The organism is Thalassotalea atypica (genome assembly GCF_030295975.1).
GTDB classification, from domain to species: domain Bacteria; phylum Pseudomonadota; class Gammaproteobacteria; order Enterobacterales; family Alteromonadaceae; genus Thalassotalea_F; species Thalassotalea_F atypica.
Genome location: NZ_AP027364.1, coordinates 173,015 through 403,700, shown reverse-complemented (window position 1 = coordinate 403,700; position 230,686 = coordinate 173,015). Strand labels below are relative to the sequence as shown.

Sequence of the window (230,686 nt, the reverse complement as noted above, 5' to 3'; positions counted from 1 at the left end):
ACAATAAATAAAACAACAACGGCCATTGAAACCATTAATGCTGGTTCAAAAGCTTTGATTGAGATGTTCATTAACGCTTCAAACTCATTATCTTGATTATCCGCTGCGCGCCCGAGCATTTGTTCAAGCTCACCACTTTTTTCGCCACTGGCAATCATATGCAACATCATGGGCGGGAACAGTTTGGTTTGATCAAGCGCAACCCGTAAACTTGAGCCTTCTCGCACCATATCAGCAGATTCCGCCACTTTTTGTTTGATATATAAATTATCCAGCACTTCACCAGCAATTTTCATCGCTTCAAGCAACGGCACAGCACTCGCCGTCAGGATACTCAAAGTACGAGCAAATCTAGCTGTATTCAAGCCTCTGACCACTTTGCCTACTAGTGGCATTGCCAATAATTTTTGATGAAAACCAAATTTTAGCTTTGGTTTATTCATTAAATGCTTAAACAGAACTGAACTCAACATTAATAAGACCATAATAACCAGTCCATAGTTCTGCATAAATTCACTGGTGGCAATTAGTGCTAATGTGGTATCAGGTAGCCCTTGTCCCATATGTTCAAATTGCACGACAATTTTGGGAACAACAGAGGTTAACAATATAACGATAACGGCAATCGCCACTATGGTCATAATAATAGGATAAACCAAAGCCTGAACTAGTTGAGAGCGCATGTGTTGTCGCTGTTCGGTATAATCGGCCAAGCGATTGAGTACATTATCCAAGTGACCTGATTTTTCACCTGCTGCGACCATGGCGCGATAAAGCTGAGAAAATACATCGGGAAATTCAGCCATACTTTCAGCTAGTCCAAAACCTTCAGTGACTTTCGACCGCACTGCCATAATCATACTTTTTTGGCTGTTTTTCTCGCTCTGCTCTGCCACCGCCATCAGCGACTCTTCAATCGGCAAGCCTGATTCTACCAATGTGGCTAGTTGCCGAGTGATTAATGCCAAATCTGCCGCTGAGATTTTATTACCTCTAGCAATTTTTTTTCCACTGATCTGCTTTTGCTTTTTCAAGCTCAAATTAACTTCAACAGGCATTAAACCTTGATCACGCAACAAACTGCGCACGTGGCGAGGAGTATCTCCTTCGATCACCCCTTTTTGGGTTTTTCCATTGCTATCTACGGCTTGAAAATCAAATGCTGCCACTGACTTTTCCTTTAATCTTCACGAGTGACACGGAGCACTTCTTCTAACGTTGTGAAACCTGCTATTACTTTGTCAAAACCATCTTGTCTGATACTGGGAGTCTTGTGACGAACAAGTTTTTCAATCGCCTGCTCACCTTTGCCGTCATGAATCAGCTCTCTGACCTTATCATCAATAACGATAAGCTCATGAATACCGGTACGCCCTTTGTACCCTTTAAAATTACACTCACTGCACCCTACGGCACGATAAATTGGACTGCTGTTGCTGATATCAAGAGACAACAATTGACGCTCGTCATCACTTGGTAAGTGGCTTTCTTTACAATATGGGCATAAAGTTCGCACTAAACGTTGCGCTAACACGCCCAGTAAACTGGAAGATAATAAAAATGGCTCAACACCCATATCTTCCATTCTTGTAATGGCGCCAGCTGCTGTATTAGTATGCAAAGTTGATAATACCAAATGCCCAGTCAAACTGGCTTGTACACCAATTTGTGCGGTTTCTAGATCACGAATTTCACCCACCATCACTACGTCTGGATCTTGACGTAAAATTGCTCTGAGTCCACGAGCAAATGTCATATCAACCTTGGTATTAACCTGTGTTTGACCAATCCCCTCTATGGCAAACTCAATGGGGTCTTCTACAGTCAAGATATTGCGCTGTTTATGATCAATTTGGGTAAGTCCAGCATACAAGGTAGTACTTTTACCGGAGCCTGTTGGACCGGTCACCAGAATTATACCGTGTGGCTTATCAATCAGTGCGGAAAATAACTCACGGTTTTTATCTGTCATCCCCAAGTCTTGCAAATCTAGGCGTGCAGCATTTTTATCCAATAAACGTAAAACCACACGCTCACCATGGCCGGTTGGCATGGTTGAAACACGAACATCTACAGCACGACCACCGATACGAAGCGAGATCCTGCCATCTTGCGGAATGCGCTTCTCGGCGATATCGAGTTTTGCCATAACTTTGATACGCGAGACCAGTAACGAAGCTAATTTACGATTGGGCTTTAATACTTCTCGTAAAACACCGTCAATTCTAAAGCGAATTTGTAATACCTGCTCAAAGGTTTCAATGTGAATATCGGAAGCACTTTCTTTAATTGCTTCGCTGAGCATAGCATTGATCAGTTTAATAATCGGCGCGTCATCTTCATTTTCAAGTAAGTCTTCGGTTTCAACCATTTCGTCTGCTAGTGAATATAAATCCACTTCATTACCGATGTCTTCCATTACTTGCTGCGCTTCGGACGAGTCACGCTGGTAGGCTTCCGTTAACAACAGTTCAAATTTTGACGTACTATTTTTTTGTACACGAAATGGTTGTTGCAAAAAGCGACGTATTTCGGCGATGGTTTCAAGCGTGACTTGTTCCGCACATTGTAAAATGTAGCCATGTTGGTCTTTTTCTAGCAAGACCAGAAATCGTTTTGCAAACGAAAAAGGTAACTGCACGGTATTGGGCGTTACAGCCTCCGGCGCGACAACATCATCACTTTCTAATACTGAATGTTCAGCAACAGGTTCTTGCATTGCGATTACTGCTCTTTGTCTTGCTGCGTTTTGTTTTGCTCTTTATCTTCCATGTACTCATCGAAAGATGGCGGTAACACAAGTGATTCATTCCAGTCTGGCAATAACGGTAACTTTTCATCGTCCAGCAACTTCAAACCTAACTCTTGCTTACGTAGTTCATCGGCTCGAATATAGTTATATTTTTCCCGAGTCACTTGATTCATCAGATTTCCATCTCGGATAATTGTTGGACGTAAAAAGACCATTAAATTACGCTTTCGTACACTGTTGCTGGTTGAACGGAATAATGCACCAATTAGAGGTAGGTCACCTAAGAATGGGACTTTTTGCTGACTTTCTTGCACGTCTTCATCAATTAAGCCACCTAAAATTACGGTTGCACCATTATCCGCCATCACCGTGGTTTTAATTTCACGTTTATTTATGGATATATCGACTCCAGTCGTACCACTGACAGAAGAAACTTCTTGTTCAATGGTTAATTGCACACCGCTGCCTTCATTAACTTGCGGCGTCACTTTCAACTTAATACCCACTTCTTGACGATCAACCGTTTGGAATGGATTGCTGTTATCGCTACCTGTGGTTGAGCCCGTTATGATCGGAATTTCCTGACCCACAATGAAGTAAGCTTCTTCATTATCAAGTGTGGTAATACTCGGTGTTGAAAGAATGTTTGAATTGGTATCAGAATTTACCGCTTGAATAATGGCACCCCAATCGTTATCAACAAAGCCAAGCATCATGCCACTGGCGCCACCTAAAACGCTTGCCAACGCAGAATAGTCACCATCAGTATCCGGGTTGGTTGTGGTCACAGGGTTACCATTACCATCAATTGTGGTTACGGTTGTGCCTTTTTCACCTTGAGCTAACTGTGCTGCTGCAGCAACACTGCTGATGGGTGCTGGGCCATTGGTGAACTGGGTAAAACCAGCGTCTTCATGATACCACTGAACCCCTAAACTTGCGCCGTCACCTTCAAAAACTTCAACAATAATCGCTTCGACTAACACTTGTGCACGGCGAATATCTAACTTACGAATGACCGCTTCAAGTGAACGTAACATATCAGGCTGTGCAGTTATCACTAACGTATTGGTGTCGTTATGGGCGTCAATACTGATGTTGCGCTTTTTAGAGGCTCTTTTAGTCGATGTACCTGCCTGCTCTTCTGCTTGAATCGACTCGCTGACCCCTTGTAAGACATCAACTAAATCTTCCGCTTTCGAATACTTTAGATAGTAAACTCGGGTATTGCCGTTGGTTTCCAATTCACTGTCGAGGCGCGCAACGAGCTTTGCAATTCGTTCACGGGCTTGTCCTTCACCGCTAACAATCACGCTATTAGTTCTGTCGTCAGCAACAATTTTTGGAATAAGAAAGGTCGGCGTACCTGGTTTCCCTTGGGTTGTTTTATTCATTGCCTCAATGATTCTGACCATTTCTGAGGCTGAAGCATATTTGAGCTTGATAATTTGAACGTCTTGATCGCCCGCTTTGTCGACACGTTCAATGATATTGACTAACCGATTTACTACCGCCGCAGATCCGGTCAGCATAATGACATTGGCAGGGTCATAATTTACAACATTGCCACCACCTGCTTGATCAGACAATTGTCTAAGCAAAGGCACTAATTCGCGCACAGTAACATTTTTTACTTCAACAACACGGGTCACCATTTCATCACCCGCAATAGTCGCATTATTACCAACTACAGGAATTGACGACGTTTTAGCATCTTTATTACGAATAATTTTGATGATGTTGTTGTCCATCTTAACCGCTGCAAAGCCATATACTTCGAGTACGTTTAGGAAAAACTGATAGTATTGCTCTTCAGTCAACACATCATAACTACGCACATTGATCTTGCCCCTAACATTGGGATCAACAATCATAGTTTTCTTTAAATTTTTCCCAACAATATTAACAAACTCACCCATATCCGTATTTTTGAAATTGGGAGAAAATTCGCTAGCAATAGCTGAAATAGAAATACAACTCACTGCCGCCATGGTAATTACGGGTGTCAGTGTGCTTTTGATAAACGGCTTGCGCGGAAATAGGCGCATCAATATCTTCCTCATGACTAATTCTCAATACTAAATAGTATTTCGGTTAACTCTCCATTACGGTCTACAAGTAATGATATTTCTTGTTCTGATTTTAATAACTGTAGTGCTTGTTGTGCTTGACTGCCTTCAGTTAAGTCGAGACCATTCATTTGTATTGCAACATCACCAGATTTTAGCCCTGACGCTTTAAAAAAATCGGAGCTCTTTCCTGGCGATAGTTTATAACCGATCACTTCATTATTTATGCGTGCTGGTCGTATGTTCAAATATGCCCCAATGTTGCTAGGGTTATTGACCACGTCTTGTTTAAATAGTTTTGCTTGAGTTAAAAACGACTCATTTTCGCGATGATCAATGACCTTCGCGCCTGATGAGTTTTTTGATGATACATTCTGCTTAGGACGGGGCTTAGGTTGTTGCTTTGCTTTATAATAATCAAAACCATCAAGCATTAAAGTTTCCATTCGGCCAGATTGTTTGATGATCACACGATCTGCATGTACTTGCTCTAAAGTTGCTCGAGTATTAGATATTTTATCTCCAATGCCATAAGTTTCCTGAGCACCACTTCGCTCAATTATCGCTGCGGCTTTACTTTGATCTGAAGATGCAACGACACCAGATAAGGTCAGGTTCAGTTTAGTTTCAGGTACATCGACCATAACCGTTTCTGTGACATTTGCCGACACATTGACTTTACCAAACAAGTTTAGTGCCACTAATTTATCAATATTAGTTCCCGGCTTTGTGTTGAATTTATCAGTGGCTTTAACACCAGAGTGCCCAATGCTAATAGGTGTAACATCAGCGCTTAATTGCCAAGTTAATTGCGCACACACATACGCGATATATACTAACGCAGTAACACTGATCGCTTTCGCGATTTTGATATGTGGAAGCTTAGCCAGTGCTGCTGTAAGCGTGGCAAAATCATTAGGCATTTGCATGTTATAGTTATTGAATAATCCTGATAATACGCTTGATAATACTTGACCTGCGGCTAAGCAACAAGCTATCAACATAAAATTTAACTATTTTTACACCCAGCCTCGTTGCAACATTTTGTTAACAATATTGAAACTGAGTGTATAAAGTCAATACATTTAATTCTCTTGTATTCCACCTGTCCATTTCTACACTAAGAATATTACACAGTGACTTTAGCCTTACTCATGAATGTGGCTAAAGTCACTATTTTAATTCAAAGGCAACGATAATAAGTGACGATGAGTAGCGAAAAACAGCGATTTATGATACCTTGCGCGCAAATTTTCACCGGAGCGGCTTATGGCTATTACTCAATCAACGAAAGTTGATTCAACTGCGACTCGTTTAGACAAATGGCTATGGGCTGCGCGTTTTTATAAGACCAGGGCAATTGCCAAACAAATGATTGACGGTGGTAAGGTTTTCTACAATGGTCAACGCACTAAATCAGGTAAGGCTGTATCTTTGGGCGACATAATTAGATTGCGTCAAGGGTACGAAGAAAAGGAAGTTAAAGTGATTGCGTTGGCAGATAAAAGGCGTGATGCAACATTTGCCTCTACCCTGTATAAAGAAACAAAAGAAAGCGCAGAAAGCCGTGAACGAAATACGCTTGCCCGTAAACAAGGTATTTTGCTTAGCCCCGCCAGTGAAAATAAACCAGACAAAAAACAACGACGTCAAATACGTCAACTGAAAGAAAGGATCTAATCAACAATGACTCCTAACACCGATGTCTTAAATCGCTACTTATTTGATGGCATGCATGCCCGTGGCGAATTGGTTCAATTACATCATACGTTTAAAGATATTATCGATGGCCATAATTATTCAGATGGTGTCAAAGCACTATTAGGTGAACTACTTGCGGCAACTTGTTTATTAACAGCCACACTTAAATTTGAAGGCGAAATTGCTGTTCAGTTACAAGGTAAAGGTCCTGTATCCTATGCAGTAATCAATGGTACCCATGATCAAATCATGCGCGGTATTGCTAAAGTTAATGAAGAAACAAGTGCGACGGGCTTAGAAAATTTGATTGGCAAAGGGACAATGGTAATCACTATCAGGCCTGACAAAGGCGAACCCTATCAAGGTGTTGTGTTATTAGATAAGCCGACAGTTGCTGAGTGTTTGGCCCAGTATTTTGAAACTTCAGACCAAATTCCTACGTCTTTATGGCTTTTTACTGATATAAAAAAGGAAACAGTCGGAGGCGCACTAGTTCAGTTATTGCCTGACAGTGGTAATAAAGAGCAACAAATGAGTGATTATGATCACTTATGTCAATTAACCAATACTATTAAGCCTAACGAGATATTTTCATTAGAAGCACAAGATTTGCTTCATCGACTGTATCACGCTGAAGAAGTACGAATTTTTGAACCTCAGTCGGTGTCATACAGCTGTTCTTGCTCAGAAGAAAAATGCTTAAATGCAATCTCGCAATTCAATCCAATTGAGCTAAAAAAACTCATTGAAGAACAAGGTAACGTCAGTATGACTTGTGATTACTGTCAAACAACTTATGCCTTCGATGAAAGCCAGTTATCTAGTTATTTAAATGAAATAAAACACTAGTTAATACAAAATTGATATAAAGGGCGCTATTTTGCGTCCTTTTTTATAAACCATCCCCGTAATTAAAGCGTTTCTACCACGTTCATTTTCTAGTTTAAATCTCATTTTGTCGTTTTTTTACATAAAAAAACCACTAAATAACCTTAACATTGTAATAAAAGATGAAAACTTTCAGTCAGAAAAAATTATTGCTTTTGTTTTGCTCAGTCATGCCCTAGAATTGCGACCTCAGAGATATTCTGAGCCTTAAATTTTAAATTTTTGCTATACCCAATTGGAGAGTATGAACTATGTCTGCCTTGGCAACCTCGATTGACTTATCTCAATACGGAATCACTAATGTTTCTGAGATCGTTTACAATCCTTCTTATGACTTGTTGTTTGAAGAAGAAACGAAAGCGAGCCTTGAGGGTTATGACAAAGGTTATCTCACGGAATTGGGCGCAGTTTCTGTTGACACGGGTATCTTTACAGGTCGCTCACCTAAAGATAAGTATATTGTTCGTGATGACACCACTCGCGATACCGTTTGGTGGTCTGATCAAGGTAAGAACGATAACAAGCCAATGACACCTGAAACATGGGATCATTTAAAAGGCTTAGTGACTAACCAACTTTCTGGTCAACGTTTATTTGTTGTCGATACTTATTGTGGCGCTGACGAAGCGACTCGTTTAAAAGTACGCTTTATTACGCAAGTAGCGTGGCAAGCACATTTCGTGAAGAACATGTTCATTCGTCCTACGGATGCAGAGTTAGAAACTTACGAACCAGACTTCATTGTCATGAACGGCGCTAAAACGGTGAATGATAAGTGGAAAGAACAAGGCTTAAACTCTGAAAACTTTGTAGCTTTTAACTTAACTGAAAAAATTCAATTAATTGGTGGTACTTGGTACGGCGGCGAAATGAAAAAAGGTATGTTCTCAATGATGAACTACTACCTTCCGCTTCAAGGTATTGCCTCAATGCATTGTAGTGCCAACGTAGGTAAAGATGGCGACACCGCTATCTTCTTCGGTTTGTCTGGCACAGGTAAAACCACGCTATCAACAGATCCTAAGCGTCAACTGATTGGTGATGATGAGCATGGTTGGGATGATAACGGCGTTTTCAACTTTGAAGGTGGTTGTTACGCTAAGACCATCAATTTAAGCAAAGAAAATGAGCCGGATATCTATAATGCCATTCGACGTGATGCGTTATTAGAAAACGTTACCGTAGCCGCTGATGGTACTATCGACTTTGACGATAATTCAAAGACAGAAAACACACGTGTTTCTTACCCAATCCACCACATAGACAACATCGTTAAGCCGGTTTCTCGTGCAGGTCATGCTAAAAAAGTCATTTTCTTAACGGCAGATGCTTTTGGTGTACTACCTCCTGTGGCTAAACTAACGCCAGAGCAAACTGAATACTACTTCTTATCAGGTTTCACGGCAAAGCTTGCTGGTACTGAACGTGGTATTACAGAGCCTACACCAACATTCTCAAGCTGTTTCGGTGCAGCGTTCTTAAGTTTACACCCAACGCAGTACGCTGAAGTTTTACGTAAACGCATGAACGATGTCGGTGCAGAAGCTTACTTGGTTAATACTGGTTGGAACGGTACAGGTAAGCGTATTTCAATTAAAGATACCCGTGCGATCATTGATGCTATTTTAGATGGCTCAATTGACAATGCAGACACAGTCACGTTACCACTGTTTAACTTAACGGTACCAACAGCACTTCACGACTGCGATACCAACATTCTTGACCCTCGTAACACTTACGAAGACGCTAGCCAATGGCAACAAAAAGCTGATGACTTAGCCACAAGATTTGTCGCAAACTTTGAGAAATTTACTGACACAGAACGTGGCGCGTCTTTAGTAGATGCTGGCCCTCAACTAAAGTAGTTTCTTGTTTTAAACGACTATTTTAAAGCGGCTTTCTAGCCGCTTTTTTGTCACTAAAATTACACTAAAACCAGATATTTTCAATCGATACAATAGTACTACCAAGAAGCGGCTTCGAGGGAAACTTATGCAAAGAGTTCAAAGATTAAAGCTCGATGCGATTAGTTTAATCGCGGTATTCATAAGTGCCGTTGCTATTTTGTCAGTGATTGCACAGAACCAAATAAAGCAAACCACACTTGGGCAAATCAGCGCTACATTACTAACGCTGTTACTTACCGTGCGCTGTTCAACCAATATATGGGTGAACAGCGCCTAATTTCAATTGAAAGTATTGCCGAAACAAAACAATTCATTAGACTGGTTGAGTAACTATTGAATGATTATGACACAAACCTAGCCATAACTAGCAGCGCATCCTTACACGGCTTACGTCAAGTTCTCAACTCCATCATCAACAATTAGAATGACCGAGGATTTCTTGTCATCGCCCCTGATAGAGTCAGCATAGCCTCAATGTGAGACAGCAATATCGTGACAGTAAACTTAATTCAACTAAACTAAGAAAAGCTGTTAGATAACGCCTTTAGCGGTAACTCAGTGTTCATTCCCCCATTGGTTGGATCTGCCCACGGCAAGTATCAATATGGGTGGCAAAAAACAATCGAGTATATTCTTGGCAATTACTGACCGAAAGTCGATTTTTTGATGAGCAGTACGACCTAGAATGGCAGCGTTGCCTGCGCGATGGTAAATCATTTACAGAGATTATTTTTGATATCGATTATTTTAAACAATATAACGACTACTATGGCCATCAAGCTGGAGATAAGTGCTTAACAAGTCCTTAACGGGGCTTAATATGACACACCGTCCCAGCAATGTTATTGCACGATATATATGTAATGGAATTAAGGAGCTAGGACTTGCTCACAAAAATACACCGGCATCGGCAGATAAAGTCGTCACAGTCAGTGTCAGTTATTCCCGCAGTGAAAACTTAACCGATATAAAACCAAACCAATAGTTGTCTCAAGCCGATAAAACATTATATAGCGCAAAATAAGCTGGGCGTAATACATTAAAAGAATACTGCAAAAACCACTAGGCATATCAATGCTTCAAACGTTTACCTTAATCAAATGCACCTTAATTGAGGTGAACATCTCGATGGGTTGTTACAGTCTAGTTAACAATTTACTTAACCAATCCCTTCAAATGCTATACATTAAGTTCAGGCATTTATAACTCTTTCAGTTAAGAATTTATCGTCTGGAGCACCATTGTGTTGCAGCCAAAATAATAAAAACAGAGATAATTATGATAAAAACTTTCTTTAAAAGGCTATTTTTAGGGCTTTTGATCATCATATTGTTGGCGGGCGCATTCGCTACACATGAATGGAAAGCAGAAAAACCTTTTATTTTCAGGGCTTTTCTTGATCGAACCTTGATTCAATTTGCATTTGAAAGCCCGGAAACACTCACCTCCCTTGGCTTTTTAGAGTCAATGGGCTTTAAAAGCCACAACGCAAAGTTAGATGATGATAGTCCTGAACGGGCTGACGAGTTATTCACCAAATTGCCGAAGATTAAACAAGCCTTATTACAGTATGATGATGAAAGTTTGTCGGAGTCTGATCGTCTATCAAAAGAGATCACTCTTTATCTACTTGATGTTGGTGAGCAAGCAGAGCAATTTAGGTATCACAATTATCCCGTCAACCAGCTTTTCGGTGTTCAAAACGGCTACCCAAGCTTTATGGAGGCGCAACATCAGGTACACACTGTTGAAGATGCAGACAATTACCTTGCACGTTTAGAAGCGGTGCGGGTTAAATTTGCACAAAATTTGGCAGGCATTCAAATTCGAGAACAAGAAGGTATTATCCCACCGCGCTTTGTGATTGATCGTGTATTAACAGAAATGACTGATTTTATCGAAACACCTGCAACTGAAAACATTCTATATACGTCTTTAAAACTGAAACTTGATGACGCAAAAGAGATTCCAGTAGGAGAGCAAGCGCGAATTTTGGCCAGTGCCGAAAGCAATATCACCACTTATGTTTACCCGGCATATCAATTGTTTATTGAATATTTTGATCGACTTAAAAATAGAGCAGGAACAGATGATGGTTTTTGGCGCTTACCTAATGGCGATAAAGCGTATCAAGCCTCATTAAAGTTTTTCACTACCACAGACTATAGTGCCGATGAAATTCATCAAATTGGCCTAACTGAAGTCGATCGAATTCAGGCCGAAATATTAGCAATCTTATCTGCTGAGAATTTTGATACCAGTTTAGGTTTTAGTGCTGCCATTGAAGCACTGGCGGCTGATCAACGCTTTTATTATGAAGACAGTGATGAAGGCAGAGCCCAAATTCTCGCCGATTACCAAACCATTTTAGATGAAATTAATGTCGGTCTTGATGATGCCTTTAGGGTGCGCCCAAAAGCGGGTATGGAAGTGGTAAGAATTCCTGAATTTAAAGAAAAGACATCGCCTGGTGCCTATTACCAGCAGCCAGCCATTGACGGCAGTCGTCCTGGTCGCTTTTTTGCCAACTTGTATGATATCAAGGCTACGCCAAAATACAGCATGAGAACATTGGCCTACCACGAAGGTATTCCTGGGCATCACTTCCAAATTGCGATATCAATGGAACTCGAAGGTATGCCATTTATTCGCCGTATTTCACCGTTTACTGCTTATACCGAAGGTTGGGCTCTTTATACCGAGCGACTCGCTTGGGAATTGGGCTTCCAAGACGATCCCTTTGATAATATTGGCCGTTTGCAAGCAGAATTATTTAGAGCGGTTCGTTTAGTCGTTGATACTGGCATTCATGAAAAACGATGGACAAGAGAACAAGCAATCGACTACATGAAAGCCAACACAGGTATGGCACAATCGGATGTTGTTTCAGAAATAGAGCGTTATATTGTCATGCCAGGACAAGCTACCTCATACAAAGTGGGTATGATGAAAATTCTTGAGCTGAGAGAGCGTGCTAAACAAGCACTTGGTGAGAAGTTTGATCTTAGAGACTTCCATGATGTTGTGTTGAAAAATGGCGCAGTACCGCTTGATATCCTTGAACGATTAGTCGCACAATATATCGCAAGCACATAGATTATCTGTAGATTTATGTTCACGTCTAAGGCCAGATTATCTGGCCTTAGTTATTTAAACTGATGTAAAAGGACAATAATATTTTATGGCGATAGACCTATTAATTTGTAGTGATATTTTTGGCCATACATCCCAATTATCAAATTTCATTGAACGCTTTGAAGCAAATGGCGTCAATACTCATCTCGTCACGCCTTATCACGCCGATAAGGATGATACAGCGATTACATTCACAGGCTGCTCCGACCTTGTCGCTGGTGAAAAGGCCGTTTATCGAACTTTTGTCAAACAGTGCGGTCATGATGCCTACTTAGAAAAAGTCATACTGGCACTTCAAACATTATTATCTCAAGACTCTCAATTCATTGTACTTGGTTTTAGCGCTGGCGCCTCTGCTTGTTGGCGCGCTTTAAGCAAAAGTCAATCATCATCCACTTCTGCGCGGCGCGATACGACTCACGTTAAACATTTTATCGGCTTTTATCCAAGCCAAATAAGGCATTACCTTGATCTTCGAATGAATTGTCCGAGTACAATTATCTTTCCTGATAGCGAACCTCATTTTGATGTCGATATAGCCAGTAAGAAACTGAAAATGGGTCACTTAACCTCATGTATTAAGGCCCCATGGCAACATGGTTTTTTCAATTCGTTATCACCAAATTTTGAACAAGATGCAATAAACTTGTATTTGCCTTTGTTAACCAATATTCGTTTGCTATCAACTCCGACATTGCTCCGCAATGAAATAAGCAATTTAAGCTACTGAAGAGGAAGTGACCATGAAAACAATCGGCTTACTCGGCGGCATGAGTTGGGAGTCCACGGTTAGTTATTACAAAGCGATAAACCAAGGTGTTAAGTCTCAATTAGGCGGATTACATTCTGCCAAAATACTGCTCAACAGCGTTGATTTTCAGCCCATTGAAACACTACAACATCAAAACAAATGGCAAGAAACTGCTGACATCCTAACGGTAGCAGCCCAATCAATTCAGGCAGGTGGCGCTGATTGCCTATTAATTTGCACAAACACCATGCATAAAGTTGCTGGCAATATTCAAGCACAAATAGATATACCTATCATTCATATTGCCGACGCAACGGGACAAGTGTTGATGATCAATAATATTACAAAAATAGGTCTATTGGGTACGCGTTTTACCATGGAACAAAATTTTTATAAGCAACGTCTGATCGACAAATTCGGGATTGATGTAATGATCCCGACCACAACACAAATTGACGATATTCATCGCATCATTTATCAAGAATTATGTTTGGGCAAGATTGAATTTTCATCTAAACAACGATATTTAGAAATAATTGATGATATGTACCAAAAGGGTGCGCAAGGAGTTATTCTAGGCTGCACTGAAATTGCTCTTTTAATCAATCAGCAAGATACCGACGTGCCACTTTTTGACACCACGAAAATACACGCAGACGCGGCAGTTAAGTTTGCTTTGAACTAACTCAGTACGGTAAATGGACGGAAAAACGAATAAAGCACTTATTATCATACAAACTTTTCGTCCGCCTTTTTTGGTCTTAACGCCAATATGTCTATTTCTCGCCATAAGCTTGGCCAAATTCCATGGTGTCAAAATTGACGTCTCCTTGTCGTGCTTAATTTTATTGACCGCACTATGTGCTCATATCAGCGTCAATACCCTTAATGAATACTTAGATTTTAAGAGCGGGCTTGATTTAAAAACCCAGAGAACACCGTTCAGTGGTGGTAGCGGCACCTTACCTATGCATCCAGAATTGGCAGTCATCGTTATGTGGATTGGACTATTAACACTAGGCTCAACCGTATTGCTTGGCCTTTACTTCGTTCTCTGTATCAACGCAGCGCTGCTGTGGTTGGGTATACTTGGCGTAGCCGTAGTCGCCGCATATACGACTTGGTTGAACCGCTCACCTTTACTGTGCTTAATAGCACCTGGAGTAGGATTTAGTACCGTGATGGTATTAGGCACCTATTTGGTTTTTAGCATGCAAATACCAACCGACGTACTGCTGTTGTCTTTGGTCCCTTTTTTCCAAATCAACAACTTATTGTTGTTAAACCAATTTCCGGATATCGATGCTGACAAAAGCATAGGGCGATCTACCTTCCCGATCAGGTATGGCACAAAAACTAGCAGTATAATATACGCAGTTTGCGCGATAGCGCCCTATTGGATGATTTTTTATTTGGCGTTTAATCAATTTATACCTCAGACATCATTAATTGCAACCTTGACTCTGCCGTTGGCACTTTTTTCCTTAAAAGGTGCACTCACCTACGGTAGCTCTATTGGCAGCCATTCGATCTATTTGGCCACCAATGTTGCCTGCACTTTATTAACACCTTTAATTTTGGCCATCAGTTTATTTAGCGACGTTTTTAGGTAAACTATACCTTTCGATTTTTAAGAATTTTTGAGAGATACATGACAGCTCTAACAATTGCCACAAACCAAATTAACCAAATGCTATCGATGCAAGATGCGATGAATTCTCGCGTTAGCGACACATGGCGCAACAACAACTACGAATGGTACCGCGCAATTTGGGTTGAATGTGCTGAAATGCTCGACCATCACGGTTGGAAATGGTGGAAGCACCAAGAAATTGACGTGCCTCAAGTACAACTTGAGCTGGTTGACATTTTCCATTTCGGCTTAAGTCTTCGATTAATGACTGGGCAAAGCGTTACTGCAATTGCATCAGAATTAACGGAGCAACTCTCTCAAGGCACTGACGAGTCTGACTTTAAACTGGCATTAGAGTCGTTAGCCTCTAGCGCAGTAACAGACAAAGCATTTAATGCAGCGGCTTTTGCTGATTGTATGCGTTTGATTGACATGGATTTAGATGAATTGTTTAGACAATACGTCGGAAAGAATACTTTAAACTTCTTCCGTCAAGATTTCGGCTACAAAGAAGGCACGTACATTAAAGTTTGGAATGGTAAAGAAGACAATGAAGTACTGGCAGAAGTGGTTAACACCTTAGATGCAAGTGCTGAAGACTTTCAACAACAACTTTATAATGCGCTAAAGAGTCATTATCCAAGCTAATAAGTAATACATTACATCTCTGGCACAAATTCTGCTTTATTGGATTATAGAAATTAATCCGTCAAGAATTTGAATTGCTGGAGATGTATATGGAACTTATCCTTGTAGGCCTGATTGGCTTAATTGTTATTGTCACATTATTGGCGAGTCGATTAACCGACAACAGTTTTCCCTTCCCTTTTGACAGTAAAAGTAACGTATTTACGCCCGCAGAAAAGAATTTTCAAAACTTAGTTGAAAAAGCCCTCGGTGAAAAATATCGCGTGATTAATCGCGTCAAACTATCTGACATCGTCACCGTACGTAAAGGCGTTTCAAGTAAGGCAAGTCAAGCCGCCATTAATAACGCTAACAGCCGCTATTTAGACTTTGTCATTTGTGATCGTGACACCATGAAACTGGTCGGCACGCTAGACTTAGTTGATACCAAAGGTAAAGGCTACAAAGTAAAGAAAGACTGGTTTGTTAGCGGTGCGTTAGAAGCAGCGTCGATTCCACATATTCGCATCAAAGTAAAACCTAACTACAGCATTGAAGAAATTAGAGCTTGTATTGCCACTCGTTTATTAGGGCAAAAAATCACAGCAACACCAAAAATTAAAGGGCGCACAATTCCCGCGCCTTTAGTGAAACCACGCCCTAAAGCCACCGGTGTTATCACGGCAGCAGCCGCAAAAAATACGGTCAATGAACCCACTCCAGCAATGGCACGGCAAATACCAGCGCCGCAATTGGGTGCACTGACTCACTAGCGCTACCAAGAAAAATTCGGGTGAAATCATATAAAAAGTCGGTTATCCGGCTTTTTTGCTATTTACCAGAGAATTGATTTGAGTCTTAGGGTTAGTAGCGACAAATTGCTATCAGCACTTTATAATCGTGCTAGTGAATTATTTTCGACGTTTAGGATTAAAAATGAAAGCAGGCATTATTGGCGCGATGGAGCCGGAAGTCGCTATTTTAAAAGGTGCATTAACCAATGCTGTTACCTCTACACATTTTGGTTATGAGTTTTATCAAGGTCAACTAAATGGCACAGACGTGGTTATCGTCCAGTCAGGTATCGGAAAAGTCGCTTCAGCACTAGCCGCGGCACTGCTTATTGATAAGTTTTCACCAGACTATGTTGTTAATACAGGCTCGGCGGGCGGTTTTGATCAATCGCTAAAAGTCGGCGATATTGTGATCAGCTCGGAAGTGAGACATCACGACGTTAACGTGACCGCATTTGGCTATGAAATTGGCCAACTACCCGCCTGCCCACCAGCATTTATTCCACACCCTACATTGGTAGAGGCAGCTCAAACTGGAATTTCTAGTCTTGAAAACATCAACACGTTAGTTGGTTTAATCACTACTGGTGATACATTTATGACGGCTGATGAAGACATCGCCAAAGCGCGAGCTAATTTCCCGACCATGGCAGCGGTAGAAATGGAAGGCGCTGCCATTGCACAAACTTGTCATCAGTTTGACACTCCATTTGTTGTTATTCGCTCGATGTCGGATATTGCTGGTAAAGAGTCGCCAACGTCATTTGAAGCATACCTTGAAACAGCATCGGTCAATTCATCGAAGTTGGTCGAAAGCATGTTAGACAGCCTAAAAGGAAAAAATCTCGCTTAATGATCACTTGGACTGATGTAAGCGCCTTTAACCAGCAATTACTGTTGCTGGTTATTGTGTTGGTCACGCGCATAGCCATACAACGCATTGCGCCGCACCATCCATGGGCAGCTTTTCGTTTCTACTGCGCTGCATTAGCGAACAAAGTCAACAAAGCAGAAAACAGCCACGCACAACAAAGAGTCGCGGGGATAATAGCTGTGCTGATCACTTTTGTACCGATTTGGCTGATTGTCTGGCTTTTTGAGTCTTTAGTTGCTGTACCAGAACTTTGGCAAGGTTTACTACTTTATTTAGCGATTGGCTGTGGTGATATTTTTGCAGTAGCGAAGAAGGCAGCCAAAGCTGTGACCGCTAATGATAACTATCGCGCCAAGCAGTTGCTCAATCACTATATCTTACGAGATACAGAACAACTTTCGGGCTTAGGCATCAACAAGGCCGTGATCGAAATGCAAATACTAAAGCACTTGCAACTTTATCTCGTACCGGTTTTATTGTTTTTAACGTTTGGATCGCTCGTCGCGTTCAGTTATCGTCTGTTGCACGAAATGCATTACAGTTGGAATATTAAGCAACATCGTTTTCAATATTTTGGTGCATTTACTAATGCACTCTCTCAAATAATTCAATGGTTACCCAATCGGATATTTTTGCTTTTTGCCCTAATATTGTCAGTAGGGCATAATTTTGTTTTGATTTGGCGATTGACCTTGGAACACTTTTTTCGCGTAAACAACAACTGCGTTTTGGCATTTTTTGCGCCCACCCACAACATTAAATTAGGTGGTGTAGCAATGTATAATGGAACCAAGCTCAGACGAAAAGCATTTAATGACAATGGCCGCCAGCCAGAGCCGAAAGATATCATACATGTACAGCGATTTATGTCGCGAATATATGCGCTAATGGCAGTGACCGTCGCTGCTATTTCCGTAACATCTCAATTATTACAATAAGGGAATAATATGAAACGTTTTAACTTCATGCTTGCAATTGTTCTGGTATTAACAAGTCTATACGCTAACGCAAATGAACGCGCCACATTTACTCAGCCACAACTTGTTAGTTTACAAGCGGCGCCCCTCGCCCCTGCATATACATTACTTGATGTGCGCTCGGCAAAAGAGTATCAAGCCGGCCATATCAAAGGTGCTCTCAACATCAGCCATTCAACTTTAGGTGAGCAACTAAATTTAATGCCTCAAGATAAAGATCAAATGGTGATTGTATATTGTCGCTCTGGTCGACGCGCAGGTATCGCAGAGCAACTATTAAAAGCAAAAGGGTATACACAAGTTAAGCATTTATCCGGCGACATGAATGGTTGGCTTGAAAGCAACCTACCGGTTGAGTCTCATTAATGCTGAGCCATTAGCAGGATTTGAAGTATGAGTGAGTTGCTCTTCTGGCTCGATATTTTCGGCATCATTGTTTTTGCGCTATCCGGCGCATTAATGGCTGGCCGATATCAACTCGATCCGTTTGGTGTAATTGTGCTTGCCTCGGTCACGGCAATTGGTGGTGGGACAATCCGAGACATTATTTTAAATACGCCAGTATTCTGGGTTGAACAAACCTATTACTTGTGGATTATTTCAGCAACCGCATTACTAACTATTGTCTTTATTCGTCGCCCAAAACGGATCCCGAAACGATTTTTAATGATAGCCGATGCTTTTGGGCTCGCTTTATTCGCTGTACTCGGTACAGAAAAAGCGATCAGCCTAGGAACCTCTTACACGGCTGCCGTTGTGCTTGGCACCATCACAGGCGTAGCGGGCGGGATGATACGAGATGTGTTATGCAACGTAATCCCGATGATATTGCGACAAGAAATTTACGCGACTGCAGCTGCATTGGGAGGAGCGTTGTTTGTATTGATGGTGCATTTGCAAGTACCAGAATACATCTCGATTATTGTCGCGGTTAGTAGTGCGTTGACATTAAGACTTGCGGCAATTTACTGGCAAGTATCACTACCTGCCTTTCAAATATTAGAGCAATCAGATAAAGACTAACGAAAAAATTTATAGCGAAAAGCGTGTTAAGCTTCTATCCCCCAACCGTCATTGTATCCTTTGAATTTCTGCGCCAATTGTTCAAACTCAGCTTCTTGAGCCACAATGCCATCATAGCTTGGCGTCATTTTAACTTTGCAGTCTACATCCCAAACATTTGGTGTTTCGTCTGGTTGAAGCGTCACCACCATGTCAGGCGCAGTATCCGTTAGATGGGCAAGCATTGCCTCAGCATCAGCTTTGTTTTCAAAAAGATGAAAAAACACAACATCGTGAATTACGGTTAGATCAATACCAGCATCAGCCATTTCAGCCAACACTTGTCCTGTTTCATCATTTGGAAATGTCATTATAAATTCTCTGAATCAAGTTAGCGCAATTATAAGCGCAGCCCTTTAGGATAGATAGTAAAGAATGAAGTGAGGGTTAAAATGGTGATCTATATACATGCAGTTTACGACGTTACTGGCTCGCTTCAATCTCTTCTTTTAATGCTCGTGTTTCTTTCTCATTTTCATGTAGCAAATAGCCTAGACCAAGCAATATCGTAATAAACCCAGCAAAAACAATCATAGTGATGATAAACCACTTTAGTAGTGTTTTAAGAAATGATGGCTGCTTCATGATCACCAACTAACTTTTTTGCAGTGGAAGTTTGGGATTGCCTAAGCCGCTTAACATTAGAGCAATCACGTGATGAATTTTGTCTTGCGCTACTCGACTATTATCCTTCGCTTTAATATTCAGTGGGTAGCCCGAACGCCATATCGAGCGTTTAGTTCTAGCGTTGACAGCATCAATAATGATATGGCCCGGCCCAATAGCAAGTTTATCAGCGCGTGACCCCGTCGTTGCATTGACAAGGCAATACGAGCAGTAATTCACGCCATGGTTGTATTTTTTTAGTCCTGATACTCGGCCGCTAACTAAATGATAGGTGATCACGACATCAGAGTCTTCTAGCGAAGAGTAGACAAATCCTTGACCATCAAGTGCGTTTTCTATTGCAAATTCAATGTCATTGCGTGTCGCATCACTGATTAGCTGCCACTCATTAAACTCATCATCGCGTTTATAAAGGCTGTATTTTTGGATCGTAGAAAAATCGAAGATTTCCTGATATTTAACTTTGGCCACCTTAGGCGCGCTGCAACCAGCAAGCAAGAGAAGACAAAGTACTAAGAAATGTTTAACCATGAATTTTCATCATTAATACCAATATTAAACTCTAGCCTACCGATTATATAAAAAAATACAACAATGTCTGGCTTGGCTAACACTATATGAGGTAAGCATTAAATTGATTGTCGGTATCTTTTGTGGAGAATTTCAACACGTTCAATATACACCTTCGTTTCAGGATACGGCGGCACACCATTATACTTCTTAACAGTTCCCTCACCGGAATTATAAGCGGCGGCAACAAGTCGAATATCTCCATAATATTTTTTGAATAGCTTGGCTAAGTGTTTCGTCCCGCCCCTGATATTTTGCTCAGCAATAAAAGGGTTTCTCACCCCCAATTCTTTTGCTGTTTCAGGCATAAGCTGCATTAACCCTAACGCGCCTTGTTTAGAGATAACGTCTTTACGAAAATGAGATTCTGCATGAATAATCGCCCGTATTAAATTGGCATCAACTTGATATAAATGGGATGCATATTCAATTTCATCAAAGTATTGTTCCGGATAGAGCTTGGTGTTGTACCAATCCACTTGTGAACTCACTCGACAAGCGTAACACCCCGCTTTGATTACTTCATAGTACATATCAATAGGTTCAATATCTGAAAAGGAGGTGACGCCCGTCTTAGACTGATATTTAAAGACTTGGCTGTTTCTATCAGTATTGCTCGCTAGTGTTTGAACAGAAAGAAGCGAGAACATCATCGCTAAGCAAAATGTTTTATTTAAACCAGACATCAAATAGTGAACTCCATTTCAGGTTTTCTATTAAAATACATCTTCGTAACAGATAAGTCTAAAAGTTAAGACAAAATGTCAGCGCGAAAAATCCAGTTTTTAGGTATTATGTGCGTGTTAATTTACCGTTAGGATTAGAACGTGGAAAACAGCAACGCAAAGAGGCTTAACAAATTCATCAGTGAGTCTGGTTATTGCTCTCGCCGAGAGGCGGATAAACTGATTGAACAACAACGCGTCACCATTAACGACAAAGTACCTGAACTGGGCACCAAAGTAATGCCAGGCGACGTTGTTAAAGTAAATGGCCGTGCTATTTCAGCCAGTGCGAAAAACAAGTCTGACAGAATTTATATTGCGTACCATAAACCTATCGGTATCACTTGCACGACTGAGCGTCATGTCAAAGGCAACATCATCGATGCTATTAATCATAAAGAGCGCATTTTTCCGATCGGGCGTTTAGATAAACCCTCAGAAGGTTTAATTTTCCTAACCAGTGACGGCGATATTGTTAACAAGATCCTCCGTGCTGAAAATGCCCACGATAAAGAATATATCGTCACTGTTGATAAACCCATCAGCGAACGTTTTATTACCCGTATGTCCAAAGGTGTGCCTATTCTTGGCACCATTACAGAACCATGTCGGGTAACAATGCAAAGCAAATTTGTGTTTAAAATTATTTTAACCCAAGGACTCAATCGCCAAATTCGCCGTATGTGTGAGTTCCTTGGTTATGAAGTGACAAAGTTAAAACGTACTCGGATCATGAATATCGACTTAACAGGGCTAAGGCCGGGCCAATGGCGTGACATGACCAAACAAGAGCTCAATGATATCAATACCGCGGTCGCATCGTCACGTAAAACCTCAGCCAAGGTAGATGCAGAGCAAAATCGCATTGACAAGCTTAACCAGAAAAATGAAGTAAAGCCGACTGAAACACCTTCCAAGAAAGCCCCTGTAAATAAAGGGCCTGTTCGTTACACTCCAGCAGGTAAAGCACCAACATCTGGGAAAGTCAGCTCAAAGAAAACAAGTAATAACACCTTGACTTTAGGCAAGAAAAAGAAAATATAGTCTACATGTGAATAGAAGGAACTGACCATGCACGTCCCGGAGAAATGGAATATTGAAGACTCAAAAAAGGCCATTCGTTTAATAGATAACTTTGGCTTTGCCACGCTCGTGACCACGGATTTAAATGCAAGCCCCTTACCACTGATTTACGATGAAAGAACCAACTCGATTGTTGGCCATTTTGCTCGCAACAATTCACAAAGCAAATTTGCATCCGGTGATAAAGCCGTCGCTATTTTTAATGGGCCTCACCATTACATTTCACCGAGCTGGTATGACAAAGCGCCAGCGGTTCCTACATGGAATTATGTTAGTGTCCATGTTCATGGAGCATTAACACCTTTATCAAATGAGCAAACCATTGCCAGCCTCAATGCATTGATGAAAAAATACGAGCCTGAGCTTTTACAACGTCGCGATATTGTTACTCCAGAAATTCAAGAAAAATTACTTAAAGGTATCGTTGGTTTTAGTTTATCCATTGATGATATCCAAGCGAAAGCGAAGCTTGGGCAGCATCGTTCAATAGATGATCAACAAGGCGTGCTAAAAGCGTTAACCAAGTTAGATACGCCAGAAAGCCAATCATTGTTAAATATAATGAAACAACTAAGCCTGTAAGACAGCCATTGAAAATCTGCCATTTTCCTAAAGAATAGTGCACTTTATTATGATAGTAGAAAACGCAAACAAAGCTGATTATGCTGAAATGCTCGCTGTATGGGAAAACTCTGTCCGCGCCACCCATGACTTTATTAGCGAAGCCGATATAGCATTTTTCAAACCGATTATTATTGAGCAAGCATTTCCCCACGTCCTTTTAAAGCTGGTCAGAGATGAGCACGGCTCAATACTAGGCTTCTTAGGGGTTCACGAAGGCAAAATTGAAATGTTATTTATTCTAAATCGCGCACGAGGCCAAGGCGTAGGCACCCTATTGCTGCAGTACGCGATTAACAGTTTGAATGCTGAGACGGTTGATGTGAATGAACAAAACCCGAAGGCCGTAGGATTTTATCAATCTAATGGCTTTGAAGTCATTGCTCGTTCACCGCTTGATGATATGGGAAAACCCTTTCCGATCTTGCATATGCGACGTAGTCAACCCAATAAGCCTCACTGAGTATTGAGCAAATTCGCAGGTGAAAACTGATCGGTTAATATTTTCGTGTCCTGTTGCCAGTCTTGTTTAGTTGTAATGCTATTAAATATGCGAGTGACATTGACGCCATAAGGCTTTAAACGTTGTTGTAATGGCGCGATATGCTTAGTTAAAGACGATTTTTCAGGCAACTCACCTTTGACCGCAACGATAATACGGTTTTCATTAGAGCTGTTGTTTACACTGAAGAATTGATCAAAAACGGCAGCATAAGTGGCTGATTCATGATCATATAAACGGCTGTTAGAAAAAGTATTTGCACTTAATACGCCTTGTTCAGAAAGTAAGCCTTTGGTTTCTTGTAGAAACTCTGCCGTTAGGAGGTGCTCTGGAATATAGTCACCATTAAACGCATCTAAAATAATCCAATCGTATTGCTGCTTTTTAAGCAAGGCGCGTTTGATATAAACACGCCCGTCTTGGGTGATCGTTTTAACTTTTGTATTTTCAAAAAAGCCAAAATATTCCCGCGCCACTTTAGTAACCGCAGGGTCGAGTTCGACGTTATCAATTACACTGTCAGGAAACAACTCGTGCAGTGTGTTTGACATGGTGCCGCCACCTAAACCGACAATTAAAATTCGTTTTGGACTTTGGTTAATCAGTAGGCCGGAGAACATTAACTTGGTGTAATTAAAAACCAGCTCTTGTGGCTTAGATTTTAAAAAACAGCTTTGATTGGTTTTTCGGCTTTTGACATTGAATTTAAGGCAGCGAAGATCTGCCGTATCTTCAACTAAGATGTTGCGGTATAAAGATCGCTCGCTATGAATAACCCGTGCCTGCGCCGAAAAAGTAAATATCAGTATGACTAGCACCACGAGAATAGTAAGGCTGTAGTTAACCTTCATGGATAGCACCATTACTTTTTTCACTATTTGCAGATAATTGTTGTCTGCCTAACGTTATCGCCACCATCCCCAAACACGCCAACGTTAAGCTAAAGGTTGTAATGATTTGGTCCACTTCAAAATACAAAACCAAATAAAACGACGTAATTATTGTGCCGAGTGCACTGCCTAGTGTTGAGACAAAATAGAGCTTACCTGCCACCTGACCACTTTCATGGTGATGGGTAACTAACAGCCGCACTGAATAAGGGGAAATCATACCAAGCACGATAGTGGGCAGTAAAAATAATGCACACGAGGCAAGCAAAGAGCCGTATCGACTATCTTCTATCGCTATGAATATATACTCCATCACCGGGTTGCCAATATAAGTGATAGGGAATACTAAGATACCGGCGATAAGGAAAATAACACCATAGCGTGACAAAGACGCCGCTCGCATCGACAATTTACCGCCCAGTAAATAGCCTATCGATAAACTCAGCATGAACACGGTGATAATACTGCCCCAAATATGTACACTACTGCCAAAAAATGGCGCTAGTATTCTACCGCCCAGTAATTCAACGCCCATAATAGAAAACCCGCTAGTGAACGCGAGTAAGTAAATAAGCCGGTTTTGCCAAAGGCTATTCATTGGTAACTATCCGTTTTTAATAAAATAATTTAACAAATTGATATTTGAAGCTAATTCACCTTACTTTGCCTGAAATAAAAAAGCCAGCAGATATCACCTAGATAACTGCTGGCTTTGTAATAATTGATGTCCTACTGAACTTGTTAGAACGTTTACTTTTTCACTAACAGTGGTTTTAGGAATCGCGCGGTATGTGACGCTTGATGTTCTGCCACTTTTTCAGGTGTCCCTGTCACCAAAATTTCTCCACCACCTGCACCGCCCTCAGGACCTAGGTCTACAATCCAATCGGCCGTTTTAACGACATCAAGGTTATGCTCAATTACAACGATGGTGTTGCCGTGATCACGCAAGCGATGAATAACTTGCAGCAATTGTTTAATGTCATGGAAGTGTAGACCTGTGGTCGGCTCATCAAGGATATATAGCGTTTGTCCTGTATCGCGTTTAGATAGCTCTTTTGACAATTTCACTCGCTGGGCTTCACCACCGGAAAGTGTCGTCGCTGACTGACCCAACTTAATATAACTCAGGCCAACATCCATCAAAGTTTGCAATTTACGCTTCACCGCAGGGATGGCATTGAAAAATTCAAGTGCATCTTCAATGGTCATGTCCAACACTTCGTGAATGTTCTGCCCTTTGTATTTAACTTCCAAGGTTTCACGGTTATAGCGCTTACCCTTACATTCATCACATGGTACATATACATCCGGCAAGAAGTGCATTTCCACCTTGATCACACCATCACCTTGGCACGCTTCACAGCGGCCACCTTTGACATTAAAGCTAAAGCGTCCGGGTTTATACCCGCGAGAACGGGCTTCTTGTGTCGCGGAGAAAATATCACGCACAGCGGTAAATATACCTGTGTACGTAGCTGGGTTAGAACGTGGCGTTCGCCCAATAGGGCTTTGATCAATATCAATCACTTTATCGAGCTTGTCTAAACCTTTAATTGACTTATAAGGCGACGGCTCTTGTGTAGTTGCGCCGTTTAATTCTGTGTGAGCAATTTTGTAAAGCGTGTCATTAATCAGTGTTGATTTACCCGAGCCTGAAACACCAGTAATACAGGTCATTAACCCTAGTGGAATATGTAAATCAACATTCTTCAGGTTATTGCCTGTTGCTCCTTTTAGCGTCACCACTTCTTTTTTATCAAACGGAGTTCTCTTTTTAGGCACTGAAATCTCTTCTCTACCTGATAAATACTTACCCGTAAGTGAATGCTCACTTTTCAAGATATCTTCCATAGTACCTTGCGCAATAATTTCGCCCCCATGCACACCTGCACCTGGGCCTATATCGATGACGTAATCCGCTGCGCGAATCGCATCTTCATCATGCTCAACAACAATCACAGTATTGCCTAGATCACGTAAGTGCGTCAGCGTACCGAGTAATCTTTCATTGTCGCGCTGATGCAAACCAATTGAAGGCTCATCAAGTACGTACATGACGCCTACAAGACCCGCACCTATTTGGCTGGCCAGTCTGATACGTTGTGCTTCACCACCAGACAAAGTATCAGCACTGCGTGAAAGGTTAAGGTAATTAAGACCGACATTGACCAAGAAGCCTAACCGTTCATTGATTTCTTTTAAGATTTTTTCTGCTATTTGCGCTTTTTGCCCTTCAAGGTTTAACCCTTCAAAAAATGACAAGGCATCAAATATTGATAGCTCAGCAATGTGGTTCAATGGTCTATCATCGATAAAAACATTACGCGCTTCAAGACGAAGACGGCTTCCTTCACAGTCAGGACAATGCTGACTATTTAAATATTTTGATAACTCTTCACGAACAGCATTTGATTCCGTTTCTTTGTACCGGCGCTGCATGTTGTTCAAAATACCTTCAAACGGATGATTTCGAACAATCACGTCACCGCGGTCATTCATGTATTTAAATTCTATTTTTTGTTTGCCGCTACCGTAAAGCACATAGTTTTGTATGTCATCATCGAGTGCTTCAAACGCCGTTTCTAAGGTAAAGCCGTAATGATCAGCCAAGGCCTGTAGCATTTGAAAATAATAAAAATTTCGCTTATCCCAACCACGAATTGCACCACCACTCAAACTAAGCTCAGGATTCGTGATCACTCGAGAAGGGTCAAAAAACTGTTGAATACCTAAGCCATCACATGTTTGGCAAGCACCTGCTGGGTTATTGAAAGAGAACAATCTTGGCTCTAGCTCTTGCATACTATAGCCACAATGTGGACAGGCAAAGTTTGCTGAGAAAATCAGCTCTCCTTTGTCTGGCTCATCCATGAAAGCGACTTTAGCCGTACCTGCAGTGAGGCCTAATGCCGTTTCAAATGATTCTGATAAACGCAGTTGAATGTCTTCACGTACCTTTAAGCGATCTACCACCACTTCAATAGTATGCTTTTTATGTAATTCTAATGTCGGAGGATCGGATAGGTCACATACTTCACCATCAATCCGAGCGCGGATATAACCTTGTGCGGCAAGGTTATCCAACAATTTTACGTGTTCACCTTTTCGGTTTTGCAATACTGGCGCCAAGATCATCACTTTCGTGCCTTCTTCTAGGGCAAGTACTTTGTCAACCATTTGAGACACAGTTTGTGCAGCAAGCGGCTGTTTATGCTCTGGGCACCGAGGTTCACCGACACGTGCATATAACAAACGTAAATAATCGTATATTTCCGTTATAGTGCCAACGGTTGAGCGCGGGTTGTGCGAAGTTGATTTTTGTTCAATCGAAATGGCCGGAGAAAGTCCCTCAATGTGGTCCACGTCTGGCTTTTCCATCAGAGACAAGAATTGACGAGCATAAGCAGAAAGCGATTCAACATAGCGTCGTTGACCTTCAGCGTAAAGTGTATCAAAGGCTAATGAAGATTTACCAGAGCCTGATAAACCAGTGATCACAATCAACTTATCTCGTGGTATTTCGAGGTTAATATTCTTTAAGTTGTGTGTTCTGGCGCCTCTAACGTCAATGTATTGCATATAATTTCCGCACGAATTTCTGTAATCGACCATTATCGCACAAAATAAACGCACTTATCATTAAGAAAAATGAATGTAGATAATAATAAATTTCGCTTTATTTGATCCGTTCGATACTGGGCATTTTTGTTCGTCGTTTAAGCGTGCTAAAATTGCGCGCCTAGAATCAATATTGTCGATGTTTGTAGTTTTTTATGAGTGCCACTGGATTAAATTCTCTTGAAAAGAAAGCCGCTTTTTCTCTAGCAACCGTGTTTGGTTTGCGTATGCTCGGCTTATTCATGATCCTACCTGTATTTGCCATCTATGGGCCCGAGCTTAAAGGTTACTCCCCGATTTGGTTAGGGCTAGCCATTGGCGCTTATGGTTTGACCCAAGCCCTATTGCAAATCCCCATGGGGATATTGTCTGATAAGTTTGGCCGAAAGCCGATTATCTTGGCGGGTCTTGTCGTTTTTATGATAGGTAGTATTGTTGCGGCAATGTCAGACACCATCTACGGCGTGGTATTAGGTCGAGCAATGCAAGGAATGGGCGCAATAGCAGCAGCAATATTAGCGCTTGCCGCAGACCTAACCCGTGAAGAGCAACGTCCCAAAGTTATGGCAACAATTGGTATGTTTATCGGTTTGTCCTTCACCGTTGCACTCGTTATTGGCCCCGTGATTACCAAAAGTTTTGGTTTAAGTGGCTTGTTTTGGTTTACCGCCATATTGACTGTGCTAGCGATGTTGCTGATTCAGTTTATGGTGCCCAACTCTGTTAATAAAGCGCCAAAAGGCGATAATGTGGCCATGCTTGATCAGCTCAGTAATTTATTCACTCACCCACAACTGTTTCGTCTCAATGTGGGTGTGTTTACTTTGCATATGGTGCTTACCGCTTGTTTTATCTATTTGCCTCTCAAATTAATTGATAGTGGTTTATTGCTTGAGAATCATTGGCAGCTGTATTTACCCGCTCTTTTTGGCTCTTTCTTTTTGATGGTGCCGTTTATGATAATTGGGATGAAAAAACAAAAAGAAAAAGAAATGTTTGCAGGCGCCATCGCTTTGCTTGCCTTGACGTTAGCCCTGTTCTCACAGCTACCGAATAATCTAACTACCTTAGTTGTTTTGATTGTCATGTTTTTTGCTGCCTTTAATTATTTGGAAGCTACGATGCCTTCGATACTTTCGCGTATCGCGCCAGCAGGCGTCAAAGGCAGCGCAATGGGGATTTTCTCAAGCAGCCAGTTTCTAGGAGCCTTCGTTGGTGGTGCCTTGGGTGGGGCATTATCAAGTAGCTATGGAGAATCCGGCGTGTTTGTCGTGATGGCATGTTGTGCTGTAGTTTGGTTATTGATCGCCTTAGGCATGAAGCGCCAAACAAAGTCAAAGAGCTTTAGTTTCACTACTGCCTTTGCTTCTGAGCAGCAAGCCGATGACGCAGCGGAAAAACTGATCAATATGCCGGGCGTTGTAGAGGCGACTTTGGTACATTCAGAGGCGGTCGCCTATTTAAAGCTGGACGACAAACAAGCAGATATTTTGCAAATTAAAGCATTGTTAAATCCATAAGACATTTCAAGTAGCAGAGGTATCTCATGGATAACGCATTAAAGAAAAAACGGTGACAAGCCGTTTTTTCCTATTCTTACAGTCAAACCTGATGTTGAGTATTTCCATTGGCTTTACTTGATATCAATCACCGTATAGAAGTTCTCTTTTGCTCCCATTTGCAGGCGTACTTCATCATCGACAATACAGCCCTTTAGAGACGACGACAGCGGCGCATCTGGCGTTATTACCGTTACCATTTCTTTTACCAATGAGAGTTGATGTCCTGCACCAACAGGTAAAATAAAGAACAGTTTAACCTGACTATTATCATCTTCCAAATAAACCAAAGCGCCGATTTCTACCTGACGACTTTCACCCACTTTAAGCGAATTCAAGGTATTAATGCTCTTACGCAATTCGTCAATTCGTCGAGATTGGCCTTCCGCCAAAAAGCCAGATTCAATCGCTAAGCTATCGTATTGGGTTTCCGCTTTGGACTGCTCATCAGTTGCTGCAAGTCGAGCATTTGTAGCGGCAAGCTCAGCTTCTTCAAGCAACGACAGCAATTGATTTTGTAATTGCTCAATAAGTATCTTTTTATTCATTTCAGTATATTAACCAGTTAATTATCGAGTTGCTAATACCTATCACCCTCCACCTATCTGACAGGTGTCAAAATTAGCTTGAGTTTTTACCTGAACACAAGTAAGTTATATGCAGGTATGACCATTAGGTCGATAATGATTAAGTGAACAATTATGACGACAACAACTGCTTTTCCACACATGCTTGCTCCATTAGATTTGGGCTTCACCACAGTTAAAAATCGCGTTTTGATGGGCTCTATGCACACAGGGCTCGAAGAAGAAAAAAATGGCTGGGCGAAATTAGCCGCTTTTTATGAAGAGCGTGCGAAAGGTGGCGTTGGCCTGATTGTCACTGGCGGCGTTAGCCCGAATATTCGTGGTCGCGTCGGTCCATTTGGTGGTGACATGACCATGCCTTGGCACGTTAAGAAGCACCGCCAAGTTACTGAAGGTGTGCATAAATATGACACTAAAATTTGTTTACAGCTTCTTCATACTGGCCGTTACGCTTATCACCCCTTTAGTGTTTCCGCGAGTAAAATCCAAGCACCGATAAATCCATTTAAACCAAAAGCAATGTCGACTCGCCAGATCTTGGGCACAATCAAAGATTACGCAAAAGCATCAAAGCTCGCCTACAAGGCTGGTTATGACGGCGTTGAGATCATGGGCTCTGAAGGTTACCTGATTAACCAGTTTAGCTGTAAACGTACCAACCTTCGTGATGATGAGTGGGGCGGCAGTATCGAAAACCGTATGCGTTTAGGCGTGGAAACTGTAAAGGCGGTACGTGAAAAAGTTGGTGAGAAATTCATTATTATATTCCGTTTATCAATGCTTGATTTAGTTGAAGGCGGTAATACTTGGGAAGAAGTGGTATTGATGGCAAAGGCAATTGAAGCCGCCGGCGCAACCATTATCAACACAGGTATTGGTTGGCATGAAGCACGCGTCCCGACCATAGCAACGTCGGTACCTCGTGCGGCGTTCACTTGGATCACCGAGCGCATGAAGAAGGAAGTTAGCATTCCACTCGTCACGACTAACCGTATTAATACGCCAGAAGTAGCAGAAGATGTGTTAGCCAATGGTCATGCAGATATGGTGTCCATGGCACGTCCATTCTTGGCAGACGCTGATTTTGTAAATAAGGCAGCGGAAAATCGAAGCGAAGACATCAACACTTGTATTGGTTGTAATCAGGCGTGTTTAGATCATGTGTTCGAACAAAAACGAGCGTCTTGCTTAGTTAACCCACGCGCTTGTTACGAAACTGAATTGAATTTCGAAAACACCAAGCAAGCCAAACGCATTGCTGTGGTTGGTGCAGGCCCTGCAGGATTAGCATTCAGTGTTTATGCCAGCCAACGCGGACATCAAGTAACGCTATTTGATCGTGGCAGTGAAATTGGTGGTCAGTTTAATGTTGCTAAGCAAATCCCGGGCAAAGAAGAGTTTTATGAAACTTTACGCTACTATAAAAACCAGTTGGCGCATCAGCAAGTTGATGTGCAGCTTAACAGCGAGAAAACAGCAGAGCAGCTTGCAAAAGAAGGCTTTGATGATGTCGTTATCGCCACTGGGATCAAGCCTCGTGAATTAGGCATAGAAGGCTTTAAGCATGAAAAAGTTAAGTCATACCTACAAGTGTTGCGTGATAAAGAAGAAGTCGGCAAGAAAGTGGCCATCATTGGCGCTGGCGGTATTGGGTTTGATACAGCAAGCTATTTAGCAGAAGAAGAGTCGCTAACTACCAATATAGAAGCATGGATGAAAGAATGGGGCGTTGATAAAGAATACAATAACGCCGGCGCATTAGCGCCTGCCGAATCAGAGAAGTCTGCACGTGAGATCTACTTACTGCAACGTAAAACAACTAAAGTTGGTAAAGGATTAGGTAAAACCACCGGCTGGATCCATCGTGCCTTCTTGCAAAAGAAAGGCGTGCAAATGATCCCAGGAGTGACTTATAAAGCCATTAATGATCAAGGTATATTGATTGAGGTGGATGGCAAAGAAAGACAAATCGAGGTCGACAACGTCATCATCTGTGCGGGACAAGAGCCAAATAAAGACTTATACAATGCCTTAGTTGCACAAGGGCAAAACTGCCATGTAATTGGCGGTGCAGATATTGCGGCAGAACTAGATGCCAAACGTGCCATTCGACAAGGTGCAGAGCTGGCTGCAAGAATTTAGTTTTTACTGGTCTTTTAAACAAGGATGCACTGACTACCAAAAAAGCCACAAGTGAAGCTCTGTGGCTTTTTTCATTATTGGACAGTTATAAACTTGCCATTAGAATGGCATTAAGAATACAAGCTCAGTGACCGTATGGGTCTCACCGTCAACAAAATCAAAAGCTAATGTTGGTGCAATCATAAAACTTCCAACATGAAAATCATAGCTGCTTTCTACGCGATACAAATCTTCTTTGCCGCCATGAGCGCCGCCAATGTCTTCTTTACCGTAACCTAATCCCAAGCGAATTGAATTCCACGGATGAACATAAGCCATTGCTAAATATACATCTGCGCCATCACCATGATGAGCATCATTGGTTTTTTCAAAGACAATACCGGTGCCCCATAACTCGCTGAGCTTATATTCATACTCGATACCAAAGCTCATTTCAGTTTCGCTGTCAGCGTGCGTTGCACCAATGAAAACCCCAGGAATATGGTGGGCGGTTTCATTTGCGAATGTTTGTGTACTTGCCAAGACCAATAGGCCAGCAATAAGAATGTTCTTTAACATGTGAACCTTTCTATTATCTATATGCAGTCGCTAGATTCTAGGGTGTTCAACCAGTCTAAAGTACACAAATCAGGTAATAAAAATAGTGAAATTTGTAACATTATGGACAATTAACATTGTTACAAGCAACCCACTTAGGAATTTGATGAGCTAACAGGAAATTATCAGTTGGCGTGTAAAGAGAGAATTAATGGCAAGATAGACTACGTAAACCCTACATGGCGAAATCAATGAGGTAGAGTTTACGTATACGGGAGTTATTTACTCTTTATTTGTTTGTATTTTTGCCTGCTTAACCATTTCTCTAACATCCGAAAGCAAAGCTTTAGCATCATAAACAATACCGTCTTTAATGGTATAGTTTACGCCGCCTGAACGCTCTGGTTTATTGCTTTCATTGAGCTTGAAGTGGCCTGTGCCATAGAGCACTTTGAAATTACGCAATGGGTTTTCACCGACAATCACTAAATCCGCCTTTTTGCCGACACGAATAGAGCCAATATCATTTGCTAAGCCCAGTGCTTCAGCACCATTAATAGTTGCAGATTCAATCACTTCTAAAGCATTGAAACCTGCTTCACGCAAAAGTTCTAACTCGCGAATATAACCAAAACCATAAATTTTGAAGATATAGCCCGCGTCTGAGCCCGTTGTTACACGGCCGCCGTGATTTTTGTAGTCGTTTAAAAAGGCCATCCATTGCTGATAATTCTTCTTCCACGCAATTTCGTCATCCGTTGTCCAATCAAACCAGTAAGAGCCATGGGCGTAACGGTTCGGCTGGAAAAAATCCCATAATGTCGGCAAAGTATATTCTTCATGCCAATCCGCATTCATTTCACGCATTAAATCGCGACTTGCTTCATAAATGGTCATGGTCGGGTTGATGGTAAAGTCTAATTCCAACAGTTCATCACGAACGTCCAGCCATTTTTCTGTGTCAGGTTTTGCCGCTTGCTGCCACAACCGTCCTGCTTCGCCAAAACGATCTTGCTCATTGTTATAATTATAATCTGGCGAATAATTTTGAATGTGCTGATGCTCAAAGAGCGCTTCAGGTAAGCCGTACCAATGCTCCATGGTGGTCAGCCCTAGTCGTGCTGAGTCAACTACATTCATATTAGTCACTTCGAGTTGGGCGTGGTGCATCATACTGCCAAGTCCATGCTTTTTCGCTTCATCTAAAGCGGCTGCCATGATTTCTGGAGGAGCGCCGAAAAATTTAATGCCTTTAGCGCCCTTTTTAGCAATATTCTTTACCCAAGCGCGGGCTTGTTTCGGCGTTGTAATTGGCTCTTTTTGTTCCATACCAAAGCCAACATAAGGAATGATGCGTGGCGCTGCAATAGTGTTTTTCTCGCTTCGCTCAACATGATCCATAACCCAATTAACGCCGTTAAAACTGCCCGGCTCTCTCACGGTAGTAATCCCATGTGCCAGCCACAGTTTAAAGACGTATTCAGCAGGAATATTCTCTGCACTACCGCCAATATGACCGTGCATATCAATAAAGCCAGGCAAAATATATTGTCCTTCAATATTTATTTCTTTATCACCAGCTTGCAATTTAGGACGCTTTTTCGGTTTGATAGGCACGCCAGGGTTACCGACATTAACGATACGTTTGATGCGATCATTTTCAATGACAATATCAACCGGCCCCATTGCAGGTGCACCTTCGCCGTTGACCATAATACCGCCACGTAAAATCAAGCGTTTATAGGGCCCGTCACCCTCGGCTCGCTTTGGCGCTTTATCACCAGGGGCAGCGACGGATAGCCACGATAGGCAAAATCCAATAACTAAGATGAACGTTTTCATGCTAAATTCTCTTTGTAATTATTTGCTAACACTGTAGCGAATGTATACAAAATACGGTAGTCAATCTCGATAAAATGCCCAGTAAAAGAGATGAATATTTTGATAAATATCGATAACATACTTTTTTAACCATAGATATTTCCACCATATGTTTTCTGAAATAGTTACCCCTCGCTTTAGCGACACCGATGCCTTAGGCCATATAAATAACACTATGATCCCTGTTTGGTTTGAAGGTGCTAGAAACCCTGTTTTTAAACTCTTTACACCGGAAATGAACTTAAAAGCTTGGCCTTTAATTTTGGCAAAAATTGATGTTAACTTTGAAGCGCAAATATATTACGGCAAAGACATTGAGGTTCGCACCTACATTAGCCGTATTGGTGGCTCATCATTCGATGTCTATCAGGAGCTGTGGCAAGAAAATAATCGCGTCTCGTTCGGTACTGCTGTGATGGTACATTTTGATTACAGGAGCCAATCATCCGCTAAAATTCCGGATGATATTAAGAAGCAGTTATCAAGGCACAATGTCGAGCTGTAGTTTATCGCCTATTAAAAAAATTAAATATCAATGGCGTCAAGGTCGTGAGATAAAATCCTAGAAAAAAGTGTTATTCGTACTTTGGATTGTTGATGCACAGTGATAGAATCGATCAACTCAGATTCGTTTTTTCATTTGTTAGATAAACGAATGAATTTTAAGTCGGCATGAATAGGTGCCGCCAGATACAGTAGGAAATTTTCATGGCCAGTCGTGGTATTAATAAAGTCATCATCGTCGGTAATATTGGGCAAGACCCAGAAGTTCGTTTTATGCCAAATGGTGGGGCAGTAGCTAATTTTACAGTTGCGACATCAGAAACATGGAAAGACAAACAAAGCGGTGAGCAAAAAGAGAAAACTGAATGGCACCGTATAGTAATGTATCAACGCCTTGCAGAGATTGCAGGTGAATATCTTAAAAAAGGCTCTAAAGTGTATTTAGAGGGTCGTTTACAAACTCGTAAATGGCAAAACCAGCAAGGTGCTGATCAGTACACGACAGAAATTATTGCCAATGACATGCAAATGTTAGACTCACGCGGTCAAGGCCAAGGCGGTGGTGGTTTCCAAGCACAGCAAAGTGGTGGTTTCAACCAGCAAAACACGGCTCAATCAGGTGGTTTTAACCAACAACCTGCACAGCAGCAAGGGGGCTTTAGACAGCAACCTGCGCAAGCAGCACCGCAACAACAAGGTGGTTTCAACAAACCAGCACAAGCAGCACCACAGCAGCAAGGTGGCTTTAATCAGCAACCTGTGCAACAAGGTGGATTTAATCAACAACCTGCCCAGCAACAAGGTGGCTTTAACCAACAACCTGCCCAGCAAAATGCACCTAAAGTGAACCCGCAAGAGCCAACTATCGACTTCGATGACGATATTCCGTTCTAGGAAATGTCAGTAAGAATTTTAGAATAAATTTGTTAAGGGTCTGTTGTTACAGACCCTTTTTATTTTCTAATAGATTTACTATCTGCCGTTATTTAACTTCCATGCGCACTGCGTCAACACTCCATTACCTTCCTAGTTGTGACGGTGAACGTTTTACAAAACTATCTCTTCATTCCTCTGAGTAATTCGCCGCATGCATATGACTCTATCAGAGATTATTCATGTACTACTGTTTCGATAATCGTTCCCAGATTTTGTTATTTACAACGACAATAAATTCTGCCCTGCGACAATGCCCTTGGCACCTTAGCAGCCAAAACGACAATCTGAGCTTCTATTTTCATTAGTACTGGAGCACGCCTACTTTAGATAGATAAATGAATTACCACTCTTGCCTAAAAGTTAAACATCTTTGATTGTATACAATATATCTTACTGATATGATTCTGCTCTAACTGAAGGTCAAAATTATAATAACAAGGACTTTTTAAATGACGGAAGCACAGCGTAGCCCTTTTCATCAATCCTTCTATGTTGCGAACTGTATGGAGATATTGGAGCGATTTGCCTGGTATGGTATGTACACGTTATTGGCGTTATATATTACTAGCCCAGTGTCTCAAGGGGGGTTAGGGCTGAATCAATCAGAGAAGGGGCTGATCATGGGTATTGTCCCGTTTTTCCTCTATTTATTTCCCATTGTTTCCGGTGCCCTAGCAGATAGATATGGTTACAAGCGCATGTTTATTTTGTCATTTATCATTATGACGCCTTGCTATTATTTACTTGGGCATATCAAGGACATGGGGTCCTTCATGGCGATCTTTATGCTTGTTGCACTGGGCGCAGGTATTTTTAAGCCTGTGGTTACCGGCACCATTGGACGCACAACCGATGCAACAAACCGCGGTTTAGGCTTCGGCATTTTTTATATGATGGTGAACATTGGCGGCGCGCTTGGTCCTCTTATTGCCCCCATTATTCAAAAGAAGCTTGGCTGGGATTGGGTGTTTACTTTTGCCGCGATTTGGATCGCTTTAAACTTTATTCCGGTGTTGTTTTTCTACAAGGAGCCTTCAACCCAACCAACGAACAAGTCTTTTAAGCAGGTGATGCAAGAGATGCAGCTCGTGTTGGGCAATGGACGATTAGCCCTGTTAATTTTCCCGTTGTTGATCATTCTTGTTGCCTATAACGCTAATCTTATTCCCTCGCTGGGCAATTTCAGTGCCGGGTGGATCACTTTATTTCTCACGATGGTTCTTATTGTTTTATCCGTGCTGTGGGATGTCTTTAATTTACGAACAAGCAAGCAAAATCCATTGGACATTCGACCTTGGTATCGCCAAACCATGAAAATAGGCAACAAAGCGTTCATGGTATATCTATTGATAATGTCTGGCTTTTGGACCGTGTACTTACAACTGTTTATCACCCTACCCAGTTTTGTTCGAGATTTTGTCGATACCGGTGATTTAGTCAATGCACTACACGCATTAGGCCCTTGGTTTTATGATGTATTTGCGGCAATTAACCTTGATGCCATCAAAGAAGAGTTATTGAGACTTGCGCCTACTTACACAGTAAATGCGACCAGCGGCTCCCTGGAGTCGGCTCGTGCGGCCATGGCGTCGTTAGATATTCGAGTGCCCACGGCAGAGTTGAGCAGCGCATTGTTACAGATATCCAACGAGCCTGCTTTAGCCTCACAATATGCCAATACGTGGGCAGAGAAATATCGACAAATTAACCCTGGCACGCTGCTCGGGTTAGACTTTTTAATGATTGTATTTTGCCAAATCTTAATCAGTAATCTCATTAAGAAATGGCCGGTGTTACCTACACTAATTGCTGGTACTGCACTTGTTTCTTTTGGTTTATGGTTTGGCAGTCTAGCCCATGGTTTGGTCATGGGTGGTACGCTTGTGGCCACCTCCATTTTGATTTTTGCAACCGGAGAAATGATAGCATCACCTAAGAGCCAAGAATACGTTGCTTCCTTTGCTCCACAAGACAAAGTGGCCATGTTTATGGGGTATTACTTCGTTGCCTTAGCACTCGGGAATCTATTTGGGGGCTTGCTTTCCGGCTGGCTTTATCAAACCTTTGCTATTGATATGTCACAACCCAATATGATGTGGTCCATTATTGGTCTATTAGGACTATTCACTTGTCTTGCTTTGTACATTTTCAGCAAAACCATGCAACACGACATTGAAAAACAGCAGCAATTAGCTGAAGTGAACTGATTGAGAGAATAAAATGACATCTGTTTCAACACAATTTAGCCAGTGGCAAGCGCCACAAAATTTTACCACATTACACACCCTTGATTGTCATACGGGCGGCGAGCCACTACGCATCGTCACTGATGGTTTTCCTGAGCTAAAAGGGAATACGGTATTGGAAAAGCGTCGCTACTGTAAGACGCATTATGATCACTTACGCACTGCCTTGATGTTTGAGCCACGAGGTCACGCGGATATGTACGGTGCGATTGTATTACCACCAGAGCGAGAAGACAGTCACTTCGGCGCTATATTTATTCATAATGAAGGCTACAGCAGTATGTGTGGTCATGCGACCATTGCATTGACAAAGTTTGCCGTTGAAGCAGGCATTGTTGCCAAAACAGGCGCAGTAACACAAGTTAAGATTGACGTACCGTGCGGACAAATTAATGCCTTTGCTTATGGTGATGGTGATGGTGATTCAATTGATAAAGTGACTTTTGAATGTGTCCCTTCTTATGTGGTTTACCAGGATCAGAGCATTCATGTCGAAGGAATAGGACAAGTTAACTTCGATGTTGCCTTTGGTGGCGCGTATTATGCCTATGTCGATGCCACTCAACTTGGGCTCAAGTGCAACGCACATGATTACAATCAACTGATTGATTATGGTCGTAAAATCAAAGCGGCAGTGAGTGAGAAATTCCCCATCACTCATCCTTATGAGCCTGATCTAAGTTTTCTGTACGGCACTATCTTTATTGAACCAAGTGAGCAACCCGGTATTCATAGTCGTAATGTTTGTGTATTTGCTGATGGCGAAGTCGATCGCAGCCCAACAGGTAGTGGTGTCAGTGGCCGAGTTGCGCTGCATTTTGCCAAACAGGAAGTTCCCCTCAATCACCCTATTATCATTGAAAGTATTTTAGGGAGCCAATTTCAAGTCGAAGCTAATCGCATACAAGCATTTGGCGAACATCAAGCCGTCATTCCTCGCGTTACGGGTAATGCGTTTATCACAGGGAAAAGTGAATTAATTATTGATCCTAATGATCCATTAAAAGCTGGCTTCATACTCAGGTAAGCACCAACGTATAAAGAGCGTAAATATGAATAGAATTGAAAAATTAAGAACAACATTGAATTTAGAAAAGCTAAACAGCTTTTTGATCTTCAACGATCACAATATTACCTATTTAACGGGATTTAATGGCCATGCAGCCACTATATTGCTGACACCACTGCACAACTATTTGATCACAGATTATCGATATTATGAGCAAGCAAAGACACAGGCCGTTGACATGGATATTGTTTGTCGTGATCGAGTAAACCAAAGTTTGCCTAGTTTAATCAATGAACTGCTTATCAAAGAGCAAGTAAGTGAGCTTGCTTTTGAAAGTGCCCATTGCTCAGTTGAACAGTGGCAAAGTATTCATCAAGGCATTCAGGTTAACACTGTCATTGGTAAAACCCGGTTGGTAGAAGATTTACGTTATGTTAAAGATGACTCAGAAATAGCCTCGATAGCACAAGCGGCGGATATCGCCGATCAAGCACTTGCCATCACACTAACTCACATTCAAGACGGTATGTGTGAACGAGATTTAGCCCTAGAACTTGATTATCAAATGGCTAAACTTGGGTCTGAAGGAACCGCTTTCGATACCATCTTGCTGTTTGGCGAACGAAGCGCCCTACCACATGGCATTCCTGGAAACAGAAAATTAAAGCGAGGAGATTTAGTCCTTATCGACTTTGGCGCAAGAATTAACGGCTATCGATCTGACATGACACGGACTTATGTTTTTGGTGAAGCGTCACCAAAACAAAAAGAAGTTTACCAAATCGTTCAACAAGCACAGCAAGCAGCGCTCGACACTCTAACCGAAGGCATCACAGGTGAGCGTTTATATCAAAGTGCTGCCGATGTGTTAACCCAAAGTCCTTATGCACAATACATGGGTGAAGGTTTAGGACACGGCCTTGGGCTTGATCTACATGAATTTCCCATTATGGGGGCAGGTTGTGACCTTACCATCTACAAAGGCTCCGTCATTACCATCGAACCGGGTATCTACATTCCCAATTGGGGCGGTATACGCATAGAAGACGATGTCGTATTAACAGATAACGGATTAAGCATATTAAATAAAGCGCCTAAAGCATTACTTGAGCTTTAATCAAATTCACCTACGGACATAATATAGCAATGAAAATTATTAGCGCAGCACAAGTGCAGCAACACTTATCTTTTAAACACCTGATCCCTTTACTTGAGCAGGCATTCACACAACCTTTTACTATGCCTCAACGGCAGGTCTTTCATTTAGACGAGAGCCATTCTCGTGATGCCTTTGCCTTACTACCTTCATGGAATAACGAAGTGATTGGCACAAAAGCGTTTACCTATTTTCCTGATAACAACGCAGATGAAGGATTGCATAGCCTTTATTCAAAAATCATGCTCTTTAAGCGAACGACTGGCGAGCCATTAGCACTGGTAGATGGCACCAGCGTAACCTATTGGCGCACCGCTGCAATTTCTGCGTTGGCCAGTAAGCTTTTGTCAAATCAAGGCAGTGAGCATTTGGTTTTATTTGGTACTGGCAACCTAGCCCCCTATTTAATTAAAGCTCACTTGAGTGTACGCCCACTAAATAAAATCACTGTTGTTGCGCGCTCAGAGGAAAAAGCAATAAGCCTTATTCAATCGATGCAAAACGATTATCCTGACGTGTTTTTTTCTACGTGCGATAACATCGAACAAAGTGTGAAAACAGCAGATATTATTTGTTGTGCAACCGCCAGCGGTGAACCCTTGTTTGATGGCAATCATTTAAAACCAGGAGCTCATGTCGATTGTTTGGGTAATCATAATAACGACAAACGCGAATGTGACACCACCACAGTGACTCGTGCACGTGTTTATGTCGACAGTTTAGTCAATAACTTAGCAGAAGCCGGTGAACTACTATTGCCAATGGCTGAAGGTGCGTTTCAGCAGGAGGATATTATCGCTGAACTTGCTGAACTGTGCCGCAATCCTGCAAAAGGTCGACAAGATAAAGACGAGATTACCCTGTTTAAATCTGTCGGTACCGCCATCAGTGATTTAGTCACAGCGAACTATGTGTTTCAACAACTTTCATGATGAAGTCTTTAAAACTTTAACTAACAACAATTAAACAAGGTAACTCCATGAATATACGACTGACACTCACTAAGTTACGGCAGGTATTTACTTGTACGCTCACCTTAGTCATTGCCAATATTGCAATATCCCTGCATGCAACACCTGTCTATGCATTAACAAGCAATGAAGCAGAGACAAATGCTGTTCAGGTATTAGCTATAGCAGGTCAACTTGCTGCCAATGAGCAACCTGTTGACTCGCCGGCCATGTCATCAGCTAATTTAAACACCATCATTACCGAGCTAAGCCTTTTAACTAGCAATACATCAGCATTGAGCACCAACCAACGCAATGTACTTTTTCATGGCTTAACCTATCTCGATCGTTATTCGTTTTATGGCAAAAAACCCAATGATGAACAACTAAAAGCGATCTCATCACTATTACTAAGCTTATCAAATATTAAAACAGACAAAGACTTTGAATTAGATCGCTTACTCAGTCAAAATTTACACCGTTGGTTAACTATTGCGGACAGTGAGCAGTGGCTTGATGAGCTGACTTGGTTAACGGCTCAATTGTCGCAAAATATCGCCGCTTATAATCCCAGTAAAGCCAAATATAATACTGACTATCGAGAAAATGTTTGGCAAAACCTCTTTGCGCATATCACTTATTTAAGATGGCTTAAGAACAACACAAGCGAATCAAATAAAGAAGCTTTTGCTAAATTTTGGCCGTTATATTATAAACAGTTATCCGCTCTACTTGCTGGTCAGCTTGAGATATCTTCATCCAACGAAAACGCTCAATGGGTAACACAGCACTTATTGTGGTTAGTCGCAAAATCAACGCTGTTACTTGATACAGAAAACGCATCAACAGATGATGAACAAGCGAATAATATTTTAACCACCATTGACCAAAATATTATTACCATGATCGAAAAAAACTATGGCGGTGATACCGTAGCAATCAGTAAATTACTCACCGAATATTACCTTGTGCCTAGTTTTAGAACAGATGAAAGCTGTCAAGAAGAGCAATGGAAAAACTACTGTTACAAAGCAACGTTAGAAGACGTATTACCACAAAAGCATGAATGTTCGTCATCATTGTTTATTCGCTCTGAGCAACTTTCCACTCAGCAACTCACAGACAGTTGCACTAAACTCACTTCACAAGAAGCACGCTTCCACCAGTTATTTGAAACGAATTATCAGCCAGTTGCTAATGACGGTAACACTTCTTTAAGAGTTGTGGTGTTCGATGATTGGTCACAATATCATCGTTATGCGCCAATGCTATTTGATATCAATACTGATAATGGCGGCATGTATATAGAAGGGACACCGTCAAAGCCTGGAAATCAGGCGACATTTTTTTCATTCGAGGCCTTTTGGTTACGACCAACCTTTAAGGTTTGGAACTTGAACCACGAATATGTTCATTACTTAACTGGGCGTTTCACCACATACGGGCCGTTTGGACATTTCCCAAATCGTATGGTGTGGTGGTCAGAAGGTGTTGCTGAATATATTGCCAGAGATAACAATAACGAACGAGCCTCTAAAACATTGCTTAAAGCCGAGCCAAGTGAAATCCCATCATTGGGTGAAGTGTTTGATACTGAATATGCTGATGGCTCAGAACGTGTCTACCAATGGAGCTATTGGGCAGTTCGTTTTCTAGCAGAAAATCATCAACAACGTTTAGTGTCTTTGAAAAACGACATTTATAAAGACTATTTTGATGGCTACAGTGAGCAACTGGATAACACTGCAAATGAGCTAAAAGAGGATTTTCATGCATGGCTGTTAAATCAAAGAAAAATGCTTGAAAGCAAAAGCCAAGCAGCTGATACAGTCAAAGAGAAATTGCCTAGGAAAGTGAATCGTTACTTGTACCCTAACTTTCTAAAGCCGGAATTTGTGCCTGCCCATTGGTTGAAATAATAGATAAATTAAAGGTTAAATGTCTTGGCATTTAACCTTTTCAACTTCTGCTCTTTGCTTAACTCTCTGCTTAAGCCACCTAAACCTCGAAATACTGTATTTATAACAAAAATAAATCACTTTCCTATACAAAGGCTTAGCGACACTGATTAAATAAGCAGCATTTTTATTGATCTAGATCCTCTCCTTCACTGCCTGAAAAAACTATGATTCGCGCAATTTTCAACCAGTCGAACTTGGCTTTATCAAGTGACGACGTCATGGATTTATAAAAAATCATGACATAATACAGGTGACAATATGAAAACATTTACATTAATGGCGCTACTTACTTTATCTTTTTCACAAGCAGCTAATGCTTATGACTTTACCGTTCCGAGCAATGCAAATACGGACGAGTCACAATATTGCCTCAACGCAGTAACTGGCAATCAAACCATTGCTGAAATTGCTGAGCTAGTCGGCGTTGCTGAAGAAAATATTGACCGTAAAATCGCGTGTAATGGCGTTGGTATCACAGACTTTGTAAAACAATACAAAGACCAACCACAAATCAGCCATGAAATAATCACTCAAAACCAGTTTTCACTGACTGCAGCTAACGGTAATAGCTCAGGTCAATTGTGTGTAATCGCCGCATCAGGTGATTTAGATAAATTGCAACGTGTTATCCGTAGCCAAGACATGAACATGAAGTACTTTATTAAATACAACAATTGTAACAACCTTTCTGTTATTGATTTCGTTAAAAAGTTCGGTAGTGAACAAACAGCTGTTGAACTACAAAACTACCTTTAATGGTGTTTAGACCATATTAACTTGCTACAGGTTAACACTATTCAAAAAGGAGCCTTCTGGCTCCTTTTTTTATGACAACCAGACATAGATCTGAAGCCTTATCTAGTTACCATTGTTACAACTTCCTCTTGATTAATGTAGCAAAAGCCCAATGTATTTTACATGGCCATTTTTTGTATATAACTTACAGTGCACTACACGCGTTCTAAATTGTTCTCATTAGGCATGAAAGACTGCCTGCCCTTGATCATTGCTGCCATTCCGTTTGGCATCATTTATGGTGCACTCGGACAAACCACGTCATTGTCGCCTTGGGCCGTACTTGCGATGTCTTTATTCGTTTTTGCCGGCTCCGCGCAATTTATTGCAGTTGGCCTACTCGCAGCATCCGCTAGTTGGCCGGTTATAGTATTGACCACTTTTTTTGTGAATTTTCGTCACTTACTTTATAGCGCCAATCTATTGCCGCACATAAAACAATATAATCAAAAAGTACGTATCCCAATGGCATTTCTTTTAACAGATGAAAGCTTTGCTGTAGCAAGTAACTATCTAAAAGAACATGCCAACCAACCCAATTTTAGTTGGTATTATTTTGGCGCTGCGTTGTTTATGTACCTTAATTGGCAAGTGTGTACAGTCATAGGTTTATTTATCGGTCAGAGCGTTCCTAACATGGCTGAATGGGGGTTAGATATGGCCATGGTCGTTGCTTTCATCGGTATTGTTGTTCCTTGCTTGCATAATCGCGCGACATTGGCCTGTGCGGTGGTTGCAGGTGGACTATCATTGATCTCGTATGATTGGCCACACAAAACAGGACTTTTGTTCTCAGCAATTAGTGCCATTTGGGTTGCGATGTACCTAGAGAAACAAGAAAAAACACTTGCCGAGATTAACAGGGAGGCTGACTAATGGAAGAATTTTGGTTGATCATCGGCATGATGGCAGTCACATTTGGTATTCGCTACGTCCTTTTTGCCGCTGCCGATAATATTGAGTTTCCTGATAAGCTAAAACGAGCGTTAAATTATGTACCCATAGCTGTACTTACCGCGATTATTTTCCCCGCGGTATTTATACCCAAAGGGGAGTTGTATTTAAGTTTGAACAATCCATATATTATTGGTGCAATAGTCGCCGTAGGTATTAGTTACTGGAAAAAAAGTATGTTGCTTACCGTCATTATAGGATTAATTGCGTTTGCACTATGGAAATTCTTGCTGCTCAACATTTAACGAGTTGAAAACTTATGGACATTAAAAACTTTGCGTCAAGTTGCGAGCGAAACAAAGCCGTCATATTCGAACACCTTAAAGCCGCGTTGTCATCACACCAAGAGCGCTTTAACTTAACACAGACCAAAGTACTAGAACTTGGTAGCTATTCTGGCCAACACGCGATCCACTTTTGTCAGCAACTTAATAAGGTACAATGGCAACCTAGTGATGTAGAACAAAACATTGCCCTGTTAAAACATAACCTAGGCCTGTTTTCGCTGAACAATTGCTTGGCCCCTATCACCCTTGATGTAAGCAATAAAAGCCAATGGCCAAACAAGAAATATGACCTAATTTTTACCGCTAACACTTTGCATATCATGTCGTGGCAACATGTTGAGCAGCTGTTTGATCACATGGTGATGAGCACAGAGTCACATGCTATGTTTCTTGTTTATGGCCCATTTAAGTATCGGGGAGATTTTACCAGCCCTAGTAATGCTGAATTTGACGTTTGGCTCAAAGACAGAGATCCCCAAAGTGGTATTCGAGACCTTGAAAAAGTGACACTGTTAGCCAACAACGCGGGCTTTACCCTAGAACACGATATCGATATGCCAGCAAACAACCAATTACTGGTTTGGCAAAAAACGCCGCTGTAAATTAACTTTTATTAGCGTTTAACAGCTCAATAATTTCTTTTTCAAATGCTACTTTCTTCTTTTGGTTAAAACCACGATGTGCACTTACGATACTACCTTCTTGATTGACCATATAACTGCTAGGCATGCCTTTGACTTTGAGTTTTCGGGCAGTTGTTCCCTTGGGATCGTAAATAACCTTGAAATTAGCAGGAATTTCAGCAAGAAATTCATCAGCAAACTGGCGCTCTGCGTCCAAGTTAACACTCAAAATAACAAAGCCTTGTGCTTCATATTTAGCTTTCATTTCATTCATCCATGGGAACGACTTTCGACAAGGCTTACACCATGATGCCCAAAAATCGATATAGATAACTTTCCCTCGATTGTCTGAAATGTGTTGCTCGAGTTGTTGCTGCGCCAGCTCATTCGCAACACTTGTGTTACCAATTATTAAGCTAAATATTATTAGCACTTTAATAAAATTTTTCATTGATGCCGTCTTTTGGTATGTAATGCGTAAATTGTGTCACAGCTTTAGCGCTTGACCAAGTTGAAGAACGAATTAAGTTATACTTTTCAATATGCTCGAGAAATAAATTAACTAACTAAGCTGATACCAATCCTTGCTAATCACGCTCTCCAATTACAAAAATTACGATTTGTTAAAACATTTTAACGTTATTTTGACGTATAATGATAAAATACTTTAAACGCTTTTCATGATAAATCAGGAGCTTAGCTAAGTGTCTTTCATCCCCAAAATTACATTTGGCCTATTTGTTTACGCAATGGTTTTTAACGCCATGTCACAAGAGCACACCAATCCAATTACACCAGAACACAAAAAATGGCTCCAAGAAAAGTTCAGTGTTCAGCATCAGCAAATCATGCCCAAAGTCGCGGTAGCGGATATGTTCTATGGCTGTAATTTAAGCCGAAACACTGAGCCTACTCACATTCCTTTAAAGATGCTGATTGAAAAAGTTGACAAAAACTCATTAGCGCAGAAGCTTTCTGCTTGTTTAGGTGAGCAAACTTTACAATCTGAGCAAGCGCTTAATTTCGGGTTAATTGGTTGCTATTCGGATCATTTTTCTACTTTGTCAGAACAAGACAGAAAAGAGAAACTTGAATTAGTGCATGGTGCCATCACTCGATTATCAAAAGAAGAGCGTCAAAAAAGTTTCACCAAATGCGTCACCGAACAGGCAATCAAGTACCTTAAATAACCGTTCTTTGGCAAACTCTTTATTGGCTGGTGTGTAAATATAGGATGCATTCGTATTCAATGGAAACTCGAATCTCTTTCAGTAATGATTCATTAAATTACTGAGGCGCTTTTTAGCACCTGCCCATTACAGGATCAGCATGAATTATTTCCCGAAAATTGCTATTTTGCTTTCATTACTATGCAGCAGCATTTCTCAATCAGCAACCGTATCGAGCGGCACGTTAACCACCTTAACCTCGTTTAAGTCTGAATTAGTGACCCAGCGAGATATCCATATTTGGCTGCCCAATGGATATAACGAAAACCACGCCTACGACGTTTTGTACATGCATGACGGTCAAATGCTATTTGATGCAAATACTACATGGAACAAACAAGAGTGGGGCGTTGATGAAATAGCCTCAAAACTGATCGCTGAAAAGAAAGTAAGACCTTTTATCGTTGTTGGTATTGATAACGATGTACAAACCAGACACAGCGATTATTTTCCGCAAGCTGCGTTTAATTTATTGACCAAACAACAGCAGCAAACAACCTACTTGGCCAAGCGCGATGCTGATACGTTGATGCTTAAAAAGCCAATAAACTCAGATAACTACCTTAAATTTTTAGTCACTGAACTTAAGCCGTACATCGATAGCACCTACTCTGTAAACACCTCTGTTGAATCAACGTTTATTCTCGGCTCAAGCATGGGAGGCTTGATCTCAATGTATGCGATAAGTGAGTATCCAGATGTTTTTGGCGGGGCCGCCTGTTTATCTACGCATTGGCCGGGCGTTGCGCCTCATGATGGCAACCCAATTCCTGACGCGTTTGCCAAATACATGTCAGATAACTTACCGGCTCCTGATAATCATAAAATCTATTTTGATTATGGTGATAAAACATTAGATGCCTTCTACCCGCCATTACAACAAAAAATAGACAAGGTCATGAAAGTCAAAGGATATGACGAATCACAATGGCAAACGTTTTTTTTCAAAGGTCACAATCACAGCGAAAATGCTTGGCGTAGCCGATTAGATAAACCTTTGCTCTTTCTACTCGGTAAAAACTAACGAGTAAAGGGTATACGCCTTAGCTCAACCCTATAACTGAATCCCTTAACTTTCCCTAAGTGCAGGGTGAAAAACACACATTACAATGAATCTTTCGACGGTGTTGAGCTCAAGTAATAGAACAAAATCAAGTTAGCAATAAACCATAGATCTTTAATCAGGAAGTGCCCACCGGTTGATAAAATCGTTTGTGGTGAAATCGCTGAATCCCATGTCACTAGAAAGGTTTGCGTCACAATGAACACCGCACCAGACATTATAATAGCAGGCATGATAAAGCGAGGGTTTAACATTGCGACCACTAGTAGCAGCACAGCGATAAGATCATAGACCCCGATGATGTTCGACGTCATTTGTAAATCCCAAACATCATACATCCATGACATCAATGGCGAAGAAGCAACCAGGTCTTCTATACCTTTTGCCTCGAGTAGTGTGAACTTCATGCCACCAATCCAAAGCAAAACAATCATCACAGGAATAACCTGAATCCATCGGTTTAAGCTGCTTGGCGTATTATATCGATAAAAAAACATTCCAACTGAGAACAAAGCAAAATACTTAATGGTTCCTTGACCTGAGCCTATTGCAGGAAAGCCCCCTAAACTGTCAATCCACATTGTATCCGCCAATAAGCTGAACAGTGGAACAGCACTGATTAGCATTAACCAAAGACCTAACGGTTGATAAAACTGCTGTTTCTTTAATGCAATCGCTGCCAATATTGCGGTAATCAAAAAGCCAACGGACGCCATGCCATTAAACACTGTCGCTGGCAACATAGAGCTCAGCCGATAAAAATCCGTCACTAGAGTAATATGTTTATGTTCACCTAATAACAGCGAGCTAACACCAAGTAAAAGTGTCGATAGTGCGATTAATACCAATACACTTTTTGTTTGAAACTGCTCAGTCATTTTATACCTTTTCATTGCATATCATTCTCAGTCAACAATAGACCTGATTTCTTCTGAATGCTTTCAAAAAACTTCATAAGTGTCTACCTACTGACCTTAAATTCAATCCAAGAAAAATATAAATGTTAGTGCCAAATAGAGTGAAAACAGCTTAAATATGTCAATATAATAACTATATGGAATAAGAATTAGGCTTATGTATATCAATATCTTAATACTTTGTAACATTCTAGCTTTTTCATTATTGGTAAAGATGTCTTATAGTCAAAATATATTAAGCAAAGAAACGGGTGAGTTATGGGACAAGAAACACCAAAAATTTTAGTCGTCGATGATGACATGCGCTTACGCGCGCTTCTTGAACGTTATTTAGTTGAGCAAGGATTTGTAGTTAGAAGTGCGGCAAATTCAGAGCAAATGGACCGCTTACTTGAGCGGGAAAATTTTCACCTACTAGTGCTCGACTTAATGCTGCCAGGTGAAGATGGACTATCTATTTGTCGTCGACTTCGTCAAGACGGTAATAATATTCCGATTGTCATGTTAACTGCGAAAGGCGATGAGGTGGATCGTATTATCGGTCTTGAATTAGGCGCTGATGATTACATGCCCAAGCCGTTTAACCCACGAGAATTATTAGCGCGGATTAAAGCAGTATTGCGCCGTCGTGTTTCAGAAGCACCGGGCGCACCATCACTTGAAGAGAATGTCATCTCGTTTGGTGAATATCAGCTAAATTTAGCTACACGCGAAATGAACAAAGGGGATGTGAATATGCCGCTAACCAGTGGTGAATTCGCAGTATTAAAAGCCTTAATTACACACCCTCGTGAGCCACTTTCTCGTGACAAATTGATGAATTTGGCCCGTGGTCGTGATTATTCTGCACTTGAACGCAGTATAGATGTACAAGTGTCACGATTACGTCGTATGCTTGAAGAAGATCCAGCGAAGCCTCGCTATATTCAAACTGTTTGGGGACTTGGCTATGTCTTTGTTCCTGATGGACAAGAAGCGGCCTAATTAAAGTTATTTATGAAGATATTGCCACGCAGTGCTTTTGGGCAAACCGTATTATTACTTGGTGTACTTTTAATGATAAACCAAGTTGTCTCGTTTATTTCGGTCAGCTTATACATTATCCAGCCAAGTACTCAACAAATAAATGAGTTGCTCGCCAAACAAGTACGCGTGGTTTTTATCGACATAAAAGATGCTGAGCTCAGTCCTGCTATGGCAGAAGCATTTCAACGAGAAACAGGCATAGGTGTTTATCGCGAACGAGATGCAATGCAACTTGGCCTTCAAGACGCGGTATTTCTAGAGTTTCGTTCATCACAAATGTCTGAGCTCTTAGATGGACCAGCTGAAGTAAGAATTTCTCAAGGAGAGGAATATTTATTTTGGATCCGACCACCACAAATGCCCAGTTTGTGGGTAAAAATTCCACTCACAGGCTTAGAAGAAGCAAACTTTTCACCTTTACTGCTATTTTTGGTGATATTAAGTGTGTTATCTGTGGCAGGTGGCTGGATATTTGTTCGACAACTAAACCGACCTTTACAATCGTTGCAGCACGCAGCGGAAGAAGTTGGCCGAGGGGATTTCCCCGAGCCTTTGGCTGAAGTTGGTACATCTGAAATTGTTGCTGTTACCCAAGCCTTTAATCATATGTCTAAAGGCATCAAGCAACTTGAAGAAGACAGAAACTTGCTAATGGCTGGTATTTCCCACGATTTAAGAACCCCTTTAACTCGTATTCGATTATGTTCAGAAATGATGTCAGCCGAAGATGACTTTTTAAAAGAAGGTATAGAAAGCGATATAGATGACATGAACTCGATCATCGATCAGTTTATCGACTACATACGACACGACAGTAAAGATAAAGCGGAAATCGCAGAGCTCAATGTATTGGTTGAAGACGTTGTCCAGGCTGAAACACCCACCGATCGCGTTGTTAAATTCACCGGCCACCAAAGCCCTCAATTGCCACTTAGATATATTGCGGTAAAGCGTGCTATCGCCAATTTGATTCAAAATGCGATCCGCTATACCGATGGCAAAATTACGGTGGAAACAGGTATTGAAGATAAACATAATGCCTATGTTTCAGTCAGTGATGAAGGCAGTGGCATTGATGAAGCAGATATTGAAAGACTATTTCAGCCCTTCACGCAAGGTGATAAAGCAAGAGGTACAGAGGGCAGCGGGTTAGGTTTAGCCATTATCAAACGAATTGTCGATACCCACGGTGGTAGTGTTGTGCTAAGAAATATAGAAACTGGTGGGTTACAAGCTAAGATTATCTTGCCATTAAAGCACTAGAACGATGTATCCATCAACAACGCTAAGGGGTAATGTTCAATAATTATTTTGCTTTAGATTTGAAAAAGTGCAAGCTCAAATTACGAATATGGCCGATTGATTTAAGGTGCTTATCAGTATTGTCAGCACACTTAGTTTTACAATTAGCTTCTTCATTTCTTAGTGCTGTTGCAGTCTACCTGTTTAGCCATGCGCAAAAAATAATGTTAATTTAAAGATTAGGATATAAAGCACGTTAATCCCTCGTTATGCTGCACAAGCCTTTTCTTATTATAATCTATATTTTTCAAACGGTGAATATTAACCCTTTGTTAATAAATAGCTTTTTGTAGCTAAATATCATAAAGCCAGCGTTACGCTGGCTTTATTTTTGGGGTTACCTTGGTGAGATTGATTAGAAATGAACAACTACGCCTGCAAATAGCCCATCAAATTCTAAATCTGTATATAATTCGTCTAAATCTTCCAATTCTAATTTCATTGCACGATAGCCTGCCGTAACATTGACATCAATCGCTAGGTTATCTACAAGCTCATAACTTATACCGGCTTGATAGTCGTACATCATGTGATCATCAAAAGATAAAAAGTTACCTTCCGCAAAGAAGTTTAGTCCCGTTAAAGGCAAACCAATATTGGTATAGGCATATAACATAGGCACTATTTCAGAAATAGATTCTGAACCAGTTAATGTCTCTGAAATAGGGTTGCCGTCTGGATCTGTAGACTGCATAGTGCTCGATACTGATATATCACCATCAAAGTCTCTTGCTGTCAAACCAACATCGAAACTAAATAAACCATTGTCGAACAATTCATAATACAAAGTGTAGTCGATGTAACTCAAATCAAAATCGGCACTGGCTTGGCTTCCCGATGCAAAATCCTCACCACCAAATTCGAAGTTGCTGCCGAGTAACGTTGAACCTGATGTTTCAAGGTCTGTACTTGAGAGTTTAACGTTGGGTATGAAAGGAAACGGATGTTCAATAGCAATAAAATAACTGCCTTGTTGTTCGTCCGACAAGTTAAAATCAACCATATCGGAGCTTTCACCAAAGACGCCAGAGGCTGCGTTATCCCAGACTTGACCACCAATATATAAACCCACCGCATCAGCATGAGCGCTAAATGACAGAATGCTAGCGCAGCTTAACGTTAATGCTAATAGCGTTTTTTTCATTTTTTATCCTTGTGTAAGTAATTTATTTAAGTCTATAAGTGCCGCATTGGCACGGGAAATATAATTCGCCATCACTAAAGAATGGTTTGCGACCAAACCGAAACCATCCCCATTGAGCACCAGTGGACTCCATACGGCTTGCTGACTTGCTTCTAGCTCACGAATGATTTGCTGAACACTGACCGTCGCATTTTTGTCTTCAAGCACATCATGGAAATCTATTTCTATAGCTTTTAAGAAGTGTAGTAATGCCCAGCACGCACCGCGAGCTTCATAAAATTCATTATCGATCTTCCACCAACTGGTCTTCATCGTTAAGCTTGATGGCACAGCTGTTGATTGCTGCGCATTACTATCGCCGGCTAAGTCTGTATTGAGCTGGTCGCGGCCGACGCTAGCGCTTAGTCGTTGTGAATAGCTACCTAATCGTTTTTCTACCTCTTTTAACCAGTCCTGTAAATTGTCAGCTCTGGCGTAAAATTGCGCACTTTGGGAATTAACATCGGTCAGCGCCTTTCGATATAAATATAGTTCATCAATGGCTTTTTGATACTCACTTTCTGCACTGGGCATGGCCCAGCTCGTGCTATCGATATTGAATTGTGGTTGAGCATTCTTTAAATGTTGATTTTCTAACGATTGAGATTGCGAACGGCTAAATTCTTGGCGCATCACCAATGCCATATCACGCACCATTTCTAGTGCGCCAAATTCCCATGAAGGAATATTATCGAGAAATACCGATGGCGGTAGAGCGTCATTTAACAAATAACCACCTGGCTTATTGAGTAATGTTTCGCTGACTCGGATCAAAGCCGTTGTTGTGGTATAGCCTACCACAGGAGCAACGTTTTCTTGCGTTGCATCAAGCGTAACTTGTTCTTTAATGTTTATTTCGTTTGGCTCAAAACTCCAATAAACGCCAATAAAATATAGAATGAACACGAAACCTGAAATAACACCTGCTACCGTCTTAGTGGTGATGTTCATGATGAGCTCCTAATGATGATGGTGTTTCTTTTTTTGTTTAATACTTTTTACAGGTAAAGTGACTTTAACGTCCTTACCACCTGAAAACTTCAATGTCATTTCAATGCGCTCACCAGCCTTTAATGGCTTGGCGAGGTCAAACATCATCAGGTGAAAGCCCATAGGTTGTAAAGTAACACTTTGTTTTCCTTTCACTTGTATAGAGTCTAATTGACGCATTTTCATCATGCCAGCCTCCATACTATGCGCATGAATCTCAACGCGAGGGCTGGCGTTGGCACTAGCACCAATCAATGAAATACTCTCTACATTGTCATTGTTAATTACCATATAGGCAGAAGTCATTGTGTTACCCGGGATCACTTCACGCACATAACCATCCTCGATTGAAATTGATTGTGCTGCGATATTAATGCTACATAATGCAAACGTTATCGCTAATAAACCTCTAAAAATACTCTTCATTTTGGGCTATTCATCCTTTTTAATAGGCGCTTTGTTTTATTCTCTCTATTGTAACCAAGCTCGCGCTAAATGGATAACTTAATTAACGATTTACATGTGAACAATTTTCACGCCAGCAGTGTGTTTCTTATTGCTCGTTTAATACCACAAAAAAAGGCTACTTAAGTGCAGCCTTTCTCGATGGTTTCAAGATAAATTAGCTATAACGTGTTTGTGGCTTATCTCTGCAAATTAACCAAATTACTGCTGCTACTAAAATAATCGGCCAAAATACACCAATTGCACCTAACGCTATTGCACCAAATACCATTAAACCAACAAATATTAGCGTGCCAAATACAGTAAAGACTATTGCAACCGCTGCCAGTACAATACAAACAACGACTAAGGCAGAGAAGCTAATTGCTTTTAAAGGCTCTACCACTTCTTCGTCTAAGTAAATATCAACATCAAATACTTCAAGTAAGCCCACACCCAGCACATAAGTGATAAACAATGTCGCAACAATAGCTAAGACAAGTGATTTAAAAAATGACATTTGTGGCTCCTTAAATAAATGATGTTTAGATTGTTTTTATGTTGCAATCTAACGAGTTGGTAACAACATTGCTGCAACAATATAAGCAACACCCGTTGCTACAGGGAAAGTGATCAGCGCCACTATCGCCAAAATTCTTACCATTAGTCTTGGCCATTTATAGTATTTAGCAATACCTGCACAAACTCCTGATAATTTCTTGTTCAACACGTCTTTGGTTAATGACTTTTTAACGATATAACTTCGTTCGTAACTCATAACATTCCCCTTACCTTTTATGCGAAGACTTATTAAAAGTCCGTTTGATAAATTGTGCTACACCTGCGCTCAATGCAAATGCTATAACGGGTGCTAAACATAGCATGACGAACACCCAGTTAACGTCCATGTTCTTGCATCCTATTTTCGCCTTATGGCAACTAACCGTTAGCCACTTTTTGTTTTAGACTTTCCAGCTCATTGTCAATACTTTCATCTGTTTCCAATGCTCTAATTTGACTGTCTAAATCGTTATTACTGTGCGTTATGTCGTAAGCTTCAACTTCAGCTTCTACACGATCAATCTTCTCTTGATAACGTTCAAATCGAGTAATCGCATCATCGATGTTATAGCGAGTAGCTTTCTCTCTTACTTTTAAGCGAACAACTGCTGACTGCTCCCTTAGTAATAAAGCATCTTGACGGCGTTTTGCTTCTGCAAGTTTTTGCTGCAAGCGTTGACCATCGTCTTGTACTGCTTGTAAAAACTCGTCTAACTTATCCAGTTCTTCTTGAAGCTGAGCCATTTGTTCAACATTTTTTTGCTTTTCAACTAAAGCACTTTTAGCTAAATCATCACGTCCTTTTGATACCGCTAATTCAGCTTTTTGCTGCCAATGCGCAACTCCTTTCGCTAGCGCGTCTATCTGACGTTGCAACGTTTTCTTTTCTGCAATGTGTTTTGCCGCTGTCGCCCGCACTTCAACTAAGGTTTCTTCCATTTCTTGAATGATTAGTCGAATCATTTTTTCTGGATGTTCTGCTTTGTCTAACATGCTATTGATGTTGGCATTAATAATATCTGCGAATCTTGTAAACATTCCCATGGTATTTCTCCCTACTCTTCAGATGATTTTGGTGTTGTTAAAACTTGCTCTGTTTTCTTGGATTGGCTCACCAAAACAGCTGGTGTTGATAACCAAGATGCTGAGGTATCAATCGAAAAACGACTTAATTCTTGTTTGATGTTCTGCTGTAATTGCACGCTAAGTTCGCTCATAACTTGCTTTCCTTGATTGAAAACAACTTGTGCTAACACACGTTCAACACTTGCTTCTTGAGCTTGTACTGACGTTGATACGGCGGCCATAGATGACACCATTAATACTGCTGCTACTGCTTTCTTTTGTAAGTTATTCATTTTGCTGTCCTTAAAAACTCTTGTGAATTTCATCATTTCTTAACTTAGTTGATTTCTATATTACAAGTGACGTGCCAATGCGTTAAAAAACACTTAACACACTGTTATCAAAGAATTTTATTGCTACAATAAAAAACAACGAACACCACGAGACATAATATGTCGCACGATTAATTAGTATAATTAGCCATCAAATTAGTTTATTTAACCAATTCATTTCTATTGGCCAAAATGAAGATATAAGTTAGAACAACGAGATGAAAAAGGAGCAGCGTGGGTATATGGAATTTCGGTTCAACAGGCAGGGAAGTATTACCGATGACTTTAATATTGGGACAAGTAAAATTGTTCTCACATTATAATTGTCCCCAATTACGTTGCTTATTTGCTAATTTCTATTGGCCTATTGTGAGCACTACCCCACTCGCTCCATGAGCCATCATAAACAGTGATGTTTTCGTATCCTACGATTTGTGCGGCCAAAGCTAAAATGCAGGCAGTAATACCCGAGCCACAGCTCATGATTAGTGTATCTTCTGCAACAATACTCTTTTCGTCAAAAGCATTTTTCAATGACGCTAGATCTTTTAAATGACCATTCACTATTAAGTGATTGTAAGGAAGGTTTAATGCATTAGGAATATGTCCTGAACGAACACCCTCTCGTGGCTCAGCAGTTTGACCGGCAAAGCGTTCAAATGCACGAGCATCAAGTACTTTAACATCATCATTATTCAAGTTATCTTGAACATAATCTGCATTACAGAAAAAACGAGAATCAAAAGATGGGGTAAAATTTCCCAACGGCCAGTTTGAATTCAACACGGCATTAGTCGTTTCATAACCCTGGTTCAGCCACTCGGGCAAACCACCATTTAATACTTCTACATGCTTAAGTCCCATCGCCTTTAGCATGTACCACGCTCTGGCACTGGAAAATATCCCGTAGCTATCATAAACAACAACAAAGCTATCCTTATTAATACCCAGTTTTTGGCAAGCATGTTTCAATTGCGCAGGAGCAGGTAAAGTGTGGGGTAATTGACTACATTGATCAGAAAAATCACCTTCGATATCAAATCGACGTGCGTTTGGAATCGATACTTCCGGCCATGCCGCGCGGGGTGTAGCCATCTTCCCGACTGGTGCTATGCTAGCGTCAAGAATAATAAGCGACGGGTTATTCAGTTGTTGGAAAAGTACTGAGACAGAAATAAGTGAAGGAGGTTTAGCTGGCATAATTTCTATTTACTGATAAACGCGTAAATAAAAACTAACGAATATTCTCAGGTTTGTACATAAAAATAGAAGGCTTGGAAAGTAGACAAAATATTACGCTTCTACTTCCCAACAGTTTTCTTCTTTGGTGTTGACGCTATTTAACATTTTTCGAGCCAGCGAGACTGGCTCTGATTCTAAAAAACTAACAATAAATGACATGGCCAGTACGGCAATCCCTGGCAACATCATGAATCCAAATATCATTGAAAGACTTAACATAATCGGTTACTCGCTGTCTGACGCTTTCTTTTCTTGTTTAGCTGTTTTAGCCACCAAGGTTTTTTGCTCTGCAACTACTGGCATCTTCATCGTATGAGTTGCAAACTGAATGTCTGTGTTCAATTGCAATTGAATATGCTGGTTAAGTTTTGCTGTTTGTTGTGCCATAACTTGTGCAGTTGATTGCTCTAGCGATGTTGCCTGTACATTAAAACCGATTACCATGGCTGAAATAAACGCGACTGAGATTAAAGATTTCATTTTCATTTCCCTTTTATGACTGTTGAATTTTTAACTTGTGTATTACTTAAGTTGCACTAACTGTTACAAAGGTTGTGCCAGCTGTAACAATTTTTTATAACCATTTGTATTTAATGAATATTTAGTTTTTAGGTAAAATAACAAAAGTCTGCTGAGGGAGTTAAGCGTGGCTAATTTGAGATAAATTACTAACAATTAGTTAATTTAGCCAATTAGTAAATTCCGATTTCGGGATACTCTTCCCGATATCGGGAAGAGTGGTTTCCAATGAAACAAGCCATTAAGTAAATTGAAGTGTTAAAGTTTCTCTGCAACCAATTGATAGGCCTGATTGAGCACTTCGCCACGGGTACCCGGTAGGTGCGCATTTTCACTTAAGTAACGTCTAAACTGTTTTGCGCCAGGGAGCCCATTACATAAACCCAGCATATGCCTAGTAACATGATTGGCTTTGCCACCTTGTTCAATATGGCGATTGGTATATGCCACCATGCACGCTAAGACTTCTTCACGCGAGATAATTTTGTTGCTGTCTCCCCATAATGTATTGTCAGCCAACGCCAACATATAAGGGTTTTGATAAATTTCTCGCCCGATCATCACGCCATCAATATGCTGTAAATGCTCATTCGCTTGCTCGAGTGTAGTAATACCACCATTGATTGACACTTCCAAGTCAGCAAAGTCCTGCTTAACCTGATAAACGCGGTTATAATCAAGAGGAGGAATGTCACGATTTTGTTTAGGGCTCAAACCACTTAACCATGCTTTACGTGCATGCACGATAAAGTGCTCACACCCGGCTTGTTTCACGGTATCGATGAATCGATGTAAAAACTCGTAGCTGTCCTGATCATCTATGCCAATGCGCGACTTTACTGTAATTGGGATATCAACCACAGCTTTCATCTCATTGACACATTCGCCAACTAACGCAGGCTCTGCCATTAAACAAGCGCCAAAACGACCATTTTGTACTCGATCTGAAGGACAACCTACGTTAATGTTTATTTCATCGTAACCAAGATCCGCTGCTCGTTTCGCACACTCAGCCATAGCTTGAGAGTCGCTGCCACCGAGTTGCAAAACCACCGGATGCTCTTCATCGTTAAAGCCTAAATAATCACCTTTGCCAAACAAAATTGCACCAGTTGTGACCATTTCGGTATACATCACCGTTCGTTTGGACATTTGACGGTAGAAATATCGACAATGACGATCAGTCCAATCGAGCATCGGTGCAACGGAGAGTTTATGTGAAATCATAAAGTTAACAAAAAACCTTTAAAGTAAAATGGGATGTAGGCGTCAAAAAAAGCGACTGCATTGATAGCAATATTATACGTAATTCATCATTGTTAAACAAAAAACCTATGAATTGCTGCCAGATATCTTTTTAAGACTTTATGTATGAACAAATCATCTTGTGGATAACTTGGTCAGGCGTTTTTCTATCGCCTCAATACATACCTTGATGCTAGAAGGAAGGTAGTTGTCATGAGTATGTAATGCGTACACCTGATTTATTGGCAGTTTTAACCTTGGAAAAACTTCACATAAATCAGGTTTACACATATTAAATTGAAAATCAGGAATCAAGCCAATACCTGCTCCATTTTTGATTAAGGCTAAACACGAATAAAATGAATTTGTTTGACACTGGGCTGTTGTTCCATAATGCACTTCATTTCCATTTTCATCTCTAAAATTGTGACTAATGTGTTTGCCTTGCCATTTATTAGCGATATACACAGCTTTGTTTATGTTCTTTTTTTGAACCAAATCATCAGTTCCACAAAGAATGTCTCGAAACTGTCCGATCCTGCGTTGCTTAATGTTACTTGCTCGAGATTGACCTACTCTAATGGCTAAGTCGATATTATCTGACATCAGGTCTAATTGCGTATCACCGCTAATCAATTCAGTTTCCAATTGTGGATACTGTTTCAGTAGTTGTCCTATAGCTGGCGCTATTACTACATCCATGAGCGCATTAGGCGCTGTAATTCTTATACAACCTTTAGGCGTGTCCTTTAATGCCTGCGCTTGTTGCCATGCGTGCTCCGTGATTTTGTCTATTTCTTTGCAGGAGTCATAGAAATTTATTCCTGCACAGGTAAGAGTGTGCTTTCTAGTACTACGTTTGATTAATAGAACACCCAACTCGTTTTCGAGTGTTTTAAGGTGTTGACTCACTACCGATTTTGACAAATGAAGTGACTCTGCCGCTCCTGTAATTGAGCCGGCTTCAACAATATGAGTAAACACTGACATGTGAGGTAACTTTTTCATTTTATATTGTCCGATTAAACAAAACAGTAAGTTCTATTATCTTTGTTTTTAAGCTTAATGAAAGACTTTATTATTGACCTGTCCTTATAATTAACGAGAAAAAAACATGGCTGATAAAAACACGTTAGCGCTTTGCAAAGCGGGAATTGATGCTTGGCAAAAAGCGTTCAATAATCAAGATGCTGCAGGATGTGCCGACCAATACACTGAAAACTGTATCATGGAAGCAAAACCACTAGGTGTGTTCAAAGGCCGAGAAGAAATCCAAGGATGTTGGCAAAACATTATCGACCAAGGCTTTGCTAATGTCGCCTATTCTAATGTTCAATGGGACCCAGCTGACGATGGCGGATATATTCTCACCTCAAATTGGGAAATGAATAAAGCCTTTGGTGTTGTGCACCGTGAACACTGGGTAGTTGAAGCAGATGGGAAAGCACGTTTAAAAAGTGACTCATTCGAAATACAAGGTGAAAAATAGGTAGTGGGGCAAATTCTCAGTCCGACTGCTGAGCTAACGATTGTCAGTTGTAGCTCTACCTAACAATATCGTTTTTCAAGGTGAAGTAAATCAAAATCGATTCACCTTAAGTAATAATCAAGCAATTAGCGTAAGAGGCATATTGCCTGATAGACGTTGGAATAATACGTTAGTGCATTTGGTCGATTTTGAAGACATCGCACAAGTAAGTACCAATAATTGCAACGATACCAGCTTAACTTGGTGCGTTCGCCAGCGAGGACAGGGCTGATTTAAGAGCCGAGTATATTCTTCTCTCGGCTCTGGGAGAGGATTTGTGATATTCCCGCTTGGCAATAATGTCAATCAAGATCGTTGCTATATCCATTACACGAATCAAAATAATACGGTTATACCAACAACCTTTAAACCTTCGATAGTTAGCGCCGATTTTAGTGAATGTTAAGCAAGCACTAAACTAGTGGTTCTTTTTCTCTTCTGACTACTGGATAACGCTCAAAGTCTTCCCAATAATGGATACCGCCGATCATTTCCTTCACAGCGAAACCTAATGCAGAAATTTTACTCGCAGCCTTTGTCGCGCCATTACAACCTGGCCCCCAGCAATAAACAATGAAAACATCCGTTTTTTCAAATTGGTCAAAATTTTGCTCATTAATCGTGGCATGTGGCATATTTAACGCCGTAATAGCATGACTTTTTTCAAACGCTTCCACAGAGCGTACATCAAGTAGGATAAAGTCATTATTACCGTCGCAAATATCGGTGTAAACATCAGAACAATCAGTCTCAACGCTGAGCTTTTTGGCAAAGTACTGATGAGCTGTATCACAATTTTCAGGGGTTACTGCAAGTACATTCGAATGAGTTTTCATGGCATTCCTTCCATTAGGTTTATCAGTGATTTCATTTGTTTAAGATAGCCGCAAGGATCAGAGTTGACTATTCATACTTAATGAACGCTGTGTTAATTAAATATGAATAGGCATTTTTTCTTTTTCATAGAATAATACCGAACAATACTTAAACAGGTACGGGGCAAATTCTCATCGAGTTTTATCATTTACGTTCATTTGTTGTCGTCGCACAAACGGGCAATTTGACGCTAGCAGCTAAACAACTGTGTACCACGCCACCGGCCATCAGCGCTCACCTTAAAGCCCTTGAAGCAGAGCTTAAAACATCACTTTTTATACGTTCAAGTAAAGGTATGAAGCTCACGGCAAAAGGCACGCTTTTGTTAGAAAAAGCACAACATACCCTTGATGCTGCTATAGATATGGTCAACTTAGCATCGGCCAATCAACATGAAGTGATTGGTAGCTTTAAGCTCTCGATAAACCAAGCCCCTGACTACTTGCTAGTCAACGACTTGCTCGATAATCTCGATGAAAAATGCCCGGGCATCAGTGTCGAAATTTTCACTAATTCAACCCGTCTCACGCTGGAAAAAGTTCGTAACGGTGAAATAGATGGTGGTTATATTTATGGCAACATTCCTGATGACCTATTTGCCCTGCCCGTGCGCTCGCAGCGCATCACGACAATCGCAGCAAAAGACAGTCCCCTGACAAAAAGTGCAACAAGATTAGCACTAGCTCAAGCAACATGGATCACCATGGCCAGTTCTTGTCCGTTTGATCAACTGCTGAGTAAACAATTAAAAAATCATACGAATGCTAAATTCAAGGCTAATGACAACCTTTCTCGATTGTCACTTGTAAAAGCAGGTCACGGCTTAAGTTTTATCGAGAAAAACCAAGCGCTTGATAGTGCGCGAAACGGTGATGTTAAGGTACTGCCACAACTAGATTTTGAAACAACGCTGTATTTTGTCACCAATAAACAACGAATAAGCGAACCTTTAATGAAAGCCATGCTTCAGGAAGTCAAAGTGTTGTGGCAAATTCCTTGCCCTAAATTTAGTTAAACGAAAAAAGGGTAGCTATGGCTACCCTTTTTTTAGAACTAAACAGAGGTTCTATTAGAACGTGTAGTTAGCACCGAACATAAACGTACGACCATACTCTTGATAGTCGATAATACGATTTTCATCACCGTCTTCTAGAACTTCAAACGCTTCGTTGGTTAAGTTATTACCTTGCAGTAATAAGGTTAAGCCATCGAATTGAGAGCCTTCTGCAAATGAATAACTTACTTGTGCATCAACAATTGTTTCGGCTTGGATCATTTTTAGCTCTCGACCACCGCCCCATCCAGAGACTTCACCAAGAAATTCACTACGGTAGCGGCTGCTGACACGGGCTTCAAAGCCTTCTTGCGCATAATACATTGTGGTATTTAGCACTTTTTCAGATAAACCTGGTAATGGAGTTGAGCTATTGTTTGGATCCGGTTGAATACTACTGTCTGTGTATGAGCCGTTAAGCAATACGCCAAAGCCCTCAAGTGCTGGTGTAAACATTTCACCTGTTAATGAGACACTAAGCTCAACACCAGAGATGTCGCCACCTTCACCGTTTTGCGGTGTTGAACTATAACCTTCATAAAACTCAGGTGAACAAGTCACTAGATCACCATTTTTGTCGGTACAGTTATCAGGCACTGGATAACCCGTAAAGTCATGTTCTACCTGCTCATTATAGATATAGTTTTCTAGATCTTTATAGAACACAGCAACCGCGTAGTAACCGTTGCTGTCAGTAAAGTAATGTTCATAAGATAGGTCAATGGCGTTAGCGATCCATGGGCGTAGCTCAGGGTTACCACCTGAAGCACTCCACGGTGAACCATCTAAATCAGTACCGTTTTCAAATTTCGGATCAAAGCTGTATTGACCACTGGCGCGTAAATCATCCATACGGGCGCGAGATAAGGTTCTAGCAATGCCTAAACGTAATACATCTTCATCGGTCAGGTTTAAGTTTAAATTAAGGCTAGGAAGAAACTCCCAGTAAGTATCGCCACCAGATTCTGATACTAAGTTGTTATTTGCATCTGAACTAAGTGCTTCTGAAAATTGATCGGTATACACCGCTTGGAAACCGAAATTACCTTTTAACACGTAATCACTGATTTCTGTGTCAATGTCTAATTTGGTGTATAGCGTGAGCACATTTTCTTCCACTAACCAGGCTTTTTCCGTGACATCTGGATGCTGATATTCTTCAATTTCATAGATACCGCTGTTCCATAAATCCCACGGGTCATAAACAACCACCTCACCTAAGCCATAGTTGTCGAAATCAACCGTACCTGAGGTAGGCGCGCCATAGTAGATGTCGGCGCCATTAGCCATGCCTTTGATAATATATTCATCAGCAGACTTTTCTTTACTTCGTTCAATATAGTGAGCACCAAAGGTAACATTACTATATACCTCGCTGTCGATATAACGTGAAATTGCGAGGCGAACTTGGTTAATTTCATCATCAATGTAACTGAATTTGTTAAAGCCTGCTTGTCCCCAACCAGCAGAGTCAGTTAAACCAATTTGCGTTGGGTCACTGTAGTCAATATCGTGAGTAAATTGTGGCCCTTTGTCCGTCATCTCATAAGAAATGGTGTCTGTCACGCCATCAGTGCCGGCGTAGGTTTCAAGATTCATGTCAACACGATCAACCTTTGAATGAGCAACATCAAACTCCATGCTCCAATCATCGTTAAGGTTGTAGTTAGTGTTCCAACCAATCGCGAACATATCACTATCACGGGTGTTTAAGTCATTGCGTACAATCGGTTTTACCCCGTCGTATGTACCAGCGATGACGTTACCATTCTCATCAGTTTCATAACCTGGCTGTAATTGTGCACCCGACCAGGTTAAGCCCATTTCCATCATGGTGATATTTTGTTTTTCTTCAAACTCTGAATAGAACAAATCAAGGGTTGAATGCAAGTCAGCATTCGGTGCAAATTCAATAATAGCCATCACTGAATCGCGTTCAAGAAGGTTGGATGTATTTGACACTTTCGCGCCACCAAACTCATGCTCGCCTTGATCGTTTTCTGGGTAGCCCCAAGCTTCAAATCGCTCGATTTGGTTTGGCGTAGACGTGTGTGAATAGCCAATGGCTAAACCTAGCGTATCATCGAGGAACTGATCAATATAGGTGGCACTAAGGCGTTCACCTTGATCTTCACCTAATGGGTTAACCGCATCATCTTGACTCCACTCATAACGACCACCAACACTAAACGTTTGTTCGCCATGCGCTAGCGGTTTAATGGTTTGCATGTCTACGGTACCGGCCAAACCTTGACCAATTAATGAGGCATCAGGTGTTTTGTACACTAACACGCCATTGAGTAATTCTGATGGAAATTGATCAAACTCTACACCGCGGTTATCACCAGTGGAGACTACTTCTCGCCCATTAAATAGCGCTGAAGAGAAATCTGCCGACATACCACGAATACTAATGTTCTGGGCACGCCCATTTAATCGTTGTGCGGTGACACCGGGGAGTCGTGCTAGTGATTCAGCAATACTGACATCCGGTAACTTGCCTATGTCTTCAGCAGATATTGCTTCGACAATAGAGCTATTATCCATTTTGATTGATTGAGAAGCTTCCAAGCTTCTGCGGATACCGCGCACTTGAATGACTTCGATATCTTCAGGTGCTTCTACTTGTGGTAAGTCTTGGTTTGCTTGAACGCTATAAGTACTTACGCCAGCGCTTAGCAATGCACAGTAAAGCGCACTGCGTTTGAATGGGAACATAATTGTTTACCTAGCCGTTTTAATTGTTTGGCTTGAAAGCCATGTTGAAACTTATCAATCACTGTTTCATGCCCGCATAGTAGCGTTAAAAAAGTTCAATTAAAGTGCCTGAATACGTATGCAAAATACGCAATTACAAATCGATACATGCTGGTTACACTACCGGTTACAAAAGCGCAATTAATCAACGATATGAGCGACTTTAAGGAAAAGTGTTAACAAAATAATTTTCAACTAGAAATATTCAATAACAGATTATTTTAACTGTTATTCAAGAGCGCATATTTTTGCAGACCCACTTAACTGAGTTGCTGAAATTTCAATGACCTAATCACAACTTCTTCCCCTCTTTCCCTATAGACGCAAAGTTCCACTATGGTAAACTGATAAAAAATTTTACTTTTGAATCTTATGAGCGCAAAACACTTACTCGAACAAGCCAAAGACGTGTGCCAACAACGTGGCGCAAGAATGACCCGTATTCGAGAACAAGTTTTTTTACTACTGACACAACACGAAGGCGCAGTAGGAGCATATGATTTACTTGAAGAATTGAAGCGAACCGATGCCGCAGCGAAACCGGCCACCATTTATCGCGCATTGGATTTTTTAAGCCAGCAAGGTTTTGTCCATAAAATTGAATCCATTAACGCATTTATTTTGTGTCACCATTTTAGTGACTGTAATCACCCCGTGCAATTGTTGATTTGCGATCAATGTGGGCATGTCGAAGAAATACAGTCTAACAATCTTGACCTAGCGATCAGAGCCATGGCTGATGCCAGTGGATTTAGTATCAGTCATCAAATTGTTGAAGCCCACGGTAAATGTCAGAGCTGTTAATTTCCAGCTAGGATACCGCTTATCGCAAGATAGCGTAATTTAAGCGCAAACACCTTATTCCACTATTAACTTGCAACCTATGAATATGGTATAAGCGTACCCCATAAAATTATAAATTCCATTTCATTTACTCATTAGGAAGACTATGACCATTTCCATGCGCTCTGCGCTGTTGTGTGTTGCAGCCGCTTTTTCCAGCTGTGTTATCGCAAAAGGTGCGCCATTTGATGACAAATTTCGTCAACTAGAAGAATTGTTACCAACGCCGAATACCTATCGTACGGCTTCTGGTGCTCCGGGACATCAATACTGGCAACAAGACGTTGACTATAAGATTAACATTTCATTAGATGATGAGAAGCAGCAACTAACTGGTTTTGAAACGCTTGATTATCAAAACAATTCACCAGACACACTGCGTTATATTTGGCTTCAACTTGATCAAAACCGCATGAAACGTAATGCGGGTGCCAAGTCAACCATCAGTGCACCAAGCCAAGACAAAATGACATATAAGGGCTTTCGAAATATTGTCGAAAACGACAAGTTTGACGGTGGCTACAAGATCACCAAAGTGACGGACACCAGCGATAAGCCACTGCATTATGTCATTAACGGCACTATGATGCGTATTGATTTACCCAAGCCACTTAAATCAGGTGACAACGTTAAGTTTAATGTTGAATGGAATTACCAAATCCATGAGCAAAAAGTGCTTGGTGGTCGAAGTGGTTTTGAGTACTTTGAAAAGGACGATAACTACTTATATGAAATAGCCCAGTGGTTCCCTCGTGCCGCGGCTTATTATGATGCTGTCGGTTGGCAAAATAAGCAGTTTTTAGGTCGTGGGGAATTCGCGTTAGAATTTGGTGATTATGACGTAAAAATTACCGTACCTGCGGATCATGTTGTTGCGGCAACAGGCGAACTACAAAACGCTAAAAAAGTCCTAACAAAAGCGCAACGCGATCGTTTAATGAAAGCGAAAACTGCGAAAAAGCCAGTTCTTGTTATTACTCCTGACGAAGCATTAGCGAACGAGAAATCACGTTCAACTAAAACTAAAACATGGCATTTCAAAGCGAAGAACGTCCGCGATTTCGCCTGGGCTTCAAGTCGTAAGTTTATCTGGGACGCACAAGGATACAATGAAGGTGATACTGACACCATGGCGATGTCGTACTACCCGAATGAAGGTAACCCGCTATGGGAGAAGTATTCGACCGAAGCGATTATCCACACTATGGAGCAATACAACAAGTATACATTTGCTTACCCTTACCCTGTTTCAATTTCTGTAAACGGCCCAGTTGGCGGTATGGAATACCCGATGATCACCTTTAACGGTCCTCGTCCAACACTGAATGAAAAAACTGGTGAGAAAACCTATTCTCGTCGCACAAAATATGGCTTGATCGGCGTTATCATTCATGAAGTCGGTCATAACTATTTTCCGATGATTGTTAACTCAGACGAACGTCAATGGACTTGGATGGATGAAGGTTTAAATACCTTCTTACAGTTCATTGCGGAGCAAGCATGGGAAGAAGGCTACCCGTCTCGTCGTGGCGATGCAGCTAACATTACCACTTACATGAAAAGTACTAACCAAGTACCCATCATGACCAACTCAGAATCTATTATGCAGTTTGGAAATAATGCTTACGGTAAGCCAGCAACCGCATTAAATATTTTACGTGAAACCATTATGGGCCGTGAGCTATTTGATTTTGCTTTCAAAGAGTATGCACAACGCTGGAAGTTTAAACGTCCAACTCCTTCAGATTTTTTCCGTACCATGGAAGATGCTTCTGCCGTTGATTTGGATTGGTTTTGGCGCGGTTGGTTCTACACCACAGATCACGTTGACCTAGCTATCGATACCGTGCACTTGTATCGTCCAAACAGCCAAAATCCAGACACAGAAGAAGCTTGGGAACGTGCATTAGATAACGAAAATCCAGACTTTATCTCAAAGGTACGTAATGAAGGCATGTGGCGCAGAACACATGACAAGCCTGAATTGTTAGACTTTTACAATGAGCACGACAAGTTCACGGCAACGAATGCTAAACGTAATAAATACAATAAAAATCATGCTAAGCTTGAGCAATGGGAAAAAGACCTATTAGTAAACGACAATAAATTTTATATTGTTGATTTTTCTAATAAAGGCGGACTAGTCATGCCAATCATTTTAGACATTACTTACGCTGATGACTCAAAAGAGCAAATGCATATTCCAGCGGAAATTTGGAAGAAGTCGCCAGAGAAAGTCTCTAAGCTCATCATCACAGATAAAGAAATCAAAGAAATTGCCCTTGATCCACACTGGGAAACAGCTGATGTAGATGTGAACAACAACTACTGGCCAGCACGCCCTGTGCAATCACGTTTTGAGCTTTATAAGCGCAAGAAAGATGACATGATGCGTGACTACAATGAAGAGTTGAAGTCGTTAGATGACCAAGGAAATGAGAAAAAAGAAGAAGGTAATGATTAACCTAGTCAAAGTATTTATTGTAAGCATATTACTTGGAGTTGCAGCTTTTGCTGCAGCTCATAAGTATTTTTTTGCGCTAACAGATCTCGTTAACAACCCTGATACTCAACAACTGGAAATCATTCATCAGCTAACCGCTCATGATATTGAGAACGCTATCGCTGAAGTTGAGCAAATCAATTTCAGTCCAGAGCATCCGCAATACGAATTATTGATACGAAACTACATTGAGCAATATTTTCAATTAGTTAAAGAAAATGAAATTGTGCCGATAAAGTGGATAGGTATAGAAGCTATACGAGATAAAATCTTTGTTTATCAACAAGCTTCATATCAAAAAAGTTTTATGGGTCTAAAAGTCAGAAACAGTTTGCTCATCGACACGTATGATCACCAAATAAACACGGTGAATTATAGAAGCGATAATGCCAAAGGTAGCTTAACCTTTAACAAAACTCTTCGAATTAGGCCAATTAGAGAACAATAATTAGTGCGAATACATTTAGATATGTTAAATTAGTATTTATATTAATGCATTTGTATTATGCACTAGCGAACAAATAAGGCCCGGTACGCTTCATGAATGTAGAGTTTATTAATCCTTTCTTATCTTCAATGCTTAATGTCATGTCAACCATGGCAATGATGGAATTGACTCCTGAAAAGCCTAAATTGAAACAAGGCGAAGTCGCAAAGGGCGATGTTTCTGGTTTGATCGGTATGGTAAGTGATCAAGCTAAAGGCTCTTTATCTATCACATTTGAAGGCTCTCTTGCCTTAGCCACCATGAAAAACATGGTGGGTGAAGCGCCTGACACTGTTAACGAAGAGATTACTGACTTGGTTGGCGAAATAACCAATATGGTAACAGGTGGCGCAAAACGTATGCTAAGTGAAAAAGGTTTTGAATTCGATATGGCAACACCTATGGTTGTGTCTGGTCAGAACCACACCATTAATCATAAAGCGGAAGGCCCGATTGTTATCATCCCATTAAGCTCTCCCCATGGAAAAGCATTTATTGAATTTAGTTTCGACTAGTAATTGATTCCTGTTTTACGATAATCAATACAATATAAACTCGATTTTATAATGGCTATTCGTTTCAATGAATGGCCATTTTTTTTCTGTACTGAAAAAAATTGACGAATAAAATAGCCATTTCTATTTTGAAATGGCTATTTATGTTGACCGATGCATCGTCACTTAATTTTCCAATCGTAACTCCTGTGCCGCTTTCACTAAGTTCTTTAATGCCGCTTCAGTCTCTGGCCACGCACGCGTTTTTAAGCCGCAATCTGGATTAACCCAAATTCTCTCTTTAGGTAAGTACTCCCCAGCTTTAACGATCAGATCTTTAATCCATTCAATACTGGGTATATTGGCCGAGTGAATATCGTAAACACCGGGTCCCAATGCGTTCGGATAGGTCAGCTGTTCAAATGCTTCAAGCACTTCCATATTAGAACGTGACGTTTCAATAGTGAGCACATCCGCATCAAGGTCAATGAGGGAGGCAAGAATGTCATTAAATTCTGAATAACAAATGTGGCTATGAATTTGTGTTTCATCACTAACATGAGCACTACATAGCCTAAAAGCCTCTGTAGCCCATTGACTATACTTCGCCCATTGACTTTGCTTTAACGGCATCGCTTCTTTAATGGCAGGTTCATCAATTTGAATGATCCCAATGCCATGATCAGCTAAATCACTCACTTCCTCTTTAATGGCCAAACCAATTTGTTTAGCGACTTGCTCACGGGCAATGTCATTGCGAATGAAAGACCAAGACATGATCGTAATCGGCCCTGTAAGCATAGCTTTGACCGGCTTTTCCGAGAGCGAATTTGCGTAGCTGATCCAAGGAGTCGTCATCGGTTGTGGACGAGAAACATCACCGTAAATAATTGGAGGCTTAACACAACGAGAGCCATAGCTTTGTACCCAAGCAAACTCAGTAATTGCACAACCGTCGAGCTGTTCACCAAAGTACTCAACCATGTCATTTCGCTCGGCCTCACCATGTACTAAGACATCAAGCCCTATTTGTTCCTGTTTGCGAATAACCGAGGCAATTTCAGACTTGATCGCTGTTTGATATTCGACATCACTTAGTTCTTCTCGCTTCCATTTGGCGCGCGTTGCACGAATATCACCGGTTTGCGGGAAAGAACCTATCGTTGTCGTTGGGTATAGCGGTAAACCTAAAGCGCGTTGCTGAATTTCTTGCCTTTGCTCAAAGCGTGACGCTCTTTCAAAGTCAGCAGTAGACAATGCAGAAATAGCTGTTTTAACTTTATTATTGTTACGCTTTTCAGAGACCAAGCTTTGCAATACAGGGGTTGAATACTTAGTAATGTCATCGGTATTTTTGCTTTTAAGTGCAAAGGCCAATAGCTCAAGTTCATTACATTTTTGGACAGCAAAGGCTAGCCAAGATTTTACTTCTTCATTTAAATTCTTCTCTAAATTTACGTCAATTGGGCTATGCAATAGTGAACAACTAGGCGCCAGCCACAAACGCGAACCGAGGACATTAAGCAGCGGCGAAATACGTTGATAGATGGAGACAAGATCTGACTTCCAAACGTTTCGTCCATCAATCACACCTAACGAAATGACCCAATCATTTGGCAAACTATAAACAAATTCAGTGATATTTCCTTGTTCTGCAACAGTATCCAAATGAATGCCATCAACATTCAATTTCGACACCAGATTTGAGAGGTGATCTACTCGGCCAAAGTACGTTGCTAGTAGCCACTTACTGCTCGTTTTTTTGAGTTGTTGATACGTGGTAGTGAGCGCGTGTTGCCACTGTTCGTTCAACTCTAGGGTTAAAATAGGCTCATCAATTTGGATCCATTCACAATTAAGCTGTGCAAGCTCATCAAGGATCACTTGATAAGCTTCAAGCAATTTTGGCAAGAAGGTGATCTTATCTTCAATCGTGGATTTAGCTAAATACAAATAAGTCACTGGGCCAATAATGACAGGTTTGCATTGATAACCTGCACTTTTTGCTTCTTTAACTTGTCCAACAAGTGCTGCGGTATCAATGCATATTTCGGTTGACGCAGTTATTTCTGGCACTATGTAGTGATAGTTTGTGTCAAACCACTTTGTCATGTCGCTGGCCGCACAGTTGCACTCGCCGCCACTTTGTCCTCTCGCTATAGCAAACTCAGTATCTAAAACTGATTGATTACTTTGAAATCTTTTTGGCACAATGCCAAGCATAATACTGGTAGACAGCACTTGGTCATACAAAGCAAAGTCACCGACAGGGACTAAATTCACACCATTTTGATGTTGTGTCTGCCAGTTTTCCTGTCTGATTTGTTTCGCTTGATCGAGCAAGTCAACTTTAGATATCTTCTTCTGCCAATATTGCTCTAATGCTTTTTTCAATTCTCTTTTTTTTCCAATTCTTGGAAAACCTAAATTATGTGTGATCATATTTCTCAACTTTATTTGGACGTCTAGATGTTTAGGTGTATATAATCAACTTTAAGAAGAATGTTGGCAATCGCAAATTCTTCAACAGCACTTGTAGGAATTTCAACATGTTAGAAATTAAACACTTAAAAACATTAAATGCATTGGCAAAATACAACTCCATGCGAAAAGCAGCAGACAGCTTGTTTATTAGTCTGTCGGCGCTTTCTCACCAAGTGAAAGATCTGGAATCAAAGATCGGAATGCCGCTTTTTATCCGCGGTTCAACACCTATTGAGTTTACCGTTCAAGGACAACAAATTTTAACATTGGCTGAAAACGTTTTACCTTCATGGCAGCAGACAGAGCGAGACATTGTTGCCTCAACAACTAACACATACAGCATTGGCATCGCTTGTCACGCGTGTTTTCAGTGGTTAATCCCAGTTATTGAGCAAGTAAAGACTGAAGTAGACGGTGTAGAGTTTGATTTTACTGACGAGTTATTTGACGACCGAGATAAAGTCGATTTTCTGTTTTGCGATGAAAAACCATCTAACACGGCTCCTCACTTGCTAGGACAATTTGAGTTAGTCGCGGTACTGGCTAAACGGCATCCACTAACAAAACAAAAGTACCTCAGTGCAGAAGACTTCAAACAATCAACGCTACTCACTTACCCGATCGCACAGAAAAAAATGGATATTTTTAAGCAATTACTGTTGCCCCATGGCATTGAACCGAAACAAGTGAAGCAAATAAAAAATAGCCATACAATTTTACAAATGGTTTGTGCAGGCGTAGGTATTGCCGTTTTACCTAACTGGTTAGTTTCAACTTATGCCGCAAGTGATTTAATTAGTGTCAGGCCGATCACACAAGAAGGCATGTTTAGTCATATGTACTTAAGTCACCAAGAGAGTATCGCAACGAAAATACTCTTCGAACAGATGTTCATAAGTTCAAAGCAGCAATTTAATCAGCTAGAATTAACGCTTGGCTAGAAAGCAAAAAGGAAAAGAAATGTGGCAACAACAAACGATTAGCCTTACAGCACGAACACGTGGATTTCACTTGATCACTAACGATATTATTCGACAACTGCCAGTGCTTGCTAATATCGAGTGCGGATTATTACACTTGTTCATTCAGCACTCTTCCGCCTCACTAACCATTAATGAAAATGCTGACCCTACGGTGCGCAGTGATATGGAAGCACACTTTAATCAATTTGTACCCGAAAATGCCCGTTATTATCAACACACCTATGAAGGCAGTGATGATATGCCAGCACATATTAAGGCAAGTACCTTGGGCGCCAGCGTGTCTATTCCAATCACAAACGGGCGGTTAAATTTGGGCACATGGCAAGGGATTTACTTAGGCGAACATCGAGACCATGGTGGCGAGCGTACAATTATTGCCACTATTCAGGGCGAGCAGTAATTTTCGTACGATTAGGAAAGTTCAACGTTACCAGAGTTAATCTACGCCACCATCATATACGCTCCAACCATAAACATTAGTGAGTATATCTCTGTAGGTACTAGCAGCTCTTGAATATGTACTATCGCCTGCACTGAACACAACATTGCTTTGTAAAGGCAGATTACTCCACGCCATTAGAAGAGCATTATAATTAAGAGTCGATAGCGGCGACCCAATAAACATCCACTGCATTGCTGTTACATTAGATACATCCCACGAGCTTATGTCTTGGTCGAACGCTTCAGCCCTCAGAAACATTCCTCCCATAGTAGTAACACTTGAAACATGCCATACACTTAAGTCTTGATTAAAAACTTTTGCGTCATTAAACATTAGGCTCATATTCGTCACAGTTGAAACATCCCATGAGCTTAAATCTTGATTAAACGCTTTAGCGCCATTAAACATCGCGCCCATATTTGTCACGCTTGAAACATCCCATGAGCTTAAATCTTGATTAAACGCTTCAGCACCATTAAACATCCCGCCCATATTCGTCACGTTTGAGACATCCCATGAACCTAGGTCTTGATTAAAAATAGCTGCGCCTGCAAACATGCCGCTCATATCCATAACATTTGAAATATCCCATGAGCTTAAATCTTGATTAAACGCCTTAGCACCATTAAACATCCCGCCCATATTTGTCACGTTTGAGACATCCCATGAACCTAGGTCTTGATTAAAAATAGCTGCGCCTGCAAACATGTCGCTCATATCCGTAACATTTAAAACGTTCCATGAACTCAGGTCTTGATTAAAGATGCTTGCTCCGAAGAACATGCCTTTCATATTCTTTACATTTGAGACATCCCATGAGCTTAAATTTTGATTAAAACTGTATGTAAAAGAAAACATGTCGCTCATATCAGTGATATTGGAAACGTCCCAAGCACTTATATCTTGATTGAGGCTCAAGGCACCTATGAACATGCGGGACATATTCGTCACATCTGATAAATCAGGGTTATCAATTGCGTCAATTGTTAGAAATTCACAATAAGCAAATGCTTGGCGCATAGAGCGCCATTTATTTGTACCCCACTGCTTTATTGATCGTAGCTTAATAGCGTCGTCAGTATAATAATTGCCAGACGACTCTCCCCCAATCACAGAAGGCTCAGAAAAGTTGAGTTGAGGAAAGTCTCCACTTATCCGGACATCGTATGTACCAAAAGTTTCATAGGTGTGCTTGATATTCCCCGTAACGTGTTCATCAAAACTCCCATCTCCCCAGTCCACACGATAGTTGTACCCCTCTCCAAATGTACTGATGGTGATTTGATTAGGTAGTGATTCAGTGAGATGCTCAGTATTATCAGGTAGATTGGTTTGCCATGTAGTAATAAATTCAACAGGCGAAGCTACAACGACATATCGTTTAACCTGAGCAACATTATTCTCACTGTTAGTTGCAGAGTAACTAACAGTATATTCACCAGTTGTAGTCGAATCGACTTCACCTGTTATTGACACACTTATTTCACCGTCATTTTTATCTACAGCAGTTGCGCCAAACTCGATGTAATCCTCGTTTAACAATAAGGTAATATGCTGATGACCATTTAGTGTCAAGACAGGAGGTAATGTATCTGCTGTTGGTACAATTTCAATTTTCCTAGATGAAGTGGCAGTGTTACCTGCATTGTCTGTTGCACTATAGGTGATGATATAATGCCCAAGTTTGCGCGTATCAACATCACCCTCTATATGAACATTCACGGAGCCATCTCTGTCATCCTTAGCGCTAGCGCCAAGTTCTTCATATGTTTCATGAATGAATAATGAAACAGTGGTTTCGCCATTAAGTACAATTATTGGCGCGGTTGTATCTGGCAATGCAGTTGACTCAGAATCAGCCCCCGAACCTCCACAAGCTTGTATAAAAATTAACAACAGGCAAGTTGCGAGAAAACGTAGTTGACTATACTTTGAGTTCAAATTCATGTCATCATCCGTGATTTTTATGAGTTATAGGAATGTCTTCATTCAGTAGTGCACAGCTTCACGCACTTTAATGAATAGATCAACAAAAGGGTTGAATATATTGCCAATATGTTGATATATATCCGCAAATGAAGGAAACCATTATTTTTCATTTCTAGGTTTAACGAAAGGTTATTCGCATACATTCATATCAGGCCATTGTATAAGCTACACCACATCAATTCGCACTCGACGGGTGATATTGCACAATAGTTCATAGGGAATAGTTGTAGCAAATTGAGCGACACTTTCAACAGGTAAACCATGCCCCCATAAGGTCGCTATGTCGCCAATATTATCATCACTTTCAGCACCTAAGTCGACGGTTATCATATCCATAGATACCCTGCCCACCAATGGTACAATACGGCCATTTAGCAATACTGGAGTACCATTAGATGCATGACGGGGATAGCCATCTCCATAACCTATAGCGACCACACCAATATGAGTTTCCTTGTCAGCAACCCACGTCGCACCATAACCCACCGCTTCACCCATGGCTATTTTTCTTTTAGCTATCAAACTTGCTTGTAAGGTCATCACCGGTTCAATATCTAATGCTTGAGCGTTAACCGATAACTCAGGTTCCATTGGCGATACGCCATAGAGCATTAATCCCGGACGAATCCACTGATAGTGAGTTTCTGGCCAAGCGCAAATGCCTGCTGAATTGGCTAGGCTGCGTTGGCAATGTTTATCAGAAGTTAAACGTTCAAATAGGTCTGCTTGATCTGTCGTGCGCGAACTAGACGTATCATCTGCGCAACTTAAGTGGCTCATTAGAATAATATCTACGTGAACATTTTGGCTGGCTACAAGCTGCTGATAAATGCCATCAAATTGCTCTGGGCTAACACCTAATCGATGCATTCCAGTATCTACTTTGAGCCAGACTTTTAACGGCTTATCGATTTGAGCTTGTAATATGGCATCAAGCTGTTGTTGATTATGAACTACTGTTTCTAGATTATTTACTGAGATGACCGCTAAATCTTCGGCAGAAAAAAAACCTTCCAACAACACGATAGGGTTTACTATACCTGCATTTCTTAAGGCCAAAGCTTCATCAATTCGAGCTACACCAAAAGCATCTTTAAAGGTACTTTCTTCACACAATGCCTTGGCTATTCGCTCTAGCCCGTGGCCATAAGCATTGGCTTTTAGTACTGCTAAAATTTTACTATTCGATGCTTTATCTTTAATGGCCTGTAGATTATTTTTTAATGCCAGTAAATCGATTTTGGCGGTTGCTGTTTTGACTGTCATTGAACGCTAGTCTTCTTCAAGTACATGTGGTCCCGCATAGTTATCGAAGCGAGAAAACTGGCCTTGGAAAGTAAGTGGTACACGTCCAATAGGGCCGTTACGTTGTTTACCTATAATAATTTCAGCCATACCTTTGAATTCAGAGTCATCGTGATAAACCTCATCACGATAGATAAACATGATCAAATCGGCATCTTGCTCAATAGAGCCCGATTCACGTAAGTCTGAGTTAACTGGGCGTTTATCCGAACGTTGCTCCAAACTACGGTTTAGCTGTGAGAGTGCAATAACTGGCACTTCCAACTCTTTAGCCAAAGCTTTTAGCGAGCGAGAAATTTCGGCAATTTCTAAAGTACGGTTATCAGCAAATTGTGGCGCACGCATTAATTGTAAATAGTCAATCATGATCATGCTCAAGCCACCATGATCACGGGCAATACGACGAGCACGAGAACGTACTTCGGTCGGCGTTAAGCCCGCGGCATCATCAATAAACATTTTACCATTTTCAATAAGCAGCCCCATTGTGGACGACAGCCTTGCCCAGTCTTCGTCGTCTAGCTGACCAGTACGAATTTTGGTTTGGTCGATACGGCCAAGTGACGCCAGCATCCTCATCATCAGCTGTTCAGAAGGCATCTCCAGACTGAAAATTAACGCAGGTTTATCGGCGGTCATCGCAGCATTTTCTGCCAAGTTCATCGCGAAAGTGGTTTTACCCATAGATGGACGAGCCGCCACAATGATCAAATCTGAAGGCTGCATACCAGCGGTCATTTTATCTAAATCAGCAAATCCAGTTGAAACACCTGTTACACCGTCATGTGGTTGTTGATACAGTTTTTCAATTCGGTCGACAGTTTTCTCTAAAACCGCATGAATATTCTCTGGTCCTTCCGATTTATTTGCTCGAGCCTCCGCAATTTGGAATACTTTAGTTTCGGCAAGATCGAGTAAGTCGGCACTGGTTCGTCCTTGCGTATCATAACCAGCCTCTGCAATTTCATTGGCAACACTTATCATTTCACGCGTTACCGCGCGCTCACGGACAATCTCTGCATATGCAACGATGTTCGCTGCACTTGGCGTGTTTTTTATCATCTCTGCGAGATAAACAAAGCCGCCAGCATCCTCAAGCTTTTGATCGTTTTCAAGCGCTTCCGATAACGTAATCAAATCGACGGGCTCGCCTAACTCAATTAAGGCACCAATAGTTTCAAATATTAAGCGATGTGAACGGGTATAAAAATCTTGAGCAACCACTTTTTCAGCAACCCGATCCCACGTTTCATTATCAAGTAACAAACCACCGAGTACAGATTGCTCCGACTCCAGTGAATGAGGAGGTGTTTTAAGTGCCTCTACTTGAGCGTCTTTTGTAAACCTTTTGTCTTTTGAAAACTTATTAGCCTTGAAATCGGCCATTTTTAATACCTTTTCACACGCATTTATCTAAGTGATAAATGACATGTCTACGTCGAAAATTTGATAAGAGATTTATTATACCCAAGCCACTTAATAATGCGAGTTTCATGAGGTTTTAATCGTATTTGGTTAAGATAAATTTTGGTAGGTATTGCCAACCCAACATCTATCAATACAAATGGAGTTTGTTTATTCTTGATAAAAAAAAGCAGCGACTATGCGCTGCTTGTTGTGTCTATTATTGAAAAAACTAATACTCGGAGATTTTAATCTTACCGCTAACAACGCTTGCTTTAACCGATGCACCACCATTGCCAGTTGAAAAGTTAAGCTTTGAACTAGGGCCATATTTCGCACGCTGAGCTTTGTCATTTGTTAAGCTATTTTTAATACTACCGCCTGCAGTTGCGGAGAATTTAAAATTGGCATCAACGCCTTTTTGAAGTGCTAACGATAAATCTGCACTCACGCCTGACATTTTAATTCGGCCATCATCGCTTAGTTCCACTTTACCATCAACGTCACCACTGACGGACTTAATCTTTAAATCATCAACCTTTGACAAAGTAAATTCTACTTCTCCTGACACTTGGCTGATTGACACTTCATTCGCCGCCGACGTTGTGTCGATATCACCACTGATTGCTTTAAGTTGTAGACGTCCCGCTGACGATTTATCAACAATATTACCACTCACGGTCGACAAGGTGATTTTGCCATTTAGCGACGATGAAGTGATATCACCACTGATCGAATTAAGCTCAATGTGATCAGTTAATTTTGTCGCTTTAATATCACCACTAATGGTCTGAATTTCAGTACCTTTCGTTAAGTTTTCAACGTCCACGTTGGTCGAAATCCCTTCAAAGTTCACTTTAATGCTGTTTGGCACTTTAATCGTTAATTTAGAGCCGTCATTATCCCAATGGCTGTTTTGATGACGTGGCATTTTGACTTCTAACTGAATTTCACTACCTGACTTTTCAAAAATGAACTTATCCATTTTTTCGTCTAGTTCACCAACCACTGACAGTATATTTCCAGACGTCCCAATGATTATTACATCACCACGAGGGATATCGATAGAGGCCACATTGATTCCATCGACAGACAGTGAATCATCAACTTTCTCGCCAGCAAATAACATAGCCGAGAACAATACACTTAACGGGATTAACATTGTAGAAATTTTCATTTTAACGACCTCTAAATAGTTTGCCACTGCGGGCTGTATAAACGCTCTATCAACTTCAGTTCTTGCTGTTGTGTCCAGCGAAGCAAGTCAATTAAGTCTGAATTGTTTTCATCATCGGCTAACGCTTTCTCAATTGAAGAACGCGCTTTTTCAAGCTGTTGTAACTCCTCTTGCATCGCGACCGGTAGCTCTTTCAATTTAGGCTGACCAAAGCTGGTCAATATCATGTTTTTTTGCTGCTCAAATTGCTGATGCATTTGTACAGCAACGGTTGGCGGCGCGGCTGTCATGGGTGCATAAATATCACTTCCCAGCCACGTTAACAATACCGCAGCAACCACTGATGCAGCCCAGGCAACAGGTGTTTTAAACGATGATTTTGTTGGTGCTACCGTCGATTGCTGAGACTGATGTTCTATGGCCTTTTCAATACCTACCCATAGATCACGCTCTGGAGACATCTCTTTTGGCAACTCATTAATATGTTGTTGTAATGCTCTATCTGAAATGCTCATCATTACACCTCGACCCAGTCTTGTAATAAATTTCTTGCTCGGTGGTATTGAGCTTTGCTTGAACCCACCGCCATATTTAACATCTTTGCGATTTCTTCATGTCGATAACCTTCAACAGCAAACAACACAAAAACCAATCTAGCACGCTCTGGTAAACGCATAATTTGCTTGTCCAGAGTTGATAGCTCTTCCAGTTCAACACACGCTTCTTGCTGTGGATTATCTTCAAGACTAAAAACTTTTTGCAGCCAGTTTTTATGCTTTCTTAGATGCCCTAAGACAACGTTAGTTGCCACACTATGAAGCCAAGTACTGAACTTGCTATCCCCCCTGAAATTACGGATGTTTTGCCACAGTTGCACAAAAACCTCTTGGCAGACATCTTCTGCACTGCCTTTATCTGCTAGCATGCGCCAGCATAGTGCGTACATTCGCCGATGATACAGTTCATATAGTTGATGAAAAGCTTGTTGTTCGCCCTGCTGGGCTTTAACAATGATGGCTTTTTCTTCATCTTGACTGAACAGATTTTTTGCATCGATAACTTGATGATTATCCAACCGAAAAATCCTTTACTTGGTGTTTGTAGTATTAGATGCAGTATGAATGAAAAGGGTTTAAAAGAAAGTTAAAATATTTTTGAAGGGATATTTGTATGAGGTATTCGAGCGTATTTTCTGTACGCCGTCGCTCTCTTTCATCCATGAAACCGCGACATATCATTCATCCTGAATATAAAAAAAGCGCCATGTTGGCGCTTTTTTCTAAGAAGTAAATTTAAATTACTTCTTACCAAGCACTGCGAAGCGCTTGTTGAATTTATCAACACGACCACCAGTTTCAGCAGCTTTTTGCTTACCAGTGTAGAATGGGTGACATTCTGAACATACATCTAAATGTAAGTCTTTACCTGCTGTAGAGCCAACAGTAATAACATTACCACATGAACAAGTTGCTTTTAGTTCAGTGTAATTCGGGTGAATACCTTCTTTCATGGGAAACCTCTGTTTCGGTCCGCATCGCCACTTAGTCAGCCATTCTGCTAAGCACCATACGAGTTAAAAATTTATGGAGGCGCATTTTATGGGATCTGTAGCCTTGCTGCAACTGTTTTCCCTTAAATAATGGTAAAAAAATAAACAAAAAACAGCTTTTGCAAAAATATCATATTTATTGCTTGGCAGTTGCATGCACTCTCGTCAAAATAAAACCATCATTTAATTAAGTAATTTTCTTGTGACCCAGCGTTTTTTACAAGTGGCGATACCGGTACCACTGAGGCAAATCTTTACTTATCGACTACCAGACTCACTGACAAATCAATCAGTTATTATTGGCGAGCGCGTTCTCGTACCTTTTGGTCATAGGCAAGTTGTAGGCGTTGTGCTTGGAGTTGTTGAAGAAAATGACACGGCACTTTGCAACTTGGATGAAAATAAAATAAAAGATGTTATAAGCCGGCTACAAGATCAGTATCATTTTGATGCGTCACTAATGACATTCTTGCGCACTTGTGCGCAATATTATCACCACCCAATAGGTGAAGTAATTCAACTCGCTTTGCCTGTTCTGTTCAGACAGATTGAACAACCTGATTTGAGCTTTGAGAAGCTTTGGGTTTCAACTGCTGTTGACCATGAAGAAGCACTAAAGCAATTTAGCAAATCAGCACATAAGCAAAAAGCTCTATTAGCATTGATCCATCATCACCAAGGCATTTCATGGTCAGAATTGCGCACATTGGGATACGCTAAAACGCAACTCAATGCGCTTGAAAAAAAATCATTAATTGAAGAACAAGAGCTGATCCCTGCTCCCTTTATTTGGCACGACGATCATCTACAGGCAAGCAACAAATTACAGTTATCTGTTGAGCAAGCCGTCGTTGTCTCAGCGATGACCTCAAACCTTGACAAGTTTTCTTGTCATTTGGTTGACGGCATTACCGGCAGCGGTAAAACCGAAGTATATTTACAAGTGATGGAACAAGTACTTGCCAATAGCCAACAAGTTCTTGTAATGGTGCCGGAGATAGGGTTAACCCCACAAACGTTAGCACGCTTTGAAGATCGCTTTAATGTGCCTATTTTTCTTCATCATTCAGGGTTAAACGACAAAGAGCGGCTAGACACATGGCGCGCTGCTCACCGTGGACATGCTGCAATTATTATCGGCACGCGTTCAGCAATATTCACTCCCACGCCAAAGCTTGGCCTGATCATTGTTGATGAAGAACATGATAGCTCGTTAAAACAGCAAGATAGCTTTCGCTATCACGGCCGAGATATCGCTATTTTACGGGCGCGGCAACTTAATATTCCTATAGTGCTGGGCAGCGCTACGCCGAGTTTTGAATCGCTACAAAATGCTTTGAGCGAAAAGTACCATTTTCATCAGTTAACAAAGCGTCCCGGAAATAGCCGCCCTGCAACATTAAAATTGATTAATGTTTATCAACAGCAAATGGAACATGGTATTTCGGGGACAGTAAAGAAAGCCATCGAGCAAACGCTAGCCAAAGATGAACAAGTGTTAGTGTTTCTCAACCGCCGAGGCTTTGCACCCGCAATTAATTGTAAAGAGTGTCACCACGTAGTTGAGTGCCTACGCTGCAATAAACCTTATACCTTCCACCAAAATAACCAATTACTTGTATGCCACCATTGCGGTAGCCAAAAAAGAATGATGAAGCAATGTGGTCAATGTGGCAGCATTCGGTTGCAAGCAATAGGCCAAGGGACTGAACAAATTGAGCAACACTTAAATGAGTGGTTTCCAAAATATAGTGCTGTACGGATCGATCGAGACAGTACCCGTCGCAAAGGCGCCTTAGCTAAAGTAATCCAAGAAATTCATGACAAACAGCACCACTTACTTATTGGTACGCAAATGTTGGCAAAAGGTCACCATTTCCCTGACGTGACGTTAGTGGTGATATTGGATGTTGATGGCGCTTTATTCAGTTTTGACTTTAGGGCAGCAGAACAAATGGCACAATTACTGGTGCAAGTATCAGGCAGAGCAGGCAGAGCATCTAAACCGGGACAAGTATTAATTCAAACCCAATATCCAGATCACCCATTGCTGCAAGATCTAGTTAATAACGGTTACCCTCATTTTGCCCAACAAGCTTTGGATGAACGAAAGTACGCCAAACTGCCACCGTTTGGATATCAAGCGTTAATTCGAGCAGAAGCTAACTACCCCTCATACCCGAGTGGCTTTTTGAGGGAATTAAGCCAACTTGATTTACTAAACTGCGAGCTCGCAGGTCCTATCCCAGCAGCGATGGAGAAAAAAGCAGGTAAATATCGGTATCACTTAATTGTTCAATCCGTTAGCCGAAAACATTTACATCAGGCGATACTTCACATATTGACCATTGCACCGCAAATAGAGACCGCAAAAAAAGTACGTTGGACCATTGATGTTGATCCGATTGATTTTAGCTGGTGATAACATCAAAGGAGCTTTAAAGGCTGAATTTGATCCAATTTTGTTGTTATCTGAGAATGTCATTGAAAGCTTTTCTAGCCCCCGTTAGAATGAGCTAAATTTTTATCTGCGTTCAAACTTCATGGCTCATCAGGATTATATCTCTCGTTCTTCTAATAAAAAAAGTAATCCCTACAAAAAGAAAGGCCAACCAGAGCCTCAAGGTACCCCGTTAAAAGTCAAAATAATCGCCATGTTTACACTGATAGCGGTAATGGGTTTTGCTTACTCGCTATGGTTTCTAAAAGATGTTAAACCAACCGAACATGCTGCTCCAGTCAAAGCGCAGACAAAAGCAAAACAAACGACTTTGCCGGAGCCGCCAAAAGAAAAATGGCAATACATCGAAAAATTGCAAGGTGATAAGGAAATCGAAGGTGGCGAGTATGAAGTCGTCAATAAAGGGCCATATAAAATGCAATGTGGTTCGTTTAGAACGATGAAGCAAGCAGAAACCCTTAAGGCCAATATTGCTTTTGCGGGTTTGATTGCTCAAGTGAGCAAATCAACAGGAAAGAACGGCATTTACTACAAAGTATTTTTGGGGCCATATGATAAAAAACGAGAAGCTGAGAAAGACAAGCACAAACTAAAACGCAACAATATCAATCGCTGTCAAATTTGGCTGTGGCGTTAAAACTTCTCCGAAAACCTCCACTATAATATTGAATAAACGAATTTCCCCTTGAAATTCGTTTATTCAAACCCATTTAATCTACAATTATTCATGCTGAAGCCTAATTCGTTTTGGACAGCTTCGGCCGTTATTTTTGAGGTTAATTGTGACTACTATTGTTTCAGTAAGACGTAATGGCAAAGTCGCCATTGGTGGCGATGGCCAAGTATCACTGGGTAATACAGTGATGAAAGGCAACGCCAAGAAAGTCAGACGTTTATATAACGACAAGGTATTAGCTGGCTTTGCTGGTGGTACTGCTGACGCGTTTACCTTATTTGAACGTTTTGAAAGCAAGCTTGAAATGCATCAGGGCCATTTAACTAAATCTGCCGTAGAATTGGCCAAAGATTGGCGCAGCGATCGTGCCCTTCGCAAGTTAGAAGCGATGTTGGTGGTTGCTGACGAAACCGCCTCTTTAATCATTACCGGTAATGGTGATGTTGTTCAGCCTGAGCATGATTTGATTGCTATTGGTAGCGGCGGTAATTACGCGCAATCAGCAGCCCTTGCTTTGATTGAAAATACCGATTTATCTGCAAAAGAAATCGTTGAAAAGTCTTTAACTATCGCAGGCGATATCTGCGTGTTCACCAATCAACACCATACGGTTGATGAACTTTAAGTCGTACGAAATTACAGGAATATAAACATGTCGAATATGACACCTCGTGAAATTGTTTCCGAATTAGACAGTCACATTGTTGGCCAAAATGACGCGAAAAGAGCCGTGGCCATCGCGTTGCGTAATCGCTGGCGCAGAATGCAGCTTAATGAAGAGTTGCGAACAGAAGTTACACCTAAGAATATCTTGATGATCGGCCCTACAGGGGTTGGTAAAACAGAAATTGCACGACGACTTGCCAAACTAGCACACGCCCCTTTTATTAAAGTGGAAGCTACTAAGTTCACTGAAGTGGGTTATGTGGGTAAAGAAGTAGAAACAATCATTCGCGATCTTGCTGATATGTCGATCAAGATGACCAAAGAGCTAGAAATGGCTCGCGTTAAACACTTAGCTGAAGAAGCCGCTGAAGAGCGTATTTTAGATATCTTATTGCCCAATCCTCGTGATGGCTTTGGAAATGATGAAAAAACGGATAATGCCAGTACCCGTCAAGTGTTTCGCAAGAAATTACGCGAAGGGAAACTGGATGATAAAGAAGTCGAACTAGACCTAGCTGCATCACCAATGGGCGTGGAAATTATGGCGCCTCCTGGCATGGAAGATATGACTTCACAATTGCAGAGCATGTTCCAAAACATGTCGGGTGAAAAAACCAAAAAGCGCAAGTTAAAAATTAAAGATGCGTTTAAAGCATTACAAGAAGAAGAAGCCGCAAAAATTGTTAATCAAGAAGACATCAAGGAAAAAGCCTTAGAAGCTGTAGAACAAAATGGCATTGTTTTCATTGATGAAATTGACAAAATTTGTAAGCGTGGTGAATCTTCTGGTCCAGACGTTTCTCGTGAAGGTGTACAGCGTGACTTATTACCCTTAGTGGAAGGCTCAACCATTAGCACTAAGCACGGCATGGTGAAAACGGATCATATTTTATTCATTGCATCCGGTGCATTCCAAATGTCTAAGCCATCAGATTTAATCCCTGAACTTCAAGGTCGCTTACCTATCCGTGTTGAATTACAGGCACTGACCACTGAAGACTTTGTTCGCATTCTGACAGAGCCCAGCGCTTCGTTAACAGAGCAATATATCGCATTAATGAAAACCGAAGGTGTTGATATTGAGTTTACAAAAGACGGCATAGACGCGATTGCGAATGCGGCATGGCAAGTAAACGAAAGCACTGAAAATATTGGTGCACGACGTTTACACACCATGCTGGAGCGCTTAATGGAAGAAATTTCCTTCACCGCCAACGATCGCGCCGGCGAAAGTATTATTATTGATGCTAAGTATGTTGAAAGTACTTTGAATGAAGTGGTTCAAAACGAAGACTTGAGCCGTTTCATTCTATAATTTATTGAGTACAAAAATGACTTCAATTACGCGTTTTGTTTTAAACATGAAATACAAACAACTGCACCTAGTCTCTAGTAACCAAGAGAAAGGTGAAGATGAAACAATGTGTTTTCCCATGGAGTTTTTACGCGTAATTGATCATGAAGCTGATAAACTGCATGCCCATAAAAAATCCAAGCCTACATTAATCACGAACAGAAAAGGTGTGCTTTTGGTGGCAGTTGAGTCAGTAGGAAAGCATGGCTTTAGGCTGTTATTTGATGATCAATTTCAAAGAATTGTCACCGAAGAAGAGCTTGGCTACCTTTATGCTAATCAGAGCGTACTGTGGCAGCAATACCTTGATGACATTAAAAGTAGCGGCCTCACTCGTGAAACCGCTATTGAAATTAAAGCGCTATAAGCGCTTCATTTACCGGCTAGCCAAGCTAACTGCGTTGTGATATCCACTACACCGTAAATTTACTTAACTCTTTCTGCAAAACTTGTGCTTGCTGTGAGAGCTCTTCACTCATCTCTGCATTTTGATGTGCCATTTGCCCTGATTGCTCAGCGACGTCACGAATTGAGACAACATGTTTATTCACTTCTGATGCCACCGCACTTTGTTGTTGTATCGCGGCAGCTATTGCTGTATTCATGTCCATGATAGTGGCTACGTCGTTAGTAATTTCTTCAAGCATAGTACCTGCACTGCTCGCCTCTGACGCACTATCGTCTCCCTGAGAACGGCATGACGCCATATGTTTAACAATTTCCTGAGTACGATTTTGTAAAGAATTAATAATTGATTCAATTTCTTGGGTAGAGTCTTGTGTGCGGCTCGCTAACGTCCTGACCTCATCGGCAACTACGGCGAATCCGCGACCTTGTTCACCAGCTCTTGCTGCTTCAATCGCAGCATTTAACGCTAGTAAATTAGTTTGCTCTGCTATGCCACGAATAACATCTAATACTGAACCGATTGTCGCGCTGTCTTTAACCAATTCGTTAATGACTTCTTCAGATGATAGTAATTGCGTTGACAATTGATCTATCTGAGTGATCGTTGACTCAACACCACTGCGTCCTTTATCAGCATTTTGATTAGTTACTTCCGCTTTCATCGCCGCTTCTTGTGTGTTGGCTGCAATTTCATCAACCGTAGCAACCATTTCAGTTACGGCGGTAGCGACCATATCGGTTTCCTGCATTTGAGCACTGACACCAGTGTTTGCAACATTGATATTTTGTGCCAGTTTATCTGTTGCGTCATCAATCATTTCAACAGAGTGATTAACTTCTACAATAAGCTCTTTAAAACTATCAATCATGGCATTGAAATTCTTAGCCATCTCGCCCAACTCATCTTTAGAGTCAGTATTCACATTAATGCTTAAGTCTTTTGTGTGAGCGATCTTGTTCATTGTGGATTGCAATGTATTAATTCCGCCCACAATATTTCTACTTAAATACAGCCCAAATGCGGCGGCAATAAAGAAGATAACGAAGAACACGCCATAGGCAATCATCTCTACAATTTCTGTTTGCTTATCTACAATCGCTTTGCTTCGTGTGACTACACTGGTTAATAACTTTTCTATACGCTGAACAGTAATTCTAATTTCACCTTGTACCCCTTCATCAATAGAAAAACCAAGAACTTTTTGCGCATCAACTAGCTTAATGAAGGCAGCTTTATATTCTTCAAGCCGAGTATTAATAATGGCCTTTCCATCATTGCTCAGCTCACTTAACTGGACATCACTTTGAAATTTAACAAGATTATCAAGCCATTTGGTAACGTATTTTTCATCTAATCTCAGCATGAAATCTTTTTCATTTCGACGCAACTGCAACATATTGCTGAGCAATTGTTGATCTTCACTACCAATTAACTCTTCCACTTCATGCACTGCATTACGTAGTTCACCGTAAAGCGCATCTTTGGGATGCATACCTATGTTGATTTGAGCATCTACTAATTTCGCAAATAGTTGTTGATATTGTTTAAAGGCTCCTTGCATTTCATCGAGCTCTTTCACCTCTAATTCTTGTTTAGCAAAGAACGTCTCTAAACTGGCAGTTTCCGCAAACAGCTTTGATATAGTCTTGTTAAACTCATCATGATACTTGGTCTCTTTACGGCCTTTGAAGTTTGTTTCTGTTGCCCTTAGTTGGGCCATATGGCCTTCAATATTGCTAATCACGCGAGATACTTCAATATCAGCTTTTAATGCTGAAATAGAGAGTTCCATCAACACCAACAAAATAATCATTGCCACCACAGTGATACCCGAATTCATAATACATTTATGTTTGATCAGCATATAGGACCCTTTCTTTAATGCTTTTTTGGATACAAGTTATGTGTAGTATAGTCCAAAATAAAACGGGTATTGCTAATGTAGGTTTTTTCTATTAGTGGAACGATATTAGTTATTTAGCTTTAATTTGATAGTGGCTTTGGCTTTAGGTGATACAGGGTTATTTTCGAACGAGATACTTTGCCAATTCTTGTTCAGGAACAGGCTTACTGATGTAGTAACCTTGAATTGCGTCACATCCCAAGTTTCTGAGCATTTGCAGTTGTTCAGCCGTTTCAACGCCCTCTGCTAGCACTCTTTTACCTAAACCATGTGATAATTTAATCATTGATTTAACAATGGTGACGTCCGAGTCATTCGAGGCCATTTCCTTGATAAAGCTTCGATCAATCTTAATCTTATCAATCGGTAACTCTCTTAAATAGGCCAAGGACGAATAGCCTGTACCAAAATCATCAATGGATACCTTGATTCCAAGGTTTTGCAGCGTAACAATGGTATTCATCGCCATATGCAGGTCGGTCATTACGACATTTTCCGTAATTTCCAGCTCGAGATATTTTGGCGACATTTCATACTTTAGTAAAAATTTCTGAATCGTCGAAATGAGTCGTGGATCTTGAAACTCGACAGCGGTCATATTGACAGCGATGGTGATACGCTTTTTGTAATTTTCAATCCAACGTTTGTGAGCTTGACAGGCTTTCTCCAAGACATAAACATCAAACCGACTATTAAGGCCAAGCGCTTCAACGTCCGATAAAAAAGCATCTGGCGATAACACTCCTTTTTCCGGGTGGTTCCAACGAACTAATGCTTCCACGCCTTCAAGTTTGTTAGTAAGTAAATTCAACTGAGGCTGATAGTAAAGCTCAAATTCTTCATTTTTTATTCCATGCTTAATGGCCTTTTCCATCGCCAATAAATGCCGGCCTTGCACTTCCATTTCATGACTGAATTCCGTGCTAGCAATATTATGTGTTTCTGCATGATACAAAGCCAAGTTCGCGTTTTGTAGTAAGTCTTCTGCACTTTTTGAAAACTGTGGAAAACAGCAATACCCCAAGCTACATTGAACGAAAATATCTTGGCCATCGAACTGAAATGAACGTCCGATCAATTCATGAATATGATGTGTCACCTGCTCAATCTCTTGCTTATTATCGTAATCAATGACAATTACAAAAGAATCACCACTGAGGCGCCCGACAATAAGTGGTTTGAATATGCTGTTTCTGATCCGGTTAGCAATCTCACCTAATATGAAGTCACCCGTTTTAAGACCATAAGTATCATTGATGAATTTGAATCGCTTGATATCAATTAAAATCACGCACAACTTATTATCTTTACGAGCCGATTTTTCCATTATTGTCGGTAATCGCTCTAAGACTTGTGCTCGATTTAGTGTCCCTGTTAGGCTGTCATGTTTGCCTAGGTATTGTGCTTTATTCATGGCAGTTACAGCAGCATTTCGCTCTGCGCCTTGCATCCATATTAACATGGAAAAACCCAAGACTGCGCTGCTGCCTATATCAAAATACATCGAGAAATTCTGTAAATATTGAAACCACCATTCAGTCAATGCCACAGTCGACGCAAAAGAATAAAATAAATACTTGCCGCCGCAGGCAATAGAAAAATAAGTGAATATACGGCTCGAAAAATGATGTGGCTTATGCCAGATTAAAAAACTACTCATCGCAAAAAATGTGCAACCAATTAAAAAAGCAGGCAGGGTTTCACGTAAATAAAAACGGTCATAGACGTGAGTAGGATCAAAGGCACAAATTAACGTATTTAGAACAGATAAGACAAGTACAGCAATAATACTAATGATCACGACTTTCGGGACAATACGATGACCTTTCTTTGCAGAAAATATACCCAATGTCAAAAATGTGATGAACATGAATCGGCTGAATTGATAGAGCCACTCTAACAATATTTTGCTAGGCACTGTATCCGGTAACAACGCGGTAAGCGATTGCACAACCATGATGATATTGTACAGACATACAAACCCTAGGCTAACCGTCCAAAGTTTAACGTATTGACGCCCAAGCCCTTGATAAAACATCCACAGCAAAAAGGTTAGGACACCAAAAACTAAGGCTTCTGTTGAATATAAAAACGTCCTAGCTGCTATGTGTTCAATCATTAAATACTAAATAATGCATATTATGTTACCGTTTATTAAATATGCTTTCAGCGGTTATTACAAGCATGTAAGTTAGATCAGCCCTTATATTGCTACAAATTTATATTGTTAATTGCACTGATATGGGATATTGATGAAAAGCAGTGTTACACTAAGTATGATTTAAACACTAAGAATTTGAACCACGAGAGTACTGATTATGGAATACAATACATCTGAGCTATGCAATACTTATTCTGATTTAGTCGATGTTCTAGAGCCTATATTTAGTAATTATGGTGGAAGAAGCTCTTTCGGTGGTCAAGTAGTTACAGTGAAGTGTTTTGAAAACAATGGTTTGATCGCGAAAATATTAAGTGAAGACGGTACAGGTAAAGTGCTTGTAATCGATGGAGGAGGTTCTACTCGATGCGCCTTAATTGACGCAGAAATTGCAGAATCTGCTTTTCAAAATAACTGGGAAGGTATTATCTGTTACGGCAGCCTTCGTGATGTGGATGCAATTGAGGAGATCGACATAGGTATTCAAGGGCTTGTTTCTATCCCTGTTGGAGCCAGTGATGAGATGACTGGTGATGGCGATGTCGCAATAAATTTTGCCGGCGTAACCTTTTTACCTGACGATCATATTTACGCAGATAACACTGGCATTATCTTGTCGCCTGAGCCACTTGATATCGAGTAATTATTTTTTGGTTTCTGCCTGAGGGTTCTTGCTATACCACTGTTTTATCCATGTTGATATTTCACCTGTAGGAATGCCTCCACTGATCACGTGACCTTGTAACATAGACCCTCCCATAACATCATACATTTTCAATACTTCTTTATTGTCAATATGACTGGCGACAAATGGCAATTTCATTGTTCTTGCCAAATTTATCAATGAGTTTACTATGGCTTTTTCTGCCGAATTTTCTGCATTAGGTTGAAGTTGCTCACAACTGATTTTAACTTGATTAACCGATAACTTTCTAATATAACGAAGAGACTCATAACTACCTGTAAAATCGTCAATACTGATGGCCACTTCTAACATTTTGAGCTGATCGATCATTGATTTAGCACGGTCACATGCCACCACCATAACAGGCTCTGTCAGCTCTATCATTAAGTACTTGCCGGCTATGTTGAAGTGTTTAATTTGCTCTTCAATATAATCAACAAGATCGGGCTCTAAGATATCTGTACTCGATAAACTGATTGAAACCGGTTGATATATATTATTTTTTTTCATTTCACAAAGCAGTTTAAATGCATTTTGTATCATTTGTTTACTGAGCTGGTATAACTCGCCGCTGTTTTCAGCCAACTCAAGGAACTCTCTAAGTTCAATATAATCATCGCCTAAGTGTCGCCATTTAACCTTTAGTGAGAACCCGGTAATTTTCTTACTGCTGTTTTCGATGATGGGTTGAGCAAGCCATAATAGGCTATCGTTCTCAATGTCTTGTTTCAATCGTTCCATTTTTAGCAATTGCTGTTCGGTGTACAATGAATCTTGCGCATTATAATACTGGAATAAGCTACGCTCTCGTTCAGCAACTATGACTGCATCGCCTGCATGAGCGATGACTTCTGATACAGATTTTCCATGTTCACCGACAAAGGCAATACCACAAGCGAGCTCAAAATTAAGAGAAAAACTCTTAAAACTCATTGCCTCTGGAACAGCCTCAGCCAACTGACGGCACAAATCTTCTACCAGTATTTTTTCAGGGTAATGACTATGAGTTACATCAATGACGGCAAGAAAATGTAAACTCTGTAATCTGGCTAATCGCGAAGTCTGGTTCGAATAATCAAAATTGATTAAGTTGTCATTATTGGCAACTTGTTTTTGCAAGCAGTAGGCTAATTGCAAGAGTAGAATGTCTGAGTTCTGATGTCCTAACACTTCATTAACATGCTCAAAATTGATCGGCTTTATCACTACTACAGCGTAACGTGCAGTGTTCTCCTGCTTAAACAGATTTTCTAACCTAATAAGAGCCTGTTGATATGAAGGCAAGTTAGTGGCGGGATCATGCATAAACGAAAACATTTCTTGCGCATTTAGCTGTTTACTTTCTTCAATTTGAGATTGATTGATCTGATCAAAAATCCGCTTAATCAAATACCAGTTGCCATTAACCATTGTCGCTATAAACAATGAAACTAAAGACAAGATCAACCATAAAACATCAACTTGGGCATTTAACCAAAAAAATACAGTACAAACAAAGAAACCTGCAACCAGCCATTGGCCAACATGACGAAACACTTCTGTGTGCTTCATTCTGGACTGAATTACAATAAAAGAGGCGCCGCAAAGCAGCACGAGACTGCTAGCTACAAGCCAACCAATGTAAGCATCCAACTGCGGGATAAACCAGACAGAGAAAAGGTAGATGATTACGACACCTGATAGCACTTTAACAGACATGGCAAAATAGTCAGTTACACCCGATTTTTGCACTTCATCTTCTCTAGTTGCGGATGAGATTTGCCAGATGTAAATCAATGCCAATGTCAGAATAGCGAATGAAAGTAATGCCGGTATTTGAATCTGCTCAAAGTAGATCAATGAGTATAAAAAACCCAACACACCACACATGATACCCGAAAAGTAATACCACTGATTAGGTACAGATTTACGAATCAAAATCGACAACAGTATGACCGGCAAAGATAGGCCTAAAACAAACGCGATATTGAATTCAATAAAAGAAAACAACCGCGGTGCAGAGAAAGCGGGAAATGAGGCCATTAATAAATAAAAACTTACGATTAATGACCGAGTGCTTGGCAAGTGCTTAACGCAGTTACAATCCATATACAGCCTGCAATACCTTGGCATTAGTTATTGATTTAGATTAATAAATTGAGCTCGATTTGTACAGTAATTCTAAAACAACTCCGATGATATTTTATCTTGATCAACAAATGAGCAATTTTTCACTATAACACTACTCTTCCCGATTTTATTAACTTAACCAATGGATTGACTCCAAACTGATAACATAACTCGGCAGGTTGGTTGATATTCCACATTGCGATATCTGCATCAAAACCAACTGCCAATTGTCCTTTGTTTTTCTCTAGCCCTAAAGCTTTAGCACCAAAACATGTGACACCGGCAAGCGCTTCAACAGGTGTCAATTTAAATAGCGTACAGCCCATATTGAGCATTAATTGAATTGAATGAATTGGCGAAGTACCGGGATTAGCATCAGTCGCAATTGCCATCGGCACTTGATGCTTTCGCAATAGCTCTATGGGTGGCAATTGGGTTTCACGAAGGAAGTAAAACGCCCCAGGCAATAAAACAGCAGTCATGTCTGCTTGCTTCATTTTTTCAATTCCATTTTCATCTAAGAATTCGATATGATCAGACGATAACGCCTGATATTTAGCCGCTAATGCACTGCCACCGAGGTTCGATAATTGCTCAGCATGAACTTTTACCGGTAAAGAGTGCTGACTAGCGGCATAAAAAACCTCTTCTGTTTGCTCAATATTGAAACCAATACCTTCACAAAAGACGTCAACGGCGTCAGCAAGGCCTTTCTCCACCACTGCCGGTAGCATTTCATTGCAGACTTTCGAGATGTATTCATCTGCTTTGCCTGCAAATTCAGTTGGCAGAGCATGTGCCCCCAGAAAAGTTCTTTTTATCGTTACCGGCAAATGCTCTTCAAGGTTCGTGGCAACTTCAAGCATTTTGATTTCAGTTTCTGTATCCAAGCCATAACCAGATTTAATTTCTACGGTTGTCACCCCTTGTTGATGCAACGCTTGCAACCTAGGAAGAGCGCTTTCGATTAACTGTTCATGGGTTGCGGCGCGCGTTGCAGTAACAGTTGAGACAATACCACCGCCAGCTTTGGCAATTTCTTCATATCCTTTGCCCTGCAGACGCATCTCAAACTCATTGGCTCGACTACCACCATAGACAAGGTGCGTATGACAATCGATTAATCCAGGAGTCAGCCATTGCCCTTCACCATCAATAACCTCCAATAAGGTTAAATCAATGTCCGCCAATTCAGATTGTGCGCCCAGCCAAGCAATTTTTCCGTTACTTATGGCAATGGCGCCATTATTGACTTCTCCGTAACTGTTTGCAGCATCGGTCATAGTCGCCAAATGTACATTAATAAGAACGATTTGCCATTGAGAAGAATTAATGTTCATGAGATATCCTAGAAAGTGTAACGAGTAACACGCTGTAAGTTAGGCGTAAATTAAGATCAGGATTATAGAGTAATTTTTCGAAAGATGACGATCCTTTTTATAATAATTTTTCATTTCCCGGATCAATCAATTTCTAGGATTTCAATCCATTCAATTTGGCAACATTAGAAAATCATTGACCACCCTTTGATTATCTCCTTGTCAATTTTTTACCACCCACCCCCACGTAACACTTTGAAAATATTCACTTAATAAACCACATAAAACGTAAGCACCTGTATTTTCTCGATTTCTATATTTTACTTTACATAAAGTTGTATATACAACATAATATTCCGATATTGGTATATACAAGTGTAACATTGGCATGGCGAAAACAACGCAAAGTGCGGCAAAGTTTAGCGTAATTAAACAGTATATTTGTGATCAAATAGAGTCCGGTGTATGGCATGAAAATGCCAAGGTGCCATCCGAAAACGTGCTAGCGGATCAGTTTTCCGTTTCTAGAATGACTGCTCGTCGTGCACTACAAGAGCTGACCGAGCAAGGCTTGTTAGTAAGAACGCAAGGTGCAGGCACTTTTGTTGCAACATTCAAATCCCAATCTTCGCTTTTAGAAATCAAGAACATTGCTGATGAAATTGAAGCTCGAGGGCATCAACACCGCTCTGAGCAACTGTGCTTAGAAGTTGTCGATGTAACAGAATCAATTGCGATTTTATTAGGCATGAAAAACAATGACACCTTGTATTACTCAGAAATATTGCATTTTGAGAACGATGAGCCAATACAACTAGAACAGCGTTACGTTAACGGTACGCTAGCGCCGTCTTATCTTGCTCAGGATTTTGATCGAATTACCCCTCATGAGTTTTTATCAACAGAAGCGCCTTTGACGGAAGCAACACACGAAATTGAAGCTGTACTAGCTAAGCCGACCATTTGCCAGCTACTCAGCATTGAGAAACATCTACCCTGTTTACAAGTTAAGCGTCGTACTTGGTCAAGCCAAGGCGTAGTCAGCTTAGCTATTTTAACGGCTCCCGGTAATAAATACCGTTTAGGTAGCCATTTAACTTTTTAATGTAGGAGCGTTAGTATGACGTTTAAATATGGTATTGACCATCTAGATCTTGATATTGTAAACGGTATTGCAAATGGCAGTATCGAAGCAGAACTTTGCCAAGAAGCTTTAGATAACATTGAGATAAGCCGTCAACGCGTAGAGAAAATGGCGGCTTCAGATAAAGCAGTATATGGTATTAATACAGGCTTTGGTCCGTTGTGTGATACACAAATTACCCCTGAAGAAACTAACTTACTACAAAAAAACCTCCTTATCACTCATGCTGTCGGCGTTGGTGAGCCTATTGCTAAAGACATTTCGAAGCTCATGCTCATTACTAAAGTGCATGCATTAAGCCAAGGATTTTCTGGTATTCGTTTAGCTACCGTTGAAAGAATGTTGGCGTTTATCAATCTTGACCTTATTCCTGTTGTACCAGAGCAAGGTTCAGTGGGTGCATCAGGTGATTTAGCACCACTGTCTCACTTATTTTTACCACTACTGGGTGAAGGTGAGTTCTGGCAAGATGGTAAACCAGTACCAGCGGCTAAGTTACTAGAAGAAAATGGCTTAGCACCAATGGAATTACACGCCAAAGAAGGTTTAGCACTAATTAATGGGACTCAATTTATTTTATCGCATGCCATTACTGGTTTAACTAAAATGCGTTATTTACTAGATCTTGCTGATTTAACCGGTGCTATGAGCATAGAAGGTATGCAAGGTAGTGAGTCACCGTTTAGAGAAGAGCTTCATGCTACGCGCCCCTTCCCAGGGAATGTTGAAGTGGCCGCTCGTATGCGCAGCTTCTTTAAGGATTCAGAAAATATGTCATCGCATACCAACTGCGATCGCGTGCAAGACCCATACTCATTACGCTGTATTCCACAAGTCCATGGCGCATCACGTAATGCCTATAACCATTTAAAAGAACTTGCTGAAACTGAAATGAACTCAGTAACTGATAACCCAATAGTTATCAGTAGTGAGGAAGCCATCTCTGGGGGTAGCTTCCACGGTCAACCATTAGCTATGGTGCTTGACTATGCTTCAATTGCTGCTGCAGAATTAGGGAACATTTCAGACCGTCGTTGTTACTTATTATTAGAAGGCTTACATGGTCTACCACGCTTATTAACCTCTTCTGGGGGCTTAAACTCAGGCATGATGATCCCACAATACGCAACCGCCGCATTAGTTACGGAAAACAAATCACTTTGTTTCCCACCATCTGCTGACAGCGTACCAACATCAATGGGTCAAGAAGATCACGTCTCTATGGGCAGCATCTCGGGTCGCAAGCTAAACCAAATATTAGGCAACTTAGAAAAAATAATTGCCATTGAATTAATGTATGCCGCACAAGCTGTAGACTTTAGACGTCCAAATAAATGCTCAGATATCATTGAATTAAATCATCAAGTGATTAGGGCCAAGGTAGCTAAACTTGAAGAAGATAGGCTGTTAAAACCTGATATTGATGCCATGATTGCATTAGTAAAATCACAAGCATTTACCGTTAGCTTAGAACAATAGAGGGAATCACCATGAGCTTTGAAGAAACTATTAAACAAGGTATCCCAAGCAAATTGCCTGCAGCAAGGCCATACCCAGCTGATGCTAACCGAGCGCCTAAGCGTAAGGATATTTTATCAGCTGATGAGAAACAGTTAGCAGTAAGAAACGCTCTACGTTACTTTCCAAAAGAGTGGCATCAAGAATTAGCAACTGAATTTGCGCAAGAGTTAAAGGACTTTGGTCGCATTTACATGTACCGCTTTAAGCCTAACTACGACTTAAAAGCGCGTGCAGTGACTGATTACCCGGCTAAATGTGAGCAAGCGGCTGCGATTATGTTGATGGTTGATAACAATCTTGATCCAGCTGTTGCACAACATCCTGAAGAACTAATTACTTACGGTGGTAACGGTGCGGTGTTCCAAAATTGGGCACAATACTTATTAGCAATGAAGTACTTAAGTGAAATGGAAAATGACCAAACGTTACATATTTACTCAGGACACCCTATGGGGTTATTCCCATCAAGTGAAGACGCTCCACGAGTTGTAGTAACTAACGGTATGATGATCCCTAACTATTCTCAGCCTGATGATTGGGAAAAGTTTAATGCATTAGGTGTTACTCAGTATGGTCAAATGACTGCGGGTTCATTTATGTACATTGGCCCACAAGGCATTGTTCATGGCACAACCATCACAGTGATGAATGCCTTCCGTAAAGTGTTAAATAAAGGCGACAGCTCAAAAGGTAAAATCTTCTTAACTGCTGGTTTAGGTGGTATGAGTGGTGCACAGCCAAAAGCGGGTAACATTGCTAACTGTATTACTGTATGTGCTGAAGTTAATGCTCATGCAGCGACTAAACGTCACCAACAAGGTTGGGTTGATGAGTTAATTGATAACATGGGCGAATTGATTGCCCGTGTTAAAACCGCACAAACGGCTGAAGAAGTTGTTTCTATTGCCTATATTGGTAACGTGGTTGATGTATGGGAAAGTTTTTATGAACAAGAAATTTTTGTTCACTTAGGCTCAGACCAAACTTCACTTCATAACCCATGGTCAGGCGGTTATTACCCTGTTGGTATCTCTTATGAAGAATCAAACCGTTTAATTCGTGAAGAGCCAGAAGTTTTTAAAGTAAAAGTACAAGAAACTCTTAAACGTCATGCAGATGCGGTCAACAAGCACACTGCGCGCGGTACTTACTTCTTCGATTACGGTAATGCTTTCTTACTTGAAGCATCTCGTGCAGGTGGTGATGTTATGGCTGAAAATGGCATCGACTTTAAATACCCATCATATGTTCAAGATATTTTAGGCCCTATGTGTTTTGACTATGGTTTTGGTCCGTTCCGTTGGGTATGTGCGTCAGGTAAACCAGAAGATCTCGATAAAACTGATGCAATTGCTGCGCGTGTGCTTAAGAAAATCATGCAAGAATCTCCTGAAGAAATTCAGCAGCAAATGCAAGATAACATCACTTGGATTGAAGATGCGAAGCAAAACAAATTGGTTGTTGGCTCGCAAGCACGTATTTTATATGCTGATGCGCAAGGTCGTATGGAAATCGCAAAAGCCTTTAACGATGCAATTGAAGCAGGTGAAATTGGCCCAGTAGTACTTGGTCGAGACCACCATGATGTTTCAGGCACTGATTCACCGTTCCGCGAAACCTCTAACATTTATGATGGTAGCCGTTTTACTGCTGATATGGCGATTCACAATGTTATAGGTGATAGCTTCCGTGGTGCAACTTGGGTATCGATTCATAATGGCGGCGGTGTTGGTTGGGGTGAAGTCACTAATGGCGGCTTTGGTATGTTACTTGATGGCTCTACTGCTGCTGAGCGTCGTTTAAAGTCCATGTTATTGTTTGACGTAAACAATGGGATTGCTCGTCGTAGCTGGGCACGTAACGAGGAGGCAAACTTTGCCATAAAACGTGAAATGGCACGCACACCAAAACTTAAAGTCACGTTAGCCAACATAGTAGAAGACGATATCTTGGACAACTTGTCATTGTAAGCTGCCAAAACTAGGTTGCGTTACTAAGACCACAAAAGCCGAGTTTTACTCGGCTTTTTCATTCCATTATCAAATAGCTCATGGGCTATACCCTTTACTTTATCTGGTCTGTCATATGTTTGTCGTTATAATGACGTAACGATTGTCTTCCTATTTCCGAAAAATTCATCCACATTTGTCGACGGAAATTGAGGTTGCAATATTGGAGTTTAATAAATGCAAATTTCACCGGAAAAAATTAAGCACTTCCGAAAAGAGAATGGCTGGTCGCAAGAAGTACTAGCGAAAGCTACAGGGTTAAGTTTACGTACAATTCAACGTATTGAGAAAGACGGTAATGCATCTTCGGAAACTCAGCTTGCTCTTGCTGGAGCATTGGATAAACCTTTAAAATTGCTTTGCCACGTTTCCGAACAAATTGAAGTTTTATGGAAATGGAGAAGTATTATGCAAAACTTAATCGCACTTATCGTCGTCATTTGCGCAGTAGGTATGCTGCTATTGTTTGGTGGTGATCTAGGAATGTTCGCTGATTTTTATGGGGCGCTATTCTTATTATTATTCATGTATGCCTGCACGATAATCGCCTTTAGTTCTCACGGATTATTTAAATCAATCGTGGGGTTGAAATTTCTCTTTTCGAGCGAAATTACGCCCTCAAACTATACAAAGCATTTAGCAACAATCTATAAAAAACAGCTAGCATTTCTTTATGGTGGCTCGTTCATCGCGTTTGTGGTTGGTAGTGTTTCTATTTTATCCAATCTAGCTAATATTGAAACGATGGCAGAATTAGGAGCAGCTTGGGCAGTCAATTTACTGATATTTTTCTATGCATCAGTAGGTGCTGAAGGAGTATTACGCCCACTAGCAACAAAGTTGTCGAGTTAAATAGCACCAGCAAAAGCTGATAAATAAAGAGCTGAAAGCCGTTAGCAGCACTTAACTTGCTAACGGTTTTATTCAAACAACATAAAGCCTATTGACAAAATCATACACATGGATGCGAATATTAATATTGGTTCGCGAATTCGAAATGCACCACTTTGATAGCGTTGATGCAAGAATTGTCCGAACAAAAATATTGTTGTTGTCGTTGCTGCTATAAGAAAATGCACCAATAATGTTGTTGGCTCGCTGTTTTCTTTCCAGAGAAACACAGGCCCTGAATAGTTAACAAAAAACAAATTCAACAAAGACACGTGCAGCCAAATAATGGCAAACAATATCAATGGTTTTTTAAAAGAAATGCTTTTCATTAAGGCTTACAAAAAAATGGATCTGACTATAGGGCAATTATACTTGGTCTGACACTAGCAAGAAACAGAAACTATTGATTATTATCAGCACTCAACCAAGCCAATAAATCATCAACGACAAAGGAGTAGCTAAGCGTTTGCTGCAATTTCTCACCGTTTATTATTTTACAGGGGCTTTGAGCGATTTCACGATCAAACTGTGGCGGCACTAACTCTTGAACCGCTGCCGCTTTTTGATAAAAAAGTTCACGGGTACTATCACTCGGGCTGACACAGTTAAAAATACCAGATAAATGGGGCTGTTCAATAAATTTAGCAATGATGTTAACGGCATCACTTTGATGGAGTAAATGTACTTTTGCATCGGCATCTTTCAACTGTGTTTTACCTGCCAAAAACGAACCGGGAAATCGCTTTGGCCCAACGAGTCCCGCCAACCGTAAAACTTGTGCGTGTCCATTAAAGCTAAGTACACTTTGCTCAGCAGCATTTAATTGCCGTACTTTATCCACTGACAAATTTAATTCACTTTGTTCACTTAATTCGCCTGTAAGGCCAGTATAAACACCTGTACTGCTGAGCAAAATGACTTGCCTAACATGATGACGCTGCGCATGTGCAACGATACTTGCAACGTTATCGGCATAATCCGTCGCTCCGCGTTTGAACCCAGGCGTAATAGCAATAACCACACAGTCAAAGTCGTCCAGCGCAAGTTGTTCAATGCCACTACTTTCTGAAGACAAATTGACTTGCTGTATGGATAGGTTTAAAGCTAGTGATTCCGAGCCTTCAATTTGAGCAATTTTCTCAGGCGTTCGGCAGGTAGCGATAACGCTATAATCAAAGTTCACAAGTAAGGAAGCTAACGGCTGACCCAGCCATCCGTAACCAATGATCGCAACTTTTTTAGTCATTGCCAGAACTCCCTTTCATTTTACTTTGTGCTTGGTGAAATTGTTTAATTTGCTGGACTAGATCTTTAGTAAGAGCATTTGGCATCGGAATGGATAAATTGTATTGAGCGATCTTCCACCCTTGTTCTGTTTTAATAAGTACACCAGAGCCTCTCGTTTGACCGTAAGACGCATTTATCAGCGACTCATCAAAAAACGCCACTGATTTATTTGCTAAGACCGTTACATGACGCTCAGTCGGCGTGTATAACCATCCCCTGCCTTCGGAAAAATATGGCCTTACAAATTCTGCAAAGCTTTCTTTCGTCCACCTTTCATTGCCGTCGGTGCCAATGAAAATGGCCTCTTTAGCTAGCAAGCTAAAGTATTTGTCAAAATTCGCCTCTGCGGCGGCTTGGTGAAAAGCATCTAAGTTTTGTTCTATTTTCGGCGTCTCATTAATGAATTCCGTAGCATTTGCTTGCAATAGCATATTTGCAAAGAATACAACGGTAATAGGCAACTTCTTAAATAGGTACTTCATTATATTTAGTCCATTTTAAGTTTGTTTTGTTTTAGCAATAGCGACATATTTACCAGTAAATACAGCGCAAAGCGATTCACCGCAATAAATATGGACGGTGATGTTCATTTTTCCGTGACGACCGTTTTCAATCGGCGTCAAATCACCTTTTACCTCTTCAGCAGTGACAACTCCATGCCCTGCACCAGATACAGGTCTTAAATATCTTATATTGGCATCTGCCAAGACAATATCAGCATCTAGCGCTAAGTGCTGAAGCTGGAAATATACCCAGCCCCACCCTGTCAACGTAGCAAGCGTGTATATGCTGCCGGCAAACATCGTGTTATGTAGGTTTTTATTAAACTGTGGATCACAACTAGTAATGAATTTTTTCCGATCATAATAACAAGCGTTTAAATTCATGGCTTTGCTCAGCGGGATGGTTTCATGCCAAATTTCTTGTAAAGTGTTCGCCAGCGATTGTTCAATGGCCTCACTAGCTTCTAGTGATTTTGACATCAGAAAGTGTTGGATCTCACCGTAAAGTAAATGTGATTTTTCTATCAACTGATACCCCAGTGCTTGATAAAAAGCTAATGACACTTCCCGGGCATTTAAATTAACGCTCGTTATGCCACGCTCACGTGCTACTTTCTCTAGTTCATCCATTAATATACGACCGATACCTTTACCTTGCTGACCTCCATCAACGGCGACGTAACGCACTTGAGCAGTAAATTGATCGTCAAAATGTAGACGAGCGACCGCAATCACTGATTTAGTATCTTGATCAATGATCATTCGGTGAAGTGCTTGGCTTTCAAGTTCATCTTTTTCACTTCCTTGGGGTTGTTGCCAAGGTGCTCTAAGTTGTTGCCATCGAAATAAATAATAGGCGTTTAACTCTTCTTGAGATTGAGGTGTAATTACTAAATTCATTAACTATGATTACTCTATACTGGAAAAAGTGAATAGATTGGATGCCATTTACCAAGCACCTAGCACAAGGTCAGCTACTTTATTTTACTCGCCACCCCAATGCAATCTCGGTGAGTGAAAATCGCTATTATCGTTGGCTAGCGTTTGATGATGTTATTCAAAGTGTAATGAATACGTGTCACCCTTCAAGACTGACCCTACCTCACCACTATGCTCTATTAATGCCTTTAATGTCTGTACTACCTGCTCAAATCACTGAATTTGGCTTAGGCGGTGGTAATATTGCAAGATTCATACGCACGCTGTCAGTTAATCTAAAGTACCAAGTTATTGAAACTGATCTTGACGTCATTCGTTGCTTTCAGCAATTTTTTAATGTCGAACAGAACGATGTAACAATAGCACACCTAAGCGCTTTGCAATGGATTGAACAGCAACAGAATAAAACAGGTTTGATAAGCCTAGATTACCAATGGTTTGTCTATGACATTTATCAGCACAGAGATGCCTATGTATCAGCAAACAACACAGCTTTGTTTTTGCTGATTAAACAATTAACCGTGACTCAAGCATTGACGATTAATTTACCTTTTGTCAGTGCAGTCGAACTAAGCCACCTGATCAAAGTGATTAAGAATGCTCAGCCCGGGCACTTGCTAACAGTTTATAACGTTCCTCATCACCAAAACAAAATACTTCACTTATTGCCGGGGTTAAAGCATCGCCAACAAAATTATGTTTGCCCATTGCCTGCGAAAAAAATCAAATACTGGCGGCATTATCACGATCAATTTCAGCTCAGATAGTCAATTGAAATGTTACAGGGCCATCATTTAATAATGAGACTTTCATGTCGGCGCCAAATATACCTGTTTGCACCGTAAAGCCCTTCTCTCGCAATGAGGTGCAGAAAAGTCTATACATATTGTCACTGAATGCAGGCTCAGCCGCTTTTGAGAAGCTTGGCCTCATGCCTCTTGTCGTATCGGCGGCGAGGGTAAATTGAGAAATGACCAAGATATCTCCGTCAATTTGGCCAACATTTAGGTTCATTTTCCCATGTTCATCTTCAAAAATTCTATAGCCGGCAACTCGTTCGGCCAATCGAGCCGTTTTTTGTTCGGTGTCTTCTGGTTCTACCGCTAATAAAACCAATAACCCTTGCCCAATTTCACCAACAGTTTCGTTTTCAACAACTACGTTTGCGTGACTGACACGCTGAATTAGGGCAATCATTTATTTTTACTTACCTCACTAAGGAACTTAGCCATGCTATCTGTCGCTTTACAAAAAGCATCAATGGTTTGCTTTTCAAAACCGCTGTGCCCTGCCGATGGCATGATTTGAAGATGAGCATTTTGCCATCGATTCATCAATTTGTCAGCTAAGTCGAGTTGACAGACCATATCATATCGCCCATGAATAATAATCGCTGGCAAATGTTTTATTTTGCTGATTTCCTCTAGCAGATACTCAGGAGAAAAGTAGCATTGATTTACAAAGTAATGACTGGAAATTTTGGCCATACATATCGCTTGATGAGTATCAGATACTTGACTCATACCAACGTGATGATGTTCAGTTGACGAAAGTCTTAACTCCCATAAAGCCCAAGCTTTACTGGCCGCAATCACCGCCACTTCATTTTCGCAGGTCAACATTTTGTAGTATCCCTGTAATGGGTCGAGTCGATCCTCAATCGGCAAAACACTGATAAAGTCTCGATAATACTCAGGAAAAAAACGTGCAGCCCCTTGGTGAGAATATAACCACTGAAATTCTTGCTCAGTGCCTAAAAAAATACCCCTTAAAATAAACGCAAGCACACGATCGGGGTGTGAAATCCCATAAGCCAAAGCCAAGGTGGTCCCCCACGAACCACCAGCAACAAGCCATTGTTGAATGGACAAATGCTCTCGAACTTTTTCAATGTCCTGAACTAAATCCCATGTGGTATTTTCAGACAAGTTAGGGGAAGGGTTTGAACGACCACAACCACGTTGGTCAATCAAAATAATATGATATCTTTCAGGATCAAAATACCGTCTATGATTTTCGCTACTGCCTCCACCGGGACCGCCATGAAGGTAAAGCACGGCTATACCATCTGGGTTTCCCGATTGTTCTACATATATTTCATGATGCTCAGATACAGGTAGAAACTCTTGCTTTATTGGCTTTATTTTTGGATAAAGGCTCTTCGACATATGTCATCACTTTGGATAAACAATCCACACATCAAAACAACATAGAGATGCTATGGCATCGATGTGAAATTGCACTCACGGTAAATAAATTAATTTTAGTCGGTAATTTCAAGTGTGTCTGTCTTAATTCCAACATCATGAAACTTTTCCAACGATGCGGTGATCAATGCACCGAAAAGCACCACAAGCCATGAAAGGTAAACCCACAGAAATAAGATGGGAATACCGGCTAACGCACCATAAATGGCCTGATAGGATGGAATTTGCGTAACGTAAATCGCAAACCCTTTCTTCGCCACTTCAAACAAAAGAGCAGCGACTAACGCACCAATGGCTGCATATTTCGGTGCGATCACTTTGTTCGGCACGAGCATATACAAAAGCATAAACGCGACAACGGAAATAGCCAGAGGTAATAATCGTAAAAAGATATTGGATAGTCCAATTACATCATATTCGCCAAGGTTTACCATTGAAACCAGATATGAAGAGATGGCAATACTACTACCTACCAGAACGGGTCCAAGCGTCAAAATCATCCAATACATAGGAAAAGCAGTGACCAATTTACGCTTTTCTTTTATTTTCCATATTTTATTTAAACTCGTATCAATCGCAGAAATAAGTAACAAAGCAAACAAGAAAAGGAAGCTAATCGCCACAGCTGACATTTTAGAGGCGTTATTTACAAAACCGGTCAAGTACTCTTGAACAGTATCACCCGCGGCGGGCATAAAATTGCTGTAAACAAAATTTTCTATCGTAACTTTGATATCGGTAAATATAGGAAAAGCCGTCATCACAGAGAACATTACCACCACTAACGGCACTAATGACATTAGAGTGACGTAAGACAAATAGCCTGCGACTACATGTATTTCTTGTTGCTTTTGTCGAAGGTGAAGAAAATGGAGAAAGCTAATTATGCTTTCTAATTTAATTTTATCGATCACGGTATTGCCTATTATTAAAAAATTGCGGTTCTTTCACTTCAATTGTTTAAACCGCTTTGTCAATGTACTATGCTATAAACTGTACATTTTTTTAGAAAATATAACATAATTAACAGGATATCACTATGTCAGGACAAGGTTCAGGTGGCAACGTATTAGCAGCTATTTGTAGTTTCTTTCTTCCAGGGTTAGGGCAACTCGTACAAGGAAGAATTTTAGCAGCAATTCTATTTTTCGTGGGCATGGCCATCTCTTGGGTGCTTGTATGGATTGCAATTGGTTGGTTACTAGTACCAATTGTCTATGTTTGGTGCATCATCGATGCCGCTCGTTATAAGTCATCGGGGTAATTATGAAACAGAAACTTTATAGTATTACCCTACTCCTTACCTTAGTTTTGGTGAGCGGATGTCAGTCCGCTTATTATTCAACCATGGAAAGCTTAGGTCAACACAAGAGAGACATATTAGTCGACCGTGTAGAAAACGCTCAGGAGTCTCAACAAGAAGCACAAGAGCAATTTAAGAGTGCCTTAGAGCAACTTAGTGCATTGATTGAATTCGATGGTGGCGATCTTCAAACTCAGTATGAAGCAACCCTTTCTCAATATGAAGCCAGTGAAGCGGCAGCAGCAGATGTTACAGGAAGAATAGAGTCAATCGAAAATGTAGCTGATGCATTATTTGATGAGTGGACGGAAGAAATAGAACAGTACTCTAGTGCTAAGTTAAAGCGTCAAAGCCATTCAAAACTAAACGATACTCAACGAAAATATCAAAAATTGATTAAAGCGATGCATCGTGCAGAAGGTAAAATGGCCCCGGTACTGTCTGCATTAAAAGATAATACCTTGTACTTGAAGCATAACTTAAATGCTAAAGCGATTGGTGCATTAGAGGGTGAGTTTCTTGATATAAAATCTGATGTTAATTCATTAATTAAAGAAATGAACAACGCAATTAATGAATCTCAATCCTTCATATCAAGTTTAAAGTCTGAATAAAGTCTCTGTAGCTAGTCGACCTTAGCTTTATCACGAATATCGCTACCATGCTGGTGGCGATTTATTCGAGACAATATGTCATTTAACTGCTTAACTTGCTCAACACTCGCTTTTCCTTGTTCGAAGAGCTCACTTATTTCACGCAGCTTATTGAGTTGTTCTGGCGACATACGTTAAATCCTTTTAATGACGATGAGTTAATAATGCATCCGCACATTATATTGAGGAGACTCAGGAATGATTCTCCGTATTATTTTATCTTCCCTACCATGCTCAATAAATTGGTTGTATAGTACTTTCAATTCCGAGCACTCAGCTTTACTTGCCCTTTCAGATACCATTTTTTCAAACAATTCATTCAAACGATTTACCTTATAAGTTTCCATGTTAATCGCTCTTGTCAAATTCACTAGTTAATCTTAGCAACGCACTGATATTCGACCAGTTATTCTAACACGAGAAAAAGTAACAAAAAGTAAAACACATTGTAACAAGCAATAAAAATAACATAAAATCAACAAGTTAGAATGTTCAACTACTTAAGATAAAAAGAATATTGTATAAACTCTGATATTAGTTTGAGACATGTCTTACAAGAATATGAGCAATATAGCGGTCTTCTTTTCTTTTCAATTACATTCGACTTATATACACACATAAAAAAAGCCGCAAATGCGGCTTTTTCGAAACATTTTACGACTACTTTTTAGCCGTTCTGCTTTCGCGTTTACGATCTGACTCTTTTAGCCATTTCTTACGAATTCGAATGTTCTCAGGAGTAACTTCCACTAATTCATCATCGTCTATAAACTCAAGTGCCTGCTCCAACGTCATTAACACTGGTGGTGTTAAGACTTGCGCCTCATCCGTTCCTGAAGCTCGCACGTTAGTTAGCTGTTTACCTTTAAGTGCATTTACCGTCAAGTCATTATCACGACTGTGAATACCGATAATCATACCTTCATACACTTCAATACCATGACCAATTAGTAAACGACCACGCTCTTGTAAGTTAAACAAGGCATTAGTTAGAGCTTTACCAGTGGCATTCGCAATCATTACACCGTTAAGGCGCTGACCAATTTCACCACCTTTGTGAGGGCCATATTGAAGGAACGTATGGTAGATTAAGCCAGAGCCAGAAGTCAGTGTCATAAATTCAGTTTGGAAACCAATTAAACCACGGCTTGGCATAATAAAGTCCATACGAATTCGACCTTTACCGTCAGGCGCCATATCGGTTAATTCGGCTTTACGTAAGCCCATTTTTTCCATGATAGAACCTTGATGCTCTTCTTCAACATCAATGGTTACTGTCTCATAAGGCTCTTCAATTTGTCCGTCCACTTCACGCATAATTACTTCAGGACGTGAAACAGCTAACTCGTATCCTTCACGACGCATATTTTCAATTAATATACCTAAGTGAAGCTCACCACGGCCAGACACTTTAAACTTATCCGGATCATCTAGTTGCTCAACACGTAAGGCAACATTGTGAATCAGTTCTTGATCTAAACGATCTTTGATATTTCGTGATGTTACGTATTTACCTTCTTTGCCAGAAAACGGTGAGGTATTCACTTGGAATGTCATCGTCACTGTTGGTTCATCAACTGATAGAGGTGGTAAAGGTGCAACTTCATTGGGACAACAAATAGTGTCAGAAATTTTTAATTCACCTAAACCTGTAATCGCAATAATGTCACCAGCTTCCGCTTGTCCGGTTTCGTGTCTATCCAAGCCTAAGTATCCGAATACTTTACCTACTTTGCCATTATGAATTTTTCCACGAGAGCCTTGAATAGTAACTTGCTGATTCGGCTTAACGGTACCACGCGTAATACGTCCAACACCGATAACACCTAAATATGAACTGTAATCAAGTTGAGAAATTTGCATCTGGAATGCGCCATCAGGATCAGCATCAGGCGACGGTACTTGGTCAACAATAGTTTGGAATAAAGGTGTCATGTCTGAACCTTCTTCGCCTTCTTCCATTGAAGCCCAGCCGTTAATTGCTGAAGCGTAAACAACTTGGAAGTCTAACTGATCATCAGTGGCGCCTAAGTTATCAAATAAATCAAAAACTTGATCCATTACCCATTCAGGACGGGCACCAGGCTTATCAATTTTGTTAATAACAACAATCGGCTTTAATCCCTGAGCAAAAGCTTTTTGCGTTACAAAACGCGTTTGTGGCATTGGACCTTCTTGCGCATCAACAATCAGTAATACTGAATCTACCATTGACATTACACGTTCAACTTCACCACCAAAATCAGCATGGCCCGGAGTATCAACGATATTAACACGATAGTCGTTCCAGTTAATTGCAGTGTTTTTAGCAAGTATGGTAATACCGCGTTCTTTCTCGATATCGTTAGAATCCATGACACGTTCTTCATGGTCTGAACGCTCACCAAGCGTACCTGATTGCTCCAGTAGTTTATCTACCAGAGTAGTTTTACCATGGTCAACATGGGCGATGATTGCAATATTTCTTAACTTATCTAACACGGGCGTATGCTCATAGGGCTTCAATTGGGCGCGTATTGTACAGGAGTAGGCGCGACAAATAAAACAGTATGTTGCATTAATGGCTCTGCACTAGTATAAAGCACTATTAGTCGGCCCCTTCACATGCACCACGCTGGCACATCTAAAGCACCATTGTGGTGCATGCGCGTTGAGCAAAATACATTTGTTTATTGATTTTAAAGGTTTTTTTTCTTGGCATGATTATAGCTATATCAGTACCAAGCAAATGCCAAGCATTTAATTCTTAATAAGATAACTTCACTGGAGACTGAAATGTCACAAGCAGTTTTAGATTTAATTAAAGAAAACGACGTTAAGTTCGTTGATTTACGTTTCACAGATTCTAAAGGCAAAGAACAACACGTTTCTCTACCTTACCATCAAGTAGACGAAGACTTTTTCGAAGACGGTAAAATGTTTGATGGCTCATCAATTGCTGGATGGAAAGGCATTAATGAATCAGATATGGTATTAATGCCAGACGCTGAAACAGCTGTTTTAGACCCATTTACAGAAGAAGTTACATTAAATATTCGTTGTGACATTGTTGAACCAGCGACAATGCAAGGTTATAGCCGCGATCCTCGTTCAGTTGCTCACCGCGCTGAAGAATATATGCGTTCAACCGGTATTGCTGATACCGTATTAATTGGTCCTGAGCCAGAGTTTTTCGTATTTGACGATGTTAAGTTCCATACAGATATGTCTGGTTCTATGTACAAAATTGATGATAAAGAAGCTGCTTGGAATGGTGCTACTCATTATGAAGATGGTAACCACGGTCACCGTCCAGGTGTTAAAGGCGGATACTTCCCTGTTGCTCCTGTTGATTCGTCACAAGATTTACGTTCTGCCATGTGTTTAGTGATGGAAGAGATGGGCTTAGTCGTTGAAGCACATCACCATGAAGTTGCTACTGCGGGCCAAAACGAAATCGCTTGTCGTTTTAATACAATGGTTAAGAAAGCTGACGAAGTTCAAATCTACAAGTATGTTGTCCATAACGTAGCTCATGCTTACGGTAAAACGGCAACATTCATGCCTAAGCCATTGGTAGGTGATAATGGTACAGGTATGCACGTTCACCAGTCTCTAGCAAAAGACGGGGTTAATTTATTCTCCGGTGACAAGTACGGCGGATTATCTGAAATGGCGCTTTACTATATTGGTGGCATCATCAAGCATGCAAAAGCATTAAACGCTTTCACTAATGCTTCAACGAATTCATACAAGCGTCTTGTGCCTGGTTTTGAAGCCCCCGTAATGCTTGCTTATTCTGCACGTAACCGTTCTGCTTCTATCCGTATTCCAATTGTACCTACTCCAAAAGCGACTCGTATAGAAGTGCGTTTCCCTGATCCGACAGCTAACCCATACTTAGCATTCTCTGCAATGCTTATGGCTGGCCTTGACGGTATCAAGAATAAGATCCACCCTGGTGATGCCATGGATAAAGATTTATACGATTTACCAGCAGAAGAAGCAGCAGCCATTCCACAAGTTGCTTCATCTTTTGAAGAAGCTTTAGATGCTCTTGAAGCAGACAAAGAATTCTTAACCGCCGGTGGTGTTATGGATAGCGATATGATTGATGCATATATTAGCCTTAAGCGTGACGAAGTAGAGCTATTAAACTCAACCACTCACCCTGTAGAGTTCGATATGTACTACAGTGTTTAATTCCTAAACTAAACAAAAAGTTACACAATTAAGAAAAAAGCTCACTCAGGTGAGCTTTTTTTGTGGCACAGATTGTATAATTTGTTTAGATTAGTAAGTAATACTTTGCAGGAGCAATCACTTTCACATGGCTAAGTTGTATTTCATCATAATATTAACTGTGATTTTTTCATTTCCAGTTAATGCTGGGCAGGCAAAAGTGTATGTCTGGCGCGATGAAAATGGGGTGCTTGTTTTTTCAGATAGCCCAAGAGCCGATGCAGAAGAAGTTAAGGTCAGGGACGATACATTAACGCTACCCTCGGTTGATACTTCTATTCTAGATATAAAGCCACAGGTCATTGATGAAAGTTATGAGGTTGTCATTACCCAACCCGAAAACAACGCTACCATTCGTGATAATAGCGGCTCTGTATACATCTCTGGTGGCATTAAGCCAATATTCAAACGCGGGCATAAAATTCAGTTATACCTTGATGGCAATCCACATAAAAAACCCCAAACCCATTCAATGTTTGCTTTAAGAAATATTGATCGCGGCGAACATCAAATAAAAATGGATCTAATCGATGACAAAGGCAAGGTTATTGCATCTTCAGAAGCAGTAACCTTTTATATGCATCGCACTTCAGTAAACTAACGAAATTACGTGCAAACCAAGAGGTTTATTTATAAACTGAAAAACAGCATGCACCAATATAGTGCATATGGAGTTATGTATTGCACGATCATCGCGATTTATTAAAACACAAATTGAATTATCAACAACAGCTAGCTAATCAGCTCGTCACAGCTGTTATTGTGTTCGATGAAAAGCTCACAATTCAATACGTAAATCCTGCGGCTGAAGCCTTATTGGTCAAAAGTTTTAATAAGCTATATAACTTAGCATTTGCAGACATATTTAAGAATTTATCAATTGATGACGTTAGACTTCAACAAGTATTGGAAAGTGGTCAAGAGTTCACTGACAGTGACGTCAAAATCAAGTTCGCTGAGCATTATGAATTTACCGCTGAAATCACCGCTTCTGCAGTAGAATTTAATAATACACCTCATGTAATGCTTGAACTCAGACAAGTGGATCAACAAAAGCAAATCAGTATAGAGGTTTTTCAGCAACAACAATGGGAATCTGCACGAGACCTGATCCGAGGCTTAGCACATGAAATTAAAAATCCATTAGGCGGTCTTCGCGGCGCAGCACAATTACTCACGAAAGAGCTCTCTGAAGATCAACAAGAATATACTACCTTAATTATTGAACAGGCTGATAGACTAAGAAATTTGGTTGACCGTTTATTGGGGCCAAATCAACTACCAGACATGAAAACACAAAATGTTCATCTTGTGCTGGAGAAAGTTAATCAGCTGGTGAGTTTCGATAACACCAAAAACATTAAACTCGTTAGAGATTATGATCCGTCAATCCCTGATGTTACTTTCGACGATGACAAACTCCATCAAGCCGTCTTGAATATTGTCAGCAATGCCGTTCAAGTAGTAGAAGAAGGCAGTGAAATTTTGCTAAGAACCCGTGTTGCTAGTAATCAAACTATTAATGGAAAACGGGTAAAACTTACGGTCATGATCAGCATCATTGATCATGGTCCTGGTATTCCAGAAACAATACAAGACACACTATTTTATCCTATGGTATCAGGTCGCTCTAACGGCACAGGTCTAGGATTATCAATTTCTCAAACCCTAATTAATCAGCACAAAGGGAAATTATCTTGCAATAGCCGACCCGGTAGAACCGAGTTCATCATATTACTACCTTTATCAGAAGAGAATACCGCATGATCACAGAACAAATTTGGATAGTAGATGACGACAGTTCCATTCGGTGGGTGTTAGAAAAAGCATTGTCCAATGCAAACCTATCTGTCGCTTCATTTGAAAATCCTGAGAATTTACTAACCGCTTTGGATCATGGAAGACCAGAAGTCATTATTTCAGATATACGCATGCCACAAATGGACGGGATGACGCTATTAGAAAAGATTGGCAAAGAGCACCCTGAAATACCCGTGATCATCATGACTGCACATTCTGATTTAGACAGTGCGGTTAATGCCTACCAAGGCGGCGCCTTTGAATATTTACCTAAACCATTTGATATAGATGATGCCGTAACACTGGCGAATCGTGCATTAACGCATTCTCAGGAACTCTCGGCAAAAAGTAAGCAAAAAGCACCCACTTCAACAGCCGTTGGCATTATTGGTGAGGCTCCTTCCATGCAGGAAGTCTTTAGAGCCGTAGGGCGCCTATCTCGCTCAAGTATTAGTGTATTGATTAATGGCGAATCTGGTACGGGTAAAGAATTAGTAGCGCATGCACTTCACATGCATAGCCCCAGATCAAATGAAACTTTCATACCGTTAAACATGGCCGCTATTCCAAAAGATTTAATTGAATCAGAGCTTTTCGGACATGAAAAAGGGGCGTTTACCGGCGCCAATAGTGTTCGACAAGGTCGATTTGAACAAGCACATAACGGTACTCTCTTTCTTGATGAAATAGGCGATATGCCTCTTGATGTTCAAACTAGGTTGTTGAGAGTGTTAGCTGACGGACAATTTTATCGCGTAGGCGGACATTCACCGGTTCAAGTCGATGTGCGTATCATCGCCGCTACTCACCAAAACCTTGAAGAGAGAGTTAAGACCGGCGACTTTCGTGAAGACTTATTTCATCGCCTTAATGTCATTCGTATACACATCCCTTCGCTTAGAGAAAGAAAAGAAGATATCGAACAGCTTACCAATCACTTTTTAAAACTGGCTGCCAACGAACTCGGTGTTGCACCTAAAACACTATCCAAGAATGCACTCATTCAGCTTAAACAAAGTAATTGGCCTGGTAATGTTAGACAACTAGAGAACATCTGCCGTTTTTTGACTGTCATGGCAAGCGGCAAAGAAATATTGGCTGACGACTTGCCTGATGAACTTAACGAAAAACCAGTTGTTATTAGCCAAGCTGGTAACGATTGGCAAGCATTGCTCGGTTGCTGGATGGATGAGCAATTATCCCAAGGGCGCTCTGCAATCTTGGATGAAGCCATGCCTGAATTTGAGAAAATTCTACTTGAAAGAGCACTGATCCACACAGGTGGACACAAGCAAGAGGCGGCTAAAAAATTAGGATGGGGACGAAATACCCTTACAAGGAAGCTTAAAGATCTTGGCCTTTAAAAAATACGTTATGCTGTACAACCCTCGTCCGCACATTGTTTACAGCTATTACACAACTTAAGATTGATAAAATGCGCTGTCACCATCAGGGCAGCACCAACAATGATAAAGAATGGTTGTACTTCTTCGGCGAAGTCATGCTTTATCCAATATACAGCGACGCCAAGGTATAAAATATAAAAAGGATATAAACGTCGATGGTAGCGCTTAAAGCCAGAAAATAAAGCAACCGTCCCTAACAGAGCTGTCATAATAAGAAATACATGCTCCCACGTATGATCAGCAAGGAAACTTAAACCTAACAGAGGTAAAGCAGGCAATAATATCGGTAAAAGTATACAATGCAATGCACATAAAGATGTTGCAGCAATACCAATTCTATCTAGCACTTATTTTTCCTAATCAGTTGACGTTTTGATACTATATCACATAAGTTATAATATCACACTATAACTTTGTTAAGCTTTGTCAACAGGGAACGACATTACCTCATCTATATGCTTGCTTCCTAACGACAACATTACTAGTCTATCAATGCCTAATGCAACACCCGAGCAGTCAGGCAAACCATTTTCTAAAGCTCTAATAAAGCGTTCGTCAATGATTCTTGTTGATAATCCTTGTTTTATTCTATCCTTATTATCTTCAACAAAACGGGCTCTTTGCTGTATAGGATCGGTAAGCTCATTAAATCCATTAACCAATTCCACACCCTTAAAATAACATTCAAAACGTTGTGCAACACTTTCGTTGTCAGGATTTAACTTAGCCAAAGATGCTTGAGATGCGGGAAAACTATAGATGAAACAAGGCTGTTCATTACCAATATTAGGCTCTACCGCAAAGTTAAAAATAAACTGCAATAGTGTATCAAGATTTTCTGAGCTCGAGAGCCATTCTTCACTTTTATCACTTTCTTCAATCACACCCAAACACTCTGTGATGTTAGTGTTCAAAGGATCAATACCAACATAACGAATAAAGGCTTCTTGGTAGCTCAATCTCTCAGCACTTCCCGTCTTTAAGATTAGTTTCAATAAATCATCAATTTCGTCCATAAGTTGAACATCATTAAAGCCTAACCGATACCATTCAAGCATAGTGAACTCTGGATTATGAAAGCGACCGTGGCCTTCGTGTCTAAAGGCTTTACATATCTGATATATACAACCATAACCAGACGCCAATAATCGCTTCATGGCGAATTCTGGCGAGGTTTGTAAGTAATATGGTTGTCTGCCTTCGGCTAAAAAATCATATCTCGTTTCAAAAGCGTCTAAATGAACATCCGTAACTGTACCTTGGGTCATCAACGGAGTTTCCACTTCCGTTACACCCCGCTCTAAAAAGAATGCTCTGATAACTGTAAGTATATTCGCTCTACGTTGGGCTGATTCCCATGACATAGTAGGTTGCCAAGACATACTTTTCTCCAAGTTTTTAGATACTGTAAACGAAAAAAGCCCTAGTCTAAAGACTAGGGCTTATTGTAGGAAGCTGACAATGTCCTACTCTCACATGGGAACTCCCACACTACCATCGGCGCTATTGCATTTCACTTCTGAGTTCGGCATGGGATCAGGTGGTTCTACAACGCTATTGTCGTCAGCTAAAAATCGTTATGGTTTAACATCGAAAACTAAGTTAAACCATAAAGACTTAAGCAAAAAGCCCGTCACATTCGTAACGGGCTTTTCATAATAGAAGCTTGACAATGTCCTACTCTCACATGGGAACTCCCACACTACCATCGGCGCTATTGCATTTCACTTCTGAGTTCGGCATGGGATCAGGTGGTTCTACAACGCTATTGTCGTCAAGCAAAAAAACTACAATCTTGAAAGCTGATGACGTGCACGAATGCACTAATACCGCAATGACATGGATGTCAGTGAGCGATGTAAATACTTATCTAAATCTAATCAGTAACACGAGTACGTGACTTTTATTCATGTCAGACACACAAAACCACTTGGGTGTTGTATGGTTAAGCCTCACGGGCAATTAGTATCAGTTAGCTCAAGGCCTCACAACCCTTACACACCTGACCTATCAACGTTGTAGTCTCCAACGACCCTTTAGGGGACTTAAAGTCCCAGTGAGAACTCATCTCAAAGCCTGCTTCCCGCTTAGATGCTTTCAGCGGTTATCAGTTCCGAACGTAGCTACCGGGCAATGCCATTGGCATGACAACCCGAACACCAGAGGTTCGTCCACTCCGGTCCTCTCGTACTAGGAGCAGCCCTCTTCAATTCTCAAACGCCCACGGCAGATAGGGACCGAACTGTCTCACGACGTTCTAAACCCAGCTCGCGTACCACTTTAAATGGCGAACAGCCATACCCTTGGGACCGACTTCAGCCCCAGGATGTGATGAGCCGACATCGAGGTGCCAAACACCGCCGTCGATATGAACTCTTGGGCGGTATCAGCCTGTTATCCCCGGAGTACCTTTTATCCGTTGAGCGATGGCCCTTCCATACAGAACCACCGGATCACTATGACCTGCTTTCGCACCTGCTCGACGTGTCTGTCTCGCAGTTAAGCTGGCTTATGCCATTGCACTAACCGTACGATGTCCGACCGTACTTAGCCAACCTTCGTGCTCCTCCGTTACTCTTTAGGAGGAGACCGCCCCAGTCAAACTACCCACCAGACAGTGTCCCCAAGCCCGATTAGGGCCCTAGGTTAGAACATCACGCATACAAGGGTGGTATTTCAAGATTGGCTCCACCACATCTAGCGACGCGGTTTCAAAGCCTCCCACCTATCCTACACATGTAGGAGCAATGTTCACTGTCAAGCTATAGTAAAGGTTCACGGGGTCTTTCCGTCTAGCCGCGGGTATACGGCATCTTAACCGCAAATTCAATTTCACTGAGTCTCGGGTGGAGACAGTGTGGCCATGATTACGCCATTCGTGCAGGTCGGAACTTACCCGACAAGGAATTTCGCTACCTTAGGACCGTTATAGTTACGGCCGCCGTTTACCGGGGCTTCGATCATGAGCTTCGCAGAGCTAACCCAATCAATTAACCTTCCGGCACCGGGCAGGCGTCACACCGTATACGTCATCTTTCGATTTTGCACAGTGCTGTGTTTTTAATAAACAGTTCCAGCCACCTGGTTACTTCGACTCTCCTGTGCTTACTCCGCAAGGGATTCACACTAGAGAGCGTACCTTCTCCCGAAGTTACGGTACTATTTTGCCTAGTTCCTTCACCCGAGTTCTCTCAAGCGCCTTAGTATTCTCTACCTAACCACCTGTGTCGGTTTGGGGTACGGTTCCTATATATCTGAAGCTTAGAAGCTTTTCCTGGAAGCATGGCATCAATGACTTCAAACCCTTGGGTTCTCGTCTCGTATCTCAGCCTTAAGAAGACCCGGATTTACCTAAGTCTTCAGCCTACATACTTTCACACGGACTACCAACGCCGTGCTCACCTAGCCTACTCCGTCCCTCCTTCGCAATATATAGAAGTACAGAAATATTAATCTGTTTCCCATCGACTACGCGTTTCCGCCTCGCCTTAGGGGCCGACTTACCCTGCCCTGATTAACATGGGACAGGAAACCTTGGTCTTTCGGCGGGGGAGTTTTTCACTCCCCTTATCGTTACTCATGTCAGCATTCGCACTTCTGATACCTCCAGCAAACCTCTCAGTTCACCTTCAACGGCTTACAGAACGCTCCCCTACCACTTAACTTAAAAGTTAAATCCGCAGCTTCGGTGCATAGTTTAGCCCCGTTACATCTTCCGCGCAGACCGACTCGACTAGTGAGCTATTACGCTTTCTTTAAAGGATGGCTGCTTCTAAGCCAACCTCCTAGCTGTCTGGGCCTTTCCACATCGTTTCCCACTTAACTATGACTTTGGGACCTTAGCTGGCGGTCTGGGTTGTTTCCCTCTTCACGACGGACGTTAGCACCCGCCGTGTGTCTCCCGGATATCACTCATCGGTATTCGGAGTTTGCAAAGGGTTGGTAAGTCGGGATGACCCCCTAGCCTTAACAGTGCTCTACCCCCGATGGTGTTCGTCCGAGGCTCTACCTAAATAGATTTCGGGGAGAACCAGCTATCTCCCGGCTTGATTAGCCTTTCACTCCGACCCACAAGTCATCACCGCATTTTTCAACATACGTGTGTTCGGTCCTCCAGTTGATGTTACTCAACCTTCAACCTGCCCATGGGTAGATCGCCGGGTTTCGGGTCTATTCCTTGCAACTAAACGCGCAGTTAACACTCGCTTTCGCTACGGCTCCCCTAATCGGTTAACCTTGCTACAAAAAATAAGTCGCTGACCCATTATACAAAAGGTACGCAGTCACCCGAAGGCTTCCACTGCTTGTACGTATGCGGTTTCAGGTTCTATTTCACTCCCCTCACAGGGGTTCTTTTCGCCTTTCCCTCACGGTACTGGTTCACTATCGGTCAGTTAGGAGTATTTAGCCTTGGAGGATGGTCCCCCCATATTCAGTCAACATTTCACGTGTGCCGACCTACTCGATTTCATGGTAAGTTTGTTTTCGTGTACGGGGCTATCACCCTGTATCGCTAAGCTTTCCAGCTTATTCCACTAACTTACAAACCACTTAAGGGCTAATTCCCGTTCGCTCGCCGCTACTAAGGAAATCTCGGTTGATTTCTTTTCCTCGGGGTACTTAGATGTTTCAGTTCTCCCGGTTCGCCTCACTTAGCTATGTATTCACTAAGTGATAGTGTCTTATGACACTGGGTTTCCCCATTCAGAAATCTGAGTCTATAACGGTTTTTATCACCTCAACTCAGCTTATCGCAGATTAACACGTCTTTCATCGCCTCTAACTGCCAAGGCATCCACCACATACGCTTAGTCACTTAACCATACAACCCTAAGTAGTCTTAGAATGTTCGGAGACTAATCCGAACTAATCGTACAGCCTGACATTTTCACGTACTCTCACATCTTTCGATGTAGATGAGTTACTTGATTTAGATTTTTTATTAACATTCTCCGAGGAGGAGAAGTTAATCAGCTTGTTCGATAAACGATAAGGTTATCTCACTCGCTGTTGGTATCTATATGTTGATGTATTGAAACGCGCGACACGTTCAACACCATATAAACACCGGGTATTTATATCAGCTTTCCAGATTGTTAAAGAGCTTCAAACTAGCGCGCATTCGGCTAATTCGTGGTTTAAAAAAACCAAATTGAAAACATCTATCAGATATCTTTAATTTGGCTTCCCTATTCTCTATGAAGAAGTAAGTGGTGGAGCTAAGCAGGATCGAACTGCTGACCTCCTGCGTGCAAGGCAGGCGCTCTCCCAGCTGAGCTATAGCCCCATCTGGGCAACACGTAGGTAGAACTTGGTAGGTCTGGGCAGACTTGAACTGCCGACCTCACCCTTATCAGGGGTGCGCTCTAACCAGCTGAGCTACAGACCTATATTTATATGTCCGAAGCTTACATGTTAGGACTTCTTCTAATTTGTTATCAGTGCAATTTGTGTGAACACTCATGAAACCCGAAGGCTTCCATTAGGCGTTTTACTTCAAGATAAGGAGGTGATCCAACCCCAGGTTCCCCTAGGGTTACCTTGTTACGACTTCACCCCAGTCATGAATCACAAAGTGGTAACCGTCCTCCCGAAGGTTAGACTAGCTACTTCTTTTGCAACCCACTCCCATGGTGTGACGGGCGGTGTGTACAAGGCCCGGGAACGTATTCACCGTAGCATTCTGATCTACGATTACTAGCGATTCCGACTTCACGGAGTCGAGTTGCAGACTCCGATCCGGACTACGACGTACTTTATGGGATTCGCTCCACCTCGCGGTCTTGCTGCCCTTTGTATACGCCATTGTAGCACGTGTGTAGCCCATCCCGTAAGGGCCATGATGACTTGACGTCGTCCCCACCTTCCTCCGGTTTATCACCGGCAGTCTCCTTAAAGTTCCCGACATAACTCGCTGGCAAATAAGGATAGGGGTTGCGCTCGTTGCGGGACTTAACCCAACATTTCACAACACGAGCTGACGACAGCCATGCAGCACCTGTCTCAGAGTTCCCGAAGGCACTAAACTATCTCTAGTAAATTCTCTGGATGTCAAGGGATGGTAAGGTTCTTCGCGTTGCATCGAATTAAACCACATGCTCCACCGCTTGTGCGGGCCCCCGTCAATTCATTTGAGTTTTAACCTTGCGGCCGTACTCCCCAGGCGGTCAACTTAGCGCGTTAGCTACGCTACCCACAGATCAAGTCTACAGACAGCTAGTTGACATCGTTTACGGCGTGGACTACCAGGGTATCTAATCCTGTTCGCTCCCCACGCTTTCGTACCTCAGCGTCAGTATTTGTCCAGGTGGCCGCCTTCGCCACTGATGTTCCTTCCAATCTCTACGCATTTCACCGCTACACTGGAAATTCCACCACCCTCTACAATACTCTAGTTTGCCAGTTCAAAATGCAGTTCCAAGGTTGAGCCCTGGGCTTTCACATCTTGCTTAACAAACCGCCTACGCACGCTTTACGCCCAGTAATTCCGATTAACGCTCGCACCCTCCGTATTACCGCGGCTGCTGGCACGGAGTTAGCCGGTGCTTCTTCTGTCGCTAACGTCACAGTACTAGTTTATTAAACTAGCACCTTTCCTCACGACTGAAAGTGCTTTACAACCCGAAGGCCTTCTTCACACACGCGGCATGGCTGCATCAGGCTTTCGCCCATTGTGCAATATTCCCCACTGCTGCCTCCCGTAGGAGTCTGGGCCGTGTCTCAGTCCCAGTGTGGCTGATCATCCTCTCAAACCAGCTAGAGATCGTCGCCTTGGTAAGCCTTTACCTTACCAACTAGCTAATCTCACTTGGGCTAATCAAATGGCGAGAGGTCCGAAGATCCCCCCCTTTGGTCCGTAGACATTATGCGGTATTAGCAGTCGTTTCCAACTGTTGTCCCCCACCATAAGGCATATTCCCAAGCATTACTCACCCGTCCGCCGCTCGACGCCAAAGTAGCAAGCTACTTTTCGTTTCCGCTCGACTTGCATGTGTTAAGCCTGCCGCCAGCGTTCAATCTGAGCCATGATCAAACTCTTCAATTAAAATCGTTTGTGCATCATAAGATGCGGCTCAATGAATTCTGTACATTTAAAACATATGTTCTTATAACCCGAAGGTCATAAGTAGTTTTGCGTGAACTTCATCATTAAGCTGTTTTTTTGTCCCGAAGGACTATGTAAAATCAACACTAATGTGAGTGCTCACACAAATTGCATGATAACTAATTGTTAAAGAACAATGCCTCGATGAGACATTAAAAGTTAAATCGCATTCGTTTAACTTCCTGCTTCTGGCTATTCAACCGTGAGGCTGATGGCTCGTTGAAGCGGATGCGCATTTTACGCCTCCTGATTTCAATGTCAACAAGTTTTTAAAACTTATTTTTTGAAGCGTTTATCTTAACTTTCGTTTAGTTAAACATTCCAAAGTTTGAAACCAACCTCTTGGGCTTGTCCCGAAGAAGTGGAGCGCATTTTAGGGATTTCTGGGAAAGGATCAAGCTTTATTTTAAATTAATTGATTGTTCGCTTACTTAATGTACAAAGCAAGGGTTACAGATTATTTAATAGACGATCTTATTGAAGATCATTGTATAAAAACACAGGAGAGTTTTTATTTAGTTTAATTTATAGTCATGAGTCGGTCCATTAGCTGTTAACCAGAATGAACCTTCTAAATTTGAATAATAATAATGAGATTTTTTACTATGCGCGTTCTTGTCGTATTGGCTATTTTAGCCCTGCTATCTTACCCGGCTTTAGGCCAGTCTTTTATTAAAGATAAACAAAAGCGCATTATTGCTGGATTCATTGCTCAGCAAGTCAAGATGAATCACAGTATAGGCAGGGCTGTAAATGCAATGCTAAGAAGGTACCCTGAACGAGTAGATATTGTTGTTCCTATCGCGTTAGAGCTCTACCCTGATAAATACAATCAAATAATTACCAGTGCTATTCAGGCCGAACCTGCTTTAAGTTGTGATGTTATCACCGCAGCAATCAACTCTAAGCTTGTTCCAATCGAGGAAGCAATCGCTATTGCGATAGAGACAGAACCTGCTTATACAAAAGAAATCATTGAAGTTGCAATTAAGGCAAACCCTGAGAATATTCAAGAAATTGTCCGAATAGCTATAAAGGCAGATCCATTAGATAAGACAGAAATGGTCGAAAATACAATGACAATGTTTCCAAAACAGATGTTGACTATCTTAATAGGGGCGATTGACGCTATACCAAGTAAAGTTTCAAGTTTTGTAAATTCAGCACTTAGTTTATTTCCTGATGATGCCGAGCAGGTGGTGTTCACCGCGGTTAATTCAAGCCAAAGCACTCACACTCGCAACATTATCGATGTTGCGGTTCAAAACGGACTAAAAGAAAGCGACGCTATCAACGCAGCACTCGCTGGCGGTGCAAAACCAGAAGACATTGTAAAACGTTAAGATACATCAAATTGTTGCCTCTTAAATAATTGTACTAGACAATTTTCGCGTTATGGTTAAGATCTGCGCTCCCTAAAATAGAGGCAATATCATGTTTAGTCATATCCATCCTGACCGCTATGAGCATCAACTTTCTGAAAAACAAGAAGAAATGTCTGCTCTTTTTTACAATTTCGATATTAAGGATATGGATCTCTATCGATCTGAGCCGTTAAACTACCGCCTCAGAGCAGAATTTAGAGTTTGGCATGAAGGTGATGATCTTTATTACATCATGTTTGATAGTGAGACTAAACAAAAGTTTAGGGTAGACCAATTCCCTGCTGCAAGTATTCTGATTAATAACGCCATGACAACTTTAATCGACCAAATTAGGGATAACGAAGTTTTACGTCGAAAATTATTCCAAGTTGATTTTTTAAGTACCTTAAGTGGCGAGTTGTTGATCAGCATGTTATATCACAAACAATTGGATGAGCAGTGGAATAAACAAGCAGAGGTTCTCCTGCAGCATTTCAACAAAATTAATCCAACTAACATTATAGGAAGAGCACGTAAGCAAAAAGTTGTTTTAGGCAAAGAATATGTCACTGAATCGCTTACTGTAGGAAATGACACCTATAAATACCAACAAGTAGAGAACAGCTTTACCCAACCAAACGGCGGTGTAAATCAACAGATGTTGTTGTGGGCAAAACAGGCAACAGCAGGCAAAGGGGGTGACTTAATTGAACTCTATTGTGGCAACGGCAACTTCAGTGTGGCACTGGCTGAAAATTTTGATCGTGTATTAGGGACAGAAATTTCCAAAAGTTCAGTGCATTCAGCGCAGTATAATATCAAGCTTAATCAAATTGAAAACTTACATATTGTGCGTATGGCCAGTGAGGAATTTAGCCAGGCTATGAACGGCGAACGAAATTTCAGACGTCTAGAAGGGTTTGATTTAACAAGCTATAACTATGATACCGTGCTGGTCGATCCGCCACGCGCTGGCCTTGATCCTGATAGTGTTGAGCTCGTGAGCCGCTTCAATCAAATTATTTATATTTCATGTAATCCAAATACGTTGAAAGATAATCTATCAGAGCTTGTCAAAACGCATGCTATCGAGAAATTTGCCTTATTCGATCAATTTCCCTACACACATCACATAGAGTGCGGGGTTATTCTCACCAAGAAAAAGTAGTCTATAGCTGGTTTTTTTGACGAACACTCAGTTCAACTGCGCCACGGGCAATGAAGCGTAATTGCTGAATTGTCCTTAGTGCGAGCCCTTCACACTCACTCTTGTTACTATCTAAAGCATCCGCTCCGGCACTAAACACAATAGTGACTGCTGCATCAGCTTGAAGATAAGCTACTTCTCTGTCTAACTTGTTGGCTTTTTCTAAGTAATCACACAATTCCATAGTGAAATATCGAATTTCTCGATTAACAGCCGCTCTGAATTGCTCCGACGTACCTGAGCGCTCGCGCAACAATAAGCGAAAAATATTGCCGTTGCTTTCAATAAACTCCATAAAGGTGTGCACAGATATTTGAATTACCGAGCCACCTTTTTCAATTCTTTGTCTAGCTTGTCGCATGAGTTGGCGCAGGGTTAGTCCCGCCTCATCAACTAAGGTTAAACCGAGCTCATCCATATCGGTAAAATGGCGATAAAAAGATGTTGGTGCTAGTCCTGCCTCTTTTGCCACTTCACGTAAACTCAAACTAGAAAAACTTCGCTCAGCACTTAACTGACCCAATGCAGCATCTATAAGTTGTCGTCTTGTCTTTTCTTTTTGCTGTGCTCTGATACCGCTCATTTCTAGTTCATGATAATTAGGTGATGACCTATAATAGTGAATTTAGTCACAAATGTCAGCGAAGTTGCTTTTGCTAATAAAATGTCATTAATACGCTCTTGACTCATTCAGGAACAAGACTAAAATAGTGTACAGTTGTACGCTCAAATTAGAAAATGAAAATAAATGAAAAAGCCTCCTATTATTTGGTTAAACGTGTCAGTGTTTTTAGTCACCTTCCTATTTGCTGCAATAGCGGTACCCTATCGTGCATTCACGCATGGATTTGACGGTGCAGAAATTACCATGGCAATTATCTGCTTCATATACTGTGGCATGTCAATAACCGCAGGCTATCACCGCCTTTGGTCACATCGTACCTATCAGGCCCATTGGAGTTTAAGATTGATCTTTGCATTAGGTGGTGCATTTGCATTACAAAACAGTATTTTGCATTGGTCATCCGATCATCGAGTCCATCACAAACACGTTGATAACAACGATGTTGACCCCTATTCTGCAAAACGTGGATTTTGGTATTCTCACATTGGCTGGATGTTGCGTGAGTATCAGGCTCATCGCTATACTGACTATGCTAACTGTCGTGATTTAGAAAAAGATGCCATAGTCATGTGGCAACATAAGCATTATTTATTATTAACCATCTTGATGAACTTTGGTGTACCACTGCTGTTTGGCCTTATTCATGGTGACATCATCAGTAGCCTATTGTTGGTTGGTTTCATGCGATTAGTGTTAAGTCATCACACGACATTTTTCATTAATTCATTAGCCCATATTTGGGGTAAGCAAACTTACACGGATAAGAATACCGCGCGGGATAACCCATTTCTGGCTTTTTTCACATTTGGCGAAGGCTATCATAATTTCCATCATATCTTTGAAAATGACTATCGAAATGGTATTCGTTGGTGGGACTTTGATCCAACAAAATGGTTAATAAAAGGATGTAATTATTTAAGGTTAACAACAAAACTGAGAGTTAGCCCAGAAGATAAAATAGAAAAAGCTAAATTATCGATGACACTTAAGCGCAGTCAGCTTCGTTTGGAATCTCACCCTCAAGCAGAAGAAATGTTGGCGAAATTGCAGCATGAATATGATGCATTAATGGCTAAGTTCAACGAATTTTATGCCTTGAGAAAGCAATTAATGATCAATAAGAAAGAAAAATTGGTCAGTGATGTTGAAAATTCTGAGCTACTCAAGCAAATCAAAGAATTGAAAACAAGCTTTATTGAGCAAAAAAGACATTGGCACATTTTCAATGCTCAATTCGCTTAAGGTCTGTTGATAAAAATCAAAGAATAGATTCACCCTCTTCAGTTTTACCTAGTTACCTTATCTTTAAATCCTGTTAAAATTTTAAAAAACAGGATTTAAAGGTATTACTTTGTCTGATAAAAAAAACTCTACCGAAAAATCACCGACACATTTTGATTATGATGCCATTATCATAGGCACAGGCCCAGGTGGAGAAGGGGCTGCAATGAATTTATCAAAACAGCATAAAAGTGTCGCTATTATTGAACGATACGAGCAAGTCGGTGGAGGTTGTACACATTGGGGAACCATTCCTTCGAAAGCACTCAGACAATCCGTTAGTCAACTAATTGAATACAATTCCAATCCACTATTTAACGCGAGTACACACGCAAAGCAGCTAACCTTTCAGGATATTCTTAAACACGCGTCAGCGGTGATTAGTAAACAAGTCAATTTAAGAAGCGGTTTTTATAATCGTAACGGCGTTGAACATTATCTTGGTGAAGCTTCTTTTGTCGACCTACACACCGTGCGTGTTCTAAAAAAAGACGGCTCTATTGAGCAAATTACCGCCAAGCAGATTGTTATTGCAACGGGGTCTCGCCCATATCATCCATCAGATATCGATTTTAATCATCCGCGTATCTATGATTCAGACAGTATTTTACAATTAGCCCACGCACCAAGACATGTCATTATCTACGGTGCTGGTGTCATTGGTAGTGAATATGCGTCAATTTTTAGAGGCCTAGGGGTAAAAGTAGATCTAATCAATACTCGCGATCGATTATTATCATTTCTTGATGATGAAATGTCAGACTCATTAAGTTATCACCTGTGGAATAATGGTGTCGTTATTCGCCACGGCGAACAAATTGAACGTGTTGAAGCATTGGACGATGCGGTTATTGTTCATTTAGAGTCAGGTAAGAAAATGAAAACTGATTGCCTATTATGGGCAAACGGACGTACCGGTAATACTGCCAATCTTGAATTGGATGCAGCAGGGTTAAAGGCTGACGGTCGAGGACAACTCAAAGTAAACAGTTCTTACCAAACCGAAGTTGAAAGCATCTACGCTGTTGGCGATGTAATTGGTTATCCAAGTCTTGCCAGTGCAGCGTTTGATCAAGGACGAATTTGTGCCAACGCTATGATTAATGGCCAAAACAATACCAAACTGATTGCTGATATTCCTACAGGTATCTATACCATCCCAGAAATTAGTTCGGTAGGTAAAACAGAACAAGAGCTTACCGAAGCAAAAATTCCCTATGAAGTTGGCCGTGCTCAGTTTAAACACCTCGCGAGGGCTCAAATATCAAATAACTTAGTTGGCTCACTGAAAATACTATTTCATCGAGAAACTAAAGAAATATTGGGTATTCACTGTTTTGGCGAAAATGCAGCCGAGATCATTCACATAGGTCAAGCTATTATGCAACAAGAAAATGGCGGCAATACCATTGAGTATTTTGTAGAAACAACTTTTAACTACCCCACCATGGCTGAAGCATTTCGTGTTGCGGCGCTTAATGGTTTAAATCGGTTATTTTAATGATGAAATATTTACTTAGTTTATTCATTTGTACTCTGTCTTTAATAAGCTTTGCCGGCGCGGCAGCAGACAGTTATAACGTTTATTTGGCCCGACACGCTGAAAAGCAAAGAGATAGTGATGACCCTCGCCTTACAAGATGTGGGACATTTAGAGCAAATCAGCTAGCAGACATCTTTAGAAACGTTGAATTAACCACGATTTACAGCACTAGTTACCAACGGACAATGGAAACTGCGGCTCCAACAGCACAGGCCAAAAAATTGGGTATAAAACAATATGCTCCCGGAGGGTTGGAACAATTAGTAAGAGTGATTAAACAAAATAAACAAGACGTTTTAGTGATAGGACACAGTAACACAACACCACAACTAGCCAGCCTAATGATTGGTAAGCCTGTCGCAAAAATGGATGAGAGTGAATATCAACACCTCTTTCTAATACAGTTTCACGGCGACAAAGCTAAATTAATCAAACTTACGCAACCACTTGACTGTACCAAATTTTAGCATATCAAACTGGCTGTTCTTAGACGTTTATATGCGCATTAAAAGAATAAAAAATTGGAATCAGAAATGCTTAGGTTGGTACGCTAAAATCAAATATATAGAACAATAGTTAATGCGTTGGTTGGCTTGTAGAACGGCCAGCCTTTATCAATTGTACCTTGGTGATCTTATATACTTGGCCCCATTGCTGTATAGTCATCATGTCCTTAATGTAATGGCCTTGAAATTGAATGATAGCGCCATGCTGCTTATATTTTTTGTTTAGGTTCATCGGCAGAAGTTTATCGCCATTATCTGCGATCAACCCATAGAATCCACCCTCCAAATTAAAAAAGCGAACTTCACCTTTTCTCCACATAGTTTTCACTTCTCCATTGACCACTGACTGAATCTCTCCCTTTACAAGCTCCAAAGAATTGGTTTGAGTATCGTATGAATTACAGCCCCAAAGTGCTAACAATAGAACAGGTACAATAGTGACGATTTGTTTCATAATGGCTTTCTTAATTTACTCGAAAAAGTATGAAGTACTAAGCGGTCAATTCAAATTGAAACTTAGGACTTTGATCATAGGCTTGATTAATATTCGCATAATATGTCTCAATCCGCGTTGCTCGTTGCGCAATTTCTTCATTACGCGTTGGAGAAATTTGTTCTTGAGAGGACAACGTCTGTCCAATAAATTGGTCAAATTCGTTAGAAGAATTTTCACTCTCTATTGTATCCCCAGCATCGGCCCTAAAAATATCTGTGTTGCCGGTATAGCGAACACCTTCTGCACTATCAACCGAATTTTCTGACTCAGTTGATGCAACACTTTGCAATGACTGCTGTGCTTGCAAGATGATCGCTTGCGCTGATGCGGCGACTTTAGTGTCTTGGATTGACGGATTTGCAGGAGCTAAGGCAGCAGTTCTCACCTTTTGCATTTTTGCTATGGTAGCTCTTGGATTACCTTCGATTGGTGAAAGGTCTACAGACACTTCGCCTGTAACAGCATATTTTTTACCATCTGGTCCTACTTCATACCCATACGTTGGTGAACTGGTGTACGCACCGCCTGCAGCGTCGTGGGCTTGTTCATGAGAACGAACTTCTTGATCGCGCTTTTGTAGCTGACGAATCTCTTGCTGCTCTCTAAATACTTCAACACTATCCTCTTCACCATTCTGCTCTTTTTGCTCTGCATTTTTCGCTTGATCTTGGTCAGCAGATTGAGAGTTACCTCGTTCATGGTCATTCGCGTCATTAATGGTGGAATTTTCTTTTTCAGCATTTTCCTGAATTGCCGAAAAGTCAATTTGTTCGTTATTCTGTGCAGGGGTACGTCCCCGCTCCCGATCTGAAGCAACTCCTTTCTCAGCCGCTGACTGATGGGTAGGTGTTGGTTGAGAGATGATTTCTCGTTGAGAATTTTCACGACGCAGGTTATCTGTAGGCGGATTGACTACAGTGGCTAATGGTGATGTTGCCGTTTGCGTTGTAATATTCACATCAATTTCCAACTAACACAATTAAGCTTAAGCCGTTACATCAATTAACGTACCAAGCACTTCATCAGCCGTTTGAACGACTTCAGCCGAAGCCTTTGCTTGGAACTCTGCTACTTTAAGATCAACTATTTCCTGATTCAAGTCGATTACATCCCCAGCATCCCGATTTTGTACTTGAGGTTCACTATTAATTTGTTGTTCAGGTGAAAAACTTTCAGCGGCTTCTGTTCGAGTCGTTTCTTGAACTATATTTGTAGCGGCCTCATTGGCACGCTCGGTGGCATTTTGAAAGCCTTGAAGGCCAGCATTAAAAGCAGATTGAATTTCCATAAATTCTCCTAACTGTCTCATTTAAATGCGCTTTTAGCACAGCGCATAATCAACAGTTTTTCAACAGGTACAACATGCTTAATTATCAACCAAAATCGAATAAAAATCAACCAATCATTGCTGCCCTTTACTCATTAAAACGATTGTCTAGCCATTGAGAGAGCTGTGTAATAAACGCTGACTGATGTGATATGAACGGTGCATGAGAAGCCTTATCAAAAGCGACCCAGTCACTTTCAGGAGCCAATTCGTTAACGAGTGCTGCGGTTTCTATCGGTACCAAACTGTCTAGCTTACCGTATATTCGCAAAAATGGCTGAGTGATATCTGCCAATGACGTTCGTATATCAACTGTGTCGAGCAGATCAAGTCCAGATTTTAACGCCGAACGCACTGGTATAGGATAAGCCATGACCAAACGTTGAAGTTCTTTTAGGTCTTGACGAATATGAGGGCTACCCATTGCTTGAATCTTTAAAAAGTTCTTTAACGTTTGCTCAATATCTTTACTTAATTGCTGATAAAAAACCGTCAAGTATTCCGGTTTTATACCAGGCCAATGCTCTTGTTGCTTAAAGCAGGGACTGCTCGCCACGGTTATCAGACCTTGGCATTGTGTTTGATGATGTAGCGCTATTTCAGTCGCAAATAAGCCACCTAAACTCCACCCCAAATAAATCGCTGGCTTATCAACAGCTGAAACAATTTGCTCACCTATAGTTTTCAAGTCAAATGGCTGACTGACGTACTCGTGATTAATACCAAAACCCGGCAGATCAACGGTGATTATTTCATACTTATGCTTGATTTTATCGATGACGGGTTGCCATACACCGGAATTTAATCCCCATCCATGGAGAAATACGATTGGTTGACCCTGTCCATAAATAGAAGTTTTAAGTTTTTGTGCCATAGTTAATCTGTGTGCAACATGTGTTATTAACGTTTGTCGCGACAGTGTACCCAAAGGACGATATGAATGGAATTGAACCATGGAAAGGTTTGATCTTCGAGGCTTGCTCTATCGCAAAAATCGATTACTCAATAATATAACTAGCTCAGTATACCAATTAAGAATGCAGCTAAGCCAATGCATCATCTGTCACGGTAGCAGTGATGTGCATCCTCAAATTTGTACCTATTGTTTAGCCAACTTACCCTTTTTCAGTATCGAAAAAGTCGGTGGTGATTTATTGAATTGGCCCGCTATGAATAACTTATTCAAAAAGCGACATTTTGATCGTTTGATCAGTGTTACTCCATATGCATGGCCTATGTCACATTGGATTAATCAATTCAAATATCAAAGACGTCATGACTATGCTTCACTACTAGGCTTTGTACTTCAATATCAGTGGCATAGAGCTAATGAGGAGTTATATGATTGCTCTGATATTGTTATAAGTGTTCCCACCCATCAACGTAAATGGCAACTACGTGGATTCAACCAAGCCCATTTATTAGCTGAGGCATTTAGTAAATACCATCAAATTTCCTATCAAGACAACTTATTAAGGCGCGTAAAGTATGAACAAGCTCAGGTTGGACAATCGGGGACACAACGACGAAAAAGTGTCGCTGGAAATTTCGCTTTAAGCGATCGCGATCAAATCGCGGGAAAGAAAGTATTACTCATTGACGATGTTATTACAACTGGCGCAACCATCAATGAAATCAGTCGCTTGTTAAAATCTAACTATGTGAAAAATGTCACCGTATTAACACTTTGCGTCAGCATTGATAAATGCTGACGCAAAAAATCGATGAACTACTCTTTAGTGGTAACACTGAACGCTTTATCAAAGAAGATAGCATTGGCGAGTATTTTTGCACTGCCATACCAATACCCTCTAAATGCCAAGTTTTCACTGGTTGCGATTACTCGCCCTTTACCTAAATTGTGGGCCACGATGGCAGCGTTATGCGCAATACGATTGACCAGATTCTGATCGGTATAACCACTTAGTAACGGATCAGGTAAGTATTTCGCCACGGCAACAAATGGTTCAGCAGGGCTGTCGATAATAATCGTACTGTTTCTAAACATTGGTAATATTGAGCGATCATATCCGTAAGCTAGAGGGTGGCTCAGGTCTAACTCTGTAGCGAAGATTGCACCTGCGATCCTTTTACGCCCTGCCAGTTTTTCTTTATCCTGATATCGTAGTCCATCTGTATCAAATAATGTATCGAGTTGCTGCTTAGAAGCTACTTTAGCATTGAGAATATTATGCTTAACCAAATAACCCACCGCCTTTTTCTGCGCAATCACCGTGCCGCCATTTTTAACCCAATGGCTCAGCTTATCGGTTACTTTCTCAGGCATTGAGCCATACTGACCATTAACAAGGACAATATGAGTGTAATCAGCCAAATCAATTTGCATAAACCGTTGTGGTTCAACAATAGATACAGGAATTGATAGCTGATTATCGAGATAGTATCGCACTTCACCCGCTTCATATTGTGAAACAGAATTGCCCCCAAGCATCAACACCTTTCGAGGCTCAATCGGTCTGAATGAACTACTACCCAAATCAATACCATTAATCGTCAGCCCTGTTGTTAATGCATAACTTGGGATTTGATTTTTATTACTGGCTTGCTCAAGCAGCACACGCCACTCATCAGTATTTTGAGTGCCCGCTAAGACTACTAGGGTCCCCGGCTTAAAGTCTTTTTTATTACCCTTAACGATGCTACTAAACGCTTTATTGGCAACTTTTACTTTAACCCCTTGGCTAATTAGCTCATTTAACAATTTTGGCGCTAAAAAGTGTTGCCACTCAATGGCATAGGCGTAAGCGCCACCAGTAAATTCTTGTTTTTGTTTCGCCTTAGGCTGCCAAGCCTGTTCAGCTAATTTTAGGCCCCAAGCTCGGTTCACTGCAGCGAATTCAATGTTCATTGCTAGTGGTATTGTCCAACCTGAGACATCATAAAAAGTATTGTCTTCGAAGTTTTTCTGGGTTGAGAATATCGCTTGAATCAATCTAAATTGCGGTTGATTCAATGGAATGAAAAAACTATTTTGTTGTGCATACAATTTTGAATTTAAACGAAAGTCACTCGCTAGAGGGAACACATCAATTTGATGTTGGTCCAATTTATCCAAGAACGCATTCAGGCGATACAGGTCTTTAGATTCATAAACAATATAGCCCCGAATTTTTTCTTTTTTAGCTAACTCCTCAACGTCTTGGTAGAAGCTTTGACGATATTTTCTCAATACATTGCGCTCAACCCAAGTGCCCTTGATGGTTGATAATGACGTTAGTACATGATTTTTTATGCCATATTCAAACGTCAGTAGGCCATTAACTGTATCTTGTTGTTGGCCACGACTACTGGCTTGCTCAAACAAAATGCCAACAGAGCCGTTAACATCAGGATAAGTTGATCCTTTGCCATAATAAAAATCATCAAAGCTTTCTTCGCTGTAATATAACCGTTCATTGGCATCCAGCGCTTTGGCATGAAACTTAGCCAAATCTTGCGTCAACTTTGTGTTTTCTTTAGGGGTCAATGGATGAGTACGTGAAGGAATACCTGGTTGGAAAAAGTAAGTGCCATTGGCACCCATTTCATGAAAATCGCCTAGAACATTAGGCTGGTACTGATGAAAATACTTCAGTCGATTTTGACTTTCTTGTTGCGATAGTAATAACCAGTCACGGTTTAAATCAAACCAAAAATGGTTAGTACGCCCTGAAGGCCAATGCTGGTGGTGTTCTATGTGGTTAGGATCAGGGTTTGCTGTCATGCCTTTAAATGTATTGGCCCAGTTAGCAAAACGATCCATACCATCTGGATTGATGCTAGGTTCAATGACTATGATGGTTTCTTTCAACATTTGCTCAATAGATTTATCTTGGCTTGCCGCGAGATGATAGGCAACGATAAGCGCGGCATGAGCGCCACTGATCTCATCACCATGCACGCTATACCCTAGCCAAACTACAACAGGATCGTTGCCTGCACGATAAGATTTTTTATCTCTGTCCGCTAAAATAGTGTCTAGGTTAGCTAAATTTTCAGGGCTTGAAATAGTTAACAGTAGCTGTGTCCGTTGCTGATAGGTTTTACCCATTTCAGTTAATTTAATGCGATTTGATTGCGACGCTAAATGAGAAAGATAACCTACTAATTGATCGTGTCTTAGGTGCTGCTCTCCTATCTCGCTGCCGATAAAAGCGCTCGGTTTGAGTAATTCAGCAGTATAAGAATGATTTTCAGGCAAGTAATAAGATAAAGGTGCAGAGGTAGTGACCGATGAGAAAAAAGCACTCGATATCAATACGAATGCGACTAAAAATATATTTTGCCTAAAAAACATGTCATTGCCCTAAATTAATCGTAAGTAGTAAAAATAACAAAGGCGCCCACAATAAACTAGGCTTTGTATTTAATTATCGTTGATGACATATAATTATAAGACCAACGACATTAATTTAAGCTAGTGACTAGCACCGAACCGTTTAGAAGAGTAAAATGATCATACTTGAGTGAATTACTCAGGTATGGCATTCATATTTAAACAGGTAAATTTCGATGATCAATATTTCAGAGTCTGCACAAACTCATTTTGTAAAGTTACTTTCTCAGCAGGCTGAAGGCACAAGCATTCGCGTATTTGTGGTTAATCCAGGTACAGCAAAAGCAGAGTGTGGCGTTTCTTACTGCCCAGCAGAAGCAGTTGAGCCTGAAGATATTAAAATCCCTTTCGATGAGTTTTCAGCTTATATCGATGCTGAAAGTGAACCGTTTTTAGTTGATGCTGAAATTGATTTTGTCACCGATCAAATGGGCTCTCAATTAACCTTAAAAGCACCCAACGCAAAACTGCGAAAAGTGAGTGATGACGCACCGTTATTTGAACGAGTACATTACTTTATTCAAGCAGAAGTTAACCCTCAGTTAGCTGGCCATGGTGGTGAATGTACTTTGATGGAAATTACTGACGACGGTTACGCCGTACTTCAGTTTGGTGGTGGCTGTAACGGTTGTAGCCAAATCGACGTAACAGTAAAAGACGGTATTGAACGCCAGTTGATTGATTTAATGGGTAACGAAATTAAAGGCGTAAAAGATATGACTGAGCACGAACGTGGTGAACATTCATATTACTAGTATTTGCTTAAAGCGAAAGTAAATATCCAAGAGGCGCCTTCTAAAGCGCCTTTTTTAATGCCTTACATTTAATCTAAACGATATTTCATTAAATGGTGTTATGACGGTGTTGTTGATAGCCATAGTAATGCCATATCAAGGTCATACCTCGAGTCAACATAAAGCAGGTAAACGCTAGCCATAATCCGTGATTTCCCATGAAACTCAACAACGCCCAAACAGGGAAAAAACAGCCAAAAGTTGAGATAAGCATGCTATTTCTCATCACTCTAGCATTCATTAGTCCTACATAGACACCGTCAAATAGAAAGCACCAACAAGCAATAATCGGTAATAAGATAACCCAAGGATAGTAAATTTTAGCCGTTGCAATGACATTCGGAATGTCAGATATCAACGAAATCAGCCAGTCCTCTGCTATCAAAAACAATAAACTATAGGCAACAGCGAATACAGCTGTCCACATTAAAGACAGCGAAACTACCTGTTTTATCGCGTCTGGGTTTTTCTGTCCTTTGGCTTTTCCCACTAAGACTTCAGCAGCATTGGCGATGCCATCAAGCCCAAATGAAATCAATAACAAGAAGTTCATCAAAATGGCATTAGCCGCAATAATATCATCGCCTAAACGTGCGCCTTGAAAAGTCATGAACACAAAACACAGCTCTAAACACAATGTTCGGATCAGGATATTTTTATTGAGATGAAAATAAGCCATTAACGGCTCTCTTTCAGTAATAGCATTGAACTGGCCGATTGCTTTTTCGACCATGGCCGATAGTGAGAGCTCCAGATGATGCAAAATCATCCCGAGACCAATAAGCAAACCGCTGATTTCAGCAATTAAAGTAGCGGCAGCAACCCCTTGTACCTGCCAATCAAAAACCACAACAAACAATAAATCTAAACTCAAGTTGATGATATTCGTGGCGATTAACAGCCACATCACCATTTTGGCTTTATGTTGTCCTAGTAGCCATCCGACTATTACGATGTTTGCCAGTGCCGCCGGCAACCCCCACACCCTAATGTGTGCATATTGCGCAGCATAAAATTGAACCTGCTCTGAGCCGCCAGCTAACCACAGCCCTGCATTAATGTATGGGAGTTGCAATACGATTATCAACAGACCGATGGTGAATGCTATCATTAGCCCACGCACCAAAATCAAATAACTCTCTTGGCTCTCTTGCGCGCCATATGCATGAGCGGAAAGGCCCGTGGTCGACATTCTTAAGAAACCACAAAGCCAAGTGACAAAGGTAATTAACATGGCGCCAACCGTGCTGCCGCCCAAAAAATAAGCATGAGACAAGTGGCCAATAACTGCAGTATCAACCAGCCCTAATAATGGCGCGGTGATATTTGACAATATCATTGGGAGCGCGATGGCAAATATTTGACTGTGTTTGACGTGAGTCAACAAAATAATCCTTGATGAATGTTGGCACAAAGAGAACAATAGTCGATTATATACAGGTACTGATCCAAAATGCAGACATTCCCATCGCATTTCAGACACTTTTGAAATTTTCTATTAGCTAAAATCCATTTAGCTTTGTTTAAGGCGTGATTATGTTTACTCGATTACTGATTTTATTTTTTGCTCTAGCACCGCTACTTACTTCGGCGGCGGTTATTTTGCAATATCACCATGTCAGTGAAAATACGCCCCCCAGTACCAGTATCGCACCAGCCCAATTTAAAATGCACATGCAGTATTTAAAAGACAATGGCTTCAAAGTGGTGCCACTAAATCAGATCGTTGACGCCATTAAGCATCAACAATTAATGACCAATAAATGGGTGGCGATAACTTTTGATGACGCTTACCAAGATATCGTTGAAAACGGCACGCCAATTCTTGAGGAATTCAATTACCCTTATACCATGTTTATCAACCCTGGCGCCGTTAGCAAAGCTGGTCATTTGGGCTGGGAAGAGATTAAGCAGCTCGCCAGTAATGGCGTGATAATCGCTAATCACGGCTTAGAGCATCAATCCATTGCCCGCATTCCAGCACACATGGATGAGAAAACTTGGCTTGAGCAACAAAGTAAAGAACTGCTTGAAACTGAACAACTGATTAAACAACATACCGGACAAAGTTGGCATTATTTCGCCTACCCTTATGGAGAATTTACCCCCAAAATACAACAATGGTTACGAGATCACGGTTTTGTTGGTTTTTCACAGCAATCTGGCGCAGCGGGTATTTCTTCCGATTTAAGTATTATCCCCCGTTTTCCTGTGTCAAAACCTTACGACCAGCTTTCCAGTTTACGCGACAAACTTAATTCATTACCGTTAGCCATCACACTGGAAGAGTCCAATGCCCAAACCATATTTGAATATGGCCAATCCAAATCAATTACTTTTAACATTGAAGTGGATGATTTTTTACCTAGCCAATTAAATTGTTATATTTCCGGGTTAGGTCGTCAAAAGATAAAATGGCTAAATGAACAACAGTTTTCTATTACTTATAGCAACGATTTACCTATTGGTCGTGTTCGTTGTAACTGCACCGCTCCCAGTATCAGTGAACGCGGACGATTTTATTGGTATTCAAAACCTTGGTTTGTTTTAAAAGAAGGTGGGACTTGGTATCCGCTTTAATCAAACAATAAATTGGTTCGCAATATTAATCTGCTAATTGCACAATTTTTTCAAAATCTGCCACTAAATCATCGCCACTGATGGTGGGTAGCTGTCCTAACTCATGCTTAGGTTTAAAAATGGCCGCAATTTTTCCTTGAGGATTAATTAACACCATAGAAGCACTGTGATCAACCAAATAGCTTGTTTGGTCAGTATCGTCGACTATCGCATACATCAAACCCATATTTCGTGCGAATGGATACAAAACATCATGTCCTGCCGTCAGAGCAAAAAATTCTGCATTGAAGTATCGAATGTATTGTGCGAGTTTTTCCGTTGTGTCACGTAGCGGATCGACTGAGACCAAAAGCACTTGCGTATTAGCTGCAATTTCTTTGAGCTCTGGATAGACAAAATTGAGTTCTTGTAAAGTAGTTGGACAAACATCTGGACAAGAAGTATAGCCAAAAAATACCCAAGACCATTGCCCCATAAGTTGTGGGTTGGAAAATTTCCCTCCAAGGTGTGACGTTAGTTCAAACGGAGCAATATCTCTTGCTTGCTTGTAGTATAAAGCATGCTCCGGTGCAGACACCAGATTCGCTTGTTTGAAAATAAAGGCACCAAAACCAAGAGCGATAATGGCGACAATAATATAAAGGACTTTGTTCATACTTCTCTTTCTTCGCTTAATAAATTTTGTCGTACTTGATGTTTTTATACTGGGAGAACATAGTGATCGACTAACAGCACCACAAATAAGATCATTAAATGAATAATCGAAAATTTAAAGGTATCCATCGCCGTATTTTCGTCAGCATTAAATTTTAATTTCCATGCATAGATAAAAAACATTAAGTTTAACGTCACCGCACCGGCTAGGTATAACCAGTTACTCATCCCTACCAAATAAGGAAGGAGACCAACAACGAATAATAATACCGTATAAAGTAATATTTGCGTCTTGGTGAAACTCACACCATGGGTCACAGGTAACATTGGAATATTCACTTTGGCATAATCATTTTTACGATGGATCGCTAATGCCCAAAAGTGAGGTGGTGTCCAAGTAAAGATAAGTAAGACCAACAGCAAGGCATGAGGGTGAATTTCGTTGGTCATTGCGGTCCAGCCTAATAATGGCGGGATAGCGCCAGCTAAGCCACCAATGGTAATATTCTGTGGCGTTGCCCTTTTTAAGTACATGGTGTAGACAAAACCATAACCCACTAAACCCGCAAAGGTTAACCATGCCGTCAACGGGTTAACCAAAGCATATAGCATGAAAAAACCCAATATCGCTAATCCTGCCGCGAAAGAAACTGCACTGGATTGGCTAATTCGTCCATTAGGTAAGGGACGTTTATGAGTGCGCGCCATGACACTGTCAATCCGTTGGTCGACAATATGATTAATAGCAGCCGCCGCAGAAGACAACATACCTATACCCAACATGGCAGGAATAAGCAGTTGCCAAGGGATGACGCCGGGGACTGACAAACACATACCTACAAGCGCAGTAAGCACCAACAACGCAACTACTCTTGGTTTAGTGATCTCGTAGTAGTCTCGCCAGGTGGCACTAGAATTTTCAATGTTGTCTTGGTCTAAAGTTGCACTTTTACTCATTGTAAATTCCCTATATTTTTCTTTTTAAACTGTAGGCAAGCGTGATTAATGCCAACATCAAACAGGCCGCAACAACGTTATGACTCACGGCAACTGCCAACGGTAATGAAAAAACAACATTACTCACCCCTAAACCTACTTGAACCAATAGAATCAAAAATAACACGCTGGGTAATTTTTTGAAAAAGCTGGTTTGTGCTTTACGATATACCGCTAAAGATAACCACGCTAAAAATAAAAACGTAACCACGGCGCCAATACGATGCACCGCATGTATAGTAACTCGTGAAGCGTGGTCTAAATGGCCAAATTCATACGTTTCTCGCTCTGGCGGTATGAGATCAAAAGAGTCTTCAAAGGTCAGTTGTTCAACCCAACCGTCTTGGCAAATGGGCAGTTCAGTACAGGTTAAAGCTGCATAATTCGATGAAGTCCATCCCCCCAAAGCAATTTGAGCCGCCAAAACAGCCACACCTAGCATTGCATATTTGGAATATCGTTTTATTTTAAAATCTCCAACTGGTACCCTGTAAGGCGTCAAGCGCAGATACAGTAAAAATAATAAACATAACGTAGTGAAGCCCCCCAACAAGTGTCCCATCACCACTATGGGCATCAACTTCATGGTGACGGTCCACATGCCAAGCGCCGCCTGAAACGTCACAATCGCGAGGATAACAATAGGTAGAAACACTGGTGTTCCTTGATCACGTTGCCTAATTGATAAAATAGTTATTAAGAGAATAAGCAAGCCTAATGATCCTGCAAAATATCGATGGATCATTTCATTCCATGCTTTTTCGGGCTCAACAGGACGCTCAGGAAATGCTAGCTCTGCTTTCGCTATTTGTTCCTTCGTTTCTGGTACATCAAGTAAACCGTAGCAGCCGGGCCAGTCAGGACAACCTAAGCCAGCGTGAGTTAAGCGGGTATAAGCGCCTAAACTGACCACAACAATGGCCAATAAAATACTGACAAGCACCAATCGTCTAACATTTTTTACGCCTAGAGATGCCATCATTAGCCAATCCTTGAAAGTTTCAATAACACTTTAAAGTCAGCCAATATCGACTTCCCAAAACTTGGTAATTCGTCGGCACTTGCAGGCGGTTGATGACTAACAACAACATTACCTAATGGGTCAACGACAAATACAGGTGCTAATTCTTGAGGTAGTTGCGCATGTCCTGCAAGGGTAGTCATTGTCCAACGCTTAATATCAATAGTAGAATACTGCTGTTCTGATAATTCACTGTTGAGTACGCCAACTAAATTAACTCGCTTCATGTCTTTGCCCAACGCGATATAGGTATTGCTTAAGCCATTGAACAATTGAATGCACTGTTGTTCACACTTACTGGGTAAGTTGTATACCAATAACCAAGGCTTCTGCCCTTCAGGTAATTTATCGTGTAACTGGTTTAATCCTAAATCTTTTAGATGTAATTCTTTATCTAACAACTGTCCTTGGTTGGTTACACCGTAATTAAACCATTGTTGCTCCAATGCCATCTTGGCCAAGATGATAGGCACAATAAAAGCGAGACATACGAAAATAAAGCTGCGACGGCTTTTTCGTCGTTGCTCACTTTGTTCCTGTGAAAGGTTATCGGAAGAATCCATACTGCTAGGCCTTATTATTGTTATTTTTTAAAGAAGTATCATTATTATTGGTTTTTATCGCAGCCCAAATCATTAGGAGTAGCCAAGCAATTGCTAGACTAAACCATTGAAATGCATACCCCCAATGTTTCTCGGGTGGCATAACTACAGGTTGCCAGTTTTTTTCATATCCTATCTGTTCAGTTTTATCTAAGAACACAGCAAAGGGCAAGAGTTGTTTATTAATTAAACCTGAGAATTTATCTATTTCTATTTGTTGTACGCGCAATGGCCAATCGAATTGACCAAAATTTTGCTCTGCGAGCATCACACCAACGTCAATAAATCGGATATTACCGGTCAATTTCATTGACCCTGTGATTGGTGTGACATCAGGTAGGGTGTTTCGATCTCTGCTGCCTAACACCCAACCTAGGTTGACAAGCAGTGTGTAGGGTTCATGATTGAATACTTGATATACTTTGTAACCTAACTGCCCTTTGTTAGGCTGATTATCCAGCAAAAATAAGATTTCTGGTTCAAAATATCCATCAAGAAGGACAGGCAAATCATTAAGTTGTTCTTCGCCTTGATCAGCATTTTGCATCAACTGCGAGAGTGACAGTGCGTTATCTGTTTGCAACTCTACAATACGCGACAACCGCTGCTCTTTTTCAATTGCTCGCGTGCTTTGCCACATTCCTAACTTGATTAATAACGAAAAGACAAGCAAGGTTATAACAACCCATACCCAGTTAACCGACTGGCGCACTAAAGCGAATGCAGAACGGTTCAAAGCGTATGCACCGCATCATAAGAATTAAAATTAAGAGGAAGCGATATGCTGGTTAAAATTATCATCGTCGGGCTATTAGGTTTTATGATTTACAACTTATTTAAGGCACTGGTGATTATGAATAAGAACGATCCTGATAAACCGCCAATGTCTCAGTTTATCGGCCGACGCGTGATGACATCGGTGGCGATCGTACTACTGCTATTACTTGGTATTCTGACCGGCGTTATTACCCCTAATCCACGCCCTTATTAATGCTCGGCTTTACAAATTAAGCTTTGAGTTATTTTCACTCCGTAGATTGGATAAAGGCAAAGAAGAGGTGCGCAGCATATAAATATATGCGAGCACCTCTGATTCTGAGTTAATATTATTCATTCTATAGTTTAATGGTTTGTAGCTAAGTTAGTTCGCATGAAAACGAAGAGGATGCGCACAGCATATAAGTATATGTGAGCACATCCGATAATGTATTCATGCTAAATAACGACGATAGAAATCATTAAATGATGTAGACGAATACAAACAGTAATACCCATACCACGTCAACAAAATGCCAGTACCAACTAGCAGCCTGAAACGCAAAGTGATTTTTTGGGGTAAAGTGCCCTTTAAATACTCGCACCAACATGACAATTAACATGATGGTACCTAGCGTAACGTGCATACCATGGAAGCCCGTTAGCATGTAGAAGGTATTACCATAAATGCCACTGTCTAAATACAACCTCATTTCATCTGCATAACCATGGGCATACTCTAGACCTTGGCAATACAAGAAGACTAAGCCTAATAATACGGTCAAGCCTAACCAAAACTTGAGCTGTGGGCGCTTATCTTGCTCTAACGCCACGTGTGCAAAATGCGCAGTAACTGATGAAGTCAGTAGCAAGATGGTGTTAATTAAAGGTAGACCATACCAACCCATGCCTGTTGTCGTCGTGCCATCTGGCGTCTTAATTAGAGGCCAAGTTGCAGTAAACTCAGGCCATAGCACTTCGCCAGTCATCACGTTATTGCCAGCGCCGTCTAACCAAGGCACGGAGAACGTTCTAGCATAGAGAAGTGCGCCGAAAAACGCGGCGAAAAACATCACTTCAGAAAAGATAAACCAGCTCATTCCTTGCTTGAATGAATTATCCATCTGATGACTATATTTACCCGACATCGATTCGTTGATGACGTTGCTAAACCAGCCAAATACCATATATATAATCACGGCAATACCGGCAATTAATACCCAACCGCCCCAGCCTGCTTCTTCACTTGCTAAGGTTGAGACGTATTGTCCTGCGCCTATCGCAATTAAGAATAAGCCAATAGCACCTATAATCGGCCAGTGACTTTGCGCAGGTACGTAATAAGATTCATATTCTTTTGTAGTCATTACTCTTTCCCTACATTCGGTTATTTACAACTTATGATTCAACTTTGCCTGTGATGTCATACAAGGTATATGACAGCGTTAGCTCAGAGATATGATCAGGCAATTCAGGATCTACATAAAATTGCAGAGCCATTTCAACATCTTCATTTGCTTTGAGAGGCTGTTGATTAAAGCAAAAGCATTCTATTTTTTGAAAATACAATGCTGCTTGGCCCGGAGAGACTGAGGGTACAGCCTGTCCAATAATATCTCTTACTGATTCATTTTTAGCGTAAAATTTAACCAGTTTCATTTCACCGGGATGCACTTCAACCTCGTTTACCATTGGTTCGAACTGCCATGGAATACCTTTAGCGGTGCGGCTAATAAACTGCACTCTTATTGTGCGCGTTTCATCAACCCCATCAGCCGTATACGTTGCCGCACTATCAGCTGTTTTCCCATTTAACCCAGTAATATCACAAAACACATCATAAAGAGGAACTAAAGCAAATCCGAACCCAAACATAGCAAATACGATCAGTACTAACTTTTTCGCGGTTTTTTCTTTATTTTGTTTTAGTTGCTCAGTCATATGCTCTCTTAATTTTTATTTTAACGATGACACCTAAAATCTAATCGACTTTAGGTGGTGTTTCGAATGTGTGATATGGCGCAGGACTAGGTACAGTCCATTCTAACCCTTCTGCACCATCCCAAGGTTTCGCTGCAGCTTTCTCGCCTCCCTTAATACATTTAATCACCAGCACTAAGAAAATTAATTGAGAAATGCCAAATGCAAAGCCGCCAATGCTGACCCACTTGTTAAAGTCAGCAAATTGCAATGCGTAATCCGGAATACGACGTGGCATGCCAGCTAATCCTAAGAAGTGCATAGGGAAGAACAAGAGGTTTACCGAAATTAGTGAACACCAAAAATGCCACTTACTTAACGTATCGTTGTACATATAACCCGTCCACTTAGGTAGCCAGTAATAAGCCCCTGCATAGATAGAAAATAACGCACCTGTAACCAATACATAATGGAAATGGGCAACAACAAAGTAAGTATCGTGATATTGAAAATCAACTGGCGTTAAAGCCAACATTAGTCCTGAAAAACCACCTATTGTGAACAAGATTACAAAAGCAATAGAGAACAGCATTGGTGTTTCGAACGATAATGCACCGCGCCACATTGTAGCGACCCAGTTAAAGACCTTAACCCCTGTTGGAACAGCAATTAGCATGGTGCAATACATGAAGAATAATTCACCAAACAGCGGCATACCTGTAGTAAACATATGGTGAGCCCATACAATAAACGACAAGAAGGCAATTGAAGCGGTTGCATAAACCATTGAACTATAACCAAACAGTTTCTTACGAGAAAACGCTGGAATGGTTGTCGATACAATACCAAACGCTGGCAAAATCATGATGTACACTTCAGGATGTCCAAAGAACCAGAAAATATGCTGGAACATTACAGGATCACCACCACCGGCGGCATCAAAAAAGCTGGTACCAAAATAGGTATCAGTTAATACCATAGTCACCGTACCGGCGAGTACGGGCATCACCGCTATTAGTAAATAGGCCGTGATAAAGAAGGTCCAGACAAACAATGGCATCTTCATGTACGTCATACCCGGTGCGCGCATATTCATGATAGTAACTACGATATTGATTGCGCCCATGATTGATGAAATACCCATGATATGAACAGCAAACACAAAGAATGCAGTACTACCATTACTGTAGGTTGTGGATAATGGTGCGTAGAAGGTCCAACCAAAGTTAGGCGCGCCACTTTCCATAAAGAAAGACGCTAATAAAATGGTGAACGCAAACGGTAAAATCCAAAAGCTCCAATTGTTCAGTCTTGGTAATGCCATATCTGGCGCACCTACCATCATAGGTAGCATCCAGTTAGCCAAACCTGTAAACGCCGGCATAATAGCGCCAAAAACCATGATCAAACCGTGAACAGTGGTCATTTGGTTGAAAAAGTCTGGCTCGATAATTTGCAGACCCGGTTGGAACAATTCAGCGCGTATTACCATCGCCATTGCCCCACCCGTTAAAAACATAATAAATGAGAACCACAAATACATTGAACCAATGTCTTTATGGTTAGTGGTATATAGCCAGCGTTTAATGCCTGTCATTTTATGATCATGATGATCGTCATGCTGGTGCTCTGAGTCGTTAATAACGTCAGTTGTCATACTAATTCCTCCCTACTTCGCACTTGCAGCATCAATATCTGCTGGCTGGACTAAATCACCGGTATTATTACCCCAAGCATTTCGCTCATAGGTGATAACTGCGGCAATGTCTGTTTTGCTTAATTGGCCCTTAAATGCAGCCATTGCTGGATTTTTACTACTGCCATTTAAAACCATATCAATATGAGCAGTAACATCACCCGTGATGATTGGGCTGCCAATTAATGATGGAAATGCCGGAGGTAGCCCAGCACCTGTAGGTTGGTGACATGCAACACATGCTGTCATATACACCTGTTCGCCTTTCGCCATCAATTCATCCATGCTATATGTTCTGGACAAATCTTCACTTGGTTCAGCTTGTGCTTCAACGGCTGCCTTTACTTCTTCAACTACGGCCATAGACTCTGCTTTTGGCATCGCACCAGCAACAGTATTTACATCCGATGCTTGTACTAAATCTCCCGTGTCATTACCCCAAGCATTACGCTCGTAGGTCACGACCGCTGCGATCTCTTTTAACGAAAGCTGCTTACCATAGCCTTGCATCCCTGTACCGGCTTTCCCGTTAAAGACCATATCAATATGCTCTGATACAGGGCCGGTAGTTGCAATAGGACTGCCTTTAAGCGCAGGGAACGCCGGCGGTAAACCTTGACCTGAAGGCTGGTGGCACGCAGCACAATAAGCGGTGTAAGTGGTTTCACCCAATTGCATCAACTCGTCTTTTGACATAGATGCATTAAGTGATTGTGCTTCAGCTTCTTTTGCCTTAGCAATTAATTGCTCTTGTTCAACTAGCCATGCAGCGTAGCCAGCTTCAGATTTAACTTCAACCACTACTGGCATATAGCCGTGATCTTTACCACAAAGCTCTGCACACTGACCACGATAGACACCTGGCTGATCAACAATGGTCCATGCTTCATTGATAAAGCCAGGGTTTGCATCTTGCTTCACCGCAAAAGCAGGTACCCACCAAGAGTGAATAACATCATCTGAAGTGATTAAGAATCTCACTTTTTTATTGACTGGAATAACGAGATGCTTATCAACTTCAAGCAGGTAATTTTCCCCTTTTTCAGTTGATTGACCATCGAGGTTGTCGTATTGGTCGCGAGGGGTAGAGAGAACAGAATAGAATTCAATGTCTTGATCGAAATACTTATAGTGCCATTTCCATTGAGAGCCGGTGACTTGTATGGTGATATCTGAATTGTCATTATTCTCCATCTCAATCAATGTGCTTGTGGCAGGAACCGCCATCGCAATGAGAATAACAATTGGTATTGCCGTCCAAAGTATTTCAACTTTCGTACTTTCATGAAAATCAGCAGGCTTTACCCCTTTCGATTTACGATGAAATGCCATCGACCAAAACATAGCACCAAAGACTATGACACCTATAGCTGTACAAATGTACAATGCCAGCATATGAAGATCATATACTTCCTTACTTACCGCAGTTACGCCTTCAGTAAGGTTTAACTCCATCTCGGCCCAAGCTGAACTGGAAAGCAAACTCCCCAACAACAGCCAACCTAGGTTACGTCTTTTCACTCGACATCTCCTCTACCCTTTTTAACACAGAAACAGAAAAACAGAGCGAAAGATACAGCTTTCCGCAGGGCGTAATTTCTGTTTAATTTTGGTTGAAATTGTGATGTAAGATGAGATTAGCGCACTCACATCTATTCTTATTATTTATGTTTATTTTCCACTCTAGAATTACTTAATTTTTATACAAGGTCTAGTGTTTTGTTGATTCAAGTCAAAGTTTTTCCTTATAAAACATATGAGTAAAAACTCTAACGAAGATAGAGTTAAAGCTCAAAAAACAGACGCAGCCTGTATCTTTATTGACCAGGAAGATTCTAAGAGGAAGAGATAGTGAGGAAGAAAATAAAACTTTAGAAAAAGAAAAATAATAAAAAAGGGCTTTAAAATAAGCCCTTTTAATGGTTAAAAAACAACCAAGCGCTGTGATTAATACATTACATCCAATCGGCTGCTCTGATCACCCCAACAGCAATACCTTCAACATTGAAGTGCTGGTTAGCTAAATCCACTTTAATCGGTGAAAAATCTTCATTTTCAGCATGCAAATATACGATATTTCCATCGCGTTTAAATCGTTTGACAGTGACATCCTCTTCAACTCGCGCGACGATCACTTGACCATTTTTAACATCAGTTGTTTGGTGAACCGCAAGGAGATCACCATCTAGAATGCCTATATCCTTCATGCTTTCGCCATTTACCCGCAGTAAATAATCTGCTGCTGGATGGAACATATTGCCATCAATTTTATAATGTTCTTCTACATGTTCTTGAGCAAGAATAGGCTCACCGGCTGCAACGCGGCCAATAAGTGGAATACCTTCAGCCTCTATAAATTCTTCTGCTAAACGAATACCTCTAGAGGTGCCGGGCAGCATTTCAATATACCCTTTTTTAGCCAGCGCTTTTAAGTGTTCTTCCGCTGCATTAGCGGATTTAAAACCAAAAAAATCAGCTATTTCAGCACGCGTTGGCGGCATACCTGTTTCGGAAATTTTATCTTTAATCAGATCAAATATTTGTGACTGACGCGTGGTAAGTGCTTTCATCCTGAGCCTGTTATTTTATACAGCATTACTGTCAGTATATACAGGCCCATGATAAGTGCAAGCACTTCGTTAGAGTTTAATTGTCGTTATCGTTTCAAAGTAGGTCATTAATGGCCCACTTCTGTATTCAACTTACTATTTTCATCGATATGAGTATTGATAAATTTTAGCGATTCAAATAAGAATTTATTTCGTGATTGCCCCTTTGATAACCAGTGGTCTTCACCTTCTAGTTCAATAAACTTGCTATCTTTGTCCCCTAGTGAGACCAATTTCTTGTAAAACTTCTTAGATTGAAATAGTGGAACAACAGTATCTTCAGTCCCATGCATAAGCAGTACCGGTAACGTCTTTTTTGAAACGAGATGAAATGGAGATATTTTGTGTAGATCTTCAAACGCCGTTTTACCTATGTTTTTGCGCCAGTAGCTAAAACCTGATTTTTGTTCCTTAGCATGCAAATACATATCACCTAAATTACTAACGCCAGCAAATGAGACGGCGCACTGATAAAGCTTGTATTTTACGGTTGCGCTGAAAAGTGCAACATATCCTCCGTAACTGCTACCCACCACACATATTCTTTTGGGATCGACAAGCCCTGCTTCAATTAATGAATGAACACCTTCGTCAATATCATCCTGCATCCGTTTGCCCCATTCACCATGACCGCTTCTCTTAAATTTTTTGCCGTAGCCAGCAGAGCCGCGATAATTGGGCTGAAACACGGCAAACCCCTCTGAAGCATAAAATTGTCTGATCCAATCAAAGCTCATCACGTCCCGCATTTCTGGTCCTCCATGTGGAAGAACGATTAATGGTGGCTTTTGTGCGTCACCTGCAGGCATTGTCAAAAAACTATGGATCTCGACATCATCAGATGTTTTATATCGATAACTTTTAACATGGCCTAATGCGGATTTGTCCTTTATGGGGAAGCCTTCCGCAAGGGGCTGTATGCTGCCGGCTTTTCTATCATATAAGGTAAAGCGTTCTGGGTATTTTTCACCTGACAGGTAGATAATAAATCGCTCTTTATTTCGGTCATAAGAGGTAATATCAATCTGTGCATGCTGATAAGTTGCCTTTAAATCTGCCTGCACTTGCGCTAGTTGCTGGTCAAAGTAGTAGTATTCTGGATAGTCTTCAAATGACACAACCCCCACAACTTGCTGGTTATGATAATCCCAAATAGTATCTTCGATATCATAGGGTGCATTTTCTATCACAACTTCCGACTGGCCTACCACACCCTGTTCTACCTTCGCTTTCACTAAAATGGCTAAGTCATCATACTGCCAATAATAAATGGTTTTTCTGTCAGGGCTCATATTGACGATGACGGGCTTAAAGTTCTCTTCCTTACCGCCTTTTATCGTGGTTAATCGAATGAAATCATGCTCTAAATCGCTACGGTAAAAATTGACCCATTTGTCTTTCTCCCCTAGGTATCTTTGATAGCTATAGACCTCACCATTATCATCAGTCAGCCAGTCTTCTGCATTATGCTCTTCAAATATTCTTTCATGGTCGCCATCTGATAAGTCAATCCTATAAAGCGCATTCAAGTGCCGATAGGGAAATGTCACTAATATGTGCTCTTCATCATTTGGCAGCTTACTGACTAACGTAGGCGAGCCAATATACTTTCTAAAGCTATTCCCTTTAAACAACCAAGTCACTTGATTCGATTTAACATCTAAAATGCCTTTACGATGCATAGTAAAAGTCTCAAAGTCGCCTGGAGAATATTGTGTGGTTGATAATGACAGTAAAAGATGCTGATCACTCACCCAAGTGAAATGTCGTATTTCAGCTTCCTTCATGCCGAACACTTGTGGTTTCGCTTTACTGGTCAATGATTGGCTGACTATGGCGTATTTACCATTCATATCACGCATGTAAGCAAAGTGATTGCCAGACGGTGAAATTTGAACTTGAGAAACAAGCGGTAGACGCCCAAAAACATCCGCATTGTCAGCAAAAGTCATAGTAGGCATTACGCACATTAGCAATAATAGCACGAGGTTTTTCATCATCACTCCATGATAATTGTAAAATTCCATTTGTTTCATTATTGACGAAATCATTTATAAATCAATAACTTTTTTAAAATACACTGGCATGTATTCAGACATAAAAAAAGCGTCTTAATGACGCTTCTCAAATTTTAGAATGCAAACTACTCTACATTATTCAAATACCAGGGCATTGCTTCTTCTATGCCCTGTTGAATTCGAAACGTAGGATCGTATCCCAATTTAGTTTTAGCTTTTGAGACATCTGCTTGTGAGTGGCGCACATCTCCCGCTCTAAAATCACGGTACTGAGCTTCTTTTTCTACGGCAACACCATTTGAACCTAATGCTGATTTTATCGAAAAATATAGATCGTTAAGTGTGGTTCTATCACCAACAGCAACATTATAAACTTCGGCTTTGACATCATCAGATGCCGTCGCCGCAAGAAGATTCATTTGTACCGTATTGTCGATATAGCAAAAATCTCTGCTAGTTTCGCCGTCACCATTAATAAACACTTGCTCGCCTTTAATCATCGCAGCTGTCCATTTAGGGATTACTGCCGCATAGGCGCCATCTGGGTCTTGTCGACGACCAAACACATTGAAGTAACGTAGACCTATGCATTTGAAACCATAAGTGCGGCTATAGACGTCAGCGTAAAGCTCATTAACGTACTTAGTTACCGCATACGGTGATAACGGGTTACCAATGTTTTCTTCAATTTTAGGCAATGCCGGATGATCACCATACGTTGAACTACTTGCTGCATAAACAAAGCTACTTACTTCATTTTGTTTAGCTGCTTCTAGCATATTCAAAAAACCGGTCACATTCGCAGAATTGGTTGTAATTGGATCGGCTATTGAACGAGGTACCGAGCCTAAAGCCGCTTGATGAAGCACGTAGTCGACTTCTTGAGTTGCTTTCAAGCAGGTATCAAGATCGCGGATATCGCCTTCTATGAAGGTAAACTTTTGCCATTGTTTGTCAGAGACTAAGCCTTTTACTTCATCTAAATTTTTCTGATAACCAGTAGCAAAATTATCTAAGCCAATAACTTTCTGATTTAACCTTAGCAAGGTTTCTAACAAGTTAGAGCCTATAAATCCGGCTACCCCCGTCACTAACCATGTTTTAGGCTGTGAGCTTAATGAGCCCCTGATCTGTTCAAATTTATTCACAATTATTCCTAGGCCAATTACAGGCGCATATCAACGCTGTCTTTAGGTAAAATACACTTTAAATCATAAAGCACATGAGTCTTTTTACCGAATCTATGTATTGCCTCTATGCCCATCTCTTTAAACTGATTGTGAGCAACGGCCATGATAATCGCATCATAATTATCAGGTTTAGGATTAGGTGTTAACTTGATGCCATATTCTTCTTGCGCTTCTTCACACGCACAAAGAGGGTCTACAACATCCACATTAACATTATATTCTTTAAGCTCTTCAACGATATCAATCACTTTGGTATTACGTAAGTCAGGGCAATTTTCTTTAAACGTTAACCCCATTACCAACACTTTTGATTGCTCCACTTGGATGCGTTTTTTAAGCATACCTTTTACTAATTCAGACACGACGTAATGTGCCATACCGTCGTTTAGTCGACGTCCCGCAAGTATCATTTCAGGATGATAGCCAACCGCTTGCGCTTTATGGGTTAAATAGTAAGGGTCAACACCAATACAGTGACCGCCCACTAATCCCGGTCTAAAGGGTAAGAAATTCCACTTTGTACCAGCAGCTTCTAGAACTTCGAGAGTATCAATGTCTAGACGATTGAAGATAATTGATAACTCGTTAATGAGCGCAATATTAACGTCACGCTGTGTATTTTCTATGACTTTAGCAGCCTCAGCCACTTTTATGGAGGACGCTTTGTAAGTACCTGCGGTAATTATTGAGGCATATAGCGCATCTATTTTATCGGCAATTTCTGGCGTTGAGCCGGACGTCACTTTTAAAATACTTGGGAGGCGATGAGTTTTATCACCTGGATTTATTCGCTCAGGTGAGTAACCTGCAAAGAAGTCCTGATTAAGTGTTAATCCAGATACCGCTTCAAGGATTGGCACGCAAGTTTCTTCAGTCGCGCCAGGGTACACGGTAGATTCATAAACAACGGTTGAGCCTTTTCCAATCACAGAGCCTAGCATTTCTGATGCTTTGATTAGAGGCGTTAAGTCTGGTTGGCGATGCGCATCAATAGGCGTTGGTACAGTGACAATATAAAAATCACAGGATCTTAGCTCTTCAACATTGCTCGCATACGTCAGTTGCGACGCCTGCTTTAATTCTTCTGTTTCTACTTCAAGCGTTCTGTCAAATCCATCATTAAGCTCTTGAACTCGGCTAGCGTTGATATCAAACCCTATCGTTTGATACTTTTTGCCAAACTCAACTGCTAGAGGTAAGCCTACATAACCTAGGCCAATAATTGCAATTTTTACATTTTCAGAAAAACTCATCGACTTCTTTATCCTTAAAGTGAATTTAAACATTCATTCACATTATTGTTACACAAGGGTATTACAAACCAAACAATTTTATTCGATGATATTATCATCAACAGTTATAGTTGCTCCATCTCTTGCTTTGACGCGTCCTTCAATAACATTGCCGCGAATCTCTGCACTACTTTGCTCAAAACGCACGTCAACGCCTAAACTTGAGCGGATAGCATTATTTTCTATTAGCGTATTGTAAGATTTATTAAGGTAAATGCCGACATCGTTTACACAATTCAAAATAGTATTGTTGCGCATTACACCATCGGTGTGCTCGTATTCACATTTTTTATCTGCACAAAACTGCCCACCAGTTCCTCCATTGCCGAATGATAGACCAATTCTGACGTCCATTGGTGACGTATGTGGGACACGCCACTCACACATCACCACATTATTTTCAAAAATTCCTCCTATACCACCACCTTTCATGTAGGCTCCGTAAGTCGTCCCAAACCCTTTCTTGCCATACTTACCAAAATCTGCAATAAAGTTATTTTTGACGATCACATAGTTACCACCAACAAGATCTATCGGGCTAGCAGGACTGTGCGTATTACGCTTCCATTCATTGTAAATATCGTTGTTCAGAATCAGTAAATTATCTGGGTATTCAATTTTTCCTTGCGCATTAGGCTTACCATTCGATTTAATATGTGAATTGAAATTAATAAATTTATTGTTCTTTATTTGTATATTATCGGCATCACCCACGATATGTATTGCGTGCTCAATTGAACCATCCTTGCCTTTAACCCCTTTAAATATCAAGTTCTCTATACGCCAGTTCTTTCCTTGAATTAGTAAACCTTCAACTGAATTAGAACGTAATACTGCATCCCCTAGCGTATTTGCTCTCAATGTGATTGGACGTGCGAACGTACCAGAGTTTTTGAGGAGTAGATATCGAGAAGTTACGTCATAAATTCCAGGGCTCAATAAGATCGTCTGACCTGGCTTCACATTTGTTATAGCCTGCTTAAGTTCCTTGGTGCTTGTAACAATGGTACTATTAGGTCCTAGCTCGTTGCTCAAATTACTTTGCGCACCCACACCGTCTATGTGATCGGGCTTATTATAAAGTTCAGGAGATGGATATACCGAAACGAGTTTTTGAACAACCTTTAAGATCAACTTGTGCAGGCCGTCATTTTGACTAACGTTTATATGGGCATATTTTTTAGCTTTAACTAACAGGCCTTCAAAGCTTTCATTCAACGTTTTTTCAATTGTAAAAACAATTAGAAATAGAACAACAATCATTCCTACAATTTTCATGTTAAATAATTTAAGGTTAATAGAAAGATATGCACAGTTTAACTGGGTATTATTAAAATAGAAGGGTTTTCATAAGGATAGAAAATGAAACCAAACATTTATCTTATGTATTTTAACCTATTGCACATTTTGTCTTTTCCCTTAATGGCTATTGAAATCGACGAATCGGTAACATTTAAGCAATTTAGCAGCCAAGCAAAAATTATTTGGCCATATAGCAGCTTCGATAAATACATTGCCTCAAATAAAACAGAAACACTTGCTGAATTCCAAATACGCGATACCGATACTGCAAGAGAAGAAACATTAGCGCTGGCGGTATTTTCACCTGCCCCTATTATTAACCTATTGATAACTGCAGAAAAGGGCATATTCGATATTTACTCTAAAGAAAGTGCTGATTCGCGAGCCGCAACTCTGACCATCAAAACGGCACAACAGCGCCTTGTTTTATCAGCTAGTGTCGATACCTACCTCCTTAAAGGCAGCAGAAAGTCGCTTGGAAAAAAGAAGCTTATTAAAATAGGCTCAGGAAACAAAGCAATCATAACCTTTAAGCTCCCAACCAATCTCCATACAAGAGAAATATTATCCGCTGAACTCACATTACCACTGACTAATCGTCAGTATGGACATTCTACGGGGGTTGTCCGCCAGTTTTTTTCGCCAAGTTATACAACTTATAAAGAACAAGGCTTATCGCGAGCGTATTTTTATGATGAAAAACTTGAGCAGCACCCTAGCGTATTTCTAGTTGATAATTTTGAAGAGCAATCTTGGATACAAAATACGTTGACTAAATTAAAGCTTGCCGAGCCTAAATGGAAAACTAAACTCGTCATGGCTGATCAGAATAAAGCGAAATTTATTGATACTCAAAGTAAGTATTCGGTAGAAGTCCCTTTTACCACAACAAGAAATTTGGCGACTAACTTAGATTTTTATTTTAAAAAAGAAATAGGCTACGAACCAACAGAGGCCTATTTTCGTTACTATTTAAAATTAGCCGAAGGCGCTAATATTTCAGGGGGCGGAAAGATGCCAGGATTTGGTGGCACATATAATAAAGCTGGCTGGGGTGGCAGGGGTAATAGTGGCACAAATGGTTGGTCTGCCAGAGGGAGCTTTTTTAATACTATCAACAATGATAAGAGCCCTTGGGATCAACACATGCCCATTGGCCAATATATTTACGAAGTAGGAAAAAATAAATATGGCCAAACCATTTCTTACGGACACCCACTTTCAACCATAAAGCCAGGCAAATGGTATTCCGTTGAGCAAAGACTAAAACTTAATACACCCGGTAAAAAAGATGGCATTTTAGAAGCCTGGATTGACGGCAAAAAAGTATTCTCTCGAACAAACGTGCACTTACGGGATGTACCTGACTTAAAGATAGAAAAAATCTGGTTTAATTTTTACTTTGGTGGGGTAGATAAACCCAAACAGGATTTCACCATGTTTATTGACAATATTGTTATCGCTTCACAATATATCGGCCCTATGTTTACCGGCCACTAATACAGTGACCGGCGCGTCAATTAATGATGGTGATGCTTAGCAGGTAACGACTCAATATAAATAATTAAGTGCTCTATTTCATGCGGTTTTAAAAAGCCTTGCCAAGGGGGCATTAAAGGACTTTTACCTGTTTGAGCTCCACCTTTGTTCACAACCTCTAACATCTGCTTTTTAGAAGTCTTAAAATGATATAACGGTGAGGTAAAGTCTGGCAAAGCTACTCCTAAGTGGGCAGCATCAGGGCTATCACCATCTCCTTTTACACCATGACAACGAGCGCAATTAACATTAAACAATGCTGAAGTAATCTGCTCATCATAATCTTTTGGAATTTCCTCTTCTTTCCCTTCCTCAACAGTAACAGTTGCCTCTGAAGCTTTAACCAACTGTAATACTTCTCCACTTGGCTCGGAGGCAGCACCTAAAGTCGTGATCAAAATTTCCCCACCACGAAGCTGAGTAACAGACGAAACACCTCGCTGCGCGTATTGGTTGGCACGAGCTAAAAATTCAACATTCTCTACCTTTCTTGATGCCGCATCAAACGCAAATATTTTGGCCGAGTAATTATCGGCAAATATATATTTACCTTTTAGTTGATCATAGTTATCAGAGCGATTGACCACCCCACCAATCACTGCTCTATCATAAGCCGTATGCTGATAAGTATAGACTGGACCTTTATCAGGCAGCCCTAAATCATTGGCTTGCGTTCCTTTATCATTGTCTCCTTCTATCTTTGGAAACTCATAATGAAATCCTTTTTCTACAAGGTTGATCTCTTCCCATACGGTTGAACCAACATCACCTACCCAAAGGTCGTTGGTTTCCACATCAAAACTGATCCTAAAGGGATTTCTTAAACCCAATGCCCAATACTCGTGTCGGATGTCTTCACGGCCAATAAACGGATTATCCTTAGGCACCATGTAATTTGCAATAACACCATGCTTAAATGGTTGCGCTGGGTTGCTCAATTCTTCATTCATATCTACATCTATGCGCAAGATGCCTGAACGCATGGTTTCTTGATAAGACTTAGCCACCTTAGGATGAACGCCTTCGCCCAGTGCCACATATAAAAATCCATCAGGTCCAAACTCAACCGAACCACCATTATGAAAACCACTGTCTTCACGGTGTAAATCAAGCACCGTCTGACCCGAGTTATTTCTCTCTTCTAATGACTGTTGTGACAAATCATATCGAGTTAATCTATTACGCTGATATCCCGTTGGTCTTGTGTCGGTGAAATAGACATAAATATAAGGTTTCCTAGAATCCGTATGATTAAAATTAAATGCCGGGTGAAATGCTAATCCAACCGCACCATTTTCAACTTCCACCTCACCAAGCTCACTTGAAATATCCAACATCAATTCAGGCTTAGCTTCTGTAACAGCGTTAATCTTATAAATTTTTCCGAATCGCTCTAACACATAAATGTTATTGTCATCATCAGGAGCTTGTTTCGCCAAAACAGGCTGATGAAAAACCTGCCCTGGAATGAAGTTTTTAAATCCCCAATCTGTTTCAGCAACCGGGTTAAACCAAATACGTACCTGAGTAATCTTATTGGCTATGTCTCTATCACTTGAGAAAGCTTTACCCAAACCTAAAGGCACAAGGAAATAAACCAAAGCGAGCACACCTGAAACTGATAAAAAACGTTTAATCAAAGTACCAAAAAACTGAGCAACACCGCTCTCTTTGTTGTGTACAAGAATGATCACCCCCAATATCCAATACAATACAGTGGAAAATAGCCCTACCGCAGCAATAAACTGAGGGTCATAATTAATAGTGGTCGCTAAAAATATATATAACGACACTGTCGTATAAGCGAATAAGTAATGTATATACTCATTCATAAAGCGTTTGAGCGAAGAAAAAGCAGCCTGTTTGTAGATAAGGTTAGAGGCAATAAGCTGCAAAATATAACCAATAAAAAATATTGTCAGTACCTGAATATAATCGCTGTGGCTAACGTAAACGTCGGGGAGATGAATAATAGCTTTAGGTATTAAGGAGTACTCTCGGGTAAAATGAAACCCTAAAATACCAGCTAGTACAATCATCACAAGCTGCAATATCCCGTATACTATCATTTGACTCATCTGATTTTTTTGCACTGTCTGTCCTTGAATAACTAGTTAATTTTTTGTTAATTCATTGGAATTATTTCATATTTACTATATATTTCCAGCCCTTTCGTATAACAATTAAATTTACACATTCTATTAAAGGGAACTTATCAAGTTGAAACGCGCCACTATACTTTCTAGCATAGCTGCTAGTTTAGTCAGCTTGCCAGTTATTGCTGAGCCTACTGAAAAAATTACAGTAACAGGAACACATCTAAAAAATAATATTTCTCAAGCACAAACAACAGTATCTGCAACAGAAATTGCTCAGATAAACCCAAGCTCTGTCATTCAATTACTAAAAGCGATCCCGCATCTAAATGTGAACGAGAACGCCAATGGCGCAGGACAATCTTTTGTTTCTATACGCGGCGGGGAGTCAAACTTCACGTTGGTTATGATAGACAACATCGTTGTGAACGATCCCACAAATAGCCGTGGCGGTGGATTTGATTTCAACCAGTTAAACGTACAAGCTATAGACCGAATTGAAGTATACAGGGGAAGCGCTTCTTCAGTGTATGGGAGTGACTCTTTAAGCGGCGTTATCCACTTTATTACCAAAAAATCCTCTAGTGTTAATGCATTATCAGCAGCTATTGGACAAAATGGTTATCGTTCTACTGCCGCAACTTTTACACATCAATTTAACGATGTTGCCACAGGGTTACTTTCATTAAGCGATAATGAATACGATGAAGATCAACACGCTAAATATGACAACCAACAGTTATTAGGCAAACTAAATTTAGCTTTTGATAACCATGAACATCAGATATTTAGCAGCTACTCTAAAAAAGACTCCTCCTCTTTAGCTGAAGACAGTGGCGGCGAACTTTATGCCTCTCCTGCTAGCCCTGAACATAGAACAAACAAACAGTATTTGGCGAGCTTTCAGTCAACTTATAACTTAAGTCATGACAGTTTAAATGAAATAAAAACAGTTTTTTCATGGGCTAAGCATAAGGAAGACGCTAATCACCCTGGTATATTACCCACACTACCTTATGGCATACCTGCAAGCCAAGTCGCCAGTGAATACGAAGAGAAAACTATCGCTGCGCACTTAACTGGGCAATTTTCAGAAAACATAGAATGGGTTGCTGGGCTCAGCCGTGAGAATAAACAAGGTAAGAATGCTGGTTTCCTCGACTATGGATTTCAATTACCTGTAGACTATTCATTAGAGCAAACTGACTACAGTGCATTTGCTGAAGCATTAATAAAACTAGATAACGTTATATTTAATATAAGCGCCCGATTTGAAAACCCCGAGCAATTTGATAATGACTTGTCTACAGGTATATCAATGCAGTACCAAATAGCCGATACCACCTTAAGCGCTCGCTATAATGAAAGCTTTAAGTTACCAAGTTTCTTCGCTTTAGCTCATCCTCTGATAGGAAATCCGGACTTAAAACCTGAAGAAGCTTCTACCTATGAACTAGGTATTAACCAACAGGTTAATACGTTGCTTTCTATTGACCTAGTTTGGTTCAAAAATGACTTCACCAACCTAGTTGATTTCGATCCTGAAATATTTAAGTCTGTGAATCGTTCGTCAGTTGTCACAGAAGGCGCAGAATTTAGTTTAAATTACGCCACTAACGACTGGCTAAAGATGCAATTTGATATCGGCTATTTAGATCACGATATAAAAGACAGTGATAGTGAGTTGAGAAGACGCCCAAAGTGGCAAGCTGGTTTAAACGCTATTCTCACCTTTGATCAGGTTACAACTTCAATTATTTTAGATACACAAAGTGATGTGTATGACAGTTCGGTGCCAACGGGTGTAATGACACTGGGTGGTTATACCAACGTTGACATCAATACTACTTGGCAACTAACAGACAATATTGCCCTATCAGTAGCAGTAGATAATTTATTAGACAAAAAATATCAAGAGTCAGTAGGCTTTTACGGCGTTGAACGACAACTTCGTTTCGCCGCTAATTGGTCATTCTAAGAAAGGTTCGACAAGCGCATTTTATGCGCTTGTCTTTCTACATGTTAAAGACAAAATCTAAAGTGGCTTGCTCAACCTGCTGCTTCCAGTCTCTAGTTGAAAATGTATGATCAGACTCTGGCAATCGAGCAACTTTTACACTAGCTGATTTAATTTTTTTCCATGGTTTAGTTGAAAAAGCCTGCTGTTCAAATTCCTTAGCCGTTAAATCATTACCACTTAAAATCACTAAAATTTTGCCCTTGAACTGATTAAGTCCGAAAGCCATTAGTTGTTGATAGTGCGTTTTTTTATCTTCTTTTGTGCTTGCAACAGATTCAGCAGCAAAGTGTTTGACCTCTTTAACACTTGCTTTAACGTTAACACGGCCCGCAAAGAGCTTTTTCCAAAAGTCTTTAGAAAGTAGTCGCTGTAGGTAGTAAAACTTTATCATGGTTTTACCCATCGCCTGATCGCTTCGAAGCCAAGGGTTGAGCAACACTAACCCCGTTACTCGTTTATCTTGGTAACCATACATCAAGGCCGCTGATGCAGCATCACATAGCCCCCAAATAACAATATTTTTGAGCTGAGGCTGCTGATCCATAAAAGCATCAATTGCGTCTCGTATATCGGTATCCACATGTTCAAACTCTGCTTTCTCACCGCCTGAGTCGCCCATACCGGTATAATCAAACCGCATGGTAGTAACCCCATTGCTGGCTAACATACGTGCTAACTGAATGAATTGTCGGTGACTTCCCACTCGATATTGTGGTCCACCAACAACAATAAGCACGCCGGTATCTCGCGCTATATCTCCAGGATGAACAATTGAAAGTAACTCACTTCCCTGCGATGTAAATGTATGTGCAAACTCCATCATTGCGACTTTAACTCTTTTAAAGCAATTAACCCTTGTTGGTTTAGTTGCGGTAAATTAAAAACTTCTGGTACTTGCCAAAAAGCGGGAGTTTTAAGGGGTTGAGTGATAATATTTTTAACGTTTTCGGTGAGTCGTTTAGTAGCAGGTGTAATCGTTTCTGATGCCAATTCAAGCCAGTAAGTTGGTACCTGCCAATCCGACTCTTTGGTAATTGCGAGTTGCTCTATACCTTCAACCATTGCCTTAGTAAGTAAATAACCCGCTATTTCTGTACTGTTACCCGCTAGTATTTCGTTTCGCCAATTCACTTTTTGAGTAGCGTTTCCCATTAGCTGACTCGCTTGTTTGATACGAATGAGTTGGTTAATAAATAGCTTTCCATTGGTAACGGGCTTCCAGAGTATCTGGCCTGAAATAGGCAAAGACTGGTGTAACAACTCTTGATGAGCGACTAAAAACAAACCGCCCATTCTTACACCAAGTAAAACCAGCTTTTTATAACCTTGTTCCAGCAACCACTTCCCAGCAGCAATAATATCTTGCAGCCAATCATCAGCGGTATATTCTTCAAACTCACCTTCACTGTCCCCAGTACCTGTATAATCAAGAATAAAGCTATCTATCGAATTTTCAGCAAAAGACTGGCACTGCTTAGCTAATACGGCACGTGCTAAATTAAGTTCTTCTGTTATCGACGGTAAACACAGCACCGCTGTGCCACTTTTATTGTCCCCAAATTGGGTGATAAAAACTCGACCTTTACTTGATGCAATAAAATGCCCTTTTAGTGACATGATTATCCGATTTTTTCAGATACAAACGACAGCAAGCTGCCTAAGGTTTCAAACACCTCAGCACTAACTTCATCGTCTTCAATCATAATGCCGTAATTTTCTTCAACCAAGGTAAGCACAGTTACAATGGCCATTGAGTCAAACTCTGGCACCGCGCCCAAAATTTCGGTATCAGCATCCCAATCTGCTACTTCATCTAATTGCAAGCTTTCTTGTAGCAACTCTTTTAATTCAACTTCTAAAGACATTCATTTTTCCCTATAGTATTTCATTCACTACTTTTTAATTTTTTGTTTAATCCAAGACATTAATCGATACACATTCTGGCTTTTTGCCCATGTAATATGAAATAACTGACGTTCGTCGCATTTTAAACGACGATGCCAATCCATGACTTTACCAAAATACTCTATGTGCTTAATTGTACCTTGCTTTGACAAGGCTTTGTAAGCATCCATTTTTAATAATAATGAAGGTGAGTAGCGTGCAAAGGCCTCATCAAAGGTTGTTTTTAAAATAGTAATCGTTGACCCATGAACAACACATAAGTCAACAGCCACTAGCTGCTCATTAAACTGGTAACACCACACTTGCGCTTGGCCTTCTCTAGCAAAGGCCGTCAACATATTGGAATAAAATTGTCCTTGCTCGTTATTAATATTAACGGCCGTCCCCAATGAATTCTTCCAGCTTTTGCTTTCTATCTCGCCATACTTTTCGATAGCACCTACTATTGCTTTAGGATCGGTGACAACAACTAAGTTAGTCTCAATACCTTCTTTCTTTAATCGGTTTCGTGATTTATTAATATTCTGTCGAGTATTCTTACTAAAGCTTGAAAAATACTGATCAAAATCGTCAGGAATGGCTAGAGAGCCTGTTGATATATAATGTAAGTAGTCTAGTTGTTCATCGCTCTGCTTGTATTGTGCACTATCTAGCTGAGTCAAATCTAGTAACCACACAGGTCCTGGTAGTTGTTCTACTATTTCATCTATTAGTTCTCTATCAATATTTTTGTTATCTGCAATACAAACCCCAAGAGGTCCTTGGGACGGTTGAAATACCCCCCAGCGTTTAGCAGACTTCTGCTCAAAAATGCCAGAAAAAGAAAGCTCATTCCCTTGGTACTTACTCAATATGATCAAACTGTCATCGGCGAAAACATCAATTAATGATTGTACAAACATGGCCGTAAGAACACCTTGCTTACTATTTCTAGCGTTTAGTTCATCCCAAGCATCAGATATCTGAGAAAACTCAGTCACTGGCGATATTTGCCACCTATTTGATTTCATAAATTACTTCTTATTAATGATTTGAACAATGAAACTTAGCTGTTCTTTAGTTAAATCTTGATGACAAGGCACTTGAATTAACCGCTCTCGATAGCTTTCAGTAATGGCATTTTCAGTCACGCAATATTCTTCCCAGCGTAGTATTTGTATGCCTGCTTCCCTTACCTTATTAAAATCGCGGCGATCATGAAGCAAGAAAGGAAAAACATAAGGCACCGTTCTTTCATTGAGCTCGTAAAGCGGCGTTCCTACGGTAGAATTTAGCAGCTGTCCGTATAGGTAGTGGTAGTTTTTTCTACGCTTATAGGCAATACGGCTATAGCTTTCAAATTTTAGTTGTAAGCGCGTCGCATAAAAGCATTTTACCAACATGTCTTGCTCATTAAAGTAGCGATAAGTTGGTGCAGCTACATCGCCTTTATCAGGAGCTACAGGAACATTATGACGGTCTTTTCCAAACGTGCGCTTAAACACTGTTGACAGCCAACTAACACTATCAAACCTGCCCAGTATTTCCTTTACCTCACTGACAAGGCCGGTGCTGCCAAGCTGGCGAATAGTTTGCTGCGTTTTAATGCTCGACGTATTTAACATGCCGCCATCAAAACAACTAAAAAATTTATTTAAGCTACAAAAACTGGCATCAGAAGACACAGACCCGCTGGTTAATTTAGGCGAGAAAAACGCATGTGCACAATCTTCGATCACTTTCAGCTCATGAGCTTTGGCTTGTACCAGTGCGTTTTTAGTGTTGGTATCAAAACCAAAAAATTTAACCAATAAAATGGCATCAACTTTTGCACTCAACATGGACGCCAATTCAGTTAAATTAACGGATAAATCATCATTTAAAGGATAAAACTGAATGTTTACTTTTGCCCATAAAAAAGGTTCAACCATCGCCGGACAATGATAAACAGGCAGTAAAACGGTACTGTTTTCATCTAAGTCCAACTCTTTAATAATATAGGCTAACGCTGAGCGTCCATTTTTGGTATATAAGCCCGATTTTCGGTATTGTGACTGCTGATAAAATTTCTGTTTTCCTATCGCTATTTTATGGCGTTCTGGCGTTGCACTCACCCTTGGCACAGGAAAGTCATCAGCATTAGCTAAAGGCGGCTCAAATTGAATATTGGTGGTACTTTTCATTACATCAGTCCCAATTGATTCAGCCTTAGCCTAAGGTGAAACTTCAGCTCACTATTATCCCACGGCGTAAACCGCTTTAATTGGTACAAATCACTCTGTGCATTTGATATTCCCCAATGTGTAGATACCGCACTAGCAAATCCGGCTTCTTTAACCAAACCGACGGTATCAACCGAGTAATCATCATTCAATTTGCCATTTGGGTAAGCAAAGTGATTTATCGGCGTACCTAAGTTATGTTCAAGCAGCGCTTTTGACTGTATCAGCTGTTCATTCTGAAATGCATGAGAAAGGGTTTTTAGAATTGGATGATCATGAGTGTGCGCGCCAATTTCAATCCCTTTTTGTTGAAGTGTTTTCACTTCAGATAACGTCATCATATGGGCTGGATATTCTGTGGCGTTATTATCACGATAAATTTCATCTACCTTCGCTAATCGGTCATCAAAATGTAGGTACTTTAATTTCATGATCAACTGATGCGCGAGCGTAATACGATGACTAACAGAATCAACACTCACTTTACCCAAACCGACGCTGGATAAATTAAACGTGCAATAGTGCTCATCACCAATTAAATCTAAAAGGCGATCATTAAACATGTTGGTGCCACCGGAAAAGCCAGTAGCTACATAAACCGTAGCGGGAATGTCGTATTTCGCCAAAATTGGTTGAGCAACTGTTAAGTTATTTAAGTAGCCGTCATCAAAGGTTACACATACACCATTACACGGTAACGAATCATTCGCTAGGGCGGCTATAGCTTCGGTTAAAGAAAGTGGCGTAAAGTAACGACTTAAAAGACGCATTTGCCAATCAAATTCTACTGCCGTAGGTTCACTTGGACGCATAATATTGCGTTGTTCAAACACTTGATGGTAAATCAATATATTGAGACGCTTTCGTCCAAATACTTGCCCAGCGAGGCGTAAAGCACTATGAAAAACTGACATCTTAACAACGTTCCTTTGCTACACTAAACTGCATTGACAACTAATCCTCATTGCCCTGTAGCCACAACTCAAGTACAACCATAATCCAAATAAGTTCGCCGTAGTAGCCAGTGTGCACGCTTTGATGAGCAGCAAGCGCTTTATTAATTAGACTTTCAGACACAATATTTCGTACTTTGAATTGTTCTAAAGCATCCATCGCAATTTTTTCTAACTTTTTATTTTCTTTTAACCAAACACCAAACGGTAAACCAAAGCCATGTTTGCTTTTATCTAACGTTTCATCAGCTAAAAAGCCTCGACATGCTTTCTTATAAAAATCACGTAATTTATAACCGGGTAACTTAACGTCTGCAGGCACTTTGCAACTAAAATCAACGAGTCGCTTACTTAGCAGCGGGTACTCCACGTTAACGCCAGCGAGTTCACACATGCGATTAACTTTGACAAGGTCGTTATCTGCAAGGGTAAACTTCCAATCCAAATACAGCATATTGTCTACCGGATGTTCACCTTTTGACTCAGCATAACGTTGCTCAAGTTGCTTAATAGGTATGTCGGTATCAACCTTGGCTAAGAATTCTGGCGTAAACATCTCAGTTAAACCCACAATATTAATAAAGTTATAGCTTTGCAGGCGAGCAGGTAATTTCACTTCAGCTTGGCGCACATAACTTGCCGCTTTGCTTATACCTGGAATTTTTGCCATCAGGTTATTATTCAAACCAACATTTAAAAAGCCACGTATGGGTCTTGGTAACTTATAGAACAACTCAAACTGCTTTTGTTTAGCGTATCGCTCATTTCCTGCAAATAACTCATCGCCGCCATCGCCCGCTAGTAACGTATCTACACCATGTTCTTTAGCAAATTTTGCACAAAAATAGGCTGCCATAGACGACGAATTACCAAACGGCTCATCAAAGTACTGAGCAACAGTTACAAACTCCTCAGCGGCTTGTTCTGACTTTAGGTACAGCACCTTGTGTTGGGTGCCAAAATGCTTAGCCGTTATTTTGGCGTATTCTGTTTCATCATAGCCTTTGGCTTCAAAACCAATAGAAAAAGTTTTTGCCGGAGTTTTATGTTTAGCCAGCATGCCTGATACAGTTGAACTGTCTAACCCACCGCTTAAAAACGCGCCACAGTTTTCAGTCATCGCAGCAGCGACTGAATGGTCAATTTCTGTTAAACATTCTTGATATAACGCTTCTGGGTTTTCACATTTTGTAGCAAACTTCGGCGCATATAACACTTGTTCTGTTTTACTAAGTTGGCGATCAAATATAACCGCTTTACCCGGTTCTAATTTAAAAACGTTATTGTAAATTGTGGTAGGTGACGGAATGCAGTGAAAGTACATGTAATTAAAAATGGCTTGTTCTGATATTTTTAATGCATGTTTTTTCTCTTTATGAATCAAAGGTAACGAATCACTAATGATTAATGAATTATCAGTTTGATAATAAAAACAATTATTACAACCTATATGATCATTAAATAAAGTTACTTTACCGGCATTATAATCTAGCAATACAAATGAAAATGCACGGCTTAATGTCTGATAGATAATATTTAGCGATTCGTTTTTGCTATCCAGTTGTTCAAGTAATTCAATTAAATAATCATCAGAAAGCACTTTCGCATATGAGAAAAGGCCTAAATGCTCATATTCAACATACGATGATGAACGCTTCGCCATTATTTGAATTGAAGAGTCCCCAACATTAAAGCTTCTTGAATAGGGGTCACTTACAATATTAATATCGTTACTATTTTCAGAAAACATTTATTAATCTACTATCTTCCTTGGTAAATATATTGTTAAATAAACAAGCAAATTGCGCAATGGAAATATCAATAAACCTAAGCTTTTAATTCCTTAACCTATTCAAGCACAAGATAATCAAAATATGGAAAGACTAAAATGGATGTTACACAAGTTACTTTTAAAAGCACTCAATAATTCAACCCAGTCAGTTAGTATTCATGGTCAAATAAATGAAGATCTCTCACCTACCCTGTACCAATGGGTATTCTGCTCTACCATAGGCGAATTGAATGCATGTAAATCCTTAATAACAAAAATTGAAGAGCAAGGTCAATTAGTCCTTTTAACCGACAGGGCCTGCTACATTGAAACTTACCAACAAGCATTTCCAAGCGCGGTAGTTGTTTGCTTATACGGCCACTATAGTGAAGCAAAACAACTTATAAAAAAAATTCCACCTAAAAACTTTTATCTCTGTGAAATTCCTTGCTTACCTAATGACGCTCCTTGTCGACTCTCATATCAATTGTTACGCACAGCAAAGCAAAGCGGAGCTAAATTGTATGCCGTAAATGCTTGGTTGTATGAATATGAGCCATCCTGTAGGCAAGATCTGATAGAGCGAACATTTTTTACCAAAGATTATGTTCAGTTATTTGATTTACTTTTAGTGCAAACGGAGGAAGTTGCGAAGAAGCTTATAAATAAAGGAGCCAATGAAAAACGCGTTCATGTCACAGGTAATATGAAATTTGATGCACTTAAAGATAGCTCATTAGCCGATATAAAACCGAAGACAAAGGAAGTCATAAAACATTTTAGTAAAATTGATAATAAAGTATTTGTTGCCGGCAACCTTAGTGGCGAAAATGAATACCGATTAACTATCGAAGCGTTTCTGTTAATGAAAGAACAACTGCCAACAGTCAAATTAATCTTGGCGCCTAGACACCCTGAGAAAAAAGAACAAGTTGACAAAGTGAATGAGATTTTGTCTCAACACAAACTCACTTTTGAACAAATGTCACACATTATTGTACAACCAAACATTAACAAAGATGTACTGATTTTAGATACCTTTGGCGATCTTAAACCCTGTTATTCTGTTGCAGATGTTACTTATGTCGGTAAGAATCATAATGTATTAGAACCACTTGCTTTTAAAAAGCCAGTGTTAGTACTACCTGACTGGAATACTAAATATCCTAGCTATCCAACCTATGAAATTGCCAGCTCAAACAACCTACTTATGTATGCAAAATCAGTTAAAGAGCTAGCTGATTCAGTGCTAGATATTGTTACTTCACAGAAAAGTATTGAGTTTCAGAATAATCTAATAGCACTTACAAATAAGGAATCAGTCACAAAGGCAAATATAAAGCTGATTAGTGATATTCACTAAGTACTAATGATGATTGGGTTCCAAATGAAGCTTAAAGCAGCATGGAGAGAGAAATACAATTTGTCACAGGAAACATTTAAATGAAGCTTTTAATTATTACAGATAATCGATTTTGGCGCCAAAGCTTAGGCTCTCACCAACGCATTTTTAAATTAATTTCATACCTCAAGCAATTTGCTGAGGTTACTATTTACTATATCGGAAAACCGACAGTAGAAGATAAGCTACTTATCAAGCAACTTTCCCTGACAATAATAATTTCCGCTGATTTAACTAAACATACATTTTCTATCTCAGATCTGTTTAACTTTTTGCTATCTCGTATGAAATTGGCAGTAAAAAAAATTAAAAAAAATATTTTTACTGGTGGCAATGAGTTTCAGCCTGAATTAGAGCATTATGTAAAATATGACGAGATGGGGAAATTAAGAGCGTTTTTAATCAACAAATACTTCGATGCCACTATAATTGAATACATAAGGATGAGTTATTTATTGCATATCACCAAAGAAAAATCACTAAAGAACCTAATCGATACACACGATATCAGTTATTTGCGCAATCTAGTTTTTAGTCAAAATAGTGCTCAAGACGACCTTAAAATAGCTAAAAGACAAGAGTTGAAAATAGTTAATCAATTTGACGCCACTATTGCGATTCAAAAAGAAGACAAAGCGACTTACCTTCACGAAGGCGTAAACAAAGTAATTTACGCTCCTCACGCAGTCGATTTTGTTAAATTGAATGCTGATTCAAACAAAACACTTCGCCTTGGTTTTTTAGGCTCATCTATGTCTTCAAATGTTGATGGCATAAATTGGTTTTTACACGAAATTTTCCCCTTAGTGGAAGACCAAGATATTGAAGTATATATTGCCGGCTCTGTATGCAAGCAAGTTGAATCAAATCACCCCAAAGTTATAATATTAGGCTTTGTTGACAACTTAACAGACTACTATCAATCTATTGATATCAGCATAAATCCTATTAGATTCGGCAGCGGTTTAAAGATCAAGAGTGTTGAGTCTATTTGCCATAATCGACCCATAATTTCCACTGACTTTGGCATTGAGGGCATGCCAACCGAAGAAGAAGATATACCTTTTATTATCGCTAATCATACCGACGAATGGGTAGCAACATTACATAAATGCTTAGCTATTGAAACAAGAAAGCTGCTGGTCAGTTACTGTTACAAATATGCAACGCGGTTTTATTCTACGGACGCAAGTTATATCGAACTTAATAACTTTTTATACGAGCCTTAATGTACATATGTAACCAAAGCAACGGAAGATAAAAGTTAGTTCTGTGAATTAATAGCCTCAACTAACATTTGTTCAAACATATTAGCCTGTTCACCGCGTGAATATTTGGTCGCAGTATTCTTGTTAAATTGCTCTTCTTTAGTTTCAACACATAAAGTATTAACAAATTTTTCAATAGAACTAATGATATCCTGTTTGTCTGTTAATGAAGATATCTGGCATTGAACACCGCTATGCTGAACTAATTGAGCTGTATCACCTTCTTTGGGGGTTAATGCTAAAATAGGATTGTTTACGCGAATGTACTCATAAGCCTTAGCAGGTATCTGATAATTGCAACCCTCAGATTGCATCAATAACAAGCCATCTACAGTGAACATTTCCTTAAGCGCTTCTTTATATTCTATGGGGGGTAAGAGCTTAACTATGTCTTCTATCTCCAACTTTTCTAGCATAGGGCGATATAATTCATCATGCCCTGTAGCACGCAATCTAATTTCCAAGCTGTTGGCCGAGATGACACCGTCACGCTTTAACTGACCGAATGCTTGAAAGAGTGCCGTTGGGTCTCGCTCATGTGGGTATATCACACCACTATGAAGAATAGCTTTCTTTTCGTCAGTTTCAGGCGTTGCAGGCTCTAACTCATTCGCTATTTCATCAAAAATGACTTCATCATAGCCATTGGGAATCACTTGCCAAAAAGTTTCATCTACGTTTGGAAATTTATCTTGATAAAATGTCTTTGCCCCCGGAGCTGTCAAAATTGCTTTGCTAGCATGCTTGACAATTTTTCGTTCAATCCAATTGAATAAAAAAAACTTCTTTTTGTCTGCCGGATAACCGGGCTGTGCCATAGGGTCTCTTAAATCCGCTACCCAAGGTATACCCGATATTTTATGTAATATGTAGCCAATAAAATGCGCTGACGCAATTGGGTAGGTTGATACAATCACCGATGGTTTATTTCTTCTTATATCCTTTAAACCGCTTAACACCCCACCTATAATCCAAGACTGTAAATTGTCGGGTAATGCCATCCACGCTAAATACTTACCTTTAACTGAAAGATGCTTCGCCGTATCTCTGGCAAATGCTCTAATCACTTTAGCCTTTTCTGGTATAAAGTTAAGTTGGTCTGGCGACCATTTTTGATACGCGACTAAATCAACTGTTAATACGGTTACTTGCCAATCGTTTTCACTTAAATATCGTGTAAAAGCTAATGTACGATGCACACCACTACTCCCTAGAATAGGTGGGTAATGATAAGCTACATAAAGCACTGATTTCGTATTCAAAAGATTGGTTCCCTTAACTTCCAATTAACACACTATTAATGTTAATCTATTTATCTATTCGAATTAAACAAGTTTCTGTTTAATAAAGGCAAGGAAATTTGAGATAAACAAAATAAGGAAATGGAAGAATGGACCGACATAGTATCCTAGCCAATGCGACTAGTTCAGAAATAGTTTTAACACCATATCCACACATAGTTATCAAAAACGCCTTAGATCCAGAAATTTTTAATAGATTGTCTGCTGAATTTCCCGACGTTGAAACCGTATTAGATGGTAAACAAAAAAAAGATACTTGGTACGATTATCCTGCGTGTAAAGCTCTTCAAGATGATTCAATTAGTGAGCAATGGAAGGCCTTTTTGAGCTATCATACATCAAATGAATTTTTTCAAGATTTAGTCACAATATTTGGTGACGCAATTAATAAGTTACACCCAAATATTACAAAACAATTAGGTAAGTCGCTCTCAGAGTTTTCAACTTCAATGCGTCAAACTGGAGCCGCAAATAATCCAGAAAACTACGAAAGTGACATTTCATTAGAATGCCAATTCTACGTCAATTTTACAGAACAACCACGTGAGGTTAGAGGACCACACGTAGATCGACCTTCCGAGCTCTTTGCTGCATTATTATACTTTAGAGATGAAGAAGACGACTCATCAGGGAGTGACTTAGCAGTATGCGAGATTACGGATCCAATGGTAATCCCTAGCAAAGGGCGGATACATGCTGACCATTTACCTATGGAACTTGAACAAAACAAAGTCACCATCTCAAATGAAGTAAAGTACGAAGCCAACACTTTGGTATTATTTATCAATTCAGAACGTTCTGTGCACGCTGTTACACCTAGAACTGCGACACCAATTCCTCGCAAGCATATTAACTTCACTGGTGATTTATTTAACTTAGAAAGTGGCTTATTCAAAGTGGAGCTAAGCAAACGCAAAAGACTCAAGAGATGGTTAGAATCAAAACCTGTAATTTGGCGTGCAGCCAAACTTATTGAAGATTAAAAGAACTAATAAAATGAAAACAACTTATTACGCTTTATTGGCAATTAGCATATTTACAGTTTTATTTAGTCCTAATGCCACAGCATTTAGAGATAACGAGACTTGTGGTATTATTTCTGGCGCCCCGCTAACTAACTCATATGGACCATTCGACTTCAGAAACCCAAACAACAAAGACAACGTACATTTAGTGCTAGGTGCTCATTTTAAGAAAAATATAGAAAGGCTAGAAAGTAGCAAAAGCGGAAAAGGTACAGCGCACGGCGATTTAGACTATACACTACGAGCGCTGCCAAATCATCATAGAGCTTTGTACGCGGTTTCAACATTAGAAAGAAGAGATTTAAAGCAATTACAACCCGGCGAAACCCTTAGACGTACTAATATGTATACCGCAGCGTGTTATTTCAAACGAGCTATTTACTTTCGCCCCAAAGACCCTATTCCTTATATGCTCTATGGTATACATTTAAAGTACCTTAATAACCTATCTTTAGCTGAAAATTATTACCTTCAAGCATATGAATTAGATCCCAAAAACCCTGAAATTCAATACAACCTTGGGCTACTTTATGTAGAGATTGGAGACCTTAAACAAGCAAAGCATTTTGCAAAGTTAGCCTATGATAATGGCTATCCCCTCCTAGGGTTAAAACACAAAATAGAGAAAAAAGAAACTGAGCAATCCAAATGATCCGCAAGGCTCTAGCATATTCGTTTGCCTCTAAATATATAACCTTAATAATACAAATAGCTTCAACGCTGATTCTAGCGCGCATACTAACACCAGAGCATATCGGGTTATTTACCGTTGCGGCGGCGATTACAGGCATTGCGCAAATGTTTCGAGATTTTGGCATCTCAGAATACATCATCAAAGAAAAGGATAGCTCATACGCGACTCTTTCTTCTGCGTTTACAGCATCAGTTTTAATTGCTTGGCCTATTGCACTGTTAATAATGGCTTTAACTCCTATAGTTGGGGATTTCTATGGCCATAAGGATATTGGCTGGCTTATCTTGATATTGTCTTTCAACATGTTTTTGTCTCCATTTGGCTCCATTGCAATGGCAGTCATGCGCAAAACCATGAATTACAGGCCAGTATCTATTGCGAATGTTGCCAATACCTTGGTAAATGCCATAGCATCTTTAGCATTTGCCTATTACGATTTTGGAGCATTTAGTCTTGCTTTTGCATCAGTACTCGGTACCATTACAACAGTAGCAGTAATAACCTTTTACAAGGATGAAGAAACTCAATTTGGCTTTCAATTAAAAGGAGTTAAGCAAGTATTTTCGTTTGGTAAAAATGTTGGTGGCAGTAACATTATTAGCTATATAGCTAATAATGTACTTGAAATACTAATTGCTAAAGCATCGTCTGTTGCAACACTCGGTTTATACAGTCGAGCTCGTTCTACTATTACACTTTTTGAAACCGGTGTGATTAGCGCTATTAAGCCATTAATCTCTCCATACTTTGCTATGGAAAAAGGACACAAAGCGCTGAAAGCTGCTTACCTCACTTGTACGAAAGTCATACTCTATTTATCTATCCCATTCACAATAATTGTTGTATCACTAGACAAAACAATGTTGTATATATTGTTTGGTGAACAGTGGTTAGGCGCAGCTAAGTACTTATCGCTTCTTACTGGGCTCTATTTTATTTTAACGATCACACTTTTTTATGAACAAGTACTAACGGTAACAAGTAATGATAAGCTATATATGAAGTTTAAAGTGACATTTAGCCTGCTACGTGTAGGGGTAGGTAGCTTGATTTTCATATTTCCTCTAGAACATGTGTTATTGGCTTTTTATTTCGGTGCTTTTTTAAGACTACTTTGGGTCATTTTATCATTACGAAAGCTAATTGAGTTATCCATACGAGAATATTTGAAAGCATTGAGTCAGCCACTGATTGCTGGCACTGGTGTCTTGTTTTTTGTATTGCTGTACAAATTTCAACAGCTGTCATTATTTGAATGGCAACTATTCGTTTACTTAGGCTTAGCAGCTACTTTCTGGGTAACATCTATTTTTATCTTAGATAAACCATTATTGCTGAAATTATTGGGAAAAACATAGGTTATACAAAAACTTATATGCATAAATTATTAAAACAAATAGCAACACTGCTAAAAATAGATGTACTTTTAGCCAAGTGTTTTGAGCTAGGGTTAAGCAAATACAGTGAATCAAAGCCATATTGGATAAAAGAACAGATTCTAGAAAATAAGTCTTATCAATCTCAAAAACTCTTGAGGCAAATATATACCAAAGGTATAGGAGTAAAACTAAATGGTGATATTGTCGTAAGCCATCCGCGATGCATTAATTTGGGAAATAATATTCATGTTGGTGATAACTGCTATTTTTTCTCACGCGCAGGGTTAACTATTGGAGATAACACACACCTTTCTAGAAATATTACTATTTATACCTCAAACCACGACTTTAAAGGGGAGTTGCTCCCGTATAGCTCAGATCACATTGATAAACCTGTTGTAATAGGCAATAACGTTTGGATTGGCATGAATGTGAATATACTACCAGGAATAACTATTGGTGACGGAGCAATTATAGGCATGGGAGCAACCGTCGCAAAAAATATTGCCTCCGGTGAAATCGTAGTATCACAACCTCATCGGGTCGTTGGTAAAAGAGATGAAAAACAATATGAGAAAAAGGCTACTAATCAACAGTTTGGTGGGGGTAACGGGAAACGTTTGTCAGAGCAAGAATTATCAAAATTCGCAACAAATCTTACGGATAAGAGGTGTTCTCCCTTTTTTGTTCTCAGTACTGGTCGAGCGGGTAGTACGACAATAGCAAAGCTATTAAGCCAGCACCCTGAAGTAACTTGTACACACGAACCAAAATTTTCTCTGGTTCGCTTATCTACTGAATACCTTCATGGTGAAAAAACATCAAGCGAGGCAAAAGCGGAATTAACAAGCCTCTATTCACATTTAAACTGTTACCCAACTGGAATATATGGAGAATCTGATCAAAAGCTGTCGAATATGGTAAGTCTATTAGCAGAGCTATACCCAAATGCAAAGTTTATTTGGTTAATTCGCTCACCAGAATATGCCGTAAATTCTACTTGGTCTAGGGGCTGGTTTAGCGATGAAGAATTAGGATTCTCTGACACTGATAAGCTTGAAAACCCTCTTTATAGAGACATTTTCTCTGACTATAGGCCCCAAGCCGATAAAGCCAATGAAATGAGTTCAGAAGAATGGAAAAAAATGTCATCTTTTGAAAGAAATTGTTGGTATTGGACATTTTGGAATTCAACTATTCAAAACCAGCTCATGAATATAGACTCTTCGAGATGGATTAAAATACGGCTAGAAGAGTTAGAGCAATCTACAGAATCCATCTTAGACTTTGTAGGAGCAAAGAAAACACCTATTGTTCAGGTGGTTACGAATAAGGCTGAATCTCGATATACTCTAGCAAGTAGAAAAGATTGGTCTGATAAAATGGCCAGAGAATTTAACAAATGGTGTGAAAATGAAAAACTCTATTAGCAATGAAGTAGCTATAACCATTCTTTTCGCCACATTTAAACGTGATGATATCTTACGTAAAAGCCTAAACGGTTTTTTGTCACTCGACACTTCCGGTATTTCGTTCGAAATTATCATTGTAGATAACGCATGTTTAGAAAGTACAAAAAATATAGTTAATTCATATGATCTTCCTATCACTTTTCTTCAGTGCCCAACCCCTGGGAAAAATGCAGCTATAAATATGGGTTTAGCAAAGGTTTCGGGAGACTATATAGTATTTACTGATGACGACATTATTCCCTATCCCCAATGGCTTCAAGCATACAAATCTGCATTTTTAAATTATGATGACGTTTCTATTTTTTGCGGCGGCTTGATACCGTCAATTACAGACTGGCCATCTTATATACCAATCAAAGACAAAAATATCATCGGTGCATATTGCATCAAAGATATGGGAGCGAAAGACGAGGAAATTCTCCCAGTAAAAATTTGGGGTGGCAATATGGCTATAAAAAGCGACGTATTCATAGGTGGTGTTACTTTCAACCAAAGTGTTGGTCCAAATGGAAAAGATTACATTATGGGCAGTGAAACTGAATTATTAGCAAGACTACAAAACCAAGGCTTTTCAGGTATGTATGTCGCTAACGCAAAAGTAATCCATCAAATAAGAAGTGAGCAATTGAAACTCGACTGGCTTAAAGGAAGAGCATTTAGACAAGGCAAAGGCAATGCTAATTATAACATCGAGAATCAACTTTTAGATACTAATATCAATCTACTGTTTAATATGCCACGCTATTTGGTCGTTCGCTATATCAAAGACTTGTTAACGTATCAGCTAGGTAAATTTTTTATAACTAGTCAAAAAAGAACATCACTCATGTACTCACTCAACATGAAAAAAGGTGAGCTTTTAAGGCTAAGAGAATTTTTCAATAATAATTAATTTTAGGGGTGCCTCCTATTTTTATTATCCTCAATAGAGGCATCCATAGTAGATAAAACAGCAACAATTGCTAGCAAACTATAAACAAGTTCAAAATATGCCAAGCTCACATTAAGGCCTGTAATTCCATAGGCAACAAAAGCCAATGATATGGCATTCGCTATATTCTTTTTCCATTGTTCATCTTCTGACGTAACTCTTCTAGCAATTTTTCTGGCTGTAAGATATCCATTAGACATCATAATCAGGAACATAAACAATCCCATAAAACCAGCACTAGCAAGCACTTGAAAATAAATGTTATGCGCAGCTTTGGGTCTTAGAGTTGTGGGTATTGGAGGTGTTTCAATCGGTCCAAAATTAGGCGTAACGCCAGCATATGTGCGCCAAAGCAGCGGATCTGTTGTAGCTTTGAAGCCGCCACCAGTCATTGGGTTATCTATCGCAATTAACGTCGCAATCTTCCATGCCCATAAGCGCCCAATAAAGGAATTGTCTTGTTCGGAAGCCGTTTCAATAGTTGCCTGCCGATCTTTCCATTCTTCGGGCGCATTTGCATAAAGTATAGGCATGGCAATTAGAGCAAGTACAACATATAAAATTTTCTTTTCAGACCTTAGCCACGTAGCAACAGCTAGAATAGTTAAGCCAATAAAACCGCCTCGAGAATAGGTACCAACTATAGCTACCGCACACAAGGCAGCTAAACCAAGCAAACCAAGCTTTAGGTGTTTATTCTTTGTAACACTCCAAAGGTAAAACACCAGCGGAATAGACATATTAATAGCTACAGCCAAATCATTTCTATCTTGAAGAATTCCTGAGCGGCCCGTTATACGATAACTTCCAGCAGATAATATAAATTTAATAGCTTCCATAGCTGCATAAGCCGATAAGCCCAGTACTATCGCCCAGATAAAAACATCGATATCTTTCTTCGTTCTAATCACCAAAGAAACGAACAAAAATAAAACTAGTACCTTCATAAACTCAGTAAATTTGAACCATGCGAAACCGCTATCTAATCTAATATTGAATATTGTAGAAATTAGCATCCAAAAACCGAAAAGAAATACCCAAAAGTGGATTGAAGTAAACTTTAGACTACTTTTTTCTTTCCAAACAAAATACGAAAGAGCTGTAAATACAACGATAGTTAAATTCAAGCGAAAAGCTTGCGAGAAACCAAATACCCATTCTGTTGGGGCCATTAACGCAATCCACACCCAAGCTGCAACACCGGCAACCGGTCTTTTAAATGTGTAATAAATAGCAATAAATAAGAAAATAACCAATAATAAATCACGCATTAGTCGTTATCCTTACTTTTCTCATCTTCACTAGTTGCCCAGCGCATTAATAACATCATCGCCGCTACATCGACTAACAAAAATAAACTGTCTATCATGTTTCACTACCCGATTTGGTAATCATAATTAATAATCCACTTTACTGATGACATAACGGAATTTACCTGATTTTTCTGGCGCTATTTGCTGCGCCGTCTCTATACCTATATCGACTTGTTCGCCTAAACGCGCTTTAAAGCCTGTAATAATTTTATTTTTGAGTTCGTCTGATAGCTCTGTACTAGGGACAACTTCTATGCGTGTAAAATCTATACTTTCTTGAGTTATCTTAAATTCTTCAATGCCATTCATCTCACGCAAGATATAGATAAGTGCTAAGCCGTGCATAATGGTGCCATCATGCGCGACAACAAAGTCAGTTGTTCGTCCTTCAATATTTTTTAATACCGGTAGGCCACGACCACAAGCACATGGTTTCGTATCAATGGTGCCAACATCACCGGTGCGATACCGAATAAATGGGAAGTCAGAGGTTGCCATATGGGTAACGACAATTTCACCGCTTTCGCCATTGGGTAAAACCTTACCTTGAGGGTCTATTATTTCAACAATGATATCTTCAGCCGATATATGCATATTGCCACTTGGGCATTCATGAGCAATAAAACCAGCGTCTCTGCCACCATAGCCATTCGCTACAGGAGCACCAAAAATAGTTTCAATTATCTCACGCTGATAAGGATATAAGCGCTCAGAAGTAACAAATACGACTTTGATGCCTAATTGCGTTAAGTCGATATTTTTTTCTTTCGCTGTTTTGGCTATTAAACTATATACCGAAGGATAGCCAAATAGCATTTTGGGCTTAATTGTTTTGATTTGATTGATAAACCCTAATAACTTAGTTTCATTCATATCAAACGCTGGGATCAGGGTTGATCTGAACAACTTATCGCGAGCGATACGTACTTTGTCTTGGGCGCCAAGCTCAATAGGCGATCCCCAGGCAACGATTTCTTTATCGCCAATATCAACGTCCCACCACCTTGTGGCACGCCACTTTTCAGCGACATCATGGCTTACTCTTTCATTACTCAATAGAAAAGTCAGCGGTGTACCACTTGAGCCACCAGTAGTGAACGGTTGTGTAGCGCCTGCATGTTCAGACGTAATTTGTTCAAAGTTATTTCTAATAGACGTTTTATCTAAAAATGGTAGCTGTGACAGATCTGAAATTGATCTTATGTTTTCGGGCGTTAACCCTTTTTCTGTAAAAATACGACGATAATAAGGCACTTCCGTTACGGTTTTTTTTATAAACTGATGTAAGCGCTGCTCAGCTTGCTCAATGATGGCTTCTTGTGATAACCATTGAGTTTGCTCTAGTTGTTGCTTTATTTTAACGGTTTTGTGTTTTTTCAATAATTCATGTAGAGGGAACAATAAACTCGTAACAATTGACGTATAGAAGCGATTAAACATTGGCCTACCCTTTCTGTGCTTTTTCATAGCATTGGCGTAGCTGTTCCCAAACGTTTTGCCAATAGAATTTTTTAGCCGTAGCAAGCCCATTTGAAATCAACGAAGCGCGCATTTTCTCTTGATTTAACACCGCTAAGGCATATACCGTTAAAGCGTTCACGTCTTTCGCTTCTGCTAGCAAAGCATCATGCTCATGGTTCACGAGTTTAGGAATACCACCGACATTAGTTGATACGCATGGCGTACCACAGGCCAAGGCTTCAATGATTGAATTTGGTGAGTTATCAACAAGGCTAGTATTTAGCATTAAATCTGCAGACTTATAAAGTTCGGCCATTTGTTCCGGTGCTAATCGCCCGAGAAAATTAACATGTGATGCGACACCCTCTGATGCTGCCAATGCGGTCAGCGATGCTAATTCTGGCCCTGTACCTGCTATTTTTAATTCCGCTTCTGGGTACTGGTGGCGAATGTTAGCGAATATTTTTATCGCTGTACCAACGTCATATATCGCTTCTAAATTTCGAGTAACGATAACGGTTGGTTTTCTCGCTGCGGTGCGCTCTAAGGTGTTGAAGCGTTGTTGATTTAGCACATTAGGAACAATGACTGCTATTTTTCCGTAACCATCGAAAACCTCTTGTAGGAAAGGCGATGGAACGACAATTTCATCAACGAGGTCTATTGTTCGTTTGACGTAATGCCAGGACTTTTTAAAGAACTCATCCGCATAGCCACCACGATAATTTAATATCACAGGCTTATTGAACGTTTTGGCAACTTTAATCGCTGGCGCAGCAAATAAGTGCCAAGACCATCCTGAATTAGCCATGATATGAACGATATCAGCGTCTTTAAGCTGATTTTTTAACGCCGACTTGTATTGCAACAACCGAAATCCAGCACGAAGTATAGGTAATTTACCGATCCATGCAGGGCGATACGAAGCATTTACCTGTACGATATCTACGTCTATATTTTCATTAGTTAAAAACGTTGCTAATTGACGTGTTTGATTAGCCATTCCCCCCGCAGGAGGCGGTAAAGGCCCGACAATGACGACTTTTTTAATAGGGCTAGTCATTAAGCTTTACCAAAGAAGAATATACAGGTAAGTAATTACTTACACTGACATGCCAGTTTCTTACGTTTTCAACATAATGGCGACCATTGTCAAGTATACCGTTCCATTGAGTTTGTTGTTCAAATGTGGCAACTATTTGCTTTGCTAAGTCATCAACGTCATCAGCTTTAAACAGATAACCTGTTTTATTATCTGTGATTAATTCATTATGCCCACCCACATCAGAAGCAAGTACTGGTTTGCCTTGCGCCATGGCCTCAAGTGGTTTTAGTGGTGTTACGAGATTAGTTAATCGCATTTTTTTTCTAGGGTAAATAAGTAAATCCACTAGGCTGTAATATTTACTCACTTCTTGATGTGGCACTCGTCCGGTAAAAATCACAGAAGCGTCTACTCCTAACTCTTTTACCTGTGCCTTTAGGTTTTCTTCTTGTGGTCCACCACCTACGAGTAATAATTTAATATCAGGCACTTTTTTCAAGACTTGAGGTAAGGCACTAACAAGTAGATCCAACCCTTCATATGCATAAAAGGACCCTAAAAATCCAAGTACTTTGCTATTTTCCAACGCTAATTCTGCTTCGAGCGTTTTGTCTTTTTCTGTTATTACTTCAAATTGTTCAACATTTACTGCATTAGGTATAACCGTTAATTTTTCTTCGTTAACACCACGAGCTATCAAGTCTTGTTTTAGGCCATCGCAAATCGTGGTGACCGCGTCAGCTTTTTTTACTACGTATGACTCTAACGCACGTGTCAGTTTGTAACGTAAATCATTTTCTTTACAGGTACCATGGTCAACTGCTGCGTCTTCCCAAAATGCGCGAATTTCATACACAACAGGTAGCCCACAAACTTTGGCTGCTTGCAATGCGGCTAAGCCATTGAGAGCTGGAGAATGCGCATGAATAACATCTGGATTTTCCTTTGCAACAACTTCTAAGATTCGTTCCTTCATTGGCTTTACACAGGCTAGTTGCCCAATCAATGGCAATTGGCCTGCCATACCTGGTATTGGCTTAGAACGGTAAAAGGTTAGACCATCAACAGTTTCCTCTAGCGCCTCATTATTGCCATGTTTGGGGCTAGTCACATGACAAGTCTCTATACCTAGTTGATGCTGCTGTTTTAATATCGACCGTGATCTAAAGGTATAACCGCTATGAATTGGTATTGAATGATCAAAAACGTGTAAAACTTTCACGATTACGCCCCATTACTTGCTGATGACGTTAAACGTTGGCGCAGAAATGATTCAAACATCATCAAAGTCCATAGCGATGCACTATTATCACGCACGCCTTTGACATGTTGATCAATTAACTTATTAAGCTGGGCTTGCGAAAAGTACCCTGAATTTTTCATTTGCTGTGATAACAGACCATCGTATAGCCTGTCTTTTAGTGGTCCTCTAAACCAATCTGCTAACGGCACTGAAAACCCCATTTTTTTACGATACAAAACATCATGTGGTAAATGCGGTTCCATTGCCTGTTTCAGTGATTTTTTACCAACACCTTGTACCAAGTTTTGACTTGTAGGAACATTGAAACCCCACTCCACAAATTTATGATCCAAAAACGGGACTCTTACTTCCAGTGAGTGCGCCATGCTAGCTCTATCTACCTTAGTTAAAATATCGCCAACCAAATAGGTTTTCATGTCCAAATATTGGGCTGTTTTTATTGGATCGAGTTTACCCAGCTTACTTCGGTATTGGTTGAATACTTCAATAGAGGAATAACCGTTGAGCTTTTGCTTAAATTCAGACGAAAACAGTTTAGCGCGCTCATCCTGTCTAAGAATGGACATCGAGTTGTGATAGCCTTCAACCGTATCTAAAGCCATTGATTGAAAGGTTGTTTTGCCTCTAAATATTTTCGGCGCCCAATCCAATTTCGGGTATAGTGCACCTAAAGGGCCAAAAAGAGGTTTTCGTAACCCCAACGGCAACATGTTTCGAACTTTATCTTCATTGCCATGCAGTCGATAGCGGCCATAACCGGCAAATAGCTCATCTGCGCCATCGCCACTTAACGCAACGGTGACGTGTTGACGCGCTAATTGACAGACACGATACGTTGGCATTGCTGAGCTATCAGCATAAGGTTCATCATAGAGAAACGCTAGCTTATCCACTAAATCAAAGTCGTTCTGATCCACAATATCAATGCGATGATCCGCGTTATAACGCTTTGCCACTTCTTTGGCATAATCTGTTTCGTTAAACTCTTTAACGTCAAAGCCTATTGAGCAAGCATTAACCGGCTCAGTTTGTAGTTGTGACATTAAGGCAACAACAGCACTAGAGTCTACGCCGCCAGATAGAAATGAGCCTAAAGGCACATCGGATACCATTCTAATGTCAACCGCTTCTTTTAAGCGCTCTGCCATTTGTTCTTGTACTTCTTGCTCAGACAAGGCTTCAATATCCGTAGGAATGTCCCAGTATTCACGACTGATTGGGATTTCCTTATCGCCCCGTTTTACCGTGAAGCAGTGCCCCGGCCTTAATTTATAAGCATTTTGATAAATAGTGTAAGGCTCTGGCACATAGCCAAAAGTAAAATAATCTTCAACAGTTGAGTCACGTAATTTTTTATCAAATAAAGGATGCTCAGTAAGCACTTTTAATTCTGAGCCAAAAGCAAAATGACCATCTTCTAGCAGCGTAAAATAAAACGGTTTAATGCCTAGACGATCTCGGGCAACAAACAGACATTCCTTTTGACGATCCCAAATAGCAAAAGCGAACATGCCACGTAAATGATGAACGCAATCTTCACCCCATTCCAAATAGGCGTTAAGAATAGTTTCTGTATCGCCTTCAGTATGAAATTGATACCCCTTAGCTTTTAATTCATTTTGTAGTGTTTTGTAGTTATATATTTCGCCATTGAACACAATAATAGCTCGCTGGCACGAGCTCATCATCGGCTGTGGACTGCCTTCTAAGTCAATAATTGAAAGACGTCTGTGCGCCAATGCGAGTCCCGGATCAAAAAAATAATCCCCAGCATCAGGACCTCGATGAATTTGTTTATCATTCATTCTTGAGATTAAATTGGCATCGATGTCATGTTTTAATGACAAGTGAAATATGCCCGCAATACCGCACATTATTATGATTCCTTGTTTAACACTTGCTGGTAAAGTTGATGATATTTTTCAACCATTTGTTCAATACTAAATTTATCTTGGCAATAATGTCTCACCAAAGTGCTATCATTTGCTAGTTTTTCTTGTTGAGCTACATACTGAGACATTGCTTTGGTTAACGACTTAACATCATTAACTTCGACTAAGTGTGTCGACTGATGTTTTGGTACAATAAGTTCTGGATTACCGCCCACATGGGTCGCGATAACAGGCAACCCGGTCGCCATGGCTTCTAACAACGTATTCGAGATCCCTTCAGCTAACGAAGGTAAAACAAATACATCCATTAATTTCATGATCTCTGACACATCTGAGCGTAGCCCAGTAAACCAAACCGATTCAAGTGCGTTCGCCTCATGAACTATTTGTTGCAGTTGAGGCATCAATACACCATCGCCGACAATGATCAACTTCAAACGATTTTGGTATTCTGGATATTGTTGCCAAAGCGCAATAAATGCTTCAACTAAGTAGCCTTGATTCTTGACTTCAGCAAGTCGTCCTACTGTACCGAACACTATTTTGTCATCACCTGAAAAGTGTTCTGGCCGATCCAAATCAGACTGCCCTGGTGAAAATTTGTTAACATCCACGCCATTACAGATGTGGTTAACTTTTTCAGGCAATACATGAATTTTCTCACGAAGGTAAATACACGCTTCCTTAGATAAACCAATATACTGATGTACAAAAGGACGAAAAAGTTTTCTTAGCTGTTGATATTTTTTGTTAGCTCCTGCCAGGTCACGAACATCCCAGCCATGTTCTCCATGAATACGTAACGGTACACGTGCACAAAAAGCGGAAACTTGGGCTTCCAACGCACTTAAATTTCTCGTATGTACGACATCTGGTTTCAATTTTCTCAACAATTTCCAGCAATTGAAAAGCCATTTAACGCTTTTACCTGAAGGTTTATTCAAGTTATAAATTTGAGCATTCCCAGATTTTATACGCTTAAAAAAAGCATCATCATGGTCACTCACGCAAATAATGCTATGTTGGTAACGGCCTCTGGGTAACTGGTTAATAATATTAACCACCCCATTTTCCAACCCACCTGTAGCAAAAGAATATACAACATGTGCCACATGAATTTCTTGTTGAGCAACCATCAACGAATCAACCCATTATTGCTCTTTACAAAGTATTGTGAAGTAGAGTCAATAGCTAAAGCTATTTGTTTAAGTGCAGTTTGTTCACCTTCTGTGACAGGAATAGAGTAAGCAACAATTTCTGAGTTCGAAGCAGAGTCTAAAAATAATGTTAGTGCTTGTTTTAACTTAACTGTTGGTTCATCTAAGACAATATCACCATCGACCTGATACCAATATACAACGACACGCTCTGCTCCTGTAATTGATCTTAAGAGCAGTCGCTTAGCTTTGTGCCCATTGAGCTCGAAAGCAACGCGCTCGACTATTGTCCAGTTATCGTGGTCGAAAACCCTATTGGCATGATTGATCATTTCACCAGTAACCTGTTTATTTGCATAGACTGCCCGATATATCTCGACGTCGGCGTCACTCTCCACATGAGACTGCAATAAAGCATGATGATAAACAATGCCCCAATTGGATTTATCCACTTTTGGTAATTCAGTGATGGCAGCCATTACTTCTTTTGGCTGTTCAACGATCGGAACAGTTGATTTTGCCACTTGAGTCGCTAACAATATTGCAGCGGCAGAAACTAATGTGACAACTGAAAATGATGTACTTGATTGCTCTTTGATAGCTTTTGCTTTTGATTCATCACTTGAAAGTTCTGGATCGGAAAATTTGCCGCCAATCCAAAACATTAACATGATAACAAAGCCAAAGAATAGCCAGCCATACACTAAATGATCTGCGCCCGTTGCGTATTCCATATCAGAGTAATAAGCAACAATAACAATAAGATATGCTCTTATGCCATTTGCCAAGATGGGTAAGAACAAAGCGAAGAGAAAAAATAACATCTGTTTCTTTAAGCTATTGTATGACAAATAGGCAAACAAAGTCCCTACTGCCAATGATGCAATAAGATAGCGAATACCGGAGCAAGCAACAGCCACTTCAAAAAGGCCATTGGGTATTTGTATGTACAGACCGTCCCTAAAAACTGGAATACCATGCAGCTTTAAAAACGCAACGGTAAACCAAGCAGTAATGTCTTGTAATTCTGGAATTAAATTTTCGCCCATTGGCACGAGGAAAATAAGATATGCAAGCGGAAATTTATAATGCCACGCCAGTTTATTACCGAGTAATAACCAAATTAGTGAAATTAAGCAGGTCACGGCAGAAAGTTGACCAAGTACATTAATATCCGCCGCATAAGCAAATAGAGAAACTACAAGACTACCTATAACAAAAGGAAGGGCGAACCAACTAGTTTGTGTCTTGCTGTGGAGTAAGTAAGCCCTATCTCGCCAAAAAAGCCATAATGAAATAGGTAAGATAAAGTAACCGTGAGCAAATGTGTCTGAACGTCGCCAAATTGCTTCCATAACTGTTAGGTTATCGTAATAAACGAACAGCCATAACGATAATAATACGAATATAGACAAGTTAAATTTTAAGCTTGTTTTTATCATTTCTCACTCGCCTTGGTGCTATACAACTCTTTTAAAGGTTGTAATGTTTGTTTCCATGTAAACTGCTGAAGTATCCAATTCCTGTTACTACATTCTTCGTTGCTTACTTGCTCTTTATCGCCTAAATATTTATTACAAACTTGAGCAAACATGTTAGCGTCATCATGGATATGGATCTGTTCGGAATTTGGTGCATTGATTCCTTCCATCGCCATCGAAGTACAAACAACCGGTCTGTCTAACGCCATTGCTTCTAGGACCTTATTTTGTATACCTCGAGCAATTCTTAATGGAGCAACTGTACATTTTGCATTTGCGATAAACGGTCGGACATCAACCACTCTGCCCGTCACGATTACCCCTTTTACCTCAGCTAACGCTATTACTTCAGTACTTGGATTTCCTCCAGCAATGACAAATTGCGCATCAGGATGTTTTACTAAGATTATTGGCCACACCTGTTCAACAAACCACACAACGGCATCAATATTGGCCCAATAATCCATCGCACCTGTAAATGAAATAAATGAGCTTTTAGGACGTAATGGTTCATCAGTAAAAGTAGCTTCAGGATCGAAAAACGCTACATCAACACCGTTTAATATTCCACAGACTTTTGCTTTATCAGTTTCGTTCTGTCTTTCTCTAAATAACTCTGCTTCATCCGGCGAGACAAAAAGGCTATGGTTAAATGTCTGGCATATTTTGTCTTCAATATGGCCTAGTAATTTATGCTCCCGTTGATAGATCCATTTGGCAATGCCTGATTTTTTCTCAGCATATTGACGCCATTTATCTGAGTCTACATCCACGAAGTCAATGACACGTTCAAGATCGCGATATTGTTCACCCTGACAGTACTGAGCCATAGAAGAGGAATAAACGAATATTTTATTGACTTTATGATCAGCGATTACATCATCCACCCAGCTTTGCATTTTCCCGTCGTAATAATACGGTACGGTAATGGGTTGACGGCTCAAAAAAGCTCTTAATCCTTTAATTTTAGCTAGGGTTTTATTTTGATCTAAAGTGAACAGTGTTTTGCAGTGCTCCTTCAGTTCTTCGACATAGCGTTTATCAAAAGGATCATCTATAAAGCAACCTAAGTGGACATCAAATTGTTGATTTAGCTGTTTTAAAATATTAAATGAACGAATTTTATCGCCCTTATTAGGCGGAAAAGGAATGCGATGACACAAAAACAGTAGCGGCTCCTTGCTTATGTTATTTTCAGACATTTTGCTATCCTAAATACTTCGATAAAAATGGGCCGACAAACTGACTCACAGCTAGAGGCAATTTTTGCCACAATTGAATAAATAACTTATATTTCGGATTATTTGGGCTTAGATTGGGTAGCTCTGTCGCTTTCACTAAATGAAAGTAGTAATAAAGTGGCTTGGGTTCCATCCCCCAATTCTTCTTATATTTATAGGGACCACTTTCATCCTTACTACGGCCAAAATCAAACCATCGGTATCCTTTTTTCTGAGCATGGCACATCACTTGATAGTACATGTAATCGGCACTTTTAATAAATCTGGAAGCTTCATTGCCACCCCCGTAATACGGGAGTACCTGCTCATTAAAATAGAAATTCAGTACTGCAGTAGACGGTTTATCTTCATTGTCCCTTACAACAAGAATATCAGCATCTTCACCAAATTCTTCCATTAAATTGCTAAAGTACTGCTTAGAAAAAATAGGTGTTCCTAGGTTGCGATAACTTTGTGAAAGCAGATGATAGAACGTTTCTACATCCGTATTGAAATCTCCTTTGAGCTCATTTTTCAAAGAATGTCGAATAACTGCTCTTTGTTTCTTTTTAACGCTGGCTAAAATCTTTTCTTCACCTTCAGCTAATTCAACACCAAACGTGCTGTGCGCTCTTTTTAACAGCAACGGCGATTCTTGTTTTGTTTTATAACGCAGCTCTAAGTAGTCAACTTGCAATTCTTCCGCCAAATCACATGCATATTGCTCAAGTTGCCTTACAATAGAATCACTGTCGGCTATCGCTCCACCGTAGACACAAAAAGGTGTAGACACTAATGCATGACCAAACAAACGGCTTTTGACTTCAACTAAAGGTAACAAGCCAACTATCGAGTTTTCTTGGGTTGCGACAAGATAATAACAAGGATGTGAAAAGCTTTTCTCAATAACATTCTTCCATCCGCATAAATGAAAAAAACTGCCATTGGGGTGCTGCTTTACATAGTCGTCCCATTGCGATATTTGTTTAGTTGATAAGGCGCTTATCAATAATTTTGCTTCATTACTCACTTATCTAATCCATTTGAAAAGTAAACTTGTTCCATCGTAGACCATTGATAGTCATCGAGTAGTCTAACGATTTTATCCTCCATGCGTGATAAATTCAGATAATGACGAAATTTTGATCTTGCCGATGCACCTTTTATTTTTGGTTGTTTTGGATCTATTTCCCAAGGGTGAAAATAAAAGCTATAGGGTTGGCTTTCTTGCTGGTGGAATTTATCAATTCGTCTCTTAGAATACCAATATGGGTATAATCTGAAGAAGCCACCACCACCGATGCCAATATTCTGCTCATTTTTACGCAAGGTTGGTACGGGTATCTCAACAATACCCTCAGGGCGATCATATTTAAAACGTGGCCAATCAGGTACCCCATATAAGTCATGCTCAATTGGATAGGTACTAGAGCTGTAGGTAAATCCCAACGCTTTTAAAATTTCATACGCCCATTCATTGTTTTCATTGATTGAAAAGCTTGGGGCGCGATAACCATTTATTTTATTTCCCGAGCAATCTTCAAGAATTGATTTACTGCGATAGACATCGTCACGAAATTGCTCAGGTGTCATCTGAGTAGCACGTTGATGAGTATGACCATGACTTGCAAGTTCATGCCCCTGAGCAACTATTTCTTTGATTAAATTTGGACATTGCTGTCCAACCCAGCCTAAGGTGAAAAAGGTGCTTTTGACATGATGAAGTTCAAACAACTCAAGTAATCTATAGGTATTTTTTTCAACCCTCAGCGGCAAATTATTCCAGTCTTTTGACTTAATAACGTTTTCAAATGCAGAGACATGAAAATAGTCTTCTACATCAACTGTCATAGCATTGCGTATGGGCAATTTTTTATTAGTAGACGGCATTTCTTCAGTTATCGCCCTTTGCCAAACAAAACAATTTCAACGGTTCTGATCAGTATCAATAGATCCAATAGAAAGCTGCGATGCTTGATGTAATAAAGATCATATTTTAATTTTTCCAACGCGTCTTATTCTGTCGCGCCATAGGGGTACTTCAATTGAGCCCAGCCAGCTAAGCCAGGTTTAACATTGTGACGTTCATTATAATAAGGAATAGACTTAACTAAATTTTGCACAAATTGAGGGCGTTCAGGGCGTGGACCAACAAAGCCCATATCACCGCGCATTACATTATAAATTTGTGGTAACTCGTCAACACGATATTTACGAATGAAATTACCTATACGAGTCGTCCTTGAATCATTCTTGGATGCCCATTGTGCGCCATTTTTCTCTGCGTCGACGCACATGCTTCTAAACTTGATGATATGGAAGGGTTCACCATCAAGTCCAACTCGCTCTTGCAAATAGAAAACGGGTGCACCAAAGCCTTCTTCTAATTTTATCAAAATTGCAGTAATCAACATGACTGGCCATGTCAGCAGCAACAAGAAAAATGCCATTGTTGCGTTAAATATCCAATCTAGCGTGTTACGTAAGTAATTATTGGACGCAAAACCATTAGAGTAGATAACCCAGCTAGGGTAAATTAAATTCACCGCTATTTGGCTTGTTTCACGTTCAATAAAGTCAAGTATTTCAGTAACTTCTATGCCTCTAATTTTACAAGCAAAGAGTTCATCAATCGGCAAGTTATTTCGTCGCTCATCACTAGCAACGACTATTTCATCGATATCATGCTCTAATGCATAATGGACTAATGACTCATTTAATTTGATTCGAGTTTCTAATTTAATGCCATTGTCGCTATCACCCTCCATAACAACAAAACCATGGACATGAAATGCTTGTCGATCGACACCTCTTCTCATTCTTTTTTCAATAATAGATGCACGTTCACCTGCGCCTATCACGAGCACTCTGCGTTTATTGAAACCAAAAAAATCGATTTGCAAAGTAAAATACCTAAAGACACTCGCTAAAACACAACCAATAACAGATGCAATCCCTAATATCTCAACAGGCAACGACTGGGGGCCATAAAAAGGGTTAACTAGAGAAACTATTGAAAAGCCGATGGCAATAGCCACAAATAATCGCCTAATAATTCCACGGTAACTCTCTCTAATTTTAGAGTTATACAAACCTAGCGCTAAGGACGATAACTGAACAACAAGCGCATAAATCATCCCGTAAATAAATAAAATATTATTGTGTATATCGGCGGTTTGAACTAAAGATAAAAATTGGTTGATATAGATAGCAAGAAACAGAGCGCAGGAGAACATTGCAAATTCTACAAGCACTAAAGTTTTACTGCCTGCTGACAAATCCTTTAGTTTTAGACTAGACATAGTTCTTTCTACTTCCTTAATAAATAGATATTTTCTAAAAAAGAACAGGGCATTATTCTTTGAAATTCCTTTTTTAACTCTAATTAAGCCATGCTAGCAAAATTAACTTTATATTTACAGATTTTAAATATTGCGACTAATTTGTTAAAGAATGTGCAACAGTTTAAAAAATACCATACAATCAAAATTGGCAATCAAAAAACCTAGGTCTAAAAAGGTATTAACCATGGAAAAAAGCTTTACTAATAAAATAAAAACTATTGCTGTAGCCCTTTTTGCAGGTTGTGTTTTATCTGCATGTAGTAGCGCGCCTACCTTACCTGCTGCAACGTTACATCCCTCCAATACAACAGATATTAATACCTATAAATATCTAATTGGTGCAGGCGATAGCGTTAATATTTTTGTTTGGCGCAACCCTGAAGTATCAGGCTCTTTTGTTGTAAGACCTGACGGCATGATCACAACATCGCTGGTTGAAGATATTCCTGTTTCTGGAAAAACACCAACAGAATTGGCCAGACAAATTGAAGAAACGTTAGGCACCTATTTACGAGATCCCGTTGTAACGGTCACCGTTGCCGGGTTTGTTGGTCCATTTAGCGAACAGATTAGGGTTATTGGTGAAGCGTCACAACCACAAGCCATTAGCTATAAGAAGAATATGACATTGCTAGATGTCATGATCGCAGTTGGAGGATTAACCGAGTTCGCCGATGGTAATGATGCAATTATTGCTCGATTAGAAAATGGCGTGCAAAAAGAATATAACGTCGCGATTGATGATCTAATTAAATCGGGTGAGATCAGTGCCAACGTCGACATGTTACCCGGTGATATCATCATCATTCCAGAAGCTTGGTTTTAGTTAAAATTTTAATATAGTCACACAAGAATGTAGTTATGAATTGCCTGTTTTTAGAGGTCAGGAATGCAAGAGTTAATTGAACAGATAATAGATTATCTGAAAGGAATTTGGATTAAACGGCGCTATATTATTATAGCAACATGGCTTATCTGTCCTATTGGTTGGTATTTTATTGCACAAATGCCTGATGTGTACAAGTCTCAAGCGCGTGTATACGTTGACACGCAGTCCTTGTTACGCCCTTTGTTGCGTGGTTTAACTGTTGAAACTAACCCAAATACACAGATTCGTCTGATGGTACAAACATTACTCAGTCGGCCAAACTTAGAGCGTATTTCTCGTATGACTGACTTGGATGTTCAGGCAAGTAACAATGCGGAATATGAAGAAATATTACAGAGCCTGAAAAAGAACTTGAATATTTCCCCTGTAGGTCGAGAAAATATCTATATTTTATCTACTGAAAACGAAGACCCAGAATTAGCCAAAAATATCGTCCAATCGACTCTGACTGTTTTTATCGAAAACACCTTAGGCGAAACTCGAAGTGATTCAGATGAAGCTCAAAAATTCTTGAATACACAAATCAGAGAATATGAAAATAGATTGCTGGAAGCCGAAAATCGCCTAACGGCTTTTAAGCAAAAGTACAGTAATATTTCACTTGGACAGAGTGGCAGTGGCTATTACACCGCATTGAATGCTGAAAAAGTTAATTTAGAAAGAGCTGAGCTACTCCTAGCTGAAGCAACAACAAGATTAAACTCCGCCAAGGCACAACTCGTCGGTGAAGAACCTGTATTTGGTCTTTTTTCAAGTCGTGTAGAGAGCTCCAATCGAGTGACCACTACTTACGATAATAGAATACTTTCATTGGAAGAAAATCTTGATGCGTTGCTGTTGAGGTACACTGAAAACCACCCAGAAGTAAAAGAGCTTCAACGTCAACTGGACTCTTTGAATGAGAAACGAGATTCAGAAATTAAAGATTATTATGAATCAGTTAAAGCTAGCTCAGGTAATGCTGGGAATACAGGTATAAGCTCTATTGATCAAAACCCTGTCTTTCAAGAGATGAAGATACAAGTGAATCAATACGAAAATGAAGTGGCATCATTAACTGTTCGTGTGAATAGCTTTAAAGAGCGCCTCTTAGAGCTAGAAAACAAGGTGCATACGTTACCAGAAATAGAAGCAGAGCTGACCGCTTTAAATCGTGGCTATAATATTACCAAGCAAAAATATGAAGAGTTGTTATCTCGAAAAGAGACAGCTGAACTTGCTCAACAAGCAGAAGAGACTACAGATAAAATCCAATTTAGGGTCATAGATCCACCCAGAGCTGAACTTGAGCCAACAGGCCCGCCTAGAATCGTATTTTTTGCACTCATTACTGTAATCGGTATCGGTGTAGGGGTAGGTTTATCTCTGGCGATGAGCCAGATCAGTCCGGTAATTACCTCAAGCAGTCAATTATCCAGAGCCACTGGAATTCCGGTGTTTGGCACAGTTTCAGCTAATAAAAACCTGGGACTTCATCAATGGAACACCAACAAAACACGGCTGTTTATGTTATCGAATATCATTCTACTTATTATACTGACTATGTTTATCAGTTATTTCTTATTTCCTGATGCAATACAAGCACCACTGAAGAGGTTGTTTTAGCCATGAGTACGATAGAAAAAGCATTGGCTAAGAAAAAAGCACGTAGCAATCAGAGTGTTGATGATAAGCCAGAGGCTCCAGAACAAGAAGCCAGCTCGATATTAACAACTGAGCAGTCTAAAGATAATATTCACGTTAATAACACCGTGATTAACATTAACAATGACAGGTTAACAGAGCGAGGCTTTATTCACACCGGTGGTGATACTACGCACATTCAAGAAGAATTTAGGCATATAAAGCGTAAGCTTATCAATAATGCTTTCGGGCCAGTCTCGAAAACGTTAAAAAACAGCAACCTAATCATGGTTAGTAGTTCAAATCCTAATGAAGGAAAAACATTTGTTTCGATAAATTTGGCGTTAAGTATTGCACTAGAGCAAGATAAAACGGTGCTATTGATTGATGCTGACGTATTAAGGCCAAGTGTTCATCGCGAGCTTGAGTTTGAAAATAATAAAGGTCTTTTAGATTATTTAAGATCTGATGTATCTGACTTGTCAGAGATTATTTATAGCACTAGCATCTCTAACTTAAAGATAATGCCTGCGGGTACGACACATCATTTGACTAACGAATTACTCGCTAGTGATCGAATGGCAAAGCTTGCTCGAGAATTAGCAGACAGGTATCCCGATCGAATCGTTATTTTTGATTGCCCACCACTCTTAGGCGTAACAGAAACACCTGTCTTAGCCAGCTTGGTCGGACAAGGAATAGTTGTTGTTGAAGAGTCAAAAACAAAATTAGAACATGTAAAAAGTGCTACCGCTCAATTAGATGAAAACCTAGCAGTAGGTTTTATTATTAATAAAACAATAAAAACAAGTAAGGACGTTTATGGCTATTACGGCTATGGATATGGCGATAAAAGATAATAAATTTTCTTTCTTGGCGTTATTATTATCGTTCAGTTCATGCCAAGTATTGTCTGCGGATCTAGAAATAACTCCTTCCGTGACACTTGGCACAACCTATACAGATAATGTCTTGGCTGAAAAATCTGGCAAAACAGATAGTTTAGTTTCAGAAGTAGGTGCAGCAATTAGTGCTTCACTAGAGTCAAGGGCTTTAACCGTATCCCTTCAAAGCAGTATTGAACGCAAACTCTATAGTAATGACCATGATTTGGATAAGAACTTTACTTTTTTAAACTCTCAGCTTTCTTTTTCGCCATGGGCTAATGGCCCCGAGTTGCAGTTGAGTGCCAGTATTAATAATGTCGCGAAATCAACAGCAGATAATTTATATTCAGATTTGGTCAGTGGCGAAACGGTACAAACTGAAAATTACACGGTAGGTTTGAGTCAAGTAGTCAATAACTCTAACCTACAATTAAATGCATCAGTTAATGCGAATAAGAGCGTTGCTGAAGATAATGTAGGTGAAAGTGAAGGCTACCAAAGCTCATTTTCATTTTCAAATGGCTCCGGCATAAAACGTTTTTTCTGGGATATATATGGTAACTACTCAGACCGTGAAAATAACGGTAGAACAGGTAGAAATCACAAGATAGATGTCAAATTGGGTTTTAGTACACCAATTAAATTGAGTCCTTATATCAGATATTATGACGAAGATTTTTCAGGTAATATATCAACGTCACAAAATAATTTAACAACCCCTTCTTCTGGTGCGGGTATTCGATGGCAAGTTGCTGAACATTTTGTGCTAGATACATCATATAACTATGTCGATGATAGCAGAGTCAATGACGACTATATTGAAGCAACGATTAATTGGCAAGCTAGTGAGCGTACCTCTATTTACGCCAAATATAACCAGCGTTTTTTTGGTGATTCCTTTAACGTCAATATTTCTCATCGCAATCGACGCTTAACCAATAACATCACTTATGATGAGACGTTACAAGCGTTTCAGCGAGATAATTTCGAAGTGTTTATCAGTGGCTCTATTTGGTGCCCAATTAACCAACCTTTTGATGAAAGTAACTGCTTAAGCTCGAATGAGAATATTGCAGATCCCAGCGAATACGTTCAGCTCAATACGCTGGCACAAAGACCGATAGAGGATGATCAATTTTCACTTAACAAGTCTCTTCAATGGAGCTCAGAATTGGCTCTGTCTAAAACTACATTTACCTTAACTGCGTCAAGGCGTGAGCGTGAAAATCTGAGCCAAGGCAATATTGATAAATATTTTAACAGTTCGCTGGTTGCAACACGTAGCCTCAGCTCCCGCAGCAATATATCACTAACTTGGCGTTTTAATAAAGTTGAATACAACACCAATAGTATTGAAGATGCTTTTATTCAAACGGATTATTATCGTATGATAAAGACGATATATAACCGAAAATTGACCAATGAACTCAGTGGCGATATTTCCCTCGAATATCGAAATAGAACCTCAGACAGAAATGACAGGGACTATGAAGAATCTCGCATTGCTATAAACATCAAAAAAGATTTTTAATATGTATGAAAATTATTATGGGTTTAAGGAAAGACCTTTTCAGCTAAGCCCAGATCCTCGTTTCTTTTTCGCGTCCAATCACCATCAACGTGCGTTATCTTATTTGCAATACGGACTAGATCAAGGTGAAGGTTTTATTGTCATAACAGGGCCAATTGGTACAGGAAAAACAACCATTGCCCGCAATCTGCTAAACAATATAAGCGATTCAGATATTGTCGCTGCTCAATTGGTAACAACAAAATTGGAACCTCTTGAACTATTGGAGCTTGTTGCCGCTGAGTTTAAGATCGATATAGGTGGCAACAACAAAGCAGAAGTGTTGCAAGCAATCGAGCAATTCTTGATTGGCCTAAACCAGCAAGGAAAGCGTGCATTGCTATTGGTTGACGAAGCACAGAATTTACCTGCAGAATCGGTCGAAGAGCTACGCATGTTGTCCAATTTTCAACTTGACAATAAACCACTTATCCAGAGTTTCTTATTAGGCCAAGAAGAGCTAAAAGGCATCATACAAGCCCCTAACATGGAGCAATTTAGGCAACGAATTATAGCATCGGCTCACTTGCAGCCTTTATCTGTTGAAGAAGTTGAACAATACATTATTCACCGATTAAGCCAAGCAGGCTGTGAAAAAGAAAATATTTTCAATGAGGATTGCTTCGATTTGATTCACCAGAAAACACAAGGTGTTCCTCGTAAAATAAACATATTCGTTGACCGTTTACTGTTATTTGGTTTTTTAGAAGAGCTCCAAGAGATTTCATTAGATGCCATTAATGAAGTTGCCGATGAAATGGGGATTGAGCTTACCGGTTCATTAAATTCTCAAGTAGGATTGTCACAACCGTCGAATCAGGTGGTGGTAAACTCGACTGAAAATGTCGAAAATATTAAGAACGTTTTACGAGAAGTGGAAGAAATTCTTGAATCAACTATCAAAGAAAAAATAAAAATGACGCGCTATGTCGACAAATTATTAAAGCAGAAAAACAGACAATATGCTCAAGCCAATACGTCGATAGAAAGTCGAGACAACTAGTTATTTATCAGCAAAATTGGAAGATAGTTACAAACAGGCTAATTACAACTTATCACAATGTGCTAAAATATTTGTTCTAATAAATTTGAGCGAAACAAGATGTTAGCAATACGTTCCTTTTTTTACTTCTTGCTTACATTACCAGTCAAAGTACTGGTGAGATGTAAAATTGTCCCTGATGATTCAATAAAGTCAGGGACTTTATCTAGTAAACAACCCGTTTTTTACGTTGTACGTCATCAATCAGCGAGTGACCTTTTAACCCTAAAAAAAGCATGTAAAAAATTAGGGTTGCCCGATCCATTAAGTAAAGTTGATATTAAAGGACAGCAGTTTTCACGGACAATTTGTTTAGAAAAACCAACACCCATATTTCGATGGCGCAAAACTCGTCAAACCGAAGCACTGTCTCAAGGTATCGCATTACTGAAAGAGCACGGGCTCGATCCCGAACTCAATGCACAACTTATTCCCGCAAATATAGTATGGGGAAGAAAACCTAATATCGAAAAAAATGATGCCAATGTTGGTACATTATTAGCAGATCAAGAGTCACCCTCAGCACTACGTAAATTTTTTATTGTCTTATTTCTTGGACGACACGCATTAGTAAGATTAAGCGAGGCATTATCAATTCGCACCATGGCGGATCAACACGGTACTGATGATGTAATGGCACATAAATTACTGAGAGTTGCTCGATTCCATTTTCATCGTCAAACCATAGCCGCCACAGGGCCTCGACTAATGCATAGACAACAAATGTTTAATGCTTTATTGGGTAACGCTTCAATTAAAAAGCTCATCGCTGATGAGGCTAAAAATAAAAATATCAGCACTGATAAAGTCAAAAAACAAGCGCTTAACATCATGGACGAGATTGCTGGTGATTACAGAGAATCGATGGTGCAATTTGGCGAACGCGTACTTGATAAATTATGGAATCGACTATACAAAGGCATTGAAGTAAAAAATGCTCATGTGGTTAGAGAGCTAGCACAAGATGGCCATGAAATTATATATGTCCCATGCCACCGAAGCCATATGGATTATTTGCTGCTGACATACATTATATTCCATGAAGGGCTTGTGACCCCAAGAATAGCAGCGGGTATCAACCTAAATTTCTGGCCTGCTGGTCCAATATTTAGAAAAGCCGGGGCATTTTTTATTCGCCGTAGTTTTAGAGGAAATCGTCTATATTCCACTATTTTTCGCGAATATTTAGGTCTACTATTTGAGCGTGGATATTCGGTCAAATACTATACAGAAGGTGGTCGCAGCCGCACAGGTCGTTTATTGGCACCCAAAACCGGCATGCTGGCGATGACCATTCAGAGCTTATTGCGAGGTATTGATCGTCCACTGACCCTTGTTCCTGTCTACATCGGCTATGAACATGTAATGGAAGTGAGCACCTATCACAAGGAGCTTAGCGGCTCTAAAAAACAAAAAGAATCTATTTTTGGTGTCTTTAAAGCAATTAAGAGTTTAAGAAACTACGGCAAGGGTTATGTTAATTTTGGAGATCCTATCCATTTAAATGGCTTTCTAAATCATCAAGTACCAACCTGGAAGGATGCGATTGACCCTATCGATCCACAAAAGCCAAGCTGGCTAACACCTAGTGTTAATGTACTTGCCAATCAAGTAATGATCAATATCAATCAAAATGCAGCGCTTAATGGCGTATCTTTGATAGCATTGATTTTACTCGCGTCCGAAAATAATGCATTAGCCGAGTCAACCTTAATCGAACAACTCGAGTTTGCCCTTAAACTCCAAAAACTAGCACCTTACAGCAAACAGTTAACGATACCGGAAGATAGCGCTGAGCAATTGCTTGCGCACGTAAAAGAGCTTAACAAGATTACCGTAGAACGAGACAATTTAGGTGACATCATTTCATTGTCAAATTCTGCTGCATTAGAAATGAGTTATTATCGAAACAATATTATTCATACCTATGTTCTACCTTCAATAATCGCAAGAATCATCGAACGAACTACAAAAATAAGCCATGACGAGATAGTAAAGCAGGTAACTAGCATTGCTTTATTAGTCAAGACCGAGTTGTTTATTTGGCACCAACCTGAAGATTTTGAGCAGGCCATCACACAAATTTTGGAAAGCCTAAGTCAGCTTGAATTAGTTAAGCAGTCAAAAGCAGGATTTTGGTCGGCTGTTGACTGTACACATGTAAGAACAAAGCTAAGGTTAATGGGCGAGGTTATTGATGAGACGTTGCAGCGATTGGCCATTTTAACTACTGCGATTAGTCGACAAGCGCCAGTCAGTAAAGCCGCGTTGGAAGAGCAAGTAATGGCTGTCGCTAAGCGTTTGTCTAAACTTAATAACATCAACGCGCCTGAATTTATCGATAAAAAAGCACTAACAGGGCTGATTAATGCACTCAAAGACTATCAATACATTTCAACCAACGATCAAAACCATCTGCTTGATAACTCAAGCTTGTCAGAGTTAAAAGCAAACGTGTCGAATTTAGTCGATATTAAAGTACTGCAGAGCATTGCTAGGTAGCCAAAACAAAGTAACGAGAAAATGAAAAAGCCCCAAATAGGATTTTATCTGGGGCTTTTCTATAATGCGCAATAATTGCTTAACTATAAATATTCAATGAATATTCCAAGAAATATCACCAAGCCAAAAAAGTGATTATTTAGAAAAGCCTTAAAGCAAGATTGCTTTTCTCGGTTAACAATGAGCATTTGTTGATAGCAAAACAACCCTGCCCCTATCACCACAGAAAGCTGAAATGGCCAGCCAAAAGCCAATAATTCACCAACCGTCCATAAGAGCCCTAAAGTAACCAACTGCAAGAAGGCAACAACTTTTTTGTCATACTGGCCAAATAATATCGCTGTTGATTTAACACCTATTTTTAAGTCATCGTCTCGATCAACCATAGCGTACATGGTGTCATATGCTACCGTCCAAATAACATTTGCGAAGAACAACAGCCAAGCCACATTGGGTATCCTCCCCTCTAACTCAGCAAAGGCCATGATCATACCCCAGCTAAATGCGGCGCCTAACACCACTTGTGGAAGGTGCGTATATCGCTTCATAAAAGGATATGAGGCAGCAAGTACTAGAGCAACCACCGAAAGTTGTATGGTATACCAACTAAGCTGTGCGACTAAAGCAAAGGCAATACCAATCAAAAAGCCAAATAATAACAAGGCTTGTTCGCTGGTCATCTGGCCTGAAACAAGAGGTCTAGTTTTAGTCCTTTCAACCTGTCCATCAACTTTACGATCAGCAAAATCATTTATTACACAACCGGCACTGCGCATTACAAACACACCTAAACCGAAAATCAACAGTATCATTGGTTGTGGGTAACCATCAGAGGCAACCCAAAGCGCCCAAAACGTAGGCCAAAGCAACAAATAAGTACCAATTGGCTTATCCATACGGGTAATCTGCTTTATCGCTTGCCAGTTCATTACAGCCTGACTCATAAAAGCTCCCTTTCTTTTTTGTAGGCAAAAGCATTAGGTAGAAACACCTCTGCCACTACAATGGGTTTGTCATCCACGTGAAACAAGGAGCGGCGACCCCACATCTCCTGAGATGCATTTAATTCAAGCTTATCGGCTAATTTGGCAACACTACTTTGATTATTAAAGCGCCCTACCTCAATGGCGGTGCGCGTAAGGTTAGCTTTGCTGAATATCACCTGTCCTAGTGGCTTATCACCCAAGGTAGCTAATGCTTGCTCTTCACCAGTTAAACTTGCTAATGGCAATAAACTCCGAGCAAAAACTTGCGCACTATCATCGCAATATAAAATCACTTCTCTGGTCAATATTTCAGAGCCTACCTGAATAATTTCACACGCATCTTGCTTACTGCACTTTTCTAGGCGCTGTCCTAGCACCACAACTCTAAAGTCGTGGCTGTGCTTTTTTAAGCGTGCTGTTAAGGACGTGGGATCCAATAACCAATCAGCGAGACACGAGTCAACATCAAGCTGTGACGAAGGAATCCAGTGGGTATGAAGCTGTACCGGAAATAAAGAATTAAGAGCTGACATAGTGCAAAGTACTGGCGAAAACTGTGCTCATAATAACAGGCAATGAATAGGTGCGACTAGTGCTAGTGCCTCTTCTAGAATCAATAAATGAAAATAATCAATTCTCTGCTACCTTTTTGTAATGAGTTAGTTACAATAATATCATTCCTGAGCACTCGACTGCTTTTTGTAGAGTTGTAACACCAATGAAAAAACTTTTTTTAATGTTAGTCTTATTCGTCAGTACTTTTTCTGCTAAAGGTACTGAATATGTCTATTTTGGTTTTGAACCTGACATTATTACTAACTATGTTGCCGTGAAAAAAAAGCTTGGTTATGTACGATTAACCGTTGAGCTCATGATTGAAGGCAGCAATAACCTAGAAGCCGTAGAACACCACTCCCCGTTGCTACGTGACGCTATTATTAATATTATTGGTCAACAGCCCGAAGAAAAAATTAAATCCATTAACGGACGTCATGAAATACAAAGATTATGTGAAGATCAAGTAAAAACACTGCTCACACAGGAAACGGGAAAACCTTTGGTTAAACGCTTAATGTTTACGCAATGGCTCGATAACTAAAGGCCAGTATTCTCTCAAATAAAACGTTCAAACACTTACTGTCTGAACGTTTTATTTGACCACAACGCCAAAGCACATCCACTGACAAGCCCAAGCAAATGAGCCGCATTGGCTACGTTCACCGGCAGTAAATCGACAAAGCCCAAGACTAACCAGAATAGCATAAAGCCAATAATAGGCTTTGGCAGCATCAAACCCTTTGCTGGATTTAACCATCCTGTCCACCATACAAAACCAACTACTGCATAAACGACACCTGATAAACCGCCGAAATTGGATCCTGAAACTAAAAATTGGCCCAGATTTGAAACGATAGCCGAGACCAAAAAAAGGTTCATCAGTGTAAATTTACCGTATGTTTTTTCAATCGCTCCCCCGAGTTGCCACCACCACATGGTGTTAAAGACAATGTGAAGCCAAGAAAAATGAAAGAATGCAGGCCCCAATAGCCGCTGAGGCTCCCCTACTAGCCCTGCAAAGCTAAGTTCTGAATAGAAGCGCAATAAATTAAACGTTGTGTTCGCGTAGCCAAATTGACTGAGCAAAAAGACAAACCAACATAAAGCAAATACAGATAATGTTACAACACCGGCATGCTCTAAAAATCGGGTTTTAAACTCACTTACGCCCGAAATGTGAGTATCATTCGATGATGTACTGCCATGCTGCCACGCTGCGTGCTGATATTTGGGGTTATAAGGTTGTTGGGCAAATTCATTAAAAACTTGCTGCCCAAGATCTAGCTTATCGGCTTGGATATAAACAATGTAAGCCCCATCTTGTGGCTCGAGTTGCGCTGTTATCTCAAGACTTTTTAGATAATCAACAAACAATTGACCAATGCGTTGTTGGTCAATTTTAACTAATGGGGCAAGCGCTGAATTTTCCATTAACTTTCAATTAGCTCAGGATATTGCGTTTGCCATTGAACAAAACCACCGTCAAGGGAATATACTTCGGAAAAGTCCTGGCTGATAAGAAACTCAGCCGCCGGTTGACTAGAAATCCCATGATAACAGCACACGACTGTCGCTACATCTAAATCAGCCTCTCGCATAAAGTCGCCAATATTATCGTTAGTAAGATGTATTGCGCCGGGAATATGGCCAGCCAAGTACGAATTTTCATCACGAATGTCGACGACGACAATTGGTGCTGTTGATATAGTTTCTTGCAGCTGCTGGCATTGCAAATGTTTGAATGTTTCTGGGTTAGTCATTACGGTAGTGTACTGTTTTAAAATTCCAAAATTTGATACTGCTATAATACAAAAAGGTGCTAACAAGTAGCACCTTTTATTTCGTTTATCGCTTCTTTTGTTAAAAAGCTATGTCCAATTCAAGATGACTTTACCTGATTGACCTGAGCGCATCACATCAAAGCCTTGCTGAAAATCATCAATTTCAAATTGGTGCGTAATAATTGGCGATAAGTCTAGACCCGATTGAATCAAACTTGCCATTTTGTACCAAGTTTCGAACATTTCGCGTCCGTATATACCTTTAATTGTTAGCCCTTTAAAGATAACTTGGCTCCAGTCAATCGCCATGTCTTTACCCGGTATGCCTAACATCGCAATTTTGCCACCGTTATTCATATTTGCCAACATATCGGTAAAGGCCATAGGAACGCCTGACATTTCCAGGCCAACATCAAAGCCTTCCGTCATGCCTAGTTCATGCATGACATCGCTTAATTTTTCTTTTGACACGTCAACGGCTCTTGTTGCGCCCATTTTCATGGCTAAATTTAAGCGATATTCGTTTATATCGGTCACCACAACATGACGTGCACCAACATGTTTCGCAACTGCGGCTGCCATAATTCCGATAGGGCCAGCACCTGTGATCAACACGTCTTCACCAACAAGATCGAAAGACAATGCTGTATGAACCGCATTACCAAAGGGATCAAAAATAGCCGCTAAATCATCTGAAATCTCATCAGGCAATTTAAAGGCATTAAACGCAGGAATCACTAAGTACTCAGCAAAACTACCAGTTCTATCGACCCCTACACCGACGGTATTTCGGCATAAGTGCGTGCGGCCACCACGGCAGTTTCGACAATGTCCACAAGTAATATGGCCTTCACCTGATACCCGATCACCAACAGCAAAGCCTTTGACTTCTTGGCCAATGCCAACCACTTCACCAGCATACTCATGGCCTACAACCATAGGTACAGGAATGGTCTTTTGAGACCATTCATCCCAATTGTAAATATGAATATCAGTACCACAAATAGCCGTTTTATTGATCTTAATAAGCAAGTCATTATGACCCAATTCAGGCTTAGGTGAGTCTGTCATCCAAATGCCTTCTTTGGCATGTAATTTAGCTAAAGATTTCATATCGACTCCTAAATAACGCCCATTTCTTTACCAATAGTGATAAAGGCAGCAATTGCTTTATCAAGTTGAGCACGAGTATGCGCCGCTGAAATTTGTGTTCGAATACGTGCTTTGCCATTAGGTACTACAGGGAATGAAAAACCGATTACATAGATACCTTGCGCAAGTAACTGGTTCGCCATATCACTTGCCAATTTTGCATCGCCCAACATCACTGGCACTATAGCGTGATCAGCGCCTGCACAGGTAAATCCAGCTTTTTCCATTTCACTGCGGAAGTACGTTGCATTATCTTTTAATGTTTTACGCAGCGCATCACCATCGGCTAATAATTCAAGTACCTTTATAGACGCATTAACAATCGCAGGAGCTAATGAGTTTGAAAATAAGTATGGACGAGAGCGCTGTCTCAACCATTCAATCACTTCTTTCTTACCTGACGTATAACCGCCTGAAGCGCCGCCCATCGCCTTGCCTAACGTACCTGTGATAATGTCCACGCGACCCATCACTTCACAATATTCATGACTACCGCGGCCTTGTTCACCTACAAAGCCAACCGCATGAGAATCGTCCACCATGACAAGCGCATTGTATTTGTCCGCCAAATCACAAACGGATTTTAAATCAGCGATAACACCATCCATCGAAAAGACACCATCGGTGGCAATTAATTTAAACCGTGCGCCGGCTTCATCTGCTTCTTTTAAACGAGATTCTAATTCTGCCATGTCATTGTTGGCATAACGGAATCGTTTTGCTTTACATAAACGAACGCCATCAATAATAGAGGCATGATTCAACGCATCTGAAATAATCGCGTCTTCAGGTCCTAATAATGTTTCGAACAAGCCCGCATTGGCATCAAAACACGACGAATATAAAATTGTGTCTTCCATGCCTAAGAATTCACTTAACTTTTGCTCTAGTGTTTTGTGAATATCTTGCGTTCCACAAATAAAGCGAACTGATGCCATACCAAAACCGTGCTCATCTAGACCGGCTTTTGCTGCCTTAATGAGTTCAGGGTGATTTGCCAAACCAAGGTAGTTGTTGGCACAGAAATTTACCACTTCTTCACCTGAAGCTACTGCTATTTCAGCTTGTTGTGCGGTGGTAATAATTCGCTCAGCCTTGTACAAGCCGTCTTGCTTTACTTGATCAATCTGACCTTGAAGGTGAGTATAAAACGTAGATGACATATAAGCCCCAATTAATTCTTTATGTTGTTAAGTAGTTTTTATCAATTGTTATAACACTTAGCGTACAGATGCAGCTTACGCAAGCTAGGTGCAAAATTTGCGTTATTTTACGTGATTGGTTAACAAGATACAGCCTACAAGCGCAGAAAATGGTGACGATAAGTGTAAACTTTTAGCCGCACTCACATGTAGATCCAATGTTTGGGGGATAAGTATTGCTATCTCGAGTGAAAAGCAACCCACTTAGCAATGTCGATGTAAAGGCTACTGCTTCTATCTTTAGAGTTGGTGCGATAAATTGAACCTTTAAACATTTGTATTTTACTACCCGAATCCCCATTCCAATTGAACATCTCTTTGGCCGTTTGAAAGGATTCCGTTTGGTGTACTGAGCCAATAAAATAATTCGGCATATCAATGAGATTTTTGTATTGCTCTTTCGCCATATAATCCATCACGGGCTCAATAAAAACAGAAGCGCTGACATGCACTTTCTCAGCAACTTGTACCGCGGTATGAGCAGAGCAACCACTTGAAACAATCGAAATAGGTTTTTTACGTCCGATCTTATTACGTAAATAGTTAAACGCTAACACTCCATCATCACCCCAAAAGGCATAAAGCAACGCTGCATTTTGTTGATACGAAATGATGTCTTTAGACTTCCGTTTGATCGCCTCATGTGAGTAAAGTTCAGATATGCTGCCACCAAATCCGCGCATATTGAGCACCAAGGCATCTATTCTCGCAAGTTGAAAGCTCTCAGCTAACGCAAGGTAGGGATTCAACGTGTCATTGCAATCATGAAATATGAGCACCCCTCCTATGCTTTTTTCTGCTTGGAAAAAATGTGCATTAAGCTCAAAATTATTAGGTGCAGACACTTTCACTTGTTGAGGCGGCAAAATACGTTGGCTGATAGCTTCTTCAGCGCCAACGACGGTATGACTGTACAAACAGATTAATATCATGAAAGCTATCAAGCGCATTGATCTGTGTTCCTTAACAGAGTGGCATCAACGAATTACAGCATATCAGACGCACATGACGAGTTAAATAATTAGTATCGCTTGTACATTCAAAGCCGCCTCAATTTAACTAACGACGAAAAAAGATATTCACGCTATAATCGGCTGCATTCTTTTTCGGAGCTACGCTTGTCAGCATGACACTGTTTTTATATCGCTTTTTACTCATCATCATCACTCCTCTGTTGCTGTTAGCGCTTGTTGTTCGCTCTTTAAATCACCCTAAATATCGCCAGCGCATAAAAGAAAGACTAGGCCTGATACCCACAACGTTTCCAACCAATTGCATTGTGATTCATGCCGCCAGTGTTGGTGAGGTCATCGCGATTAAAAGTTATGTAGACTACCTTCTTACCCAAAATCAACACATTGTCATGACAACTTTTACCCCTACGGGCTCAGAACAAGTTAAGAAGTTGTTCTGTGATCGGGTGCATCACTGTTATTTGCCACTTGATGTGTGGCCATGCACTTGGTTATTTTTACGCCGGCTAAAGCCTAAAGCCCTAGTGTTAATGGAAACAGAAATATGGCCAAACCTTATTCATCAATGTCAAAAGCGTCATATTAAACTGCAATTGATTAACGCACGTTTGTCCGAAAAATCGATAACCAGTTACCGTAAAATTAAGCCATTGATCACACCTGCCTTACAGTGTTTTGATCAAATTTTGTGTCAAAGCCACGAAAGCTATCAACGATTTCTGTCACTCGAAGCGCATCAATCGCGTTGCGAAGTGGCGGGCAATTTGAAATTTGATTTGGCCATCAATGATGATATCAACGCCAAAACAAAACACTTGGGTCAACTGCTGCCAAAACAGAAACCAGTTTGGCTGGTGGCAAGCAGTCACTCTGGGGACGAAGAAATTGTATTATCTGCATATCAAACGCTAATAGAAAAGCACCCAGAACTGCTATTAATATTGGTACCAAGACACCCCGAACGTTTTGAGTCCGTGTTTACCTTGTGCGAAACCCAAGGCTTTAATACGCAAAAAAGAAGTACAGACGCAACCGTACTAGCGCAAACCCAAGTGTGGGTGCTAGATACCTTGGGCGAGCTGATGTCAGCTTATCAATTAGCAGACTATGTCACCATCGCTGGCACATTTTCCAATATTGGGGGTCACAACCCATTAGAACCCGCCCTGTATAAAAAGCCAATTATCGTCGGTGCAGACATGCATAATTTTAATGAAATCAATTCTTTAATGAATAAAGAAGAAGGGATAATTCAACTGGCAGGACAAGCCCCTATAGACGAACTTGTCAAAGAAATATCAACTTTGATTGAATTACCACAATTAGCTAAAAACCTTGGGCAAAATGCATATAAAGTTGTGCAACAAAACCAAGGGGCGAGTGTCTATTGCAGCACTAAACTACTTAACCTATTGTAACGTCGAACTTTAGTCGAATCAGCTTAGTTCTGGATAATGATCAGCAAGCAACTGACGTACTTTATCAAGCACTTCTGACACTTGAATGTTATCCATTAAATCACTCCCTTTTGCCCTGATGCCCCACGGCAGTTTAGCCAACACTTTATTGTGTTGTTTTTGAATAATTTCCTGATAATGACTCACGACATATTGTTGATACAAATAGGGGCCCGTACGGTGGGGGTTGCTATGTGCATAGAGTCCAATAACAGGCGTACCAACCGTGACGGCCATATGCGCAGGACCGGTGTCTGGCGCTACCACCAAGTGTGATAATTTAAGTACGGCGAGCAATTGCTTTAACGAAGTTTTGCCGACTAGGTTTAGCAGTTCTACATCACAATGCTTGATAATATTATCGGCTAAATCACGTTCTAAGGCTGTTGGCCCACCACAAATCGCCACAGTAAAGCCTTTGCCTACTAATTCCTGCGCAACTTCAGCATAACCTTCACAAGACCAGTTACGTTCAGCTTTACTTGCTGCTGGGCAAATAGTCGCTATCGGCTTACCATTGGTAAATTGTTCAGCCGCCCACAACATGTCTTCATCAGTCAAGGGCATATGCCATTGAGGTTGGCTGATTTCACAACCAAGCAATTGAGCAAAGCCCATGAAACCATCTAACACATGTGGATTACGCTGTGGCGCGATACGCTCATTAGTGAATAACCACTGACCTTCTTTCGCGCGAAGACGATCAAAACCAATTTTATGCGTAGCAGGGATCATCATACTGGCAATGCTAGCACGCAAGGCCACTTGCATATGCAATAAAACATCAAAAGACTGATCACTACATTGTCGCCGCAACGCCAATAAGCCTTTAATACCTGCTTTTTTATCAAACACGATAAAATTAACGCCAGGTAAGTCTTTCAGCAGCATCGCTTCAACTTTCCCTACCACCCATGTTATTTCAACGTTTGGATGGGTGCGCTGCAGTAATTGCACCATTGCGACTGCATGACAGACATCACCAATGGCAGAAAGACGCAATATACAGATTTTTTTTAGTTCGGCTAATTGACCCAGCATTCAGGAATCACCACAATAGGCTAGCAAAGTATGAATTGAGCTTATTATCTTGAACCTTAGACCGAAAGTAAATTACCAACAGTTAGAAGCTGACAATAATTATTATTTTTTTAACCCTAAGAGTGCACCTGACTTTCAGCCAGATTACTTTTCTAGTAATTATTGGCAACAACGTAATGCCATCATCGGCAGTGCCCAGGGTAGAGGCACAACATGGTTTATTTCATATGAAGAACAAAGCTGGGTATTAAAACACTATTACCGCGGCGGTCTGGTCGGCAAAGTGTTAAAAGACGGTTATTTGTACACGGGCCTCAATCAGGCGCGCTCTGTCGCAGAATTTACCTTACTTAATAAGCTAACAACACTAAATTTACCGGTACCAAAACCCATCGCATGCTCTGTTATTAGAAAGGGGTTTTACTATCAAGCGGATCTGATCACTTCAAAAATCGAAAACGCCAAAGATTTAGTCGGAATATTAGAAAACCAGTCAATTGATAAAAGACTATGGCGTGAGGTAGGTAAAACTATCCAACAATTTCATCACCATGGCGTCTATCACCACGACCTTAATATTCATAACATTTTAATAGACAGTGAAGAAAAGGTATGGATAATCGATTTTGATCGAGGAGAAATTAGAAAGCCTGCTCAACAATGGCAACAGGCTAATATGGCGCGATTGAAGCGTTCGTTCTTAAAAGAGCAAAAACGATTAAATAACTTCAATTGGCAGCAAAGTGAATTTGAGTCATTACTCCTCGGTTATCAATTGACCCGCTAATGCTTCTTTATGACGCTCAAGGTACATTTCACGCGCTTTGATAAACTCCGGTAATGCTGCTTCAGTCGTGTACGGTCGAATAATCACTAGTATCTTTAATACGCCTTCATAAAATACGGAAGCATCGATTTCTGCATCCATATTTTGGGTTTGATGGAAACTGAGCCAGAAGGTATTTACAATACGTAAAATACTCACCAAGTCAGGTAATTCCTCATCTGAAAAACTGATCATATTCGCATTACGCAATGAGATCATCATATCGCCAACGCGCTCAGCAATGAATTGCTGCACTTCAACATATTTTTCACGCAGTAATGGGTTTTTTGCCAATAACACAGGTAAGTTTGCGTAGAAAAAACGGAATTTAGACATGGCTTGAAATACGGCATCCATATACAAAATAATTGCATCAAGAGGTTTAACATCAGCTGTCACAACCGGAAATGTTTCTAATAGCAGATTACGAGCATATTCTTCATAGATGGATAAGATGATGTCTTCTTTATTGCGAAAGTGATAATAAAGGTTGCCAGGACTAATACTTAAGTGCGCTGCAATATGATTGGTTGTAACATTTCGCTCTCCATGCTCATTAAATAACGCAATACTTGCTTGTATTATTTTGTCCCGTGTTTTCATACTAACCGCTCTTTGTCACTTTGGTAATTCAAACTATCATACTATCAATTTCTTAGTGATTTAAAGGTTTTTTGAGTAAATACTTTAAGCACAAATGATTCTTCTTTCCTCTAGCTCTTATCATCAGCGAACTACACTGTTGTATTCTGATAAATACAAACCGATCTTGACAGGTGTAAGATTAACGGGCATGTTAGTGGAAAAAGGAGATATTTATGATCGAACAATGGCACCAACTCGTTAAACAACGTGACCCTAAACAGTTAAGCACTTTATTGGCTGAGGACGCGGTACTTTTTTCGCCGGTTATTCATACACCTGTAGCAGGCAAACAAATGGTACAGTTGTATCTTACTGCGGCATTTCATACTTTTTTGAATGAAACCTTCGCCTACCAACCAACAATCACAACAGGCAACAAAGCTGTTCTAGAATTTAATGTCACTATCGGTGATATTGCAGTAAATGGTATCGACATGATTACATGGAATGACGCAGGTCAGATCACTGAGTTCAAAGTCATGATAAGACCATTAAAAGCGATAAATCTCATTAATGATAATATGACCACTATGCTTGGACAATTGAAATCACAAATGGCTTAGTATCGTCGACATCATATTGTTGAACCAACCAGATTGGGTAAATCAAAATAAGCAATTTTGATAAAATTGCTTTTGCTCGATACAATGCACTTTAAAATTATGATTTCATTTTTCTAGTGTAAGCACATGACAACAAAAGCAATCTATCCAGGAACATTTGATCCTGTGACCAATGGGCACACCGATTTAATTGAACGAGGCAGTAAACTGTTTAATCACGTTATTGTTGGTGTCGCCTCAAGCCCAAGTAAAAAGCCTTGGTTTGATTTGGCCACACGCGTTAGCATGATAGAAGGTGCCGTTGCCCATTTACCTAATGTCAGTGTTGTCGGCTTTAGCGGTCTGTTGGTGGATTTCGCTAAACAACACAACGCAGGCGTACTGATACGAGGGTTACGAGCAGTTTCTGATTTTGAGTATGAATTTCAACTCGCCAACATGAACCGTCGTTTATCACCAGATCTAGAGTCGGTATTTTTAACCCCCGCAGAAGAAAACTCATTTATTTCATCGACGTTAGTTAAAGAAGTAGCATTGCATAAAGGCAATGTTAGCGAGTTTGTTCACCCGTCTGTAAAACTGGCTTTAGAAAAAGCTATCTTGTCCAAGTAATTTACACGCTTACTTGCCAAGCAAGGCTATTTTGTTTGGCAGTTCGCACAATATACTGAGCTTCGATTCGACTGCCGCACTTCCTTTAAGGGTTCATTGCAATTAACACAAGGCTGGCCAGCCCGACCATAAACGTCCAGTGATTGAGCAAAATATCCTGGTTTACCATCAGCTTGAGTGAAATCTTTCAGCGTAGTTCCCCCCTGTTCGATGGCTTTTTTTAACACACGTTTAATTTCCTCTGTTAGTATATTGAAACGTTTCTGTGAAAGTTTTCCCACTGGTGCTGTAGGTAAAATACCAGCTTTAAACAAGGCCTCATTGGCATAAATATTTCCAACGCCAACAACAATATCGTTATTCATGATGAAGGTTTTAACTGGTACTTTACGATTTTTAGCCTTGCTAAATAAATAGCCAGGTCCAAAATCACTGCTAAGTGGCTCAGGACCTAATTTAGCCAAAATATTATCGGTATCTTGATGATTTTCAAGCCATAATACCGCGCCGAATCGTCGCGGATCATTCAGTCGAAGTGCTTTTCCGTGTTCAAACATTAAGTCAAAATGGTCATGCTTTATCACCGGCGTTGTATGTTCAATCACGCGAATTGTGCCTGACATTCCCAAATGAATCAGTAAGCTGCCGGTAGCAAATTTTAAGATAAGGTATTTGGAGCGGCGTTCAACACCAAGCAATTCCAGCCCTTTTAAACTAAGAACCTGCTCAGGGATTGGCCACCGTAATTGCCAATGCCTGACAATAACATCAAGGACTTTTTTGTTTATTACATGTGGGGTTATGCCCAATCGACATACTTCTACTTCAGGTAATTCAGGCATTATCGAATCACTTTAGGGTCTATTAATTAAAAATTTCCGCAGGCATAAGCTGAGGAAATAATTGAGGAGGGAGCGCCACATAAGTGGATGTTTGGTGATTAAACACAACAAGCAGCTCATCTGAAGGATATACACTAAACAAATGAATGTTGTTAAAGCCCGCTATCATCATGCTAACCACAATCGCATTAGCACTACTATGGCTAAACTCTGGCGTGATAACTTCCCCTTTAGCATTATGCCATGTGCGCATCATTTGTTCAGCTGCTTGAGCAGTAAGCTTCTCTTTGGGTACTGTTCGCCAAGAGACGCCTTCACGCTCAACTGTCATTTGTTGATTGATCATCAGCGTGAGAATTACGCTGCCTTCACCTACAATATAGGCTTCATTTGATATTGAAGGTTCTTCCCCTTCAGAAAAAAGCTTGTTGTTGGTCATATTGATCATCAAAATAAATGCCATTATCGAAAAAATAATAACATTGTTCCAACCTGATCTTGATAGTTTCATGGCGCACTACATGTTGAAAAGTTCATGCTCCATGATACTGAATTTTGGGCAATAAAAAACCCGGTAAAGACCGGGTTTTTAAAAATTCTAGAAGTAAAATTACTTGATTTTAGCTTCTTTGTAAACCACGTGCTTACGTGCTTTAGGGTCGAATTTTTTGATTTCCATTTTCTCTGGCATAGTCTTTTTATTCTTATCAGTAGTATAAAAATGACCTGTTCCAGCAGAAGAAACTAAACGAATTTTATCACGCATGATCTGGTTCCTTAAACTTTTTCGCCACGGGCACGAATGTCAGTTAACACTGCATCGATACCTTTTTTATCGATAATACGCATTCCTTTCGGAGTTAAACGTAATTTAACGAAACGGTTTTCACTCTCAACCCAAAAACGGTGAGATTGAAGGTTAGGTAAGAAACGACGGCGTGTTGCGTTTCTTGCGTGAGAACGGTTGTTCCCTACGACTGGCTTCTTGCCTGTTACTTGGCAAACTTTAGACATTTGAGTCACTCCAAAATTAATTTCAGCTCGAGCTATATTTCCCCAAGACCGTCGCCTCGGGATCCTGAAAAAGGTGGCATATTATAGTGAAACTAAAAGTCGAATGCTACCCTTTCTCATACTTTAGCGCTTATCTATTAATTTTTTCTTTAATTACAGTTAGTTAACAACTAAAAAGCCCAACAATTGTCGGGCTAATTTTGATCTTTTCGGTTTAAATTTGTGCTTTTATTGTATCTTTGAGCTCAAAAGTTCAACTAACTGCGCTTTCTGATCTTTACTAGAAAGGTTATCAATCAAGATTCTAATGATATGCGATTTCGCTAATTTAGCATCTTTAGCTAACAAATTCAGTTCTGCAATTGCATCTTCACTGAGAGTAAAAGTAGCATGCCTAAATGGCTTATTGCTGCCTTTGGATTTTTCACGCTCAGTCACCTGCTTTTCAGCAAAAGATATGGCTTGTTTGAGATCTAAGTTTTTTGACTCAGGAGCCGCCCCTCGTTTAACAATTTCAGGCGTTCCTTTCGCGTAATTTTCTGCGTCAGAAATAAACTCATCGACCGTGAAAGTCTTTTTCTTAGTTTTGCCGTCCTTGTTCTTTTTGAGATCAGTTAAACTCATGAGAGTTGTCCGGTTTCATTGCCAGTAATTCTTCTGCAATAGCAATCATTTCTGCGGCTGCTTTACCATCAGGTTCGATTTCAATTACAGATGAACCTTTTTCTTCACTGTCGTCATAAACATTGCGATTAAAGGTAACAGCATTTAGTACATTTATGCCAAATGACGAGCAAACCTCTTTGGCTTCTAGAATACGAGTTGCTTGATTTGGTAGCGATGGACATTGTGTGATCACAAAAGATGCAAGCATTTTGGGGTTGACCATTTTACATGTACTTAGCATATCTTCCATATGCGGTACTGTTTTTAAATCTCTGCGTTTAGGCCTCAACGGAATAACCACATGATCAGCCACTGACATTGCCGCGCGCAGTGCCAAATTGTCTTGGCCGCCACAGTCGACAATCACATAATCATAATGTTGATTGAGGCTTAATAAATCGTTACGTATTTTACCGTACAATTGAATGCAGTTGATAGCAGGTAACGTGGGATCAGAGTTTCGTGCCTGAATCCAGTCAGACGTTGTGCGTTGCGGATCACAATCAACCATCAATACAATAGCTTTTTTATTACTAGCAAAAAACACCGCTAAGTTTTGCGCCAAACAGCTTTTACCGCTACCGCCTTTTTCCCCACCAACTAATATCATCATGATGTTATATTCCTATTACTGCAGTTTGGTTTATCCTAGTATGGGATAGTCCACTAATTATAGTACAAATCCAACTGAGTTGAATTTACGCTTTAGTCTCTAGCTGAAACGCAATTTCAAACCAGCCATTATCTTGTTTCATACAACGAAGAACTTCACCATTTAACGATTGAGATTTCGGTGTATTGGCTTTGAATGTAACGACTATGGACGTGTCTTTTGGTATTTCAATGTCGCTGTCAATCCGCAGGCCACCACGCGAGAAATCTAAACAGGCGACTTTCTTCGTTCGTTGATTGCCTGAGTTATCAGTCCAGCTAATATCTATAAGCTCTTTTTCCATGTCTAGCCGAAACGACTGACGGCGTTCTATCTCATGGTTACTGCTATCTGTCATAAGATGGTCCTTGGTTTTAATAAAATTTTATAGTGATCATTGTTTTAAAATTAACTGGCATTAGCATCAGATGCAACTTTATTCATCCAAATAATTCTCCATGCTCAGCAAACGAATAACACGAATGTCCGGCAATAATGACATGATCAAGAACACGCACATCAATCAGTGCTAGCGCTTTTGTTAAGTGCTGCGTGATGTCTTTATCAGCTAAGCTTGCTTCTGCAATGCCTGATGGGTGATTATGAGTCAAAATCACAGCAGCAGCTTTTTGTCTTAATGCCCGCTCGACCACCACCCTCGGATAAACCGCAGCGGCATTTATTGTTCCTTGAAATAGTCGCTCAAATTCCAACACGCGGTGCTGATTATCAAGAAATAATACAGCAAACACTTCACGGGTCTCACCACGTAATTCCGCAGTTAAGTAATCTTTGGTTGCTTGTGATGAAGTAAGCGCACTGCCTTGCGGTAAAGCCTCCGCTAGATACCTTTTCGACATTTCTAAACATGCTTGCAATTGCACAAATTTGGTTGTGCCTAAACCATTTGCTTGGCAGAACTCTTCTAAACTTGCCGAATAAATGGCGGAAATGCTGCCAAACGTCTGTAAAAGGTTTCGCGCCAAATCGACCACGTGACAGCCTTTGATCCCAGTCCTTAAAAATATCGCCAGTAATTCGGCGTCGCTTAAGCTATTTGCACCTAATCGTAATAGCTTTTCTCTTGGCCTTTCTTGACTAGGCCAATCTTTAAGGCGCTTTGTTGCTTCCATCTCTACATTCCTTGTTTGAATTGTTATACTCCTTGACAACCACGTCAATAAACAGTTTTAAGATTAGCAGGTTATGCAACTTCTACAGAATAAAAACATTGTCTTAGGTATCTCTGGCGGCATTGCCGCATATAAAGCACCTGAGTTAATACGCCGACTCACTGATCAAGGCGCTAATGTCAGGGCAGTACTTACCTCATCAGCAAAAGAGTTTGTGACCCCCCTGAGCTTACAAGCTGTTTCCGGTTATCCAGTTTCTGATAATTTACTCGATCCTGCGGCTGAGCTCGCCATGGGACATATTGAACTGGCTAAATGGGCCGATCTCATACTTATTGCGCCAGCAACAGCGAATACTATCGCAAAAATATGCCACGGCTTAGCAGACAACTTACTGACCACTATTTGCCTTGCAACAGCGGCTCCGGTAGCACTAGCACCCGCTATGAATCAACAAATGTGGCACAGTATTATAACGCAACAAAACATTATGCAACTGCGTGATAGAGGTCTCCACATTTGGGGGCCTGCAGCTGGCATACAAGCCTGTGGCGATACTGGTTTTGGCCGTATGCTAGATGTTCCAGATCTCGTAGAGCAATGTTGTCAGTTTTATCAATCAAAGTCGTTATCTGGTCAACATTGGGTGATCACGGCAGGCCCAACCCAAGAAGCCATTGATCCAGTCAGATATATCTCTAATCACAGCTCAGGGAAAATGGGCTACGCCATTGCACAAGCAGCAATAAACGCTGGGGCAAATGTTACCCTCATTTCCGGCCCAGTTAATATTACACCACCTAAAGGAGCTGAACTTGTGCCAGTGAAAAGCGCCCAAGAAATGCATCTACAGGCAATGGCATTAGCACCTACCGCAGATACTTTTGTCGCATGCGCTGCTGTAGCCGATTACAAAGTAGCTGACATAGCGACACAAAAAATCAAAAAATCTGCCGGCACCATGCAGATCAACTTAGTGAAAAATCCTGATATTGTTGCGGATGTTGCTGCCTTAAAGAACAAACCGTTTACGGTAGGGTTTGCCGCGGAAACACAAAATGTTCAACAGTATGCATTGGGTAAACTAAAGAAAAAGAATTTAGATCTCATTGCTGCCAATGATGTATCAGTCCAAGGTCAAGGATTTAACAGCGATGATAACGCGCTAATTGTTTATTCAACTGCAGCGGCTGTGCAGATTTCGCTCGCCTCTAAAGCAGAAGTCGCACGACAGCTAGTACAGGTCATCATTGATTATAAAAGCAACAGCGAGTAAGTAAGTCTATACAAACTTACACTCAGTTAAATACAATAATTAAGATATTTTGCTTGAAGTTGCGTTTAGACAAACGATAAAATCTTTCAATTAGGCGAAAACGATAACATCAAAAAATAGAGAAGCTTTATGTCTGCCACTCAGAAACTCAATCGTAAACAGCAAATTCTGGAATGCCTTGCACTGATGTTGCAAACCAGCCCAGGACAACGCATTACCACCGCAAAACTTGCAGCGGAAGTCGGTGTCTCTGAAGCGGCGCTTTATCGTCACTTTCCATCAAAAGCCCGCATGTTCGAAGGCTTAATCGAGTTTATTGAAGAATCTATCTTTTCTCGGATTAATCTTATCTTAACCGATCACAAAGAGTCATTAATTCGTTGCCATCATATGTTGCATGTCTTATTGATATTTGCAGAGCGTAACCCTGGCATGTGTCGTATTTTATCTGGCGACGCGTTGATGGGCGAGAATGAACGACTACGCAGCCGCGTCAATCAGTTCTTCGAAAAGCTAGAGTCACAATTTAAGCAAGTCTTGCGCGAGCGCAAACTACGCGAAGGAAAAAGCTTTACTATTAATGAACAAGCGTTAGCCAATATACTGGTTGCATTCGCTGAAGGAAAAATCAGCGGTTATGTACGTTCAGGCTTTGCGAAGAAACCAAGTGAAGAATTTGCCGAGCAATGGCAGTTTCTCATGGCGAGCAAATAGGTCGCTATTTGAGAAACGAAAACGCTGGCATTGCCAGCGTTTTTTATTTTAACTATATTTTGCTGTAAACAGCATGAAAATAATTATTTGAGGAAAGACTGTGTCGACACTAGCACATTTACAACCATCTTCTTTATGGCAACTGTTTGAAAAAATTTGCAGTATTCCACACCCATCAAAACATGAACAAAAGATTTCTTTGTGGATCCAACAATGGGCTACCGAGCAGGGGCTTAAGTTTATTGAAGATGAGGTCGGCAACTTAATCATTAAAAAGCCTGCAACTCAAGGCATGGAGCACAAGCGTGGTGTTATTCTTCAGGCACATATGGACATGGTGCCACAAAAAAATGCCGACACTAACCATGACTTTTTAACTGACCCAATTAAGCCTTATATTATTACTGAAGCTGATGGTGACTGGGTGACGGCTCAAGATACCACGCTTGGGGCAGACAACGGTATTGGCTTAGCATCAGCACTGGCAGTACTTGAAAGCAATGACATTCCTCATGGCCCGCTTGAAGTGCTAGTTACCATTGATGAAGAAGCGGGCATGACGGGTGCGTTTGGTTTAAAGCCAGGTCTCTTTGATGGCGACATCCTCATTAACACAGATTCCGAGCAGGAAGGTGAAGTTTACATGGGTTGCGCTGGGGGTATTGATGGCAGTGCAACTTTCGATTTAGATTTTGAACCAGTCAAAGACAATACGACGGCATTCAATTTATCTATTTCTGGCTTGAAAGGTGGCCATTCTGGTGTTGATATTCACACAGGCCGTGCCAATGCCAATAAGCTTTTGGTGCGCTTTTTATTAAGTGCCAGTGAGCAATTTGATCTTCGCGTTACTGAACTTAACGGCGGTAGCTTGCGCAATGCTATTCCACGTGAAGCTAATACCAGTTTCGTTATTGCCAATAAAGATATTGATACATTTAAGGCGGCATTGGATACCTATTTGGCCCAAATTAAGCAAAATTTAGCTTCCATTGAAACTGACATCGACATGTTACTCATTTCACCTGAAGAATTTGAACAATGCTGGACTGCGAATACTCAAACAAGGATATTGCGCGCGCTCAATGCCTGTCCAAATGGCGTTATCCGTATGAGTGATGATATTGAAGGTGTTGTTGAGACTTCCCTGAACTTAGGGGTGTTACGTTGTAAAGGCAAGAAATTTAATGCACTGACTTTGATCCGTAGTTTACATGACGACGGACGCGCAGAAGCCGAACAAACTGTCCGCTCGGTATTTGAACTTGCCAACGCTGACATTCAGTTTTCAGGTGCCTACCCAGGATGGAAACCCGATACCGATTCAGCCATCATGAATGTAGTACGAGATACCTATCAGTCTTTGTTTAACAAAGTGCCTGAGATCATGGTTATCCATGCAGGTTTGGAATGTGGTTTATTTAAGACCGCATACCCAAGTTGGGACATGGTTTCATTTGGACCAACCATCAAATTCCCACACTCTCCTGATGAAAAAGTCGAGATAGCAGCGGTCGAACTTTACTGGCAATTATTACTGGCCGTGTTGACTAACGTGCCAAACGTAGACGCCAACTAGATCGTATGCGCGTGTTTATAGACTAAAGTCTAATAAACACGCGCCTTTGATAGCGATAGAGTAGTGATGGGGAAATTTAAGGATATAATATTATGATTCAGCCAGACAAAATAATAATAGCTGATGATCATCCACTGTTTAGGCAGGCATTACTCGGTACACTCAAGCCTAAATTCAGTCGTGCCAGATGGTTTGAAGCGCAAACCATCGCTGAGCTGGAAAAGCACCTACATGATCATAAAGATTGTGACTTAGTGCTGCTTGATCTCAATATTCCTGGCGGTCACGGGTTCAACAACCTTGTTAATATCCGCCAGCATTTTCCACAGGTTCCTGTGATCATGATTTCCGCCCATGAAGACAATGATACGATTACAAAAGCCATTGAACTTGGGGCTTCGGGGTTTATTCCAAAGTCAACACCCATCGATGTAATTTACCAAGCCATTGTTGCAGTTATTGAAGGGAATGTTTGGTTGCCTCCACAATACAAAGCACCTGCAGCTGATACTCAATCAAGTGATATCGCCGAGCGCGTCGCCAGTTTGACCCAGCAGCAACATCGTATTTTAATGATGTTTGCTGAAGGCATGCTGAATAAACAAATTGCCTATGATTTGAACGTTTCTGAAGCAACAATCAAAGCACATGCAACAGCTATTTTTAGAAAGCTTAACGTGAGAAACAGAACCCAAGCGGTAATTGCCATTGGGCACCTTGATATTTCCGATAATATCGACAGCTAACCTTAAACCGAACATCAAATCTTTTAGCATCAACACACTCTTATTCACCCTATGAGTTTGGAGTGCAGTTTTTTGGTTATTTGAGCATTAATCAAGGCTCTTAACGCCCCCGGTTTTACCATTTTCCGCATGTAACCTAAGTCCGCATCTAGAGCTTTTTGCTCGATATTGGCTTCAGTGGTCGCTGTGATCAAAATTGCAGGTAAATAATAACTCACTGACTGGCGAAGTCGCCCAATCAGTTCAATACCATTTCTCTCTGGTGATAACTGATAGTCACTCAACACGACGTCAATACTGTATTTGTGTTGCTCAAAAACCTCCAGTGCACTTTCAAATGATTCAGCGGCAATTACGTCGCACCCCCAAGTAGACAACAACTCAACCATACCACTTAATACATCTTCATCATCATCAACACATAAAACGCTCAGCCCGTTCAGGGTGGTTCTATCATGGGTAACTTGAGTAATTGGTTTGGCTTTTTCTTCAACTTGTCCGACATTGATCATGAATTTGCAACCATGACCTTTTTGAGATTTAAGCGACAGCTTGTGACCTAATAATTGGCTAAGGCCTTGAGTTATATTGAGCCCAAGTCCTAACCCTTTAGTTGATAACGTTTGCTCATTGTTTAACTGAGTAAACTGCTCAAACACCATCGCCTGCTTACTTTCATCAATACCTGGTCCATTGTCTAGTACCTGAATGCTAATTTCATCGCCGTCCTTTCTTGCTCCGACAAAAACCCGACCAGGACTTGCGTACCTGAACGCATTGCCAATTAGGTTTTGGAGCATTCTGTGCAGTAATTGCTGATCTGAGTAGATCCAATAATTGGTTCTAGCAATCCTAAATTCTATTTGTGAATTCTCAGCCGACGCTGAAAATTCTTCAGCAAGTCTTCCTAACAAATCATCAAGTAAAAACGATTCAAATTGCGGTTTGATATTGCCGCTTTCAATGCGTGCTATTTCCCCGAGCTCATCCAATAAATCACTCGCCACTTTAAGTGAATGGCTAATATTATTGACCTGTCGGTGCTGATTATCAGTCAGCGAGCCTTGATAGGAAAGAGCTTCAGCAAACAATCGTGCGGCTTCCAACGGCTGCATGAGATCGTGGCTACAGGCTTTCAGATATAAACTCTTTTTGGTATGCGCCTGTTCAGCATTTTTTCTAGCTTGGGTGAGCTCTCTATTAGCCAATGCCAATTTTTCGGTTCGTTCGTTGACTAACGCTTCAAGATCGACATTTTCGGCCTTTAACAACTGTTCAGCTTGTTTGTATGCCGTAATGTCAGAAAACAACATAACAAAGCCACCGTCCGGCAAGGGATTACCCTCTATGCGTATCACTTTGCCATCTAATTCTCGTTCAGATTGATGAGAGCTCCCCTGACGCAGAAATTGAATTCGTCGATGCACTTGCTCTTCAATATCACCCGGACCACACACACCTCGCTTAACATTATATGTAATTAGTGTTGCAACTGGCGCGCCGCTATATATCAATGACTCAGGGTAGTCAAATAAATCCAGATATTTACTGTTCCACGCCACGAGGTTCAAGTCACTGTCGATAATTGAGATACCTTCACTAGCGTTCTCAATCGCACTTTGTAATAAGTTTTGACTAAATTGCTGTTTTTGACTTGATGCTTCTTCCACCAGAAGTGCCAGTTCATCTAACGCAATATCCCTTCCTTCAAGTGCTGAAGATAAAACTAAGCGTGCAGATGATGCACCCATCACACTCGCTAAGGTATTTTCAGTGTGCTCAAGCAGTAGCTGATTAAAGCGAGCGCCTTTTATTCCATCAGCAGTGCATTCATGTATAAATAGCGCAAAACTCACTTGCGCTTTTTCTTCCCCAACAAAACGAGAAACCAATAGTTCAAGCTCTTTGGCATCAACATATTTCTTTTTTTGCACACTGGAAATTGTCGGAGAGCGCCATTCTAAGAATATTGATGCCTGCACACGCTCTTGAACACTTTGTCGACTCATTTGGGAAATGATGTAAATAACAAAAATATTGGCCGACAAACTGATAATAGTAACAATGGTATTAACTGAACCCATACTTTCATTGAGCGGGGACGCATACAAACCAAACTGCGGTAAAAAGCTCAATATCAACCATAATAAAAAGCCAATCAAAATGCCGGAATAAACCCCAGTTAAACTGGCCCGTCGCCAATAAAAAGCGGCTATAAGTGCAGGGGTTAACTGAGCAAATGCACCAAAGGCAACTTCACCTAATGACGACAAAGTATCGGGAGACGCCATTAAAAAGACACTGTACCCAAGTAAAATAACAACAAGGACTAAGGCTTTACGAATATTAAGCAATTTGACCCTAAAGTCGTCGTAATTAATATCAGCATGAGTTGTTCGCATGCGATAAATCAACGGAAAGACGATCTCATTACTCAACATAGTACTCAAAGCAATGGCCGAAATGATCACCATTGAGCTCGCCGCTGAAATTGCGCCTAAAAAAGCCAGCAGCGATAACCATTGCTGATTCCCATAATCCGGTAAAAATAGCACATAGGTATCTGAAGGTACTTGGTCGCCTAATAAATGGTGGCCTGCCAACCCTAAAGGAATAGCGAATATTGCAAACGCCAAAATGTATATTGGAAATAATTTACGACTAAGCTCAGTGTGCTTCTCATCTTGAAGCTCAACAACCATTACTTGAAATTGCCTAGGTAAGGCTAAAAATGCCGCCATCACAATAATCAGCAGCGCAAACAAAGACGCCAAATTAGGCAAGGTGAATTGACTGTCGAGTTTTATATTGGCGTCCGTTACTCGCCACAACTCCATCGGAGAGTCAAACAAGAAAAAGGTGACAAAAATACCTACAGCCAAAAATGAGGTCACTTTCACCAATGATTCAAACGCTATCGCCAGCATAACTCCAGGGTGGCGCTCCGTAACATCAAGATGCCTAATGCCAAATATAATGGTAAATCCCGCCAAACATAAACTAACAATCAAACCGAATTTCCAAGACGCTATCGATTGCTGAACTTGCAGTTGCTCAAAGGAGTAGACGATCGCCTTAAGTTGCAATGCAAGGTAAGGCATGGTGGCAACGAGAGCGACACAGGTCACCATAATCGCTAATTTATGAGATTTACCAAATCTTGCCGCAAGCAAGTCGGCAATCGAGGTTAAATTTAGTTTTAAACTCACGCGGATAATTCGCTGAATAAGTGGCCAAGCGAAAATAAAAAGTAGTATGGGGCCGAGGTAAATGGGTAAATGCGAGAGAAAGTTACTGGACGCTTGACCTGTCGTACCAAGAAAGCTCCATGAAGTACAATAAACGCCTAATGTCAGCGCATAAATAATCGGTTGCCAGCGTTTGGCCAGCTTATGTCGGTATTTATCGCCGGTATAGGCAATAAAAAAAAGTAAACCAATATAACTTAAACTGATTGTAACCAGCTGCCAGTTGGCAAACATCTATCACCCTTTTATTGAAATTATTATGTTGATGTATTAACGCGTGGTTTGAGTATAAAACTCACTGATATATTGACCACCCTTTATATTAACAATAACACGTAATTTTTGTTTTTGTCCTTGTTCAGAAATTGTATCTCTTAGGTTTGTTTTGTGATGCCAATAGTATGGGTTGTCTTCCATTTCCAGCTGATATCCCTGTGTTTGCTCACCCACAGTAAAAAGTATCGCATTGTCAATTGGAAAGGTTGAGTTAACAAATGTATCGCCTTGCTCATCATAAACATTCACTTGAAATTCTCCTGCCGATAGCACGCACTTTTTATTGATGATGTCGCAATGCCCTTCAGGCACTAACTGAAATACTCGTTGCTGCTGCGCTTTGTATTCCAAGTAATAATCTGAGGCAATATAGCCGCCTAACAGTAAAAACGGAGCCACCATAATGGCAACTTTTGAGTGTCTATTCATATTTACTCCTACAACATCAAGCTGATGCTAACGCTTTGATAACTAATATAAAGATAAAGGCTCTTTATTACTATTGAAATAAAGAGCCTTTTAAACGGGTGTCTTTCATCACTCAATCTATACGAGGAGTATTGAACTAATCACCTAAACCTTTATTAGGCGACATTGACTAATGGTCGTGTGCTGCCGATACACCACCGTGAGGTGTACGGAAATTATCCACCATTTCTTGGATATGAGCTGGTGCTGGCCCCGTTACTTTTAACACGGTAAATGCAACGGCAAAGTTAACCAATGCCCCTACTGCACCAAACGCATTTGGCGAAATGCCTAAGAACCAATTTGGTCCCATATCACCTAAGAACGATGTACCAGGAATGAACATAACGCCCTTATGCTGGAATACATAAAGCATTGTCACGCCAATACCAGAACACATGCCCCATACCGCTGCTGTACCACTCATCTTCTTAGCAAATATACCCATCATTAAAGCAGGGAATATCGACGATGCCGCTAAACCAAAGGCTAGCGCCACCGTTCCTGCGGCAAAACCAGGCGGATTTAAACCGAGATAACCAGCCACTAATATGGATAAGGTCATCACGACACGACCAGCGAGAAGTTCATTTTTTTCAGACATGTCTGGCGTCAATATGCCTTTCATCAAATCATGAGAAATTGAGGAGGATATGGCCAGCAATAAACCTGCGGCGGTTGACAGTGCTGCCGCTAAACCACCGGCTGCAACTAAGGCAATAACCCAATTAGGCAAATTAGCAATTGCAGGGTTAGCAAGTACCATAATATCACGGTCAACTTTTACCATTTCATTGGTTTCTGCGTTGGCAGTGTATTGCACTTTACCGTCGCCATTTTTGTCTTCAAATTTCAATAGACCCGTTTGTTCCCAGTCTTTAAACCACTGAGGACGTTCGGCATATTCCATGTTCTGACCCGCTGCCGGCTCAATCGTATTCATCAAGTTAAAGCGTGCCATCGCACCAACTGCTGGAGCAACCGTATATAACAATGAGATGAATACTAACGCGTAGCCTGCTGATTGACGTGCAGCTTTTACTGAAGGTACAGTGAAAAAGCGCATGATGACATGAGGAAGACCTGCTGTACCGATCATCAGAGACATGGTGTAAGCAAACATATCTAACGTACCGTTCATATTTGACGTTGTGTACTCTTTAAAGCCTAAGTCAGTCACTACCATGTCCAGCTTATCAAGTAAGTAAACACCAGAGCCATCTGCTAACGTGCTACCTAAACCTAATTGAGGAATAGGGTTGCCGGTAAGCTGCAATGAAATGAAAATAGCGGGAATAGTGTATGCAAAAATCAATACACAATATTGAGCAATTTGCGTGTAGGTAATGCCTTTCATACCACCTAACACTGCATAGACCCATACCACGAACATACCAATGTATAGACCCATGTCATATTCAACTTCTAAGAAGCGAGAGAAAGCAACACCAACACCTTTCATTTGACCAATGATGTAAGTTAATGAGGCAATAATTAAACACACTACCGCTACAACACGTGCGGTTTTAGAGTAATAGCGATCTGAAATAAATTCAGGGACAGTGAACTTGCCGTGCTTACGCATATAAGGTGCTAACAGCATGGCCAACAATACGTATCCACCGGTCCAACCCATGAGGAATACAGAGCCACCGTAACCTAAGAAAGCAATAAGACCAGCCATTGAAATGAATGACGCTGCACTCATCCAATCAGCACCAATAGCCATACCATTTTGCATTGGCGTTACGCCACCGCCTGCAACGTAAAAGTCACTGGTTGAACCCGCACGGGCCCACCATGCAATCGCAAAGTACATCCCGAAAGAGCCGAATACCGCAATATAGGTATAGAGTTTTAACTCATCCATTACGACTCCTCCACATTATATTTTTTGTCTAATTGGTTCATTTTGGCCGTATACCAAAAAATTAATCCGACGAAGGTGTAGATAGATCCTTGTTGAGCAAACCAAAAGCCTAATTTATAGCCACCCAAACGGATCGCATTAAGCGGTTCTACAAGTAACAAACCAAAGCCGAAAGATACAACGAACCAAATCGCGAGACAGATAAAGATTAAACGCAGGTTTTCCTGCCAATAACTTGTCGTTTCCACAATTATTCTCCTCGTTAACGCCTGTATTTTTTAGAGTAATTATTAAGGCCTAGTTCATCTAGGAAGTAGCCCTTGAGTTAGTTTGTTAGTGAACAAGACCCAGTGAACAATCAAATGAGATTTATCCACTATCAAACTAACTTACGCTAAACATTAGCAACGAATGATTTCGCAAGGTATTCAACTTTAGTCTAGGTTTGCTTCAAAGCATTTGACTATCATGACGTTAGTCCACAAAATTTACTTGCATCAACCCCAAGGTGAATGGCAATGGATAACGAACTCAGCGAAATTTATGCATTTATCAAGGCGACAACGCCTTTCGAACCATTAAGTGAAATGGCGATTTTCCACTTAGTCAGGCAAATTAATATTTGCTACGTGGTGAAAGAGCAATTTTTGCCACCAGAGTCCTTTGATACACCACATTTTTACATTGTTAGAAAGGGCGCGCTCAGTTACCTTGATATCGATGGCACTCTATTGGGCAAATACGGTGAAGGTGATATTTGTTCTATTTTTGCCTATCCTGAAAAATACGCTGACATCCGTGTGCATGTCGACGAAGATTGCCTCATTTATGCCGTTAGCAAGACAGATTTGTTAGCCGCAGTCGTTGATTACCCTCAAACGGTGCAATTTTTTGAGCAATCAGCTGAAGAGCGACTAAAGTCCACAGTGTCGCAGCTTCATGAAGAAGCGATCATCAATTCGTCGTTATCAAATACCGCGCTTGAGCAGCTATACCAATCACCTGCCGCCAGCATAAATATCGGCCAAAGTATCGCTGATACAGCAAGAACAATGACGGAACTAGGTTACTCTTGTTTAGTGGTGGTTGATAACAATGACGAGGTTAAAGGAATAGTAACCGATAAAGACTTTCGTCGACGCTGTATTGCTCAAGGCATATCACCAAATGAACCAATACACACCATTATGACCCCCAATATCACCACATTAGATTTACGCCACACCGCTTTTGATGCACTGGTTTTAATGACAAGTCACCATATTCATCATTTACCTATTACCAAACAGGGACAGCTCGATGGCATGCTAACCATTACTGATCTGATGCATTATGAAGGGCAAAATGCCATCAATCTAAGCAGCTTAATACATCGCGCGAAATCGATCGAAGCACTCGTGGACATTGGCAAGATGTTACCTAAGCTACAGCTTAAAATGACGAAACTTGGCACCACAGCAGAGCAAGTCGGTAAAAGCATCAGCGCCATTACTATGGCTTTTACTATTCGGTTGATTGAACTTGGCGAGGCAAAACTCGGCGAGGCGCCCGTATCTTATGCATGGTTAGCCGCGGGCTCACAAGCGAGGCAAGAACAATTTGCCCATTCAGATCAAGATAATGCACTCATCATCGACAACAGTGTCACCGAGGCACAACTCCCTTGGTTTGAACAACTAGCGCAATTCGTCTGTGATGGTCTAAATGCCTGTGGTTTTGTTTATTGCCCTGGCCAAGTCATGGCCACTAATCCGAAATGGCGGCAAACAGAGCAGCAATGGCATTTGTACTTTCAACAATGGATAGACACTCCAGACCCTAAAGCACTAATGCACTGCAGCATCTTTTTCGATTTAACCACCGTTTATGGAGACAAAATGTTATTGGAGCGAGTGCGCAGCGCCATGCTCAGAAAAACTCAAAAATCGAGTTTATTCATCGCACATTTGTCAAAAAACGCTCTGCAGCATAAACCGCCACTGGGTTTTTTCAGGGACTTTGTCTTGAGTTCAAATGGCAAAGATAAGAAAAGCATGGACTTAAAGCACAATGGCGTTGCGCCCATTGTAGATTTAGCACGAATTTATGCGCTCAGTGAAGGGATAAGCTCAGTCAATACTATTGAGCGATTGCAGCAAGCATCTGGAACCAAATCGCTAACCAAAGGAGCAAGCGCCAATTTAATTGATGCCTTTGAGTTTTTAGGCAGCTTGCGTTTGAGCCATCAGTCCAACCAGCTGGCCGCTGAAGAAACAGCAGATAACTACCTAGCGCCGAAAGAAATCTCACGCCTTGAACGAGAACACCTAAAAGATGCATTCAAAGTGATTAAAACCATGCAAGATAACCGACAGTCGACGTATTAAGGTACACCTAGCATGTTAAATTCACTTTTTGGCTTAAACGCAAAACGAAAGCGTCAATTGAAAAAAGCACCATCTGGTCCAATACGAGAGTTTTTATCGGTGCCGTTTCCTGAGCCAAATACGCCTATTGATCAAGTCCCTATACTTGCGCTAGATTTTGAAACCACAGGTCTAGATCCAATCGACGACCAATTGCTCAGCATTGGCTACGTTGACTTGCTGAATCATCGGATTAAATTGTCGACGGCAGAGCACTTTATCATCAAATGTCAGCTGCGATTAGCCGCTGAAAATGTTGTCATTCACCAAATAACCGAGCAAGAAAAACTCTGTGGTGTCGAGTTGAAATTCGCCATAGAAAAACTGCTTAATGCCCTAGCAGGAAAAGTGATGCTGGCTCATTTTGCTAAAATAGAAATCAGTTTTTTGGCACAAGCCTGTAAACAGCTGTACGGTTTTGTACCTGTTTTTCCCGTTATTGATACATTGGCAATTGCCAAACGTCGCTTGGACATGCGACAAGCCGATTATCACCCGTCAGAATTACGGCTGACCAATCTTCGCGAAAATTATGGATTGCCTGCTCATTACGCTCACAATGCGTTAAACGATGCGATCGCAACGGCAGAGTTATTGCTGGTTGATTTAGCTACTCACAATAATGCAAATAGCCTTCTAAGGGATATATTAAGGTAAAAAAACAGGCAATGACGATAACAGTAATTATCTCGGGTATTGTCAATGCCTGTACAAAATTGAAAAGGAAGGAAGTTTACCAAATAACAAAAAATTCAGGGGTTATGCTGTCTGCTGATGCTTTTTAAGCATCGTAAATAGAGCATCTTTTAGATGTAGTCGTTGTTTTTTCTGCTGTTCCAAATATTCATCAGCTGTGTTTTCCACGCCTTGCTCTATGCGGATCACTTCGTGATCTAATTCATGGTACTCCTTAAACAAACGTGCAAAACGAGTATCATTCATTTTAAGGTGATGGATTTCTTCTTTAAATTCTGGAAATTCGTGATGTAAATCGTGTTTTTCATTTAACATAAGATTGTCCTAGTTAGCGCAATTAATACAAAAATCGGTATAAGGTAAAGCGTTCAAACGCGCTTGGGCAATTTGTTCGCCACATTCAGTACATTGACCAAACGCATCGTCTTTAATCCGTTGTAATGCGTGATTAATTTGCTTGAGCTCCTCTTTGGCTTCATCACGGATCACGTTAAGCACTTGGTCGTTTTCACACTCTGTCGTTTGCTCAGCAAAATCTGCCGAACGACCTTTTTGAAAATCATTAGTTATTGCTTCAATACGCTGACTGAGCTGCTGTTTTTTCGCAGTCAATTGTTCAAATAATTGTTGAGCGACCATAACTATCTCCTCGTTGATGAATTCAGTTTACCCCGATGATTTTGACTTATATTGATCTGGCACAATGTCGATACATCTTTGTAATTTTTTGATCTTTCAATGCAACGTATCGCCGGAATGAAGTACTTTAATATCCCTTGTTATGTTAAGGCATTCAATTAATTAACTAACCTTTACGCTCTAACTTATAAAGATTTAATGTATCAATTTGAGATGCAATTGGTCGCCACTACGACTAAAGTCTAAGACGAAATAACTGGATTTTAGACTTAGGTCTAATTTCTAATAGTGAGATTAAAACTTAATGTAATAAACATAGAAATCAACTTGCCTGCTCGGTAAGTCACGGAGACAACAAATGACCGAAACTAATAAAAACGATATTTTTTACCCCAGCCAAGAGGTGATTGACCAAGCCAATGTCAGCGACTATCAGGCACTTTATGATTACTCTGTTAATGATCGTGAGGGCTTTTGGGCCGAGCAAGCCGAAACTCTAAGCTGGTATAAAAAATGGGACAATGTTTTGGATGAATCCAATGCCCCATTTTATAAATGGTTTGACGGCGGCGAAATCAATATCGTTCACAACGCGGTTGATCGCCATTTAGAAAACGCTAATCGCAATAAAATGGCGATTATTTGGGAAGGTGAAAATGGGCAAGTCAGAAACTTTTCATACAACGGTTTAAACCGTGAGGTTTGCCAGTTTGCCAACGTCCTAAAAAGCATGGGCGTTCAAAAAGGCGATATCGTAACCATTTACATGCCACAAATTCCTGAACTGGTCTTTGCTATGCTCGCTTGCGCCAAAATAGGCGCAATTCATTCCGTCGTATACGGAGGCTTTAGTACGGAAGCTTTAGCCTCACGTATCGACGATGCCCATTCGCGCGTTCTTATCACTGCCGATGGCGGTTGGCGACGCGGAAAGCAAATTGATCTCAAATCAATTGCTAACGAAGCGATGCAGCGCTCACCGTCAATTGAAGTTTGTATTTGTGTAAAAAACAACGAGTTAGACGTTGAAATGGAACCAGCACGTGACTTTTGGTTGCACGACTTAAAGGCGCTTCCTATCGCAAGTCCTAAATGTGAAACCGAGCCAACCAGCGCTGAAGACCCACTATTCATTCTGTATACCTCGGGTACGACAGGCAAGCCCAAAGGTATGTTACACACGCACGGTGGCTACGCAGTTTATACTTCAACCACACACCGAATGGCATTTGATATTAAGCCACAAGACAGATGGTGGTGTGCGGCAGATCCAGGTTGGATCACCGGACATAGTTACATTGTTTATGGACCATTGATCAATGGTGCCACCATCATGTTATATGAAGGTGCGCCTAACTACCCTTACCCGAACCGCTGGTGGCAAATTATTGAAAAGTACGGCATCAATATTCTGTACACGTCACCAACAGCAATTCGCGGCTTAATGCGTTTTGGCGACCGCTGGCCACAAAAACATGATTTATCAAGCCTTCGCTTATTAGGTAGCGTCGGTGAGCCAATCAACCCTGAGGCATGGAAATGGTACCACCATGTAATCGGCCAAGATAAATGCCCAATCATTGATACTTGGTGGCAAACAGAAACCGGTGGTTTCATGGTCTGTCCGTTACCAATAACGCCTTTAAAACCAGGCTCTGCTACTAAACCATTTTTTGGAAATGAAATGTCGGTAGTAGATGACGATGGCAACGACGTGCCTGAAAATGAAGAAGGTAAATTAATCATTAAAAACCCTTGGCCAGGTATGGCTAGGACAATCTTCAAAGATGATGACCGCTATAAAGACTTATATTGGTCACAGGAAGAAGATGGCAGCTGGCGATACTTGGCCGGTGATAGTGCCAAGATCGATGAAGATGGTTACATTTGGGTCATCGGTCGTATGGACGAAGTACTTAAAGTCAGTGGTTATCGCTTAGGTACAGCGGAAATTGAAAGCGCGTTAGTAAGTCATCCTGCTGTTAGTGAAGCTGCTGCTGTTGGCCTACCACACGAGCTAAAAGGTAACGCAATTCATACCTACGTTATTTTGAAACAAGGCATTGAAAAGAGCAAAGAGTTATCACTCGAGCTGCGAGAACATGTTGCTAAAGAAATGGGCCGAATTGCCATGCCTGAAACTGCAGACTTTGTTGACGCGTTACCGAAAACTCGCTCAGGAAAAATCATGCGTCGTGTGCTTAAAGCGAGAGCTTTAGGACAAGACGAAGGTGACTTAAGT

At 40.5% G+C, this 230,686-nt stretch carries 214 protein-coding genes, 2 tRNA genes, 4 rRNA genes and 1 pseudogene (2 of these 221 cut by a window edge); 98 read left to right on the top strand and 123 right to left on the bottom strand.

What is annotated here, in order from left to right:
* The 4 genes in view from gspF to gspC are tightly spaced (at most 17 nt apart) and all read right to left on the bottom strand, a layout consistent with a single transcriptional unit that may run on beyond the window.
* Positions 1-1,169: the 5' portion of a type II secretion system inner membrane protein GspF gene (gspF, locus tag QUE03_RS01850; RefSeq protein WP_286264519.1), read on the bottom strand. 52 nt of this gene lie to the left of the window's left edge; the window shows 1,169 of its 1,221 coding nt (coding positions 1-1,169); it begins with the start codon at positions 1,167-1,169; the stop codon falls past the left edge of the window.
* A gap of 11 nt (positions 1,170-1,180) precedes the next feature.
* Entirely contained in the window at positions 1,181-2,719 is a 1,539-nt protein-coding gene (gene gspE / locus QUE03_RS01845) for a type II secretion system ATPase GspE (RefSeq protein ID WP_286264517.1), read from the bottom strand.
* Positions 2,720-2,724: 5 nt separating this feature from the next.
* Positions 2,725-4,800 carry a type II secretion system secretin GspD gene (gene gspD / locus QUE03_RS01840; protein WP_434019803.1) on the bottom strand — a complete coding sequence of 692 codons (2,076 nt, stop codon included), beginning with the start codon at positions 4,798-4,800 and terminating at the stop codon, positions 2,725-2,727.
* Between the two features lie 17 nt (positions 4,801-4,817).
* Positions 4,818-5,825 (bottom strand): type II secretion system protein GspC, encoded by a 1,008-nt coding sequence (gene gspC / locus QUE03_RS01835; RefSeq protein ID WP_286264515.1) that lies wholly within the window; start codon positions 5,823-5,825, stop codon positions 4,818-4,820.
* A gap of 265 nt (positions 5,826-6,090) precedes the next feature.
* On the opposite strand from gspC, the gene QUE03_RS01830 reads away from it, so the two are divergent.
* From QUE03_RS01830 to QUE03_RS01755, 16 genes are all read left to right on the top strand, one after another.
* The gene (locus tag QUE03_RS01830; protein WP_286264513.1) at positions 6,091-6,501 is read left to right on the top strand and encodes an RNA-binding S4 domain-containing protein; all 411 of its coding nucleotides are present in this window, start codon (positions 6,091-6,093) and stop codon (positions 6,499-6,501) included.
* Positions 6,502-6,507: 6 nt separating this feature from the next.
* Positions 6,508-7,371: an Hsp33 family molecular chaperone HslO gene (hslO, locus tag QUE03_RS01825; RefSeq protein ID WP_286264512.1), complete on the top strand. Its 864-nt coding sequence runs from the start codon at positions 6,508-6,510 to the stop codon at positions 7,369-7,371.
* A 290-nt stretch (positions 7,372-7,661) separates the two neighbouring features.
* Positions 7,662-9,275, top strand: coding sequence for a phosphoenolpyruvate carboxykinase (ATP) (gene pckA, locus QUE03_RS01820; RefSeq protein WP_286264510.1), 1,614 nt, complete (start codon positions 7,662-7,664; stop codon positions 9,273-9,275).
* Between the two features lie 127 nt (positions 9,276-9,402).
* Complete coding sequence (locus QUE03_RS01815) at positions 9,403-9,594, top strand: hypothetical protein (RefSeq protein ID WP_286264508.1); 192 nt, start codon at positions 9,403-9,405, stop codon at positions 9,592-9,594.
* A gap of 331 nt (positions 9,595-9,925) precedes the next feature.
* A complete protein-coding gene (locus tag QUE03_RS01810) occupies positions 9,926-10,126 on the top strand; it encodes a diguanylate cyclase (protein WP_286264506.1) in 201 nt (66 codons plus the stop codon).
* 11 nt (positions 10,127-10,137) lie between these two features.
* Positions 10,138-10,302: a hypothetical protein gene (locus QUE03_RS01805; RefSeq protein WP_286264504.1), complete on the top strand. Its 165-nt coding sequence runs from the start codon at positions 10,138-10,140 to the stop codon at positions 10,300-10,302.
* Positions 10,303-10,595: 293 nt separating this feature from the next.
* On the top strand, positions 10,596-12,413 hold the full coding sequence (locus QUE03_RS01800; RefSeq protein ID WP_286264502.1) for a DUF885 domain-containing protein: 1,818 nt from the start codon (positions 10,596-10,598) through the stop codon (positions 12,411-12,413).
* Between the two features lie 85 nt (positions 12,414-12,498).
* On the top strand, positions 12,499-13,182 hold the full coding sequence (locus QUE03_RS01795; RefSeq protein WP_286264500.1) for a dienelactone hydrolase family protein: 684 nt from the start codon (positions 12,499-12,501) through the stop codon (positions 13,180-13,182).
* A gap of 13 nt (positions 13,183-13,195) precedes the next feature.
* Positions 13,196-13,888, top strand: a complete 693-nt coding sequence (locus tag QUE03_RS01790; protein WP_286264498.1) for an aspartate/glutamate racemase family protein — start codon at positions 13,196-13,198, stop codon at positions 13,886-13,888.
* Positions 13,889-13,901: 13 nt separating this feature from the next.
* Entirely contained in the window at positions 13,902-14,816 is a 915-nt protein-coding gene (locus QUE03_RS01785) for a prenyltransferase (RefSeq protein ID WP_286264496.1), read from the top strand.
* 38 nt (positions 14,817-14,854) lie between these two features.
* Positions 14,855-15,484: a dUTP diphosphatase gene (locus tag QUE03_RS01780; protein ID WP_286264494.1), complete on the top strand. Its 630-nt coding sequence runs from the start codon at positions 14,855-14,857 to the stop codon at positions 15,482-15,484.
* Positions 15,485-15,573: 89 nt separating this feature from the next.
* On the top strand, positions 15,574-16,236 hold the full coding sequence (locus QUE03_RS01775) for a DUF2726 domain-containing protein (RefSeq protein ID WP_286264492.1): 663 nt from the start codon (positions 15,574-15,576) through the stop codon (positions 16,234-16,236).
* A gap of 163 nt (positions 16,237-16,399) precedes the next feature.
* Positions 16,400-17,110, top strand: a complete 711-nt coding sequence (gene mtnN, locus QUE03_RS01770) for a 5'-methylthioadenosine/S-adenosylhomocysteine nucleosidase (protein WP_286264491.1) — start codon at positions 16,400-16,402, stop codon at positions 17,108-17,110.
* A complete protein-coding gene (locus QUE03_RS01765; protein ID WP_286264489.1) occupies positions 17,110-18,069 on the top strand; it encodes a cobalamin biosynthesis protein CobD/CbiB in 960 nt (319 codons plus the stop codon). The genes mtnN and QUE03_RS01765 overlap by 1 nt, the downstream gene beginning before the upstream one ends.
* Before the next feature lie 9 nt (positions 18,070-18,078).
* Entirely contained in the window at positions 18,079-18,474 is a 396-nt protein-coding gene (locus QUE03_RS01760; protein WP_286264486.1) for a rhodanese-like domain-containing protein, read from the top strand.
* A 27-nt stretch (positions 18,475-18,501) separates the two neighbouring features.
* Positions 18,502-19,131: a trimeric intracellular cation channel family protein gene (locus QUE03_RS01755; RefSeq protein ID WP_286264485.1), complete on the top strand. Its 630-nt coding sequence runs from the start codon at positions 18,502-18,504 to the stop codon at positions 19,129-19,131.
* Between the two features lie 26 nt (positions 19,132-19,157).
* On the opposite strand, the gene QUE03_RS01750 is transcribed toward QUE03_RS01755, so the two are convergent.
* The 4 genes from QUE03_RS01750 to QUE03_RS01735 all read right to left on the bottom strand — a co-directional run bounded on the left by QUE03_RS01750 (position 19,158) and on the right by QUE03_RS01735 (position 21,053).
* Complete coding sequence (locus QUE03_RS01750; RefSeq protein WP_286264483.1) at positions 19,158-19,481, bottom strand: ribonuclease E inhibitor RraB; 324 nt, start codon at positions 19,479-19,481, stop codon at positions 19,158-19,160.
* Positions 19,482-19,593: 112 nt separating this feature from the next.
* Positions 19,594-19,755, bottom strand: coding sequence for a hypothetical protein (locus QUE03_RS01745; protein ID WP_286264481.1), 162 nt, complete (start codon positions 19,753-19,755; stop codon positions 19,594-19,596).
* Positions 19,756-19,764: 9 nt separating this feature from the next.
* Entirely contained in the window at positions 19,765-20,328 is a 564-nt protein-coding gene (locus QUE03_RS01740) for a DUF4136 domain-containing protein (protein WP_286264479.1), read from the bottom strand.
* Between the two features lie 98 nt (positions 20,329-20,426).
* Entirely contained in the window at positions 20,427-21,053 is a 627-nt protein-coding gene (locus QUE03_RS01735) for a lytic transglycosylase domain-containing protein (protein ID WP_286264477.1), read from the bottom strand.
* Between the two features lie 141 nt (positions 21,054-21,194).
* On the opposite strand from QUE03_RS01735, the gene rluF reads away from it, so the two are divergent.
* From rluF to QUE03_RS01720, 3 genes are read left to right on the top strand one after another with little or no spacing between them, the layout of a single operon-like run.
* On the top strand, positions 21,195-22,136 hold the full coding sequence (gene rluF / locus QUE03_RS01730; RefSeq protein ID WP_286264475.1) for a 23S rRNA pseudouridine(2604) synthase RluF: 942 nt from the start codon (positions 21,195-21,197) through the stop codon (positions 22,134-22,136).
* A gap of 27 nt (positions 22,137-22,163) precedes the next feature.
* Positions 22,164-22,757, top strand: a complete 594-nt coding sequence (locus QUE03_RS01725; RefSeq protein WP_286264473.1) for an FMN-binding negative transcriptional regulator — start codon at positions 22,164-22,166, stop codon at positions 22,755-22,757.
* A gap of 49 nt (positions 22,758-22,806) precedes the next feature.
* Positions 22,807-23,259, top strand: a complete 453-nt coding sequence (locus QUE03_RS01720) for a GNAT family N-acetyltransferase (protein WP_286264471.1) — start codon at positions 22,807-22,809, stop codon at positions 23,257-23,259.
* Here QUE03_RS01720 and QUE03_RS01715 read toward each other — a convergent pair.
* From QUE03_RS01715 to uvrA, 3 genes are all read right to left on the bottom strand, one after another.
* Positions 23,253-24,149 (bottom strand): spermidine synthase, encoded by an 897-nt coding sequence (locus QUE03_RS01715; RefSeq protein WP_286264469.1) that lies wholly within the window; start codon positions 24,147-24,149, stop codon positions 23,253-23,255. The genes QUE03_RS01720 and QUE03_RS01715 overlap by 7 nt on opposite strands.
* Complete coding sequence (locus tag QUE03_RS01710; protein WP_286264467.1) at positions 24,139-24,786, bottom strand: fused MFS/spermidine synthase; 648 nt, start codon at positions 24,784-24,786, stop codon at positions 24,139-24,141. Before QUE03_RS01710 ends, QUE03_RS01715 begins: the two co-directional genes overlap by 11 nt.
* A gap of 152 nt (positions 24,787-24,938) precedes the next feature.
* Positions 24,939-27,770 (bottom strand): excinuclease ABC subunit UvrA, encoded by a 2,832-nt coding sequence (gene uvrA / locus QUE03_RS01705; protein ID WP_286264465.1) that lies wholly within the window; start codon positions 27,768-27,770, stop codon positions 24,939-24,941.
* A 194-nt stretch (positions 27,771-27,964) separates the two neighbouring features.
* On the opposite strand from uvrA, the gene QUE03_RS01700 reads away from it, so the two are divergent.
* Positions 27,965-29,329, top strand: coding sequence for an MFS transporter (locus QUE03_RS01700; protein ID WP_286264462.1), 1,365 nt, complete (start codon positions 27,965-27,967; stop codon positions 29,327-29,329).
* Positions 29,330-29,442: 113 nt separating this feature from the next.
* Here QUE03_RS01700 and QUE03_RS01695 read toward each other — a convergent pair whose 3' ends face one another.
* Positions 29,443-29,916, bottom strand: a complete 474-nt coding sequence (locus QUE03_RS01695) for a transcription elongation factor GreAB (RefSeq protein WP_286264461.1) — start codon at positions 29,914-29,916, stop codon at positions 29,443-29,445.
* A 153-nt stretch (positions 29,917-30,069) separates the two neighbouring features.
* On the opposite strand from QUE03_RS01695, the gene QUE03_RS01690 reads away from it, so the two are divergent.
* Positions 30,070-32,097, top strand: a complete 2,028-nt coding sequence (locus tag QUE03_RS01690; RefSeq protein ID WP_286264459.1) for an NADPH-dependent 2,4-dienoyl-CoA reductase — start codon at positions 30,070-30,072, stop codon at positions 32,095-32,097.
* Between the two features lie 99 nt (positions 32,098-32,196).
* On the opposite strand, the gene QUE03_RS01685 is transcribed toward QUE03_RS01690, so the two are convergent.
* Together QUE03_RS01685 and QUE03_RS01680 are read right to left on the bottom strand one after the other, a co-directional pair.
* The gene (locus tag QUE03_RS01685; protein ID WP_286264458.1) at positions 32,197-32,655 is read right to left on the bottom strand and encodes a hypothetical protein; all 459 of its coding nucleotides are present in this window, start codon (positions 32,653-32,655) and stop codon (positions 32,197-32,199) included.
* Positions 32,656-32,916: 261 nt separating this feature from the next.
* The gene (locus QUE03_RS01680; protein ID WP_286264455.1) at positions 32,917-34,476 is read right to left on the bottom strand and encodes an amidohydrolase family protein; all 1,560 of its coding nucleotides are present in this window, start codon (positions 34,474-34,476) and stop codon (positions 32,917-32,919) included.
* A 148-nt stretch (positions 34,477-34,624) separates the two neighbouring features.
* On the opposite strand from QUE03_RS01680, the gene QUE03_RS01675 reads away from it, so the two are divergent.
* The 11 genes from QUE03_RS01675 to QUE03_RS01625 all read left to right on the top strand — a co-directional run bounded on the left by QUE03_RS01675 (position 34,625) and on the right by QUE03_RS01625 (position 45,915).
* Entirely contained in the window at positions 34,625-35,020 is a 396-nt protein-coding gene (locus QUE03_RS01675) for an acyl-CoA thioesterase (RefSeq protein WP_286264451.1), read from the top strand.
* Between the two features lie 203 nt (positions 35,021-35,223).
* The gene (ssb, locus tag QUE03_RS01670) at positions 35,224-35,913 is read left to right on the top strand and encodes a single-stranded DNA-binding protein (protein ID WP_286264450.1); all 690 of its coding nucleotides are present in this window, start codon (positions 35,224-35,226) and stop codon (positions 35,911-35,913) included.
* Between the two features lie 491 nt (positions 35,914-36,404).
* Positions 36,405-38,162 carry an MFS transporter gene (locus QUE03_RS01665; RefSeq protein WP_286264447.1) on the top strand — a complete coding sequence of 586 codons (1,758 nt, stop codon included), beginning with the start codon at positions 36,405-36,407 and terminating at the stop codon, positions 38,160-38,162.
* Between the two features lie 13 nt (positions 38,163-38,175).
* Positions 38,176-39,228, top strand: a complete 1,053-nt coding sequence (locus tag QUE03_RS01660) for a proline racemase family protein (RefSeq protein WP_286264445.1) — start codon at positions 38,176-38,178, stop codon at positions 39,226-39,228.
* 25 nt (positions 39,229-39,253) lie between these two features.
* Positions 39,254-40,327 (top strand): M24 family metallopeptidase, encoded by a 1,074-nt coding sequence (locus tag QUE03_RS01655; protein WP_286264442.1) that lies wholly within the window; start codon positions 39,254-39,256, stop codon positions 40,325-40,327.
* Positions 40,328-40,356: 29 nt separating this feature from the next.
* A complete protein-coding gene (gene lhpI / locus QUE03_RS01650; RefSeq protein WP_286264440.1) occupies positions 40,357-41,298 on the top strand; it encodes a bifunctional Delta(1)-pyrroline-2-carboxylate/Delta(1)-piperideine-2-carboxylate reductase in 942 nt (313 codons plus the stop codon).
* Positions 41,299-41,345: 47 nt separating this feature from the next.
* A complete protein-coding gene (locus QUE03_RS01645) occupies positions 41,346-43,235 on the top strand; it encodes a collagenase (protein WP_286264437.1) in 1,890 nt (629 codons plus the stop codon).
* Positions 43,236-43,535: 300 nt separating this feature from the next.
* Entirely contained in the window at positions 43,536-44,033 is a 498-nt protein-coding gene (locus QUE03_RS01640; protein WP_286264435.1) for a hypothetical protein, read from the top strand.
* 189 nt (positions 44,034-44,222) lie between these two features.
* Positions 44,223-44,948: an AzlC family ABC transporter permease gene (locus QUE03_RS01635; protein WP_286264432.1), complete on the top strand. Its 726-nt coding sequence runs from the start codon at positions 44,223-44,225 to the stop codon at positions 44,946-44,948.
* Positions 44,948-45,271 (top strand): AzlD domain-containing protein, encoded by a 324-nt coding sequence (locus QUE03_RS01630; protein ID WP_286264430.1) that lies wholly within the window; start codon positions 44,948-44,950, stop codon positions 45,269-45,271. The genes QUE03_RS01635 and QUE03_RS01630 overlap by 1 nt, the downstream gene beginning before the upstream one ends.
* A 14-nt stretch (positions 45,272-45,285) precedes the next feature.
* A complete protein-coding gene (locus QUE03_RS01625) occupies positions 45,286-45,915 on the top strand; it encodes a DUF938 domain-containing protein (RefSeq protein WP_286264427.1) in 630 nt (209 codons plus the stop codon).
* A 1-nt stretch (position 45,916) separates the two neighbouring features.
* Here the strand turns inward: QUE03_RS01625 and QUE03_RS01620 are convergent, their stop codons facing one another.
* A complete protein-coding gene (locus QUE03_RS01620) occupies positions 45,917-46,387 on the bottom strand; it encodes a TlpA disulfide reductase family protein (protein WP_286264425.1) in 471 nt (156 codons plus the stop codon).
* A 253-nt stretch (positions 46,388-46,640) separates the two neighbouring features.
* Here QUE03_RS01620 and QUE03_RS01615 point away from each other — a divergent pair, with 253 nt between their 5' ends.
* Together QUE03_RS01615 and QUE03_RS01610 are read left to right on the top strand one after the other, a co-directional pair.
* The gene (locus tag QUE03_RS01615) at positions 46,641-47,126 is read left to right on the top strand and encodes a hypothetical protein (protein WP_286264423.1); all 486 of its coding nucleotides are present in this window, start codon (positions 46,641-46,643) and stop codon (positions 47,124-47,126) included.
* A gap of 139 nt (positions 47,127-47,265) precedes the next feature.
* A complete protein-coding gene (locus tag QUE03_RS01610) occupies positions 47,266-48,189 on the top strand; it encodes an alpha/beta hydrolase (protein WP_286264421.1) in 924 nt (307 codons plus the stop codon).
* An 80-nt stretch (positions 48,190-48,269) separates the two neighbouring features.
* Here the strand turns inward: QUE03_RS01610 and QUE03_RS01605 are convergent, their stop codons facing one another.
* The gene (locus QUE03_RS01605; RefSeq protein ID WP_286264419.1) at positions 48,270-49,106 is read right to left on the bottom strand and encodes a DUF417 family protein; all 837 of its coding nucleotides are present in this window, start codon (positions 49,104-49,106) and stop codon (positions 48,270-48,272) included.
* Positions 49,107-49,403: 297 nt separating this feature from the next.
* Here QUE03_RS01605 and ompR point away from each other — a divergent pair, with 297 nt between their 5' ends.
* The gene (gene ompR, locus QUE03_RS01600) at positions 49,404-50,129 is read left to right on the top strand and encodes an osmolarity response regulator transcription factor OmpR (protein ID WP_286264417.1); all 726 of its coding nucleotides are present in this window, start codon (positions 49,404-49,406) and stop codon (positions 50,127-50,129) included.
* Between the two features lie 12 nt (positions 50,130-50,141).
* Positions 50,142-51,434, top strand: a complete 1,293-nt coding sequence (envZ, locus tag QUE03_RS01595; protein WP_286264415.1) for a two-component system sensor histidine kinase EnvZ — start codon at positions 50,142-50,144, stop codon at positions 51,432-51,434.
* Between the two features lie 394 nt (positions 51,435-51,828).
* On the opposite strand, the gene QUE03_RS01590 is transcribed toward envZ, so the two are convergent.
* The 12 genes from QUE03_RS01590 to QUE03_RS01535 form a co-directional block, all read right to left on the bottom strand.
* Entirely contained in the window at positions 51,829-52,617 is a 789-nt protein-coding gene (locus QUE03_RS01590) for a TIGR04219 family outer membrane beta-barrel protein (RefSeq protein ID WP_286264413.1), read from the bottom strand.
* A gap of 3 nt (positions 52,618-52,620) precedes the next feature.
* Positions 52,621-53,607 carry a DUF2333 family protein gene (locus tag QUE03_RS01585; protein WP_286264411.1) on the bottom strand — a complete coding sequence of 329 codons (987 nt, stop codon included), beginning with the start codon at positions 53,605-53,607 and terminating at the stop codon, positions 52,621-52,623.
* 9 nt (positions 53,608-53,616) lie between these two features.
* Positions 53,617-54,072 carry a copper chaperone PCu(A)C gene (locus tag QUE03_RS01580; protein WP_286264409.1) on the bottom strand — a complete coding sequence of 152 codons (456 nt, stop codon included), beginning with the start codon at positions 54,070-54,072 and terminating at the stop codon, positions 53,617-53,619.
* 196 nt (positions 54,073-54,268) lie between these two features.
* Complete coding sequence (locus tag QUE03_RS01575) at positions 54,269-54,610, bottom strand: hypothetical protein (RefSeq protein ID WP_286264407.1); 342 nt, start codon at positions 54,608-54,610, stop codon at positions 54,269-54,271.
* Between the two features lie 48 nt (positions 54,611-54,658).
* On the bottom strand, positions 54,659-54,868 hold the full coding sequence (locus tag QUE03_RS01570; protein ID WP_286264405.1) for a PspC domain-containing protein: 210 nt from the start codon (positions 54,866-54,868) through the stop codon (positions 54,659-54,661).
* 161 nt (positions 54,869-55,029) lie between these two features.
* Entirely contained in the window at positions 55,030-55,695 is a 666-nt protein-coding gene (pspA, locus tag QUE03_RS01565; RefSeq protein WP_286264403.1) for a phage shock protein PspA, read from the bottom strand.
* A gap of 11 nt (positions 55,696-55,706) precedes the next feature.
* The gene (locus QUE03_RS01560; protein ID WP_286264401.1) at positions 55,707-56,009 is read right to left on the bottom strand and encodes a hypothetical protein; all 303 of its coding nucleotides are present in this window, start codon (positions 56,007-56,009) and stop codon (positions 55,707-55,709) included.
* Between the two features lie 381 nt (positions 56,010-56,390).
* The gene (locus QUE03_RS01555) at positions 56,391-57,248 is read right to left on the bottom strand and encodes a sulfurtransferase (protein WP_286264399.1); all 858 of its coding nucleotides are present in this window, start codon (positions 57,246-57,248) and stop codon (positions 56,391-56,393) included.
* A gap of 93 nt (positions 57,249-57,341) precedes the next feature.
* Positions 57,342-57,509, bottom strand: a complete 168-nt coding sequence (locus tag QUE03_RS01550) for a hypothetical protein (RefSeq protein WP_286264397.1) — start codon at positions 57,507-57,509, stop codon at positions 57,342-57,344.
* A 6-nt stretch (positions 57,510-57,515) separates the two neighbouring features.
* The gene (locus QUE03_RS01545) at positions 57,516-57,770 is read right to left on the bottom strand and encodes a hypothetical protein (RefSeq protein ID WP_286264396.1); all 255 of its coding nucleotides are present in this window, start codon (positions 57,768-57,770) and stop codon (positions 57,516-57,518) included.
* Between the two features lie 297 nt (positions 57,771-58,067).
* The gene (gene dusA, locus QUE03_RS01540) at positions 58,068-59,036 is read right to left on the bottom strand and encodes a tRNA dihydrouridine(20/20a) synthase DusA (RefSeq protein ID WP_286264394.1); all 969 of its coding nucleotides are present in this window, start codon (positions 59,034-59,036) and stop codon (positions 58,068-58,070) included.
* A gap of 153 nt (positions 59,037-59,189) precedes the next feature.
* A complete protein-coding gene (locus QUE03_RS01535) occupies positions 59,190-60,062 on the bottom strand; it encodes a LysR family transcriptional regulator (protein ID WP_286264392.1) in 873 nt (290 codons plus the stop codon).
* Positions 60,063-60,168: 106 nt separating this feature from the next.
* Between QUE03_RS01535 and QUE03_RS01530 the strand changes: the two genes are divergently transcribed.
* Positions 60,169-60,543, top strand: coding sequence for a Cif family virulence factor (locus QUE03_RS01530; protein WP_286264391.1), 375 nt, complete (start codon positions 60,169-60,171; stop codon positions 60,541-60,543).
* A 40-nt stretch (positions 60,544-60,583) separates the two neighbouring features.
* Positions 60,584-60,814, top strand: coding sequence for a hypothetical protein (locus QUE03_RS01525; protein ID WP_286264389.1), 231 nt, complete (start codon positions 60,584-60,586; stop codon positions 60,812-60,814).
* A gap of 181 nt (positions 60,815-60,995) precedes the next feature.
* Here the strand turns inward: QUE03_RS01525 and QUE03_RS01520 are convergent, their stop codons facing one another.
* The gene (locus QUE03_RS01520; protein WP_286264387.1) at positions 60,996-61,418 is read right to left on the bottom strand and encodes a rhodanese-like domain-containing protein; all 423 of its coding nucleotides are present in this window, start codon (positions 61,416-61,418) and stop codon (positions 60,996-60,998) included.
* A gap of 167 nt (positions 61,419-61,585) precedes the next feature.
* Between QUE03_RS01520 and QUE03_RS01515 the strand changes: the two genes are divergently transcribed.
* Positions 61,586-62,473, top strand: a complete 888-nt coding sequence (locus QUE03_RS01515) for a LysR family transcriptional regulator (protein ID WP_350227413.1) — start codon at positions 61,586-61,588, stop codon at positions 62,471-62,473.
* Positions 62,474-62,527: 54 nt separating this feature from the next.
* On the opposite strand, the gene QUE03_RS01510 is transcribed toward QUE03_RS01515, so the two are convergent.
* Positions 62,528-65,230: a TonB-dependent receptor gene (locus QUE03_RS01510; protein ID WP_286264385.1), complete on the bottom strand. Its 2,703-nt coding sequence runs from the start codon at positions 65,228-65,230 to the stop codon at positions 62,528-62,530.
* A 411-nt stretch (positions 65,231-65,641) separates the two neighbouring features.
* Here QUE03_RS01510 and zur point away from each other — a divergent pair, with 411 nt between their 5' ends.
* The 4 genes from zur (at position 65,642) to QUE03_RS01490 (ending at position 69,617) form a co-directional block, all read left to right on the top strand.
* Entirely contained in the window at positions 65,642-66,073 is a 432-nt protein-coding gene (gene zur / locus QUE03_RS01505; protein ID WP_286264383.1) for a zinc uptake transcriptional repressor Zur, read from the top strand.
* Between the two features lie 145 nt (positions 66,074-66,218).
* Positions 66,219-68,576 carry a M1 family metallopeptidase gene (locus QUE03_RS01500; RefSeq protein WP_286264381.1) on the top strand — a complete coding sequence of 786 codons (2,358 nt, stop codon included), beginning with the start codon at positions 66,219-66,221 and terminating at the stop codon, positions 68,574-68,576.
* A complete protein-coding gene (locus tag QUE03_RS01495) occupies positions 68,569-69,063 on the top strand; it encodes a DUF6702 family protein (RefSeq protein WP_286264379.1) in 495 nt (164 codons plus the stop codon). Before QUE03_RS01500 ends, QUE03_RS01495 begins: the two co-directional genes overlap by 8 nt.
* Before the next feature lie 92 nt (positions 69,064-69,155).
* On the top strand, positions 69,156-69,617 hold the full coding sequence (locus tag QUE03_RS01490; RefSeq protein ID WP_286264377.1) for a chemotaxis protein CheX: 462 nt from the start codon (positions 69,156-69,158) through the stop codon (positions 69,615-69,617).
* A 165-nt stretch (positions 69,618-69,782) separates the two neighbouring features.
* Here the strand turns inward: QUE03_RS01490 and metE are convergent, their stop codons facing one another.
* Entirely contained in the window at positions 69,783-72,038 is a 2,256-nt protein-coding gene (gene metE, locus QUE03_RS01485; RefSeq protein WP_286264375.1) for a 5-methyltetrahydropteroyltriglutamate--homocysteine S-methyltransferase, read from the bottom strand.
* Positions 72,039-72,145: 107 nt separating this feature from the next.
* Between metE and QUE03_RS01480 the strand changes: the two genes are divergently transcribed.
* Positions 72,146-73,021 (top strand): LysR substrate-binding domain-containing protein, encoded by an 876-nt coding sequence (locus QUE03_RS01480; protein ID WP_286264373.1) that lies wholly within the window; start codon positions 72,146-72,148, stop codon positions 73,019-73,021.
* A gap of 19 nt (positions 73,022-73,040) precedes the next feature.
* Entirely contained in the window at positions 73,041-73,463 is a 423-nt protein-coding gene (locus tag QUE03_RS01475) for a secondary thiamine-phosphate synthase enzyme YjbQ (protein WP_286264371.1), read from the top strand.
* 36 nt (positions 73,464-73,499) lie between these two features.
* Here QUE03_RS01475 and QUE03_RS01470 read toward each other — a convergent pair whose 3' ends face one another.
* The 7 genes from QUE03_RS01470 to rpmE all read right to left on the bottom strand — a co-directional run bounded on the left by QUE03_RS01470 (position 73,500) and on the right by rpmE (position 80,890).
* Complete coding sequence (locus QUE03_RS01470; protein ID WP_286264368.1) at positions 73,500-75,452, bottom strand: BspA family leucine-rich repeat surface protein; 1,953 nt, start codon at positions 75,450-75,452, stop codon at positions 73,500-73,502.
* Positions 75,453-75,659: 207 nt separating this feature from the next.
* On the bottom strand, positions 75,660-76,760 hold the full coding sequence (gene alr / locus QUE03_RS01465; protein ID WP_286264366.1) for an alanine racemase: 1,101 nt from the start codon (positions 76,758-76,760) through the stop codon (positions 75,660-75,662).
* Positions 76,761-76,766: 6 nt separating this feature from the next.
* Positions 76,767-78,185 (bottom strand): replicative DNA helicase, encoded by a 1,419-nt coding sequence (gene dnaB, locus QUE03_RS01460; protein WP_286264364.1) that lies wholly within the window; start codon positions 78,183-78,185, stop codon positions 76,767-76,769.
* 250 nt (positions 78,186-78,435) lie between these two features.
* A complete protein-coding gene (locus QUE03_RS01455; protein ID WP_286264363.1) occupies positions 78,436-79,380 on the bottom strand; it encodes a DUF4097 family beta strand repeat-containing protein in 945 nt (314 codons plus the stop codon).
* 11 nt (positions 79,381-79,391) lie between these two features.
* Positions 79,392-79,898, bottom strand: a complete 507-nt coding sequence (locus QUE03_RS01450; RefSeq protein WP_286264362.1) for a hypothetical protein — start codon at positions 79,896-79,898, stop codon at positions 79,392-79,394.
* Positions 79,898-80,455: an RNA polymerase sigma factor gene (locus QUE03_RS01445; RefSeq protein WP_286264359.1), complete on the bottom strand. Its 558-nt coding sequence runs from the start codon at positions 80,453-80,455 to the stop codon at positions 79,898-79,900. Before QUE03_RS01445 ends, QUE03_RS01450 begins: the two co-directional genes overlap by 1 nt.
* Before the next feature lie 222 nt (positions 80,456-80,677).
* Positions 80,678-80,890, bottom strand: a complete 213-nt coding sequence (gene rpmE, locus QUE03_RS01440) for a 50S ribosomal protein L31 (RefSeq protein WP_286264356.1) — start codon at positions 80,888-80,890, stop codon at positions 80,678-80,680.
* 241 nt (positions 80,891-81,131) lie between these two features.
* On the opposite strand from rpmE, the gene priA reads away from it, so the two are divergent.
* The 5 genes from priA to QUE03_RS01415 all read left to right on the top strand — a co-directional run bounded on the left by priA (position 81,132) and on the right by QUE03_RS01415 (position 86,453).
* Positions 81,132-83,351, top strand: a complete 2,220-nt coding sequence (gene priA, locus QUE03_RS01435) for a primosomal protein N' (RefSeq protein WP_286264354.1) — start codon at positions 81,132-81,134, stop codon at positions 83,349-83,351.
* Between the two features lie 121 nt (positions 83,352-83,472).
* Positions 83,473-84,027 carry an SPOR domain-containing protein gene (locus QUE03_RS01430; protein ID WP_286264353.1) on the top strand — a complete coding sequence of 185 codons (555 nt, stop codon included), beginning with the start codon at positions 83,473-83,475 and terminating at the stop codon, positions 84,025-84,027.
* 145 nt (positions 84,028-84,172) lie between these two features.
* Positions 84,173-84,691, top strand: a complete 519-nt coding sequence (gene hslV, locus QUE03_RS01425; RefSeq protein ID WP_286264351.1) for an ATP-dependent protease subunit HslV — start codon at positions 84,173-84,175, stop codon at positions 84,689-84,691.
* A 27-nt stretch (positions 84,692-84,718) separates the two neighbouring features.
* Complete coding sequence (gene hslU, locus QUE03_RS01420) at positions 84,719-86,047, top strand: ATP-dependent protease ATPase subunit HslU (RefSeq protein WP_286264348.1); 1,329 nt, start codon at positions 84,719-84,721, stop codon at positions 86,045-86,047.
* 16 nt (positions 86,048-86,063) lie between these two features.
* The gene (locus tag QUE03_RS01415) at positions 86,064-86,453 is read left to right on the top strand and encodes a hypothetical protein (RefSeq protein WP_286264346.1); all 390 of its coding nucleotides are present in this window, start codon (positions 86,064-86,066) and stop codon (positions 86,451-86,453) included.
* A 46-nt stretch (positions 86,454-86,499) separates the two neighbouring features.
* Here the strand turns inward: QUE03_RS01415 and QUE03_RS01410 are convergent, their stop codons facing one another.
* Together QUE03_RS01410 and QUE03_RS01405 are read right to left on the bottom strand one after the other, a co-directional pair.
* A complete protein-coding gene (locus tag QUE03_RS01410) occupies positions 86,500-88,359 on the bottom strand; it encodes a methyl-accepting chemotaxis protein (RefSeq protein WP_286264345.1) in 1,860 nt (619 codons plus the stop codon).
* A gap of 157 nt (positions 88,360-88,516) precedes the next feature.
* On the bottom strand, positions 88,517-90,517 hold the full coding sequence (locus QUE03_RS01405) for a putative bifunctional diguanylate cyclase/phosphodiesterase (RefSeq protein WP_286264343.1): 2,001 nt from the start codon (positions 90,515-90,517) through the stop codon (positions 88,517-88,519).
* Positions 90,518-90,716: 199 nt separating this feature from the next.
* Here QUE03_RS01405 and rraA point away from each other — a divergent pair, with 199 nt between their 5' ends.
* The gene (rraA, locus tag QUE03_RS01400) at positions 90,717-91,202 is read left to right on the top strand and encodes a ribonuclease E activity regulator RraA (RefSeq protein ID WP_286264342.1); all 486 of its coding nucleotides are present in this window, start codon (positions 90,717-90,719) and stop codon (positions 91,200-91,202) included.
* Here the strand turns inward: rraA and QUE03_RS01395 are convergent, their stop codons facing one another.
* Together QUE03_RS01395 and hutI are read right to left on the bottom strand one after the other, a co-directional pair.
* The gene (locus QUE03_RS01395) at positions 91,203-93,266 is read right to left on the bottom strand and encodes an EAL domain-containing protein (protein WP_286264341.1); all 2,064 of its coding nucleotides are present in this window, start codon (positions 93,264-93,266) and stop codon (positions 91,203-91,205) included.
* A 191-nt stretch (positions 93,267-93,457) separates the two neighbouring features.
* The gene (hutI, locus tag QUE03_RS01390; RefSeq protein WP_286264340.1) at positions 93,458-94,693 is read right to left on the bottom strand and encodes an imidazolonepropionase; all 1,236 of its coding nucleotides are present in this window, start codon (positions 94,691-94,693) and stop codon (positions 93,458-93,460) included.
* Positions 94,694-95,060: 367 nt separating this feature from the next.
* On the opposite strand from hutI, the gene hutC reads away from it, so the two are divergent.
* The 4 genes from hutC to QUE03_RS01370 all read left to right on the top strand — a co-directional run bounded on the left by hutC (position 95,061) and on the right by QUE03_RS01370 (position 100,198).
* Complete coding sequence (gene hutC / locus QUE03_RS01385; RefSeq protein ID WP_286264338.1) at positions 95,061-95,777, top strand: histidine utilization transcriptional repressor HutC; 717 nt, start codon at positions 95,061-95,063, stop codon at positions 95,775-95,777.
* 15 nt (positions 95,778-95,792) lie between these two features.
* On the top strand, positions 95,793-97,295 hold the full coding sequence (gene hutH / locus QUE03_RS01380) for a histidine ammonia-lyase (protein WP_286264336.1): 1,503 nt from the start codon (positions 95,793-95,795) through the stop codon (positions 97,293-97,295).
* Between the two features lie 11 nt (positions 97,296-97,306).
* The gene (gene hutU / locus QUE03_RS01375; RefSeq protein WP_286264334.1) at positions 97,307-99,307 is read left to right on the top strand and encodes a urocanate hydratase; all 2,001 of its coding nucleotides are present in this window, start codon (positions 97,307-97,309) and stop codon (positions 99,305-99,307) included.
* A gap of 216 nt (positions 99,308-99,523) precedes the next feature.
* Complete coding sequence (locus tag QUE03_RS01370; protein ID WP_286264332.1) at positions 99,524-100,198, top strand: helix-turn-helix domain-containing protein; 675 nt, start codon at positions 99,524-99,526, stop codon at positions 100,196-100,198.
* Between the two features lie 68 nt (positions 100,199-100,266).
* Here the strand turns inward: QUE03_RS01370 and QUE03_RS01365 are convergent, their stop codons facing one another.
* The 4 genes from QUE03_RS01365 to QUE03_RS01350 all read right to left on the bottom strand — a co-directional run bounded on the left by QUE03_RS01365 (position 100,267) and on the right by QUE03_RS01350 (position 102,927).
* Positions 100,267-100,566 (bottom strand): hypothetical protein, encoded by a 300-nt coding sequence (locus tag QUE03_RS01365; protein ID WP_286264330.1) that lies wholly within the window; start codon positions 100,564-100,566, stop codon positions 100,267-100,269.
* 71 nt (positions 100,567-100,637) lie between these two features.
* Entirely contained in the window at positions 100,638-101,483 is an 846-nt protein-coding gene (locus tag QUE03_RS01360) for an NAD(P)H-binding protein (protein WP_286264328.1), read from the bottom strand.
* Positions 101,476-102,006: a nuclear transport factor 2 family protein gene (locus QUE03_RS01355; protein ID WP_286264327.1), complete on the bottom strand. Its 531-nt coding sequence runs from the start codon at positions 102,004-102,006 to the stop codon at positions 101,476-101,478. The genes QUE03_RS01360 and QUE03_RS01355 overlap by 8 nt, the downstream gene beginning before the upstream one ends.
* 15 nt (positions 102,007-102,021) lie before the next feature.
* Positions 102,022-102,927 (bottom strand): bifunctional GNAT family N-acetyltransferase/hotdog fold thioesterase, encoded by a 906-nt coding sequence (locus QUE03_RS01350; protein ID WP_286264325.1) that lies wholly within the window; start codon positions 102,925-102,927, stop codon positions 102,022-102,024.
* Between the two features lie 41 nt (positions 102,928-102,968).
* On the opposite strand from QUE03_RS01350, the gene QUE03_RS01345 reads away from it, so the two are divergent.
* Entirely contained in the window at positions 102,969-103,733 is a 765-nt protein-coding gene (locus QUE03_RS01345; RefSeq protein WP_286264322.1) for a polyamine aminopropyltransferase, read from the top strand.
* Here the strand turns inward: QUE03_RS01345 and dtd are convergent.
* The 3 genes from dtd to QUE03_RS01330 all read right to left on the bottom strand — a co-directional run bounded on the left by dtd (position 103,726) and on the right by QUE03_RS01330 (position 106,087).
* On the bottom strand, positions 103,726-104,163 hold the full coding sequence (dtd, locus tag QUE03_RS01340) for a D-aminoacyl-tRNA deacylase (RefSeq protein ID WP_286264320.1): 438 nt from the start codon (positions 104,161-104,163) through the stop codon (positions 103,726-103,728). The genes QUE03_RS01345 and dtd overlap by 8 nt on opposite strands.
* Positions 104,160-105,134 (bottom strand): prolyl aminopeptidase, encoded by a 975-nt coding sequence (gene pip, locus QUE03_RS01335; RefSeq protein ID WP_286264318.1) that lies wholly within the window; start codon positions 105,132-105,134, stop codon positions 104,160-104,162. The genes dtd and pip overlap by 4 nt, the downstream gene beginning before the upstream one ends.
* Before the next feature lie 95 nt (positions 105,135-105,229).
* Positions 105,230-106,087 (bottom strand): virulence factor BrkB family protein, encoded by an 858-nt coding sequence (locus QUE03_RS01330; protein WP_286264316.1) that lies wholly within the window; start codon positions 106,085-106,087, stop codon positions 105,230-105,232.
* Between the two features lie 125 nt (positions 106,088-106,212).
* Between QUE03_RS01330 and QUE03_RS01325 the strand changes: the two genes are divergently transcribed.
* A complete protein-coding gene (locus QUE03_RS01325; RefSeq protein WP_286264314.1) occupies positions 106,213-106,437 on the top strand; it encodes a hypothetical protein in 225 nt (74 codons plus the stop codon).
* A 2-nt stretch (positions 106,438-106,439) separates the two neighbouring features.
* Positions 106,440-107,090: a DUF2959 domain-containing protein gene (locus QUE03_RS01320; protein WP_286264312.1), complete on the top strand. Its 651-nt coding sequence runs from the start codon at positions 106,440-106,442 to the stop codon at positions 107,088-107,090.
* Positions 107,091-107,101: 11 nt separating this feature from the next.
* On the opposite strand, the gene QUE03_RS01315 is transcribed toward QUE03_RS01320, so the two are convergent.
* Both QUE03_RS01315 and typA read right to left on the bottom strand, forming a co-directional pair.
* Positions 107,102-107,260, bottom strand: a complete 159-nt coding sequence (locus QUE03_RS01315; protein ID WP_286264310.1) for a hypothetical protein — start codon at positions 107,258-107,260, stop codon at positions 107,102-107,104.
* A 529-nt stretch (positions 107,261-107,789) separates the two neighbouring features.
* Positions 107,790-109,610 (bottom strand): translational GTPase TypA, encoded by a 1,821-nt coding sequence (gene typA / locus QUE03_RS01310; RefSeq protein WP_286264308.1) that lies wholly within the window; start codon positions 109,608-109,610, stop codon positions 107,790-107,792.
* Between the two features lie 294 nt (positions 109,611-109,904).
* Between typA and glnA the strand changes: the two genes are divergently transcribed.
* The 4 genes from glnA to glnG all read left to right on the top strand — a co-directional run bounded on the left by glnA (position 109,905) and on the right by glnG (position 114,514).
* Entirely contained in the window at positions 109,905-111,311 is a 1,407-nt protein-coding gene (gene glnA / locus QUE03_RS01305; RefSeq protein ID WP_286264305.1) for a glutamate--ammonia ligase, read from the top strand.
* A 127-nt stretch (positions 111,312-111,438) separates the two neighbouring features.
* Entirely contained in the window at positions 111,439-111,951 is a 513-nt protein-coding gene (locus QUE03_RS01300) for a DUF4124 domain-containing protein (protein WP_286264303.1), read from the top strand.
* 80 nt (positions 111,952-112,031) lie between these two features.
* A complete protein-coding gene (gene glnL, locus QUE03_RS01295) occupies positions 112,032-113,117 on the top strand; it encodes a nitrogen regulation protein NR(II) (protein WP_286264301.1) in 1,086 nt (361 codons plus the stop codon).
* Entirely contained in the window at positions 113,114-114,514 is a 1,401-nt protein-coding gene (gene glnG / locus QUE03_RS01290; protein WP_286264300.1) for a nitrogen regulation protein NR(I), read from the top strand. The genes glnL and glnG overlap by 4 nt, the downstream gene beginning before the upstream one ends.
* An 8-nt stretch (positions 114,515-114,522) precedes the next feature.
* On the opposite strand, the gene QUE03_RS01285 is transcribed toward glnG, so the two are convergent.
* The 8 genes from QUE03_RS01285 to QUE03_RS01250 form a co-directional block, all read right to left on the bottom strand.
* Entirely contained in the window at positions 114,523-114,903 is a 381-nt protein-coding gene (locus QUE03_RS01285; RefSeq protein WP_286264298.1) for a MerC domain-containing protein, read from the bottom strand.
* 69 nt (positions 114,904-114,972) lie between these two features.
* Entirely contained in the window at positions 114,973-115,938 is a 966-nt protein-coding gene (epmA, locus tag QUE03_RS01280) for an elongation factor P--(R)-beta-lysine ligase (RefSeq protein ID WP_286264297.1), read from the bottom strand.
* A gap of 71 nt (positions 115,939-116,009) precedes the next feature.
* Positions 116,010-116,124 (bottom strand): 5S ribosomal RNA (rrf, locus tag QUE03_RS01275).
* A gap of 96 nt (positions 116,125-116,220) precedes the next feature.
* Positions 116,221-116,335, bottom strand: a 5S ribosomal RNA gene (gene rrf, locus QUE03_RS01270).
* A gap of 162 nt (positions 116,336-116,497) precedes the next feature.
* Positions 116,498-119,378 (bottom strand): 23S ribosomal RNA (locus QUE03_RS01265).
* A gap of 389 nt (positions 119,379-119,767) precedes the next feature.
* Positions 119,768-119,843: transfer RNA gene (locus QUE03_RS01260), tRNA-Ala, on the bottom strand.
* A 25-nt stretch (positions 119,844-119,868) separates the two neighbouring features.
* Positions 119,869-119,945: transfer RNA gene (locus QUE03_RS01255), tRNA-Ile, on the bottom strand.
* Between the two features lie 113 nt (positions 119,946-120,058).
* A 16S ribosomal RNA gene (locus QUE03_RS01250) occupies positions 120,059-121,601 on the bottom strand.
* The 16S, 23S and 5S rRNA genes sit together here with 2 tRNA genes alongside, the layout of an rRNA operon.
* 665 nt (positions 121,602-122,266) lie before the next feature.
* Here QUE03_RS01250 and QUE03_RS01245 point away from each other — a divergent pair.
* Both QUE03_RS01245 and trmA read left to right on the top strand, forming a co-directional pair.
* A complete protein-coding gene (locus QUE03_RS01245; RefSeq protein ID WP_286264295.1) occupies positions 122,267-123,004 on the top strand; it encodes a hypothetical protein in 738 nt (245 codons plus the stop codon).
* Between the two features lie 91 nt (positions 123,005-123,095).
* Positions 123,096-124,193, top strand: a complete 1,098-nt coding sequence (trmA, locus tag QUE03_RS01240; protein WP_286264293.1) for a tRNA (uridine(54)-C5)-methyltransferase TrmA — start codon at positions 123,096-123,098, stop codon at positions 124,191-124,193.
* A gap of 1 nt (position 124,194) precedes the next feature.
* Here the strand turns inward: trmA and fabR are convergent, their stop codons facing one another.
* Entirely contained in the window at positions 124,195-124,815 is a 621-nt protein-coding gene (gene fabR / locus QUE03_RS01235; RefSeq protein ID WP_286264291.1) for an HTH-type transcriptional repressor FabR, read from the bottom strand.
* 165 nt (positions 124,816-124,980) lie between these two features.
* Between fabR and QUE03_RS01230 the strand changes: the two genes are divergently transcribed.
* From QUE03_RS01230 to QUE03_RS01220, 3 genes are all read left to right on the top strand, one after another.
* Positions 124,981-126,099 carry an acyl-CoA desaturase gene (locus tag QUE03_RS01230; RefSeq protein WP_286264289.1) on the top strand — a complete coding sequence of 373 codons (1,119 nt, stop codon included), beginning with the start codon at positions 124,981-124,983 and terminating at the stop codon, positions 126,097-126,099.
* A gap of 109 nt (positions 126,100-126,208) precedes the next feature.
* Positions 126,209-127,639 carry a Si-specific NAD(P)(+) transhydrogenase gene (sthA, locus tag QUE03_RS01225; protein WP_286264287.1) on the top strand — a complete coding sequence of 477 codons (1,431 nt, stop codon included), beginning with the start codon at positions 126,209-126,211 and terminating at the stop codon, positions 127,637-127,639.
* The gene (locus tag QUE03_RS01220; protein ID WP_286264283.1) at positions 127,639-128,148 is read left to right on the top strand and encodes a SixA phosphatase family protein; all 510 of its coding nucleotides are present in this window, start codon (positions 127,639-127,641) and stop codon (positions 128,146-128,148) included. Before sthA ends, QUE03_RS01220 begins: the two co-directional genes overlap by 1 nt.
* A gap of 109 nt (positions 128,149-128,257) precedes the next feature.
* Here QUE03_RS01220 and QUE03_RS01215 read toward each other — a convergent pair whose 3' ends face one another.
* The 4 genes from QUE03_RS01215 to bioH all read right to left on the bottom strand — a co-directional run bounded on the left by QUE03_RS01215 (position 128,258) and on the right by bioH (position 130,884).
* Positions 128,258-128,641, bottom strand: coding sequence for a hypothetical protein (locus tag QUE03_RS01215; RefSeq protein ID WP_286264281.1), 384 nt, complete (start codon positions 128,639-128,641; stop codon positions 128,258-128,260).
* Positions 128,642-128,678: 37 nt separating this feature from the next.
* Positions 128,679-129,641, bottom strand: a complete 963-nt coding sequence (locus QUE03_RS01210; protein ID WP_286264279.1) for a putative metalloprotease CJM1_0395 family protein — start codon at positions 129,639-129,641, stop codon at positions 128,679-128,681.
* Between the two features lie 27 nt (positions 129,642-129,668).
* A complete protein-coding gene (locus QUE03_RS01205) occupies positions 129,669-129,971 on the bottom strand; it encodes a hypothetical protein (protein ID WP_286264276.1) in 303 nt (100 codons plus the stop codon).
* A gap of 127 nt (positions 129,972-130,098) precedes the next feature.
* Positions 130,099-130,884 (bottom strand): pimeloyl-ACP methyl ester esterase BioH, encoded by a 786-nt coding sequence (bioH, locus tag QUE03_RS01200; RefSeq protein WP_286264274.1) that lies wholly within the window; start codon positions 130,882-130,884, stop codon positions 130,099-130,101.
* 79 nt (positions 130,885-130,963) lie between these two features.
* Between bioH and QUE03_RS01195 the strand changes: the two genes are divergently transcribed.
* Positions 130,964-131,722 (top strand): ComF family protein, encoded by a 759-nt coding sequence (locus tag QUE03_RS01195; RefSeq protein ID WP_286264272.1) that lies wholly within the window; start codon positions 130,964-130,966, stop codon positions 131,720-131,722.
* Positions 131,723-131,739: 17 nt separating this feature from the next.
* Here QUE03_RS01195 and QUE03_RS01190 read toward each other — a convergent pair whose 3' ends face one another.
* Positions 131,740-134,307, bottom strand: a complete 2,568-nt coding sequence (locus QUE03_RS01190; protein WP_286264269.1) for a M14 family zinc carboxypeptidase — start codon at positions 134,305-134,307, stop codon at positions 131,740-131,742.
* A 215-nt stretch (positions 134,308-134,522) separates the two neighbouring features.
* On the opposite strand from QUE03_RS01190, the gene nfuA reads away from it, so the two are divergent.
* Positions 134,523-135,101: a Fe-S biogenesis protein NfuA gene (nfuA, locus tag QUE03_RS01185; protein ID WP_286264266.1), complete on the top strand. Its 579-nt coding sequence runs from the start codon at positions 134,523-134,525 to the stop codon at positions 135,099-135,101.
* Positions 135,102-135,189: 88 nt separating this feature from the next.
* Here nfuA and QUE03_RS01180 read toward each other — a convergent pair whose 3' ends face one another.
* A complete protein-coding gene (locus tag QUE03_RS01180) occupies positions 135,190-136,524 on the bottom strand; it encodes an MATE family efflux transporter (protein WP_286264264.1) in 1,335 nt (444 codons plus the stop codon).
* 152 nt (positions 136,525-136,676) lie between these two features.
* Between QUE03_RS01180 and QUE03_RS01175 the strand changes: the two genes are divergently transcribed.
* Positions 136,677-137,720 carry a polysaccharide deacetylase family protein gene (locus QUE03_RS01175; RefSeq protein WP_286264262.1) on the top strand — a complete coding sequence of 348 codons (1,044 nt, stop codon included), beginning with the start codon at positions 136,677-136,679 and terminating at the stop codon, positions 137,718-137,720.
* A 25-nt stretch (positions 137,721-137,745) separates the two neighbouring features.
* Here QUE03_RS01175 and QUE03_RS01170 read toward each other — a convergent pair whose 3' ends face one another.
* Genes QUE03_RS01170 through QUE03_RS01150 form a run of 5 tightly spaced genes read right to left on the bottom strand, consistent with a single transcriptional unit; the run spans position 137,746 to position 141,729 of the window.
* Positions 137,746-138,375, bottom strand: a complete 630-nt coding sequence (locus QUE03_RS01170) for an SCO family protein (protein ID WP_286264261.1) — start codon at positions 138,373-138,375, stop codon at positions 137,746-137,748.
* 44 nt (positions 138,376-138,419) lie between these two features.
* A complete protein-coding gene (gene cyoE / locus QUE03_RS01165) occupies positions 138,420-139,331 on the bottom strand; it encodes a heme o synthase (protein ID WP_286264259.1) in 912 nt (303 codons plus the stop codon).
* Between the two features lie 10 nt (positions 139,332-139,341).
* Complete coding sequence (locus QUE03_RS01160) at positions 139,342-140,352, bottom strand: COX15/CtaA family protein (protein ID WP_286264257.1); 1,011 nt, start codon at positions 140,350-140,352, stop codon at positions 139,342-139,344.
* Positions 140,352-140,954 carry a redox-active disulfide-containing membrane protein gene (locus tag QUE03_RS01155; RefSeq protein ID WP_286264255.1) on the bottom strand — a complete coding sequence of 201 codons (603 nt, stop codon included), beginning with the start codon at positions 140,952-140,954 and terminating at the stop codon, positions 140,352-140,354. Before QUE03_RS01155 ends, QUE03_RS01160 begins: the two co-directional genes overlap by 1 nt.
* Positions 140,955-140,958: 4 nt before the next feature.
* Positions 140,959-141,729 (bottom strand): SURF1 family protein, encoded by a 771-nt coding sequence (locus tag QUE03_RS01150; protein ID WP_286264252.1) that lies wholly within the window; start codon positions 141,727-141,729, stop codon positions 140,959-140,961.
* 45 nt (positions 141,730-141,774) lie between these two features.
* Here QUE03_RS01150 and QUE03_RS01145 point away from each other — a divergent pair, with 45 nt between their 5' ends.
* A complete protein-coding gene (locus QUE03_RS01145; protein ID WP_286264250.1) occupies positions 141,775-141,984 on the top strand; it encodes a DUF2909 domain-containing protein in 210 nt (69 codons plus the stop codon).
* 247 nt (positions 141,985-142,231) lie between these two features.
* On the opposite strand, the gene QUE03_RS01140 is transcribed toward QUE03_RS01145, so the two are convergent.
* The 9 genes from QUE03_RS01140 to QUE03_RS01100 form a co-directional block, all read right to left on the bottom strand.
* Positions 142,232-143,116, bottom strand: coding sequence for a cytochrome c oxidase subunit 3 (locus QUE03_RS01140; RefSeq protein ID WP_286264249.1), 885 nt, complete (start codon positions 143,114-143,116; stop codon positions 142,232-142,234).
* A gap of 31 nt (positions 143,117-143,147) precedes the next feature.
* The gene (locus tag QUE03_RS01135) at positions 143,148-143,690 is read right to left on the bottom strand and encodes a cytochrome c oxidase assembly protein (protein WP_286264246.1); all 543 of its coding nucleotides are present in this window, start codon (positions 143,688-143,690) and stop codon (positions 143,148-143,150) included.
* A gap of 40 nt (positions 143,691-143,730) precedes the next feature.
* A complete protein-coding gene (ctaD, locus tag QUE03_RS01130; protein WP_434019802.1) occupies positions 143,731-145,326 on the bottom strand; it encodes a cytochrome c oxidase subunit I in 1,596 nt (531 codons plus the stop codon).
* Positions 145,327-145,338: 12 nt separating this feature from the next.
* Positions 145,339-146,886: a cytochrome c oxidase subunit II gene (coxB, locus tag QUE03_RS01125; RefSeq protein WP_434019801.1), complete on the bottom strand. Its 1,548-nt coding sequence runs from the start codon at positions 146,884-146,886 to the stop codon at positions 145,339-145,341.
* Between the two features lie 434 nt (positions 146,887-147,320).
* Entirely contained in the window at positions 147,321-147,935 is a 615-nt protein-coding gene (gene lexA / locus QUE03_RS01120) for a transcriptional repressor LexA (RefSeq protein WP_286264245.1), read from the bottom strand.
* A 107-nt stretch (positions 147,936-148,042) separates the two neighbouring features.
* The gene (locus QUE03_RS01115) at positions 148,043-150,001 is read right to left on the bottom strand and encodes an alpha/beta hydrolase family protein (protein ID WP_286264243.1); all 1,959 of its coding nucleotides are present in this window, start codon (positions 149,999-150,001) and stop codon (positions 148,043-148,045) included.
* 116 nt (positions 150,002-150,117) lie between these two features.
* A complete protein-coding gene (locus tag QUE03_RS01110; protein ID WP_286264241.1) occupies positions 150,118-151,140 on the bottom strand; it encodes an NAD-dependent epimerase/dehydratase family protein in 1,023 nt (340 codons plus the stop codon).
* Positions 151,141-151,157: 17 nt separating this feature from the next.
* A complete protein-coding gene (tviB, locus tag QUE03_RS01105) occupies positions 151,158-152,435 on the bottom strand; it encodes a Vi polysaccharide biosynthesis UDP-N-acetylglucosamine C-6 dehydrogenase TviB (protein ID WP_286264240.1) in 1,278 nt (425 codons plus the stop codon).
* Between the two features lie 78 nt (positions 152,436-152,513).
* The gene (locus QUE03_RS01100) at positions 152,514-153,752 is read right to left on the bottom strand and encodes a right-handed parallel beta-helix repeat-containing protein (RefSeq protein WP_286264238.1); all 1,239 of its coding nucleotides are present in this window, start codon (positions 153,750-153,752) and stop codon (positions 152,514-152,516) included.
* Between the two features lie 84 nt (positions 153,753-153,836).
* Between QUE03_RS01100 and QUE03_RS01095 the strand changes: the two genes are divergently transcribed.
* A complete protein-coding gene (locus tag QUE03_RS01095) occupies positions 153,837-155,276 on the top strand; it encodes a polysaccharide lyase (protein WP_286264237.1) in 1,440 nt (479 codons plus the stop codon).
* A gap of 20 nt (positions 155,277-155,296) precedes the next feature.
* Here QUE03_RS01095 and QUE03_RS01090 read toward each other — a convergent pair whose 3' ends face one another.
* On the bottom strand, positions 155,297-157,408 hold the full coding sequence (locus QUE03_RS01090) for a PQQ-dependent sugar dehydrogenase (RefSeq protein WP_286264236.1): 2,112 nt from the start codon (positions 157,406-157,408) through the stop codon (positions 155,297-155,299).
* Positions 157,409-157,535: 127 nt separating this feature from the next.
* Here QUE03_RS01090 and QUE03_RS01085 point away from each other — a divergent pair, with 127 nt between their 5' ends.
* The gene (locus QUE03_RS01085; RefSeq protein WP_286264234.1) at positions 157,536-159,389 is read left to right on the top strand and encodes a TonB-dependent receptor plug domain-containing protein; all 1,854 of its coding nucleotides are present in this window, start codon (positions 157,536-157,538) and stop codon (positions 159,387-159,389) included.
* Positions 159,390-159,426: 37 nt separating this feature from the next.
* On the opposite strand, the gene QUE03_RS01080 is transcribed toward QUE03_RS01085, so the two are convergent.
* From QUE03_RS01080 to QUE03_RS01050, 7 genes are read right to left on the bottom strand one after another with little or no spacing between them, the layout of a single operon-like run.
* A complete protein-coding gene (locus tag QUE03_RS01080; RefSeq protein WP_286264232.1) occupies positions 159,427-160,254 on the bottom strand; it encodes a hydrolase 1, exosortase A system-associated in 828 nt (275 codons plus the stop codon).
* Complete coding sequence (locus QUE03_RS01075; protein WP_286264231.1) at positions 160,251-161,048, bottom strand: serine aminopeptidase domain-containing protein; 798 nt, start codon at positions 161,046-161,048, stop codon at positions 160,251-160,253. The genes QUE03_RS01080 and QUE03_RS01075 overlap by 4 nt, the downstream gene beginning before the upstream one ends.
* Before the next feature lie 2 nt (positions 161,049-161,050).
* Positions 161,051-161,296 carry an acyl carrier protein gene (locus QUE03_RS01070; protein WP_286264229.1) on the bottom strand — a complete coding sequence of 82 codons (246 nt, stop codon included), beginning with the start codon at positions 161,294-161,296 and terminating at the stop codon, positions 161,051-161,053.
* Positions 161,297-161,323: 27 nt separating this feature from the next.
* Entirely contained in the window at positions 161,324-162,346 is a 1,023-nt protein-coding gene (locus tag QUE03_RS01065) for a GNAT family N-acetyltransferase (protein WP_286264227.1), read from the bottom strand.
* A gap of 3 nt (positions 162,347-162,349) precedes the next feature.
* A complete protein-coding gene (locus tag QUE03_RS01060) occupies positions 162,350-163,498 on the bottom strand; it encodes a DegT/DnrJ/EryC1/StrS family aminotransferase (protein WP_286264225.1) in 1,149 nt (382 codons plus the stop codon).
* Complete coding sequence (locus tag QUE03_RS01055) at positions 163,498-164,451, bottom strand: polysaccharide deacetylase family protein (protein ID WP_286264224.1); 954 nt, start codon at positions 164,449-164,451, stop codon at positions 163,498-163,500. The genes QUE03_RS01060 and QUE03_RS01055 overlap by 1 nt, the downstream gene beginning before the upstream one ends.
* 40 nt (positions 164,452-164,491) lie before the next feature.
* On the bottom strand, positions 164,492-166,240 hold the full coding sequence (locus tag QUE03_RS01050) for an asparagine synthetase B family protein (RefSeq protein WP_286264222.1): 1,749 nt from the start codon (positions 166,238-166,240) through the stop codon (positions 164,492-164,494).
* A 124-nt stretch (positions 166,241-166,364) separates the two neighbouring features.
* On the opposite strand from QUE03_RS01050, the gene QUE03_RS01045 reads away from it, so the two are divergent.
* Together QUE03_RS01045 and QUE03_RS01040 are read left to right on the top strand one after the other, a co-directional pair.
* A complete protein-coding gene (locus QUE03_RS01045; protein WP_286264220.1) occupies positions 166,365-167,624 on the top strand; it encodes a 3-deoxy-D-manno-octulosonic acid transferase in 1,260 nt (419 codons plus the stop codon).
* 80 nt (positions 167,625-167,704) lie between these two features.
* On the top strand, positions 167,705-168,892 hold the full coding sequence (locus tag QUE03_RS01040; RefSeq protein ID WP_286264218.1) for a glycosyltransferase: 1,188 nt from the start codon (positions 167,705-167,707) through the stop codon (positions 168,890-168,892).
* 35 nt (positions 168,893-168,927) lie between these two features.
* Here QUE03_RS01040 and QUE03_RS01035 read toward each other — a convergent pair whose 3' ends face one another.
* Positions 168,928-170,193 carry a glycosyltransferase gene (locus QUE03_RS01035; RefSeq protein WP_286264217.1) on the bottom strand — a complete coding sequence of 422 codons (1,266 nt, stop codon included), beginning with the start codon at positions 170,191-170,193 and terminating at the stop codon, positions 168,928-168,930.
* 128 nt (positions 170,194-170,321) lie between these two features.
* On the opposite strand from QUE03_RS01035, the gene QUE03_RS01030 reads away from it, so the two are divergent.
* From QUE03_RS01030 to QUE03_RS01010, 5 genes are read left to right on the top strand one after another with little or no spacing between them, the layout of a single operon-like run.
* On the top strand, positions 170,322-171,215 hold the full coding sequence (locus QUE03_RS01030; RefSeq protein WP_286264215.1) for a hypothetical protein: 894 nt from the start codon (positions 170,322-170,324) through the stop codon (positions 171,213-171,215).
* Positions 171,216-171,228: 13 nt separating this feature from the next.
* Positions 171,229-171,909: a tetratricopeptide repeat protein gene (locus QUE03_RS01025; protein WP_286264214.1), complete on the top strand. Its 681-nt coding sequence runs from the start codon at positions 171,229-171,231 to the stop codon at positions 171,907-171,909.
* A complete protein-coding gene (locus tag QUE03_RS01020; RefSeq protein ID WP_286264211.1) occupies positions 171,906-173,309 on the top strand; it encodes an oligosaccharide flippase family protein in 1,404 nt (467 codons plus the stop codon). Before QUE03_RS01025 ends, QUE03_RS01020 begins: the two co-directional genes overlap by 4 nt.
* A gap of 17 nt (positions 173,310-173,326) precedes the next feature.
* Positions 173,327-174,760 (top strand): DapH/DapD/GlmU-related protein, encoded by a 1,434-nt coding sequence (locus QUE03_RS01015; RefSeq protein ID WP_286264209.1) that lies wholly within the window; start codon positions 173,327-173,329, stop codon positions 174,758-174,760.
* Positions 174,744-175,694, top strand: coding sequence for a glycosyltransferase family 2 protein (locus tag QUE03_RS01010; RefSeq protein WP_286264207.1), 951 nt, complete (start codon positions 174,744-174,746; stop codon positions 175,692-175,694). The genes QUE03_RS01015 and QUE03_RS01010 overlap by 17 nt, the downstream gene beginning before the upstream one ends.
* Before the next feature lie 2 nt (positions 175,695-175,696).
* Here QUE03_RS01010 and QUE03_RS01005 read toward each other — a convergent pair whose 3' ends face one another.
* The 11 genes and pseudogenes from QUE03_RS01005 to QUE03_RS00955 all read right to left on the bottom strand — a co-directional run bounded on the left by QUE03_RS01005 (position 175,697) and on the right by QUE03_RS00955 (position 189,868).
* On the bottom strand, positions 175,697-177,004 hold the full coding sequence (locus tag QUE03_RS01005) for a putative O-glycosylation ligase, exosortase A system-associated (protein WP_286264205.1): 1,308 nt from the start codon (positions 177,002-177,004) through the stop codon (positions 175,697-175,699).
* Between the two features lie 126 nt (positions 177,005-177,130).
* Positions 177,131-178,486, bottom strand: a complete 1,356-nt coding sequence (locus tag QUE03_RS01000) for a phenylacetate--CoA ligase family protein (protein ID WP_286264203.1) — start codon at positions 178,484-178,486, stop codon at positions 177,131-177,133.
* A 4-nt stretch (positions 178,487-178,490) separates the two neighbouring features.
* Entirely contained in the window at positions 178,491-179,570 is a 1,080-nt protein-coding gene (locus QUE03_RS00995) for a glycosyltransferase family 4 protein (RefSeq protein WP_286264202.1), read from the bottom strand.
* A complete protein-coding gene (locus QUE03_RS00990) occupies positions 179,563-180,774 on the bottom strand; it encodes a TIGR04063 family PEP-CTERM/XrtA system glycosyltransferase (RefSeq protein ID WP_286264200.1) in 1,212 nt (403 codons plus the stop codon). The genes QUE03_RS00995 and QUE03_RS00990 overlap by 8 nt, the downstream gene beginning before the upstream one ends.
* Before the next feature lie 2 nt (positions 180,775-180,776).
* On the bottom strand, positions 180,777-182,690 hold the full coding sequence (locus tag QUE03_RS00985) for an XrtA/PEP-CTERM system amidotransferase (protein ID WP_286264198.1): 1,914 nt from the start codon (positions 182,688-182,690) through the stop codon (positions 180,777-180,779).
* 2 nt (positions 182,691-182,692) lie between these two features.
* Positions 182,693-183,844 carry a TIGR03088 family PEP-CTERM/XrtA system glycosyltransferase gene (locus tag QUE03_RS00980; RefSeq protein ID WP_286267716.1) on the bottom strand — a complete coding sequence of 384 codons (1,152 nt, stop codon included), beginning with the start codon at positions 183,842-183,844 and terminating at the stop codon, positions 182,693-182,695.
* Positions 183,844-185,307, bottom strand: a complete 1,464-nt coding sequence (xrtA, locus tag QUE03_RS00975; protein WP_286264196.1) for an exosortase A — start codon at positions 185,305-185,307, stop codon at positions 183,844-183,846. The genes QUE03_RS00980 and xrtA overlap by 1 nt, the downstream gene beginning before the upstream one ends.
* Positions 185,304-186,548, bottom strand: a complete 1,245-nt coding sequence (locus QUE03_RS00970) for a TIGR03087 family PEP-CTERM/XrtA system glycosyltransferase (protein WP_286264194.1) — start codon at positions 186,546-186,548, stop codon at positions 185,304-185,306. Before QUE03_RS00970 ends, xrtA begins: the two co-directional genes overlap by 4 nt.
* A 4-nt stretch (positions 186,549-186,552) precedes the next feature.
* Positions 186,553-187,596, bottom strand: coding sequence for a FemAB family XrtA/PEP-CTERM system-associated protein (locus QUE03_RS00965; protein ID WP_286264192.1), 1,044 nt, complete (start codon positions 187,594-187,596; stop codon positions 186,553-186,555).
* A complete protein-coding gene (locus tag QUE03_RS00960) occupies positions 187,593-188,417 on the bottom strand; it encodes an XrtA system polysaccharide deacetylase (RefSeq protein ID WP_286264191.1) in 825 nt (274 codons plus the stop codon). The genes QUE03_RS00965 and QUE03_RS00960 overlap by 4 nt, the downstream gene beginning before the upstream one ends.
* 47 nt (positions 188,418-188,464) lie before the next feature.
* Positions 188,465-189,868: pseudogene (locus QUE03_RS00955) on the bottom strand (TIGR03013 family XrtA/PEP-CTERM system glycosyltransferase).
* A gap of 226 nt (positions 189,869-190,094) precedes the next feature.
* Here QUE03_RS00955 and QUE03_RS00950 point away from each other — a divergent pair.
* The 6 genes from QUE03_RS00950 (at position 190,095) to plsB (ending at position 198,423) form a co-directional block, all read left to right on the top strand.
* Positions 190,095-190,736: an XrtA/PEP-CTERM system exopolysaccharide export protein gene (locus tag QUE03_RS00950; RefSeq protein WP_286264189.1), complete on the top strand. Its 642-nt coding sequence runs from the start codon at positions 190,095-190,097 to the stop codon at positions 190,734-190,736.
* A 63-nt stretch (positions 190,737-190,799) separates the two neighbouring features.
* Positions 190,800-192,404, top strand: coding sequence for an XrtA system polysaccharide chain length determinant (locus tag QUE03_RS00945; protein ID WP_286264187.1), 1,605 nt, complete (start codon positions 190,800-190,802; stop codon positions 192,402-192,404).
* A 2-nt stretch (positions 192,405-192,406) separates the two neighbouring features.
* The gene (locus QUE03_RS00940) at positions 192,407-193,282 is read left to right on the top strand and encodes an XrtA-associated tyrosine autokinase (RefSeq protein ID WP_286264185.1); all 876 of its coding nucleotides are present in this window, start codon (positions 192,407-192,409) and stop codon (positions 193,280-193,282) included.
* Complete coding sequence (locus QUE03_RS00935) at positions 193,245-194,840, top strand: TIGR03016 family PEP-CTERM system-associated outer membrane protein (protein WP_286264182.1); 1,596 nt, start codon at positions 193,245-193,247, stop codon at positions 194,838-194,840. The genes QUE03_RS00940 and QUE03_RS00935 overlap by 38 nt, the downstream gene beginning before the upstream one ends.
* A gap of 1 nt (position 194,841) precedes the next feature.
* Positions 194,842-195,882: an XrtA/PEP-CTERM system-associated ATPase gene (locus QUE03_RS00930; protein ID WP_286264180.1), complete on the top strand. Its 1,041-nt coding sequence runs from the start codon at positions 194,842-194,844 to the stop codon at positions 195,880-195,882.
* Positions 195,883-195,981: 99 nt separating this feature from the next.
* Positions 195,982-198,423: a glycerol-3-phosphate 1-O-acyltransferase PlsB gene (gene plsB, locus QUE03_RS00925; protein ID WP_286264178.1), complete on the top strand. Its 2,442-nt coding sequence runs from the start codon at positions 195,982-195,984 to the stop codon at positions 198,421-198,423.
* An 83-nt stretch (positions 198,424-198,506) separates the two neighbouring features.
* Here the strand turns inward: plsB and ubiA are convergent, their stop codons facing one another.
* Positions 198,507-199,367, bottom strand: coding sequence for a 4-hydroxybenzoate octaprenyltransferase (ubiA, locus tag QUE03_RS00920; protein WP_286264175.1), 861 nt, complete (start codon positions 199,365-199,367; stop codon positions 198,507-198,509).
* Positions 199,364-199,942 (bottom strand): chorismate--pyruvate lyase family protein, encoded by a 579-nt coding sequence (locus QUE03_RS00915; protein WP_286264173.1) that lies wholly within the window; start codon positions 199,940-199,942, stop codon positions 199,364-199,366. Before QUE03_RS00915 ends, ubiA begins: the two co-directional genes overlap by 4 nt.
* A 185-nt stretch (positions 199,943-200,127) precedes the next feature.
* Here QUE03_RS00915 and QUE03_RS00910 point away from each other — a divergent pair, with 185 nt between their 5' ends.
* Positions 200,128-200,508: a flagellar basal body-associated protein FliL gene (locus QUE03_RS00910; protein WP_286264171.1), complete on the top strand. Its 381-nt coding sequence runs from the start codon at positions 200,128-200,130 to the stop codon at positions 200,506-200,508.
* Between the two features lie 35 nt (positions 200,509-200,543).
* Here QUE03_RS00910 and glpG read toward each other — a convergent pair whose 3' ends face one another.
* The 5 genes from glpG to QUE03_RS00885 all read right to left on the bottom strand — a co-directional run bounded on the left by glpG (position 200,544) and on the right by QUE03_RS00885 (position 205,052).
* Positions 200,544-201,398 carry a rhomboid family intramembrane serine protease GlpG gene (glpG, locus tag QUE03_RS00905; protein WP_286264169.1) on the bottom strand — a complete coding sequence of 285 codons (855 nt, stop codon included), beginning with the start codon at positions 201,396-201,398 and terminating at the stop codon, positions 200,544-200,546.
* Positions 201,398-201,727, bottom strand: a complete 330-nt coding sequence (gene glpE / locus QUE03_RS00900; protein WP_286264167.1) for a thiosulfate sulfurtransferase GlpE — start codon at positions 201,725-201,727, stop codon at positions 201,398-201,400. Before glpE ends, glpG begins: the two co-directional genes overlap by 1 nt.
* 108 nt (positions 201,728-201,835) lie before the next feature.
* Positions 201,836-202,861 (bottom strand): L-threonine 3-dehydrogenase, encoded by a 1,026-nt coding sequence (gene tdh / locus QUE03_RS00895; protein ID WP_286264166.1) that lies wholly within the window; start codon positions 202,859-202,861, stop codon positions 201,836-201,838.
* Positions 202,862-202,869: 8 nt separating this feature from the next.
* Positions 202,870-204,063 (bottom strand): glycine C-acetyltransferase, encoded by a 1,194-nt coding sequence (locus QUE03_RS00890; RefSeq protein ID WP_286264164.1) that lies wholly within the window; start codon positions 204,061-204,063, stop codon positions 202,870-202,872.
* 218 nt (positions 204,064-204,281) lie between these two features.
* Positions 204,282-205,052, bottom strand: a complete 771-nt coding sequence (locus QUE03_RS00885; RefSeq protein ID WP_286264161.1) for an alpha/beta fold hydrolase — start codon at positions 205,050-205,052, stop codon at positions 204,282-204,284.
* 176 nt (positions 205,053-205,228) lie between these two features.
* On the opposite strand from QUE03_RS00885, the gene waaA reads away from it, so the two are divergent.
* Complete coding sequence (gene waaA / locus QUE03_RS00880; protein ID WP_286264158.1) at positions 205,229-206,494, top strand: lipid IV(A) 3-deoxy-D-manno-octulosonic acid transferase; 1,266 nt, start codon at positions 205,229-205,231, stop codon at positions 206,492-206,494.
* Positions 206,495-206,512: 18 nt separating this feature from the next.
* Here the strand turns inward: waaA and QUE03_RS00875 are convergent, their stop codons facing one another.
* Positions 206,513-207,574: a glycosyltransferase family 9 protein gene (locus QUE03_RS00875; RefSeq protein WP_286264156.1), complete on the bottom strand. Its 1,062-nt coding sequence runs from the start codon at positions 207,572-207,574 to the stop codon at positions 206,513-206,515.
* 49 nt (positions 207,575-207,623) lie between these two features.
* Between QUE03_RS00875 and QUE03_RS00870 the strand changes: the two genes are divergently transcribed.
* The gene (locus QUE03_RS00870; protein WP_286264154.1) at positions 207,624-208,361 is read left to right on the top strand and encodes a 3-deoxy-D-manno-octulosonic acid kinase; all 738 of its coding nucleotides are present in this window, start codon (positions 207,624-207,626) and stop codon (positions 208,359-208,361) included.
* On the opposite strand, the gene QUE03_RS00865 is transcribed toward QUE03_RS00870, so the two are convergent.
* Positions 208,332-209,003: a TetR/AcrR family transcriptional regulator gene (locus QUE03_RS00865; RefSeq protein WP_286264152.1), complete on the bottom strand. Its 672-nt coding sequence runs from the start codon at positions 209,001-209,003 to the stop codon at positions 208,332-208,334. The two genes, QUE03_RS00870 and QUE03_RS00865, sit on opposite strands and share 30 nt — an antisense overlap.
* A gap of 215 nt (positions 209,004-209,218) precedes the next feature.
* On the opposite strand from QUE03_RS00865, the gene QUE03_RS00860 reads away from it, so the two are divergent.
* A complete protein-coding gene (locus QUE03_RS00860; protein ID WP_286264149.1) occupies positions 209,219-209,608 on the top strand; it encodes a nuclear transport factor 2 family protein in 390 nt (129 codons plus the stop codon).
* 126 nt (positions 209,609-209,734) lie between these two features.
* The gene (coaD, locus tag QUE03_RS00855) at positions 209,735-210,220 is read left to right on the top strand and encodes a pantetheine-phosphate adenylyltransferase (RefSeq protein WP_286264146.1); all 486 of its coding nucleotides are present in this window, start codon (positions 209,735-209,737) and stop codon (positions 210,218-210,220) included.
* 26 nt (positions 210,221-210,246) lie between these two features.
* On the opposite strand, the gene mutM is transcribed toward coaD, so the two are convergent.
* The 8 genes from mutM to radC form a co-directional block, all read right to left on the bottom strand.
* Positions 210,247-211,062: a bifunctional DNA-formamidopyrimidine glycosylase/DNA-(apurinic or apyrimidinic site) lyase gene (mutM, locus tag QUE03_RS00850; protein ID WP_286264144.1), complete on the bottom strand. Its 816-nt coding sequence runs from the start codon at positions 211,060-211,062 to the stop codon at positions 210,247-210,249.
* 22 nt (positions 211,063-211,084) lie between these two features.
* Entirely contained in the window at positions 211,085-211,573 is a 489-nt protein-coding gene (locus tag QUE03_RS00845; protein WP_286264141.1) for a hypothetical protein, read from the bottom strand.
* 99 nt (positions 211,574-211,672) lie between these two features.
* Positions 211,673-211,828, bottom strand: a complete 156-nt coding sequence (gene rpmG, locus QUE03_RS00840; RefSeq protein ID WP_286264139.1) for a 50S ribosomal protein L33 — start codon at positions 211,826-211,828, stop codon at positions 211,673-211,675.
* A gap of 11 nt (positions 211,829-211,839) precedes the next feature.
* A complete protein-coding gene (rpmB, locus tag QUE03_RS00835; protein ID WP_159822134.1) occupies positions 211,840-212,076 on the bottom strand; it encodes a 50S ribosomal protein L28 in 237 nt (78 codons plus the stop codon).
* A 228-nt stretch (positions 212,077-212,304) separates the two neighbouring features.
* Positions 212,305-212,700 (bottom strand): hypothetical protein, encoded by a 396-nt coding sequence (locus QUE03_RS00830; RefSeq protein ID WP_286264133.1) that lies wholly within the window; start codon positions 212,698-212,700, stop codon positions 212,305-212,307.
* Positions 212,687-213,355 carry an AAA family ATPase gene (locus QUE03_RS00825; RefSeq protein WP_286264131.1) on the bottom strand — a complete coding sequence of 223 codons (669 nt, stop codon included), beginning with the start codon at positions 213,353-213,355 and terminating at the stop codon, positions 212,687-212,689. Before QUE03_RS00825 ends, QUE03_RS00830 begins: the two co-directional genes overlap by 14 nt.
* An 85-nt stretch (positions 213,356-213,440) precedes the next feature.
* Positions 213,441-213,752: a PilZ domain-containing protein gene (locus tag QUE03_RS00820; protein WP_286264129.1), complete on the bottom strand. Its 312-nt coding sequence runs from the start codon at positions 213,750-213,752 to the stop codon at positions 213,441-213,443.
* Between the two features lie 82 nt (positions 213,753-213,834).
* Entirely contained in the window at positions 213,835-214,527 is a 693-nt protein-coding gene (gene radC, locus QUE03_RS00815; RefSeq protein WP_286264128.1) for a RadC family protein, read from the bottom strand.
* Between the two features lie 73 nt (positions 214,528-214,600).
* On the opposite strand from radC, the gene coaBC reads away from it, so the two are divergent.
* The 4 genes from coaBC (at position 214,601) to QUE03_RS00795 (ending at position 218,842) form a co-directional block, all read left to right on the top strand.
* Entirely contained in the window at positions 214,601-215,803 is a 1,203-nt protein-coding gene (gene coaBC / locus QUE03_RS00810; RefSeq protein ID WP_286264127.1) for a bifunctional phosphopantothenoylcysteine decarboxylase/phosphopantothenate--cysteine ligase CoaBC, read from the top strand.
* Positions 215,804-215,932: 129 nt separating this feature from the next.
* Positions 215,933-216,517, top strand: a complete 585-nt coding sequence (slmA, locus tag QUE03_RS00805) for a nucleoid occlusion factor SlmA (RefSeq protein WP_286264125.1) — start codon at positions 215,933-215,935, stop codon at positions 216,515-216,517.
* A gap of 100 nt (positions 216,518-216,617) precedes the next feature.
* Positions 216,618-218,096 carry an aminoacyl-histidine dipeptidase gene (locus tag QUE03_RS00800; protein ID WP_286264123.1) on the top strand — a complete coding sequence of 493 codons (1,479 nt, stop codon included), beginning with the start codon at positions 216,618-216,620 and terminating at the stop codon, positions 218,094-218,096.
* Between the two features lie 92 nt (positions 218,097-218,188).
* Positions 218,189-218,842 carry a response regulator transcription factor gene (locus tag QUE03_RS00795; protein WP_286264121.1) on the top strand — a complete coding sequence of 218 codons (654 nt, stop codon included), beginning with the start codon at positions 218,189-218,191 and terminating at the stop codon, positions 218,840-218,842.
* 44 nt (positions 218,843-218,886) lie between these two features.
* Here QUE03_RS00795 and QUE03_RS00790 read toward each other — a convergent pair whose 3' ends face one another.
* From QUE03_RS00790 to QUE03_RS00775, 4 genes are all read right to left on the bottom strand, one after another.
* Positions 218,887-222,324, bottom strand: coding sequence for a hybrid sensor histidine kinase/response regulator (locus QUE03_RS00790; protein WP_286264119.1), 3,438 nt, complete (start codon positions 222,322-222,324; stop codon positions 218,887-218,889).
* Between the two features lie 36 nt (positions 222,325-222,360).
* Positions 222,361-222,795, bottom strand: a complete 435-nt coding sequence (locus QUE03_RS00785; RefSeq protein ID WP_286264118.1) for a hypothetical protein — start codon at positions 222,793-222,795, stop codon at positions 222,361-222,363.
* A gap of 169 nt (positions 222,796-222,964) precedes the next feature.
* Positions 222,965-224,704, bottom strand: a complete 1,740-nt coding sequence (locus QUE03_RS00780; protein ID WP_286264117.1) for a sodium:solute symporter family protein — start codon at positions 224,702-224,704, stop codon at positions 222,965-222,967.
* A complete protein-coding gene (locus QUE03_RS00775) occupies positions 224,704-224,952 on the bottom strand; it encodes a DUF4212 domain-containing protein (protein ID WP_434019800.1) in 249 nt (82 codons plus the stop codon). The genes QUE03_RS00780 and QUE03_RS00775 overlap by 1 nt, the downstream gene beginning before the upstream one ends.
* A gap of 270 nt (positions 224,953-225,222) precedes the next feature.
* Between QUE03_RS00775 and QUE03_RS00770 the strand changes: the two genes are divergently transcribed.
* Together QUE03_RS00770 and QUE03_RS00765 are read left to right on the top strand one after the other, a co-directional pair.
* On the top strand, positions 225,223-227,070 hold the full coding sequence (locus tag QUE03_RS00770; RefSeq protein ID WP_286264115.1) for a putative nucleotidyltransferase substrate binding domain-containing protein: 1,848 nt from the start codon (positions 225,223-225,225) through the stop codon (positions 227,068-227,070).
* Between the two features lie 12 nt (positions 227,071-227,082).
* On the top strand, positions 227,083-227,766 hold the full coding sequence (locus QUE03_RS00765) for an exonuclease domain-containing protein (RefSeq protein WP_286264114.1): 684 nt from the start codon (positions 227,083-227,085) through the stop codon (positions 227,764-227,766).
* A gap of 102 nt (positions 227,767-227,868) precedes the next feature.
* Here the strand turns inward: QUE03_RS00765 and QUE03_RS00760 are convergent, their stop codons facing one another.
* Both QUE03_RS00760 and QUE03_RS00755 read right to left on the bottom strand, forming a co-directional pair.
* On the bottom strand, positions 227,869-228,120 hold the full coding sequence (locus QUE03_RS00760) for an HP1242/YdcH family protein (RefSeq protein ID WP_286264113.1): 252 nt from the start codon (positions 228,118-228,120) through the stop codon (positions 227,869-227,871).
* 9 nt (positions 228,121-228,129) lie between these two features.
* Entirely contained in the window at positions 228,130-228,444 is a 315-nt protein-coding gene (locus QUE03_RS00755) for a TraR/DksA family transcriptional regulator (RefSeq protein ID WP_286264112.1), read from the bottom strand.
* Positions 228,445-228,802: 358 nt separating this feature from the next.
* On the opposite strand from QUE03_RS00755, the gene acs reads away from it, so the two are divergent.
* Positions 228,803-230,686, top strand: the 5' portion of a protein-coding gene (acs, locus tag QUE03_RS00750; RefSeq protein WP_286264111.1) for an acetate--CoA ligase. The gene runs 15 nt beyond the window's last position; the window shows 1,884 of its 1,899 coding nt (coding positions 1-1,884); it begins with the start codon at positions 228,803-228,805; its stop codon lies off the right edge, out of view.

Bases quoted from the DNA above. Each gene is read 5' to 3' on its own strand.
- QUE03_RS01315 (WP_286264310.1), bottom strand. From the start codon at position 107,260: ATGTCGCCAGAACAACTCAATAAGCTGCGTGAAATAAGTGAGCTCTTC.
- QUE03_RS01775 (WP_286264492.1), top strand. From the start codon at position 15,574: ATGGAACTTATCCTTGTAGGCCTGATTGGCTTAATTGTTATTGTCACA.
- QUE03_RS01135 (WP_286264246.1), bottom strand. From the start codon at position 143,690: ATGACTGAGCAACTAAAACAAAATAAAGAAAAAACCGCGAAAAAGTTA.
- QUE03_RS01055 (WP_286264224.1), bottom strand. From the start codon at position 164,451: ATGTCAGTTTTTCATAGTGCTTTACGCCTCGCTGGGCAAGTATTTGGA.
- QUE03_RS01530 (WP_286264391.1), top strand. From the start codon at position 60,169: ATGGCTGATAAAAACACGTTAGCGCTTTGCAAAGCGGGAATTGATGCT.
- ctaD (WP_434019802.1), bottom strand. From the start codon at position 145,326: ATGACAACTGACGTTATTAACGACTCAGAGCACCAGCATGACGATCAT.
- QUE03_RS01780 (WP_286264494.1), top strand. From the start codon at position 14,855: ATGACAGCTCTAACAATTGCCACAAACCAAATTAACCAAATGCTATCG.
- QUE03_RS01065 (WP_286264227.1), bottom strand. From the start codon at position 162,346: ATGAAATCAAATAGGTGGCAAATATCGCCAGTGACTGAGTTTTCTCAG.
- QUE03_RS00780 (WP_286264117.1), bottom strand. From the start codon at position 224,704: ATGGATGAGTTAAAACTCTATACCTATATTGCGGTATTCGGCTCTTTC.
- rraA (WP_286264342.1), top strand. From the start codon at position 90,717: ATGGAATACAATACATCTGAGCTATGCAATACTTATTCTGATTTAGTC.
- QUE03_RS00765 (WP_286264114.1), top strand. From the start codon at position 227,083: ATGTTAAATTCACTTTTTGGCTTAAACGCAAAACGAAAGCGTCAATTG.
- glpE (WP_286264167.1), bottom strand. From the start codon at position 201,727: ATGACTAACCCAGAAACATTCAAACATTTGCAATGCCAGCAGCTGCAA.
- QUE03_RS01370 (WP_286264332.1), top strand. From the start codon at position 99,524: ATGCAAATTTCACCGGAAAAAATTAAGCACTTCCGAAAAGAGAATGGC.
- QUE03_RS01660 (WP_286264445.1), top strand. From the start codon at position 38,176: ATGACATCTGTTTCAACACAATTTAGCCAGTGGCAAGCGCCACAAAAT.
- coaD (WP_286264146.1), top strand. From the start codon at position 209,735: ATGACAACAAAAGCAATCTATCCAGGAACATTTGATCCTGTGACCAAT.
- bioH (WP_286264274.1), bottom strand. From the start codon at position 130,884: ATGGCACAAAAACTTAAAACTTCTATTTATGGACAGGGTCAACCAATC.
- QUE03_RS01430 (WP_286264353.1), top strand. From the start codon at position 83,473: ATGGCTCATCAGGATTATATCTCTCGTTCTTCTAATAAAAAAAGTAAT.
- QUE03_RS01630 (WP_286264430.1), top strand. From the start codon at position 44,948: ATGGAAGAATTTTGGTTGATCATCGGCATGATGGCAGTCACATTTGGT.
- QUE03_RS01320 (WP_286264312.1), top strand. From the start codon at position 106,440: ATGAAACAGAAACTTTATAGTATTACCCTACTCCTTACCTTAGTTTTG.
- QUE03_RS01570 (WP_286264405.1), bottom strand. From the start codon at position 54,868: ATGAGTTACGAACGAAGTTATATCGTTAAAAAGTCATTAACCAAAGAC.
- rpmG (WP_286264139.1), bottom strand. From the start codon at position 211,828: ATGCGTGATAAAATTCGTTTAGTTTCTTCTGCTGGAACAGGTCATTTT.
- QUE03_RS01480 (WP_286264373.1), top strand. From the start codon at position 72,146: ATGTTAGAAATTAAACACTTAAAAACATTAAATGCATTGGCAAAATAC.
- QUE03_RS00790 (WP_286264119.1), bottom strand. From the start codon at position 222,324: ATGTTTGCCAACTGGCAGCTGGTTACAATCAGTTTAAGTTATATTGGT.
- QUE03_RS01795 (WP_286264500.1), top strand. From the start codon at position 12,499: ATGGCGATAGACCTATTAATTTGTAGTGATATTTTTGGCCATACATCC.
- tdh (WP_286264166.1), bottom strand. From the start codon at position 202,861: ATGAAATCTTTAGCTAAATTACATGCCAAAGAAGGCATTTGGATGACA.
- QUE03_RS01160 (WP_286264257.1), bottom strand. From the start codon at position 140,352: ATGATGGCATCTCTAGGCGTAAAAAATGTTAGACGATTGGTGCTTGTC.
- QUE03_RS01520 (WP_286264387.1), bottom strand. From the start codon at position 61,418: ATGAAAACTCATTCGAATGTACTTGCAGTAACCCCTGAAAATTGTGAT.
- QUE03_RS00960 (WP_286264191.1), bottom strand. From the start codon at position 188,417: ATGACAGTTGATGTAGAAGACTATTTTCATGTCTCTGCATTTGAAAAC.
- QUE03_RS01045 (WP_286264220.1), top strand. From the start codon at position 166,365: ATGGAAAGACTAAAATGGATGTTACACAAGTTACTTTTAAAAGCACTC.
- QUE03_RS01765 (WP_286264489.1), top strand. From the start codon at position 17,110: ATGATCACTTGGACTGATGTAAGCGCCTTTAACCAGCAATTACTGTTG.
- QUE03_RS01690 (WP_286264459.1), top strand. From the start codon at position 30,070: ATGACGACAACAACTGCTTTTCCACACATGCTTGCTCCATTAGATTTG.
- QUE03_RS01805 (WP_286264504.1), top strand. From the start codon at position 10,138: ATGACACACCGTCCCAGCAATGTTATTGCACGATATATATGTAATGGA.
- QUE03_RS00970 (WP_286264194.1), bottom strand. From the start codon at position 186,548: ATGTCTGAAAATAACATAAGCAAGGAGCCGCTACTGTTTTTGTGTCAT.
- pip (WP_286264318.1), bottom strand. From the start codon at position 105,134: ATGTCGAAGAGCCTTTATCCAAAAATAAAGCCAATAAAGCAAGAGTTT.
- ubiA (WP_286264175.1), bottom strand. From the start codon at position 199,367: ATGAGTCAGGCTGTAATGAACTGGCAAGCGATAAAGCAGATTACCCGT.
- envZ (WP_286264415.1), top strand. From the start codon at position 50,142: ATGAAGATATTGCCACGCAGTGCTTTTGGGCAAACCGTATTATTACTT.
- QUE03_RS00755 (WP_286264112.1), bottom strand. From the start codon at position 228,444: ATGGTCGCTCAACAATTATTTGAACAATTGACTGCGAAAAAACAGCAG.
- pspA (WP_286264403.1), bottom strand. From the start codon at position 55,695: ATGGGAATGTTTACAAGATTCGCAGATATTATTAATGCCAACATCAAT.
- QUE03_RS01365 (WP_286264330.1), bottom strand. From the start codon at position 100,566: ATGAAAAGCATTTCTTTTAAAAAACCATTGATATTGTTTGCCATTATT.
- QUE03_RS01360 (WP_286264328.1), bottom strand. From the start codon at position 101,483: ATGACTAAAAAAGTTGCGATCATTGGTTACGGATGGCTGGGTCAGCCG.
- glnA (WP_286264305.1), top strand. From the start codon at position 109,905: ATGTCACAAGCAGTTTTAGATTTAATTAAAGAAAACGACGTTAAGTTC.
- QUE03_RS01830 (WP_286264513.1), top strand. From the start codon at position 6,091: ATGGCTATTACTCAATCAACGAAAGTTGATTCAACTGCGACTCGTTTA.
- QUE03_RS01495 (WP_286264379.1), top strand. From the start codon at position 68,569: ATGATTAACCTAGTCAAAGTATTTATTGTAAGCATATTACTTGGAGTT.
- QUE03_RS01470 (WP_286264368.1), bottom strand. From the start codon at position 75,452: ATGAATTTGAACTCAAAGTATAGTCAACTACGTTTTCTCGCAACTTGC.
- QUE03_RS01450 (WP_286264362.1), bottom strand. From the start codon at position 79,898: ATGATGAGCATTTCAGATAGAGCATTACAACAACATATTAATGAGTTG.
- QUE03_RS01475 (WP_286264371.1), top strand. From the start codon at position 73,041: ATGTGGCAACAACAAACGATTAGCCTTACAGCACGAACACGTGGATTT.
- QUE03_RS01620 (WP_286264425.1), bottom strand. From the start codon at position 46,387: ATGAAAAATTTTATTAAAGTGCTAATAATATTTAGCTTAATAATTGGT.
- QUE03_RS01060 (WP_286264225.1), bottom strand. From the start codon at position 163,498: ATGAAAAGTACCACCAATATTCAATTTGAGCCGCCTTTAGCTAATGCT.
- QUE03_RS01735 (WP_286264477.1), bottom strand. From the start codon at position 21,053: ATGTCTGGTTTAAATAAAACATTTTGCTTAGCGATGATGTTCTCGCTT.
- QUE03_RS01195 (WP_286264272.1), top strand. From the start codon at position 130,964: ATGGAAAGGTTTGATCTTCGAGGCTTGCTCTATCGCAAAAATCGATTA.
- QUE03_RS01300 (WP_286264303.1), top strand. From the start codon at position 111,439: ATGGCTAAGTTGTATTTCATCATAATATTAACTGTGATTTTTTCATTT.
- QUE03_RS00940 (WP_286264185.1), top strand. From the start codon at position 192,407: ATGAGTACGATAGAAAAAGCATTGGCTAAGAAAAAAGCACGTAGCAAT.
- dnaB (WP_286264364.1), bottom strand. From the start codon at position 78,185: ATGGCCGATTTCAAGGCTAATAAGTTTTCAAAAGACAAAAGGTTTACA.
- rpmE (WP_286264356.1), bottom strand. From the start codon at position 80,890: ATGAAAGAAGGTATTCACCCGAATTACACTGAACTAAAAGCAACTTGT.
- QUE03_RS00830 (WP_286264133.1), bottom strand. From the start codon at position 212,700: ATGAGTTTAACTGATCTCAAAAAGAACAAGGACGGCAAAACTAAGAAA.
- QUE03_RS01345 (WP_286264322.1), top strand. From the start codon at position 102,969: ATGCCATTTACCAAGCACCTAGCACAAGGTCAGCTACTTTATTTTACT.
- zur (WP_286264383.1), top strand. From the start codon at position 65,642: ATGAGCGCAAAACACTTACTCGAACAAGCCAAAGACGTGTGCCAACAA.
- gspD (WP_434019803.1), bottom strand. From the start codon at position 4,800: ATGCGCCTATTTCCGCGCAAGCCGTTTATCAAAAGCACACTGACACCC.
- QUE03_RS01075 (WP_286264231.1), bottom strand. From the start codon at position 161,048: ATGTCACTAAAAGGGCATTTTATTGCATCAAGTAAAGGTCGAGTTTTT.
- QUE03_RS01405 (WP_286264343.1), bottom strand. From the start codon at position 90,517: ATGATTGAACACATAGCAGCTAGGACGTTTTTATATTCAACAGAAGCC.
- QUE03_RS01555 (WP_286264399.1), bottom strand. From the start codon at position 57,248: ATGCCAGCTAAACCTCCTTCACTTATTTCTGTCTCAGTACTTTTCCAA.
- QUE03_RS00890 (WP_286264164.1), bottom strand. From the start codon at position 204,063: ATGTCATCTACGTTTTATACTCACCTTCAAGGTCAGATTGATCAAGTA.
- glnG (WP_286264300.1), top strand. From the start codon at position 113,114: ATGATCACAGAACAAATTTGGATAGTAGATGACGACAGTTCCATTCGG.
- QUE03_RS01535 (WP_286264392.1), bottom strand. From the start codon at position 60,062: ATGAAAAAGTTACCTCACATGTCAGTGTTTACTCATATTGTTGAAGCC.
- hutU (WP_286264334.1), top strand. From the start codon at position 97,307: ATGAGCTTTGAAGAAACTATTAAACAAGGTATCCCAAGCAAATTGCCT.
- QUE03_RS01800 (WP_286264502.1), top strand. From the start codon at position 10,596: ATGATAAAAACTTTCTTTAAAAGGCTATTTTTAGGGCTTTTGATCATC.
- QUE03_RS01550 (WP_286264397.1), bottom strand. From the start codon at position 57,509: ATGTTAAGTCTTTCAATGATATTTGGATTCATGATGTTGCCAGGGATT.
- glpG (WP_286264169.1), bottom strand. From the start codon at position 201,398: ATGGAAAATTCAGCGCTTGCCCCATTAGTTAAAATTGACCAACAACGC.
- QUE03_RS00865 (WP_286264152.1), bottom strand. From the start codon at position 209,003: ATGAAAACACGGGACAAAATAATACAAGCAAGTATTGCGTTATTTAAT.
- QUE03_RS01230 (WP_286264289.1), top strand. From the start codon at position 124,981: ATGAAAAAGCCTCCTATTATTTGGTTAAACGTGTCAGTGTTTTTAGTC.
- rpmB (WP_159822134.1), bottom strand. From the start codon at position 212,076: ATGTCTAAAGTTTGCCAAGTAACAGGCAAGAAGCCAGTCGTAGGGAAC.
- QUE03_RS01610 (WP_286264421.1), top strand. From the start codon at position 47,266: ATGAATTATTTCCCGAAAATTGCTATTTTGCTTTCATTACTATGCAGC.
- coaBC (WP_286264127.1), top strand. From the start codon at position 214,601: ATGCAACTTCTACAGAATAAAAACATTGTCTTAGGTATCTCTGGCGGC.
- QUE03_RS00915 (WP_286264173.1), bottom strand. From the start codon at position 199,942: ATGTCAGCTCTTAATTCTTTATTTCCGGTACAGCTTCATACCCACTGG.
- QUE03_RS01640 (WP_286264435.1), top strand. From the start codon at position 43,536: ATGAAAACATTTACATTAATGGCGCTACTTACTTTATCTTTTTCACAA.
- QUE03_RS01010 (WP_286264207.1), top strand. From the start codon at position 174,744: ATGAAAAACTCTATTAGCAATGAAGTAGCTATAACCATTCTTTTCGCC.
- QUE03_RS01625 (WP_286264427.1), top strand. From the start codon at position 45,286: ATGGACATTAAAAACTTTGCGTCAAGTTGCGAGCGAAACAAAGCCGTC.
- QUE03_RS01545 (WP_286264396.1), bottom strand. From the start codon at position 57,770: ATGAAATCTTTAATCTCAGTCGCGTTTATTTCAGCCATGGTAATCGGT.
- QUE03_RS00945 (WP_286264187.1), top strand. From the start codon at position 190,800: ATGCAAGAGTTAATTGAACAGATAATAGATTATCTGAAAGGAATTTGG.
- QUE03_RS00910 (WP_286264171.1), top strand. From the start codon at position 200,128: ATGAAAAAACTTTTTTTAATGTTAGTCTTATTCGTCAGTACTTTTTCT.
- QUE03_RS01325 (WP_286264314.1), top strand. From the start codon at position 106,213: ATGTCAGGACAAGGTTCAGGTGGCAACGTATTAGCAGCTATTTGTAGT.
- QUE03_RS00795 (WP_286264121.1), top strand. From the start codon at position 218,189: ATGATTCAGCCAGACAAAATAATAATAGCTGATGATCATCCACTGTTT.
- hutH (WP_286264336.1), top strand. From the start codon at position 95,793: ATGACGTTTAAATATGGTATTGACCATCTAGATCTTGATATTGTAAAC.
- lexA (WP_286264245.1), bottom strand. From the start codon at position 147,935: ATGAAAGCACTTACCACGCGTCAGTCACAAATATTTGATCTGATTAAA.
- QUE03_RS01500 (WP_286264381.1), top strand. From the start codon at position 66,219: ATGACCATTTCCATGCGCTCTGCGCTGTTGTGTGTTGCAGCCGCTTTT.
- radC (WP_286264128.1), bottom strand. From the start codon at position 214,527: ATGGAAGCAACAAAGCGCCTTAAAGATTGGCCTAGTCAAGAAAGGCCA.
- QUE03_RS00785 (WP_286264118.1), bottom strand. From the start codon at position 222,795: ATGAATAGACACTCAAAAGTTGCCATTATGGTGGCTCCGTTTTTACTG.
- mtnN (WP_286264491.1), top strand. From the start codon at position 16,400: ATGAAAGCAGGCATTATTGGCGCGATGGAGCCGGAAGTCGCTATTTTA.
- QUE03_RS00845 (WP_286264141.1), bottom strand. From the start codon at position 211,573: ATGAAACTATCAAGATCAGGTTGGAACAATGTTATTATTTTTTCGATA.
- hutC (WP_286264338.1), top strand. From the start codon at position 95,061: ATGGCGAAAACAACGCAAAGTGCGGCAAAGTTTAGCGTAATTAAACAG.
- QUE03_RS01100 (WP_286264238.1), bottom strand. From the start codon at position 153,752: ATGAAAATTGTAGGAATGATTGTTGTTCTATTTCTAATTGTTTTTACA.
- QUE03_RS00820 (WP_286264129.1), bottom strand. From the start codon at position 213,752: ATGACAGATAGCAGTAACCATGAGATAGAACGCCGTCAGTCGTTTCGG.
- waaA (WP_286264158.1), top strand. From the start codon at position 205,229: ATGACACTGTTTTTATATCGCTTTTTACTCATCATCATCACTCCTCTG.
- QUE03_RS01020 (WP_286264211.1), top strand. From the start codon at position 171,906: ATGATCCGCAAGGCTCTAGCATATTCGTTTGCCTCTAAATATATAACC.
- gspE (WP_286264517.1), bottom strand. From the start codon at position 2,719: ATGCAAGAACCTGTTGCTGAACATTCAGTATTAGAAAGTGATGATGTT.
- QUE03_RS01050 (WP_286264222.1), bottom strand. From the start codon at position 166,240: ATGTTTTCTGAAAATAGTAACGATATTAATATTGTAAGTGACCCCTAT.
- QUE03_RS01785 (WP_286264496.1), top strand. From the start codon at position 13,902: ATGGACGGAAAAACGAATAAAGCACTTATTATCATACAAACTTTTCGT.
- QUE03_RS00875 (WP_286264156.1), bottom strand. From the start codon at position 207,574: ATGCTGGGTCAATTAGCCGAACTAAAAAAAATCTGTATATTGCGTCTT.
- metE (WP_286264375.1), bottom strand. From the start codon at position 72,038: ATGATCACACATAATTTAGGTTTTCCAAGAATTGGAAAAAAAAGAGAA.
- QUE03_RS01695 (WP_286264461.1), bottom strand. From the start codon at position 29,916: ATGAATAAAAAGATACTTATTGAGCAATTACAAAATCAATTGCTGTCG.
- pckA (WP_286264510.1), top strand. From the start codon at position 7,662: ATGTCTGCCTTGGCAACCTCGATTGACTTATCTCAATACGGAATCACT.
- uvrA (WP_286264465.1), bottom strand. From the start codon at position 27,770: ATGCAATACATTGACGTTAGAGGCGCCAGAACACACAACTTAAAGAAT.
- QUE03_RS01685 (WP_286264458.1), bottom strand. From the start codon at position 32,655: ATGTTAAAGAACATTCTTATTGCTGGCCTATTGGTCTTGGCAAGTACA.
- QUE03_RS01205 (WP_286264276.1), bottom strand. From the start codon at position 129,971: ATGGAAATTCAATCTGCTTTTAATGCTGGCCTTCAAGGCTTTCAAAAT.
- alr (WP_286264366.1), bottom strand. From the start codon at position 76,760: ATGACAGTCAAAACAGCAACCGCCAAAATCGATTTACTGGCATTAAAA.
- mutM (WP_286264144.1), bottom strand. From the start codon at position 211,062: ATGCCTGAATTACCTGAAGTAGAAGTATGTCGATTGGGCATAACCCCA.
- QUE03_RS01025 (WP_286264214.1), top strand. From the start codon at position 171,229: ATGAAAACAACTTATTACGCTTTATTGGCAATTAGCATATTTACAGTT.
- QUE03_RS01585 (WP_286264411.1), bottom strand. From the start codon at position 53,607: ATGAACATCACCACTAAGACGGTAGCAGGTGTTATTTCAGGTTTCGTG.
- xrtA (WP_286264196.1), bottom strand. From the start codon at position 185,307: ATGATAAAAACAAGCTTAAAATTTAACTTGTCTATATTCGTATTATTA.
- QUE03_RS01005 (WP_286264205.1), bottom strand. From the start codon at position 177,004: ATGCGTGATTTATTATTGGTTATTTTCTTATTTATTGCTATTTATTAC.
- nfuA (WP_286264266.1), top strand. From the start codon at position 134,523: ATGATCAATATTTCAGAGTCTGCACAAACTCATTTTGTAAAGTTACTT.
- QUE03_RS00935 (WP_286264182.1), top strand. From the start codon at position 193,245: ATGGCTATTACGGCTATGGATATGGCGATAAAAGATAATAAATTTTCT.
- fabR (WP_286264291.1), bottom strand. From the start codon at position 124,815: ATGAGCGGTATCAGAGCACAGCAAAAAGAAAAGACAAGACGACAACTT.
- QUE03_RS00980 (WP_286267716.1), bottom strand. From the start codon at position 183,844: ATGGTTGCTCAACAAGAAATTCATGTGGCACATGTTGTATATTCTTTT.
- QUE03_RS01350 (WP_286264325.1), bottom strand. From the start codon at position 102,927: ATGAATTTAGTAATTACACCTCAATCTCAAGAAGAGTTAAACGCCTAT.
- QUE03_RS01140 (WP_286264249.1), bottom strand. From the start codon at position 143,116: ATGACTACAAAAGAATATGAATCTTATTACGTACCTGCGCAAAGTCAC.
- ompR (WP_286264417.1), top strand. From the start codon at position 49,404: ATGGGACAAGAAACACCAAAAATTTTAGTCGTCGATGATGACATGCGC.
- plsB (WP_286264178.1), top strand. From the start codon at position 195,982: ATGTTAGCAATACGTTCCTTTTTTTACTTCTTGCTTACATTACCAGTC.
- QUE03_RS01755 (WP_286264485.1), top strand. From the start codon at position 18,502: ATGAGTGAGTTGCTCTTCTGGCTCGATATTTTCGGCATCATTGTTTTT.
- gspC (WP_286264515.1), bottom strand. From the start codon at position 5,825: ATGTTGATAGCTTGTTGCTTAGCCGCAGGTCAAGTATTATCAAGCGTA.
- QUE03_RS01155 (WP_286264255.1), bottom strand. From the start codon at position 140,954: ATGGATTCTTCCGATAACCTTTCACAGGAACAAAGTGAGCAACGACGA.
- QUE03_RS01815 (WP_286264508.1), top strand. From the start codon at position 9,403: ATGCAAAGAGTTCAAAGATTAAAGCTCGATGCGATTAGTTTAATCGCG.
- hslO (WP_286264512.1), top strand. From the start codon at position 6,508: ATGACTCCTAACACCGATGTCTTAAATCGCTACTTATTTGATGGCATG.
- QUE03_RS01190 (WP_286264269.1), bottom strand. From the start codon at position 134,307: ATGTTTTTTAGGCAAAATATATTTTTAGTCGCATTCGTATTGATATCG.
- QUE03_RS01760 (WP_286264486.1), top strand. From the start codon at position 18,079: ATGAAACGTTTTAACTTCATGCTTGCAATTGTTCTGGTATTAACAAGT.
- QUE03_RS01115 (WP_286264243.1), bottom strand. From the start codon at position 150,001: ATGGAATTTTACAATTATCATGGAGTGATGATGAAAAACCTCGTGCTA.
- slmA (WP_286264125.1), top strand. From the start codon at position 215,933: ATGTCTGCCACTCAGAAACTCAATCGTAAACAGCAAATTCTGGAATGC.
- dtd (WP_286264320.1), bottom strand. From the start codon at position 104,163: ATGATTGCCCTAATTCAGCGTGTCAGTCACGCAAACGTAGTTGTTGAA.
- QUE03_RS01710 (WP_286264467.1), bottom strand. From the start codon at position 24,786: ATGAATAGCCTTTGGCAAAACCGGCTTATTTACTTACTCGCGTTCACT.
- QUE03_RS01015 (WP_286264209.1), top strand. From the start codon at position 173,327: ATGCATAAATTATTAAAACAAATAGCAACACTGCTAAAAATAGATGTA.
- QUE03_RS01355 (WP_286264327.1), bottom strand. From the start codon at position 102,006: ATGAAGTACCTATTTAAGAAGTTGCCTATTACCGTTGTATTCTTTGCA.
- QUE03_RS00885 (WP_286264161.1), bottom strand. From the start codon at position 205,052: ATGCGCTTGATAGCTTTCATGATATTAATCTGTTTGTACAGTCATACC.
- QUE03_RS01580 (WP_286264409.1), bottom strand. From the start codon at position 54,072: ATGAAGAGTATTTTTAGAGGTTTATTAGCGATAACGTTTGCATTATGT.
- QUE03_RS00860 (WP_286264149.1), top strand. From the start codon at position 209,219: ATGATCGAACAATGGCACCAACTCGTTAAACAACGTGACCCTAAACAG.
- QUE03_RS01725 (WP_286264473.1), top strand. From the start codon at position 22,164: ATGCACGTCCCGGAGAAATGGAATATTGAAGACTCAAAAAAGGCCATT.
- QUE03_RS01560 (WP_286264401.1), bottom strand. From the start codon at position 56,009: ATGAATAACTTACAAAAGAAAGCAGTAGCAGCAGTATTAATGGTGTCA.
- QUE03_RS01030 (WP_286264215.1), top strand. From the start codon at position 170,322: ATGGACCGACATAGTATCCTAGCCAATGCGACTAGTTCAGAAATAGTT.
- trmA (WP_286264293.1), top strand. From the start codon at position 123,096: ATGTTTAGTCATATCCATCCTGACCGCTATGAGCATCAACTTTCTGAA.
- QUE03_RS01700 (WP_286264462.1), top strand. From the start codon at position 27,965: ATGAGTGCCACTGGATTAAATTCTCTTGAAAAGAAAGCCGCTTTTTCT.
- QUE03_RS01040 (WP_286264218.1), top strand. From the start codon at position 167,705: ATGAAGCTTTTAATTATTACAGATAATCGATTTTGGCGCCAAAGCTTA.
- QUE03_RS01220 (WP_286264283.1), top strand. From the start codon at position 127,639: ATGATGAAATATTTACTTAGTTTATTCATTTGTACTCTGTCTTTAATA.
- QUE03_RS01410 (WP_286264345.1), bottom strand. From the start codon at position 88,359: ATGCTGATCAAACATAAATGTATTATGAATTCGGGTATCACTGTGGTG.
- QUE03_RS01510 (WP_286264385.1), bottom strand. From the start codon at position 65,230: ATGTTCCCATTCAAACGCAGTGCGCTTTACTGTGCATTGCTAAGCGCT.
- QUE03_RS01750 (WP_286264483.1), bottom strand. From the start codon at position 19,481: ATGACATTTCCAAATGATGAAACAGGACAAGTGTTGGCTGAAATGGCT.
- QUE03_RS00930 (WP_286264180.1), top strand. From the start codon at position 194,842: ATGTATGAAAATTATTATGGGTTTAAGGAAAGACCTTTTCAGCTAAGC.
- QUE03_RS00760 (WP_286264113.1), bottom strand. From the start codon at position 228,120: ATGTTAAATGAAAAACACGATTTACATCACGAATTTCCAGAATTTAAA.
- QUE03_RS01070 (WP_286264229.1), bottom strand. From the start codon at position 161,296: ATGTCTTTAGAAGTTGAATTAAAAGAGTTGCTACAAGAAAGCTTGCAA.
- QUE03_RS01740 (WP_286264479.1), bottom strand. From the start codon at position 20,328: ATGGTTAAACATTTCTTAGTACTTTGTCTTCTCTTGCTTGCTGGTTGC.
- QUE03_RS01000 (WP_286264203.1), bottom strand. From the start codon at position 178,486: ATGTTTAATCGCTTCTATACGTCAATTGTTACGAGTTTATTGTTCCCT.
- QUE03_RS01215 (WP_286264281.1), bottom strand. From the start codon at position 128,641: ATGAAACAAATCGTCACTATTGTACCTGTTCTATTGTTAGCACTTTGG.
- QUE03_RS01790 (WP_286264498.1), top strand. From the start codon at position 13,196: ATGAAAACAATCGGCTTACTCGGCGGCATGAGTTGGGAGTCCACGGTT.
- QUE03_RS01680 (WP_286264455.1), bottom strand. From the start codon at position 34,476: ATGAAAACGTTCATCTTAGTTATTGGATTTTGCCTATCGTGGCTATCC.
- tviB (WP_286264240.1), bottom strand. From the start codon at position 152,435: ATGAGTTTTTCTGAAAATGTAAAAATTGCAATTATTGGCCTAGGTTAT.
- QUE03_RS00995 (WP_286264202.1), bottom strand. From the start codon at position 179,570: ATGACTAGCCCTATTAAAAAAGTCGTCATTGTCGGGCCTTTACCGCCT.
- dusA (WP_286264394.1), bottom strand. From the start codon at position 59,036: ATGATTTCACATAAACTCTCCGTTGCACCGATGCTCGATTGGACTGAT.
- QUE03_RS01080 (WP_286264232.1), bottom strand. From the start codon at position 160,254: ATGATGGAGTTTGCACATACATTTACATCGCAGGGAAGTGAGTTACTT.
- QUE03_RS01675 (WP_286264451.1), top strand. From the start codon at position 34,625: ATGTTTTCTGAAATAGTTACCCCTCGCTTTAGCGACACCGATGCCTTA.
- QUE03_RS00950 (WP_286264189.1), top strand. From the start codon at position 190,095: ATGGAAAAAAGCTTTACTAATAAAATAAAAACTATTGCTGTAGCCCTT.
- QUE03_RS01605 (WP_286264419.1), bottom strand. From the start codon at position 49,106: ATGACTGAGCAGTTTCAAACAAAAAGTGTATTGGTATTAATCGCACTA.
- QUE03_RS00825 (WP_286264131.1), bottom strand. From the start codon at position 213,355: ATGATGATATTAGTTGGTGGGGAAAAAGGCGGTAGCGGTAAAAGCTGT.
- QUE03_RS01715 (WP_286264469.1), bottom strand. From the start codon at position 24,149: ATGAAGGTTAACTACAGCCTTACTATTCTCGTGGTGCTAGTCATACTG.
- QUE03_RS01455 (WP_286264363.1), bottom strand. From the start codon at position 79,380: ATGAAAATTTCTACAATGTTAATCCCGTTAAGTGTATTGTTCTCGGCT.
- hslU (WP_286264348.1), top strand. From the start codon at position 84,719: ATGTCGAATATGACACCTCGTGAAATTGTTTCCGAATTAGACAGTCAC.
- lhpI (WP_286264440.1), top strand. From the start codon at position 40,357: ATGAAAATTATTAGCGCAGCACAAGTGCAGCAACACTTATCTTTTAAA.
- QUE03_RS01490 (WP_286264377.1), top strand. From the start codon at position 69,156: ATGAATGTAGAGTTTATTAATCCTTTCTTATCTTCAATGCTTAATGTC.
- hutI (WP_286264340.1), bottom strand. From the start codon at position 94,693: ATGAACATTAATTCTTCTCAATGGCAAATCGTTCTTATTAATGTACAT.
- QUE03_RS01170 (WP_286264261.1), bottom strand. From the start codon at position 138,375: ATGAACAAAGTCCTTTATATTATTGTCGCCATTATCGCTCTTGGTTTT.
- ssb (WP_286264450.1), top strand. From the start codon at position 35,224: ATGGCCAGTCGTGGTATTAATAAAGTCATCATCGTCGGTAATATTGGG.
- QUE03_RS01415 (WP_286264346.1), top strand. From the start codon at position 86,064: ATGACTTCAATTACGCGTTTTGTTTTAAACATGAAATACAAACAACTG.
- cyoE (WP_286264259.1), bottom strand. From the start codon at position 139,331: ATGAGTAAAAGTGCAACTTTAGACCAAGACAACATTGAAAATTCTAGT.
- QUE03_RS01245 (WP_286264295.1), top strand. From the start codon at position 122,267: ATGCGCGTTCTTGTCGTATTGGCTATTTTAGCCCTGCTATCTTACCCG.
- QUE03_RS01095 (WP_286264237.1), top strand. From the start codon at position 153,837: ATGAAACCAAACATTTATCTTATGTATTTTAACCTATTGCACATTTTG.
- QUE03_RS01175 (WP_286264262.1), top strand. From the start codon at position 136,677: ATGTTTACTCGATTACTGATTTTATTTTTTGCTCTAGCACCGCTACTT.
- QUE03_RS01720 (WP_286264471.1), top strand. From the start codon at position 22,807: ATGATAGTAGAAAACGCAAACAAAGCTGATTATGCTGAAATGCTCGCT.
- QUE03_RS01745 (WP_286264481.1), bottom strand. From the start codon at position 19,755: ATGAAGCAGCCATCATTTCTTAAAACACTACTAAAGTGGTTTATCATC.
- QUE03_RS01575 (WP_286264407.1), bottom strand. From the start codon at position 54,610: ATGTCATTTTTTAAATCACTTGTCTTAGCTATTGTTGCGACATTGTTT.
- QUE03_RS01665 (WP_286264447.1), top strand. From the start codon at position 36,405: ATGACGGAAGCACAGCGTAGCCCTTTTCATCAATCCTTCTATGTTGCG.
- epmA (WP_286264297.1), bottom strand. From the start codon at position 115,938: ATGTCTTGGCAACCTACTATGTCATGGGAATCAGCCCAACGTAGAGCG.
- QUE03_RS01395 (WP_286264341.1), bottom strand. From the start codon at position 93,266: ATGGCCTCATTTCCCGCTTTCTCTGCACCGCGGTTGTTTTCTTTTATT.
- QUE03_RS01645 (WP_286264437.1), top strand. From the start codon at position 41,346: ATGAATATACGACTGACACTCACTAAGTTACGGCAGGTATTTACTTGT.
- QUE03_RS00770 (WP_286264115.1), top strand. From the start codon at position 225,223: ATGGATAACGAACTCAGCGAAATTTATGCATTTATCAAGGCGACAACG.
- QUE03_RS01655 (WP_286264442.1), top strand. From the start codon at position 39,254: ATGAATAGAATTGAAAAATTAAGAACAACATTGAATTTAGAAAAGCTA.
- QUE03_RS00985 (WP_286264198.1), bottom strand. From the start codon at position 182,690: ATGTGCGGTATTGCGGGCATATTTCACTTGTCATTAAAACATGACATC.
- QUE03_RS01590 (WP_286264413.1), bottom strand. From the start codon at position 52,617: ATGAAAAAAACGCTATTAGCATTAACGTTAAGCTGCGCTAGCATTCTG.
- QUE03_RS01145 (WP_286264250.1), top strand. From the start codon at position 141,775: ATGCTGGTTAAAATTATCATCGTCGGGCTATTAGGTTTTATGATTTAC.